The organism is Paraburkholderia jirisanensis, from assembly GCF_054782355.1.
Genome location: NZ_BAAGSQ010000027.1, coordinates 226,656 through 454,936, shown reverse-complemented (window position 1 = coordinate 454,936; position 228,281 = coordinate 226,656). Strand labels below are relative to the sequence as shown.

Below are 228,281 nucleotides of genomic sequence, written 5' to 3'. Positions count from 1 at the left end.
ACCGACATGCGCGCCGTCGAGCAATGGCTGAAGCTGAATCTGAACATGCTGCAGTCGGCGATCCAGGCGCTTGAAGTGCAGCGCGCGACGCTTGCGACGCTGCGCGCATTCGGCGCGTTTGCGCAGTCGTCGATGGCGCAGCCGGCCGCCGGCACGGCGTCGTCCGACTCCGCCGCGGCCGCGCCGGGCTTCGCAGCCGGCCCGGACACGCGCGCCACGCCGAACGCCGGCGCGGCGCCGGAAGCCGGCGACACGGCCGCGCCACCGGCGTTCGATGCGTCAGGCTGGTGGAATCTGCTGCAGTCCCAATTCAATCAGATTGCCCAGTTCGCGATGACGCAGCCTGGCGCCGCGGGCGGCGCAACGGGCGACCAGGCGGCCGCGGCAGGCGCGCCGGCTGCTGACGACGAGCACTCCGCGCACGGCAAAGGCGCTGCAGAAGAAACCAGCGCCAGCGGCGACACGCGGCATGCAGCAGCAGCAAAGCCGGCGACGGCAAAGCGGCCGGTTGGCGCGAAGCGCGCCACTGCGCCGGCGTCGAAGAAGGGCTCGGAGCGGCCGGAATGATGCATTCCGGCTCGCGCAGCGGCGCAGCCAAAGCTGACGGTTGACGATGCGCGGCTGGCGGCCGCGCCGCTTGACGCGGCGCGGCATCCGGGTGGTCCGTCGCGCGCGACGAGCCGGCCGGCCGCGCGCAGTTTTCTTGCTCTGCATCAACGGCACCGTTAATCGGTTTATCATGCCGGCGCCGTTGCGAATTTGCGTCAAATACGCGTGCTATCATGGGTGTAAGGTTTTTCTAACCCGCGAGCCCGCACGAACAGAACAATTCAGCGGCCGCAGCGCGCAGGCAAGATCTGCGCAGGGTTCGATACTGCGGCGTTGCGCCGCAGACCAGCTTGACCTCAGGCATAGGGTCTCCCTCACCCACGGTTGGGCGCGTATTGCGATACGAAGCAGCGAGGTGTGCGCAGTATCAGGCGCAAGATCCTGCTTTTCGCAAGCGCTTAAAACGCCGCTGGTATTTCTTTGCCACAGTTTTTCCAGGCACCGATTACCGCGTAAAATTGCGTGCTGCGCTGACGAAGGCGCGGTTTTCGTTCGTCAGCAGCAACAGTAGTCAATGTAGCAACAACCGCGGCAGCCGCAGCAATCGCAGTACCAGACAGACAACAGACGTCGCCTTGCGCAGAACAGGGGTGGGATGATGAACACCATGCTTTATCCGGAACTATATAAATCGCTTGAATCTGTCCGATGGGACATGGAAAAAGACATCCCGTGGGACAAGTTCGATGCGGCGCTGCTCACCGACGAACAGGCCGCGACGATCAAGATGAACGCGATCACCGAATGGTCCGCGTTACCCGCCACGGAAATGTTCCTGCGCGACAATCACCACGACAGCGATTTCTCCGCGTTCATGAGCGTGTGGTTTTTCGAAGAGCAAAAGCATTCGCTGGTGTTGATGGAGTATCTGCGTCGCTTCAAGCCGGACCTCGTCCCGACTGAAGACGAACTGCATGCGGTGCGCTTCGAGTTCGATCCGGCGCCGCCGCTCGAAACCCTGATGCTGCATTTCTGCGGCGAAATCCGTCTGAATCACTGGTACCGCCGGGCTGCCGAATGGCATACCGAACCGGTCATCAAGCATATTTACGAAACCATCTCGCGCGACGAAGCGCGTCACGGTGGCGCATATCTTCGTTACATGAAGAAGGCACTCGTCAATTTCGGCGACGTCGCGCGTGCTTCGTTTGCGAAGATCGGTGTGCTGATGGCGTCGGCGCGCCGTACCGAAAAACCGCTGCATCCGACCAACCTGCACGTGAACCAGGCGCTGTTCCCGCGCGATACCGTGCAATCGCGTCTGCCCGATCCGGAATGGCTCGAGCGCTGGCTCGACGAGCAGATCCTGTTCGACGACGGCTGGGAGAAGAAGGTGGTCGAGCGGATCCTGCACAATCTGTCGGTGCTGTTCGAGCGCACCTTCAACACCGCGCAGGAATTGAACCGCTATCGCAAGGAAGTGGTGACGCGGCTGCAGGCCGCGGCCGACCAGCAAGGTACGGCGCAGCAACCTGCGTAAAACGGATGCGCGCAAAGCGCAGCGACGGCCCGGCGGGCGTGAGTCCAGCCGGGCCGTTTTGTCTTCAAGGCCATGCGCCACGCAAACAGCCGAAGCGCTTTGCTGCCATTCCCGGCCTTGCCGCAATCTTTGCCGAGGTCGACTCGCACCGTGTATCGTGTGCGGCACCCTGACCGCTTTCCGCTGAATTCATCGCCGAATCCACCATGACCGCTTTCTTCGAACGCAAGCTCACGACGCGCGACGCACTTGCCCAACTCCGCCCGACGCTGTCCGCACCCGTGGTGTTCACCAACGGCGTCTTCGACATCCTGCATCGCGGCCACGTCACGTATCTGGCGGATGCCAAAGCGCTAGGCGCATGCCTGATCGTCGGCGTGAACAGCGATGCGTCGGTGCGGATGCTCGGCAAGGGCGACGATCGCCCGATCAATCGCGAAGACGACCGGATGGCGCTGCTCGCCGCGCTGGAAAGCGTCGACTGGGTGGTGCGTTTTGACGAGCGCACGCCATTGGCGCTGATCGAAGCGCTGCACCCGGACGTGCTGGTGAAGGGCGGCGACTACGACATGGACGTGCTGCCGGAATCGGCGTTGGTGCGCGGCTGGGGTGGCCAGGCGCTGGCAATTCCGTTCGAGCATGACCGCTCGACGACTGCGCTGCTGAAGAAGGTCCGTGCGCAGCAGCCGGGCCAAGGCTGAAGGCTGACATTGACGCACACGCGCGGCATACCACCGCCGCGCTTACTTATGGCGCCAGCGCCGACGCCGCAATCGGCGCGACCGGCGCCGGGCCGCCGACCACCGCCTGATCCTGCGCATCGGCAGCCGACATCGGTTGCTCGCGCAGCCATTCCGGGCGAATTTGCCGGTTCAGGTGATACGACTCGCGCGGGCCTGCGGCCGGCGTCGCTCCGAACATGCCTTGAGCAGCGGCGAACGCCACTGCATTGGCGATGACGAGCAAGGTGATCAGCCAGCGCAGCATCGGTGAAATCTCCGTCGTGAGGGGTGAGGTGCCGCTGGCAGATTCTAACTACCTGCGCTGACCGGCGACACTATCCGCTGCGATCAGTGCGAGCCCCGACAGTACGAGCGCATCGTGTTGCGTGAACGGCACCTGCAAGCTTCCGGTCACCTCGCCGGCCGCGCCGCCGCCCACTACCAGCCGCACCGGCGTGCGCCACTGCTCCTGCAGGCTGCGCCAGACCCGCTCGACGAACGCCGCTTGCGCGGTCGCGCAGCCCGCCGCGATGGCGTCGCGCGTGTTATCCGCGACGAGCGAAACATGCGGCGTGGGTGTGGCTGCCATCGTAGCCGCAGGTGTGGACGGCTCGGTGTCTGCGAGCGGATCGCGCGGATCGAACTGATCCTGCGCCAAAAGCGTCGGCAACTGCGCGGTATGTTCGCCCAGCGAGCGCATCATCAGCGACCAGCCCGGCGTGATCAATCCGCCGGTAAACGTGCCGTCCGCGCGCAGCGCTTCCAGCGTCGTCGCGGTGCCGAACGTCGCCACCAGCAGATCTTCGCCGGGAAACGCCGTGTGCGCGCCAATCATGCCGGCCCAGCGGTCGCTGCCGAGCGACGCCGGCGCTGCGTAGCCGTTGCGCACGCCGCACTGCTGCGCGGCGGCGCGCACCGTCGTGCGCGGCAGATCGGGCCAGTAGGCATCCAGCAGGGTGTCGATGCGCCGGGCGACTGCCTCGCCCGCCACATTCGAAATCCATGCGCTGCCGGGCGTGGCGGGCAGTTCGCTCCACGCGGGCTCGTGCTCGGCTTCGAGCGGATCGCCGACGCCTTTCACCAGCAAGCCGCTATGCGTGAACGCGCCGCTGCGCAGCGGCGCCCCATCGGCCTGAACCAATGCCCATTTGACGCGGCTATTGCCGGCATCGATCAGTAGAAAGAAGGGGCCGCTCATGACGCCTGCCGTTGTGCAAGCCGCAGCGACACGTCGCCGGTGGCGATGGTTTCGCGGCCGGTTGACGTGTCGAGCAGCAACTGGCCGCGTTCGTCGACACCGGCCGCAACACCGTGGCCGATCTCGACGCCTTGTTCATACAGCACCACTTCGCGCCCTGCATACGCATGGCACGCGTTCCAGCGCGGCTGGAATGGCGCGAAGCCTTCCGTCGCGAAGCGCTGCAGCGCCGGTTCGAGCGCGTTCAACTCGGCGGCGAGCGTATCGGTGAGATTCGCGTTGGGCAGCGCGCGCGACAGCGCCGTCGGTATTGCTCCGCGCGCCTGTTCGGGCACACCCGCATTCAGCGCGCCGACTTTCGCGGCCAGTTCGTCGGCGCCATTCACATTGGTACCAATGCCGATCACGACCGCGCTTGCATCCGCGGTGCTCCACGCGGTTTCGATCAGGATGCCGGCCAGCTTGTCGCCTTCGAGCAGCACGTCGTTCGGCCACTTCAACGCGATCTGGCCGGGGCCGGCCACCGGCAGCGAGCGCAGCCCTTCGACCAGCGCAACGCCGACCGCGAGACTCAAGCCCGCCAGCCCCTCGAGCGGACACGGCAGCACGCAGGCCACCGAGAACAGCAGCGCATTGCCGGGTTCCGCATACCACGGCCGACCGCGCCGGCCGCGGCCGGCCGTCTGCAGGTAGGCGACCCGCACGATCGGCCGCTCGAGCGCGCCGGCTTGGCGCGGCAGCGCTTTGACCCGGGCCATCAGGTCGGCGTTGGTGGAGCCGGTCTCTTCGACGATTTCGATCGGCCAGTCGTGGGCGGCGGCGCCAAACAGCGCAACGGCGCGCGCACGATCGATGCGCCAGTCGTTCGCGGGGGCGGCCTCAGGTGTGCGAGAGGATGTCATGCCGCGTATTGTAGCCACAGCCACCGGCCTGAGGCGGCGGACCACCAGGGCCGATGCGCAGTGTGTTCGATACAATGCGCGTAATCCGACCACGACCCTCCAGCGCCTTGAACTACGACACTCCGCCCGGCCTTGAAGTCGCGGCAGGCAGACAGGGCAAGATCGTCCGGCTATCCGGCCAGTGGACCGCGCTCGCGCTCGCGCGCGACCGCGAGCAGGGCCGTGCGCTGCCGCGTTTGCGCGAACTGCTCGGCACCGACAAGATCGCGCAGTGGGATCTGTCGCGCATCGACCGCATGGATCACGTTGGCGGCCAGGCGCTGTGGCGGATCTGGGGCTACCGGCTACCCGCCAATCTGGTTGCGCTGAACGACACGCAGCGCGATATCTTCGACCGTATCGCGCTGCTCGACTCCGCGCGCGAAAACCCGGAGAAGGTCGAACACTTCGGCCCGATCACGCGGCTCGGTCTGCGCATGTTCGAGTTCTTCGAGCATCTGTACGGCGGGATCGCGATGTTCGGGCGCGTCGTGCTCGATCTGCTGGCGATCGTGCGCAACCCGAAGATCACGCCGTGGAAGGAAATTTCGGCGAACGTCTACTACGCGGGCGCGCAGGCGCTGCCGATCATCGCGCTGGTGGCGTTCCTGATCGGTATCGTGCTGAGTTATCTGTCTGCGCAGCAATTGCGGCTGTTCGGCGCGAACCAGTTCATCGTCAACATTCTCGGGCTGTCCGTGATCCGCGAGCTGGGGCCGGTGCTGGCGGCAATTCTGGTGGCCGGGCGCTCCGGTTCGTCGATCACCGCGCAGATCGGCGTGATGCGTGTTACAGAAGAACTCGACGCGATGCGCGTAATGGGCATCCCGCACGGTCTGCGGCTGATCCTGCCGCGCGTGATCGCGCTCGCGATCGCGATGCCGCTGCTGGTGATGTGGACCAACATCGTCGCGCTGGTCGGCGGCGCGCTCGCGGCGAAACTGGTGCTGCAGATCGACGTCGCCTATTTCGCGCGCTCGCTGCCGACCGTCGTGCCGGTCGCGAACCTGTGGATCGGGCTCGGCAAGGGCGCCACTTTCGGCATGCTGATCGCGCTGGTCGGCTGCCATTTCGGCTTTCGCATCAAGGCGAATTCGCAGAGCCTCGGCGAAGGCACGACCACTTCGGTGGTCACCTCGATCACCATCGTGATTCTCGCGGACGCCGTGTTCGCGATCATCTTCCAGAACGTGGGGCTGTCATGATTGCGCCGCTCACTCATGCCGTACGGGACCAGCCGCTGCCGGAGATCGCCGAAACGGTGATCGAGGTGCGCGATCTGACGAAACGCTACGGCCGCAACATCGTGCATCAGCATCTGAATTTCGACGTGCGACGCGGCGAGATCGTCGCGATCGTCGGCGGTTCGGGCTCGGGCAAGACCACGCTGATGCGGCAGATTCTCGGCCTCGAGCGGCCGACGTCGGGCACCATCAAGGTGTTCGACCGCGATACGTCGACCGTCGACCCCGAAGAGGCGAATCTCACACGCAGCCGGATGGGCATGCTGTTCCAGCACGGCGCGCTGTTTTCGTCGCTGTCGGTGTTCGACAATATCGCGCAGCCGCTGCGCGAACTCGGCAAGGTGCCGGAAGACCTGCTGCGCGACATCGTGATGCTGAAGCTCGAGATGGTCGGGCTGCCGTGCAAGAACGCGTCGAAGATGCCGGCCGCGCTGTCGGGCGGCATGGTCAAGCGGGTCGGCATCGCGCGCGCGATCGCGCTCGAACCGGAGCTGCTGTTTCTCGACGAGCCGACCGCCGGCCTCGACCCGCAGGCGTCCGACGAATTCGTCGAGCTGATCAGCGCGCTGCATCGCGCGCTCGGCTTGACGGTGGTCATGGTGACGCACGATCTCGATACGATGGTCGCGCTGTCGACACGCGTCGCGGTGCTGGCGGAGCGCCGCGTGCTGGTGGCAGCGCCGGTCGAGGAGGTGGCGGGTGTCGATCATCCGTTTATCCGCGAATACTTTCTCGGCCTGCGCGGGCGTCTCGCACTGCAAGGGCTGTCGGCGGAACGTCGCGCGAAGTTGCCGGCCGAGGCGATGGAACCGGCCTGCGACGCGATCCCGCTGAAGACCGCGATGTAAGCGGGGAACCTGGGGAACCTGACGATGGAAAACAAATCCCACGCCTTCTGGGCCGGGCTCTTCACGGTGGCACTGGCGCTGGCGATCGCCGCGGCGGCCGTGCTGTTCAATGTCGACCGCTCGGTACGTGTGCCGTACGACCTGATCGCGCGCACCAACGTGACCGGGCTGTATGCGGACGCGGCGGTGCGCTATCGCGGGCTCGACGTCGGCAAGGTGCAATCGCTGAAGTTCGACCGCGACCATCCCGGGCAGATCGTGATCCGCATCCTGGTGGACAAGCGCGCGCCGATCACCCATTCGACGTTCGGCAGTCTCGCATTGCAGGGCGTGACCGGCATCGCGTTCGTGCAGCTGGACGACACCGGCAAGGATGTCGCGCCGCTTGCGTCGTCCGACAAGAACGTCGCGCAGCTGCCGTTGCATCCAGGGCTGCTCGACCAGCTGCAAAAGCGCGGCGACATCCTGTTGCGCAAGCTCGAGAAGGTCGCGACCGACGTCGACGACATCCTGTCCGGCGATATGCGCAACCAGCTGCTGGCGACTGCCGCAAGCCTGCAGCACGCGGCCGACGGCGTGACGTCGCTGACCCAGCAGATCGCGCCGGCCGCCGGCAAGCTGCCGCCGACGATGGATCAGCTGAACCGCACGCTGGCGTCGACCAACGAGCTGATCACCAGCCTGAACCGCTCGAACGGGCCGCTCGAGTCGAACCTGAACAAGGTCGGCACGGCGGCGCAGCAGGCGGGCGACGCGCTGACGTCGATGAACGAGTCGCTGCAGGAGATCTCGTCGCGGGTCGGCTACGACACGCTGCCGCGCGTCAACTCGCTCGCCGACGACGTGCGCACCGCGGCGCGCTCGATCGACCGCGCCGCCGACACGTTCAGCGATAACCCGCGCAGCGTCCTGTTCGGTCCGCCGAAGCCGACGCCGGGGCCGGGCGAGCCGGGCTTCACGTGGCCGCAAGGCGGCGCGCAAAAATGATCTGAAGAGGAAACGCATATGTCACGCTCGATCAATCGCTTCGTTCCGCTTTACACGGCGCTTGCCGCGTTGCTCGCGCTTGGCGTGCTGGCGGGATGCGCAGGCAATCCGGCGGCACTCGCCGATATCCGTTACGACCTCGGGCCGCCGCCGCAGGCGGGCGGCACCAGCCCGATGCCGATGGTGAAGGTGCTCGAGGTCAGCGCGCCCGAGACGCTCGGCACCGACAAACTGATCTACCGGCTGAGCTATGCGGATGCGCAGCGCACAGCCGTCTACGCGACCAGCCACTGGACCATGCCGCCCGCGCAGTTGCTGACGCAACGGCTGCGCGCGGCGCTGTCGACGCGCGGTACGGTGCTGACCGGCGCCGACGCGGTGCATGCGCCGGTACTGAAAGTCGATCTCGAGCAGTTCGAGCAGGACTTCGACGGGCAGTCGCAAAGCCACGCGACGGTGATTGCGCGCACCACGCTGACGGCTAACGGCAAGGTGGTCGGCCAGCATACGTTCGTGGCTCGTGCGCCGGCCGATACGCCGGACGCGGCCGGCGGCGCGCGCGCACTCGCTACCGCGAGCGACGATCTCGTTGCGCAGATTGGTTCGTGGCTCGGCATGCAGGCGCTGGTCGCGACTCAATGAGCGGCGCAACGGGCGACGCAATGAGCCGTGAAATGAGCCGTGAAATGAGCGGCGCAGCGTGCGCAATGAGCGACGCTACAAACCGCACAACGCGCGAAGCAACGAGCAACGCGATGGGCGCCGCAACGGGCGACTCAATGAGCCGCGCAACGGGCGACGCATTCAGCGACCCAGCAGGCGCCGCAGCGACCCACGCGCCGCACGCCGCGCGGAGCGCCGCATGACCGACAAGCCGTGGCAGCGCCGGCCATCGGCGTTCGCACGGCAGGCGCTCGCGCTCTACACGGCGCTGATCGTGTACGGCTCGTGGTACCCGTTTTACGGCTGGCGCTCGCTCGGCCTCGGCCCATTCGACTTTCTCACCGATCCGCTGCCGCAATACCTGACGCTGTTCGACGTCGTCACGAACGTGCTCGGTTACATGCCGTTCGGCGCACTGGTGGTGCTGGCGCTGTATCCACGCATGCGCGGCGCGCTGGCGGTCGGGCTCGCGTTTGCGGCCGGCGCACTGCTGTCGGGCGTGATGGAGTCGGTGCAGACCTACTTGCCGACGCGCATCGCCTCCAATCTCGATCTCGCGTCCAACGGCCTTGGCGCGCTGGTCGGTGCGACGCTGATGTCGCCGGCCACCGGCGCGCTGCTCGATCGCGGCATGCTGCGCCGCATGCGCTTCCTGTGGTTCGAGCGCGATAGCGCGGCGGCGCTATGCCTCGCCGCGTTGTGGCCGTTTGCGACGATGTTTCCCACACCGCGCCTGTTCGGCGTCGGCGACTGGCCGCGCACGCTGTGGCTGCGCTTCGATGCGAGCATGCAGGATGCGCTGCTCGCATGGACGCCCGCGGCGTGGCACCTCGCTTCGTGGCCCGCGCGACTTGGCAGCTGGTTGCCTGACGACGGCTGGGAAGCCTTGATCACCGCGCTCAGCCTGTTCGCGGCCGGCGCGTTCGCGTCGCTGCCGATGCGCGCCCGCGCACCGCGCAGGCTGTTGTTTTGCGGCTTTGTGCTGTTCACGCTGGCGGTCAAAACGGGCGCGACCTTTCTGCAATCGCAGACCGGCCTGGTGTTCGACTGGGCCACGCCCGGCGCGTTGCTCGGCCTGCTGTGCGGCAGCGCGGCCGCATTGGGCGTGCTCAGGCTGCCGCTCGCGTGGCGCGCCGCGCTGGCCGCAGTGGCGCTCGCCGTCGCGCTCGCGCTGGTCAACCTGCTGCCGGTGAACCCCTATTTCGACGTGGTGCTCGCCGACTGGCGGCAAGGCCGCTATCTGCACTTCAACGGCCTCGCGCGCTGGCTCGCGTGGACCTGGCCGTATGCGGTGCTCGTGTGGCTCGCGTTTTCCGCCGAGCGCGCGTGGCTCACGCGCCGGCGTGCACGCGTCGCGAAGTAGCGCTCGCTATAATCGGCCGGGTCACCTCGGGTTCGCGCGCGCAGGTTTGGCGTTTGCTGCGCACTTCAGGTCTGTGCTTTCAAATCTATTGCGGCCATTCCCTACATCATGGAATCGTTCTTCAAATACCACGTCTTCTTCTGCCTGAACCAGCGCGAGCCCGGCGCAGACCGGCCGAGCTGCGCGAACTGCGGGTCCCAGGAGATGCAGGAATACGCGAAAAAACGCGTGAAGCAGCTCGGCATCTCCGGGCCCGGCCAGGTGCGCATCAATAAATCCGGGTGTCTCGACCGCTGCGAGGAAGGGCCGACCATCGTCGTCTATCCGGAAGGCACGTGGTACACGTACGTCGACAAGAGCGATATCGACGAAATCGTCGAATCGCATTTGGTGCACGGCAAGGTGGTCGAGCGCCTCAAGATCGACCGCTAGGCTTTAGCAAAACAACACAATGAACGCTCAAACGCAGAAATATCTGATCGACGGGCCGGTCGGCAAGATCGAGGTCGCGCTCGATCTGCCCGACGGCGACGCGCGCGGTATCGTGCTGATCGCGCATCCGCATCCGCTGTTCGGCGGCTCGATGGACAACAAGGTCGCGCAGACGCTGGCGCGCACCTTCGTGCAGCTGAAGTACATCACGTATCGTGCGAATTTCCGCGGCGTCGGTGCGACGCAAGGCGAGCATGACAACGGCATCGGCGAACGCGACGACCTGCACGCCGTGCTCGACCATATGCGCGCGCAGCCGGGGCAGGGCGAGCTGCCGCTGGTGCTCGCGGGCTTTTCGTTCGGCACGTTCGTGCTGTCGCACGTGGCCGCGAAGCTGCGCGACGAGGGCCGGGCGATCGAACGGATGGTGTTCGTCGGTACCGCGGCGAGCCGCTGGGAAGTCGCGCCGGTGCCGGACACGACGCTTGTTATCCACGGCGAAATCGACGACACCGTGCCGATCAAATCGGTGTTCGACTGGGCTACGCCGCAGGAACTGCCGGTGGTGGTTATTCCGGGTGCCGAACATTTCCTGCACCGCAAACTGCATGTGCTGAAGCGGGTTATCGTCGACGCGTGGCGTTAGGCGCGGGCCGCGCATCGCGTATCGAGGTGCCCCCGCCGGCTCGCGCGCCGCGTATTCGTCGGGCGACGCTTGGCGACGCGCGCCGGGCGTCGCATCGATGCGCCCGCGGGCTTGCGCACGCCGTAATCGCTGCGCGTCGCACGCCGGGCGTCACATCGGTGCCGCATAGGCCGTAAAAAACGGCCCAGGCAGGGAAAATCCGCGCGCGCGCCGCGTATAATGAGCGCTCTTTTTTGGGCGCAGCGCCGCCCGTCCGTCTGTCGCGGCCACGCGCCGCACGGCACGCGAGGCGCTTCGCGAACCGATCGTGTAGCCGCCAGTCCAAAAAGCGCCGTGCTGTTGCCACTCTGGTCGCGTTGTCGCCACCATGTTCCGGCGCCTGCGCGGCGCGCACCCGCTGGCCGGCTTCTCCGAACCGCGCGCCGCTCACGCGCGATTGCCCCTATCTGCATCTGCCCGAACCGATCCTATGCGTTTTTCCACTTCAGGCCTTTCGTCAATCGCGTCTTTCGTTCCCCCATCCATCGGCCGCGCGGTGACGCTCGGTGTCGTGTTGCCCGCTTCGCTGATTGCCAGCACGGCGTTCGCGCAGGTGCCGCCGCCGGCGGTCAATGCGCGCTCGTGGGTGATCGTCGACGCGACCAGCAATCAGGTGCTCGCGTCCGGCAATCCGGATGAGCGCGTCGAGCCGGCCTCGCTGACCAAGCTGATGACCGCCTATCTGGTCTTCGAGGCGCTGCACACGAAGAAGATCACGATGGAGCAGACGGTCACGCCGAGCGAAGCGGTGCGCCGCGTGCGCAACGACGAATCGCGCATGTTCATCGAGGCGAACAAGCCGGTCACCGTGCACGACCTCGTGTACGGCATGATCGTGCAGTCGGGCAACGATGCGGCAATCGCGCTGGCCGAACTGGTCGGCGGCACCGAATCGCAGTTCGTCGGCATGATGAACGCCGAAGCGCAAAAGCTCGGCATGAAGAACACGCACTTTGCCGACGTCAACGGCATGCCCGACGCGCAGCACTACACGACGGCCGGCGATCTGGCGATTCTGTCGGCACGGCTGATCCGCGATTACCCGGATTACTACAACATCTTCTCGGTGAAGGAATTCACCTACAACAAGATCAAGCAGCCGAACCGCAACCGTCTGCTGTGGCTCGATCCGACCGTCGACGGCCTGAAGACCGGCCATACGCAGGCGGCCGGCTACTGCCTGATCGCATCGGCCAAGCGCCCGCTGCCGGGTGTGCCGGACGCGTCGCGCCGTCTCGTGACGGTGGTGATGGGCGAGACGAAAGAGCATGACCGCGTGCAGGACAGCCTGAAGATGCTGAACTACGGCTACAGCGCGTACGACACGGCGCGCCTGTACAAGGCGAACCAGGTGATCGAGACGCCGCGCGTGTACAAGGGCTCGCAGGATACGGTCAAGCTCGGCGTGGCCACCGATCAATACATCACGCTGCCGAAGGGCCTCGGCGACAAGGCCAAGCCGCAGGTCGAGCATGCCGATCCGCTGATCGCACCGATCGCCGCGGGCCAGCAGGTCGGCACGGTGAAACTGGTCTCGGACGGCAAGACGCTGGCGCAGTTCCCGCTGGTCGCGCTGCAGGCGGTGCCGCAGGCGGGCGTAGTCGGCCGTGTGTGGGATTCGCTGATGCTGATGTTCAACAAGAAGAAGTAAGCCGGGTCGCTTTCCCGGTACCCGGCAGGAATACCGCGTGCGGGCGGGCTGGTGGCGTTGTCTGGTGCAGCGCCGCCTGCTTTCGATGCGCATGCGGTGCAGTCATGGAGGGCGGCATGAGCCCCGAAAACGAATCGTTGATTGAGTACCCGTGCGATTTCCCGATCAAGGTGATGGGTAAATCGCATCCCGAGTTTGCCGCGACGATCGTTGCGGTGATCCAGCAGTTCGATGGTGAATTCGATCCGGCACGGCTCGAAACGCGGCCATCGAGCGGCGGCAATTACACCGGTCTTACGTTGACGGTGCGGGCGCTGAACCGCGAGCAGCTCGATAACATCTATCGCGCGCTCACCGGTCATCCGATGGTGAAGGTGGTGCTTTAAGCGGTTTGCTGCGGAGTGTTCGACGAGTGTGTGTGGTTCAAGGCGCGCTGGGCGACGCATCCTTTGTGTTACCCGTCGGCTTCGAGCAGACCTGCTCGAACAATTGCCTGAAGCGCGCGGCCTCTTTAAAAATCCAGCAGTGAAACGCCTCCACACGCGGCGTGTGGCGTAGATGCGGCGAGCACACGAAAAAATACTGCCACGGGCTCGGTCCGTCGATGTCGAACAGCCGCACGAGGCGGCCGGCGGCAATTTCCTGGGTAGCCAGCGTGCGCCGTGTCAGCGCGATGCCCTGGCCGTCTAGCGCACCTTGCAGCAGATTCGACGAATCCTGGTACAGCACGCCGCGGGTCGGCTCCGGCCAGTCCGTCAGGCCGGCTGCGTCGAACCACTGCCGCCACAGCTGGTCGTCTGAGCGCATCAGCGGGAAATTCGCCAGTTCGGCGGGTGTCTTCGGCAGATTGCCGCCGTTGAAGTGCGGCGCACACGCCGGAAAGAAAATTTCCTCCAGCAGCAACTCCACATGCAAGCCCGGGTATTTGCCGAATCCGAAGCGGATCGCGGCATCGACGTCGTCGCGGCTGAAATCGATCAGCGCATTGGTGGATTGCAGTTCGAGGTCCCATTGCGGGTGCGACTCGATAAAGCTGCCGACACGCGGCGTCACCCAGCGCGCGGCGAACGACGCGAGCACCGAAACGACGAGGCGCCGTTCGCGGTCGCCGGCGCGGATTTCGCGGGTCGCTTCGGCGAGCGTGCTCAGTGCGGCACGTACTTGCGCGGCGTAGCGGCGGCCCACATCAGTGAGCCGTACGCGCTTGCCTTCGCGCGTAAAGAGCGTCACGCCGAGGTCCGCCTCCAGCGCGCGAATCTGATGGCTGACGGCGCCGTGCGTGACGAATAATTCATCCGCGGCACGCGAGAAACTTTCGTGGCGTGCAGCCGCCTCGAATGCCTTGATCGCGTTGAGTGCCGGTAGCTGGCGCCAGTCCATGGTTAGTTTTTCTCACATAGCCGTGAAAATTGCTCGTTTTGCGTAAGCCCTTGTTGCGCCTACGATTGTAGCTATCAAATGTTCTTTGGCGAGGGTGTCATGCGAGAAATTTCCTCTAGCATCCAGTTTGAACTGCATGCAGGTGAAACGGTGCCGATGCGCGTCAACCGCAGCACGCGGATGACGGTGCAAGGCGGCGCAGTGTGGGTGACGCGCAGCGACGATGTCGACGATTACTGGCTCGAGCCGGGCAAGACGCTGGGCTTGCGTCGCGGCGAGCGGCTGTGGCTGAGCGCCGAAGACGGGACCTACGCGAACGTCGCTTTTCACGTGCTGACGCGCGCCGACGAGCGCGCCGCCAACTGGTTTGGGCGACTTGCCGATCGTCTTGCCAGCCGGCTGCGCGGTGGCTGGCGTACGGTTTGACGGCGGGGTCGCAGGGGCGACGAACGCGTTTGACGGCGTTTGAACACCTTTGACCGCGGCTTGCCCGAAGTGCGGGCCGAAGCATGATCCGCAGCCGTCCCCGGCGGGGTGCGCAAGATTTCGGTAAACTTGCGCAATCATGTGTGCCACGCCGGTTTCCCTTCCTGTTGCGCCGTCCAGTCCAAACCCGTCTGGAGCGGCGCTGTCCGAAGTTCCCCTGCCCGAGCCGGTTGCGACAGTGCCCGTCGCGCTGCGCTGGCGCGGCGTCGAGGACTATCAAAGCAGCTTTGACGCAATGCGCGCGTTCACCGAAGCGCGCACCGCGCAAACCACGGACGAAATCTGGCTGGTCGAACATCCGCCTGTATTTACATTAGGCCAGGCCGGCAACCCGTCGCATCTGCTGGTTGCGGATAGCGGCATCCCGCTGGTCAAGGTCGACCGTGGCGGACAGATTACCTACCACGGGCCCGGACAGATCGTCGCCTATCTGCTGCTCGATTTGCGGCGCCGCAAACTGATGGTGCGCGAGACGGTCACGCGCATCGAGCAGGCCGTGATCGAAACGCTCGCGGCGTATAATCTCGCCGGTGAACGGAAGCCCGGAGCGCCGGGCATCTATGTGGCGCCCGGTCCTGACGGGCCCGATGGAGCTGACGCTGGGCTGCACGCCGGCGCAAAAATCGCGGCCCTCGGGCTCAAGATCCGCAACGGCTGCAGTTACCACGGTGTCAGCCTGAACGTGAAGATGGATCTGCGCCCGTTTCTCGCGATCAATCCGTGTGGCTACGCGGGGCTCGAAACGGTGGACATGGCCACGCTTGGCATCGGCGCCGGGTGGGCGGATGTCGCCGGAACCCTCGCCGCACGCCTGATCGCAAACATCGACGGCACTAGCGCCGCCGTCCCCAATCGCAGGCCGGTGCCGCCACCGCTGCCTGACACTGGAACGAACGAATGACTGACGTTACCGCGAATCTCGCAGGCTCTACGGCACCGGAGGCTGCTCCGGCATCCGCCGCATACGACGCCACCGTAAAGCAGAAAGCGCAAGCCAAGACTGCACGTATTCCAATCAAGATTGTTCCGATCGAAAAGCTGAAGAAGCCGGACTGGATCCGCGTGAAGGCGGCGACCGGCAATTCGCGCTTCTCCGAGATCAAGCAGATTCTGCGCGAGCACAACCTGCATACGGTGTGCGAGGAAGCGAGCTGTCCGAATATCGGCGAGTGCTTCGGCAAGGGCACGGCGACCTTTATGGTGATGGGCGACAAGTGCACGCGGCGCTGCCCGTTTTGCGACGTCGGCCACGGCCGGCCGGATCCGCTCGATACGGACGAGCCGCTGAACCTGGCGCGCACGATTGCGGCGTTGCGCCTGAAGTATGTGGTGATCACCAGCGTCGACCGCGACGATCTGCGCGATGGCGGTGCGGCGCACTTCGTCGAATGCATTCAAAAGACGCGTGAGCTGTCGCCGGAAACGCGCATCGAGATTCTGACGCCGGATTTCCGCGGCCGTCTGGATCGCGCGCTGGGCATTCTGAATGCTGCGCCGCCTGACGTGATGAACCACAACCTCGAAACCGTACCGCGCCTGTACAAGGAAGCGCGCCCGGGTTCGGATTACGCGCATTCGCTGAAGCTGCTGAAGGATTTCAAGGCACTGCATCCGCACGTGGCGACGAAGTCCGGGCTGATGGTCGGGCTCGGCGAAACCGAAGAAGAGATTCTGCAGGTGATGCGCGATCTGCGCGAACACAACGTCGACATGCTGACGATCGGCCAATACCTGCAGCCTTCCGAGCACCATCTGCCGGTGCGGGCGTATGTGCACCCGGATACCTTCAAGATGTACGAGGAAGAAGCGTACAAGATGGGCTTCACGCACGCGGCGGTCGGCGCGATGGTGCGCTCGAGCTACCACGCCGATGTGCAGGCGCATGGTGCCGGAGTGGTTTGAGTATCGACGCTTTACACTTCTGAATTGCTATAAGGCCCGCCGTCAGGTGGGCTTTTTTTTGCGCGCGAGCAGGCGAGTATGCGTGCTTGACGTTTTGGACTACGTCGTTTGGCGGAATTGATGGGGCGTGTGTTGCCCGGCACGATGTGTACGGTTTTCGAACACATCAGGAGGGCCTCACATGCACACCGCTCACTGCGCTTTCACGCCGCACGCATCTCATATCCGTTGTGCGAAATGCCTCATCTTAAAAAAGTTGTCAATTGACAACTTTGCGCGTTGTCTTTAGGATTGAGGTTAAGCATGAAGCGTCCAACTCACCCTAAAAAAGAAGTCGAAGCTGCAATCAAGTATGCGGAAGCAAACGGATGGCGTGTCGTTCCAGGCGGTGCCCACGCGTGGGGAAAGATGTACTGCCCGTACAACGACGAGGAGTGTCGCTGCGGAGAGTATTGCATCGCCGGTATATGGAGTACGCCGCGCAATGCCCACAATCACGCAAACGCGTTGATGCGAGTGGTCGATCACTGCTCGTCGCACGCAAGCATCAAGCACAGCATTCAACAAGTGCCGAACAAGGAGTAGCAATGGAGTACGTTTTCACGTTGAAGTATCAGCTGGCGGCGCAAGACGCCGATTTCGACGAGATCGTCGAACGCCTTGGCGAAGCAGGATGCGACGATGCGCTGGTGGGCATCGGTCAGCCTGGCCGTATCGCGCTCGAGTTCACGCGGGAAGCGGAGTCGGCCGAAGCCGCACTCGTCAGTGCGCTGGCAAACGTCAAGCAAGCCATCCCGAGTGCGAAGCTGATCGAAGCCGCGCCCGATTTCGTCGGGCTCACCGATGCGGCGCTCGCTGTTGGCGTCACGCGGCAAAACATGCGCAAGCTGATGATCACGCATGCAACGAGTTTTCCTACGCCGGTGCATGAAGGAACCACCACGGTTTGGCATCTGGCAGACATTCTCGCGTGGCTGCAGGCGAAGGGCAGCTACAGTCTCGAGAAGACACTGATGGAGGTCGCGTCCACCGCTATGCAGATCAACCTGGTCAAAGAGGTTCGGCAAATCACGCCGCGTATGCAGCGCGAACTCGATGCGCTGGTTGCGTAGTACGCACGTGTCGGTATGCCGGAGCAACGGTGGTTGCGGCATGCTTTTCATGTCGTGCGGATGACAGGTGCTGAAGTCCGTGCAGTGAGAGCACAGCTTCAGCGAACCGTCTTTTTGGAAACTTGCAAGTTTGCGTATTTGACCTTAGCCTTCGCAAGTTGAGCGAGCGGCGTCTCAGCATTGCGGACGCAGGTGCGTTCGCAATGTGCCACGGCGCTTCGCGATCCTCAGAATGAATTGGCATCGATCGCCGGCAAGGCACCATGCCGCTGAGCGCTGCCAGGCGAAGGGGCAGGCGAGAAACCGGGCGAAAAGCCGGGTAAAAAATTGTCGGTTGCGTCATTGCAGGGGCATGGCGCGCTCCAGTCAGCGTGCCGCCCTGAGAGCGCCGCAGCCGACCATAATGCAGCGTGCACGAAGCAACTGTCCGAGCGAATCATTCATCGAGCAGCCACATGATGGGTACCGGGAACGACGAAGCACCATCCGCCGCCTGGCATTATCCGCGGCGGGTTGCGCATCGCTGCGGCGGCAAGCTTGCGCCGGAGAACACGTTGGCGGGCTTCGACGCTTGCCTGCAGCACGGCTATCGAATGGTTGAGTTCGATGCAAAGCTGTCGGCTGACAACGAAGTATTCCTGCTGCACGACGACACGCTCGACCGTACCACCAACGGGCATGGCGCGCCCGCTGTCCACACGTGGCAACAGCTTCGCGCGCTGGACGCAGGCGCCTGGTTCGACCACGAATTCGCCGGTGTGCGACTTCCGACGCTTGCCGAAGTGGCCGAACGCTGCGAGCGCGATAGCATTGCCGCGAACATCGAAATCAAACCGTGTCCCGGCCGCGAAGTGCTCACCGGGCAGCTCGTTGCGACCGCCGCGCTCGCGCTGTGGCACCTGCAAACCCCGCTTCTATCGTCGTTCTCGTACGACGCGCTCGTCGCCGCGCGCGACGCAGCGCCAGCGCTGCCGCGCGGCATGCTGTTCGAAGCATTGCCGGATGACTGGCTGCGCATCGTCCGCGAGCTCGAATGCGTGTCGTTGCACGCGGACCACCAGCATCTGAGCGCACCGCTCGTCGCCGCGATCCATGGGGCTGGGCTGCGCGTGCTTGCCTACACGGTCAACCGGCCGGCGCGCGCGCGCGAACTTGCGCAGTGGGGTGTCGACATGATCTGTACCGATCGGCTCGATCTGATCGGCAGCGATATTGGCCCTTGAACCTCGCCGCAACCTGGCAGGGCCGATCAAATAAGAATGCAGCATCCAACACGTTTGAATTTTCGGCAAAGTATGGAGAGACTATGAATTCGACCCGGTTGCGCGACTTGTTTTCATTTTCGGCCATGACCACCGCAGCCGCGGCGGCACTGACGGCAGCTGCCAGCGCCGCGGCGGCACCGCCCGATGCGCTGATTGCGGCGGCGAAGCAGGAGGGACAACTCACGGTGATCGCGCTGCCTCACGACTGGTGCGGCTACGGCCAGGTGATCGGCGCGTTCCAGAAGAAGTACGGCATCAAGATCAACGAACTGAATCCCGATGCTGGCTCGGGCGACGAAATCGAAGCGATCAAGGCCAACAAGGGAAACAAGGGGCCGCAGGCGCCGGACGTGATCGACGTGGGGCTGTCGTTTGGTCCGTCGGCGAAAGCAGCGGGCCTGCTGCAGCCGTACAAGGTGTCGACGTGGAAATCGATTCCCGATGAATCGAAGGATGCCGAGGGCTACTGGTACGGCGACTACTACGGCGTGCTCGCGTTCGAAGTGAACGCGGACATGATCGACAAGGCGCCGACCGACTGGGCCGACCTGCAAAAGGCGGACTACAAGAACGCGGTATCGCTGGCCGGCGATCCGCGCTCGGCCAACCAGGCCATTCAGGCGGTCTACGCGGCGGGACTTTCGCAGACCAGGGGCGATGCCAGCAAGGCCGATCAGGCGGGCCTGAAGTTTTTCGCCGATCTGAACAAGAGCGGCAACTTCGTACCGGTAATCGGCAAGGCGGCTTCGCTTGCGCAGGGCACGACGCCGATCATCGTGCGTTGGGACTACAACGCGCTCGCCGACCGCGACACGCTGAAGGGCAACCCGAAGGTGCAGGTCATCGTGCCGAAGACGGGCGTGGTCGCAGGCGTCTACGTGCAGGCGATCAGCGCTTATGCGCCGCATCCGAACGCGGCGAAGCTGTGGATGGAGTATCTGTACTCCGACGAAGGCCAGATCGGCTGGCTGGCCGGCTACTGTCACCCGATGCGCTACAACGAACTGGTCGCCGCGAAAAAAGTGCCGCAGGCGTTGCTCGACAAGCTGCCGCCTGCGCAAGCCTACAAGAACGCGGTGTTCCCGACGCTGAAGCAGCAGGATGCCACCAAAGAGTCGGTGACGAAGCAGTGGGACCAGGTAGTCGGCGCGAACGTCAAGTAAGCCGACTGGCGTAGCGTATGGGCGGCCCGCGCTCGGTGGTGGCCGCGACAAGCCAGCCACGGCACGCAGCCGCGGCATGCGGCGCACCCATACGCGTGCGGACAAGCCGCGCCGCATGGTATCCCAACGCCGCGCCCGAAAAAGAGAGCGAGCGGCCGATCGGCACCGGCACCCACATACGTGCCGCAACTTGCGGGGTGATTGACGGATGACTGCATCATCGGAAACTGCGCCGCAGGACCGCGGTCCCGGCTGGCGGGCGCCGCCCGGTCCTGCCGCGCCGCGGGCCAGCCGGCGCGCGACATCGTCCGCATTGACATGGCTCGGCGTGCTGCCGTTTTTCGCGTTTGCGCTGCTGTTCCTGATCTTGCCGACCGCCTTCCTGATGATCGGCGCCTTCGAGGATGCGCAAGGCCACTTCACGCTCGCCAATTTTCGCGACCTGCTCCAGCCCGGCGTGCTCGACGCCTACTGGATCAGCTTCAAGGTCAGCGCCGCGTCCGCGTTCGGCGGCGCGCTGTTCGGTTCGTTGCTCGCGTGGGCTGCGGTGCAGGGCCGTTTGCCGGGCTGGATTCGCCCGACCTTGCTGACCTTCTCCGGCGTCGCGTCGAATTTCGCCGGCGTGCCGCTGGCGTTCGCGTTCATCTGCACGCTGGGGCGCGTCGGGCTCGTCACCGTGCTGCTGAAAAAGTATGCCGACGTGAATCTGTACGCGACCGGCTTCAGCGTGCTGAGTTTCTGGGGGCTGACGATCACCTACCTGTACTTCCAGATTCCGTTGATGATCCTGATCGTCGCGCCGGCGCTCGACGGCCTGAAACGCGAATGGCGCGAAGCGTGCGATTGCCTCGGCGGCACCGCGTTTCACTACTGGCGTCATATCGCGCTGCCGGTGCTGTGGCCGAGCATCATCGGCGCAACGCTGCTGCTGTTCGCCAACGCGTTCGGCGCGGTCGCCACGGCCTACGCATTGACTGGCAGTTCGCTGAACATCGTGACGATCCTGCTGTACGCGCAGATTCGCGGCGACGTGATGCACAACCAGAATCTCGGCTATGCGCTCGCGCTCGGCATGATCGTCGTGACGGGGCTTGCGAACGGCGGCTACATCTGGCTGCGTTCGCGCGCCGAAAGGGGGCGTCGATGAACCGCCAGTCGCGGGTTGGCGCATGGACGGCGTTAGTCGTCGGCACGCTGTATTTTCTGATTCCGCTTGCCGCGACATTCGAATTCAGCCTGAGGATGCGACGCGGCACGTACAGCTTCGATGCGTATCGCGTGGTGCTGTCCGATCCGAACTTCCAGGCGTCGTTCGGTTATTCGCTGCTGATGGCGCTGTTGACCATCGTGGTCGGTGTGCTGCTCGTCGTGCCCACGGCCTGGTGGGTGCAGCTGCGCATGCCGAGGCTGCGCGGTATCGTCGAATTCATCACGCTGTTGCCGCTCGTGATTCCGGCGATCGTCATCGTGTTCGGCTATCTGCGCATCTACAACAGTAGCTCGCTGCTGCCGCTTACCGGCAACGAGCGCGCGACCGATCTGCTGCTCGTATTCAGCTACGTAACGCTATCGCTGCCGTATATGTATCGCGCGGTCGATGCGAGCCTGCGCGCCGTCGACATCCGCTCGCTGACCGAAGCAGCCGAATGCCTCGGCGCGAACTGGCCGACGATTCTCTACAAGGTGATCTTGCCGAACATCCGCTCGGGCATCCTGTCCGGCGCGTTTCTGACTTTCGCGGTCGTGATCGGCGAGTTCACGATCGCGAGCCTGCTCGATCGACCTGCGTTCGGCCCGTATCTACAACTGGTCGGCGCGAATCGCGCCTATGAACCGTCAGCGCTGGCGATCATCGCGTTCGCGGTGACGTGGGCATCGATGGGGCTGATACAACTGTTCGGCTCGGCGCGCGCACTGACGCCGCAAAGACCCTGACTGAGGCATCCAAGAATGGCTTTCCTCGAAATCGACGACCTGCACAAGACCTTCGGCTCGAACACCGCGCTGCACCGCTTCGATATGCAGATCGAGCGCGGCGAGTTCATCACCTTCCTCGGTCCGTCGGGATGCGGCAAGACGACCGTACTGCGGATGATCGCCGGCTTCGAAACGCCCACACGCGGCACCATCCGCATCGACGGACGCGACGTCACGCACCTGCGCACGCGCCAGCGCAACGTCGGCATGGTGTTCCAGTCGTACGCGCTGTTTCCGAACATGACGGTGGCCGACAACATTGGTTTCGGGCTGCGCGTCGCGCGGCGGCCGCAGCAGGAAATCCGCAAGCGCGTGGCCGAGATGCTCGAGCTGATCAAGCTGTCGGCGCTCGGCGAGCGCTACCCGTGGCAACTATCCGGCGGCCAGCAGCAGCGCGTCGCGCTGGCCCGTGCGCTGGCAAGCAAGCCGCAGGTGCTGCTGCTCGACGAGCCGCTTTCTGCGCTCGATGCGAAAATCCGCATCTCGCTGCGCCAAGACATTCGCGCGCTGCAGCGCGAACTGGGCATCACGTCGATCTTCGTCACGCATGACCAGGAAGAGGCGTTGTCTATCTCCGACCGCATCGCGGTGATGAACGAAGGACGCATCGAGCAGATCGGCACGCCACTCGACATCTACAACTATCCGCGCACACGCTTTGTTGCATCGTTCGTCGGGACGCTGAACATTCTGTCCGGCAAGGTCATCGATCCGGCCAGCGGCAAGCTGGTGGTCGATGGGCAACCGCTCACCACCACCCAGACGCTGGCCCCCGGCGATGCAGGCAAGAAGCGCCTGCTTGCGCTGCGTCCCGAGGCAATCGTGCTCGAAGCGCCGGCTGCCGGCCGCAATAGCCTGCAGGCGACAGTCGAAGAGGTGAGCTTTCTCGGCGCGGTGGTGCGCATCCGTGCGCGCGCACAGGAAGCCGTGATCTCGCTCGACGTATTCAACGATCCAAACCGCATCCTTCCGCAGCGTGGCCAGCCGGTGGCGCTCGGCTTTTCGCATGAAAATCTGCTGGTGCTCGAAGAGGGCGTCTGACAGATCAGCGCTGCGCCTGGGGTTAGCCCCTACACATGAATTCCGGATTCTCCGACAGCCGCTTTCCGGATTTCCGGAAACTCGGAACACCCCACTTGCGCTCCTGAAAAATCGCGTTATAAATCAACAAGCCGTGACGAAGCGCACGCTGGCATCGACCTTGCAAAGTGGGTGCCCAGCACGCTACGGCCGTGCGCACAACTAAAGCAAAGGAGACTACGATGCCTGAATTCCTGTACCGGTACTTCTGAAATCGTCGTCTAGTGGCGGCCCGCCGGCCGCGCCAGGCGCCGATCGATTGGTGCACTGGCCGCATGGCGAGCCGATGGCTTACTCCATCACAGGAAACATCGTGAAGAAACCCTTCTACAAAATTCTCTACGTCCAGGTGATCTTCGCGATCATCGTCGGCATTCTGCTCGGACACTTTTCGCCGCTCACCGCGGTCGACATGAAGCCTCTCGGCGACGGCTTCATCAAGCTGATCAAGATGGTGATCGGGCCGATCATCTTCTGTACCGTGGTGACCGGCATCGCCGGCATGCAGGACATGAAGAAGGTCGGCCGCGTCGGCGGCAAGGCGCTGCTGTACTTCGAAGTCGTGTCCACTTTTGCGCTGGTGCTTGGCCTGATCGCCACGCACGTGCTGAAGCCGGGTGTCGGCTTCAACATCGATCCGTCCACGCTCGATGCCAAGGCGGTTGCATCGTACGCCGCCAAGGCGCATGGCCAAACGACCGTCGACTTCGTGATGCACATCATCCCGGACACGATCTCGTCGGCATTCGCGCAAGGCGAAATCCTGCAGATCCTGCTCGTCGCGCTGCTGTTCGGCAGCGTGCTCGCGACCATCGGCGAACGCGGCAAGGTCGTCACCGACTTTATCGAAGGCATCTCGGGCGTGCTGTTCGGCGTCGTGCGCATCATCACGAAGCTCGCGCCGATCGGCGCGTTCGGCGCGATGGCCTTCACCATCGGCAAGTACGGCATCGGCTCGCTGCTGCCGCTGCTCAAGCTGATCGGCACGTTCTATCTGACCTCGATCGTGTTCGTGGTCGTGGTGCTCGGTACGATCGCGCGCATGGTGGGCTTCAACATCCTGCGCTTCGTTGCGTACATCAAGGAAGAGATGCTGATCGTGCTCGGCACGAGCTCGTCGGAAGCGGCGCTGCCGCAGCTGATGCTGAAGCTTGAGAAGCTCGGCTGCTCGCGCTCGGTGGTGGGCCTCGTGGTGCCGACCGGTTACTCGTTCAACCTCGACGGCACCAACATCTACATGACGATGGCGGTGCTGTTCATCGCTCAGGCCACCAACACCGACCTGACGCTCACGCAACAGCTGACGCTGCTCGCGGTGACGATGCTGACGTCGAAGGGCGCGAGCGGCGTGACCGGCGCCGGCTTCATCACGCTTGCGGCGACGCTGGCGGTGGTGCCGACCATTCCGCTGTCGGGCATGGTGCTGATTCTGGGGATCGACCGCTTCATGAGCGAGTGCCGCGCGCTGACCAACATCGTCGGCAACGGTGTCGCGACGGTGGTCGTGTCGGCGTGGGAACACGAGCTCGACCGCTCGAAGCTGCGTAGCGAGATGCGCCGCGACGTGTCGGTCAGCGAAACGGCGGATGTCTGAACCATGAAGACGACGGCGCCGGATGCTGCGGCGCCGTTGCCGCCCACGCGAGAGCCGCAGCAAGCGACGCAATCGCAGCAAGCGGCGCAATCACAAGCGCAATCACAACCGCAGCACGCGTCGCGCACGCACAGTAATAACGATGGGGACAGCGCGGACCATGCAGCGCGATATGCCACAATAGGCGATCCCCATCGACCTGATTTCGCCATCGTGACGCGCCGCCTGCTCGTTCTATTCGCGCTCGTCGCCGGGCTCGCGGCGGCGTGCGGGTTGACCTGGTCGATCGCCTGGCAGCGCGGCATCGAAGCGCTGCGGCTCAACGCGGCCGCGCGCGCGGACCGCACCACCAGCGCGCTGAAAAGCACGCTCGAGCGTTACGAATCGCTGCCTTATCTGCTTGCCGAGCATCCGGTCGTGCAGGACGTGGTCGTGAAGCCCGACGCAACGAATGTCGCGCGCGCGAATCACTACCTCGAAGACCTGAACCGCCAGGCTCGCGCGAACGTCACCTACATCATCAAAGCCGACGGCATCTGCGTCGCAGCCAGCAACTGGCGCGATCCGGACAGCTTCGTCGGCGTCGAATATCTGTTTCGCCCGTACTTCAATGACGGCGTGCAAGGTCATGTCGGGCGCTTCTTCGGCATCGGCACGACGTCGCATGATCCGGGTTATTTCATCTCGCAACCAGTATTGCGCGATGGGAAGATCGTCGGCGTGGCGGTCGTCAAGCTCAATCTCGAATGGTTCCAGGGCGCGGACGCATCGGAGCCGTTGCTGGTCACTGACGATCACGGCGTGATCTTTCTGTCGTCAGTACAGGCGTGGAAATATCACACGGTGCAGCCGCTGTCGCCCGCGGTGATGGAGTCGATCCGGCAGACGCGCCAGTACGCGCAGCAGCAGATCACGCCACTGCCGATGACGATCGAACGCACGCTGCAAGGCGACGCGCAGATCGTGCGGATCGGCGGCACGCGCCCCGCGTCGCGCTATCTCGCGTCGACCCGCGTGCTTGGCGAACCGGATTGGCATCTGATCACGATGTCGCCGATCGATCCGGTCGATTCGAATGCGCGTTACGCGACTATCGTCACGGGCTTCGGCTACGTGTCGCTATGCCTGCTGGCGTTCTACTGGCGCATGCGCCGCGCGCGGGTGCGCGAGGTAATGCGCAGCCGCACGCTACTGCAAAAGGCGTATGCGGAACTGAACCAGCGCGTCGCCGAGCGCACCGCCGATCTGTCGCAGGCCAACGAGCAACTGAAAAACGAAGTGCGCGAACGCGCGCGCGCCGAGCAGGAGCTGCGCGCCGCGCACGACGAACTGATCCAGGCGAGCAAGCTTGCCGCGCTCGGCCAGATGGCGGCCGGCATCACGCACGAGCTGAATCAGCCGCTGGCCGCGCTGCGCAGTTTCTCGGACAACACCCGCGTGCTGCTCGAACGCGGCGACCAGGCGGCGGCCCACGAAAATCTCGAAGCGATTGCGTCGCTGACCGAGCGGATGGGCAAGATCACCAATCAGCTGAAGCTGTTTGTCGGCCGCGCGCGGCCGCGCAGTGCGCGGGCGCCGGTCGCGCGGGCGCTGCGCAACGTGCTGGCGCTGCTGCAAAAGCGCCTGCAGGGCGTGACAGTGGACGTGACGATACTCGATGCGACGCGCGCCACGCACACATCGCGCGAGCCGTTCGACGTCAACGCGGAGCATCCGGAGGTGGTGGCAAATTGCGACGATCTGCGCCTCGAACAGGTGCTGATCAATCTGCTCGGCAATGCGCTCGACGCAGTGGCGGCCACGCCCGCGCCGCGCATTGCCATCGATATGGACGCGAGCGAAACCACGCTCGCGATCACGGTGCGCGACAACGGCCCCGGCATTGCGCCGGACGTGCTGCCGCGCCTGTTCGAACCGTTCTTTACGACGAAAGAGATGGGGCAAGGGCTCGGCCTTGGGCTCGCGATTTCGTCGTCGATCGCGCGCGATTGCGGTGGCTCGCTGGTTGCGCGCAACGAGGCCGACGGCGGCGCGGCTTTCGTGTTGACGCTGCACCGCGCGCGCACGCCGGTCAGCGATCCGCTCGCGGCCAGTACCTGAATTTATGTGGCAACCATCATGGTGAACCAAGGCTTGGTGCTGTACATCGAAGACGACGAACTGGTGCGGCGCGCCAGTGTGCAGAGCTTGCAGCTCGCGGGCTTCGAGGTGATCGGGCATGCGTCGGTCGAAGCGGCCGCGAAACTGATCAGCGCTGATTTTTCCGGCGTGATCGTCAGCGATATCCGGCTGCCGGGTGCGAGCGGCCTGGATCTGCTCGCACAGTGTCACGAACGCGCGCCCGACCTGCCGGTGATTCTCGTCACCGGGCACGGCGATATCTCGATGGCCGTGCAGGCGATGCGCGACGGCGCCTACGACTTCATCGAAAAACCGTTTCCGTCGGAGCGGCTCGTCGAGACCGTGCGGCGCGCGCTGGAGCGCCGTACGCTGCTGCTGGAAAACCTCGCGTTGCGCCGCGAGCTGGCCGGGCAAAGCTCGGTTGCGCCGCGCATCATCGGTCGCAGCCCGGCGATCGAGCAGGTGCGGCGCCTGATCGCGAACGTCGCGCCGACCGACGCGGCCGTGCTGATCAACGGCGATACCGGCGCCGGCAAGGAGCTGATCGCGCGCAGTCTGCATGAACTGTCGGCGCGCCGCGACAAACCGTTCATTGCGGTGAATTGCGGCGCGCTGCCCGAGCAGATGTTCGAATCCGAGATGTTCGGCTACGAGCCGGGGGCGTTCACCGGCGCGGCCAAACGGCGCGTCGGCAGGCTCGAGCATGCGACCGGCGGCACGCTGTTTCTCGACGAGATCGAAAGCATGCCGCTCGCGCTGCAGGTCAAGCTGCTGCGTGTGCTGCAGGATGGCGTGCTCGAGCGGCTCGGTTCGAATCAGCCGATCCAGGTGGATTGCCGCATCGTTGCGGCGGCCAAAGGCGATATGTCCGAGCACGTCGCGGCGGGCACCTTCCGGCGCGATCTGCTGTACCGGCTCAATGTCGTGACCATCGCGCTGCCGCCGCTCGCCGAGCGCCGCGAAGACATCGTGCCGCTGTTCGAGCACTTTCTGCTGGACGCGGCGGTGCGCTATCAGCGGCCCGCGCCGATGCTCACCGACCGCCAGCGTACTGGCCTGATGCAGCGGGAGTGGCCCGGTAACGTGCGCGAATTGCGCAATGCCGCCGACCGCTTCGTGCTCGGCATCGTCGACGATACGGTGGCGACCTCGGCCGAAGCCGCTTCGACGCAATCGCTGAAGGAACGCGTCGAGCAGTTCGAGCGCGCGGTGATCGCCGAAGCGCTGGAGCAGACCGGCGGCGCGGTGGCGGTGGCAGCCGATACGCTGCAGGTGGGCAAGGCCACGCTGTACGAGAAGATCAAGCGTTATGGGCTTGCCGCGCGCGGGGATGGGGAGCGCTAGCGGCTGCTTCGGCCGTCGGTTGCGGTGCTGCGCGCGATCTGGGCGTTGCGTCCTGGCGCATCGCGGGGGCTCAGGTCACGGTCTGCGCGCGGATGAACATCCCGTAGTTCTCGGCGTTGTGAGATGCGGCCCAGCCGTTTAGCTGGGCGAGCTCATGTACCTTGTCCGGGCCGTACATCAGATCCCGTGTGCCGCCAATATTGTTGAAATGGCTGAGTTCGTGGGCAATCGTCGTCTCGAGCGTTTTCGGGCCGAACGGGTACTCGAACAGATGCGGCCGGATATAGACGCGGTGTCCGGCCGCCGCCGGAAACACGTGTGCCATTTCCCAGTTGTCGCGCGTTCGGGGCAACGCAGCGAAGGTCACGTCGCCTTGCGCCAGCGTGCGCTGCATGTTCGTCAATACGCGCTCGACCTCGTGAAGGTTTGCCTTGTTCGGCAAACCGAACCACTTTTCGAAGTTGCGATCGAGGCCGCCGGTTTTGAGGAGCTGCGAGAGCGCTGCGTCGACCATGCGCTTTGTGTGTTGAAAAGCGTCGCGCAACAGGCGCCTTTGGTCATTTGTGAAGCCCATGAAACCCGGTTGGCCCGCGATCTTGCCGAATGAGGCGTCGTCGTCGGCGAGATTGGCGAACTCGTCGTCGGGGGATGTCGCGGGACCCGTGTCGGTCGCGTTGCCCGGCTGACTGAGCGGGGTTGCGTTGCGGTCACCGCCGGTCGGTGGCATGTCGCCCACGGGCCGCTGCGCGGCACCGCCACCGCTTGTGCCACCGCTTGTGCCGCCACCTGTGCCGCCGCCTGTGCCGCCGCCTGTGCCGCCGCCTGTGCCGCCACCGCCTGTGCGACGGCCGGCCATGCGACCAGCCCCGGTGTGGCCACCGCCGGGGCCTGCGGGATAAGCGCCGCCGTCATCGTTGATCCATTGGCGGGGCCGGCCGTTCATGGCTCTGGGGGCTCGGTTGCCCGGCAAGGTGGGCGGCGGTGCCTCCGGAGAGGACGGTGCGTCGTACGGTGCAGCGCCGATCGGCGGCCGTTGCGGCATCTGCCGGTGAACGTCGCGCAGGCGCCTTTCGAATTCGTTCCACGCATCGCGCCGGTAATCGCCGTCTGGAGTCCAGACCTCGCGAACATGATTGCCGCCTTCATCCCAACTGTCGCGCGCGTGCGCGCCGTCCGCGGTCCACTTGTCGTGCGTGTGCACGCCGGTGGTTTCGTCCAGTGTGTCGCGCACGTGTTCGCCATTCGAGTCCCACGTGTCGTGTGTATGTTTGCCGGACTGTTCATCCCACGCATCGCGTGTATGCGTGCCGCTGTCCGGATCCCACGAGTCGCGGACATGCTGCGCCTGAGGGCTGCTTGTTGAAGGCGGCGCGGCGCCGGTGTCGTCGCGGTTGGGCGCTTGCGCGATAGGGGCGATGCCGGGGCCATCGTCTGCTTGCCCTGGCGTGCGCGCATCGCCGAAACCCTGGCCGTGCTCGACGCGTCGCGCGGGCGAGTCGAGCACGGCATCGTGGTCGTTGGCTTGCGACATGTCATTCCCGCAGTAGACCGGCACCCATCCCTGCTGGGCGCCAAAGCCGCGAGCCGCATTGGCGTCGGTGCCGGCCGTGAACGACATGTCTGGTTGTGCATCAGCGCTGCGATATCCACTGATTCTCATCGGAATTCCCGTCTTTTTTCGGTTGGCAGATGCGCGCTGCCCGACCTGCGAGTTGCGTCGCGTCGCGTCGTCTGTGGTTGCGACTCGACGCGTCGAGGGGCTGTGTGTGCACGCGCCAACCGATTTAAGCATCGCCGCGCCGGGCGCTGGCGATGTGGGAATGGCACATCGAAATCACGGGGCGAGGCGCCGATGCGCGGCAGTCGCGCATGGAGCGTGCGTCGTTGAGTCGCAGATACGCTGGGGCATGATGCCCGTCAGTGCAATAAAAAAGCCCGCGTGTAATTCACGCGGGCTTCATTGGAAAGCGGACTCGCAGGTCGATCAGGCTGAACCGAGCGCCTTGCTGAGCAGCGCGTCGAGCTCCTGGAAGCTCGGCTCGCCGACATAGCGCTTCAGGATCTTGCCCTCGCGATCGACCACAAAGGTAGTGGGCGTGAGCTGCACGTTGCCGAACTGCTTGGCGGCCGAGCCGTCGTCCATCGCGACCTTGAACGGCAAGCCGCGCGTTTGCGCATAGTTGGTCACGTACATCGGCGCGTCGTAGCTCATCGCCACCGCGACGAACTCGAGGCCTTTGCCCTTGTAGCGGTTATACGTGTCGACCATTGCCGGCATTTCGTGCATGCAGGTATCGCAGTTGGTCGCCCAGAAGTTGATCAGATAGACCTTGCCTTTCAGGTCGGCGGTCGACACTTTCTGGCCGGACAGCAGCGTGAACGTGGCGTCGGGCACGCGTTGCGTACCGTTGAATGCGAAATACCCGGCCACGGCAATCGCGACGGCTACCACCGCCATCGCGATGTAACGGACCGGGCTCGCGCGCCGGGAAACGGTGTCTTGGCTCATGAATCGGGACCTCGGGAAGCGCGGTAGATGCGCAAGGGAGCGGTGCAGGGCCGCGTGCGACATTGTAGCGTCAATCGGCTACACACCGGGCTACACGGCGCCGCAGCCCGCGAGGACGGATAATAGTGCACTTACCTTCGAAATACCTGACGCCGCTTCATGTCCCGTCCCATGCCTCGCCTCATGCCTCGCTTCGTTTCCCTGCCTGGTTCATCGCGCCGTTCTGCCCGGCGATTTTTCGGCCGCACAGCTGGCATCCAGACGCGCCGGCAGCATATCGGCGAGCCGCGCCTGTCGACGCTGCAGCGGATGCTGCGCCGAACCTTGTGCGCGCTATGTTGCGCAGCGTTGTGCGCTGCCTGCTCGCCGACTTACGACTGGCGCACGATCATGAACAACGACAGCGGCTACACCGTCGATCTGCCGGCCAAGCCGAGCGTCGACGAACGGCAGATCGACATCGACGGCAAGCCGATGAAAATGGCGATGCAGATTGCCGAGGCGGGCGATTCAGTGTTCGCGGTCGGCACGATCACGCTGCCCGACGACAATCCGCAAATCCAGCAGGCCACGCTCGATTTCCTGCGCGCGGGGCTGGCGCGCAATCTCGGCGTGGCACCGACCGCCCAGGCGGCGCCGGTGCCGCTCGCCGTCGGCGGCCAGGTGCCCGGGCTGGTCGTGACGTTTAGCGGCAAGGCCGGCCCGCAGCACGAATTTCGTGTGATGCATGCGCGGCTGGTGGCGAAGGGTCGCCACGTGTACCAGGCCGCGGTGATTGGTCCAAAAGAGCCGCCGCCGGAACAGCTCGACCAGTTTTTTGGTTCGTTCAAGCTATATTAAGGGTACGAACGAGAGTTCCGGTCGACACGCAGCAGATAGTGAATGTGGGTTCGCAGATTAGAGCGCTAGTGGCCGGATTTCAAAACGATTTTCCGGTTACCCACAGCTCCTGTGGATAACTATGTTGAAAACCTCCTGTGGCCGCCCGCACAAGCTTGTGCGGCGGGCCTGCGGTTACTTTGCCCCGATTGTTGGCAAACGATAAACCTGAATAAAATCAAAGGCCTTTGAGGCCGCCCTCACAACAACCTTTCACATGTATCAAAATCTATCAGAGGGCCAGTTGTGTGTATAAGTCAAGTCTTGACAGACGTTTTCGCGCGTGTCAGGTGAGCGCGAAGCCGCGCCGGTACTGCACCGCTTCCGCAATCTGGGACGCGCTTGGAAGGTCTGATCCGGCCAGATCGGCGATCGTGCGGGCCACTTTCAGCACCCGGTAGTACGCGCGCGCGGACCAGTTGAAGCGCTCGCCAGCTTCGCGCAGCAGGTGCTCGCCGGCGCTGTCTGGCCGGCTGACCTGATCGACCTCCCGGCCGCTCAGTTCGCGGTTCGTCTTGCCCTGACGCGCGTACTGGCGCTCGCGCGCCTGCTGCACGCGCGCCGCGACGGTCTCGCTCGCTTCGCCTGTCTCGCTGGCGCGGCCCGACAACTCGGCGGGCGACAACGCTGGAATCTCGATCTGGATGTCGATCCGGTCGAGTAGCGGCCCCGACAGCTTGCGCAGATAGCGCGCCGCGATTTCCGGCGTGCAGCGGCAACGGCCGTTCGGGTCGCCGCGCCAGCCGCACGGGCAGGGATTCATGGCCGCGATCAGCTGGCAGGCCGCCGGAAAATCCGCCTGCCAGGCCGCGCGCGAGATCGTGATGCGGCCAGCCTCGAGCGGTTCGCGCAGGGTTTCGAGCACGTGCCGATCGAATTCCGGCAATTCGTCGAGAAACAGTACGCCAAGGTGCGCCAGTGTGATTTCGCCTGGCCGCGGCGGGTTGCGCCCGCCGACCAGCGCCGCCGCACTCGATGAATGATGGGGTGCGCGAAACGGCCGCTGCCGCCATTGCGCGGGAGAAAACCCCGTCATGCTCGCGGACAGCAGCGCGGCGGAAGTCAGTGCTTCGTCGTCGGTCATCGGCGGCAGCAGGCCGGGCAGGCGTGCCGCGAGCATCGATTTGCCGGCGCCGGGCGGCCCCACCATCAAAACGTGATGGCCGCCGGCCGCCGCGACTTCGAGTGCGCGGCGCGCGGCACGCTGGCCGATGACGTCGGCCATGTCGGGCGCAGGGGTACCGGCGGCCGCGTCCAGCCGCGGGGCCGCGACCGGCGCCAGCCGTGCATCGGCGTCGCCGCATAGATGCGCGCACAAGGTCGGCAGATCGGGCGCGCCGTAGACGTCGACACCCGGTACGAGTGCGGCTTCGCAAGCGCTCGCGGCCGGCAGATAGAGTTCTGGGTTGCGGTGCGGCGGCAGCCTGGCCGCCGCCGGCTCGTCGGCGCCTTGCCGCTCAGCCTCAGCGATCGCGACGCTGCGCGCCGTGCCGCAGGCCATCGCGAACGCGCCGCGCATCGGGCGCAGCGCACCGGTCAGCGACAGTTCGCCGGCGAATTCGCGATGGGCGAGCGATTCGGCTGGAATCTGGCCGCTCGCCGCGAGAATGCCGAGCGCGATCGGCAGATCGAAGCGTCCGGATTCTTTCGGCAGGTCGGCGGGAGCGAGATTGACGGTGATACGGCGGACCGGGAAGTCCAGCCCGCAGTTCTGCAGGGCCGCCCGCACGCGCTCGCGGCTTTCGCGGACTTCGAGATCGGGCAGGCCGACAATCGAGAAAGATGGAAGACCGTTGGCGAGGTGAACCTCGACGGTTACTTCCGGCGCACGGCCAGCGGCCGGCGCGCGACTGCGCACCACGGCAAGCGACATGTTTTCCCCCGTCGGAACGCGTTGCGTTCCCCTTGAAGCGCTGATGACGTACGGCTCGCTTGCCGTCGATGTACAGCTATAAGTAGTGGCTCAAGCCTTGGTCAGGAGGTTTGCGTGACCGGCAGCTTCTGTTCGAGTTCGGCTACGCGACGTTCCAGTTCCTCGAGGCGGGCGCGGGTGCGCACCAGAACCTGCGTCTGCGTATCGAATTCTTCGCGGGTGACCAGATCCAGCCTGGAGAAGCCCTGCGACAGCATTGCTCTGACATTGCGTTCGACATCCTTGGCCGGCGAGTTCTTGAGCAGGTCGCTCATGCGCGCCTGTATATCGTTGAAGATGTCGTTTGGTTGTTTCATTACGTTCCCCTTGGTGCACAAAAAATGTGCAGTCGTCGTTACCACTGTGCTTCGCGGCCGCCGATGTTCGTTGATGGTGCAAGCCGGACCGGTGGCGGTCGCCGCATGAGCGCCTTTGGTGCACGTTGGAGGCGTGCATCCGTACTGCATGCGTTCGAACACTCTAACAACGATCCCCGCAGCGCGCCACCGTGCGCCGCCAACGCTGGCCATTCGGACTAGCAAACCGCTGAGATCCCGATCGGGAGCGGCCGCAGCCGAACCGGCACACATCGCGTCGAAAAATTGGCATGAGAGTTGCTGTTATTGCCCCGCGCACCTGGCGGGACGCCGTCTCGGATGCGTCGGGCCGCGGCTTCCTCGAAGTGGCGCGGGCAGGCGCAATGGCAATCGCAAGGCAATCATAAGCAGCAGCACGCAACGGGTTGAGTCACTACAGCGAGGATTTCATGAAACTCATTACCGCAATCATCAAGCCGTTCAAGCTCGATGAGGCGCGCGAAGCCCTGTCGGCGATCGGCGTCTCCGGGATCACGGTGACCGAAGTCAAGGGGTTCGGACGGCAGAAGGGACATACGGAGCTCTATCGGGGGGCGGAATACGTGGTCGACTTTCTGCCGAAGGTGAAGATCGAGGCAGCGGTATCTGACGACATCGTCGATCAGGCGATCGAAGCGCTCGAACGCGCGGCGCGCACCGGCAAGATCGGCGACGGCAAGATTTTCGTGACGCCGATCGAACAGGTTATTCGGATCCGCACCGGGGAGACCGGCGCGGACGCTCTGTAAAAGAACAGTGACAAGAGGAAATTAGAAATGCGCAAATTGTTGATGTCCCTGCTGATGGCCGGCTCGCTGCTTGCAGCCGGTGTCGGCGTCGCCGTCGCGGATGACGCGTCGGCCCCTGCTGCTGCATCGGCGCCTGCTGATACGACGGCAAGCGCGCCGGCTCCGGACGCATCCGCTGCGCCGGCCGCCGCTGCACCGGCCGCTTCGGCGCCCGCCGCGGACGCCTCCGCCGCAACCGCTGCCAGCGCACCGGCCGACGCTTCCGCTGCCGCCGCAGCGGCACCGGCCGCTCCGACCGCACCGTTCTCGGTCGATTCGTCGAAGATCAACTCGGGCGACACCGCCTGGATGCTGACTTCCACCGCGCTCGTGCTGTTCATGACGATCCCGGGTCTCGCGCTGTTCTACGGCGGCATGGTCCGCAAGAAGAACGTGCTGGCGATCCTGATGCAGAGCTTCGCGATCACCTGTGTAGTAACGGTGATCTGGACCGTGATCGGCTACAGCCTCGCGTTCACGCCGGGTAACTCGTTCATCGGCGGCTTCTCGCGGGTGTTCATGTCGGGCATGAACTACATCAAGGGCGACAAGGCCACGACGCTGACCGTCAGCCACCTTGCGACCACGATTCCGGAATCGGTCTACTTCGTGTACCAGATGACCTTCGCGATCATCACGCCGGCGCTGATCACCGGTGCGTTTGCTGACCGCATGAAGTTCTCGTCGATGCTGGTGTTCATGTCGCTGTGGTCGATCATCGTCTACTCGCCGATCGCGCACATGGTGTGGGAACCGACCGGCTGGCTGGCTGCAGCGGGCATCCTCGACTTCGCGGGCGGCACGGTGGTGCACATCAACGCCGGTATCGCCGCGCTGGTTTGCGCGCTGGTGCTGGGCAAGCGCGTCGGCTACGGCAAGGACGTGATGGCGCCGCACAACCTCGTGCTGACGCTGATCGGTGGCGCGATGCTGTGGGTGGGCTGGTTCGGCTTCAACGCAGGTTCGGCAGTGGCGGCTGACGGCCGTGCCGGTTTTGCGATGATGACCACGCAGATCGCTACGGCAATGGCAGCGCTTGGCTGGATGTTCGCCGAGTGGATCGCCAAGGGTAAGCCTTCGGTGCTGGGTATCGTGTCGGGCGCGGTTGCGGGTCTGGTGGCGATTACGCCGGCTTCGGGCTTCGTCGGCGTGGCAGGTGCGTTGGTGATCGGTCTGGTGGCGGGCGTGGTCTGCTTCTGGTCGGCTACGTGGCTCAAGCACAAGCTCGGTTACGACGATTCGCTCGACGCGTTCGGCGTGCACTGCGTGGGCGGTATCGTCGGCGCAATCCTGACGGGCGTGTTCGCGGTCAAGGACATCAGCGGCCTCGACGCAAGCGTGATGCTGCAGGTCAAGGGCGTGTTGACGACGGTTATCTACAGCGGCGTGGTCAGCTTCATCCTGCTGAAGATCATCGACATGGTGATGGGCCTGCGCGTCACGGAAGAAGAAGAGCGCGAAGGTCTGGACGTGATCCTGCACGGCGAGCACGTCGAGTAAGCGAAAACGAAAGGTTTTTGAAAGTACCAGTTGGTTAAGTGCAGCGATTTGGCCCGCCTTATGGTGGGCCTTTTTCTTTGTTGGTCTATCCTGAAAACAGTAGATTCCACCGGCTAAACAAACATCCGAAGAATGGCCGTACGCGTCGCTTGGGATTGGAGAAAGCGTCCCCAAATGAGCGAAGCATTTGCTCTACAATCTTTCTTCTCCAGTCTGCGAGTGATCAATGGTTCCGCATCTTGTTACGGCGTTAAACGGTCCGCTACTCGACCTTGAGCGGAAGATCCTCGACGCGACGCCCGCCATCGAGCGCTGGTTCCGGCTGGAATGGCAGGAGCACACGCCGCCTTTCTATTGTTCGGTCGATCTGCGTAACGCGGGCTTCAAGCTCGCGCCGGTCGACACGAACCTGTTTCCGGGCGCATTCAACGCGCTGCCGGTCGAAGTGCTGCCGCTGGCCGTGCAGGCCGCGATGGCATCGATCGAGAAGATCTGCCCGGACGCAAAGAACCTGCTGGTGATTCCCGAGCGCCATACGCGCAACGCGTTTTACCTCGAGAACGTCGCGCGGCTCGCGATGATCATGCGTCAGGCGGGGCTGAACGTGCGTTTCGGCACGCTCGACGAATCGATCAACGGGCCGGTCACGATCGCGCTGTCGGACGGCCAGAAAATCGTGCTCGAGCCGCTCGAGCGTTCGCAGCGCCGCCTCGGGTTGAAGAATTTCGATCCGTGCTCGATCCTGCTGAACAACGATCTGTCGGGCGGGATTCCGCCGGTGCTGGAAAATCTGCACGAGCAATATCTGCTGCCGCCGCTGCACGCTGGTTGGGCGGTACGCCGCAAGTCCACGCATTTCTCGAGCTACGACGACGTCGCGAAGAAATTCTCGAAGATGGTCGAGATCGATCCGTGGATGATCAATCCGTACTTCGCGCGTGTCGAAGGCGTCGATTTCGAGGCGCGCACCGGTGAGGAGGCGCTGGCTGAATCGATCGACAGCGTGCTGAAGAAAATCGCGAAGAAATATCGCGAGTACGGCATCTCCGAAAAACCGTATGTGGTGATCAAATCGGATGCCGGCACCTACGGCATGGGCGTGATGACGGTGCACGACGCATCCGAAGTTGCGGCGCTGACCAAGCGCGAACGCACCAAGATGGCGACCACCAAGGAAGGCCTCGACGTGCACGACATGATCGTGCAGGAAGGCGTGTATACGTTCGAACGGGTCGGCGACGAAGTGGCCGAACCGGTGGTGTACATGATCGACCGCTACGTGGTGGGCGGCTTCTATCGCGCGCACGGCAGCCGCGAGCGCAACCAGAACCTGAACGCGCCCGGCATGCACTTCGTGCCGCTCGGCTTCGAGCACACCGCGCTGCCCGATGCGCACGCGAAGCCGGGTGCGGCGCCGCCGAACCGCTTTTACATGTATGGTGTCGTGGCGCGGCTGGGCCTGCTCGCCGCGTCGCTGGAACTCGAACGTACCGATCCGGAAGCGATTCAGGTGTGAGCTTCCGGTGGCCGGCACGCCGGCGGCCGGCGATCCGGCGGCCGGCACGCCGGTGGCCAACGGTCCGCCAGTCCAGCGTCTGGGCGTTGCGGTGTTTCGACGCCCGCGCCACGCCGTGTAACGTAACAATGCGAGCCCGTTTCTGCGCACCAGGTAATCCATGGACATTCTTTTTATCGCCGACCCGCTTTCCCGCTTCAAGATCTACAAGGACACGACCTACGCGATGATGGCCGAGGCCGCGCGCCGCGGTCACACGTTGTACACCTGCGAACCGCAGCACCTTGCATGGACTGGCGGCGCGGTCGAGGCAAATGCGCAGCGCTTCACGATCGTCGGCGACGAGGCCGACAGCCATCGCGAACCGTGGTTCGCCGCCGATGCCGCCGCGCCGCGCGATCTGACCAGTTTCGGCGCGGTGCTGATGCGCAAAGACCCGCCGTTCGACATGGAGTACGTGACGTCGACATGGCTGCTGGAAATCGCCGAGCGGGCCGGCGCGCGCATCTTCAACAAGCCGCAGGCGATCCGCGATCATTCGGAGAAGCTCGCGATCGGCGAATTCGGCCAGTTCGTCGCACCGACGCTGGTCACTCGCGATGCAGCGCGCCTGCGCGCCTTCCACGCCGAACATGGCGACGTGATCCTGAAGCCGCTCGACGGCATGGGCGGCATGGGCGTATTCCGCGTGAAGGCGGACGGCATGAACCTCGGCTCGATCGTCGAGATGCTGAGCCACGATGGCGCGCGTACGGTGATGGCGCAAAAGTTCATCCCCGAGATCAAGGAAGGCGACAAGCGCATCCTGCTGATCGGCGGCGCAGCGGTGCCGTACTCGCTCGCGCGCATTCCGCAGGGCAACGAAGTGCGCGGCAACCTCGCGGCGGGCGGCCTCGGCGTCGCACAGCCGCTGACGGCGCGCGACCGCGAGATCGCCGACACGCTGGCGCCGGTGCTGGCCGCGCGCGGGCTGTTGCTGGTCGGTCTCGATGCGATCGGAGCCTGGCTCACCGAAGTGAATGTGACGAGCCCGACGTGCTTCCGCGAGATCATGGATCAGACCGGTTTCGATGTGGCGGCGATGTTCGTCGACGCGCTGGAGCAGGCAGTCGGCAAGGCTTGATGCAACGGGCTTTCGGCGCGCTTGCGGCGTGTGACGCGAGCCGCCGCTGACGGACTGTGCGCCGCGTGCCAGCGCGAATCGCGGGAAAGGGCGAAAATGACGCTGTTACAATGCGCGCTCGCGCTTCGCCCGGCGCTTTCCGGCGACCGTTCCGGCCCTTTTGCAGAGACTCCGGCATGCGGCCATCCGGGCCGGGCCGCACTCACGGGCCGTTTTCTGCAGCAACACTGACATGGCAGGCATTCTGATCATTGCGCATGCTCCGTTCGCCACCGCGCTACGCGAGTGTGTCGCCCACATTTATGGCGGCCTACCGGCTCGCATCGGCGTGATCGACGTGACGCCGGACTGCGATCCGACCGAGATCGTCGCGCTCGCGCATAGCGAAATCGAACGTCTGAAAGAAGAGAACGGCGCGCTCGTGCTGACCGACATGTTCGGCGCGACGCCGTCGAATATCGCGTGCCGCCTCGCCAGCTTGCCGGATGTGCGCGTGCTGACCGGCGTCAATCTGCCGATGCTGGTGCGCGCCGTATGCTACCGTGCGACGCCGCTCGATACGCTGGTCGACAAGGCGCTGGCCGGCGCCACCAAAGGCATTCACCCGGTCGGCCCGGGCTGTCCGCCACCGGCCGTACCGCTCGCGAGCGACGCGGACTGCATCCCCGCGATACTGCCCGAGAGCCTGTGCGACCTACCCAGCAAGGTGAGCGGCAACTGAGCGGCGACTGAGCGGCAACTGAGCGAACGGCGCATCGATGCGATACCGTTCCGACCAACTTCAATAACAGCTCTTCGGACCATTCCATGCTGCAACAGGAAACGACAATCGTGAACAAGCTCGGTCTGCACGCGCGCGCGTCGGCCAAGCTGACGCAACTGGCCGCCAACTTCCAGGCGGAGATCTGGATGAGCCGCAATGGCCGCCGCATCAACGCGAAGAGCATCATGGGCGTGATGATGCTGGCCGCGGGCATCGGCAGCACGGTGCTGATCGAAACCGAAGGCACCGACGAAAAAGAAGCGATGGACGCACTGCTGAAACTGATTGCGGATAAATTCGGCGAGGGACAATAAGCGTAGCGCGACGGTCTCTTTCGTGCGATAAAACGCCGCGCTGACCACGCGGCGTTTTTTATTTGGCATGTGCTGTCGCGTCTTTTCAATGGTGCGCAGCAAAGGCACTATCAAAGGCAAGTTCGGCGCGCGAAGTCAATCGTTTGCCATTGCGTGCACGGCCGTTATGCTGCACCGCACAGCACGTAGGGCGCGCGCGGAATTTATAATCGGTTGCGGGGTCTGAGAGCATTGCAGCGGTTTGCCGCGGCATCACACAACTAGAGGAGGTGCGCGTGTCGTTCACGCTGCATGGAATTCCCGTGTCACGCGGTATCGCCATCGGGCGGGCTTATCTGATCGCCCCGGCCGCACTCGACGTCGACCACTATCTGATCGAACCCGCCGAAATCGAAGGCGAGATCGAGCGTTTCCGTACTGCCCAACTGTCCGTGAGCCGGGAGCTCGACGAACTGCGCGCCGATCTGTCGGCTGATGCACCGAGCGAGATGGGCGCCTTCATCGACGTTCACTCGATGATTCTCAACGACGCGATGCTTGCGCAGGAAACCATCGATCTGGTGCGCGCGCGCCGCTACAACATCGAATGGGCGCTGACCGAGCAGCTCGAGCGTCTGTCGCGCCACTTCGACGAAGTCGAAGACGAGTACCTGCGCGAACGCAAGGCCGATATCGAACAGGTGGTCGAACGCGTGCTGAAGGCACTCGCGGGTGCTTCGGTGAATCTCGCGCACGGTGTGCATGGCGCCTGCGACGAGATGATCGTCGTTGCGCACGATATCGCGCCGGCCGACATGATGCAGTTCAAGACGCAAACGTTCCAGGGCTTCGTCACCGATCTGGGCGGGCGCACTTCGCATACCGCGATCGTCGCGCGCAGTCTGGGCATTCCGGCGGCAGTCGGTGTGCAGCAGGCGAGCGCGTTGATTCGGCAGGACGACCTGATCATCGTCGACGGCGACCACGGCGTGGTGATCGTCGATCCTGCGCCGATCGTGCTCGAGGAGTACACGTACCGGCAAAGCGAGAAGGCGCTCGAGCAGCGCAAGCTGCAACGCCTGAAGTTTTCGCCGAGCAAGACGCTGTGCGGCACGCGCATCGAATTGTGCGCGAACATCGAATTGCCCGACGACGCGCGCGCGGCCGTCGATGCCGGCGCGATGGGCATTGGTCTCTTTCGTACCGAATTCCTGTTCATGAATCAGAAGGGCGAGCATTTGCCCGAAGAGGAAGAGCAGTTCGACGCGTATCGCCGCGCGGTCGAGCTGATGAACGGCATGCCGGTGACGATCCGCACGATCGACGTCGGCGCGGACAAGCCGCTCGATTCGAAAGGCAGCACCGGCGACGGCTACGAGACCGCGCCGAACCCCGCGCTCGGGCTGCGGGCGATTCGCTGGAGCCTGTCCGAGCCGCAGATGTTCCTCACGCAGCTGCGTGCGATCCTGCGCGCGTCGGCGTTCGGCTCGGTGAAGATCCTGATCCCGATGCTCGCGCATGCGCAGGAGATCGACCAGACGCTCGATCTGATCCGCGAAGCGAAGCGGCAGCTCGACGACGCAGGGCTCGCGTACGATCCGAACGTACCGGTCGGGGCGATGATCGAGATTCCGGCGGCGGCGATTGCGTTGCCGCTGTTTCTGAAACGGCTCGATTTTCTGTCGATCGGCACCAACGATCTGATCCAGTACACGCTCGCGATCGACCGGGCGGATAACGCGGTCGCGCATCTGTACGACCCGCTGCATCCGGCGGTGCTGCATCTGATCGCGTTTACGCTGCGCGAGGCGAAGCGGGCTGGCGTGCCGGTTTCGGTGTGCGGGGAAATGGCGGGCGATCCGACCTTGACTCGGCTGTTCCTCGGCATGGGGCTCACCGAGTTTTCGATGCACCCGAGCCAGGTGCTGCTGGTGAAGCAGGAGATTCTGCGCTCCAACGTGAAGGCGCTGGAGAAGCCGGTGGCCGATGTGCTGGCGGCCTACGAGCCGGGCGAGCTGGATGCGGCGTTGAGGCGTCTTACGCAGGTTTGAGCGGGTTTGAGCGACCGGTGGCGTGCGGTGTGGCAGGACGCCACTGCGCGCGCCACGCCTGGGCGGCGCAATCGATCGACGCGTTCCGCGCGTCTACTCGTGCTCGCCGCCGCTGCCGCACACCGCGCAATCCGACTGCCGCGCGATACGCATCGTGGTCCATTCCATCCGCATCGAATCGAGCATCATCAGGCGGCCGACCAGCGGCGTGCCGATCCCCGCAATCACGCGTAGTGCCTCGGCGGCCTGCATCGTCCCGATGATGCCCACGGTCGGCGCGAACACGCCCATCGTCGAGCACGCGACTTCTTCGAACGGCTGATCTTCGGGAAACACACACGCGTAGCACGGCGACGCTTCGTCGCGGCGATCGAACGTACTGATCTGGCCATCGAAACGTAGCGCGGCGCCGGAAACCAGCGGTACGTGGTGCTTCACACAGGCACGGTTGATCGCATGGCGGGTGGCGAAGTTGTCGGTGCAGTCGAGCACGACCGTGGCGCCCGGCACGTGGCTGTCGAGCCACGCATCGTCGACCCGCTCGGCAACCGCGTGCACCTGCACCTCGGGGTTCAACTGGGCGATTGCCGCGCGCCCCGACTCCACTTTCGAGTGCCCAACCGACGCGGTGTTGTGCAGGATTTGCCGCTGCAGATTCGTCAGATCGACCGTATCCGCATCGACCAGCGTGAGCCGTCCGACACCGGCAGCGGCCAGATACATCGCCGCGGGAGAGCCCAACCCGCCCGCTCCGACGATCAGCGCATGCGCATCCAGAAAGCGCTGCTGCGCCTCGATGCCGAGTTCGTCGACGAGGATATGGCGGGAATAGCGGAGCAGTTGATCGTCGTTCATGGCGGGGCGCGAAGCGTGGTGATGTCGCCGCGCGGCGGGCCTGCAACGGGAGCGGCGGGCGGTGGCGGTGGTTTTATTCTAGCCGCGCTTGACGAAGAGGATTCGGGGTAAGCACATCGACGCACACGCATCGAAACCAAGGCTTCGCAGCGGCATGCGCCACTGCGAAGCCTCGTTGCGTGACAGCCTTACTTGCTGCTGGACGTGGACGACGCCGAAGCCGGCGCCGGCGCAGCCGCGCCCGGCGTGCCGGAAGCGCCCGGCGTCACCGGCAGCGCCGGCTTCACCGCAACCGGCGCCGAAGCCGACTGGGCCGGCTTGTTCTGCGCAAGGCGACGCTCCATCAGCGACTTCGATTCGGCGACCGGCTTGCCTTCCAGCTTGTTCAAGCCCTGCTGGAGCATGAAGTCGTCGTTCGAGCCGAACTCGACCGGCTTGCGATCGCGATCTTTCTGGCGCTGTTCCGGCGTCTTCTTGTCGTTCTGCTCTTCAAGCAGACGCAGCTGGTCCATGCGCTCCTGTTCGCGATCTTCCTGTTCCTTCTTCTCGTTCGGATCCTGGGTGTTCGCCAGGTGATTCGAGTAGTCGACTTCACGCGTGACGAGTGCGTCGTCCGGATCGCCATCTGCGTACTGATCGACCGCGATGTCCGGGCGGATGCCCTTGTTCTGGATCGAACGGCCGCTCGGCGTGTAGTAGTACGCGGTGGTCAGGCGCAGCGCGGTATCGGCGGTCATCGGCCGCACCGTCTGCACCGAACCCTTGCCGAACGTGGTCTTGCCGACGATCAGCGCACGATGCTGATCCTGCAGCGCACCCGCGACGATTTCCGACGCCGACGCCGAGTAGGCGTTGGTCAGCACGATCATTGGCACCGTCTTGAAGATCGGCGGCAGACCCTTCAGCGGGTCGCTGTCGAACGACGACAGGCGGTAGTTATCGTAGGTGTCGCGGTACACCTGCTTCGAATCCGGGATCTGGCCGTTGGTCGACACCACCACCGAATCCGGCGGCAGGAACGCGCCCGCGACGCCGACCGCGCTTTGCAGCAGACCGCCGCCGTTGTTGCGCAGGTCGAGAACCAGGCCCTTCAGGTTCGGTTGCTGGCGCGCGATATCTTGCAGTTTCGCGGCGAGGTCCGGCACCGTGCGTTCCTGGAAGCTGGTGATGCGGATGTATGCATAGCCCGGCGCGAGGATCTTCATCTTCACGCTCTGCACGCGGATCAGCGCGCGCGTGACGGTGAGCGGGAAGGTGCGGTCGTCGGTCTTGCGGAAGATGGTCAGCGTGACCTTGGTGCCCGGGTCGCCGCGCATCTGCTTGACGGCCTTGTCGAGCGTCATGCCGCGCACCGGCTTGTCGTTGATGCGGGTAATCAGGTCGCCCGGACGAATCCCGGCGCGGAACGCCGGGGTATCTTCGATCGGCGAGATCACCTTGATCAGGCCGTCTTCCTGCGAAATTTCGATGCCGAGGCCGGCGAAGCGGCCTTTGGTTTGTTCCTGCAGCTCTTCGTAGTCGGTCTTGTCGAGATACGACGAGTGCGGATCGAGGCTGGACACCATGCCTTTGATCGCAGCCGTGAGCAGCTTTTTGTCGTCGACCGGTTCGACGTACTCATGCTTGATCTGCCCGAAAACTTCGGCAAACAGCCGCAGCTGGTCGAGCGGCAGTGGAGTGGACGCAGCGGTTTGCTGGGCGGACGCGGAAAGTTGCAGTGTTGCAAATACGCCGGTGGCAAGGCCCGCGGCGATCAGGCCGATTGATTTCAGGTTCTTTCGCATAGAGTCTGTTGCGGTCGGAAGCGCGTGGCAGCGTCAAGGGATAAGGACGGACAAGTATAACTTCTAGACGCCGGTACGGCCCGGAAGGACGGATGACCGGGTTTCGACAAGCTCAGGAGGCCGAGGTTCTTAGGATCGTCGGCGCGCCCACAAACAAATGTACGGTAACCGACGCCGCGCAGTCGGAGCGTCTGCGGAAAACCCGTAGACGCTCGCCTGGCTACGCCGCCGGGTGGCCCGACTCAGGCCCGGGTGCGAGCTCGGTCTCAAGCTCAAACCCAGTCCCAATAAGGCCGCGAGGCCTGAACGCGACCGCGCGGCGCACCACGATCAGCCGGCCTTGCCCTGCTTCGCAACGGCTGCCTGCGCCGCCGCGATCGCATCCGGGTCGCCCAGATAGTAGTGTTTGATCGGCTTGAGCGCTTCGTCGAGTTCGTAGACGAGCGGCACGCCGTTCGGAATATTCAGACCGACGATGTCGCTGTCCGACACGCCGTCCAGATATTTGACCAGCGCGCGAATCGAATTGCCGTGCGCGGCGATCAGCACCTTGCGGCCGGATTTGATGGCCGGCGCGATCGACTCGTTCCAGATCGGCATCACGCGGGCCACGGTGTCCTTCAGGCATTCGGTGAGCGGCACCTGTTCGCGCGGCACCTTCGCGTAGCGCGGGTCGTCGAACGATGCGCGCGCGTCGGTCGGCTCGAGCGCGGGCGGCGGCGTGTCGTAGCTGCGGCGCCAGACCAGCACCTGCTCGTCGCCGAACTTCGCGGCGGTCTCCGCCTTGTTCAGGCCCGACAGCGCGCCGTAATGACGCTCGTTGAGCCGCCACGAATGGACCACCGGTAAATACATCGCGTCCATCTGGTCCTGCACGTGCCACAGCGTGCGGATCGCGCGCTTTAACACCGACGTGTAGGCGATATCGAACGTGTAGCCGGACTGCTTCAGCAGGTCTCCCGCTTGCTTCGCTTCGCGTACGCCTTGTTCAGTCAGGTCCACGTCGACCCAGCCGGTGAAGCGGTTTTCCTTGTTCCACGTCGATTCGCCGTGGCGGATGAGAACGAGTTTGTGCATGGTCTTGCCGGTCGGTAGTAAGGAAGCGGTAAAGAGGGCGAAGCCGGCCGGTAGTGCGGCGGTCGCCATCGTGACAGACGGTTATTTTATAATGGCCGGATTGCCCTTTTTATTTCTTCTGATTCTTACCCCGTTTCCTACACGATTTCCTACCCTTTCCGGCGAACCCTCCGTGACGTTTTTCACCGATTACTCGAACCTTGTCCTGATTGCGATCGCCCTCATCTCCGGAGCGTTGCTCCTGTGGCCGACGATCATGCGCCGCGGCCGCGGCGGTCTTTCCTCTGCCGCAGCCACGCAGCTGATCAACCGGCGCAATGCGGTGGTGGTCGACCTGCGGTCCGCGGCGGAGTTTGCCGGCGGGCATCTGCCGTCGGCGCGGCACGTCGAGTTTGCGGAACTGCAAGCCAAGGTCGGCCAGCTCGTCAAAAACAAGAGCAACCCGGTGCTGCTCGTGTGCCAGAACGGTCAGCAATCGAACAAGGCCGCACGTATCGTACGGGACGCCGGTTACGCCGAAGTCCATGTGCTGGAAGGCGGAGTCAACGCCTGGCAGCAGGCCGGCATGCCGGTCGTGAAACAAGGAGCAGCAAAGTGAACAAAGTAGTGATGTACAGCACGCAGGTGTGCCCCTATTGCGTGATGGCCGAGCGCCTGCTGAAGCAGCGCGGCGTCGATCACGTCGAAAAAGTGCTGATCGACAAAGACCCGACGCGCCGTCAGGAAATGATGTCGCGCACCGGGCGCCGTACTGTTCCGCAGGTTTTCATCGGCGAGACGCATGTCGGCGGCTATGATGACCTGTCGGCGCTGGATCGCGCAGGTGGCCTGACGCCGCTGCTCGCAGCGGCTTAAGCGCGAGGGGTTCGCCCACTGTGTCTGTAGCGGCTTGCCGCGCCTCGTCCGGCGTGCCGGACGTGCGAGTGGCGGCGGCCGCCGTGCAGGCAATGTCGACCTGAGCGAAGAAGCGCGGTCGCAGCTCGCCAGGGCTGCGAGATGCCGTGACATCGCTCGTTGCGTCGCTTGCTGCCTGGTTCGCTGCCTGGTTCGCTGCCTGATTCGCTGCGTTCATCATTACGTCTTGCGTCATCTGCTGCGCGTTGAGCCCGGCGCATACCAGCATCCTTATTCATACATCCGGCGGGCTTGAGCCCGCTGCAACGTCACACGAGGGAGTCATCAAACATGTCCGACGAGAATAACCAGCCGTTCTTCAACATCCAGCGCATCTACCTGAAGGACATGTCGCTCGAGCAGCCGAATTCGCCGTCCATCTTCCTCGAGCAGGAAATGCCGTCGGTCGAAGTGGAAGTCGACGTGAAGGCCGAGCGCCTCGCCGACACCGTGTTCGAGATTCTCGTCACCGGTACGGTCACGGCGAAGGTGTCGGAGAAGGTCGCGTTCCTGATCGAAGCCAAGCAAGCCGGCATTTTCGACATCCGCAACATCCCGGCCGACCAGGTCGATCCGCTGGTCGGCATCGCCTGCCCGACGATCCTGTTCCCGTACCTGCGCTCGAACATCGCCGACGCGATCACGCGTGCCGGCTTCCCGCCGATCCACCTCGCCGAGATCAACTTCCAGGCGCTGTACGAGCAGCGTCTTGCGCAGCTCGCGTCGCAAAACGGTGGCGCGCAGAACGGCGCGACCCACTGACGCCGCCGCACGGGTGCCCGCGATGAAAGTGGCGGTTCTCGGCGCCGGCGCATGGGGTACCGCGCTCGCCGGCCATCTGGCGACGCGGCACGACACCGTGCTATGGGCGCGCGACAGCGCGCTCGTTGCCGCACTCGCCAGCACGCACGAAAACGCCCGCTATCTGGCGGGCGTTGCTTTGCCGGCCGCGCTGCGCTATGAGCCGGAACTCGGCGCGGCGCTCGATCACGCGCTCGCCGACGACGCGCTATGCGTCGTCGCGGCGCCGGTGGCGGGCTTGCGCGGTGTATTTCGCGCGATGCACGACGCGGGCCGCGTGCCCGCGCACGTGATCTGGCTGTGCAAGGGCTTCGAAGCGGATACGCAGATGCTGCCGCATCAGGTGGTGGCGCAGGAACTGGCCGGCCATCCGAGCAACGGCGTGCTGTCGGGGCCGAGTTTTGCGCGCGAAGTCGGACAGAAGCTGCCGGTCGCGTTGACGGTGGCGAGCGCTTCGGCGGCGTGCCGCGAGCGCACGGTTGCCGCGTTCCATCACGACGCGATGCGCATCTATACCGGCGACGACGTGGTCGGTGTAGAAGTGGCCGGCGCGGTGAAGAACGTGCTGGCGATTGCCACCGGTATCGGCGATGGGCTGGGTCTCGGGCTCAACGCGCGCGCTGCGCTGATCACGCGCGGGCTCGCTGAAATGACGCGGCTTGGCGTGATGCTTGGCGGTCGCGCGGAGACGTTCACCGGGCTGACTGGCCTCGGCGATCTGATTCTGACGGCGACCGGCGATCTGTCGCGCAACCGTACCGTCGGCATGCAACTGGCCGGCGGCCGCACGCTCGACGATATTCTCGGTGCGCTGGGGCATGTCGCCGAAGGCGTGCGTTGCGCGCAAGCGGTGCTTGCCATCGCGCGTGCGCGTGCGATCGAGATGCCGATTACCGAGGCCGTGTGTGCTGTGTTGTTCGACGGCGTTGCGCCGCGCGACGCGGTTAGCGTGCTGTTGCGCCGCGACGCGAAGGCGGAATAGCCGTCGTCCTGAAATGCCCGGGCGCGCGCGGCTTGCGCGCCTGTTGCAGAACGGTCGCCCTGGCCGTTTGTCCACCTCCTTAACGTTGCTGTCGTTCTTATTGTCTTGATCGGCGCGTCGAACCGGAGGTTTCTTATGCTCACCGTAGGTCATTGCACGCTCGAGGCGCAGCGCGTCGACATCACGACGCTGGCGATCGACGCGATCGTCAATGCGGCGAATGCATCGCTATCAGGCGGAGGCGGAGTGGACGGCGCGATCCATCGCGCGGCCGGTCGCGATCTGCTGCGCGAATGCGAAAAACTCGGTGGCTGCGCAACCGGCGACGCGAAAATCACGCGCGGCTACCAGTTGCCTGCGAAGCACGTGATTCACGCGGTCGGGCCGGTTTGGCACGGTGGCGCGCGCGGCGAGGCGGACTTGCTTGCGTCGTGCTACCGGCGCTCGCTAGAGCTCGCACAGCAGGCGCACGCGAACAGCATCGCGTTTCCCGCGATCAGTTGCGGCGTGTATCGCTATCCGCCGCAGCAAGCTGTGGAAATCGCGGTGGGCACCGTCATCGACACGCTATCTCATGCGCGCGGCATCGAGCGTGTGATATTTGCGTGCTTCGACGATGCGATGTTGATGCGATATGAAGCCGAACTGCAGCGGCGCGGCGGCGCACTGTCTACGAAGCCGGTCTGATACAAGCGACGCTTGCGCCCCGAGCCGCCGCTCGACGATGGCCGCGGCCGGCGGCATGAACACGTCGCCGGATCAACGCGAACCGTGCCGTTACACACCACCTTCGAAGCCCGCCTGACGCCACGCTTCGAACACCACCACCGCCACCGTATTCGACAGATTCAGACTGCGGTTGCCCGGCCGCATCGGCAGACGGACGCGCTGTTCGTCCGGAAAGCGGTTCAGCACCGCATCCGGCAGGCCGCGCGTTTCGGCGCCGAACACGAACCAGTCGCCCGGCGTGAACGCGCGCGAATGAAACGGGCTCGAACCACGGGTCGTGAACGCGAACATGCGCGCTAGCGGCGGCGCTTCCGCCGCGATGAACGCATCCCAACTGGCATGCACGTGCATCTGCGCATACTCGTGATAGTCGAGCCCGGCACGGCGCATTTTGGCGTCGTCGAGCGGAAAGCCAAGCGGCTCGATCAGGTGCAGCCGCGCGCCGGTATTGGCGCACAGGCGGATCACGTTGCCGGTGTTCGGCGGAATTTCAGGCTCGACGAGTACGACGTTGAACATGGTTTGAAGAGAGTCGTGTAGCTAGTTTTTCGGCGTACGCAGGGCGACGAAGTTGGTCACGCGCCGCGCGCCCGCCGCCTTCAGCGTGTGCGCCAGCGCTTCGAGCGTCGCGCCGGTGGTCATTACATCGTCGACCACCGCGACATGCAGCCCGCGCACCGGCCGTTCGATCGCAAACGCGCCGCCGACGTTGTGCCGGCGCGCCGCGAGATCGAGCCGCGACTGCGGCGCCGTTTCGACCACGCGACGGATCAGCGTCGCATCGGCCGGTACTTGCAGCGCAGCGGCGAACGGGCGCGCGATTTCCCACGCCTGGTTGTAGCCGCGTTCGACCAGCCGCTTGCGCGCGAGCGGCACCGGCGCGACGACGTCCGGCGGATCCACGCCGCCCAATGCATCCTGGGCAAGCGCCGCGAGCCGCCTGCCGAATTCACGGCCCAATGCGAGGCGCACGCGAAACTTTAGGCCGAGCGCGAGCGAATCGAGCGGCGCGCGGTAGTCGGCCAACGCGAAAGTCGCATCGAACGGCGGCGGTTCGGCGCGGCACGCGTCGCAGCGGTAGTGCGCACGACGGGCGCGCCGCGTCGTGCTTAGCGGCACCGCACAAACCGGGCAGCGCAGGCGTGTTTCATTCCAGTAGGCGCTGTCGCATCCGTCGCAGAGCACCTTGTGCGACATATTGCCGCACAACGCGCACAGGTTGGGCATCGCGAACTGCACGAGCCGCGGCCAGAGCCGCTGCAGGCCGTGCGACAGTCGCACAAACCGCTTTGCATGCGCAATCGGTCGCTTACCTCGCTGCAGCGACGAACAACACCACGAATAAAACGATGAAACAGGCTCGATCGACATGACTGGCTGCCCGCGAAGGCCGCCGGCGCTGAACGGATGGAAGCGAGCGAGTATACTTCGCACTCTTCGTCAGCACGACTCCCATGTCCCCGTCTGCAAGCCAAACTAGCCGTCCGGCCTATGATTCGCGGCGTTTGCGGCGGATGTTCGATCGCCGCGCCGTCACTTTCGGCGAGGTCGCATTCCTGCCGCGCGAAATCGCGCAGCGTATGCGTGAGCGGCTCGACTACATCAAGGTCACGCCGACCCACGTGCTCGACGCCGGCTGCGGCGCCGGCGACGACCTGCCGGTGCTGCGCCAGCGCTTTCCGGAAGCCCCGGTGTTCGGCACCGACCTGTCCTGGCAGATGCTCACCCGCGCAGTGCAGCACGACGTCGGCGACACGAGTTGGCGGCGCTTTCTGCCGGCCGCGCTGGGCAAGGCGCTCGGCGCACGCGGCCCGCGCTTTGCCCAAGCCGATTTCTCTGCACTACCGTTTGCCGCGGGCGCGTTCGATCTGATCTGGTCGAATCTCGCGATGCACTGGCATTCGCGTCCCGATCTGGTGTTCCCCGAATGGCAGCGCGTACTGAAGGTAAACGGCCTGCTGATGTTCAGCACGCTCGGCCCCGACACGCTGAAGGAATTGCGCGGCGCCTATGCGCAAGTCGAGGCGGCGCACGGTGAGCCGTCGCGTGCGCACGTGATCGACTTCGTCGACATGCACGATCTCGGCGACATGCTGGTGGAAAGCGGCTTCGAGATTCCGGTGATGGACCAGGAAACGCTGACGATCACTTATAAGTCACCGCAGTCGCTGCTTGCGGACGTGCGTCGCTGGGGCGCTTACCCGTTCGAGCGCACACCGTCCGAATTGCCGGCGCGGCGACTGCACAAGGCGCTGCTGGCTGCGCTCGAAGCACGCCGCAGCGCGGACGGCACGATCCCGCTGACTTTCGAGGTGATTTACGGCCACGCGTGGAAAGCCGTGCCGCGTACCGACGCGCAAGGCCATAGCATCGTGCGCATCGAGGACATCGGGCGCGGCCCGCCGAAGAATCGTTGAGGGCTATGCGGTAAAGCAGTAAAGGCAGTAAAGAGGCCGTCCGTTATGTCTGAAATCAGCTGCGAAAAACCCCGCTGCAAGGTGCGGCAAAACGGCGCAGAGGCTTGTCGCACATGGCTTACGGGCCGATAGACACTTGCTTGTGGATGCCATAGAACGCGCCTATAATGCGTCAGTTTGTCGCCCGGGGGTTCCCACAATCAGGGCGGCGGGCGCGATGCGCGATGGTGCACGAAAGGCGCAACGTGGCAGCGGCAACGTGTCGGGCAATTCGCGGCAAGTCGTTGGCAGCAGGGCATTCGCGGGAGGCAGCGATGGCATCAACCGATCTGCTGGCGGATTCGGAACCGGTCATGAAAGACTGGTTGATGAAGCGCAACTGCTCGGTGTCGCCGCGGCAGTTCGTGTTGTTTTATCTGTCGCTCGCGCTGTTCTCGCTGTTTATTGCATTCTTGCTGGTGTTGAGCGGCGCATGGCTGGTGCTGCCGTTCACCGGCATCGAGCTGTTGGCGGTCGGCGTTGCGTTTGCGATTTACGCGCGGCATGCGGTCGATTACGAACGGGTGCGGCTCTATCCGAACCGGCTGGTGATCGAACAGGTCAGCGCGGAACAGGTCACGCAGTTCGAATTCAATCCGCGCTGGGTGCGGGTCGAACCGGCAGTCACACCGCGCGACCGGATCAAGCTGGTGTCGCGTGGCGAGACGATCGTGATCGGGCAACATCTCGCGCAGTATCGGCGCGCGGAGTTCGCGAACGAGCTGCGCCGGTGGCTCAGGCAGTGTTAGCGGGTATCGGGCGAGGCATCACAGGCGGGTGTCAGGCAGGGTGTCGCGCGTTGCGCAAGCAGGTATCGGACGAACAGTGAACCGCGCCATCCATGGGGACGCGGTGCAGCCTTCCAGCGGGGTCGAGGGTTTGAATGGAAATTTTGGGTAAGGAAGCTATGAAAACAATCAAGCGAGCCCTCATGGGGGTGCTGGCGTGTAGCGGGCTGCTGTTCGCCGGCGCTGCCCTTGCAGTGGGCGACAGTCCGGGCGGCCCCCGCGTCAACGAGATCAATCTCCAGCCGCCAGTGACGAAGATCGCTGAGGAGCTCTACCACCTCCACACGTTCATGCTGATCCTCTGTACGGTGATCTTCGTGGCCGTGTTCGGTGTGATGTTCTATTCGATGTTTGCGCACCGCAAGTCGAAGGGACACAAGGCCGCTCACTTCCACGAAAGCACCACCGTCGAAATCATCTGGACGATCGTCCCGTTCATCATCGTCGTGCTGATGGCGCTGCCCGCCACCAAGACGGTGGTCGCGATGAAAGACACGTCCAACGCCGACCTGACCGTGAAGGTCACCGGTTATCAGTGGAAGTGGGGCTACGACTACGTGAAGGGCCCGGGTGAGGGCATCAGCTTCCTGTCCACGCTGACCACGCCGCGCGCCGAAACCGATGGTCGCCAGCCGATCACCGATACCTACCTGCAGGAAGTCGACAATCCGCTGGTCGTTCCGGTCAACAAGAAAGTCCGCATCATCACCACCGCCAACGACGTCGTGCACTCATGGTACGTGCCCGCGTTCGGCGTGAAGCAGGATGCGATTCCGGGCTTCGTGCGCGATACATGGTTCAAGGCCGAGAAGACCGGTACGTACCGCGGCTTCTGTACCGAGTTGTGCGGCAAGGAACACGCGTTCATGCCGGTGGTCGTGCAGGTGCTGTCCGACGACGACTACGCAAAGTGGGTCGACGACCAGAAGAAGAAAATGGCCGCCGGCGCCGACGATCCGAACAAAACCTACACGCTGGCGGAGTTGACCGAGCGCGGCGGGAAGGTCTACGCAGCGAACTGCGCGGTGTGCCACCAGCCGAACGGCAAGGGCGCAGGCCAGTTCCCGGCGCTCGACGGCAGCAAGATCGCGAACGGCCCGATCGCGCAGCACGTCAGCATCGTGCTGAAAGGCAAGAACGCGATGCCTTCGTGGGCACCGACGTTGAACGACGTCGAAATCGCTTCGGTGATCACGTTCGAACGCAATTCGTGGGGCAACCATACTGGCGACGTGCTGCAACCGAAGCAGATCGCAGATGCGCGCAATGGCAAGCTGCCGGAAGGCGGCGACCATCTGGCGGGCGCGGCGGCAGCAGGCGGCGCGAGCGATGCAGCGGCCGCAGGCGGCGCAGCAGCGGGTGCGAGCGATGCAGCAGCTTCAGGTGGCGCGGCAGCTGGTGCGTCGGACGCAGCGGCAGCCTCGGCGGCACCTGCGGCTTCCGGTGCGCAATGAGCACGCGGCCAATCAACAAGCGGATCACGGGCGGCGCGCTTATGCAGCGAGCCCGTGCTGGAATTCAGCCCTGCGGTCGGCCGTGCGACGGTCAGTCCGAGCAGTATTTGTTTTAGGAGATTGTCATGTCTAGCATCGGACACGATGTAGCCGGAGGGCACGATGACGTGCACGGCGATCACGAGCACGGGGTGCCGCACGGCTGGCGCCGCTGGCTCTTCGCCACCAACCACAAGGACATCGGCACGCTGTATCTGCTGTTCTCGTTCATCATGTTCCTGTCCGGGGGCGTGATGGCGCTGGGCATCCGCGCCGAGCTGTTCGAGCCGGGCCTGCAGATCATGCGTCCCGAGTTCTTCAACCAGTTGACCACCATGCACGGCCTGATCATGGTGTTCGGCGCGATCATGCCGGCCTTCGTCGGCTTCGCGAACTGGATGATCCCGCTGCAGATCGGCGCGTCGGACATGGCCTTCGCGCGGATGAACAACTTCAGCTTCTGGCTGCTGCCGGCCGCCGCGGTGCTGCTGGTCGGTTCGTTCTTCGCGCCGGGTGGCGCGACGGCCGCCGGCTGGACGCTGTATGCGCCGCTGTCCACGCAGATGGGTCCGGGCATGGACTTCGCGATTTTCGCGGTGCACATCATGGGCGCGTCGTCGATCATGGGCGGCATCAACATCGTCGTGACGATCCTGAACCTGCGCGCACCCGGCATGACGCTGATGAAGATGCCGATGTTCGTGTGGACGTGGCTGATCACCGCTTACCTGCTGATCGCCGTGATGCCGGTGCTGGCAGGCGCGATCACGATGATCCTGTTCGATCGCCACTTCGGCACGTCGTTCTTCAACGCGGCAGGCGGCGGCGACCCGGTGATGTACCAGCATATCTTCTGGTTCTTCGGCCACCCCGAGGTGTACATCATGATCTTGCCGGCGTTCGGCATCGTGTCGCAGGTGATTCCGGCCTTCGCACGCAAGCCGCTGTTCGGCTATAGCTCGATGGTGTACGCGACGGCGTCGATCGCGATCCTGTCGTTCATGGTCTGGGCGCACCACATGTTCGCCACCGGCATGCCGGTCACGGGCCAGCTGTTCTTCATGTACGCGACGATGCTGATCGCGGTGCCGACCGGCGTGAAGGTGTTCAACTGGGTCGCGACGATGTGGCGCGGTTCGCTGACCTTCGAAACGCCGATGCTGTTCGCGGTGGGCTTCCTGTTCGTGTTCACGTTCGGCGGTCTGACGGGCCTGATGCTCGCGATGGCGCCGCTCGACATCCAGTATCACGGCACTTACTTTGTGGTCGCGCACTTCCACTACGTGCTGGTGGCGGGTTCGCTATTCGGGCTGTTCTCGGGGTGGTACTACTGGGCGCCGAAGTGGACCGGCTGGATGTACAACGAGACGCGCGGCAAGATTCACTTCTGGGCGTCGCTGATTTTCTTCAACCTCGCGTTCCTGCCGATGCACTTTGTCGGTCTGGCCGGTATGCCGCGTCGTTATGCGGACTACCCGGCGCAGTTCACCGACTGGAACCAGGTCATCACGATCGGCGCATTCGGCTTCGGTCTGGCGCAGGTGTACTTCCTGTTCGCGGTTGCACTGCCGGCCTACCGTGGCGGCGGCGACCTCGAAAAGGCGGCCGACAAGCCGTGGGATGGCGCAACGGGCCTCGAGTGGACTGTGCCGAGCCCGGCACCTTTCCACACCTTCGAGCACCCGCCGACCGTCGAGTAATAGTCGAACAAGCGAATAGAAGGGCGATCCGCAGGCATCGCATCACGCCGGTGGATCGCACACTCGAGCAGGCAGCAATGGAAGCACCCAGAAATATCAGCATGACCCGGAATCCACCCAAAAGGCGCACGCCCGAAGAAATCCGTGCGGGTAGCAAGCGGCTCGGTTTGATCCTGTTTGGCATCGCCGCCGCCTTTTTTGTGGCTGCCGTCATCAAGCAGGTCTGGTTCGCGTCGTAGCGGGCCGATGGTTCGTCAAGGAAGTTCGATGCCGCCGCATTCGCCCGACGAGGGCAACCGCGCTTTTAACCGCTCGATGCTGTTCAAGCTCGTCGTGGTGGCGTTTTTGATGTTCGGTTTCGGTTTTGCGCTGGTGCCGATGTACCGTGCGATTTGCGCGATCACCGGCATCAACAACCTCGTGCAGCGTGATGCGACCGCGCGCGAGGCGAAGAACACGCAGGTCGACACGACGCGCACGATTTCGATCGAACTCGACGCGAACGCGCGCGGCCCGCTCAGTTTCAAGCCGGAGCGCAACAGCATCGATGTGCATCCGGGCGAAGTGATGACGGTGATGTACCAGGTGAGCAATGGGCAGCCGCGCGCAATACAGGCGCAGGCAATTCCAAGCTACGCGCCGAAGCAGGCCACCGAGTACTTCAAGAAGATCGAATGTTTTTGCTTTACGCAGCAGACGCTCGCTGCGAACGAAACGAAGTTGCTGCCGGTCGTGTTTGTCGTCGACCCGAAGCTGCCGAAGGACGTGAAGACGATCACGCTGTCGTATACGTTTTTTGAGTTGAACACGCCCGCTGCGCCGGCGAAGAACAACACGGCGGGGCAAGGCGCGAAGCCCGCCTGAGCATTGAGCAGATAGACAGGCAGGCGGGCAAAGGCGGGCGCGACGGAGGCGGCGGAATATGAACGATAACGGCCAGGGCGGCCACGGCGGCCAAAGCAGCAGCAAAGGCAGTTTCGGCCAGTCGATGAGGGCCGTGATGTGGTCGTTTTTCGGGGTGCGCAAGCGGCGCGACCTCGAAGCGGACGCAACACAGCTCAATCCGCTGCACGTGATCGCCGCGGCGCTGATCTGCGCGGCGGTGTTCATCGGCTTGCTGATCCTTGTCGTGCATGCGGTGGTGGGTTGAAAAGCAAGGCGATCAGGTGCATTGAAGCGTGAATGAAGCGTGAAGCGGTGCAGTGTCGCGCGCCGTCGAAGATACAGCCGGGGCAGCCCGGAACAACAGGACTGAAGTGGAGAATCAAGAATGAGCGGTCAAACCGAGAGCCCGTACTATTTCGTACCGCATCCATCGCGCCACCCGATCGCTGCGGCCACCGCGCTGCTGGTCATGCTGGCCTCGCTGGCGTCATGGATCAACGGTGAGCCGTGGGCGCCGTACACCGTGCTAGCCGGCCTTCTGTTCCTGCTGTTCACGCTGTGGCACTGGTTCGGCGACGCGATCTCCGAATCGGAAGGCGGCATGTACGGCAAGCGGGTCGACGTGTCGTACCGCTGGAGCATGAGCTGGTTCATCTTCTCCGAAGTGATGTTCTTCGGCGCGTTCTTCGGTGCGCTGTTCTACGCACGCGAAATCGCGATGCATCAGCTGGGCAGCCTCGATTACAAGCTGATCTGGCCGGACTTCTCCGCCGTGTGGCCGAACAACGGTCCGGCTGCGCTCGTGTCGCATTTCCGTTCGATGACGCCGTGGCCGGTGCCGACCATCAATACCGCGCTGCTGCTGTCGTCGGGCGCGACGTTGACGGTGTCGCACCACGCACTGCGCGAAAATCATCGCAAAAAGGCGATCGGCTGGCTGGCCGCGACGCTGGTGCTGGGTATGACGTTCCTGTTCTTCCAGGCCTTCGAGTACTACCACGCGTACAACGAACTGAACCTGACGCTCGCATCGGGCGTGTATGGCTCGACGTTCTTCCTGCTGACCGGCTTCCACGGCTTCCACGTGTTCCTCGGCGGCACGATGCTGGCGGTCGTGCTGGTGCGGATGATCCGCGGTCACTTCACGGCGGAGCATCACTTCGCGTTCGAAGGCGCTGCATGGTATTGGCACTTTGTCGACGTCGTGTGGCTCGGGCTGTACGTCGTCGTGTACTGGCTGTAATGCAGGTGAAGCTGCGCGAACCGGCGCTTGAAATTGAGTGCCGGTGTCACGCGCAGCGCGTGCAGTGTGCGCCGCAGTCGCAGCCGCAGTAGTCGATGCGGCCACCTGTCGCAAGCGGAGTGCAACGCAAGTGCCGTATCCTGAAGCTCTACCACGCGCCGCCCTCGACTGTTTCAGGGCGGCGTTTTGTTTAGAGCGTGGGGAAAGGTAAGAAAGAAGCTCGAGAGCCTGCTTACCGGCCGTACGGAATGCCGGTCGACTGAATCCAGCCCATCCAGTGTGCGAACAGGATGAACAGGAACAGCGAGATCGACAGTCCGACCCGCATGGCTAGCGACCACACCATCCGCTTCGTGCGGCCGCGGTCGTGCATCATGAAGTACAGGGCCGAGATCATGCTGGCGATGATCAAGGCGAAAGCGATGGGAACGAGTATGTGCATGAAACCGGCTGAAGCTCAGGAAAGCGAAAGTAAGGGGCTTATTATCGCACCGCACGCAGTGACCCATTCGGTAGGGACGCAAGCGGAGCGGGCGCGATGAAAATCCGTTTGCTGCCCGCGTTGCTGATCCTGATCGTCATTGCAGTGACGGTGCGGCTCGGGTTCTGGCAACGCGATCGCGCGCATCAGAAGGAAGCGCTGCAGGCCCACATCACGCAGTTCGAAAACGCGCCGGCGCAGCAGGTTGGCAACACACCGATCGCGCTGCGGGACATCGAGTTTCACCGTGTGCGCGCGGTCGGACGCTTCATTCCCGAGCAAGTGGTGTACCTCGATAATCGGCCGTATAACGATCAGGCGGGGTTTTACGTCGTCATGCCTTTTAAACTGCGCGACGGCGGCTATGTGCTGGTGAACCGCGGCTGGTTGCCGCGCAACGCCAGCGACCGTACCGCGATCGAACCGTACGACACGCCTAAAGGCGACGTGGAAATCGAGGGCATTGCGCGCGCCGATGCGAGCAAGGCCTACGAGCTAGGCGAAGGCGGTTCCGCGGCGCATCAGAAGATTCGGCAGAATCTCGACGTCGAGGCCTATGCGGCCGAAACCGGTCTCGCGCTGCAACCGTTCGTGATCCAGCAGATCAGCGACGACGGCGATAAGCTGGTGCGCGACTGGCCCGCGCCGACCACCGGCGTCGAGCGCAATTACGGCTATATGTTCCAGTGGTGGGCGATGGCGGCGGCTGCGTTGGCGTTCGGTTTGTATGCGGCGCGCCGCGGCGCGAAAAAGCCGCACAAAGCCAGCGCGTGAAGCCGCAGCCGACTGGTTTGAAAGCCCCTTGTTGCGACGACGTGTCGCAGCGGCATCGCAGCCGAACGCTCGCGGCGCCGTGCAATCATTGAGAGAGGTTACGTAGTGCCGATGCAAAAGTCTCAAGGTCGACCGTCCGCGGATCAGACAGCGGCGCAGAAAACAGCCGGCCAGCCGCCGGGCAATGGCTCGTGGCAGCGCGGCCGCTGGATCTTGCTGCTGGTCGCGCTGGTGTGCGCAGCGCCGGTGATCGGATCGTATTTCACGTATTACGTGATCAAGCCGACCGGCGGCACGACGAGCTACGGCAAGCTGATCGAGCCGCAGCGGCCGATCCCCGCATCGCTGGTCGTGACGGGCGAAGACGGCAAGCCGCTCAAGCTGGATTCGCTGCGCGGCCGCTGGCTGATGATCACGGTGGATGGCAGTGCGTGCGACAAGGCCTGTGTGACCAAGCTGTACTTCATGCGGCAGATCCGCGTGACGCAGGCGGGCGAGCGCGAGCGGATCGTCAACGTGTGGCTGCGCACCGATGCAGGCAAGGTGCCGGACGCGGTCGAGACCGCCTATCCGGACACCGAGAAATTTATCGCCACGCCGGCCGAACTGGCGGCATGGCTGCCGACGGACACCGGCACGCAGATCAGCGACCACATCTACATGGTCGACCCGAACGGCAACCTGATGATGCGCTTCCCGAAGGACGCGAACCCAAGCAAGATCAAAGGCGACGTGTCGAAGCTGCTGCGCAATTCAGGTATCGGCTGACGGCTGTCGCGCTGGCAAAAAGGTAGAGAAAGATGTTCGTATTGCAACTCGGCCTGATCGGACTGTGCATTGCGCTGTTGCCGCTGTCGTACGTGTGGGTCAAGGCCGACGACAACAAATTCCGCAAGCTGGTCTGGCTCACGACCTTCCTGACGCTCGATCTCGTGATGTTCGGCGGCTTCACGCGGCTGACCGATTCGGGTCTCGGTTGTCCCGATTGGCCGGGCTGCTACGGCACGTCGTCGCCGTTCATCGCACATGCGGCGATCAATGCCGCGTATCAGGCGATGCCGACCGGCCCGGTCAGCATGAGCAAGGCGTGGATCGAGATGATCCACCGCTACTTCGCGATGGCGATCGGCGTGCTGATCATCGCGCAGGTGCTGATTGCGTGGACCGCGCGGATTCGCCGCCGGCCGCTGCACGTGTCGCCATGGTGGCCGACCTCGCTGCTGCTGCTGATCGTCGTGCAGGGCATTTTCGGCGCGTGGACGGTGACGATGAAGCTACAGCCGGTGATCGTCACGACGCATCTGCTGCTCGGCCTTGCGTTGCTCGGCACGCTCGGCTGGCTGGCGGCGCGGCAGACGCCGCTGCCCGTTTATGAGCCGCAGGCAGCGCGCTGGCGTACCGCGGCGCTCGCCGGGCTCGCGCTGCTGGTCGTGCAGATCGCGCTCGGCGGCTGGGTCAGCACCAACTACGCGGTGCTCGCCTGCACCGATTTTCCGACCTGCAACGGCCAGTGGCTGCCGCCGATGGATTTCGAACACGGCTTTCATCTGTGGCGCGCGCTCGGTATGACCGGCGACGGCGCGATGATCACGCAGGACGCGCTGGTCGCGATCCACTGGACACACCGTACTTTTGCGATCGTGGTGGTCGCCTATCTGGCGTGGCTCGCGTTGAAGCTGCGCCGCTTCGAGTCGCTGCGGCGGCCCGCGAACGGCGTGCTGCTGGTGATCGTGATCCAGTTCATCACCGGGCTTTCGAACATCGTGCTGCAGTGGCCGCTGCCGATTGCCGTCGCGCATAACGGTGGTGCAGCGGTCCTGTTGCTGCTACTCGTTATGCTAAACTTTCGCGTCACTTCGAGCCGTCCCGGCCGCGCAATGTTGCCCGCGCGCGATGCCGCACCAGCGTGACCCACATGGACAGCACAACACTTCCCCATTCGTCCGGTAGCCGGATCTCCCAATACATCGCGCTCACCAAGCCGCGCGTGACGCAGCTCGCCGTATTCTGCGCGGTGATCGGCATGTTCCTCGCCACGCCCGGCATGGTGCCGTGGACGGTGCTGATCGGCGGCACCGTCGGCATCTGGCTGCTGGCCGGCGCGGCGTTCGCGATCAACTGTCTGGTTGAACAGAAGGTCGATGCGCTGATGCGTCGCACCGCATGGCGGCCTTCGGCGCGCGGCGAGATCACCACCGCGCAGATCCTGCTGTTCTCGGCGGTGCTGGGCGGTCTCGGCATGTGGACCCTCTACACGTTCACCAACGCGCTGACGATGTGGCTTACGCTTGCCACCTTCGTCGGTTACGCGGTGGTCTACACGCTGCTGCTGAAGCCTTATACGCCGCAGAACATCGTGATCGGCGGCGCGTCCGGCGCGATGCCGCCGGCGCTCGGCTGGGCCGCCGTCACCGGTCACGTGCCGGGCGACGCGTGGATTCTCGTGCTGATCATCTTCGTGTGGACGCCGCCGCATTTCTGGTCGCTCGCGCTGTATCGCCGCAAGGATTACGAAGCCGCCGGCCTGCCGATGCTGCCCAACACGCATGGCGAGAAGTACACGCGGCTGCATATCTTCCTGTACACGGTGATCCTGTTCGCCGTCACGCTGATGCCCTTCATCTCCGGCATGAGCGGTGCGGTGTATCTGGGCTCCGCGGTGCTGCTCGGCGCGGTGTTCCTCGGCTACGCGTGGCACATCTACCGGGAATATTCCGACGCGCTGGCGCGTAAGACCTTCAGGTACTCGATCGTGTATCTGTCGCTGCTGTTCGCGGCGCTGCTGATCGATCACTACGCACGCGCGCTGATCGGCGCCTGAGGCTGTCAAGCCGGCGCCGCTCCGCTTTCCCTTTGCCGTGGGTTCATCTTTGACGTTCCAGGCCATGTTCATCAAGCAGATTGCCCATCATGCGGGGCGCACGGCCCGTGTTGCGCTGATCGCATGCGCGCTCGGCGGTGCGGCGCTCGTGGCCGGTTGCGGCCAGGATGCCCCGGCGTTCCAGAACGTCGATATCACCGGCAACAAGCAGTTCGGCGCCGATTTCTCGCTGCCGGATACCAGCGGCAAGGTCCGCACGCTGGCGGACTACAAAGGCAAGGTGGTGGTGCTGTTCTTCGGCTACACGCATTGCCCCGACGTCTGCCCGACGACGATGGCCGAGCTGTCGCAAGCGATGCAGCAACTCGGCCCTGCCGATGCCAAACGCGTGCAGGTGCTGTTCGTCACGCTCGATCCGTCGCGCGATACCGCTTCGCTGCTCGGCGAGTATGTGCCGGCGTTCAATCCCGGCTTCGTCGGCTTGCGGCCCGCGGATCAGGCGCAGCTGGACAAGATCACCAAAGACTTCCGCGTGTACTACGCGAAGGTGCCGGGCAAGGCCAACGGCGACTACACGATGGATCACACCGCTGCCAGCTACGTGTTCGATCCGGACGGCCATCTGAGGCTGTTCGCGCGTGACGGCCAGGGCGCCGCCCCGTGGGTCCACGACATCAAGCTACTGCTCGGCTAACGCCCGCCCGGGCGCTAGCCGCCACTGTTTTCTCCCCGTTCAAGTCAACTTCCTTTCGTGCCGTTATCCAGTGGCAATCGTTTGCGTTCAGTCGGGCGCAAACGCGATTGCGCAAGAAACCACACGAAAGAGACCAAAACAATGAGCGGGATGAGTCTGAATCGCAAGCTGTGGCTGTCGCTCGCGCTTGTCTGGCTGGGGTTGCTGGGCATCGCGCTGCTGAGCGCGGTCGAAACACGCTCGACCATGCTGGCCGAGCGCAAGGCCGGTCTGGCGAACCTCGTCGACTCGGCGCAGAACGTCGTCGACGGTTATTACAAGCAGGTGCAAGCCGGCAAGCTCAGCGAAGCCGATGCGCAGCGCGACGCGCTCGCGCGGCTCGCGACGATGCGCTACGGCGACGCCGGTTATCTGTTCATCATCGATTCGAAGCCGGTGGTGCTGATGCATCCGACCTTGCCGCAAATGGTTGGCAAGCCGGTCGGCGACTTCAAGGATCCGGACGGCAAGCTGCTGTATATCTCGGTGCTCGATAGCGCCAAGGCGACCGGCCGCGGTTTCACCGAGTATCGCGGACGGCTGCCGGGCACCGAAACCGCGCTGCCGAAGGTGAGCTATGTGGCGCGCTTTGCGCCATGGGACTGGTACATCACGAGCGGCGTGTTCGTGCGCGATATCGACACCGCGTACTACCAGACTATCGTCGAACATCTGGTCGCGGTGCTGGTGATCGGTGCGGTCATCACGTTCGCGATGATGTTTTTGATGCGCAGCATCCGCAACAGCCTCGGCGGCGAACCGCAGGATGCGGCGCAGCTCGCCGCGCGCATCGCGTCCGGCGACCTGACGCAGGCAGTCAGCCTGCGCGACAACGATTCGCACAGCATGATGGCCGCGATGCAGGCAATGCAGAGCCGCTTGCAGCGCGCGATCGGCGAGATTCGCCACTCGGCCGAAGCGATTGCGTCGGCGACGCAGCAGATCGCCGCGGGCAACGACGATCTGTCGCAGCGTACCGAGCAGCAGGCCGCGTCGCTGCAGGAAACCGCGGCGAGCATGGAGCAGCTGACCGCGACGGTGAAGCAGAACGCCGATAACGCGCGGCAGGCGAGCGGCCTTGCGAACAACGCATCCGATATCGCGACCAAGGGCAACGAAGTGGTGAGCCGCGTGATCGGTACGATGGGCGAGATCAACGACAGCTCGCGGCAGATTGCCGACATCATCGGGGTGATCGAAGGGATCGCGTTCCAGACCAATATCCTCGCGCTGAATGCGGCTGTCGAGGCGGCGCGCGCCGGCGAGCAGGGCCGCGGCTTCGCGGTGGTGGCCGGCGAGGTGCGCAGCCTCGCGCAGCGCAGTGCGACGGCGGCCAAGGAGATCAAGCAGCTGATCGGCGCGTCGGTCGAACGGGTCAACAATGGCTCGACGCTGGTCGAGCAGGCCGGTGCGACGATGGGCGAAATCCTGCAGGCGGTGCGGCGCGTAACCGACATCATGGGCGAGATCGCGGCGGCTTCGGAAGAGCAGAGCAGCGGCATCTCGCAGGTCGGACACGCGGTGACGCAGATGGACGAGGTGACGCAGCAAAACGCCGCGCTGGTCGAAGAGGCGACGGCGGCTGCGGCGTCGCTGCAGAATCAGGCTGCACTGCTGCGCGAGTCCGTCAACGCGTTTCGCGTGAGCGAAGGGCATACGCCGGCGCGTGCAGTGGCGCCTGCGCTCGCGGCGCCACGTGCAGCGTCGCCGCGAGCGCAGGCGGCGCAGCGCAAGCCGGCGGTTGTGACGCAGCCGGTCGCGCAGCGGGCGATTGCGCAGCAAGTAACGGCGAAGAGCGCGGCCGGCGGCGCTGCGACGCAGGCGCAAGCGGGTGCGCGCGCCGCGCAAAAGCAGGCCGCCGCAGGCGCTGTCGATGCGAGCGCGAGCAAGTCCTCTGCACCGCTGCCGGTAGCAGCAGCCAAGCCTGCCGACGACGGCGACTGGACGACCTTCTGAGCAAGCCGCCACGCCGCTTTCGAGCGGCGTTCGCGAGCGGTAACTTGTGACGGCGCGCCTTAGAGCGCGCCGTTTTTTCTGGTGGCGTCTCCGCGCGTGCCAAGCCGGTTGGCGGCGGTGCGATCGCCGTGGCTGTCGTTATCGTTGTAGTTGTCGCCATCGACGGCACCGTACCGCCCGCACCCCAAACGGTCGAACTACAGCCGTCGTTCCCAGTGCTCCATTTCCAGCGCATGGCCGAAGCGTTGCGCGTTCTCCGTGCTGGTGCGCGCAAAGCCGGCCTGATCGAGCATGCGCCGCGCGCCTAGCTGCGCGCTGGCCGTATTGATCGCCAGCGCCGCGTAGCCCGCGCGGGTGGCAAAGCGCACGCACTCGTTGAGCAATTGCGTGCCGATGCCAAGGCGCTGCACATCCGGCTCGACATACAGCATCTTCATCATCGCGATATTGGCCGGCAGCGCAGTCAGCAGCGTGCACCCGACCACCGTGCCGCGCTGCTCGGCGATCCAGCAGGCCTCGCGCTGCGGGTCGTGGTCTTGCACGAAATCGGCGACCATCTTCGCCAGCAAGCCTTCGAAGGTGTGATCCCAGCCGTGCCGCAGCGAGAACAGCTGCGCCTGCCGCTGCACCAGCCAACCGTAGTCGCCTGCGCGCGGCGCGCGCAGCGTGACCGGATACGGATGGGCGGCGCGTTCCAGCAAGCGTTCGATCAGCCGCATCGCGCCTACCAGCTGCTCCTGCGAGCCGCTTTCGAGCTGCTCCAGCACGGCCGACACTTCCTGTAGCGCGGCCGCGTCAAGCGGGTCGTAGAGCGCGTGCCCCGCTGCGGTAAGCGTCAATAGCGACTGCCGCGCGTCGGCTTCGGACGGGCGCCGGATCAGCAGGTCGCGCCGCTCGAACTTGGTCAGCAGCCGGCTCAGGTAGCCGCTGTCGAGGCCGAGATTGCGCGACAGTTCGGCGGCCGTCTGCAAGCGGCCACGCGCCAGCTCGCGCAGCACCCGCGCCTCGGTCAGTGACAGCCTGTGCCTGTGCAGATGCTCGTGCAGCGCGCCGATGTGTTTCGTGTAAAAGCGGTTGAACTGACGCACAGTTTCCGCGCGTTGCAGGACTGCTGGATCGGTCACGTGGAGACTCAAGTAGTTTTTGCCATGCGGCACTATATTCCATCGCCACTCGTAAAAGACCCTGTGCACGTTGGCAGTATCCGAGCGCCGAGATTAAACCTCCACTGCACGGTGGTCTGACGAAATATTTTTCTTCTGAGGAATGGAGCGCTGGTATCGGAACTGGTCTCTAGTACGGGAATATCCTGGTCTCTTCGCAGAGTGCATTGAGAGCCGTCTTATTCGCTGCGATCCTTTATCAGAAAGGCTTTGCGGCATATCAACCAGATCGATACCAGTTCGTTGACTGGTATTATTGTGGTTATATAATGGGCTCCAGTTTTAACGCCCACTCTCCACCGTCCATTCCGTTCATCCATGGAAACTCGCTGGTCCGCCCTGATGCCCGATGCGCGGAATCTGACGCCGCTCTATCTGCAGCTCGCGCGCAATCTGGCCACCGCGATTCATTGTGGCGTGTGGTCGGCCGGCGAAGCGCTGCCGTCCGAGCGCACGCTGTCGGATGCGATCGGCGTATCGCGCGTCACCGCGCGCAAGGCGATCACGCTGCTGGTCGAGCAAGGTCTGATTCGCCGCGCGCCGGGTGCGCGCAGCTTCATCACGCCGCGCGTCGAAGACCCGTTGTCGCGGCTCACCGGCTTCACGAAAAAGATGGAGCAGCGCGGTTTTCGTCCGGATTCGGTGTGGCTCGAGCGCGAGGTGCGCCTCGCGAATCGCGACGAGGTGGTGCATCTGGGTTTGTCGCCAGGCGCGCCGGTTGCGAGTCTGCGACGGCTGCGTCGCGCGGACGGCATCGTGATGGCGGTCGAGCATTCGTCGCTGCCCACTTCGATCGTGCCCGACCCGCAAGCGATCGACGCGTCGCTGTACAGCTATCTCGACCGGCGTGGCGTGGCCGTGGTGCGCGCGCTGCAGCATTTTCGCGCGGTCAACGCATCGAGTGAGATCGCCGAACTGATGGACCTCGAACCGCGCTCCGCCTTGCTGCTGATCACCCGCGTCGGCTACAGCGCGGACCAGCGGGCGATCGAATTGACCGATACCTACTGTCGCGACGACTACTACGACTTCGTCGCCGAGTTGCGCCTGTAAGCCCTTAAATCTGCCGCCGCGGCGGAACAACCCGCGGCGAGCTCAGTCACGCATTGCATCAAAGCTTCCAGAGAGACTCATGCTGACCGGAAACATACTCACCACCGATGGGTGGATCTACGGCACGCTCGAATTCGAGAATGGCCGCATCACGGAACTGAAGGGGCATGTGGCCGATCCGTCGTCGAACGACGCGCCGTACATCCTGCCTGGCTTCATCGATCTGCACGTGCATGGCGGCGGCGGCGCCGACGTGATGGAAGCAGGCAATGCGATCGAGGCAATCACGCGCACGCACGCACGGCACGGCACCACCAGCCTGCTCGCGACCACCATGACCGCACCGCGCGACCAGCTGATGAGCGTGGTCGCCGGGCTTGGCGACGCGGCGCGCAACCGTACGCCGGGCGGCTCGCGCGTGCTCGGCGTGCATCTCGAAGGACCGTACATCAATCCGGGCAAGCTCGGCGCGCAGCCGGACGCCGCCGTCTCCGCGGTGCTCGACGAGGTGCTGCGCTACCTCGAGCTCGGGCCGATCCGGGTGGTGACGATCGCACCGGAAATTTCGGGCCACATGGACATCATCTCCGAGATCGCGGCGCGCGGCGTGCGCGTGCAGCTCGGCCACTCGCTCGGCACTTACGACGACGCGGTGGCCGCGATGAAACACGGCGCGCGCAGTTTCACGCATCTGTTCAACGCGATGTCGCCGCTGCATCACCGCAATCCCGGCATGGTCGGCGCGGCGCTTGCGCACGCTGAGTACGCGGAGATCATTCCCGACCTGCTGCACGTCCATCCGGGCGCGATCCGCGCCGCGATGCGCGCGATTCCGCGTCTGTACGTGGTGACCGACAGCACCTCGGCCACCGGCATGCCGGACGGCGAGTATCGCCTCGGCAGCCAGCACGTCACCAAATGTCTGGGCGGCGTGCGTCTGGCCGACGGCACGCTCGCCGGCAGCACGCTGACGATGGATCAGGCGCTGCGCAACCTGTGTTCGCTCGGCCTGCCGATGGCCGATGTTTCAAACCGTCTGTCGCGTCACGCCGCCGATTATCTCGGCATCGAAGACCGCGGCCGCATTGCACGTGGCGCGTGGGCCGACCTGGTGGTGTTCGAGCGGGACCTGGTGCTGAGCGCGACTTACGTCGAAGGAGAATCGATTGTCGAATATGCTTGATGAGGCGCTAGCGTCCGCGGAAGCGGTCGCAGCGCAACTGGCCGATCCATCGCGCGTTGCCGCGCTGGCGGCACGACTCGCGGCGCGACCGCGCGATGTCGCGCTGACCGTCGCACGCGGCAGCTCGGATCACGCAGCGAGCTATTTCGCGAGCCTGACGATGAGCCGTCTCGGCCTGCCGGTCGCGTCGCTGCCGATGTCGGTCGCGACGCTGCAGCAGGCGCCGCTGCGGGTGCGCGACCAGCTCGCGCTGGCGTTCTCGCAATCGGGCAAGAGCCCGGATCTGGTCGGCACGATGGCCGCGTTGCGCGACGCGGGCGCGTTGACCGTGGCGGCGGTGAATGCGCCACAGTCGCCGCTCGCCGACGTGTGCGAATGGCATCTGCCGCTCGCGGCCGGCCCGGAACTGAGCGTAGCCGCTACCAAAAGCTATATCGCGATGCTGTCGGTTTCCGCGCAGCTGGTCGCGCGCTGGCAGCGCGACGACATGCTGCTCGACGCGCTGCAGGCGCTGCCCGACGCGCTCGAGCGCGCGGGGCAGCTCGACTGGTCGCCGGCGATCGAAGAGCTGCGCAACGTCGACCGGATGATCGTGATCGGCCGCGGGCTCGGCCTTGCGATCGCCCAGGAAGCTGCGCTGAAGCTGAAGGAAACCTCGGGCATTCAGGCCGAAGCGTTTTCGAGCGCCGAAGTGCGGCACGGCCCGATGGAGCTGATCGACCGCGATTACCCGCTGCTGGTGTTTGCGATGCCCGGACCCGAACAAGCCGGTTTGCTGCAGCTCGCGCGCGACATGCGCGCGCGCGGCGCGCGGGTGTTGCTGGCGGCGCCGGACGGTGTCGAACACGCGTCGCTGCCGCTCGTGTCGACCGCTAACGCGGCGCTCGATCCGATCGCTGCAATCCTTTCGTTCTACGTGATGGCTGCCGGCCTCGCCGCCGCTCGCGGACGCAATCCCGATGCGCCGCGCCATCTGCATAAAGTCACCGAAACGCACTGATCCGAGTGCCTGGAGGAGACATGTCGAGGAGTCCATTTAAATGAACCGTGCGGCGAATCAAGCTGTAACGCACGCTGTAAAGCGTCCTGAAGATCACATCCTGTTGTTCTCGCCGTTGACCGGTCCGGCGGTGATGCTCGCCGACGTGCCCGACCCGGTTTTTTCCGGTGGCATGTTCGGCGACGGCATCGGCGTCGATCCGCTCGAAGGCCGGCTGGTCGCGCCGTGCGACGGCGTGGTCGCGCATCTGGCGCGCACCGGTCACGCGCTGACGCTGGTGACTGCCGAAGGTGCGCAAGTGCTGCTGCATATCGGTATCGATACCGTCGAGCTCGATGGCAAAGGCTTTGCGCCGATGGTCGAGCAGGGCGCGCAGGTGCGCGCTGGCGACGTGCTGATCGAGTTCGATCAGGATATCGTCGCGCGCACGGCGCCGAGCCTCGTGTCGGTGGTCGCAATCGCCAATTCGGATGCGTTCGAGATTGTCGAGCGCAGCGGTGCCGGCGGCCTCACGGCTGGCGAAACACCGCTGCTGGTGCTGCGGGCGCGCAACGGCGAGCTGGTCGCAGCCGCGCGCCAGACCAGCGTCGTGCTTGAAGAGGTGCGCAGGCAGGTGACGCTGGCGCACGCCGGGGGCCTGCATGCGCGGCCCGCGGCGCGCGTGCGTGAAGCCGTGCGCGGGCTCGATGCACGCGTCGAAGTGCGCTTCAACGGGCGTAAGGCCGCGGTGGAAAGCGTGGTCGGCATGCTGGGGCTTGGCGCAGCGCAGGGGGCGACGGTCGAGATTCTCGGCATGGGTTCGCAAGCCGCCGAGGCGGTGGAATCGGTTGCACGTGAATTGCTGCGCGATGTGCATGGCGAGAGCGAAGACAAACCGGCACGCCCGCTCGCGTCGGCGCCGCAGGCTGTAGCCGCGGCTGCGGGAGCGGCCACAAGCGTGGCTACGAGCGTGGCTACAAGCGCGGCCGCAGGCGTGCCTGCAAGCGCGTCCGGCGCTAGCGCTGGCGCAGCGAGCACGGCCACCGCCGCCGCTACACCCGCGCCGAACACGCTCACCGGCGTGTGCGCGGCGCCCGGCATCGCGGTCGGCAAGCTGGTGCATTGGGACGACGCAGAGATCGTGCCGCCCGAGCTCGCGCAAGGCACGCTTGCGCAGGAAAGCCGCCGTCTCGATCAGGCGATCGCGGCTGTCGACGCAGAACTCAACACTACCGTGCGCGATGCGTCGCAACGCGGCGCGGTAGGCGCGGCCGGTATCTTCGCCGTGCATCGCGTGCTGCTCGAAGACCCGACGCTGCTCGACAACGCGCGCGACCTGATCAGCCTTGGCAAGAGCGCCGGCTTCGCGTGGCGCGAAGCGATCCGCGCGCAGATCGTCGTGCTCAGCCAGCTCGACGATGCGTTGCTCGCCGAGCGTGCCGCCGATCTGCGCGATATCGGCAAGCGCGTGCTGCGCGCGCTCGGCTATGCGAACACGGCGGCGCGCGAGCTGCCCGCCGAGGCAGTGCTGGCCGCTGAAGAATTCACGCCGTCCGACCTGTCGTCGCTCGACCGCACACGCGTCACCGCGCTGGTGATGGCACGCGGCGGCGCGACCTCGCATGCGGCGATCATCGCGCGGCAACTGGGCATTCCGGCGCTGGTCGCGGTCGGCGACGCGCTGCGGCGGATCGCCGAACACACCGAAGTCGTGGTCGATGCGAGCAACGGCCGGTTCGAATACGCACCGGGCGCGCACGACGTCGAACGCGCGCGCAACGAATGCCGGCGCCTCGCGGGTGTGCGCGAAACGAATCGCCGCACGTCACACGCCGCGGCGGCGACCGTCGATGGCCGCGCGATCGAAGTGGCGGCCAACATCGCGACACTCGATGACGCCCGCACCGCCGTCGACAACGGCGCCGACGCGGTCGGCCTGCTGCGTACCGAACTGCTGTTCATCCACCGCGCGGCGGCGCCGAGCGTCGACGAACATCGGCGCAGTTATCAGGCGATCGTCGAAGCGTTGGGCGGTCGCAGCGCGATCATCCGCACGCTCGACGTCGGCGCCGACAAGGAAGTCGACTATCTGACGCTGCCGCCCGAACCCAATCCGGCGCTCGGCCTGCGCGGCATCCGCTTAGCCCAGGTGCGCCCGGATCTGCTCGAGGACCAGCTGCGCGGCCTGCTCGCCGTGCAGCCGGCGGGTGCCGTGCGCATCCTGTTGCCGATGGTGACGGACGCCGGCGAGCTGGTGCGTCTGCGCGCGCAGATCGACGCACTCGCGCGCGAAATGGGCCGCACCGCGCCGATCGAAGTGGGCGTGATGATCGAAGTGCCGTCGGCGGCGCTGCTTGCCGACCAACTGGCGAAGCACGCGGACTTCCTGTCGATCGGCACCAACGATCTGACCCAGTACACGCTCGCGATGGACCGCTGCCAGCCCGACCTCGCCGCGCAGGCGGACGGCCTGCATCCGGCCGTGCTGCGTCTGATCGACGTGGCAGTGCAGGGCGCGCAGCGGCACGGCAAGTGGATCGGCGTGTGTGGCGCGCTCGCGGGTGACCCGCTTGCCGTGCCGCTGCTGGTCGGGCTCGGCGTGACGGAGCTGTCGGTCGATCCGGGTTCGGTGCCGGCCATCAAGGCGCGCGTGCGCAAGCTCGACTACCGGCTGTGCCGTCAGCGGGCGCAGGACGCGCTGGCGCTCGATTCGGCGCAAGCGGTGCGCGCCGCAAGCCGGGACCTGTGGCCGCTGGACTAAGTGCAAGTGAATCAGCCGCGTGCTGCAAGGTTTGGGGCGCCGCCGCGGCATAACAACAACATCGATCAGCGTGGACGTCTTGCTGACGTCGCAATGAAAAAAGAAACCGGAGTGGAGTGAGCAATGGATGGAAACCCCTTTCTGAAAATACAGCGCCTCGGCCGCGCACTTATGCTGCCGATCGCGGTGCTGCCGGTGGCCGGACTGCTGCTGCGTCTGGGTCAGCCGGATGTGTTCAACATCAAGCTGATCGCCGATGCGGGCGGCGCGATCTTCGAGAACCTGCCGCTGCTGTTCGCAATCGGCGTCGCGGTCGGCTTCGCGAAAGACAACAACGGTGTGGCTGCGCTGGCCGGTGCGATCGGCTATCTGGTCGAAATCGCGGTGATGAAGGACATCGACGACAAGCTGAACATGGGCGTGCTGTCGGGGATCGTCGCGGGGATCGTGGCCGGGATGCTGTACAACCGGTACAAGGACATCAAGCTGCCCGATTACCTCGCGTTTTTCGGCGGCAAGCGCTTCGTGCCGATTGTCACCGGGGTGACGTGCCTGGTGCTGGGCGTGGTGTTCGGTTACGCGTGGGCGCCGATCCAGCATGTGATCGATCTGGCCGGGCACTGGCTGACCACCGCGGGCGCGTTCGGCGCATTCGTGTTCGGCTTGCTGAACCGGTTGCTGCTCGTCACCGGCCTGCATCACGTGCTGAACTCGCTCGCGTGGTTCGTGTTCGGCACGTTCACGCCGGCCAACGGCGCGGCGGTGACCGGCGACCTGCATCGCTTCTTCGCGGGCGATCCGACGGCGGGCACCTTCATGACCGGCTTCTTCCCGGTGATGATGTTCGGGCTGCCGGCAGCTTGCCTCGCGATGTTTCATGAGGCACCGAAAGAACGGCGCGCGATGGTCGGCGGCCTGCTGTTCTCGATGGCGCTGACGTCGTTCCTGACCGGCGTCACCGAGCCGATCGAGTTCACCTTCATGTTCCTCGCGCCGGTGCTGTATGCGATTCACGCGGTGTTGACGGGGCTTGCGCTGGCGATCTGCTCGGCGCTCGGGATCCATCTCGGGTTTTCGTTTTCGGCCGGCGCGATCGACTATGCGCTGAATTACGGTCTGTCGACCAAGGGCTGGGAAGCGATTCCGATCGGTTTGATCTACGCGGTCGTCTACTACGGCCTGTTCCGCTTCTTTATTCGCAAGTTCAACATGGCGACGCCGGGCCGCGAGGCCGATAGCGGCGAAGCCCCGCAAGCTGTGGCCGGGCCGGTTGCGGCTGATGGGTTGACCGCGCCGGTGGCGGTGGCTGCTGCTGCGCCTCGCGCACTGCGCTATATCGCGGCGCTCGGCGGCGCGGACAACCTGACGCTGGTCGACGCATGCACGACGCGTCTGCGTCTGTCGGTGCGCGACGCCGGCAAGGTGTCGGAGCCCGCGCTGAAAGCGATTGGCGTGCGCGGCGTGTTGAAGCGCGGCGCGACTAACGTGCAGGTCATCATCGGGCCGGAAGCCGACCTCATCGCCGATGAAATCCGCTCGGCAATCGATCAGGGCGATCACGGTCAAGGCAGCGCGCAAGCCGGTGCGGCAGCGGCGGTGGCTGCGGCGGCTTCGTCTTCGGCGGCGGAATCGTTTGCTGTGGCATCGGCCACGACGGCGGCGGTCGCGTCCGCTGCTGCGGGTGCGGTGGCTGGGCCGCTCGATCCGGATCCGCTGCGCTGGCTCGCAGTGTTCGGCGGTGCCACTAACATCGTGTCGCTCGAAGCGGTTGCCGCAACACGGCTGCGCATCGCCGTGCGCGATCCGTCGGCAATCGATCGCGCGCGCCTGGGCACGCTGAACGTCGCGTGGGTGGCGATCGATACGTTCCATGTGGTGGTCGGTCAGGCGGCGCCGCGCTACGCGCAGCAACTGGCGACCCGTTTGCCGGCCATCGGCGGGGCGGCGGCGCAGCCGGCTTGAGTGGCTGGATAGCGGTGGCGTAAGCGGCTCGCGTTAGCGGCCGGTTCACGCCCGGTTAAGAGACGGCGGAAGAAGATTTCCGCCGTTTCGTTATAGATGCTGGCGATCCGCTCGCCTGTCCCTTCACGCCGGTCGCCGTTTTTTCCGGTTGCCCTGTCGGCTTGCACTTATATGAACCTGCAGGGCCTCTCACCGCTTTCGCTTTCGCCCTCGGGCAAATCCATCGTCAACATCGAAGCGCCGCTGCGATCAGCCGCAGGCGCATCCGGCACAGCTTTTCACTAACATTTCGACAATCGTTGAAATGTTGAAATGATTGATGTATCGTGCCGACCATGGACTCAAACCTCGTCGTACGCGCACTCGGTGCGCTCGCTCATGAATCGCGCCTCGCGATCTTTCGTGCACTGGTCGTTGCCGGTCCAGAGGGCATGGCCGCGGGCGACATCGCCCAGCAACTCGGCCTCGCGCCGTCGAGCCTGTCGTTTCACCTGAAGGATCTGTCCCACGCCGAGCTCGTCAAGCCGCGCCAGGAAGGACGCTTCGTCATCTACACCGCCAATTTCGACGCGATGAATGGCCTCATCGCTTTTCTGACAGAAAACTGCTGCGCAGGTGCGCCGTGCGCAACAGACAACCCGCCGTCTTGTTGTGGAGAAAAAGCATGAAGCGCATGCACATCCATGTGTCGGTCGACAATCTGAGCGACAGCATCCGGTTCTACAGCGCAATGTTTGCGGACGCGAAACCGACAGTTGTGAAGGACGACTACTGCAAGTGGGAATTGACCGATCCGCCCGTCAATTTTGCGATTTCGCAGCGCGGCGGCTCCATACGGGGAATCGACCACGTGGGCATACAGGTCGAGACGGAGGCGGAGTTGGCCGAAATGAATGCGCGCTTCACCGCGGCGCGGCAACCGGTGCAAATACAGACCGGCACCACGTGCTGTTACGCGAAGTCGGACAAGGCATGGACTGTCGATCCGCAAGGCGTTGCGTGGGAGACGTTTCGCACGCTGGAATCGGCGCCTGTCTACGGCGAGTCGCGTGAGCCGATGCAGACAAGCGCCGCATGTTGCGCACCCGTTGAATCCGTTGTCGCATTCGGGAGCCGCGCGTGAGCGAGAAAACGTGGTCGGTCCTGATCCTGTGTACGGGCAATAGCGCGCGCAGCGTCATGGCCGAGGCACTGTTCAATGTGCTTGGCAAAGGCAGATTCCACGCATACAGCGCCGGCAGCCATCCGTCGGGCGCGGTCAATCCGTTCGCGCTCGAGCGATGCGACGCGCTTGGTTATGACACGTCGCGGCTGCGCAGTAAGAGCTGGGACGAATTTGCGGCGCCAGGTGCGCCGCAGATGGATTTCGTCATCACGGTGTGCGATCAGGCCGCGGGTGAAGTTTGTCCGATCTGGCCGGGCAAGCCGATGACGGCTCACTGGGGTTTTGAAGACCCGGCCGCTTTCGAGGGCAGCGACGAGGACAAGCGGAAGGTCTTTAGCAAGGTCTATCGCCAGATATTGAATCGGGTCAGCCAGTTTGTGGCTCTGCCTCTGCATGGTCTGGACAGCAACGCGATCCAGCGCGAGATGCGTGCGATCGGTGAGCGGCCGACAGAGGAATCACATGAGCAGCGGTAACGTAGCGAGCGCCGGCGCAGCGCCGGCGATAGGCTTTTTCGAGCGGTATCTGACGGTCTGGGTCGGGCTTTGCATCGTAGGCGGCATCCTCTGTGGTGAGGCTTTGCCGCAGCTGTTTCAGATGATCGGGCGGATGGAGGTCGCGCACGTCAACCTGCCCGTCGGCGTGCTGATCTGGGTGATGATCATCCCGATGCTGGTCAAGATCGATTTCGCGGCCATGAGCCAGGTCAGGAGCCAGTGGCGTGGAATCGGTGTGACGCTATTTGTCAACTGGCTGGTCAAACCGTTCTCGATGGCGCTGCTTGGGTGGATCTTTATCCGGCACGTGTTTGCCAGCTGGCTGCCGGCTGAACAGCTCGACAGCTACATCGCCGGCCTCATTCTGCTGGCCGCGGCGCCTTGCACGGCGATGGTCTTCGTCTGGTCGCAGCTCTGCAAGGGGGACCCCTACTTCACTCTGTCGCAGGTTGCGCTCAACGACTCGATCATGATCGTGGCTTTTGCGCCGCTCGTCGCGCTTCTGCTCGGCCTCTCGGCGATTACGGTGCCATGGGATACGCTGATCATCTCGGTGGGACTGTATATCGTGGTCCCGGTGATCATCGCGCAGCTGTTGAGGCGACGCCTACTGGGCGCGGGAGAAGCGAACTTCAGGAAAGCCGTGGCTCGCCTAGGTCCGTATTCGATCAGCGCGCTTCTCGCCACGCTCGTACTGCTGTTCGCTTTTCAGGGGCAGGCCATCGTCAAGGAACCACTGGTTATCGCGATGCTCGCGGTGCCGATCCTGATCCAGGTGTTCGTCAATTCCGGTCTTGCCTATGTGCTGAATCGCCGTCTCGGCGTCGCCCATTGCGTTGCGGGGCCATCGAGTCTGATCGGCGCCAGCAACTTCTTCGAACTGGCCGTGGCCACTGCGATCAGCCTGTTCGGTTTTCATTCCGGCGCGGCGCTGGCAACGGTGGTCGGGGTACTGATCGAAGTGCCGGTCATGTTGTTGGTGGTTGGCGTGGTAAACCGCTCGCAGCCATGGTACGAAGCGGCCACAGGCCGCAGGAGCAAATAGGATGAGCGTCACGATTTATCACAACCCTGCATGTGGAACCTCGCGCAACACACTCGCGATGATCCGGAATGCAGGCTTGGAACCCAAGGTAGTCGAGTATCTGGGCCACCCGCCGGACAAGGCGACTCTCAGGCAGCTGATTGCCAGTGCCGGGCTGACCGTGCGTGCGGCGCTACGTGAGAAAGGGACGCCTTACGCCGAACTGGGTTTGCAGGATGAAGCCCTGACTGACGAGCAGTTGCTTGATGCGATGCTCTCGCATCCGATCCTGATCAATCGTCCTTTCGTCGTGACGCCTCTCGGCGTTCGACTATGTCGGCCATCTGAGATGGTGCTGGACATTCTGCCGGAGAGGCAGCAACGCGCATTTACGAAAGAGGATGGCGAGCGGGTCGTCGATGCCGATGGACGCAGGATCAGCCAATGACAACGCCGGAATTGCCGAACATCAGCTTTGCGCACCTCGATCCGCCCGATCTTCGCAAGCTCGAACCTTCGACGGTTTCACATCACGCTCCGCGCATTCTGCTGCTCTATGGTTCGCTGCGGCCGACGTCGTATAGCCGGTTGCTCACGCTGGAAGCGGAAAGAATCCTGAAGCATCTCGGTGCGCAGACGCGCGTATTCGATCCTCACGGGCTGCCGCTTGCTGATAGTGAAGCAGCTGATCATGCAAAGGTCGTTGAGCTGCGCAAGCTGTCGGAGTGGTCGGAAGGGCAGGTGTGGTGCAGTCCCGAACGCCATGGCAACCTGACGGCGGTTTTCAAGAACCAGATCGACTGGCTGCCACTCGAGAGCAAAGGGGTGCGCCCCACCCAGGGTCGTACGCTCGCGGTGATGCAGGTGTGCGGCGGATCGCAATCGTTCAATGCGGTCAACTCGCTGCGCATTCTGGGGCGCTGGATGAGGATGGTGACGATTCCCAACCAGTCGTCGGTTGCGAAGGCCTATCAGGAATTCGATGCACATGGACGCATGAAGCCATCGGCATACTACGATCGGGTAGTGGATGTGATGGAGGAACTGTTCAAGTTCACGCTGCTCATACGGGACCGGTCAGACTATCTGACCGACCGGTATAGCGAGCGGAAAGAAGCGAATCCGGTTGTGGCAACGGCACTCGCTGCGGCTGCGATGAACACCGGGATGACCGCCAGTGTCGATGCAGACGAAGATGAAACAGAATGATGGCATCTTCCACGGTCAGCTTCAGACGTGGACACTAGCAGCGGCGCAGCTGGTTTCGTGGGGCGCGGTCTACTACGCGTTTTCGCTCTTTGTCGTGCCGATGGAAAGTACGATGGGATGGAGCCGCACGGCCACCGACGCGGCGCTGTCGGTCGGGTTGCTGGTGTCGGGCGTTGCCGCATGGCCGATCGGCATCTGGATCGATCACGGCCACGGGCGCAAGGTGATGTGCGCCGGCGCTGTGCTCGCCTCGGCCATGCTCGTCCTGTGGTCGCAGGCACATAGCCTCGTCACGCTGTTCGTCGCCTGGACCGGCCTCGGCGTGGCGATGGCCGCGACGCTCTACGATCCCGTATTCGCTATCGTCACGCGCAATTTTCCAGACAGCTTTCGCAAGCGGATCACGCTGATCACCTTGGTTGGCGGGTTTGCCAGCACCGTCTTCATTCCGCTTACGCATAGCCTTGTCGACATGCTTGGCTGGCGCGAAGCGTTATTGGCGCTTGCTTCGATCAATCTGGCGATTTGCCTGCCGTTCAATGCGCTGGCGATCGGTCGCGACCGGCGCCATGCTGGACATCAGGAGGAACGCAGCGCGACCAAGGCGGTGAACGCCGCGGCCACCCAGCGCGCACTCCGGACGCCGACCTTCTGGGCGCTCGCCGCCTGCTTCACCGCCTACTATGCAACCTTCGCCGCATTGACCTTCCATCTGGTGCCGCTGATGGCTGCGCGCCACGTCGCGCCTTCGCTGATCGTTGCGACGATGGCGGTCATCGGGCCCGCGCAGGTGCTTGCGCGGATCCTCTGGTTCACGATCGGCCGCACGGTTCGGCCATCGACGATGGGCATCGTGATTACGACAGCGTTTCCTGCATCGGTCGTGGTGCTGATGTTTGCCGGCACATCGGGCGCCTTGCTGATTCTGTTTGCGATCGTCTATGGCGGTGCAAACGGAATGATGACCATCTTGCGCGGCACCATCGTGCAAGACGTGATGTGGACCGAAGGCTATGGCGCGGTGAGCGGTCTGCTTTCGATGCCGTCGAACATCGCCAAGGGCATCGCACCGATCTCCGCTGCGGCGATCTGGGCAACGGGACACAACTATGTGCCGGTCGAGTGGACCGTTCTGGTTGTGTCCGTTGTGTCTGCCGCTGCGTTTGTGGTGGCGATGCGCTTGTCGCGCGATGCAGGTGATCAGCGTTGCGTGTCGATGAGCCGCGGCTGATTCAGTTTTGCGTCAGCCGTTATTGCTTCGCTTTTGACGCATCGGACACCTCAGACGCGCCGCCCGCTTCGAGCCACAACGCATTGACGATGCCGAAAGCAAGCGCGACACCGATGCCAAGAATCCAGCTGAAATACCACATCATGTGCTCCCGGTAGTGCGGTTTGAAATAGACTGCGACGCGCTGCTGCACGCGTCAGTACATCGAATGGCTGTTCTTTTCGAGCGCTTCCGCCGTGACCTTGCCGCGCATCACGCGATACACCCAGCTCGTATAGATGAGCACGATCGGCAGGAAAATGAGCACGGCGATCAGCATGATTTGCAGCGTCATGCGGCTCGAGGTCGAATCCCATAGCGTCAGGCTGCTGCGACCATCCAGCGACGACGGCATGAGGAACGGGAACATCGAGAAACCCGCCGTCAGAATCACGCCGATCACCATCAGCGAGGTCGCGAGAAACGCGCAGATTTCGAAGCGCGAGGTCGCAAGCAGTGCCGCGAGCAACGCACCGGCGAGGCCAGCGACGGGCGCTGCGATCATCCATGGATACGTGTCGTAGTTCGTCAGCCACAAGCCCGGTGCGCCGGTCACGCTTTTGAGAAGCGGATTCGATACGGCGTCGAGCGGCGCGGCATCGACGATCTGATATCCGCCGATTACCGTCGCGATCAGCACACCGGCGATCAGAAACAGCACGAACGCGACCAGCGCCGTGACGCGCAGCGCCCGCGCCGCGCGGCCGGCGACCACGCCATCGGTTTTCATCCGCACGAACGCGGCGCCGTGCGCAGCCAGCATCGACACGCTGACAAGCCCACACAGCAGCGCGAACGGATTGAGCAACGCAAAGAAACTGCCGTGATACGTGACGCGTAAATCCTGATCGAATGCGAACGGCACGCCCTGCAGCAGATTGCCGAACGCGATGCCGAACACCAGCGCCGGCACGAAGCCGCCGGCGAACAGTGCCCAGTCCCACGCGCTGCGCCAGCCGGGGTGTTCGCGCTTGCCGCGGTAGTCGAAGCCGACCGGCCGGAAGAACAACGCGAACAGCACCAGCAGCATCGCGAAGTAGAACCCCGAGAACGATGCGGCATAGACCAGCGGCCATGCGGCGAACATCGCGCCGCCGGCCGTGACCAGCCAGACCTGGTTGCCTTCCCACGTCGCGCCGACCGTATTGACGACAATGCGCCGTTCGCTGTCCGTCTTGCCGATGAACGGCAGCAGGATCGCGGCGCCCATGTCGAAGCCGTCGGTCAGCGCGAAGCCGAGCAGCAGCGCGCCGATCAGCACCCACCAGATCAGTTTGAGAGTTGCGTAGTCCATGATGGTTTTTTCCGTAAGCGGTGGGGCGTCGCGTATCAGGCGGTAGTCGGCGCGCTCGCTTGCTGTTGCGGCGGCAGTTCGTGGTGATATCGCCCGGTGTGCAGCGACGACGGCCCGAGCCGCGCGTACTTGAACATCAGCATGATCTCGATGATGAAAAGCACGGTGTAGAACACGACGAAGCCCGCGAGGCTCAGATACAGATCGCCGGCAGTGAGGCTCGATGCGGACAGCGAGGTCGGCAGAATGCCGGCGATGGTCCACGGCTGGCGGCCCACTTCGGCGACGATCCAGCCGAACTCGGCGGCCAGCCACGGCAGCGGGATCGCCCATACGGCCCAGCGCAGGAACCAGCGGCGGCTTTGCAGCAGCAGCGAGCGTTGCGCGCAGAACCAGAACGCCAGCACGAAGGTCGCGAGGAACAGGATGCCGAGGCCCACCATCAGCCGGAACGAGAAGAACACCGGCGCGACCGGTGGGATCGTCTTCTTCGCGGCCTGTTTGATCTGCTCGGGGGATGCGTCGGTCACGTTCGGCGTGAACTGCTTGAGCAGCAGGCCGTAGCCGAGGTCCTGCCTATGGGCGTCGAAGGTGGCGCGCACGGCATCGCTGGTGTCGCCCTGTTTCAGTTTTTGCAGCGCGCCGTACGCGGTCATGCCGTTTTTGATGCGGCCCTCGTAGCGTGCCATCAACTCTTTCAGACCGACTACCGGCTCGTCTAGCGTGCGTGTCGCGATGATGCCAAGCAGGTATGGAATGCGGATCGCGTAGTCGGTGCGCTCTTCCTGCTGGTTCGGAATACCGATGATCGTGAACGGCGCGGGCGCCGGCGCGGTTTCCCATTCGGATTCGATGGCGGCGAGCTTGACCTGCTGGACTTCGCCGGTGCGATAGCCGGATTCATCGCCGAGTACGATCACACAGAGCGTCGAGGCAAGACCGAAGCCCGCCGCAATCGCAAACGATCGCAGCGCAAACTCGATGTCGCGGCGCTTGAGCAGATACCACGACGACACGCCGAGCACGAACATCGATGCCGTGACATAACCCGCGGACACCGTATGTACGAACTTCACCTGCGCGACAGGGTTGAACAGCACGTCGGACAGGTTCGCGAGCTCCATGCGCATCGTCTCGTAGTTGAATTCCGCGCCGACCGGATTGTTCATCCAGCCATTGGCGACCAGAATCCACAACGCCGAAAGGTTCGAACCAAGCGCGACGAGAAACGTGACGACGAGATGCTGCACACGCGAGAGCCGGCTCCAGCCGAAGAAGAACAGCCCGACGAAGGTCGATTCGAGGAAAAACGCCATCAGCCCTTCGACGGCAAGCGGCACGCCAAAGATATCGCCGACGTAATGCGAGTAATACGACCAGTTGGTCCCGAACTGAAATTCGAGCGTGAGGCCGGTGGTCACGCCCATTGCGAAGTTGATGCCGAACAGCTTGCCCCAGAACTGGGTCATGTCCTTGTAGATCTGCTTGCCGGTCATCACGTAGACCGACTCCATGATGACGAGCAGCCATGACAGCCCAAGCGTGAGCGGCACGAACAGGAAGTGGTAGAGCGCCGTGATGGCGAACTGCAGACGCGAGAGGTCGACGACGTCGCTAGTGGGCATGGTGATCACCTTCTGACTTCTGATGGATTCGATGCCGGCACCGACAGCAGTGCCTGAGCGACCTGGGCGGGTGGCAGCGACATATGCTGCGCCTGCGGATGATTGAAGAAGGCGAGCTTGAGCGCGATCAGCAGCACGAATTTGATCGCGAGGACGAGCGCGATGTCGCGCCCGAAGGTCGGGCCGCGGGCCCATCTGACGATGCGTGCGACGCACTTGATGCACGCGGCACGAAAAGGATTCCTATGATTCAGCGTTATGGTCATGTTCGGTTGTTGGCAACGTGAGATCGCCAGGCTTCCGGCCAGTTGCCGGCCCTGTGAAAGGGCGTCGGCGAATGCATAACGATTCTAGGAGCGGGCTTGCCGCAATGCGCGTGCCGCGCTGCGGCAATGGGTCGCGAAGAGGGACAGGTGACTCAAGTATTGTGACGCGGCTTGCGATACGTCAAGGAAACGCAACGTCGCAGAACGCAGCCGAATGCCGCCGTCGAGCTCGCAGGCGATAAAAAAGCCCTGCCGTCTTGCGACGGCAGGGCTTCATTCGATGCTCACTGCACACTTCGGTCAATGTGCCGGAAGGTGTCCGGCGCTGATGCGTTACGCGTATTCAGCCAGCGCGCCGCGCATTTTCTTCATCGCACTTGCTTCGATCTGGCGGATGCGTTCGGCCGACACGCCGAATTCGTCGGCCAGTTCATGCAGCGTCGAACCACCCGAGCCGTCATCCGCGACTTGCAGCCAGCGTGCCTCGATGATGCGGCGGCTGCGCGCGTCCAGCGATTCGAGCGCACTGGCAATCCCGTCACTATGCAACTTGTCGCGCTGACGTGCGGCCAGCACGGCAGTCGGCTCGCTGTGCGAATCGGCCAGATAGGCGATCGGCGCGTACGACTCTTCGCCGTCCTCCACCTGGCCTTCCAGCGCGATATCGCCGCCGGACAGACGCGTTTCCATTTCGGCCACTTCTTCGCGCTTCACGTTCAGCTCTTTCGCGAGGCCTTCGATTTCGTCCGGTGTGAACGCCGCGAGCGTCTGCTTGTGGCTACGCAGATTGAAGAACAGCTTGCGCTGCGCCTTCGTGGTCGCGACCTTCACCATGCGCCAGTTGCGCAGGATGTATTCGTGAATTTCCGCCTTGATCCAGTGCATCGCATACGACACGAGGCGGACGTTCTGCTCCGGGTCGAAGCGTTTCACTGCCTTCATCAGGCCGATGTTGCCTTCCTGAATCAGGTCGGCGTGCGGCAAACCATAGCCGAGATAGTTGCGCGCGATCGACACCACCAGCCGTAAGTGCGACAGCACCAGACGACGCGCCGATTCGAGATTGTTCTGCTCGCGAAACTCCGTGGCGAACTGCCGCTCTTCTGCCGGCGTCAGCATCGGAATCCGATTGACGGCCTGGATGTAGGCGTCGATGTTGCCCAGCTGTCCGGGCAGAAGCGAAGCGTGCGAGAGCGCCAGTGCACCTGCCGAAGCGGCCTTAGCCGACGACGGGCTGAGAATATTCGGGAGGGTCATTGTGTTGCTCACGTAGCGTACTCCTTTGGGTCAGACAAAACGCCGTTCGGAACGGCGTCTGTGGATGTTAGCACTCTCAAATACCGAGTGCTAATTCTTAGAACCTGTAGGGTCTTCCAAGTTCCCGAGTTGCTATCAAAATTCATGTTTCGATAGCATTGTACCGTTTCTGCGTAATGTTCCCCAGCAGAGTACGATTTAGCCCCAATGCGCGTCAGGTATTTCCGCGCACATGATTTTTTCACTATTAGAGGGAAGTAATTGCGACGGCTGACATGTTTTTAGAGGGTCTGATGGCTTCTCTTATCTCTAAAATCGTCATTCTTCCCCCGGCTCAACGTTCAACCTGCCAATCCAGGGCATCCGATGAACAAAAAGAAAGCGTTTTTGCGTGACCTGACACTAAAAAGCATCTGTGCTGCAAGTTTCCTCGGCATTTCCGGCATGGCAAGCGCCGACCAGTTCGGCGTTCAGTTAGCAGGCGGTCTCGCAGACCACCACGTTCGCAAAGGCGATCTTGGGTTCGTCTGGGACCCCAACCTCACCTGGTGGTATATCGGAGACTGGCACTTCTCGCTGGTCGGCGAAGCGCACGCTGCGTGGTGGCATACCGATGAGGGCAACCGCCACGACAACATCGGCGAGTTCGGCGTGACGCCGGTGTTCCGCTTCATCAAGGGCAGCGGTTTGATCCGGCCGTATATCGAAGCGGGCGTCGGCGTGCGGCTGATTACGCACCCGCGCATCTCGGACGGCTATACGCTGAGCTCGGCGTTCCAGTTCGCGGACATGGTCGGCGTGGGCGCGGCGTTCGGCAACCGGCAGCAGTATCAGGTCGGCTATCGTTTTCAGCACGAATCGAACGCTAGTATCAAAGAGCCGAATCCTGGTATAAATTTCCAGCAAATCTACGTGCAGTACAACTTCTGACGACCGCGGCCGCTTTCGGCTCTGGTAGAGAAGGGGGCGAATGCGATGGCCGCAAAAGTGATCGATGCGATTCGCGGGCTGGAACGCGAGCGCTTTCGTGCAATGGTCGATGGCAACGGGCCGCAGCTCGACGCGCTGCTGTCGGATAACGTGATCTACGTCCATACGAACGGCAAGCGCGAGACCAAGCAGCAATTCATCGACGCGATCACCGCCGGGCGCCGCCGCTATCGCCAGATCGAGATCCAGTCGCAGGATGTGCTGCCGGTCGGGCGCGAGACCTGTGTGGTGACAGGCCGCGCGCTGATCGAGATGGAAGCGAACAACGGCGCGTTGCTGTTTCCGATTGCGTACACGGCGATTCAGGCGCAGGAAGAAGGGCAGTGGCGGCTGATCGCATGGCAGGCAACCCGTTGCGCGCTGGAATGATGGCGATGGCTTTCATTCCTGTCGGATTCGCCTCGTAGGCGTTGGTTCCCGCGGGCCGTCCGATCGGGACTGCCCGCGTGCAACGTGCATTGCCTGCCGCGTCTTCTGCTTTTTCCTTACGTTTTCATTCCTGCGGTTGTGCCCAGTTGGCACTCACGCTGCGACCTTGCGCTCGAGTGTCGGCCAGACGGACCGGTTCAATCCGCTGACGACCGCCTCGACCACTGCCGTCGCCGCGTCGGCTGCGACACCGGCGCCGTAGCGCAGCGCCTCGTCGCCGACACGACAGCCGACGAACACCGCAATACGTCCATCGCCGGCGCGCACGGTCTCGCACGACGTGATCTCGATACGCTGCGACGACACGCGCGCGATTTCATCGGCAAATGCCTGAGCGTAGGTTTCGTGGCCGTTCGCGCCGTCCGGCCGGGCAGCGGCGACGCGCACTTCGCGGCCTTCCCAGCGCGCCGTGTTCGCATCGACGCGCCGTGCCGGCCCCTCAACTTCGAAGTACTCGCGCGCGAACAGCGCACAGATCGCATCCGCGCTCACCTCGGCGCCAGATTGATCGGCGAGCGCCTGGACCGCGTGGCTGAACTCGATCTGCACGCGGCGCGGCGGCGCAAAGCCAAGACCGCGTTCGAGCAGATAGGTCGCGCCGCCCTTGCCCGACTGGCTGTTCACGCGGATCACGGCGTCGTAGCTGCGGCCGATGTCGGCTGGGTCGATCGGCAAGTAGGGGACTTCCCAGAGCGCGTCCGGCGCCTGCTGCGCGAGGCCCTTGCGGATCGCATCCTGATGCGAGCCGGAGAACGCCGTGTGGACGAGGTCGCCCGCATACGGATGGCGCGGATGCACCGGAATCTGGTTGCAGCGCTCGACTACGCGGCGGACCGCATCGACGTCGGAGAAATCGAGGCCCGGGTCGATGCCTTGCGTATAAAGGTTCAACGCGAGCGTGACGAGATCGACGTTGCCGGTGCGCTCGCCGTTACCAAACAGACAGCCTTCGATGCGGTCGGCGCCGGCCATCAGCGCGAGTTCGGCGGCCGCCACCGCGGTGCCGCGATCGTTATGCGGGTGCACTGACAACACGATGCAATCGCGATAGCCGAGGTTGCGGTCCATCCATTCGATCTGGTCTGCATAGACGTTGGGCGTGGCCGCTTCGACGGTGGCCGGCAGGTTGACGATCATCTTGTGATCGCGCGTTGGACGCCACGTTTGCGCGACCGCGTCGCAGACTTCGCGCGCGAACGGCAACTCGGTCATGCTGAACGTCTCGGGCGAGTACTGATACGTCCAGCGCGTCTGCGGCCGCGCATCGGCATAGGCGCGGATCATCCGCGTGCCTTCGACTGCGAGCGCCTTCACCTGCTCTTGCGTCTGGTTGAACACGATCTTGCGGAACGACGGCGCAATCGCGTTGTACAGATGCACGATCGCGCGCGGCACGCCTTCGAGCGCATCGAAAGTGCGCGCGATCAGATCTTCACGCGACTGCACGAGCACTTCGATGGTGACGTCGTCGGGGATGCGCTGTTCGTCGATCAGCTTGCGAACGAAATCGAAGTCGGTCTGCGAGGCGGACGGAAATCCGACTTCGATTTCCTTGAAGCCGATCGCGACGAGCATCTCGAAGAATTCGAGCTTCTGCGCGATGTTCATCGGCTCGATCAGCGACTGGTTGCCGTCGCGCAAGTCGGTGTTCATCCAGATCGGCGCGTGCTCGATCGTGCGGCTGGGCCATCGGCGGCCGGTCAGGCGGACGGCGGGAAACGGTCGGTATTTCTCAGCAGGGGTGCGCAACATGATGTAAGCCTCGTTCGTTTAGTCGTATGCAAAGGGGTGTGGCGTCGAGCGGCTGGCGTGATGCCACGCATGCACGTGCCGCGTACCGGTGATGCGCACCGGCGCTAGCGGCAACAACGAACGGGCGCGAAAGAAGAACGTCATGGCGATGATGACGCCGGTAACGATCAGGTTTGCTGCCCAAGCAACGTGCATGTGACCCTCGCAGACTCATCCGAGCGGTAAACGGACGAGCACAGACGACTACAGGTGGTGAAGGAACTACGGTTTGGGGTGAAACGGAGCTGCGGGAACTGCTGGGAGGACCGCACGTTTGCCAGGCTGGGACCCGACGCGAGCGGCGCTACGCCTTGCTTACGCTAGACGTAGCGATAGAGGCCGCGCTAGGCGACCGAGGGTAATTCGGAGGGTGTTCGGAAAGGAACGCATCTGCGCAATGTATGCCAGCCTGTGCGAGTCTGTCAACCGTCGGGCAGCCGGCGGAGTGCGTCAGAGGCGCGCTGCCGGCCGCCCGGGCCGCGTCAGGCGGTCTTCTTCGCGATATCGACGATCAATTCGACCTGGCGGGCGATTGCCGCGGGCACCGGCGCCGCGCCGCGCAGAACCTGCGCAATCCACGCGGCGGTGGTGGCGGCTTCGCGGCCTTCGGGCAATTCGACCGGCGGCGCATCCGCCGATGAGTGCTCGGGCGCGACCAGCGTGTCGCACACGCCGTCATGCAGCCAGTCGACCTGCACCTGGCGGCGCGTATCGGCCACTGCTTCGCCTTCGGTGCCGCGCGCGAGCAGCGCGCCACCTGCCGCGGCCTCGGGATGCGCGACGAACAACTGCGTCAGGCTGTCGCGATACGGCGGATGCGTGTAGTTGACGAGCCGCAGCGCCGGCGGCGCGAACGGCTGCAGAATCTTGACCAGTGTGTGTGTGGAGTTGCGCACGCCCATCCGGCGGCGCAGCGCGAGCAAGCGCGCGAGCTTTGGCGCGAGCGTCGCGAGCGGCGCGAAAGCGACCCGTTGCGTGGCGAGCGATGCTTCGATGTCGCCATGCGTTTGCGCAGCGGCGACCTGCAGATGCGCGAAGATTTCGGCGCTCGTCACGCGGCCCGGATCTTCGGTGACGCCGTGGACCAGCACCGGTACGCCTTCGCGGGCGAGCAGCAGGGCGAGCAACGGCACGAGGTTCGGTTGCTTGCGTGAGCCGTTGTAGCTCGGAATCGACACTGCGCCCGGCGCGCCGTTGCCGGTTGCAACGGTGAGCGGCTTGAACGAAGCGTGCGCGGCACTGAGCATCGCGGCGAGCTCGTCGGCCGACTCGCCTTTCAAACGATAGGCAAGTAGCACCGCGCCGAGTTCGAGGTCCGAGACGCGGCCGTCGAGCATCGCGGTGTAGAGCTCACGCGTGTCCTCCGGGGGCAGCGCGCGGGCACCGTGCGGGCCACGGCCGATTTCCTTGATGAAGCGGGCGCACGGGAAAGGGGTAACGGAGGTGTCGGCGGAATCGTTCATTTCGCGCAATCGATTGAGGTACTGCGGGTAGTGTCGGCCGAAATGGTGGTGTGTGCTGCGCGTGTTCTGCACGAACAGCCGCACCGCGTTCGGCGCATCGGAATAGGCCGAGTATCGCACGACGCGCCGCCCCGGCTTGCCCGCTCGCGCTACAACGCGCCGCTTGCCGCTTGCCGCTTGCCGCTTGCCGCTTGCCACAGGACCGCAGGCCGTAACGCGTAGGCCGCGTGCCGCGCACGCCGCACGCCGCGCACGCCGCACGCCGCACGCCGCACGCCGCACGCCACACGCCGCACGCCGCACGCCACACGCCACACGCCACACGCCACACGCCACACGCCACACCCCGCCAGCACAATCCGCGGTAACGCGTTCCGCACCCAACAAGCCGCAAAGCCCGCGCATGCGTCAATTCAGCGCGTTACACTCGCACTTTTGCATGGTTCAGCCGCCGCACTCGCGGCTTTCAAATTGAATACGGAGAGAACGGAATGGGTTACGTCTTTACGCCGCCGGCAGTCGTCGGTGTGCCGGTGGTCGGCACGAGCGATCAATTCGCGGTGCGCCGCATCTACTGTGTCGGCCGCAACTACGAAGCGCACGCGCGCGAGATGGGCCACGATCCGAACCGTGAACCGCCGTTCTTCTTCTGCAAGCCTGCCGACGCGGTGCTGTACGTAGCGCCCGGCGCAACCGGCGAACTGCCGTACCCGTCGCAGACCAGCAACATGCATTTCGAAATGGAAATGGTCGCGGCGATCGGCAAGCCCGGTAAGGATATCTCCGTCGAAAGCGCGCTCGATCACGTGTATGGCTACGCGCTCGGTCTCGACATGACGCGCCGCGACCTGCAGGCCGAAGCGAAGAAGCTCGGCCGTCCGTGGGATACCGCCAAAGGCTTCGATTATTCGGCACCGCTCGGGCCGATCCATCCGGTGTCGAAGGTCGGTCATGTCGGCAAGGGCGCGATCTGGTTGTCGGTGAACGGCGCAGAGAAGCAGCGCTCCGACGTGTCGCAACTGATCTGGTCGGTGGCCGAGACGATCGCGTATCTGTCGACGCTGTTCGAACTGCAGCCGGGCGACCTGATTTTCACCGGTACGCCGGAAGGTGTCGGCGCGGTGGCAAAGGGCGATCTGATGAAGGGCGGTGTCGACGGACTCGACGAGTTCAACGTGCGCGTCGTCTGATGTTGCTGGCGGGGGAGGAGACACAACAATGAAGCTTTACAGCTACTTTCGCAGTTCGGCTTCGTATCGCGTGCGCATTGCGCTGAACCTGAAGGGCTTGCCGTACGACTACGTGCCGGTGCATCTGTTGCGCAGCGGCGGCGAGCAGTTCAAGCCGGAGTATCGGCAGCTCAATCACGACGCGGTGGTGCCGACACTGATCGACGACGGCGACACGCTGCAACAGTCGCTGGCGATGCTCGAGTATCTGGAGGAAACGTATCCGCAACCGCCGCTGTTGCCGGCCGCGCCGGGCGATCGCGCATATGTGCGTGGTATCGCGCTGCAGCTGGCTTGCGACATTCACCCGCTGAACAATCTGCGCGTGCTGAAGTATCTGAAGCACACGATCGGCGTCAGTGAGGAGGCGAAGAACGAGTGGTACCAGCACTGGATCCGCTCGGGCTTTGCGGCGCTCGAAGAGCATCTGAATGCCGAGGGCCGCGCCGGTACGTTTTGCTTTGCCGATATGCCGACCTTCGCGGATGTGTGTCTTGCGCCGCAGGTGTTCAATGCGCTGCGCTTCGAGGTGGATATGAGCGCGTATCCGACGCTCCAGCGCATTTACCAACATGCGATGCAACTGCCGGCGTTTGCGAACGCGGCGCCGGGCGCGCAGCCCGATGCCGAGTGATAGCGCGAAGCATGCGGCGGAGCGCTGCCGTGCCGTGATGCGGTGATGCGGCGTTGACTCGCCGCGGCCAGACGAAAAAAACGGCGGGTTTCCGCCGTTTTTTCGCTCTTGCAAGCCTCAGTTCCCAGTTCAACTGCTGAGTAACGCGTCGCAGAATTCTTCTGCGCTGAACGGCTGCAGATCTTCGACCTTCTCGCCGACGCCGATGAAATACACCGGCACCGGCCGTTGCCGCGCGATCGCCGCGAGGATGCCGCCTTTCGCGGTGCCGTCGAGCTTGGTGACGATCAGGCCGGTGAGGCCTAGCGCGTCGTCGAATGCCTTGACCTGTGCAAGCGCGTTCTGGCCGGTGTTTGCGTCGATCACGAGCAGCACTTCGTGCGGCGCGCCTTCGAGCGCCTTGCCGACTACGCGCTTTACCTTGCGCAACTCTTCCATCAAATGCAGCTGCGTCGGCAGACGGCCTGCGGTGTCGGCCATCAGCACGTCGATCTTGCGTGCGCGCGCGGCGCCGACCGCATCGAAAATCACCGCGGCCGGGTCGCCGCTTTCCTGCGATACGACCGTCACGTTGTTGCGCTCGCCCCAGATCGCGAGCTGCTCGCGCGCGGCGGCGCGGAACGTATCGCCGGCCGCGAGCAGCACCGATTGATCGAAGCGCTGCAGATGCTTTGCGAGCTTGCCGATGCTGGTCGTTTTGCCGGCACCGTTGACCCCCGCGATCATCATCACGAGCGGCTGATTGCGGCCCAGCACCAGCGATTTTTCCAGCGGTTTCAACAGGCCGACCAGCAGGTCGCGCAATGCGGTTTTCACTTGCTGCGGATCGGTGAGGCGCTCTACGCGGACTTTCTCGCGCAGCGCTTCGAGCAGGAATTCGGTGGCGTCCACGCCGGCGTCGGACATCAGCAGCGCGGTTTCGAGCTCTTCGTACAGGTCTTCGTCGATTTTCGTGTTGACGAAAATACCTGTGATGCTCGAGCCGGTCTTCGACAGGCCCGTCTTCAGGCGTGACAGCCACGAGCGTCTGGCGGCAGGCTCCGGCTCGGGCGGCGCGATGATTTCGACGGATTCGGGCTCGGCTGCCGTAAAAGCAGCGGGGCTGGGCTGCGCTTGCGGGGCGGCGGGCCGCGCCGATGGCGCGGGCGGTTGCGGTGTTGCTGCGGACGGGGGCGACGGCGTGGTCGCGGCTAGCGGCTGCGGCGCGTCTTGCGCGGCCGTCGGTGAACCAGGCACGGGTGCTGGAGACTGCGTCGGCGCCGCGGCGGCTGTGGCAGGCGCAGCCGGGGCGGCGGGTGCCATGGCCTGCGTGACCTCAGCCGTCCGTTGCTGCGCCGCCGGGGCCGCCGTACCGGGAACCTCGGCTGTCGGCGCTTCCGGCGCCGCAACGTCAGCCTGCGCCGGCGCGTCGTCGGACGCCTTGGTACCCCTGAATCGTTTGAGAAAGCTAAACATGTGCGGGTGTGGTGAAGGTGCGCGCCGAACTTCGCCGGCAAGGTCACAAATACCGGATGTGACCCGAACGGCGGCCGGCGCGTCGTCAAGCGGGATTGAATGCGGGCACGGCGCCATGGCGAGGCGCTCGCGAGCCGCACATTTTATCAGGCGCGTGGGGTCGCGTCGCCGCGTGCCGTCCGGGGCCATGCATACCCGTGTGGTAACGTGGGCGCTTTAGCCTGTGTGCATAGCGCAGGGCGTTCGTTTTGCCTCGCGTTTCATCTCGCGTTTTGCTTATTAAATTCGCATGTCCCGTATCTCTTCATCCAGCGCACGCAGTACCTCATCCGGCCGCGGCGGCCCGGCTCACACGATCCGTATCATCGGCGGCGACTGGAAGCGCACGCCGCTGCCGGTGCTCGATCTCGATGGCCTGCGGCCGACGCCGGACCGTGTGCGCGAAACCTTGTTCAACTGGCTCGGCCAGCGCCTCGACGGCCAGCGCTGTCTGGACCTGTTCGCCGGCAGCGGCGCGCTGGGCTTCGAAGCGGCCTCGCGCGGCGCGGCGCGCGTGCTGATGGTCGAGCGCAATGCGCGTGCGGCCGAGCAGTTGCGCGCCAATCAGGCGAAGCTCGCGGCGCGCACGATCGAGATCGCCGAAGCCGACGCGCTGCGCCTCGCCGCCAGCCTCGCACCCGGCTCCTTCGATGTGGTATTCCTCGATCCGCCATTCGGCGCGGACCTGCTCGATCGCGCGCTCGAACTGGCGGTGCCGCTGATCGCCGCGGACGGGTCGCTGTACGTCGAGGCCGGCACTGCGCTCGACATCGCACAGACGCCCGCGCTCGCGGGCTGGAGCATCGTCCGGGAAGGGAAGGCGGGTGCCGTCCACTATCATTTGCTGCAACGCGAAAATGAGGAATAATGCGCGTTCGATTACAAGCGCCGGACGGCAGTGCGTCGTCACGCGCGCGGCAGGCGATGAGCGCGTCGGACAGACGCGGCCTCACGCACCTTTAGTCTGAAGAGAGGAGAAGTTCATGGTAGTCGCCGTGTACCCGGGTACGTTCGATCCGCTGACGCGCGGTCACGAGGATCTCGTGCGGCGCGCGTCGAGCATCTTCGACACGCTGGTGGTGGGCGTCGCCGACAGCCGCAACAAGCGGCCGTTCTTCACGCTAGACGAACGCCTCGACATCGCGCGGGAGGTGCTGGGCCATTATCCGAACGTGCAGGTGGCGAGCTTCCACGGGCTTCTGAAAGACTTCGTGCGCAGCAATAACGCGCGCGTGATCGTGCGCGGCCTGCGCGCGGTCTCCGACTTCGAGTACGAGTTCCAGATGGCGGGCATGAACCGCTACCTGCTGCCGGACGTCGAGACGATGTTTATGACGCCGTCCGACCAGTACCAGTTCATCTCGGGCACGATCGTCCGCGAAATTGCGCAACTGGGCGGGGACGTCAGCAAGTTCGTGTTTCCTTCGGTGGAAAAGCGGCTGCAGGACAAGGTTGCCGCGCTCGGCCAGGAGCCGTCGGCGAGCCAACCTTAACGCGCGTAAACTAGCGTTTTGACGCGAAGCAGGCAGGCGGCGCGCCCACGGCGGAAGTCATCCGCCGCACGCCGCCGCCAGGAAGTGAGAAAAGCATGGCCCTGATCATTACCGACGAGTGCATCAACTGCGACGTGTGCGAGCCCGAGTGCCCGAACGACGCCATCTCGATGGGCCCGGACATCTATGTGATCGATCCGAACAAGTGCACCGAGTGCGTTGGTCATTTCGATGAGCCGCAATGCCAGCAGGTGTGCCCGGTCGAATGCATTCCGCGCGATCCGCAGCATGCGGAGACACCGGAGCAATTGCTGGTGAAGTATCGTGCGCTGCAGGCGGCGAAGAGCGTTTGACGCGTGCTTGAGCTTGAGCGCGCTGGTGTAGCTGGCGCAGATTGCCCCATTGGAGCGAATCTGCGCTTCGATTGGCGACAGGCGATTGGTTTTGGCTCTTTAGCTCTTCCGCTCTTCAGCCAGCCGAACCGTCGAGCAACCCCCGCAACGCTTCAAGCAACACGTCGCATTCCGCATCGGTGCCCACCGAAATCCGCAGGTGCTGGTCCACACGCGGCAGACTGAAGTGCCGCACAAAAATCTCCCGCTCCTTCAGTCGTGCCGCAAGCGTTGCCGCATCGTGGCCGCTGTGGCGCGCAAACACGAAGTTCGCCGACGACGGCACCACGTCGAAACCTAGCGCCGTCAAACCAGCCGTCAAACGCTCGCGGCTCGCGATCACTTTCGCGCAGGTATCGCGGAACCAGGCATCGTCTTCATAGGCCGCAGTGGCCGCGGCCTGCGCGAGGCGATCGAGCGGATACGAGTTGAAGCTGTCCTTCACCCGCACCAGCGCGTCGATCAAGGCCGGATGGCCGAACGCAAAGCCCACCCGCATGCCCGCCAGCGAACGCGACTTCGACACCGTGTGCACCACCAGCAGGTTCGGATACCGGTCGACCAGCGTGATGGCCGACTGCGCGCCGAAGTCGACATATGCCTCGTCGACGATCACCACCGATTCGCTATTGGCCGTCAGCAGCCGCTCGATATCCGCGAGCGGCAGCGCCAGCCCGGTCGGCGCGTTCGGATTCGGAAACACGATGCCGCCGTTCGGCACCGCGTAGTCGCTCATGCGGATCGCGAACGAAGCGTCGAGCGGCACCGTGCGGTACTCGATGTCGTAGAGCCGCGCGTAGGTCGGATAGAAGCTGTAAGTGATGTCCGGGAACAGGATCGGCAGTTCGTGCTTGAGCAACGCGAGGAATACCATCGCGAGCACTTCGTCGGAGCCGTTGCCGGCGAATACCTGCTCCGTTTTCAAGCCGTGGTGCGCAGCAACCGTCTCGCGCAGTTTGCGTGCAACCGGATCGGGATATCGGCGCAGCGCTTCGGCTGCGTCGCCCAGTTCGGCGCGAATCGCCGCCAGCACAGCCGGCGACGGCGGATACGGATTCTCGTTGGTGTTCAGCTTCACCGGATGCGCAAGCGCCGGCTGCTCGCCCGGCACATACGGCTTCAGACGGTGAACGATGTCGCTCCAATAACGGCTCAAGAGACCTCCCAATCGATTGCTTGTACAGAGAACGTCGACGACCGCGCGTTACGGATTGCGGTGCAGTTGCATCATCGCGCGCTCGAGCTCGCCTTTGACGACCTGCGGCATCACCGCCAGCGCGCGCTCGATCGACGCGTCGATCACATCCTGTTCTTCCCGGCGCGGCGGCTTCAGCACGAAGTTCGCGACATCCGGTTTCGCACCGGCGCGCGCGCTTTCCGGAATCAGATCGCGCGGATGGCCAATGCCGATCCGCAGACGCCAGTACTGCGGCGTGGTCAGATGCGCGGAAATATCCTTGAGCCCATTGTGGCCGCCGCTGCCGCCGCCGAGCTTCAGCTTGACGGTACCGGGCGGCAGATCGAGCTCGTCGTGCGCGACCAGGATCTGGTCCGGCAGGATCTTGAAGAAATGCGCGAGCGCGACGACCGACTGGCCGGAGCGGTTCATATAGGTCTGCGGTTCGAGCAGATGCACTTCTTCGCCGTGCAGGCGCGCTTTCGCGTAGAAGCCATGAAAGCGCCGCTCGTCGCGCAGCGTTGTACCGGCTTCACGCGCGAGTAGATCGACCAGCCAGAAGCCGGCGTTATGGCGAGTCGCGGAATATTCGGCGCCCGGGTTACCGAGTCCAACGATCAGCTTGATCATGTTTGTCGAAAAGCGGCGGCAGGGCAGGCTGCTCGCAGCGCAGTTGAACATGGAAGGTCGCGCACAGGTTCGCACAAAGCCGCGAACTGTGCCGCGAATCTCGCGCGAAGCGTGCGTGTTTGCAGCGCCAGCGCGGGTCTCACATGCAAAAGAGGCGAAAAAAAACCCGCCAAGGCGAACCTCGGCGGGTTACGTCGTCCGTTCCATTGGAACGGATCGAGAGGATCGTTCGCTAAATGCGACTTAAGCGGCCGGGGTGGCTGCTTCGCCTGCGCCCGTCGCTGCATCTTCCGCCACAGCGCCAGCCGGGATGGTTGCCGATGCGATCACCGGGTTTTCCGCTTCGATGTGCGCGGTCAGCGCGACGCCTGCCGGCAGTGCGATGTCCTTCGCGTGCATCGTGTGACCGGCTTCGATCGTTGCCAGATCGACTTCGAGGAATTCCGGCAGCGAGCCCGGCAGACATTCGATTTCGATTTCGTTCACGACGTGCGAAATCACGGCACCCGACAGCTTCACGGCCGGATTCGATTCCTGGTTCATGAAGTGCAGCGGCACCTTGGTGTGCAGCTTCTTGTTCGGGTCGACACGCTGGAAGTCCACGTGCAGCACGAGCTGACGGAACGGGTGGTATTGCACGTCGCGCAACAGCACTTGCTGCGACTTGCCGGCCACTTCCAGTTCGAGAATCGACGAGTGGAACACTTCTTTCTTCAGTGCGTGCCACAGCGCGTTGTGATCGAGTTCGATCAGTTGCGGTTCATTGCTTGCGCCATACACGATACCCGGGGTCTTGCCCGAGTTACGCAGGCGGCGGCTCGCACCCGTACCTTGCAGGTTACGCTCGAAAGCGACGACTTTCATTTGTTTCTCCAATGCTACTGCCCGCGACCAGACAGTAAAAAAAGGACCGTGTTGCCGTTCATAGCAGCTTGGCTGCTTGCCGGCTTCAGGTCCCGGACTCGACGGCATGAACCTTCGTCCGTTCATGCCGATTGTGCAAAAACGCCGCGCATTCAAAGATGCGCGGCGCCCCTGCAAATTCTGCCTAGCTCTCCGCGAACAGCGACATCACCGAGTCGCCGCGACGGATACGCGAGAAGGTTTCGGCCAGCAGACCCGCGCTTGTCAGCGAGCGGATCTTCGCGCACGAACGGGCTTCTTCGCCGAGCGGGATGGTATCGGTAACGACCAGTTCGTCGAGCGCCGATGCGGCGATACGCTCGCCTGCGCCACCCGACAGCACCGGGTGCGTCGCATAGGCGAACACCTGAAGCGCGCCGCGTTCTTTCAGCACCTGCGCGGCCTTGCACAGCGTGCCGGCGGTGTCGACCATGTCGTCCATGATCACGCAGATGCGGCCTTCGACTTCACCGATGATGTTCATCACTTCCGCGACATTCGCTTTCGGACGACGCTTGTCGATGATCGCGAGATCGCAGTTCAACTGCTTGGCCAAGGCCCGCGCACGTACCACACCGCCGACGTCCGGCGACACCACCAGCAGGTTTTCGTGGTTCTGTTTGCGCAGGTCGCCGAGCAATACCGGCGTGGCGTAAATATTATCGACAGGGATGTCGAAGAAGCCTTGAATCTGGTCCGCGTGCAGATCCATCGTGATGATCCGCTCGACGCCGGCGATTTCCAGCATGTTCGCGACGACCTTGGCCGAAATCGCGACACGTGCCGAACGCGGGCGCCGATCCTGGCGCGCATAACCGAAGTACGGGATGGCTGCGGTGATCCGGCCGGCGGATGCGCGCTTGAGCGCATCGACCATGATCATCAGTTCCATCAGGTTATCGTTAGCCGGCGCACAGGTAGACTGCAGGACGAACACGTCCTTGCCCCGCACGTTTTCCTGAATTTCGACCTGGATCTCACCATCGGAGAACCGGCTGACCATTGCTTTGCCGAGGGGAATACCCAAGATCTTGACGACTTCCTGTGCAAGCGCAGGATTTGCGTTGCCAGTAAAAACCATCAGGCCGTCATGGCTGCTCATCATGCACCTGCTTCAGGCTGTGGGAGGCGAGGAACTGCGAGAATTTTTGGCAGGGGAGGAAGGACTCGAACCCTCGAATGCCGGAATCAAAATCCGGTGCCTTAACCAACTTGGCGACTCCCCTACACTAACTTTGAGCCCCGACGGATGTGTAGGAACACCCGGCGATGCAAAACCTTATGACGCGAAGCCGAAGAGTGGATGCGTATCCAGGCTTGCCGTTACTGCGCTGTTCCATTCGGTTGGCAGTTTGGATTTCACTGCCTCTGCTTCACCGATACTGCGGAACGCTGCAAACACGCTTGCGCCCGATCCCGTCATCCGCGCGGGTGCGATGCTGTTCGTGACACTATCGAACCACCGCAACACCTGCGCGACTTCCGCGTATTTTCCCACGACAACTTGCTGCATGTCATTCCGGCCGTATCCGTCTGGCCATCCTGCGCTGAAGTTTTGCTGTGCAAGAAAGTCCGTAATTGTGATGTGTTCCGAATCTCTTGTCAACGATTTTTCAGAGAAGATCGCTGCGGTCGGGACATGCACTTTCGGCGTCACAACAAGGAAATAACGCGGCGGCAATTGTACCGTCTGAAGCGCTTCGCCGACACCCTCTGCGAACGCATTTTTTCCGAAAACAAAAAAAGGCACGTCGGCACCGAGACGTAGTGCGAGCGCTTGCAGTTCGATGCGCGGCACATCGAGATGCCAAAGACGGTTTAGCGCGAGCAGCGTGGTGGCCGCATCGGAGCTGCCGCCGCCTAAGCCCGCGCCCATCGGCAGGCGCTTGTCGATCTCGATGTCGACGCCTGCGCCGGTGCCCGTGTGGTCCTTCAGGAGCCGCGCCGCGCGCACCGTCAGGTCCTGTTCGGCCGGCACGTCTTGCACGTCGGTGATGCGGTTGATCTGCCCGTCGGTGCGCAGCGTGAAATGCAGCCGGTCACCCCAGTCGAGCAGTTGGAACACCGTCTGCAGTGAGTGATAGCCATCCGGCCGGCGGCCGGTGATGTGCAGGAAAAGATTGAGCTTCGCCGGGGCGAGGCAATCGCGCAGCGAATCGTTTGTTTCGGTCATGAGTGCGCAGTGTCAGGCGTGCTGTGAAGCTGTGTTGTTGCTGTTCGTGCCGTTGGTACTGTCGATGCTATTGATCGAGCACGAGCTTGATGCCGAGCGGCGGCTCTTCGCGCGCCAGATTGACGCGCTTCACGCCGGTCGCCGGTGCTTGCGCGTACGCGACGTAGTCGATGGTCCAGCCGTCCTGCTGGATCTCTTTCAGGCGCGCCGGATCTTCAGGATCGGGCGTGGTGGTGGCCTTCGAGGTCGGCGCCACCGACGGCTGCAGCCAGTAGCGCAAGCCTTCCAGCGGCAGCGCAAAGCCGAGCGCATTTTGCATCAAGGTTGATACGTTGTCTGCAACGAGCGGCTGGCGGTTCGGCAATTCGAGCGTAGCCGATGCCGGCGACGACGTGATGATCGCGAGCGTCGAGCCGAGCGGATTGCGCAATTGCAGCGTGACGGTGTCGCCGGTTTCGCGCCAGTCGAAGTTGCCGTACGCGTCGCGCTGCGTGCCGTTCTGATCGTTGTACTGCACTGCGAAGCGGCCGTGATACGCACGCGTGGTCTGCGCGGTCACGGCGGTCGCCGCATTCGACAGCGACGGACCTTGCGGCTTCACGCTCGCGCAGCCCGCCAGTGCAAGCAGCGCGGCGGCGCTGAGGGTGGGAAGCACGAGCGCCGCGCGGCGCGGCGCCCGGATGGTGCGGAACAGGCTGAAAAAAGGCGCGAAAAAATGCATCAGAGATCGTTCACCTGGAGACGTTTGAGCGTCTTGACGAGCGTGTCGTTATCGGGTTCGAGCTTGCGTGCGTCACGCCATGCGGCGCGGGCCTGGTCCTGATCGCCGCTCTTCCACAGCACTTCGCCGAGATGCGCGCCGATCTCCGCGTTCGGCTGCAGGTCGTAGGCTCGACGCAGGATCTTGATCGCATCCGACGTGTCGCCGAGCCGGTACTTCACCCAGCCCACGCTATCCATGATGAACGCATCGTTGGGCGCCAGCGACGACGCCTTTTCGACCAGCTTGTCCGCTTCCTGCAGACGCTGGTTGCGATCCGCCAGCGAATAGCCGAGCGCGTTGTACGCCTGCGCGTTGTCCGGCTGCGCGCGCATCAGCTTGCGCAATTGCGTTTCCATCACGTCGTAGTTGCCGGTCTTCTCGGCCGCCATTGCGTAGTCGTACGTGAGATCGGTGTCGTCCGGGAAGTCGGCGGCGGCCTGTTGCAGCCGCGCTTCCGCTTCCGGATAACGCTTCGCATCGAACAGGATGGCCGCGTCGGTGCGGTCGATCAGCGCCTGGTCGCGCGGGTCCGTCACGCGGATGCTGGCCAGCAGCTTGCGCGCTTCGTCCGGCTTGCCCTGCTTTTGCAGCAGCTGCGCGCGCGTGATCTGCGCCGGCAGGTATTGCTGGCTGGTCGGCGGGATCTTGTCCAGATATCCGTTCGCCGCCGCTTCATCCTTCTGCTCGAGCGACAGCTGTGCAAGGTAAATGTAGGCCTGGCCGGGGTCCGCACCCTGCGTTTTCTCCGCCTGCTGCGTGTATTGCGTCAGGTAGGTTTTCGCTTCCGGGTAGCTCTTCTGCTGGATCTTGATCAACGCGAGCGCCATCAGCGGCGTGAGGTCGTTCGCGTTGTCCTTGTGCATGATCTCGAACTGCTTCTGCGCATCGTCGAGACGGTCGCTTGCCAGATACATCTGCGCCAGCGCAAGCCGCGCATCGTGCGACTTGGGGTTCTGCTGCACGTATTGTTCGATCGATGCGATGCCTTCCTTGCGCTCTTCCGGGCCCATCTGCGCCAGCGTCAATGCCGCCGGTAGATAATCGGCTTTCAGCGCGAGCGCCTGTTCGAGCGACTTGCGCGCGCCGGGCAGGTCGTCGGCGAGAATCTGCTGGCGCGCGATCGCGAGCTGCGCTTCCGGCCGGTTCATGTCGTTCTTCAGCAGATCTTGCAGCACGTGCAGGCCGCCGACGCGGTTCGGTCCGCGCGACAGCAGCAGTTGCAGCGCGAGCATGCCGCTGCCGCGATTCTCGGGCTTGATCTTCGCGAGTTCGGCGGCGAGCAGCGGCGCGGCGTCGTCCGGCTTGCCGGACAACACCAGCAGCGACGCATCGAGTTGCGCGGCGCGCTCGGAACCCGGCGCATACTGCTGCCACAACTGGGCGGCGGCGAGCGCGTCGGTCGGGCTCTGCGCGGCGAGCGCGATTTCGGTGGCCCGTTGCGCCATCCGCGGGTCGTGCGTGTCGCGTGCGAGCGCGAGGTAGGTCTGGTACGCCGGCGCCGGCTGGTTCCGTTGCAGCGCGACTTCGGCGGCTAGCACCTGGAACACGATCTGGCTGGACAACTGGATATCCGGCAGGTTTTTTTGCTCGTCGGCGTCCTGGCCGAAAGCATCCTGTACGGTGACCGAGTTGTCGTCGTCGGGCGACGGGTCCTGCGCATGGGCGGGCAGTGCGGCGAACGACCAGACGGCCAGCACCGCCGCACCTAGCACCCGGCGCGCGAACACTTCGCGCGGCGCGCCGCGAGCCGCGCCGGATGGCGCGCTGGCGGCGCCGGCCGGGCGCTTCAGAAACAGCTTTACGAAGGACAGGTTCATGGAAATCCGTTCAAGTTTCAGTCGATTGTAACGCGCTCGCTACAATACGCGCACAACCAACAACGCAAGTTGCAGACCCGTTAGTCATGCCAGAGTTGCCAGAAGTTGAAGTCACCCGCCGCGGTATCGAGCCTTACGTGGCCGGCCGCCGCGTCGAGCGCGTCGAGGTCCGCACGCCGATGCTGCGCTGGCCGGTTCCGGCCGATTTGCCGCGCATGCTGCGAGGCCGTCTCGTGAACAAGGTCGAGCGGCGCGGCAAATACTTACTGTTCGAAACCGCCGATGGCTGGTTCATCGTGCATCTAGGCATGACCGGGACGCTGCGCGTGTTGCGTAACGTGCCGCATCCGCCTGCCGCCGCGAAGCACGACCACATCGACTGGATCTTCGACGAATTCATTTTGCGCTTTCGCGATCCGCGGCGCTTCGGCGCGGTGTTGTGGCACGCCCGTGCGGATGGCGACGTGCTCGAGCACCCGCTGCTCGCGGGCCTCGGCGTCGAGCCGTTCGCGCCGTCGTTTTCCGGCGCGCTGCTGCATCGCAAGACGCGCGGGCGCAAGGTTTCGGTGAAGCAGGCCTTGCTGGCCGGCGAGATGGTGGTTGGGGTGGGCAATATTTACGCCTCCGAGAGCCTGTTTCGCGCCGGCATCCGCCCGACTACAGCGGCCGGCCGGGTATCGCTGGTGCGCTACGACCTGCTCGCCGATGCGATACGCGTGACGCTCGCCGCCGCGATCGAAAAAGGCGGCAGCACCTTGCGCGACTTCGTCGGCAGCAACGGCGAGAGCGGCTATTTCCAGCTCGATTATTTCGTCTATGATCGCGCGGGGCTGCCGTGCCGCGTATGCGCGACGCCGATCAAACAGATCGTGCAGGGGCAGCGTTCCACTTACTATTGCCCGACTTGCCAGCGCTGATTACTCAATGACCGTTGCGTCCACGATACCCGCTTTGACCGATTTCTCTGTGCGCTTGATCGCATGGCAGCGCGAGCATGGCCGCCACGACCTGCCATGGCAGAAGACCCGCGACGCATATCGCATCTGGCTGTCCGAGATCATGCTGCAGCAGACCCAGGTGTCGACGGTGATTCCGTATTACGCGCGTTTTCTCGAGCGTTTTCCGGACGTCGCGTCGCTCGCGGCCGCGCCGGCCGACGACGTGATGGCGTTGTGGGCGGGCCTCGGCTACTACTCGCGCGCGCGCAATCTGCATCGTTGCGCGCAGGTCGTGGTCGAGCAGCATGGCGGCGCGTTTCCCGCTTCGGTCGATGCGCTTGCCGAGTTGCCCGGTATCGGTCGCTCGACGGCAGCGGCGATCGCGTCGTTCGCATTCGGCGCGCGCGCGACGATTCTCGACGGCAATGTCAAGCGCGTGCTGGCGCGCGTATTCGGCGTCGAAGGTTTTCCGGGCGAAAAGCGCGTCGAAAACGGCATGTGGGTGCTGGCCGAATCGCTATTGCCGTCGAATGCGAGCGACGACGAGGTCAGTGCGTACACGCAAGGGCTGATGGACCTCGGCGCGACGCTGTGCGTGCGCGGCAAGCCGGATTGCGCGCGCTGCCCGTTTGCTGCGGACTGCGTGGCGAAGCTGACCGGCCGGCAACGCGAACTGCCGGCTGCGCGCCCGAAGAAAACGGTGCCGACCCGTCGCACGTGGATGCTGGTACTGCGCGACGGCGACGCGGTGATGCTGGAAAAGCGCCCACCGTCGGGCATCTGGGGCGGCTTGTGGAGCCTGCCGGAAGCCGCCGACGAAGCCGCGCTAGCCGCCCGTGCGCAAGCATTCGGCGCGCGCGACAAAGTGTCGCCCCTCGCATCGCTCACGCATACGTTCACGCATTTCCGGCTGGATATCGAACCGCGCATGGTCGAGGTGAACAAGCTCGCCGGTGCGCCTCAAGAGCTTGCCGACGCCGACACGGCGTGGGTTCCGCTCGATCAGCTCGACGCGTACGGCGTACCCGCGCCGGTGCGCAAGCTGCTGGTCGGGCTGCAGGGCTCGCTGCTATAACGAGTTGCGTTATAGCAGCTGGTGTTGCTGCATGTAGTGATGCACCACGTCGATCCGCTCACCGGCGTCGCGCAGTTCCATCAGCTTTTGCCGCGCGCGCAGCGCAATCGGCAGCACTTCGGACAAGCGGTTCGACACCCACGAAGGGTCGTCGAAGCGAAACGGCTCGGCAAACGGCAGACTATCCGGATCGCGCTCGCGGATCGACGCGATGATCCGTTCCAGCACCTCGGCGCATGCGCCGAACTTCTCGACATGCTTCGAGCCTTCAAGCGGAATGTCCTCGCCGAACGGCTCGGCCATCGCTACCAGCAAGCCGCCCGATTCGACCCGATGCGACAGCAGCCTGAAACGCTGCGTGCCGCGTGCGCGAATCAGCAGCATGCCGAACTCGTCGACGTCGCATTGATCGATTTTGGCGAGACATCCGATCGCCTCGGGCACCGACGGTTCGCCGGCCTTCGCGACTTCGCCGCCGCTCTTCAGCAGGCACACGCCGAACTGCGTATCGTCGCGCAGGCAGCCGCGCGCCATGTCGAGATAGCGCGCTTCGAAGATCTTCAGCGGCAGGATGCCATCCGGGAACAACACGGTGTGCAGCGGAAACAGCGGCACATCGGCAAGCACAGGCATAGTGGACATAGCGCAACGCTTCGGTTGAGGCCGCGCTTCGCGGCTGGTTATGCCACCAGTCTCGCCGACTCGTCGACGTCGATCGGGGCATCGCGGTGCCGCACGATGACATTGGCCTGGCCTTTGAGACGCGCGGCAAGCGTCTCGGCAATGAACACCGAACGGTGTTGCCCGCCGGTGCAGCCGATCGCGACGGTCAGATAACTGCGGTTGTCGTCGCGAAAGTGCGGCAGCCACTTGACCAGAAACTTCTCGATATCGTCGATCATTTCGTGCACGACGGGAAGGGCGTCGAGAAAATCGATGACGGGTTGATCGAGACCGGTGAGCGGCCGCAAAAGATGATCGTAATACGGGTTCGGCAGCGTGCGCACGTCGAATACGAAATCGGCGTCGAGCGGCACGCCGCGCTTGAAGCCGAACGATTCGAACATCAGCGCGAGACCCGTATGTTCCTGTTCGATAAAGCGTTTGACCCACGCCCGCAGTGTGTTCGCGCGCAGGTTGCTGGTGTCGATCTGATGGCCGAATTCGGCCAGGCCTGCTACCAGTTCGCGTTCGCGTTCGATCGCTTCGGCAAGCGAGCTCAGCAGGCCGACGTCGGCGTCGTGCGCGGTCGAGCCGGACAGCGGATGGCGGCGGCGGGTTTCGGAAAAGCGCTGGATTAGCGATTGGGTGCTGGCGTTCAGGAACAGCACGCGCACGTCGTGTTCGCTCGACAGGTCGCGGATCATCGCGGGGATTGCGTCGAGCGATGCGCTCGAGCGTGCGTCGATCGCGACGGCAAGACGTTCCTGGCCTTCGCTGGTGAGGTAAGCGGTGAGTTCGGGCAGCAGGCGCGGCGGCAGATTGTCGACGCAGTAGTAGCCTGCGTCTTCCATCGCGTTGAGGGCCACAGACTTGCCGGAGCCGGATATACCGGTGATCAGGATAATGCGCATGGGGTCGGGAGGTCGGTTGTTTTCATCATAGCATCTGGGCTTTTCTGACGCTCCCGCCGCGGCATGGCTACGACGTCAGATCAGCTTGCCTGGAAACTGGCTGTCCGGGTCTTGCATTGCGAGGCGCTGGCGGTCCATGAAGTCGCGCAAGGTATCGATGCCGCGCAGTTGCAGGATCGTGTTGCGCACCGCAGCTTCGACCAGCACCGCAAGGTTGCGGCCGGCCGCCACCTGAATCGTCACCTTGCTGATCGGCAGGCCGAGCACGTCGACGGTCTGGCTTTCGAGCGGCAGGCGCTGGAACTCGCCGTCCGGGCGGCGCACCAGTTGCACGATCAGCTTCAGCTTCATTTTGCGGCGCACCGCGGTTTCACCGAAGATCGTCTTGATGTCGAGCAGGCCGAGGCCGCGCACTTCGAGCAGGTTCTGCAGCAGCGGCGGGCAGCGGCCTTCGACGAAGTCCGGCCCGAGCCGCACGAAGTCGACTGCATCGTCGGCGACGAGGCCGTGGCCGCGGCTGATCAGCTCGAGGCCGAGCTCGCTCTTGCCGAGGCCCGAGTCGCCGGTGAGCAGCACACCCATGCCGAGAATATCGAGGAACACGCCATGCAGCGTCGCGCGCGGCGCCAGAATGCGCGACATGTAGAGGCGCAGGCTGTCGATCACCGAAGCGGGCGACATCGGCGTGGTGAACAGCGGCGTGGATGAGCGCGTGCAGCGCAGCACCAGTTCAGGCGGCGCCGCAACGCCGCCGGCTACCACCAGGAACGGCGGTTCGAGCGCGATCAGTTCGGCCATATGGCGCGAGCGGTCTTCGTCCGATTGACGCTGGTAGTAGTTGGTCTCGGCCTCGCCGAGCACCTGGATCCGGTTCGGGTGGATCAGGTTCAAGTGGCCGACCAGGTCGGCACTCGAAGTGGCGGTGGCAACCGTTTCCGCCGAGAAGCCGCGCTCCCAGCCCTCATGCCCGGTCAGCCAGCTCAGCTTCAGCGTGGCGGCGTTGTCGTCGAAAATGCTCTGGGCGTTGATGCTGGACGTATCCATGTGTCCATGACTCCGGTGTGCGCCGCGGCTTTCGCTGCGGCGCTGGCGCCTCGGGTTCGGCCGGCGCGGGCCGCGGGGTTGCTCCCAGGTCGCCCCGGGTTGCGCCCGAAGTGACCCGCGAGATTATCCGTTGAGTGACATGAGTACCGCGCGTGTCTGCAAAACAAAGGCTGCATTGTGGCGACCGTCGGCGCGTACGGCAAGCTGCCGCGCGCAAGCCGGCCGAGCCCGCCGAGCCCACATTTCGCGCGGCGCTACCTTTCGATACCTTTCAAGGTTGCCACTGAGTGAGCAGGCTATGCAATGTCTCGCGGTTCTCTTCCGTGTGCAGGCGCTCGCGGGTTTCGCGATCGGACAGCAACTGGGCGATTTCCGACAGGATTTCGAGGTGCTGCTGGGTGGCCTGCTCGGGGACCAGCAGGAAGATCAGCAGCGAGACCGGCTGGCCGTCGGGCGACTCGAACGGGATCGGGTCGGCCAGACGCACGAAGGCCGCAAGCGGCTGCTTCAAGCCCTTGATCCGGCCATGCGGAATGGCGACGCCCTCGCCGAGCCCTGTCGAACCGAGGCGCTCGCGCGCAAACAGATTGTCGGTGACGGTGCTGCGGCCGATGCCGTTCTGGTTTTCGAAGATCAGGCCCGCTTGCTCGAACACGCGCTTCTTGCTGGTAACGGCTAGGCCGACGACGACGTTGTCGAGCGGAAGATATTTGGCTAAACGATTCATGTTGACAGGCGCTTTAGTCGCCTGGGTTCTCCTCGCTGTGGCGTTTTGAATAGCGTTCCATGCTCGGCAGATGCCTACGGCGATGCGCAGCTAAGCCCCGCAGTTAAGCACAAAAAAGGCGAGACTCGGGCTGGTTGACCCCAAAAGTAACCGAAATATTATAGAACAGCGTTGCGTTGGATGGTGCGCCGCGCCATGCGGATCAAATTTCGTATCCTGAGGACGCCGGGCCGATGATGGGTACAAAACGGCACACTGTTTTCGCGAAATGAAAAAACCGCCCGTTGCAGGGCGGTTTGGCGGGGGGCAAAGCAGCTTGCCGGATTCGTTACCTGAGTTTGCTACCTGTCGCCTATTGCGGCGGCACTTCAGCCGGGTGCTCCAGCGGCTGGTACTTGATCGCTTCGTGCTGATGCCCTTGCAGGCGATCCTTGTGACGAATCACTTGTCGATCGAGCTTGTCGATCATCAGGTCGATCGCCGCGTATAGATCGCTGTCGCAGCTCTCGACAAAAATGTCCTTGCCTTTCAGATGCAGGTTGATTTCAACCTTCTGCCTCTTTTCCTTTTCCTTGTGATTGTCGACCGAGAGGACCACACTGCCGTCGATCACCTGATCGAAATGTCTTAGCACTCTATCGAGTTTGGTGATCACGTATTCTCGCAACGCAGCTGTAACTTCGAGATGGTGTCCACTGATCTGCAGATTCATAGTGCTTCTCCAAGCAAATGGCCGCCTGGGTCCACATGAATGCAGCGATGCCGGTCGATCTACCGGCCTGCTTGCGCCGTCCCCCGTTGACTGGCTGCCGCAGGTCGCATCGGCCGGCCTCATCCGCAAGCGTGCGGTGCGGCCGGAAAATGCCCGCCACCGAGTGCAGCGGGCTACAGAGACTTGCGCAGATTGACTGCTGGGATCCTCAACGCTTCGCGGTACTTCGCTACGGTGCGCCGTGCGACGACGAAGCCCTGTTCTGCCAGCAGTTCGGCTATGCGGCTGTCTGAAAGAGGAGATTTGGTGTCTTCTGCTCCTATCAGTTGCTTGATGAGGGCGCGAATGGCCGTGGAAGAGGCCGCGCCCCCCGTGTCGGTAGATACGTGCGATCCGAAGAAGTACTTAAATTCAAGCGTCCCGAACGGGGTGAGCATGTACTTTCCGGTTGTCACACGCGAGACCGTCGACTCGTGTAAACCCAGCGTATCAGCAATTTCCCGCAAAACCAAGGGCCGCATTGCGATTTCGCCATGTGCGAAAAAGTTCTTCTGACGCTCCACAATTGCTTGCGCGACACGCAGGATCGTTTCGAAGCGTTGCTGGATGTTCTTGATCAGCCAGCGGGCTTCCTGCAGTTGCTGACGCAGCGAACCGCTGCCCGGATCGCCGCGATTGTTGCGCAGGATGTTTGCGTACAGGTGGTTGATACGCAGCTTCGGCACCACTTCCGGATTCAGTTCGGCGAGCCAGCCTTGCGCGGTCCGACGCACCATGATGTCCGGCACCACGTAGTCTGCTTCGGCCTTGCCGTAGGCCGCGCCTGGGAACGGCTCGAGCGAGCGGATCAACATATGCGCGTCGCGTAGGTCGTCGTCGTTGGCTTTCAGATGCTTGCGCAGACGCGTGAAATCGCGTGCGGCGAGCAGCTCGAGATGGTGTGCGACGATCTCGAGTGCAAGCGTGCGGGTAGGCGATGGTTCGAGCCGCGCCAACTGCAGCCTCAGGCATTCGGAGGCGGAACGTGCGCCGACACCGGCCGGATCGAAGCTATGCAACAGCGCGAGTGCGGCGTTCACTTCGTCGAGATCGACTTCGAGTTCTTCGGGCAGATCGGCTATCACTTCATCGAGCGTAGCCGTCAGATAGCCGTCTTCATCGAGCGACTCGATCAGGAACGTGATCAGCGCGCGGTCACGCTGGCTTGCCTGCGTGACGCGCAATTGCGCGCTCAGATGATCGCGCAGCGTAGTGGTTGATTCGTGGATTTGCAGCGGCGGCAGATCGTCGTCGTCGGATGCGTTGCCGGAGCGGCCGTAGTCGTCGATATTCCACTGGTTCGCATCGGAGTTGATGTCGGAGCCAAGGCCGTTGTATTCGTCGACGCCTTGCGGTTCGCTGTTCTCGTTGCTATCGCTCGATGACGAGCTGGACGACGATGGCGTATTCGACATCTGCTCGGGCGCGGCCGCACTGGGCGCCTGCGCGATCACCGAGCCATCGCCCGCGACGCGCAGCGGGCTGGCGATCCAGTCGTCCTCGGTTTCGAGCAGCGGGTTCTGCGCGATCGCCATCGACACTTCTTGCTGAAGCTCGAGCGTAGACAGCTGCAGCAGCCTGATGGACTGCTGCAGTTGGGGTGTCAGCGCTAGATGCTGAGACAGGCGAAGTTGGAGGCTGGCTTTCATGGCAATGTCGAATCATTGTAGAGAGTTTGCCACGACCGCGATACCCAGCGACACCGCATAAATGCGGGGGTACGAGATTTTTCGACGGGAATAGGCGCGCGAACCTGCCAGCGTATCCCGTCAAAATTACTGGACCTACGGGATCGACGCACGCATTGGGCGCAAGCAGGGAACAACCACGATGGTTGCACAGCGGGGCTGCACCCGCGCTGTGCGGCAAGCGTTACATGCGGAAGTGCTCGCCGAGGTAGACGCGACGCACGCTCTCGTTCTCGATGATGTCGCCGGGCGCACCGGCAGCGAGCACGCTGCCGTCGCTGATGATGTATGCGTGATCGCAGATGCCGAGCGTCTCGCGCACGTTGTGGTCCGTGATCAGCACGCCGATATTGCGCTGTTTCAGGAACTTGACGATCTTCTGGATTTCCAGCACTGCGATCGGGTCGACACCGGCAAACGGTTCGTCGAGCAGAATGAAGCTCGGATTGGTGGCCAGCGCCCGCGCGATTTCAACGCGTCGCCGTTCGCCGCCCGACAGCGACAGCGCCGGGTTCTCGCGCAAGTGAGCAATCTGCAACTCGTCGAGCAACGCTTCAGTGCGCGTGGCGATTGCATCTTTCGACAGGCGCTTGCCGTCTTCGCCGTGTTGCAACTCGAGCACCGCACGAATGTTCTGCTCGACCGTCAGCTTGCGAAACACCGAAGCTTCCTGCGGCAGATACGAAAGCCCAAGCGACGCGCGCTTGTGAATCGGCAGCAGGCTGATCGAATTGCCGTCGAGGTCGATCTCGCCGGCATCGAGCGGCACGAGGCCGACGATCATGTAGAACGAGGTAGTCTTGCCGGCGCCATTTGGGCCGAGCAGACCGACCACTTCACCGCTCTTCACGTCGAGCGACACGTCCTTCACTACCGTGCGCGAACCATAGCGTTTCTTCAGGTTGCGCACGACGAGCGAACTGCTGGTGCCTGCCGGCTTGCGATGAGGGAGAGCCGGGGCGTTCACGGTTTGCTGTTTCCTTGACTTTGACTTGAGCCTTGGCCTTGGCCTTGACCTTGCGCAGCGCCAGGCGTGGGGTTCGCGTTCTGCCCTTGGAACTGCGTCGACGGTTGCAGCGTCGTGGCCGGACCGGTGAGCGGCTGCGCACCGCCGTTGCGCGGCGCGAGCATCGCGCGCACGCGGCCGCTCGGGTTGCCTGGGCCGGCCACATCGGGCCCCGCCTTCGCGGTATAGAAATCGTTCTGGCCGTCGTACGTAATGACGCTGCCGTGCACTTCGTCCATCAACGTCGACAGGCCTTGCAGGCGCCGCACCGTGGCTCGGGTGGTCAGCGTGGTGAGGTCTTTCTTGCCGTCGTAGTCGATGCGCTCGGCATCGCCATCGATGTATTCGTCGAGCCCGTCGCGCTTCTGGCGGAAGTACGACAGGTTCTTGCCGGTCGAGGTGCCGGTCGCGTACTGATAGCCCTGCGGATCCTGCGTCACCTCGACGCGATCGGCCTTGATGACGATCGTGCCTTTGGTCGCGACCACATGGCCGGTGAAGATGTTGACCTGTTTCAGGTCGTCGTACGTCATATTGTCCGCTTCGATATTGAGCGGCTTGTCCTTGTCGGCGCGCTCTGCGTGCGCGAGCGGCGCGAAGCCGGCGAGCGGCAGCACGGCCGCAAGCGCAACAAGCCAGCCGCGCACTACGGACGGCACACGTGCGCGCGCCAGCGTACGCAGACAGCCGGTATCAAAACGGGGGAACGATTCGCTCATGCAGTCACGCCTGGAATGAAACACCCGGGTTATGGATTGGAGCCGCCGGACAGCTGTTTGGCGGCAATCGAGCCGCGCACCGTGCCGAACAGTTGCATGACCCGGGTCACATTGTTGTAATTCATGCCGTCAGCCGTCATCACTGAAAGGCCGCGCTGAAGTTTAACCGGCTTTTCCGTCTCGATCACATCGTCGTTGACCAGCACCCTAAAATGCTGCGAATCCGCCTGCATCTGCGGATCGCCGAAGCCGGCCGCGCGGATGATGCGGGCATGGTCGTACAGGTCGACGATCGAGCCGTCGCCGTTCACGGTGCCGCGCTCGCCGGTGGCGGTGACGATCGGCTTGCCCGGCTGGAACGCGCGGATCGCCGGCATGGTCAGATCGCTGCTCTCGGTGTCTTCGTAGTGGATCAGCTTTTCGGCGGTCAGCCGGTATTGCGTCGAACCCGACTGGTCGAGTTCGGATACTGAGAAGTTGTCCGCGAAGTAGTCGGGCGTGTGCGCTTTCGGGCGGATCACGTCTTCGTTTTCGTGCGGCTTGGTCGCCTGCAGCAGCCAGTACGTGACGCCCGCGAGAATGGCCATCGCGACGAGCGGCAGCAGTGAGGTCCAGCGAAACCGGTTCATCCGCTTACATCCCGCACGCGGCGCGCAGCAGATCGTCGTAACGGTTCTGCGCGCGCAGCAGCGTATCGCACACTTCGCGCACCGCGCCGTGGCCGCCGCGTGCTTCGCTGACCCAATGCGCGCGCGCAATCACGTCCGGATGCGAATTGGCCGGCGCCGCGGCAAAGCCGACCTGCAGCATCACCGCGAGGTCGGGCCAGTCGTCGCCCATGTAGCCGCATTCTTCGGGCGTGCGGCCAGTCGCCTTCAGCAGTTCGGCGAACGCGATGCGCTTGTCGCTGACGCCTTGATAGATGTGCGTGATGTGCAGGTCTTTCGCGCGCGCCGCGACGATGCCCGACTGGCGGCCGGTGATGATCGCTGTATCCATGCCGGCTTCGCGCAGCAGCTTCGCGCCGTGACCGTCCATCGAGTTGAACGACTTCATCGTGTCGCCGTCGGCGGTGAACATCAGGCCGCCGTCGGTCAGCACGCCGTCGACGTCGAAAATCATCAGCTTCACGCGGCTTGCGCGTTCGGTAGCGGTAAGGGTGGCAGCCATCAGATCACCTTCTTCGAGAACAGGTCGTGCATGTTGAGTGCGCCGATCAGCTTGCCAGCTTCATCGACGACGAGCATCTGATTGATGCGATAACGCTCCATCAGTTCCACCGCTTCGACAGCCAGCCGGTCCGGTCCGATCGCGCGCGGGTTCGGCGTCATCACCTCGCCGATCGACAACTCGCGAAAATCGCCGCTGCGTTCGAGCACGCGACGCAGGTCGCCATCGGTGAAAATGCCTTTCACGCGCTCGTCTGCGTCAACGATCGCCGTCATGCCCATGCGCTTGGCGGTGAGCTGGAACAGCGCGTCGCGCACGGTCGCGTCAGGCGTGACTTTCGGCAGTTGGTCGCCGGTGCGCATCACGTCATGCACATAAGTGAGCAGGCGCCGGCCGAGCGTGCCGCCCGGGTGCGAGCGGGCAAAGTCGTCGGGGCCGAAGCCGCGCTCTTCGAGCACCGCCACCGCCAGCGCATCGCCGAGTGCCAGCGCCGCGGTCGTGCTGGCGGTAGGCGCAAGATTCATCGGGCAGGCTTCTTTCGATACGCCCGAATTCAAATGCACGTCGGCGATCTTCGCGAGGCTCGAGCCCGGCTTGCCGGTCATCGCGATCAGTTTGGCGCCCAGCCGCTTGATCAGCGGCAGGATCGCGATCAGCTCTTCGGATTCGCCGGAGTTGGACATCGCGATAAAGACATCATCGGCGGTGATCATACCGAGATCGCCGTGGCTGGCTTCCGCCGGATGCACGAAGAAGGCCGGCGTGCCGGTGCTGGCGAAGGTCGCCGCCAGCTTGCGCGCAATATGGCCGGACTTGCCGATGCCGGACACCACCACGCGGCCGCGGCAGCCAAGAATAAAACCGATCGCTTCGACGAAACCGTCGTCGAGCTGATCGCGAAGCGCGCGCACGGCGTCCGCTTCGATGTCGAGGACGTTGCGAGCCAAGGCTAGTGCCCGGTCGCCATTGATTTTCGCTATCATGCGCGGAGTATAACAAAGGCGTATGTTCGCCGCGCCGGACCGCAGGCGTCCGGCACGCGCCGTCGGCCTGTATTTATGGGCCTTCGGCCCGGGCCTCTGGGCCCGCCTCCGGCTGTGCTCGCGCGGTGTTTGCGCGCCGCGGCCCCCGACGAACCAGGACCCTTTCCGATGCGCGTTTGCCGATGATCTCCCCGCTCGAAATGACGCTGTTTCTGCTGCTGGCTTCAGTGGCGGGCGTCGTTGTGTTCCGCTATCTGAACCTGCCGCCGATGCTCGGCTATCTGACCGTCGGCATCGTGGTCGGTCCGCACGCGTTCGGTATCGTGCCGGATTCGCAGGGCGCGCAGCACCTCGCGGAATTCGGCGTGGTGTTCCTGATGTTTTCGATCGGCCTCGAGTTCTCGCTGGCGCAACTGCGCGCGATGCGCCGGCTGGTGTTTGGGCTCGGGCTGCTGCAGGTGCTCGGCACGATCGCGGTCGCGCTGATCCTCGGCTTCTCGCTGCAGCACTGGGTGCATATGTCGTGGCAGGGCTGTATCGCGCTGGGCGGCGCGCTGGCGATGTCGTCTACCGCGATCGTCAGCAAGATGCTCGCGGAGCGGCTCGAGATCGAGACCGAGCACGGCCGCAATATCTTCGGCGTGCTGCTGTTTCAGGATCTGGCGGTAGTGCCGCTGCTGATCATCATCGCCGCGCTCGGCGGCCAGACCGAAGACCTGATGGCGGCGCTCGGCCTGGCGTTCGTCAAGATCGTGGTTGCGCTCGCGCTGCTGCTGGTGATTGGCCAGCGCTTCATGACGCGCTGGTTCAACGTGGTCGCGCGGCGCCGCTCGCAGGAGCTGTTCGTACTGAACCTGTTGCTGGTGACGCTCGGCTCGGCGTTCATCACCGACAAGTTCGGGCTGTCGCTTGCGCTGGGCGCGTTTATCGCAGGGATGCTGATCGCCGAGACGCCGTACCGGCATCAGGTGGAAGAAGACATCAAGCCGTTCCGCGACGTGCTGCTCGGCCTGTTCTTCGTGACCACCGGCATGCTGCTCGATCCGCTGGTGATCTGGCATCACCCGTTCATCGTGCTCGGCTTCCTGATCGGGCCGATCCTGCTGAAGGCGTTGATGGTGACGGCACTCGCGCGTCTGTTCGGTGCGACGCCGGGTGTCGCGATGCGCACCGGCATCGGCCTCGCGCAGGCAGGTGAATTCGGCTTCGTGCTGCTGAACCTGATTCTCGACAAGCATCTGGTCGACGCAACGCTGCTGCAGGCGATCCTTGCCGGCATGCTGCTGTCGATGCTGGCTGCGCCGTTCCTGATCCAGAATGCCGACCGGATCGTGCTGCGGTTGTCGTCGACGGAATGGATGCAGCAGTCGTTGCAGATGACGCGCATCGCCACGCAAAGCCTGAAGCAAAGCGGCCACGTGATTATCTGCGGTTACGGCCGGGCGGGGCAGAATCTGGCGCGCATGCTCGAGCACGAAGGCCTGTCCTACGTCGCGCTCGACCTCGACCCGGACCGCGTCGCCGCGGCTGCGGCAGCCGGCGAACAGGTGGTGTTCGGCGATGCCGGGCGGCGCGAAGCGCTGCTTGCCGCGGGTCTGCACCGCGCCCGCACGGTGGCGATCACCTATGCGAACACGCCGTCGGCACTGCGCGTGCTGCACAACATCCACGAGCTCGAGCCGACGCTGCCGGTGATCGTGCGCACCGTCGACGACAGCGACCTCGACAAGCTGCTGGCGGCCGGCGCGACCGAGGTGATTCCGGAGATCGTCGAGGGCAGCCTGATGCTGGCGTCGCATACGCTGGTGGTGATGGGTGTGCCGATGCGGCGCGTGGTGCGACGTGTCGAGGAAATGCGCGACGAGCGCTATGCGCTGCTGCGCGGCTACTTCCACGGCGCCGACGACGTCGATGATGACGACGGTCACGAACAGGTGCGGCTACAATCGGTGCCGGTCGACGAAAAGGCCGATGCGGTCGGCCGCACGCTGGCCGAACTGGGTTTGTACGAACTGGGCGTGGAAGTGACGGCGATTCGCCGGCACGGCATTCGCGGCGTCGAACCGGACCCCAGCACCAAGCTGCGCGCGAGCGACATCGTCGTGCTGCGCGGGTTGCCGGAAGCACTTGCCGAAGCGGAAGAACTGCTGTCGAAGCATCGGCGGGCGGGCGCTGCGGCGAGTTGAGTGGCGGCGCAGGTGGCGACTCAAGTGGCGGATCGCGTAACGCATTTGATGGTTTAATTGCGCCGCGCGCTTGTGCTTATGCTTGCCGCGCCTCGTGTGCCGGTTTGTCGAACCGCACCCAGCGGCGGCTGGCTTCCGCTTGCAGCCCTGGCGCCGCGAGAAACGCCAACGCCGCCTTGAAACACCCTCGAGTTTGATCCGGATCGAACGCGATCCCTGTTGTGGAGACATCATGTCCAACGCCCCCGCGAACGCGCCGCTCGATGCGGCTGAGTTCGTCCGAAGCCAGGTCCGCACGGTGCCCGATTGGCCGCAGCCCGGCGTGCAGTTTCGCGATATCACGCCGCTGTTGCAGCACCCGAAAACGCTGCGTGTGATGGTCGACCTGTTCGTGCAGCGTTATATCGATGCGAAACTCGATTACGTCGCCGGTCTCGAGGCGCGCGGTTTCATCATCGGGCCGATTCTCGCTTATGAGCTGAACCTCGGCTTCATTCCGATCCGCAAGAGCGGCAAGCTGCCGTACAAGCGCGTGTCGGAGTCGTATGAGCTCGAGTACGGCACCGCGACCGTCGAGATTCATGAAGACGCGTGCAAGCCGGGTGATCGCGTCGTGATCGTCGACGATCTGATTGCCACCGGCGGCACCATGATGGCGGGCAAGAAGCTGATCGAGCGGCTCGGCGCGGTGGTGGTGGAAGGCGCGGCGATCATCGATCTGACGGATCTCGGCGGCTCGGCGCTGCTGCGTTCGGCAGGGCTGCCGCTCTATACGGTTACCTCGTTCGGCGGCCATTGAGGTTCATCATCGAGTCTTGCCGGCTGCCGGCTGCCGGCTGTCGCTTTGTCTTTTGCCGCTTTGTCTTTCGCCGATTTGCCGGCGGCCTACCAGAGAGGTTCGCGCGATGCCCAATTTCCTGCTGTTTCTCGCTACGTCGATTGCGATCACCTGCGCGCCCGGCCCGGATAACCTTCAGGTGCTTGCACGCGGCATCTCGCAGGGTCGCGCCGCCGGTCTCGTCGCGGCACTCGGCTTTGCCGCGGGCATCACGTTCCACACCACGCTGGCCGCCATCGGTGTGGCCGCGGTGCTGCGTTCGTCGCCGGTTGCGTTCGAGGCGATCAAGCTGGCGGGCGCCGCGTACCTGATCTGGATCGGCATCAAGGCGCTGCGCACCAAGGGCCTCGCCACCGCACACGAACGCCCGCCGCAGCCGCTCACCGCGATCTTCCGGCAAAGCGTGATCGGCAACCTGCTGAATCCGAAAGTCACGTTGTTCTTTATCGTGTTCCTGCCGCAGTTCATCGTGCCGAATGGCGTGCAGAGCGTCACCGTGCAGATGCTCGAACTGGGCGCGCTGTTCATGCTGCAGACGGTGGTCGTGTTTTCGCTGTTCGGCGTGTGCGCGGGGATGATCGGCGGCTGGTTGCGGCGTCGTCCGAGTGTCGGCGTGTGGCTCGATCGCGTCGCTGGCGCGACCTTTATCGCGATCGGCATCCGTATCGCGTTGCGCGATTGAATCCGCTTGAATCCGATTCAGTTCGCTTGAACCAATTGCATCCCTTTGATCTCGCCCGATTCCGCCTTGATGCCGTTTGATCCGCAGCGAGCAACGCTTGCCCCGTCGCTGGAGCTTTCATGACTTTGCCTTCTATTCGCGACGCGCGCCGCTTCGATGCGCGCGCGCACCATTCGTTCTGGATCGACGCGCAACAGGTCGGCTGGATCCGTTCGACCGATGTGCCGCTGCTCGCGCTCTGGCCCGACGTATTTGAAATCGACGAGCCGCGCGTCATGCTGTCGTCGCGCTTCTCAACAGTCGACGAGCGCAGTGCCGCGCTTGGCAGTGTGATCGGCGCGCTTGCCGCGGATGGTCGCATTCCCGGCTGGCGCAACGAAACCTACGCGATCCGCAATGCGTTCGACGCGCCGCCGCTCGCGTATATCGAACGCGCAGCGTCGCGCTTCTTCGGCACGATGACCTACGCGGTGCACCTGAACGGCATCGTAGAATACGAGGCTGGCGCGCCGCAGTTGTGGATCGCGCGCCGCAGCGAGACCAAGGCGACCGATCCGGGCATGTTGGATAACGTCGTGGCCGGCGGGATCGGCTGGGGCTTCAGCATCGAGACGACGATCGTCAAGGAATGCTGGGAGGAGGCCGGCATTCCGGAGCAGATTGCAGCGCTTGCGGTGCCTGGGCGCGCGGTACATGTGCTGCGGTCGCTGCCCGAAGGCACGCAGGCCGAACAGATCTTCATCTACGATCTGCTGCTGCCCGAAGATTTCGTGCCGCATAATCAGGACGGCGAAGTCGGCGAGCACCGGCTCGCGCGCATCGACGAAGTCGCACGCTGGATCGAAGATGCTGCGATGACGGTCGATGCGAGTCTCGCCACGCTCGATTGTTTGCTGCGTCACCGCTGGATCGACGAGGACGTGTGCGCTGGCATCGACGAGCTGTTCCGGCCGCCGGAAATGTCCGACGTGCGCTAACTGCGCTGAGCACCCGAAGCACCCGCGTCATCCTGAACGAATACCGATTTGCAGAAGGGAGTCACCCAGGTCATGTCGACCGATCACAGCTTTATCCTCAAACTGTCGTGCGCCGATCGGCCCGGCATTGTCCACGCGGTCTCGGGCTTTCTGTTCGAGCGCGGCAGCAATATTCTCGACTCCGCGCAATTCGGCGACAGCCATACCGGCGAGTTCTTCATGCGCGTGCATTTCCAGCAGGTCGGCGGCGATCCGGGGCTCGACGCGCTACGCAGCGAGTTCGGCACGCTTGCCGCACAGTTCGGTATGCAATGGGAACTGCATGATGCATCGGTGAAGCCGCGCATCGTGATCATGGTGTCGAAGATCGGGCATTGCCTGAACGACCTGTTGTTCCGCTATCGCACCGGCCAGTTGAACATCGAGATTCCGGCGATCATCTCGAATCACAAGGATTTTTATCAGCTCGCCGCGAGCTACGACATTCCGTTTCATCACTTTCCGCTCGGTTCGTCGAAGGCCGATGCGAAGGCTGCGCAGGAAGCACGCGTGCTCGAGGTGATCGACGAGCATCAGGCGGATCTGGTGGTGCTTGCGCGGTATATGCAGATTCTTTCGCCGCAGTTGTGCGATCGGCTCACGGGGCGGGCGATCAATATTCACCACTCGTTCCTGCCGAGCTTCAAGGGTGCGAAGCCGTACTACCAGGCGTTCGATCGCGGCGTGAAGCTGATCGGCGCGACCGCGCACTATGTGACCACCGATCTCGACGAAGGCCCGATCATCGAACAGGAAGTGGAGCGTGTCGATCACAGCATGACGCCGGATCAACTTACGGCGATTGGGCGCGATGTCGAATGCGTGACGCTTGCGCGCGCGGTGAAGTGGCACGTCGAGCACCGGATCGTGTTGAACGGTAGCAAGACGGTGGTGTTTCGCTAGAGCGGGTGGGCGTGGGCGTGGGCGGCTGCGGCGGCGCTTGGGTTGCGCCACCTACGCCACCTCGCACTCGCACTTTTACGCCGCGCGGTCGCCCGGAGTGCCTCGACGGGCGACGGCGAGACTCGCCAGGCCCTCGCGTTCCACGGCGGCGGTCGCAGCAGTTGTTGTGGCCACCGCGGTGGCCACTCCGGTGGCAACGGCAGTTGCCGGTTCACCCGACGGCCGTCCCGCATCTGCGTCAAGCCCGCGCCGCGCTTTCTGCGCATTGCTAACCTGACGGCTTCGCGCATTCATCTTCTTTAGCCAGATCAGCAGCCCGGTCACGCTCAGCACGGCAACGGCAACGCCGAGCGCACTGATCAGAATCCTTCCGCCTAAACCGACGATGCGCCCCGAGTGCAACGGAAACTGCGCCTGCATGAAGATATCGCCGGCCGTGCCTTTACCGGGAATGCTTTCGCTAGTCGTCTTGCCCGTTTGCCCATTCAGATAGATCCACGGGTTGCCGAGCCCGGTGCCGCCATGATCGTTGCCGGGCTCGAAAAATCCGACGCCATACGTATGCAATGTCGACGCGTAAAACAGCGCACCCGGCGGCTGCGCAATATGCCGCTCGGCGGCCACCTTGCGTGCGAGTTCGACGGCGCGCTCGCGGCTCAACGTCGGTTGGCCCGGCAACAGCGGGCCGGCTACTTCAGGATTGGTGAACGGCGACGGCGTCAGCCGCGAAAACAGCGACACGATCGGCCGCGCCACCTCGTTGCCGAGGTTCATCGACACAGAGGTGACAGCCATCATCAGCAGCAGGCCCCAGATCCATACGCCGCCCGAGCGATGCAGATCGAACGTCAGCGGATAGCCGCCGCGCTTCACGCGAAACACAAACGACTTGCGCCACGCCTTGAGACTCGGGAACGCCAACACCAGCGCAATCAGGCTGTCGAAAATCCACACGATGCCGACGCTGCCCATCAGCCACGTGCCGATATCGAAGCCACCCGCGAACGGCAAATGCAGCGTGTAGTGCAGCTTGTACAGGAACGGAATCAGGTTGAGCCGCGCGAGCGACACCGCACCCCATTGGCGGCGGCTCTGGATTTCACCGGTGGCGGGGTCGACGGCGATCTGATTGAAGTCGAGCTTGTACGGCTGCTGCGTGCGCGGGTCGTTGCGCGGCCACACCGTCATCTGCAGTGTGTGCCCCGGTTCGACGACCAGCGGCAGGTAGGTGACGTGCAGCCGCGGGTCTGCCGCCTCGACATGCTGCGCGAGTTCGAGCGGAGCGAGCGCCGGGCCGCCGTGGCTGCGCGCCTGATAGAACGACGGGTTCAGTGCCGCATCGAGTTCGTGATCCCATGCGATCACGGCGCCGGTCGAGCCGGCGACGAACAGGAACAGCGCGGTGGCGACGCCGAGCCAGCGGTGCAGGCGCACGAAGAGTAGCCTCATGCGCAATCCGCTCCGGCGGCGACGGTGAGCAAAACACACTTCATACGGCAGTTGATCCAGCTAAATGCGAATTGTTCGCATCTTAAGCGCCGGCTGCGGATGCCGCAAGACGTTTGTAAATTGAGATGGGAGAGCGTTGAGGGTATGCGTTCTGCTTAAGCCGCGCCGTGGAAAGCCGCGCGGATGCTGGCTCTGGTGGGTGGTGCGGCAAAATGTCGCATGCTTGCTGCATAAGCCGAAGCGGCCCGCGGCGCTTCGTTTCGCTAACACGCGCGCCGCGCCGCAGGTCGACTCAAGCCAACTCAAACCAGCCGCAAATAAATCAGCTCGCGCTTGATATACGCGTAAAACACCGGCGCCGCGATCACACCCGGAATACCGAACGCCGCTTCCATGATGAGCATCGCGATCAGCAGCTCCCACGCGCGCGCCTCGATCTGTCCACCGACGATGCGTGCGTTCAGGAAGTATTCGAGCTTGTGGATCAGGATCAGGAACACCAGCGCTGTTACCGCCGCCGGAAAGCTGACCGACAGCGCCACCGCGACGATCAGCGTATTCGAGATCAGATTGCCGATCACCGGCAGCAAGCCGACGATAAACGTGACGATCACCAGCGTCTTCGCGAGCGGCAGCGGCGCATGCAGCAGCGGCAGGAACAGCAGCAGGAAGATGCCGGTGAACACGGTATTGATCGACGAGATCTTCACCTGTGCGAACACGATGCGGCGGAACGCGTCGGCGAAACGCGCCACGCGCGTGCAGAACGCGGTGGACAGCGGCAGCCGTGTGACCTGCTTTTGCGCGCCGACCGCGACGATCGCGCCGATGATCATGCCGATCAGCACATGCGTGAAGCCGCGCGCCGCCATCTTGCCGCTCTGCTGCAGCATGCCGGCGTGGGTTTGCATCATCACCGCGGCTTTTTCCTTCATCTGCTCGGTATCGACCGGCAAGTACGTGGCAATGAACTGAGGGACCCGGCCGCGCGCCTGGTCGATCAGCTGCATCGCCTGATCGAGCAGCTTCTGCACGCTCGGCACATCGTGCTCGAAGTGCTCGGTGATGCCGATCGTCACGCCGGTCAGTACACCGACGATCACCGCCGACAGCCACACCACCGAAAGCCAGCGCGCCCACTGGCTCGACATGTGCCGCTCGATGCGCGGCGAGATCGTATGCACCAGCTGGAACACCAGCATGCCGGCGAGCAGCGCGCCGAGCAGTTGCAATTCGAGCACGGCCCACATCGCGAGCAAGGCCACCAGATAGCTGCCGATCTCGACAGCCGACAGCTTTGGCAGGCTCATGTCGCTGGTCAGCCTGACCGGGCGGGGGCGCAGATTTTGTACCGGCTTTTCGTCGGTCGCCTCGTTACGCTTGGTCATGGCTCAGTCTTGTCTCCAACCTCGGGGTTATGCGCTTTGCTTTGCAGCTCTCGATCGGCTTGCTGCCTTTGGCTTGTCGCTACCGGCCGCCGCTGCCTGCTGCGGCGCTGCCCGTTCGAGCAACGGCGCCAGATAACGGCCGGTAAAACTTGCCTTGGACTGCGCAACCTGCTCCGGTGTGCCTTGAGCGATGATCTGCCCGCCGCCGGCCCCGCCTTCCGGACCGAGATCGATGACCCAGTCGGCGGTTTTGATCACGTCGAGATTATGCTCGATGATCACCACCGTATTGCCTTGATCGCGTAGCCGATGGATCACTTCGAGCAGCAGCGCGATGTCGTGAAAGTGTAGCCCGGTAGTGGGCTCGTCCAGGATATAAAGTGTGCGGCCGGTATCACGTTTGCTCAGTTCGAGCGACAGCTTCACGCGCTGCGCCTCGCCGCCGGACAGCGTGGTGGCCGACTGGCCGAGCCGGATATAGCCGAGACCGACGTCGAGCAGCGTCTTCAGCTTGCGTGAAATTACCGGCACGGCCTTGAAGAACTCGTGCGCATGCTCGACAGTCATGTCGAGCACTTCGCTGATGTTCTTGCCTTTGTACTGCACCTCGAGCGTTTCGCGGTTGTAGCGCTTGCCGTGACACACGTCGCACGGCACGTAGACGTCCGGCAGGAAGTGCATCTCGACCTTCAGCACGCCGTCGCCCTGACAGGCCTCGCAGCGGCCGCCCTTCACGTTGAACGAGAAGCGGCCCGGGTCGTAGCCGCGTTCTTTCGCCGATGGCACGCCGGCAAACAGTTCGCGGATCGGCGTGAACAGGCCGGTGTAGGTAGCCGGATTCGAGCGCGGCGTGCGGCCGATCGGCGACTGATCGACGTTGATCACCTTGTCGAAGTGCTCGAGGCCTTCGATCGCTTCGTACGGCGCCGGTTCCGTGGATGAACCGTACAGGTGATGCGCGACCGCCTGATACAGCGTGTCGTTGATCAGCGTCGACTTGCCGGAGCCGGAGACGCCGGTCACGCAAGTCAACAAGCCCACTGGCAGATCGAGCGTGACGTGCCGCAGGTTGTTGCCGTAAGCCTCGACGATGCGCAAATGCCGTTCGTCCGGCTGCTTGCGATCTTGCGGATATTCGATACGGCGCGTGCCCGCCAGATACTGGCCGGTCATCGAAGCCGGGTCTGCCTGCACTTCGAGCGGCGTGCCCTCGGAGATGATCATGCCGCCGTGCTCGCCGGCGCCCGGCCCCATATCGACCACATAGTCGGCCATGCGGATCATGTCTTCGTCGTGCTCGACGACGATCACCGAATTGCCGAGATCGCGCAGGTGCTTGAGCGTGGAGATCAGCCGGTCGTTGTCGCGCTGGTGCAGGCCGATCGACGGCTCGTCGAGCACGTACATTACGCCGGTCAGGCCCGAGCCGATCTGCGACGCGAGCCGGATGCGCTGCGCCTCGCCGCCCGACAGCGTCTCGGCGCTGCGATCGAGCGACAGATAATCGAGCCCGACGTTGTTCAGGAACATCAGCCGCGCGACGATTTCCTTGATCACCTTGTCGGCGATATCGCGCTTTGCACCTTCGAGGCGCAGCGTCTGGAAATAGCCGAGCGTATCGCGCAGCGGCAAGCCGCTGATCTCATAGATGCCGCGCGCGTCTTCGTTGCTGCCGATGCGCACGAAGCGCGCCTCGCGACGCAGCCGCGTGCCTTCGCAAGCCGGGCAGGCCTGGTTGTTCTGGTATTTCGCGAGCTCTTCGCGCACCGCGACCGAATCGGTCTCGCGGTAACGCCGCTCCAGATTCGGGATGATCCCTTCGAACACATGCTCGCGCACCGACGTGCGGCCGCGCTCGTTGATGTACGAAAACGGAATGGTCTGCTTGCCCGAGCCGTACAGCAGCACCTTGCGGGTTTTTTCCGGCAGGTCTTCGAACGCGACGTCGATATCGAACTCGTAGAACGCCGCGAGGCTCTGCAGCATCTGGAAATAGAACTGGTTGCGTCGATCCCAACCCTTTACCGCACCGGCCGCGAGCGACAGCGACGGATGCGCGACCACGCGTTTCGGGTCGAAGAACGTGATCTGCCCAAGGCCGTCGCATTCCGGGCAAGCGCCCATCGGATTATTGAACGAGAACAGCCGCGGCTCGAGCTCCTGCAGCGAATAGGAGCAGATCGGACAGGCGAACTTCGAGCTGAAAAGATGCTCGTGGTTGGTATCCATTTCGAGCGCGATCGCGCGGCCGTCGGCCAGACGCAGCGCGGTTTCGAACGACTCGGCGAGGCGCTGCTTGACGTCCGCGCGCACTTTCAGCCGGTCGACCACGACGTCGATCGAATGCTTGTCGTTCTTCTTCAGCGCCGGCAATGAGTCCACTTCGTAGATCTTCGCGACGCCTTCGTTCGCGGTGCCGCCGCCCGAGCGCACCCGGAAACGGATGAAGCCTTGCGCCTGCATCGCCTCGAACAGATCGGCGTGCTCGCCCTTGCGGTTCGACACGACGGGCGCGAGGATCATCAGCTTGGTGTCTTCGGGCAGCGCGAGCGCCGCGTCGACCATCTGCGACACGCTTTGCGATTCGAGCGGAATGCCGTGATCCGGACAGTAAGGCGTACCGACGCGCGCATACAGCAAACGCAGATAGTCGTGAATCTCGGTGACGGTGCCGACTGTCGAGCGCGGATTGTGCGAGGTCGCCTTCTGCTCGATCGAGATCGCGGGCGACAGCCCTTCGATCAGATCGACGTCCGGTTTTTCCATCAATTGCAAAAATTGCCGGGCGTACGCCGACAGGCTTTCGACGTAACGCCGTTGCCCTTCCGCGTAGAGCGTGTCGAACGCGAGCGACGACTTGCCCGACCCCGACAGGCCGGTGATCACAATCAGCTTGTGACGCGGCAGGTCGAGATTGACGTTTTTCAGGTTGTGGGTGCGTGCCCCACGGATACGGATTTGTTCCATGAACCTGCGGGAAGAAGGGAAACTAAACCTGCTACTATAACGACTTTTCCAGACAGCCGTTATGGCTACTGGATCATGCCGAAAAGTGCGCCGAATCAAGCGTCTGCGGCATCGGTGCGGGCCTTGGCGGCAGGATCGGCGGCAAGGTCCCCGGCAAGATGGCTACGCAGTCCACAAGCTTGCGTTCCGTTAGCCGTCGAACCGTAAAGCGCGCGTTATAAACTGCGCTCGCGTCGTATATGGTGGCATCTGCGTTGTAAAAAAGCGCGGCATGGTGTGGCGGTGGCGCGCCGGCCCAACCAGCACGCCGCGCGTCCCACGTTCACCCGAAAAATTCCGTCGATGTCCAATCCGTCTGCCACTTCCACACGCATGAGCGCGTCCGAGTTGCGCGCGACCGTGTCGCTCGCGGCGATCTTCGCGTTGCGCATGCTGGGCCTGTTCATGATCATGCCGGTGTTCTCGGTATACGCGAAAACGGTGCCCGGCGGTGACAACCTGTTGCTCGTCGGTATCGCGCTCGGTGCTTACGGCGTCACGCAATCGCTGCTTTACATCTTCTACGGCTGGGTTTCCGACCGGGTCGGCCGCAAGCCGGTGATCGTCACGGGCCTGTTGATCTTCGCGCTCGGCAGCTTCGTTGCCGCATTCGCGCACGACATGACGTGGATCATCGTCGGGCGGGTGATTCAAGGGATGGGCGCGGTGTCGTCGGCAGTGATCGCGTTTATCGCCGACCTGACCGCCGAGGAGCATCGTACCAAGGCGATGGCGATGGTCGGCGGCTCGATTGGCCTGTCGTTCGCGGTGGCGATCGTCGGCGCACCGATCGTGTTCCATTGGGTCGGCATGAACGGGCTGTTCGCACTGGTCGGCGCGTTCTCGATTCTCGCGGTCGGCGTGGTGCTGTGGATCGTCCCCGATGCGCCCAAACCGGTGCATGTGCGCGCGCCGTTCGCCGAGGTTCTTCATAACGTCGAATTGCTGCGCCTGAATTTCGGTGTGCTGGTGTTGCACGCCACGCAGACCGCGCTGTTTCTCGTCGTGCCGCGCATTCTCGAAGACGGCGGCTTGCCGGTCCGCTCGCACTGGATGATCTATCTGCCGGTGATGGGCCTGTCGTTCGTGCTGATGGTGCCGGCCATCATCGCCGCCGAGAAGCGCGGCAAGATGAAAGTGGTGCTGGTCAGTGCAATCGGTCTTATCCTGATTGGCCAATTACTGTTGGGCGCTGCACCGCATACCATTCTGTCTGTGGCGGCTATCCTGTTCGTGTACTTCGTCGGCTTCAACATTCTCGAGGCTTCGCAGCCTTCGCTGGTGTCGAAGCTGGCGCCGGGCAATCGCAAGGGCGCGGCGGTCGGCGTCTATAACACCACGCAATCTATCGGCCTCGCGCTTGGCGGCGTACTCGGCGGCTGGCTGCTGAAAACGGATGGATCGAGCACGGTGTTCTACGCTTGTTCGGGGCTCGTTTTCTGCTGGCTTATAATCGCCGCAAACATGAAACAACCGCCGCGCAAGGCCTAGCCGCCGCCCGTAACGGCAATCGCAACAGAATCGAACCATCGCATAGGGGCGGGGTGGGCGTTGACGCTCATTCTGCTCGACATAGGAGAAACTCATGGCATCCGTAAACAAGGTCATTCTCGTCGGCAATCTCGGCGCCGATCCGGAAGTCCGTTACCTTCCGAGCGGCGACGCAGTGGCGAACATTCGGCTTGCCACGACTGACCGCTATAAAGACAAGACTTCGGGCGAAAACAAGGAAGTCACCGAGTGGCATCGCGTGTCGTTCTTCGGGCGCCTCGCGGAGATTGTGTCGGAATATCTGAAGAAAGGCTCGTCGGTCTATATCGAAGGGCGTATTCGCACCCGCAAGTGGCAGGCGCAGGACGGCACCGACCGTTACTCGACCGAAATCGTCGCCGACCAGATGCAGATGCTGGGTGGCCGAGGCGGCGCGGGCGGTGGTGGCGACGACGGTGGTTATCGCGAACCGGCTGAACGTAGCAGCGGTGGTGGTGGCGGTGGCGGCCGTGCGTCAGGTGGCGGCGGCGGCGCACGTAGCGGCGGCGGTGGCGGTGCGAGCCGTCCGAGCGCGCCGGCTGGTGGCGGCTTCGACGAAATGGACGACGATATTCCGTTCTAACAGCACTTCGTCTGCCGATGCAAGGAAGGCCCCGGGTTTCCCGGGGCTTTTTACTTTATGCCATCGATCCGACAGCCGCGCGGAGCCTCAGCGCTTGATCAGCGTAGCAACCGACACATGCGGCCACACCACGCCATCGAACACCAGCAGCACCGTCTGTGTGTACTGCAACTGCAGGAACCGACTGCCGTCCGGCCGCTGCAAGGTCTCGATCCAGAAGATCGAGTCCAGCTCGGTGGCATTGGCGTTCTTCACGATGAACGGGATGTTGACGAGCCCGCCGGAGTCCTTGGTGCTGACCGGCAGGTTGACGGTCTCGACCACCTTCAGCCCTTCCTCGGCCTGCCGGGCCAGCACATCGACGAGCGCCCGGTTGGGATTGTTCATGTCGAAGCCGGGCGGGAAATTGCCACCGTGCAGGTAAGGGTCGGTATAGCCGAGCGGCAGCGGCGCCCTTCCGGGTAACGGCGTCGGCAGCGTGCGCACGGGCGCGATGATCGGCGCGCGCGCCTCTCTGGAGGCGCGGCCCTGCGCCATCAGCGTATCGCCGTGCGGGACGGTGGACTGGCGCACGATGGTGCTCGGCGCATCCGGGTCGCTGGTGGCCGGCACGTTCAGCCAGAGGCCCGGCTCGATGTGAATGCCTTCGTCGGTGGCGGCGTCGCTGACCTGCTGCAGATAAGTCAGGCCGTAGATATCGATGTCGCCTTGCTCCGAGCCGCGGTTGGGCACCGGGCCGCCGATCGGCGTGAAGGTCAGCGTCTCGCGCGTGGCGTTGACGATCAGCCGAAAGATCCGGTCGTGCTGACGGTCCGGCACTGCGATCATGTTGAAGCCTCGGCCGGCCCATGTGCCGGCGAGATCGGCGAGCGGGCCGAGGGTTTCCACAGACTTCTCGATCGGCGCGGACGCGCGTTTATATAACAGGTCGCTCATTGATTTCCTCGGGGAATGTATTGGTATTGCTTGCCTGTGTGTGTCGACTACTCGTTGAAGCGTGAATGCGGTTTGACCCCGGCCCGCGGAGGTGTCCAGCAAGCCGGGTGATGCCGTGAAGTGCGGTTAGTGCAGTGAAGTGCCCGCGCCGCCTAGAGCGGGTCGATGCCGAACTTGTGCAGCACGAAATTGGCTGTCTGCAAGGCCCCTTCGACCCAGCCTTGCGCATCCGAATACGCCTCGCCGCAAATAAAGAGCGGCTTGTCGCCCATCGGCTGGGTGATCTGGTGCTTCACTTCCCAGCTTTTCACGCCGATGTTCCAGCTGTTCCAGCCGCCGCCGTACGGGTCGTCGCCCCAATCGCGGAACGCGGCGTTCTTGACCTCGGGCGTGTACGACAAGCCGTGCATCGTCGCGAGCTGACGCGCTATCTCCGCGACCATCCGCCTCGGCGCCTTGTAGCCGAACCACGGCAGCTCCTGCTCGTTGCCCGTGCCGCTGTCGTCGCCGATGAATGGATCGTCCACCTTCGCCACTTCAAGGTGGTTGCCCTTGTCGTCCTGGGTATGCTTGTGCCGCCGGCGCTGCGGGCGCAGGCCGTCCCAGAAGCCGATGTTGCTGCCGTCGTCGTAGCTCGCGAGCAGCATCGACGGACCGCTGGTCGACGGCAATCCGTCCGACTTCGGCCAGTAGTAGACCTGCCGCACCGGCAAGTCCGTCACCGACCGGCCCGACTCCAGCGGGTGGTAGGCGGTTTGCCCTTTGTCATCGGTGAGGTTGCCGCCCGCCGCGCGCCACCACGGAGTGGCATAGGTCGTGAACAGCTTGAACAACGGCCGCGGCGTCACGCTCGATGTCAGCTTCTGGATCTGCTCGAGCACCGGGCTGCTTTCTGCCAGCAGGTCGAGCGAGCGGCGCGGCATCGCGAGGATCACGTGTTTCGCGCGCACCCGCTTGCCCTGCGCCTTGAATTCGAACGCGCCATCCTGCCACTCGAGCTCCGACACCGATGCGCCGAGCCGTATCTCGCCGCCGGCCTTCTCGAAGAACGCGGCAACGGTCTTCGGCACCTGTTCGAAGCCCTTCTTGAAGCCCTTGTATTGCGGGTCGACGCCGAAGTCGGACAGGAACCACGGAATCGCATCGGCCGCGTTCCAGTTGGTCAGCGTCGTGTTGTAGCCGCCGGCATCGACACCGAGCTGATACGCCTCGCCGTCGATCACGCGCAGCAGCACGTTCCAGAAGCCCTGCTTGTGCAGCGGCACGTCGCCGAAGCTGGCGTTCTGCGCCATCTCCCGGCGCTCGTCCTCGCTTAAGCCCGCGGCGGTGATGCCCGGCACGATCTGCTCGATCGCATTGATGATGATCGCGCCCGCAGTCTCGCCGCGATCGAGGAACGACAGCTGATAAGGGACCTTGGCGGGCTCCTTCGTGAAGTCGGCCAGCCGCAGATGGACGCCGCGCAGATACGCGAGGTTCACCGGCTCGTCGACCGGGAACTTGTAGGTCTCGATATGCTGATTCGGCGGCAACTCGTGGTTGAGCGTCTTGATCAGCTTCGTGACGAGCGGCTGCACCGCCTCCAGGATGCGCATGCCGCCGAGTTCCGCGACCATGTCCGGGTTGTCCGGTGGCGCGACCGACAGCAGCCGTCCGCCGATGCGGTCGCTGCCTTCGAACACGACGATCTTGCGCTTCGAATCGGCCTGCTTCAGACGCCACGCGCTATAGACGCCGGAAACACCCGCGCCCACGATGGCGATGTCGATATGTTCGTCAGCCATGATCTGCTACCTCCTGATTGTCCGATGCTGATTAGGGGTGCTGCGATGCTGGGTGATGAACCGCGCGGCCCGCGCGCCGACGCGCCCGCTGCGGCGGACTGCGCCGCGTGCGGGAGCGGGGCGGTGCGGTGCTCAGAAAATCAGGCGCAGGTTCGGCAGAGTGGGCGGCCCGTCGCTATGCGCGGCCGATGCAGCCGACGCCGCCAGCGCGGCGGGCGCTTCCTGATGGAACACATCGAGCGGCGGCTGGGCGGCATAGCGCTGCAGCGCCTTGGCGGAGTCCGGCGGCTGCTTCGGCGTGGGCGGCAGATCCGGGTTGCCTGCGGTGCGCACGTCTAGCACGTAGGGCCGGCGCGACTGCAGCACATGGTCGATGCCGCGCTTCACGGCGGCATGGACACCCTCCGGATGCGTGACGATCTCGCCGGCCACGCCGCCCATCGCCTGCGCGATCGATACGAAGTCGAGTTCGGGCCGCTGGAGGCGCAGATAGTCGGGATCGGTCGTCTTCGGCTTCCAGCCGTAGTCGGGAGATTCGCCGTACGCCGCGATGACCTGCTGCAATCCGAGTTGCAGCGTGTGGTACTCGTGGTTATTGGTGACGATGTAGAGCACACCAAGCTCGCGATGGCCGGCGGTCCACCACGTCTGCGGATAGAACATCGACGAGCCGTCGCCGACTGCATTGACCACGAGGCTAGTCTCGATGTTCTGCCAGCCGTCCTGCTCGAGCTTGATGCCGAGCGAGGCCGGCATCGACCAGCCGAGCGAGCCGCCGCCGACGCAGTAATAGCTGATCGGCTCGGCCCCTTCGGTGCCGAGCGGCAGCAGGTACTGGAACGGCGCCGGATCGGAGACGGCTTCGTGCACGTAGACGAACTTCTTGCCAAGGCCACGTGCCTGGATCTCGCGACGCAGCGCGTCGGCGACCACGACGGCCCAGATCTCGTCCTGCTGCATCGCGGTCGACAGGTATTTGTCCCACGCGGCGCGCCGCGCGACATTCAGCTCGCGCAGCCGGCCGTTGCGCGCGCCGGCGCCGGCCGGCGGATTGCTGCGCACGAGGTCGTTGATCAGCGGCAGCGTGCTCTTGATGTCGCCGAACAGCGCAGCTTCACCGTAATAGTTCTTGCCGATGTCCCACGTGTTGTTGGTCAGGTAGACCAGCTTGACGTGCGGCGGGATCAGCGGGCCGTTGGAGTATTTGAAGATCGTCACCTGCGCCTGATTGCTGAATCCGACCAGGAAGGCGACGTCGTGCGCGGCGAAAGTCTGCTGAACGGCCTGCTGGGTACCGGGCAGTTCGCCTTGCCAGTGGTAATCGTCGTTCGGAAAGTTGGCGAGGCTGCTGAAGCTTTGCAGCAGCACCGGCGCGCCGGTCAGTTCGGCAAGCTGCTGAAGCTCCTGCCACGCGCCCGCATAACCAACCGCATCGCCGCCGACGATCAGCGGATTCTTCGCCTGCGCAAGCAGTGTGGCCGCCGCGCAAATCGACTCGGAATCCGCGGTGAAGCGCGGCGAGATCTGCGTGATGCCGGGCAAGCGGTCCGCGTCGCCGATGCGGCGCATCGTGAACTCCCACGGAATCGACACGAACACCGGCCCGGCGGGCGGCGCCATCGCCTCCTTGAACGCACGTTGCAACACCAGCGGCAACTCTTCGGCGGCGCGCACTTCATGCGCCCACTTCGTGTACTGCCGCGCGATGTCGACGAGATTGGAGGCGAGCAGCGGCTCCTGGGTCACCAGCTCGTTCTGCTGCTGGCAGCAGAGGATCACGAGCGGCGCCTGCGAGCGCGCCGCATTGAACAGATTGCCGACCGCATGCGCGATGCCGGGCGTGACATGGACCACCACCACGCCGGGCTTGTTCGTCATCCGCGCCGAGCCCATCGCCGCACCGATGGCGATATTCTCGTGCAGGCACTCGATGTACTGGACTTGATTCTCGGGATACGACGTGCCGTCGATAATCGGAATCTCGTTGGTTCCCGGCACGCCGAAAATATAGTGGATGCCTAGCTCGCGCAATGCATCGAATACGTAGTCGCGTGCCCAGCGCGGTTGCTGCCCGTCAGACTCGCTTGCCATGAAGCCCCCGAATGAGTTTTATTTCCGGCGATTGGCGCGGCGGGCGTCGATTGGCCATGCCGCGATCAAGCTTGATTACGGATGCGGATATGTCTTATGGGTTTTTTGTTTCTGCTTTTATTTCTGATTTTTTGGCTTGCCGCTGAATTGCGCCATTACAGCATCGCGAGTCCAGACACGTAACTACAAGCTCTGCTAGTGAGTCTCATCGAAAATCGCCGCTGGTATTCCCAGCGGATATTCGTACTGTTTGAGTGCGTGATTTGCCGTCAGTCTTCTTGCTGGCGACACAGCAGGCTCTGCCGGGCATTGGCATTGCCTTGCTGATGTCGAAAGAAAAGGTGTGGCTTTTCTGTTTGCGTTCGGCCCGATTATATTCAGAGGAATCGGGTCTTCTCTGTAGCGCAAATGGGCTACTTGACAGACGGTTCCGCACGCATGAGGTCCGGGCCGTTTGTGATTGGCGTCATCGTCGTAGACGACGCACTTGATGCCGGTTCTTTTATCTGGCCGCGCCCGTTGCTTTGCGTGCACCCTTGCGCATCTGCTTGTGTCGATACATCGCGGCGTCCGCCAGCTCCAGTGCCTGATCTACCGAAACGAAGCGCACCGCGACCACGCCCGCACTGACGCCCGCATACGCGATCTCTTTCTGCCGCAGCATATAGCGGCCGCTGGTGGCGCTCACCGCGCGCTCGCTCAGCGCCGTCGCTGTCCGGTTCGCATCATTCAGATCGACAGGCCCGGGCCCGATCAGCGCGAACTCGTCGCCCCCCACGCGCGCCAGCATGTCGGTATCGCGCGCGACCCCTACCAGGCGCTGCGTGCAGGCCTTCAGAAATGCGTCGCCGGCCACGTGGCCATGCGTATCGTTGATCTGCTTGAAGTCGTCGAGATCGATCATGCCGACCATCACATACGAGCCATCGCGCGCGGCCCTTGCCAGCAGCCGGCCCAATTCGTCGCGCAGCGCGCGGCGGTTCGGCAAGCCGGTCAGCGAATCGGTCAGTGCGAATTTCGCCAGATATTCGTTCGACTGGCGTAGCTCGCCGAGCAGCCGCTCGCGTTCGACATGCTGGGCGATCAGCTTCGAGAACAGATTGAGTGCGCTGCGCGCCCGCGGGCCCAATTCCTCGCTGCGCTTGCTGGCCGCGCACAGCGTGCCGATCACCGCGCCATTGCTGTCGAGCACCGGCGCGCTCGCATAGGTCGTGATGCCGAGTGCGCGCGCCGCGTCCGAATCAGGCCATAGCTGGTTGACATCGGACGTGAAGCGCCGGCCTTCTTCGAGGCAGCGCTTGCACAGCGTATCGGACCAGGGCACCGCGAGCCCTTCGGGGATCTGCAACGCGCCGACATTGCGTGCGAAGTCGACGTTCTGCACGCCGGCTTCTTCATCGATCGACGTCAGGTAGGTGGATTCGAGACCGGTGACCACCTCGAGCATTTCGAGTAGCGGTCTCGCGAGTTGTTCAAGATTTTGCGCCGCGGCGACCGATTCGGACAATCGCTCGAGGATCTTTTCCATGGGCCTTTTAACGTAGTGTCTGCCAATACGACCATTCTAACTGCGCCTTTTACCAGGACAAATTTCAGGCTGTTTGCGCCCGTTTAGTATCGCGCAGGACTTGCGTCGGATTGCTGAATGCGGAATTTCAAAATTCATTAAGAGTCGCGCTAGTCCCTCAGGTGCGCGACATGTGTCGGTAACGAAATTGTCACTCCGACTTCATAGACTCTCGGCCAATTTAAATGACACTCGTGTCAAGCAACGGAGTCACCCCCCAATGTCGGTAAAGTCTGCACCAATCGCAAAAATTTCCGTCGGTACTGCAGCGGTTTCTACCGCTGTGTTGCTGTCGGCCTTGCTGTCCGCATGCGGCGGCGATAACAACAACGGTAATGCCAGCAGCACCGCAAGCGTCGCTGCTCCCGCGCCGCCGCCCGATCGCGGTTTTGTGGAGACCGCGCCGATTCCGGCGGTACCGGCCTTCGTCGACAATATCGCCACCAACCAGCGCGGCGACGCGCGCTTCGCCACGCTCGACACCAATGCCGGCGTACGCATTGCGTCGCGTTTTCTCGACCTGTGGCAACCGCTGACGCTGCTGGTCGACGCCGGCGTGACCGCGCCTGCGAACGGCACCTTCCCGGCGATCGTGCCTTCGACGTGGACCGGCCTGCCGAACGACGGCACGCCCGGCGGCACGATTCTGAATGCGCCGGTGCTGACGCAGAACATCCAGTTTGCGGTCACCGAAACGACCAATCGCACCCAGGCGCAAGCCGACGCAGCTTACTTCGACGACCGCCGCGGCAAAGGCTTCAGCGTGACGGACGGCATGGGCCCGCTGACCGATGCATGGCGCGCCGCCGCGCAGCAAACCACCACCATCACATCGATCCCGGCGAACGCGACCACCACGCTGTTCAACGACACCGGCAACAACATCGGCGTCGGCAGCACCGGCAACGCGACGTTCGGCCAGGTGGTCGATCTGCTGTCGGCGATGGGCAATAACGCATCGACGGAACCGCCGAAGCGCTTCTACAAGTACGCGCGCCCGTACCGCTGGAGCACCAGCGTGATCGTCGATCCGACCTTGGTGCCGGCGGAAAGCGCCGACCCGACCACCGACGGCGGCTTCCTCAGCGGACACGAAGCCGAGGCGATGCGCGATTCGCTGACGATGGCCTATGTGCTGCCGGAGCGCGCTGGCGAAATGGTGTCGCGCGGCCTGGAACTCGGCGAGAACCGCATCCTTGCCGGTATGCACTCGCCGCTCGACGTGATGGCGGGCCGCATGTTCGCGATCGCCTGCGCGGCGGCGAACCTGAACGATCCGGCCAATGCGACGCTGAAGTCGGGAGCGCTGACGCAGGCGCATACCGCGCTCGAGCAAGCCACTGGCACGACGCCGGCCAACTTCCTCGCGTTTGCCCATTCGGCTACGACGGAAACCGACCGCTTCGCCAACTACGCGACGAACAAGGCCGAAAACATCCGCCGCCTGACCTTCGGCTTCGCGCAGATCGAATCGACGGATGCGCCGCCGCTGGTGCCGAAGGGCGCCGAAGTGCTGCTCGAGACACGCTATCCGTACCTGAGCGCGGACCAGCGCCGCGTGGTGCTGAAGACGACCGAACTCGCGTCGGGCTACCCGGTGCTGGACGATTCGGAAGGCTGGGGCCGGCTCGATATGTTCGCGGCGATGTATGGCTACGGGCAGTTCAACGGCGACGTGGTGGTGGCGATGGACGCGACGCAGGGCGGCTTCAGCGCCAGCGATACATGGCTCAACGACATCTCGGGGAGCGGCAAGCTGACGCTGCAGGGCACCGGCACGTTGGAACTGGCGGGCAACAACACGTATTCGGGCGGCTCGCAGGTGACCGGCGGCACGCTGGAAGCCGGTTCGGCAGGCGCGTTCGGCACGGGTGACGTGTTTGTCGGCGCGGGTTCGGCGGTGATCGCGGCGGCGGCGGCTCCCGTGACGGTCGCAGGCAAGCTGACGATGCTGCCGAACACCACGCTGCAGCTCGACGTGGACGGAACCGGCGGCGGCCAATTGCGCGTCGGCGGACAGTTGACGATCGCCGGCAGCACGCTGCACGTGAGCTTTGCCAACGGCTTCACGCCGAAGGTGGGCGACACGATCCAGCTGATCCAGGGTTCGGCCGGCACGCAGCAGTTTGGCGCGGTGACGGTGGATGGTTTCAAGGCAACCGCGAACTACCAGAACGGCATGGTTACGATCCATCTGGATTCGTAATTCGGAGCGGCGACAGCGCGTGCGCGGGCAGTCAGCGCAGTCGCTGCAGCGGCGGCTACCGTAGCCTGCGCACGCGGCTTCAACGCCATTTCAACCCAGCCTTTGCCGCATCCACTGCGCGGTATCACACACCGTGATACCGCGCGGCGCATTGAAGCTTTTCCGCTTGTCCCACGCGATGCCCTTTCCTGCGGCGAACACCACGCGCTACTTCTTCAACGAATCGCTGGGATCGGCGACCAGTTCGCGCTGCAGTTCAGCTACGGTCCATGCCATGGAAAGTAGCGCTTGATCCGCGCAGCCCATGCGTTGCGCGATCACCGATGTAAGATGGCCGCGATCGACGCAGGCCCTATCCGCAAAAAACACCCCCTCCATGGACAAACTACAGGCGATGACGCTGTTCATTCGCGTCGTCGAAGCGCAAAGCTTCAGCAAGGCGGCTGGGACGCTGTCGATGCCGCGCTCGTCGGTGACGACCGCGATCAAGAATCTCGAGCAACAGCTCGGCGCCGTGCTGCTTCGCCGCAGTACGCGCACGCTGAGCCTGACCGACGCGGGCGAGCGCTATTACGCGTCGTGTCGCGCGATCCTCGCGGACATCGCGCAAGCGGAGCAAGACCTCGCGGGAAACGCCAGCGTGCCGCGCGGCCGCGTTCGTGCTGACATGCCGGGCGCGCTCGGCCGCGCCGTGGTGCTGCCGCGGCTGCAGGAATTCGACGAGCGCTATCCGGACATCGAACTGATCCTCGGCATGAACGACCGCCCGCTCGACCTGACTTACGACGGCGTCGACTGCGCGATCCGCACGGGCGAGCTGGCCGATTCGACACTGGTCGCGCGTCCGCTTGGACGATTGAACTGGGTGACGTGTGCGTCGCCGCTGTATCTGAAGCAGCGTGGCGAGCCGGTGGCGCTGAATGAGCTCGGCGCTCATCGCGTGATCAATTACGTGTCGAATGCGTCGGGCCGGCCGTTGGAATGGCGCTTCACCGAGAACGGCAAGCCCGTGTCATTGGCATTGCCTGGCCGCCTCGCGATCAACGAGACCGACGCGTATCTGCAATGCGGGCTCGAAGGGCTGGGGATGATCCAGCTATCGGAGTTTGTCGCGTGGCCGTATCTGAAGACCGGCAGGTTGCGCGAAGTGCTGGGCGAGCAGCGCGCGGCGCCGGTGCAGGTGTCGATCGTCTACGCGGACGGCAAGCACGCGAGCACCGCGGTGCGGGCTTTCATCGACTGGATCGTCGAGATCTTTTCCGAGGACGAGCGGATGCGTCTGTGAGGGGCAGCCGGGGCGGGCGGCGGCCGTAGCCGCAAGCCGTCGTCGCCGCGGTCCAGGACGCGACCAACGCGGAGCTCACCCTATGCGCGAGCCCAAAAGCCAAAGCGCCGGCGCATTGAACCAATGCGCCGGCGCTGTCGGGACAAGCAATACAACAACAGCCGCAGCGATAACCACTCAGGTCGCCATCGCGCCGCCGCAACTACGACGCGTTCTGCGGTGCGAACGCCCCGGTCGGCGCTGCGTCGCTTTCGGTATCGCCGGGCGGTTCGCCCAGATACGGCCGGTCCGGCCGGATCCAGTGCGCGGCGATCGGGCCAAGCACCAGGAAGCAGATCGACAGCGCGAACACCGGCTGCCACGTATGCAACGCATCGACCAGCCAGCCGACCAGCGGCGGCGACACCGAAGCCGCAATCCCGAGCCCGGTATTCATGATGCTGCTCGAGGTCGCCGCATGATTCGGCGCGAGATCCATTGCGACTGCCCACAGCGGCGCCGTCACGAGTTCCGACAGGAACAACGCCGCAGCCAGCGACAGTGCCGCCATCGTCGGCGACGGATTCAGGAACATCGGGATGAAGAACACGATCGGTGCGAGAAAGCCGATCGTGATCATCGTCTGGCGCGCGCGACGGATGTTGCCGGTGCGTTTGAGCATCAGGTCGCTCAACGTGCCGCCGAGCGTGGTGCCCACCACGCCGCTCAGGAAGATGCCCGAGCTGAACACCGCCGAGTGCTTGATGTTCAGGTGATACGCCTGCGAGAAGAACGACGGCATCCAGTTCAGGAAGAACCACAGGATCCAGCCGTGACAGAAGCTCACCACGGTTGCCGGCCACAGCGCGCGCAGCAGCGGGCCCCAGCGCATCGGTACGCGCTGCTTGCTGACTTTCTCCGGCAAACGCGCGAGATCTTCAGCCGTGATGCCCGGATGGTCGGCGGGATTGTCGCGGTAGTACCAGACCCACAGTGCGACCCACGCCAGGCTCACGAAGCCCAGAATCACGAACGCCATGTGCCATGACGACGCGCTGATCAGCGCTGCCAGCACGATCGGCGTCGACGCATTGCCGAGGCGCGCGCATGCGTGCGTGATGCCTTGCGCGAAGCCGCGCTGATCCGGCTTCATCCACGAATTCAGCGCGCGAGCCGCGGCGGGCACGATCGGGCTTTCGCCGAGACCCACCACGAAGCGCGCCAGCATCAGCGTGACGAAACCGCCGGCGAGGCCGGTCAGCAACGTACCGACGCCCCACAGCACGCCGCAGATCGCCAGCATCTTGCGGGCGCCGAGCTTGTCGCCGATAAAGCCGCCCGGGATCATCGCGAGCGCGTACGTGATCGCGAACGCGGAGAACACCATGCCGAGCTGCGAGTTGCTCAGCTGCAGATCGTGCCGGATCGCCAGCGCGGCGGTGGAAATATTGGTACGGTCGATGTACATCACGAACGACATGACGCACAGCACTAGCAGAACGCCAGTCGTAGCGGAAAACCGTCTTCGCGGGCGAGTTGATACCACCATTGTCTCTCTCCATGCGCGCATCGATGGGGATGAACGCGCCGTTGCGACTGCCTGCGCCGTCGTCCGCGCGGCGCTTTCCGTCGAAACGGGCAGCGCGGCGCGGCACGGCATGGGTTGCTGCAACTCTGCTTGCCCGTGCTTGCGGCACGGGCGACGCGGCCGGCTGCGTCGTGTGAATCAGATCTTATCGGGTTGCCGGCGCGCGTGTTCCTGCTGCGCTGCTTACTCCAGCACGGCGCCGTGGACGCCTGCTGCGAGCGTTTCCTTTTCCCAGCGCTTCATCGGCACGACTTCAGCGACCGGGCCGTTCGGCGAACGGAACTTCACCGGCAGGTGACCCGGAGCCGTCAGGATCTCGCCGCCGTTTGCCTTGATCTCCGCGATGAATGCATCGAGGTCTTCCACTTCCATGCCGATGTGGTGAATGCACGGTGCGCCGGCTGCGAAATTCGCTTCGTCCGAGTTGTCCGATTCGTACTTGATCAGCGTCAGGTCCATGTAGCCGTCGGTCAGGTGATGCGAGATGTGATCGCCGTTCTTGCCCTTACGCAGCACCGTGTTGACGTGCTTGTAGCCGAACACGTTCTCATAGAACGCGCGCTCTTTCTCGACGTCTTCAACCTTGAAAGCAATGTGTTTGATGAAATTCGGCATGGGGGATCTCCTTATGATGGGCGCGCAGAACAGGTAGCGCGATGTGAAGAAGTCTACGGCGAGCGTTTGCGTGCGTCAACCGAATCATTCGAATGATTCGGTTGAATTAAGGGAAAGTCCCAGGATGAAGGGGCGTGTTGCAGGTCACCGGTCGCGGGCCTGCGGTGCGATCCTGTATCCTTGCGCAGAATTCGCGTAAGCGAGCAGGGGAGCGGGCGCGCTGCAGGGACGGATGCGGCGCTGCGCCCATCGTCGGCATCACCGATACCAACGCCGTCAGATTGCTTTCACTTTCAAGCGATGCCAGCAATTCGCAACTCGGGCGAACAGCCCCTTTACGAAATCGTTCGCGCCGGGATACTCGAGCGGCTGCGTACCGGACAATGGGCAGCGGGCGACAAGATTCCGACTGAGCCGCAACTGGCCGAAGCCTTTGGCGTAGGCATCGGCACGATCCGGCGCGCGGTCGAGGAACTCGTCGCGGAACGGTTGTTGATCCGCCGCGCCGGCCGCGGCACGATCGTCGCGCGCTACGGCGACGAACATAAGTTCGATCAGTATTTCAATTTCGTCGACGAGGGCGGCACCGAGGTCCGGGTAACGGCGCGGTTGTTACGGTTCGGCAAGGAACGCGCGAGCGCCGAACTGGCCGCGCTGCTGAAAGTCGAGCGCGGCACGCGGCTCGCGAGCGTCGAGAATCTGCGGCTGCGCGACGACGCGCCGGTGATGTTCGATCATCTGTGGTTTCCGCTCGACGTGTTTCCGAATCTGGACGCGCAGACCTTTTCCGCGCGGCGCGGTTCGATCTATGGCTTTTATCAGGACCATTTCGGCATTTCCGTAGTGCGTGTGGTCGAGGATTTGCGCGGTGCGATCGCGGACGAACAGGTTGCGGATGCATTGAATCTCGAAGTCGGCGCGCCGGTGCTGCGCATCGAACGGACCGCTTACACGTTCCAGGACAAGCCGGTCGAGTATCGCGTGCGGATCGTGTCGAGCCATGTCGCGTATCGCAACGTGCGTGGGCTGCAGGACTAGGCACGCAAAAAACCCCGCGCGGGCGCGGGGTTCGGAAGTTGCTGTTGCAGGTCGAGGCGCCGCGCCAGCTAGTTGCCGCCGCCTTGCACACCCAGCGAGACTCGATTCGTCACCGATTTGACGCCCGCCACACCTTTGGCGACATCGGCTGCCTGCTGGATCTGACCGCCGTCCGGCACCGAACCCGTCAGCGTGATCGCACCGCTGCGGGCCCGCACAAAAACGTTCGATACATCGAAGCCTTGCGCTTTCGCGAGTGCCCGGCGCACGTCGCGGGCGAGCTTGCGGTCGGCCGCGCGCACCTGCTTGGCTGACGGCGCTGCTGCCGCCGTATCGCCGGAAGTCGCCGCTGCGTCGCTCGATTGCGCATAGACGCATGATGCGCCCGCCACACATCCTGATACCACCAGCACCTTCAACAGATCGACCGCGTTCATGAAAGCTCCTTTTTGTTTCGCATATTGGGACCGCGTGACGAATCAAAACATTGGAAAGCAAAGGTAAAAATAGCTAATCGCCGCACTATTGCAAGCTGATTTTGGCGCACGCAGCGAACGGGCATAGCGGCGAGAGACGGGTTGAAAGCGGTGTTTGCAGCAAATGCCCGACGCGATGCCTGAGCCGATAAAACGAAGCGGAAACGCGCGCCTGACTGCGGATGGATCGAAGCTTGTCCACATCGCTTAAGCGTACGGAATAAAGCGGGCCTGAGGATGTTGTGCGAGGGGGGCGGCGATGTGCTGCCCGCCCGCGCGCGAAGCCACTTCGCGGCGGCTCACGCATTCTCACCGGAGATCAACCATGACGGAACGCAACGCAATGCGTGCGCCGGCCGCTTTCGCGGGCCGTGCGCTCAATGGCTTGTGCGCGCTGACGATGCTGGCGCCCATGCTCACCTATGCGGCGTCCGCTGCCGACCAGCAAAGCATGCTGATTGCGCATGGCAACTACATCGTTCACAAGGTCGGCATGTGCATCGATTGCCATACGCCGAAAGACGCGCACGGTCAGCCGCTCGCGAGCCAGGACCTGCGCGGCGCGGACGTGCCGATGGAGCCGAAAATGCCGGTTCCGGGGTGGGCACCGCGTTCGGTAAACCTTGTCGGTTTGCCTGCGGGTTATACCGAGGCGCAACTCGTGACGTTCCTGGAAACCGGCATCACGCCGCGCGGTACGCCGGCCAACCCGCCGATGCCGTCGTACCGGTTGAACGAACGCGATGCGCGCTCGGTGGCCGCGTATCTGCATTCGATCAACTGAAGCTGAATGGCGCGCGACGGCGACCTGTCAGGCGGGTCGCCGGCCGGTTACGCGAGAACGTTTCGCGTACAAGCTTTCTCGCGGCATCGGCATCGGCATCGGCCGCGCGCCGCGGCGAGATGGTTGCGCGCGCACCGATTACGCGACATGCGCGGCGGTTGCCGCATTCACCCCGTCAAGCCGCACCACCATTCGCCCGCAGCACCTGTCCGTTCACCCACGCGCCATCCGGCCCGGCGAGGAACGACACCACCGCCGCAATTTCATCGGGCCGGCCAAGACGCTGCAGCGGCGGGATATTGGCGAACGCCTGGATCTGCTCATCGGTCTTGCCCTTGAGGAACAGCTCAGTGCCGATCGGGCCGGGCGCAACCGCATTCACCGTGATGTTGCGGCCGCGCAGTTCCTGCGAGAACACACGCGTGAGCGCTTCGACCGCCGACTTCGTCGCGTTGTACACCGAATAACCCGGCCGGTTCAAGCCGATCGATGTGCTCGAAAAATTGATGATGCGGCCGCCCTCGCCAAGCCGCGACGATGCTTCGCGCATCGTGTTGAAGGTGCCGCGCACGTTGGTGGTCATCATCTGCTCGAAGGCGTCGTCGCTGGTCTGGTCGAGCGGCGTGACCTTCATCACGCCGGCATTGTTGACAAGCACGTCGACCTTGCCCAGTTCCCGTTCGATCGTGTCGAACATCTGGCTGACCTCGGCCGGCTTCGACACGTCAGCCTTGATGGCGATCGCGTGTGCGCCTTCCTTGCGCAGTTCGGCCACCACCTGTTCCGCTTCGCTCGAACTCGACGCGTAGTTGATGGCGACCGCAAAGCCGTCGCTGGCAAGCCGTGCCGCTACTGCTGCGCCGATACCGCGTGCTGCGCCGGTGACAAGCGCTACTTTTTCGTTTTTGATCGCGTTCATGGTTCTTATCCTCGAAAGTGGGTGGGTTCAGCAAGCAACCGGTGAGTCGGTGAGAGGAATCATCGGTGAAATCGACGAGGAGATAATTGGGCGGCATTTGGTATCATCATTCCATCCTCTTTAACAAACCGGATTGGACGGAGCGCCCATGGATCGCTTTCAGGAAATGCAGGTATTCGTGCGGATCGCCGAGCGGCAAAGCTTCACACGCGCGTCGGACGACCTGCAGATTCCCCGCGCCACCGTCACCAACCTGATGAAGCGGATGGAACAGCGACTCGGCGCGCGGTTGCTCGAGCGCACCACCCGCACGGTGCGCCTGACGCACGATGGCGAGGCCTATTACGCGCGCTGCCTGCGGCTGCTGGCGGATCTCGACGAAGCCGAGGGCTCGTTTCGCAACGTCGCGCCAAAGGGCTTGCTGCGCGTCAACCTGCAAGGCACGCTGGCGCGCCATTTCGTGGTGCCGGCGCTGCCGCAGTTTCTGGCGCGCTATCCGCACATCGAGCTGCATCTGGGCGAAGACGACCGCTTTATCGATCTGGTGCGCGAAGGGATCGACTGCGTGCTGCGCGCGGGTACGCTGCAGGATTCGTCGATGATCGGGCGGCGCCTCGCGCGGCTCGAACAGGTGACGGTGGCAAGCCCTGCGTATCTGGCCGAGTACGGCGAACCGCAGGATCTCGACGCGCTGCGCGAGCACCGCGCGGTCAATTTCGTGTCGAGCGCGACCGGCAATCCGATGCCGATGGAATTCACCGTGGAAGGCGAACTGCGCGAACTGCAGATGGCGGGCATCGTCGCGGTGACGGCGGCGGATCTGTACACCGGCGCGGCGCTCGCGGGCCTCGGCTTCGTGCAGGTGCCGCGCTACCGGATCGAAGCCGAACTGGCGGCCGGCCAGTTGCAGATCGTGTTGCCGCAGTTCGCGCCGCCGCCGATGCCGGTCACGGTGCTGTATCCGCAGAACCGTCAGCTATCGGCACGGGTGCGTGCGTTCGCGGACTGGCTGCGCGAAGTGTTTGAAGCGGCAGCGCCGGCGCCGGGCACCAGCGGAACGGCGGGCAAACCGCGCGGCAGCGCGTGAGGCGCTGACATCAACCACACGGTCCACACCCTTAACGCCGGCTCAAATGCTCCAGCGCATCGCGCATCGGCTGGCTCGACGCGGTCAGCGGCCCGGTGAGCGGCGTATCGAGATCGACGATCACATACATTGCCGACGCGATCGACACCGCGCCGAGCGTAATCATCAGCAGCGCCAGCGCGTTGCGCGGCGCAATCAGCCCGAAGCTCAGAAAGATCACGAATAGCCAGAATGCGAGCGTCATCAGGAACGGTCGCGAGATCGAGCTATGCGCTTCTTCGATCAGCTTCCAGCGCGCCGCGATCAGCACGTCGAACTGTTGGAGAATCTGCGTGAGGGCCTTTTGTTGCGCACCATTTTGCGCGACGAGATTGCGCGCCTCCATGTTCGCGGCGCCGAGCATATCGCCGAGTTCGACGCTTTCGAGCGGGTTGTAGTCGGTGCCGGAGAACGGCCGCCGCGGATAGTAATCGCCCGCGGGCGCCGGCTCGCCGGGCCACGTAGATGCGATCGCCGCAGCCGTGTAGCTGCGCAGTTTGCCGCGTACCGGATCGGTCGCCTTGCCGTACTCGCGCAAGGTCTGATTGAGCTGGATCAGCTCCGACGCATACGCGCGAAAGTCGTTGTTGACCGTGTCGAAGCTGTTTTTTGCCGAAGCGGTCAACAGGCCGAGCACCAGCGCGGCGAACGTGACGAGCATGCCGATCACGAGCTGGATCAGCTGCACCGTTTCGTGCGCGCGATGTTCTTCGGGCAGCAGCGGTTTGACGAACCAGCCGATCGCCGTGCCGACCAGCAGCACGACGAACACGCCAAACGCGGACGTGATTTCCTGCATCGGGAAGCTCCGTGAAGGGAGGCGGCACGCGGCCCGCCTGCAACACACGAGCCTGCGGCAGGCGTACGCGATTCATCCGGCAATGTGCCCGCATCGCGCGCGAAGCGCAATGCGTGTGTTCCTCACGGTTGCGCTGCGTAGTATTTCGCGGCGCCGTCGATCTCGTCCGGCGTCATGTTGCGCGCCACGTTGCGCATCTGTTCGTTGATGTCGTTGTGCCGCTGTCCGCTCGCAAAGAGCCGCAGCTGCGCCGCCAGATACACCGACGATTGCCCGCCGAGCCATGGCGCCGCGCCCTTACGGTCGCGCTCGCCGTGGCAGGCGGCGCACGGCGCGATGTTGCGCATCGGGTCGCCTTCGCGCACCAGTTTGCGGATCGCGCGGTCCTCGGTGTAGCCGGTTTCGGCCGGCCCCGGGCGCGGCAGCGATGCGTAATAGTTGGCCAGATCGTGTAGATCGCGGTCGTTCAGATTGCGGATGATCGGCGGCATGATCGAATTCTGCCGCTGGCCGCCCTGGTAGTCGCGCAGTTCCTTGTAGACCGCATCCGCATACTGGCCGGCCAGCACCGGCGACGTGACCTGCAGCACGCCCTGCACGCCGTGACACATCGAACAGTTCTGCGCGAGCGTCGCGCCGCGCCCGATCGAGACCTCATCGGCGCGTGTGCGAAAGAGCGGCGGCAGCACGATCACGTCGCTGGGCGGCGCGCTGGCGGGTTGATTCGATGGTTGGCGATACCACGCTTCGGGTGCGCCGGCCGCCCGGCAGATCGTCGACCATAAGCCGTCGCGCGTGAAATCGGGGTGCTGCGACGGCAGCCACACGAAGCCGATCAACCCACCGACGATCGCGATCGCGACCGTCCAGCCGACGCTGGCTGTCAGCCAGCGGTTGCGCAGACTGAACACGCGCTCGTCGTTCATCGCGATGCTCCTACGACGACCGCGGGCACCGAGGTCTGCGGCAACACCAGCAGCTGCATGATCGGCACGCTGTAGTTGACCACCGTCAAACCGATCATCAGCGAGACCCACAGGCCGAAGCCGTTCAAGGCCGCCGGCACGCGTTCGACAGGCTGCGCCGGCACACTGAAGCGGAACGGCTGCGGCACGGCGGGTGCGTTCGCCGGCACCGCACCGAACTGCGACTTCGCGAGGATATAGATGAACAGCACGCCGGAGATCACCAGCACCAACCCGCCGATAGCCGACATCACCACCCACGGCGCTTGCGGCGCGATGCCGGGCGCCGAGTAATCGTAATACGCCATGCGCCGCGGCGCGCCGAGCAGGCCGACGTAGTGCCACGGAATCGTCACGACCATCATGCCGATGAACCACAGCCACAGTTGCGTGCGCACCAGCCCGAGGTTGACGATCGCGCGCCCGGTCAGCTGCGGCCACAGCTCGTACGCGATCGCGAAGTACATGATCACGATGGCGCCGCCGAAAATCAGGTGGAAGTGGCCGGTGACCCACTGCGTGTTGTGCACCGATTCGTTGAGCTGATAGCTCATGTTGATCAGCCCGCCGGCGCCGCCGAAGCCGAGCATGATGAACGAGAAGGCCACTACCAGCATCATCGGGTTGCGCCACGGCAGCGCGGTGAGCCAGCCGAATGCGCCTTTGCCGCCGCGCAGCCGTCCGGCGATCTCGACCGATGCGCAGATCGTGAACACGGTGAGCAGCGTCGGCACCGACACCATGCCGGTGAACACCGCATGCACGAACTTGAAGCCCGAGCCGACCTGCGGATCGGCGAACAGATGGTGAATGCCGATCGGCATCGCGAACACGAGGAACAGGATGAACGACACGCGCGCCATCGAATCGCTGTACAGGCGTCCGCCGATCGCACGCGGCACCAGCGTGTAGTACGCGATATACGCGGGAACCAGCCAGAAGTAGACGATTGCGTGCAGCGTCCACGAGAACAGCACGCGCGCGAGGCCTGCATCGATGGTCGCTTTCAGGCCGAGTGCGACGGGCAGGATCTGGAACAGGATCTCGACTGCCGCGCCGACTGCCGTCCATGCCCACAGGTATGCCCCGGCCACGTTGGCGAACATCGCGAGCGGTACCGGCTGGCCTGGATTGGCGCGTTTCCATACGCGCAGGTTCACGCCCATCAGCGCGACCCAGATCCACGAGCCGACCACCACCAGCACCACGCCGATGTAGTAGAAAGCGTTGCCGACCATCGGCGGATAGAACGTGTACAGCACCGACGCGCGTCCCATCGCGACCGTCACCGACGCGATCACCGCGCCGACTGCGAGCAGGATAAAACCGGCCCACGCCCATTTGATGCCGACGAGTGCCTGCTTCAACGCCAGTTCGACGATCGCATAGCCGAAGCCCATCGCGACCAGCGTCGGCATCACATAGGCCATCACGGTGCCGTGCGCGGTGACCGAGCGGTAGTACAGCTCCGGATCGCCGAGCCATGGATGCAACGGGCTTCTGACCAGCATCTGCCACGCGCCGAGCAACAGCGCGATCAGAAACGAGATGAACGCGAGCCAGAAGTGCGCGAGAACGAGTCGCTTAGCGTGCAACACAGCTGAGCCTCCGGGTTTGGCGAGCCTGCTCGAAGAAGGCGGCCTTGTCGATTACCTTCACGTGCGCCCACATCGTCTGATGGCCGAAGCCGCAGAATTCGTGGCACGGCATCAGATGCTCGCCGGGCTGCGCGAAGCGCGTGGTCAGCGTCGCGATGTAGCCGGGCACCACCATCGTGTTGACGTTGGTGTCGGCGATCAGCAGGCCGTGCACCACGTCCGCGCTGGTGGTGCGCAGGGTGACCGGCGTATCGGCGGGCACCAGCAGACACTGCGGCGTGAACGAGAACTGCTGCGCGATAAAGCGCACCACCACCGTGCCGTCAGGTTCGACTGCGCTGCCCAGGTTGCTCTCGACGAATTCGCCGGATAGCTGCAGCCGCGACGGATCGACCGTCTCGACGCGCGACGGCGGCATCATCGCCCAGTGCAGGCCCGAGTACACCACCACCGCCAGCATCAGCACGATGATCGCGCCGGCAAACCACGCCCAGCGCCGCTCGGCGCGCGCGGCGACGGCGTGGCCGGAGGACGGTTGTCCGGAAGGTTGGCTGGCCATGATTACTGGATCACGCCGCGCGGCAGGAACACGAGCACGTAGAAGCCGATCCAGATGGCCGTGACGACCAGCGTCGCGGCGCCCGCCAGCGCAATCGCGCCGCGCGGGCCGGCTGCGACGACGCGCTCGACTTCTTCATCCGAGGCTTCGGTGCCGGAAGCTTGGTTCACATCCATCTGCGGCTTCTCCCGATACAAAGGTTGTGGCATTGAGCGGCATTGAGCAGCACCGCGCGGTATCAAGCGCATTCAGCATTGCGCGCATCGAGACGCGCGCGGTTTTTAGCGCAGCGGCGCGTTGCGCAGTTCGTTGACCTGTTTCGCCGTTACCGGCTTTCCGTGATTGCCCCACGCGGTGCGGATATACGTGACGACCGCCGCCGCGTCGGCGTCGTTGAGTTCCTGCGCGAACGGCGGCATGCCGTACGGTTCCGGATTGCGCCGCGTGCCTGGCGGGAAACCGCCGTTCAGCACGATGCGAATCGGGTTCACCGCCGAATCCATTTCGATCGACTGGTTGTGCGCGAGCGGCGGGTAGTGCTGCAGCTGGCCTTCGCCGTTTGCGCCGTGACAGGTCGCGCATTTGTTCGCGTAGATGCGCGCGCCGGTCGCAAACGCCTGCGTATCGGTGCGCGCGCTCGGGCCGCTCTTGCGGCCCGGGTCGTTGTCGGGCAGCGTCTTCAGATAGACGGCCATTGCCTTGACGTCTGCGTCGGTCATGTACTGCAGGCTGTGATACGTCACTTCCGCCATCGGCCCGTACACCGCGCCGCGATCGGAGATGCCCGCCTGCAGCAGGTCGACGATGTCCTTGATGCTCCAGTCGCCGAGGCCGCCGTCCTTGTCCGAGGTCAGCGACGGCGCGTACCAGTTCTGCACCGGGATCAGGCCGCCGGCGAACTGCTTGTCGCGCGACGAGCCGCCGAGCAGGTTGATCTTCGTGTGGCACATCGAGCAGTGGCCGAGCCCTTCGACCAGATACGCGCCGCGGTTCCATTCGACCGAGCGGGTCGGGTCGGGCTTGAACTCGCCCTCGCGGAAGTACAGCGAGCGCCAGCCGAGCAGCAGGTCGCGATGATTGAACGGAAAGCGCAGATCTTGCGGGTGGTTCGGCTGACGCACCGGCGGCACCGACTTCAGGTACGCGAAGATCGCATCGGAATCTTCGCGTGTGACTTTGGTGTACGCCGCGATCGGCATCGCCGGATAGATCAGCTTGCCGTCGGGCGACTTGCCGGTGCGCAACATCTTGAAGAACGCGTCGGCACTCCACGAGCCGATGCCGTACTGCACGTCGGGCGTTATGTTTGGCGAGTACAGCGTGCCGAACGGCGTTTCCATCGGCAGGCCGCCGCCGAACAACTTGCCGCGCGGCGCGGTGTGGCACGCGACGCAGTCGCCGGCGCGCGCCAGGTACTCGCCGCGGATCACGATCTCGGGGCGCGTGTCGGGCGTGCCCGGCGCGTTTTCTTCGGCGGCATGCGCGTGGCTTACCAACGGCGCGTGAGTCAGCATCGATGCTGCGCACAGCAAGGCGGCGAGCGCTGCGCAGCGTATCGCCATCGATCGGATCGTGCGGGAGAGCGGCTTCATTCCGGTTGACTCCCACATGCCAGCGGCAGCCGCGCGGCGTTGCGCGGCGCCGGCGTCGGATCGTCGGGCCGCGGCTGGCGTGCCAGCCAGCTCGACACGGCGGTGATGTCGCGGTCGGAGAGCCTGACGGCGATCGTGTGCATGCAGTCCGGCGCGATCGCGTGACGCGTGCCTGAGCGCCACGTGCCCATTTGTCCGGCGATGTAGCTCGCGTGCAGGCCGAGCAACCCCGGGATGCCCGGTTGCACGCCGGTCAGCCGCGCGCCGTGGCAACTCGCGCAGGCAGGCAGCTTGCGCGACGGATCGCCCTGGGTGACGAGCTGTTTGCCGTAGTCGAGTACCCCTGCTGGCAGCGGCTGCGAGTCAGGGTTCGGGTAGGGCGGCTGCAGTGCGGCAAAGTATTCGCTGATCTTGCGCAAATACGCATCAGGTAGATACGCGAGCAGATACCCCATCGGCGGATAGGTGCGGCCGCCGTCGCGAAAGGCGATCAGTTGGTTGAACAGATAGTCGGCGGGTTTGCCGGCGATACGAGGAAAGTAGTCGTTGTTGCGCCCCTGGCCTTCGACGCCGTGACACGTGGTGCATGCGTGCATGCGCTCGGTCATCGCCGATGGCATCGAGGCCGGCGCGTTGGCTGCGATGGCTGCGGTGGTATTGGCGTTGGTAGTGGCATGGGCAGCAGGCGGTTGCGCGAGCGGCTCGGCAGCGGCGGCAAGCACCGCATCGGCCAGCGCGAGGCACACGAAAAGCACGACCGATAAGCCGAGGGTTCCTCGCTGCAAGACGTGCCTCGTCGAAAGTTGGGGTTGGCTTTTACATCGATTTGTTATGCACACCCATGCAGGCGCCTCGCGGGACGCCCGCAGACCTGCTATCTCGAATTCCCATCCATCATAGGAGCCATTGGATACGCTTTCAACGCCGCGATACTGATCTATATCAAGCAATGCTGTGCGATTTATGCGTTGCTGTCATTTGCATGACATCGTCAGGCAAGCAGCCTCGCGAATGCGGCGCGTGCGTTCGTGACGAGTTCGCTTTCGCCGAGCCGCGCCGGCAGCAGATGGAATTCCACCGGCGGCAAGCCCGGCAGGCCGATGTTCGCCGCGCACGGCACGAGGCCCATGCCGAGCGACGATTCGTTCACACAAGAGATGCCGAGCCCCGCCTGCAGTGCAAGCTGCAAACCGGCGACCCCCGATGCGGAATGCGACAGCACGTAGGGCACCTCGCTTTCGTCGAGCAGCCTGACGATATAGCGCTGCAGCTGACAGGTGGAAGGCAGCAGCACGAGGCGATAGGGCGTCGCGGCCGGCGTGCTGGCATCCGCGCCGGTGGCCCACACGAGCTTCTCGCGGCGGAGCACGGTGCCCTTACGTGCGGTGTTGCCGCCTGCGCTGCGCCGGGGGCCTGGCATCACGATGCGCAGTGACAGGCCGATGTCGAAGGCGGCGTCGTCTTCGATGCTGCTGTCGATGGTTGCGCTCGGCATCACGGTGACGTGCAGCCGCAAGCGCGGATGCTGTTCGGAGAACGCTTTCAGCACGCGGGCGACGTCGTGCGGCCGGTAGTAATCGGTAATCGCGATACGCAGCTCGCCATCGAGCGTGCGGCCTTGCAGGTCTTCGAACGCGGCTTCGCTCATCGCGAGGATGCGACGCGCGTGCTCGAGCAGGCGCGCGCCCGCCGGCGTGGCGTTGACGCCCAGTTTGCCGCGCAGAAACAGCGGCTGGCCGGCGCGCTCTTCGAGCTTGCGCAACTGCTCGCTGACGGTTGATTGCGACAGGAACACGCGCTGCGCGCCCGCCGACATGCTGCCGGCCTCCGCGACCGCGACGAAGGTGCGCAACTGGACCAGATCAAACCCGCGCTGACTCATGACAGTAGCTTCGACGATAGTTTCAGGACGAGGGTTTTCGTGGCGATAGCTTCATGGCCATGGTTTCCCGACGAGTTGCCTGTGCTGCGGGACAATTCTCTCAGATTTCGGATTTTCCGATACATCAAATCATGTTTTCCCGCTTTTCCGATAGATGGTCGATCCGTACGATGGCCGCTGTCAATTCTTTTGCGGGGGCGGGTATGGAGCAGGAACCACGATCACCGGCACACGCGCGGGGCAGCAGCCATCGGTGGAAGGTGCTGGGCGTGGGCTTCGCCGCGAATGCGAGCTTTGCCGCTGCGTTCTCCGGCATCCCGACCACGGCCGTATTGCTGCGCAGCGGCTATCACCTCGGCAACGACGGGCTGGGGCTCGTGCTCGGCATGCTGGGGCTCGGTATTGCGCTAAGCGAACTGCCGTGGGGTTTGCTGACCGATCGCTGGGGCGACCGTCGCGTGCTGCTGCTCGGGCTGTACGCGACCGCCGGCGCGCTGGTGGCGATGGCCGGCTTCGTGGTGCCGCACGGCGCGTCCGTGCCGGGTATCGGTGCGCTCGCTGCGGGATTGCTTGCGGTGGGGCTGCTCGGCGGCAGCGTCAACGGTTCGAGCGGCCGCGCGGTGATGGCATGGTTCGCCGAAGGTGAGCGTGGCTTCGCGATGAGCATCCGGCAAACCGCTGTGCCGGTCGGTGGCGGTTTTGGCGCGTTGCTGCTGCCTGTGCTGGCGACGCATTCTGGTTTTGCGAGCGTGTATGCCGTGCTTGCGCTGCTGTGTGCGGTTACGGCGGTTTTTGCGTGGCGCTGGCTGCATGAGGCGCCTAGGTGGGAGCCGGCTGGAGAGGAGGTGAAGGTGAGCTCCTCAAAGGTCGCGCTTCGCGGTGCTTTGCCAGGTGTGCGTGCGGCTTCCGCTGCCGCTTGCGCTGCGCGCAGCGCGGCTACCGCAGCTACCGCAGCTACCGCAGCTACCGCAGCTACCGCAGCTACCGCAGCCACCGCAGCCACCGTGTCCGGAGTCTCCATCGCTTCCGCCGCGCCGCACAGGGTGTCGCCGCTGCGCGACCCGCTGATATGGCGCGTCGCACTCGGCGCGGGCGCGCTGTGCGTGCCTCAAGCGGTGGTGCTGACGTTCGCCGCGGTGTTCCTGCACGACTTCAGCCACGCCGGGCTCGCAACGATCAGCGCTACGCTGGCAGCGGTGCAGGGCGGCGCCGCGGTAGTGCGCGTATGGAGCGGTCGCTGGACCGACCGGCGCAACAACCGGCGCGCTTACATGCGTGGCTGCAGCGTGCTCAGCGCACTGCTGTTCGCGTTGCTGGCGCTCGCCGCGCTCGCGGTCAGCGAGGCGGGCGCGCACGGCGCGCTACCGACCGCCTTGCTGGCCTGCATGATCGCAGTGGGCGGGATGTGCGCGTCGGCGTGGCATGGCGTCGCCTTCACCGAACTCGCGACGCTCGCCGGTACGCGCCGCGCCGGAACCGCGCTCGCGATCGGCAACACCTGTGTGTTCATGATGCTGTTCCTGACGCCGCTGGCGATCCCGTTGCTGCTGTCGGCGGCTGCGTGGCCGGCTGTCTGGGCTGCGGCGAGCCTGTGTGCGCTGATCGCGCTGCCGGTGTTCCCGCGCTCGCCGTTGCAGGCCCGTCGCGCCGCATTGCGTGCGTAAGCAACGCAGATCGCCGGACGTCGCCCGCGAAAGCCGCCTAGAAGCGGAAACCGAGGCCAGCCTGGATCAGATCTGCGTCGAGGCTCGAGCGGGTGACGACGCGGTTCCACGTGACCCGCGTATCCCAATGCTTGCTGAAGCGATAACTGGCGGACAGCGACACGATCCCCGACAGCGTGCCCTTGATGCCGTCGGAGCCCGGCTCGTTGAACACGTCGATCGAGTAGTACGCGCCGGCGCCGGCCGCGAGCGTCAGGCGCTCGTCGAAGAACGCGCGCGTGATCCATAGCTGCGAGGCAATGCCGTTGCGCCGCACGGCCGCCGGGTTGTTCTCGTGGAAATACGTCGCGCTCCAGTCGACGTACTTGAACAGGCCACGCCGATACTCAAGGCCACTCGAGAAGCCTGTTTCGGAGTTAAGACTGTTCTTGATCGTCTCGCCGGCCAGCACTGTCACCTCGTTGTTCGTCACGCGGTCGTTGCGCGGCAGCGGCCGCTCGCGCGGGCCCGGCTCGCTGGGCGCGTCGAGCTGATAGCCGATGCCGAACAGCAGACCCGTGGTGTTCGGGCCACCGCGCACCTGCGCGCGGTTCAGCTGCATCTGCAGGATCCAGCGGTGCGACGTGTAATACGCCGCGCGCACGCTCATCAGCGCGCCCCAGCCGTGATCGTTCTGAAAGCCAGTCGGGCCGTCCTGGGTGGTGTCCGAGTAGCGATAGGGGCCGACGCCCGCGGACAGCACGAAGCGCCGGTCGTCGAGCGGCAGCCGGCCCCACAGCTGAACGCTTTGGCCGTCGCGATGATGATCGGGAAGATGGCCTTCATTGAGCCACGTAATGCCGAGCGCGGTGTACTTGCCGAGTCCTTCCTGATAGTCGAAAGCCCACGAATATGAATGAGAACCTGCACCGGTTAGTGCGCCACCGAACAGTGCGAATTCCTGGGCACTGGCAGATCGGGCGCAGCACGCACCCGCCGCCGCGAGCAGCATGCAGACGATGCAACGCCCACAATGTGAGGTTCGGCCCGCCGTGTGACAGGTGGATGTGCTGGGATCGGTTGGCAGCGCACGAGACACCTGCTCCTCCTCCTGAAGAAGAATGAGTGGGAATTGGGAATTCGGATTGCTTTGTCTGACGTGACAATTGTTAACCTAGGATATTGCTGAGATAAAGCGAGCAATAACCGTCACTCTGCCACAGTCCACTGAGTGCATGCAGATTACGATGCCATCGAACGTCGTCCAGATCGCGGCCTGGATAAGAATCAACAAGAGTGCAGATTGTTCCTGACAAATGTTCCCGTGGTTTGACGGGGCACGTTACGGATTATTTCAGAACCAGCCACCAGAATTTTCAGACTTTCCTTCAGATAAAAATAAAAATTGAGAGTCAAAATTTAAATTGGTTAACTTGGTAATCCTTATCGGTTATTTTAATGGCAATCTTTCGAATCTATGACGATTCGGAACTCTCTGATTCAATTTTTTAACAAAAAATGTTTTGATTTCGAATTCCGTACGCCAATTGCGGCCGAATTGGTCGCAATGCCGAACTGCCCTTTGCGATGCATAGGCAAACGGGCGCGTGAGGAGCACAAACAACAAACAAATTCCGAGGGAGCCTCCGTGAATCTTCGAGTCATTCTGGCGGACGATCATCCGTTCGTCCTGCTCGGCATCCAGGCCACGCTTGCGGCACAGTGCGGTTTCACCGTGGTCGGCGAAGCGGGCAGTCCTTCGTCGCTGCTCGACGTGCTGGCCTCTACCGCATGCGACGTGCTGGTCACCGACCTCGCAATGCCCGAACAGTCCGGCGACGCCGAAGACGGCCTGCGGCTGATCCGCCGCGTGCGCAGCGAGTGGCCGCAAGTACGCATCGTCGTGCTGACCAGCCTCACGAATGCGGCCATCCTGCGCTCGATCATCGCGGACGGCGTGCTTGGCGTGCTGAACAAGATCGAGTCGATGGACGAGCTGGCCGCGGCGATTCGCGCGGCCGGCGCGGGCCGGCCCTACGTCAGCCGCTCGGTGCTCGACGCGCTGGCCGCAGCCAACGGCGAATCAGCCGCCGTTTCGGTGACGCGCCAACTGTCGCCGCGCCAGGCGGAGGTGATCAGGATGTTCGTGCGCGGCCATTCGATCTCCGAAATCGCGCAGCACCTCGGGCGCGACATACGCACCGTCAGCCGGCAAAAACGCGACGCGATGGCCAAGCTCGGTGTCAGCAACGACCCGGGGCTGTTCGCGTTCGTGCGCGCCCATGGACTGACGTGAATTCTTAGTGCGCCCGAATGCATTGTTGAATATTTCTATGCTATTTCGGAGCAATCTTATGTCTGTCGGGGGATAAATGCTTAATTCTCGCCGGGTACAGCCATCGCTCCGTAAATTGGCCTCAGGAAACGGATCCAAAGGAGCTAATTTGATGAATACCAGGACAGATACCCTATCGCCGGTCCGGACGATCATCGCCGACGATCATCCGCTCGTGCTGTTGGCGATCGAAAATCTGATGTCAACCTATCCGAACATGGAAATCGTGGGGCGAGCGACAGATTCCTCGCAATTGTTCGAAGAGGTTAGACGGGTGTCCTGCGACCTGGTCGTGCTCGATCTGTATATGCCAGGCGGCGCATACGGCGACGGCCTCGAGATGGTGCGGCAATTCCGCGCATGTTTCCCCGAAGTGGTACTGGTCGTCCTGACCATGGAAACCGAAGCCGAAGCGTTACAGAAGGTTATTGCGCTCGGCGTCGGTGCGGTGGTCAGCAAACGCGACCGCATCGATCTGATCCACGTCGCGGTGATCACGGCGCTCGCTCAGGAGTGTTATCTCGGCCCGGCCATTCGTGCGCTGCTTGCCGATGCGACGCTCGCGCGCCGGCTCGATTACGTGCGGCAGATGCTGTCGCGGCGCGAACTCGACGTGCTGACGCAATACGCGTCGGGTCTCGGTGTGACTGAAATCGCGCTGAAGCTTGGGCGCAGCGTCAAGACGATCAGCGCGCAAAAGTGCACGGCGATGCGCAAGCTGTCGCTGCATAGCGATGCCGATCTGTTCCGTTTCGCAGTTGAGCACGGCGTGGTACCGGGCGAGCGCGTCTGAAGTGCGTGGCGCGCCGCTCGCTCGCGCGCCACCGGGGCATCGGCCCGAGGCATACACCAATAACAGGCGGTACCGGTCCCGGGGCAGCACGGCATGCGGGGCGGGCGCCGTCACAACAAGACACAAGAAAAACAATATGGATCACACCCTCCGGATCATCGTCGCCGATGATCACAGCAGTGTGCGCGCCGGTGTGAGCCGGCTGCTCGAAAGTGTTCCGCACTGGTCGGTGGTCGGCGAAGCGTCCGATACGCGGGCGCTCGCCGAACTGCTCGACACGCGTCCTTGCGACCTGATCGTGTCGGACCTCGGCATGCCGGGCATCGACGGCGAGAGCAATGCCATCGTTTTCCTGCGACGCATCTTGCGGCATGCGCCGCACGCGCCGGTCGTCGTGCTGACGATGGTGCATCAACCGCGCACGCTCGCCGGGCTGTTGCGCATGGGTGTCGCGGCGATCGTCGACAAGCGCGACGTGGCCGCTTCGCTGATCGACGCGGTCGAAGCGGCGCATGCGGGGCATCGCTTTTTGTCTGCACACGCGCAAGCGGCTGTCGACGCCTGCGAGGACACGCAGCCGAGCGCCGGCGCGCTGAGTGCGCGCGAGTGGGAGGTGTTCAAGCTGTACGCGCAAGGCATGACGATCCAGCAGATCGCCGCACGGCTCGCGCGCAGCAACAAGACGATCAGCACGCAAAAGCGCAACGCGATGCGCAAGCTCGGGCTCGAGACGGAAGCGGATCTGATCGAGTACGCACGGCAGCTTGGGTTGACTTGAGGTGCGCGGCGTTACGTGAGTTGACGACGCGCGTCGATGGATGGCTGCAGACGCCGAAGTTCATCTCAAATTCGCATTTAGGAATAGTCCGATTACCCCGAAGCCCCGTCGACTCGACAATCTCCGGTCGCGCTCAGCCTGACGCCGGGCGCACCCGCGCCCGATATCCGGTTCGCCATGCACGCGTGGTGCGAGCGGCGCGACACCGAAGGTGTGCCGCTGCCGCCGGCCGCGCCTTCGTCAGCACGACACGCATTGACGGGAGTCGCAATGGCAAGCTTGGGGAGACGGTTGTTGGTCGAGAGCGCGGGTACGGCGTGGGTCGTGTTCGTCGGCTGCGGCAGCGCCGTGCTGAACGCAGGCGCGGTGCAGCAGGGTTGGGGCGTGCTCGAAGTGCCGTTCGCATTCGGCTTGTCGCTGGCCACCGCGATAGCCGTGTTCGGCCGCATCTCGGGCGCGCATTTCAACCCGGCTGTGAGCATCGGGTTCGCCACCGCGCAGCGTTTTACCGTGCGCGATCTGCTGCCGTACATCGGCGCGCAATTGCTGGGCGCAGTGGCCGGTGCTGCGTTGCTCGTGTATGTCGCGAGCGGCCGGCCGGGTTTCGAACTTGCCGCCAGCGCATTCGGCGCGAACGGCTACGACGACCATTCCCCGGCCGACTACCGGCTGCATGCGGCATTTGCGGTCGAGTTCGCGATGTCGTTTGTGTTCGTGTTCGTGAGCCTTGCAGTGTCTGCTCACAAGTCGTCGGCATCGTTTGCGCCGTTCGTGACGGGCGCCTGTTTCATGCTGGCCTATCTGATCGCGACGCCCGTTACCAATGCGTCGATCAACCCGGCCCGTTCGACCGGTGTCGCGTTGTTCGTCGGCGACTGGGCGCTCGATCAGCTTTGGCTGTTCTGGGCCGCGCCGATGGCGGGCGGCGTGCTTGCGGGCCTCGCATGGCCGGCGCTGTGCCGCGAGCGGCCGGATGCGCGCGAGCCGCACGAAGCGGCGCATCAACTGGAAGAATCGCGTTGATGCGGCGGCTGCACAAGCTTCGTAGCGCTGCGCGTCGCGGCGAGTTGGGCCATGGCGGCCCGGCTTGCGGGCGGCTTATCGGACCCGGCAGCCTCAGCCGGCTTAGTGGGCTCGGCAGACACGGCAGACTCAGCGAAGTGAGCGAATTCAGCGAGGTCAGCAAACCCGGCCGCCCGGTACACGGCGCGTCACGTCATCTACTGAACGGCTGGCTATTGCGCACCTTGTGCGCGCTGCTGGTATTCAGCATGTTCCGCATGGCATCTGCGGCATCTGCGGAGCTGCCCGCATCGCAAGACCCCGCGCCACGCGGCACCTTCGCGTTTCCGCAAACGCTCACCATCGGCGTGCTGGCAGGCGGCTGGCCGCCGTTCGAAGAGTTCGACCAGGGGCGTCTCTCCGGTTTGAGCGTCGACTATCTGCGTGAGCTAGCCGGCCCCGACGTCGCATTCGACATCAAGACGTTCCCCGACATGCCGCACCTGCTGGCAGCCGCGTGCGCGAACCAGGTCGACCTGCTGATGAGCATCGCGCGCACGCCCGAGCGCGAACATTGCCTCGCTTTCTCCGATCCGTATTTCGAAGCATCGACCTCGGTCGTCGCACGCGCGGACAACGCGGATGTCACCGACGAACTGGCGCGCAGCGCCGACGTACGCGTCGCAGTCGAGCGCGGTTTTCTGCTCGACGGCCTGTTGCGCGAGCGCTTCCCGCGCGCGCAGATCGACGCATTCGCCAATACCGAAGCGGCGTTGAGCGCAGTCGCGCGCGGCACCAGCGACGTCTACTTCGGCTACACGCCCGCGGTGCAGCACTATCTCGCCGCACACGAATTCGCCGGTCTCAAGGCGGTGGCCGAAGACCGTCGCCGCAACAGCGAACTGCGCTTCGCCGTGCCCCGCGGCCACGCGGCGTTACGCATTGCGCTGAACCGCAGCCTTGCGGCGCTGCCGCCCGCGCAAATCGCGTCGCTGCGTGCACGTTGGGTCGGCGCAGCCGCAGGCCAGCGTGCGGCATCCGCGCCCGCAGCGGCACCCGCCGGTGCGCGCAACAACGGCGATGCGACCGTCACCGCGTTGCGGCTGTTGCCGCTGCTGATCGGCATCGGCGTCACGCTGATTGTGACGCTGCGTGCCTATTCGCTGCTGCAACGTGAAGTGCGCCGCCGCGAACAGACCGAATTGCAACTGGCCTCGCAACTGAACTTCCAGCAGACGATGATGGAGATGGTGCCGTACCCGCTGGTCGCGAAAGATCTGCGCGGCCGGTACGTGGCGGTGAACCGCGCATACGAACGGCTCACCGGCTTGAGCCGCGACACGGTGCTTGGCCGCACCAGCATCGATGTGCTGGCCTGGGGCAAAGAGAACAGCGCGGATCTCGAACGCCTGACGCATCACGCGATCACCACCGGCGAGCGGACCGAAACCGAACTGCAATTCACCGATTGCATGGGCGCGGCGCGGCATGGCGTGTTTTCGGTGTGCCTGTGCCACGGCGCCGACGGGCAGCCTTCGTGTGTGCTCGGTACGGTGGTCGACATCACCGATATTCGCCGCGCCGAGTTGCTCGCGCGCGAAACCGAGCGGCGCCTGTTCGACGTCACGCGTTCGCTGCCGGCCGTGGTATTCCAGTTGCGGCGCGCGGCGGACGGCAGCTACTCGTTCCCGTATATCGGTGGCGACACCAAGTACTGGCTGGGCCGCGACAGCAATACGCTCACGCGCGGCGGCGCGGTGAATTTCAACCGTGTCTGCGCGGAAGACCGGCCGCACGTGCTGGCTGCGCTCGAACGTTCGGCGGCGAGCGCCGAGCCGATTCACATCGAGTTCCGCATGAACAGCGTGGCCGAACTACGCTGGGTGCGCGCAGAGCTGGTTGGCCGCCGCGAAGCAGATGGCGGCACCGTGTGGAGCGGCTACTGGGTCGACGCGAGCGCCGAGCGGCAACGCTCCGACGAACTGGCGCGGGCGCGCGATCTGGCCGAAGCGGCGTCGCGCGCGAAAGACGATTTCCTCGCGATGATGAGCCACGAAATCCGCACGCCGATGAACGGTGTGCTCGGCCTTGTCGAAGTGCTCGAGCGCACCCGCCTCGATGCCGATCAGGGCGAGATGCTGCGCATGATCCACGAATCGGCCGGTGCTTTATTGCAGATTCTCGATGACCTGCTCGACTATTCGAAGATCGAAGCCGGCCGTCTGACCATCGAGACCGAACCGTTCGACCTGCGCGACCTGGTCGACACCGCGGTCGGTCTGCTGGCGGCGCGCGCGCACGAGAAAGGGCTCAAGGTGCGCGTCGATATCGAGCCGCACGTGGCAGCCGTGGTGCGCGGCGACAGCGTGCGGCTGCGGCAGATTCTGTTCAACCTGCTGGGCAACGCGATCAAATTCACGCCGGCCGGAGAAGTAGATGTGCATGTCGCGGTGGCTCAACACACCGAGGCAGGCCAGACGCTCGAAATCACCGTCGAAGATACCGGCATCGGCATCGCGCCCGACGTGCAGGCGCGCCTGTTCGAGCCGTTCGTGCAGGCCGAATCGTCGACTACGCGGCGCTTCGGCGGCACGGGTCTCGGGCTCACGATCTGCCGCAAGCTGGTCGATCTGATGGGCGGTTCGCTCGAACTGCACAGCACGCCGGAAGTCGGCACACGCATGACGCTGCGCCTGCTGATGCCGGTCGATCTGTCGAGTTATACGGCGGGCGGCCTGCGCGGCAAGCGCGGCCTGGTGGCGGTGGCCGACGCGCGTGTGCAGCAGGCCTTGCTGCATTTCGGCGCGGCGCTCGGTATCGAACTGCGCGGCGTATCGCCCGGCGCGCCGGAACTGCGCGACGCAGAGGCGCTCGTCGGCGCCGATCTGATCTTTATCGGCGATGGCTTCGACCTATCTGCTGCATTGCGCCGGCAGGCGCGCGTGATCCGCCTCACCGAAAAGCCGAAGCCGACCGGCTACCGGATCGTCGACGACACGGTGCGCGTCAGCATCAATCCGATTTCGTGGCGTGGTCTCGGCGCGGCATGCGCGGCAGCGCTGACGGGCCTCGCGCCGAAGCCGCCGCGCTCGCGTCGCGAGGTGGCTGAGCCGGTCGTGCCACCCGACCGCGAGCGCGCCATCGCGAACGGCCGTCTCGTGCTGGTGGCCGAAGACCATCCGGTGAATCAGGAACTGATCCGTCATCAGCTGGCGTTGCTCGGCTTTGCGTGCGACGTCGTCAACGATGGCGCCGAAGCGCTCGACGCGTTGGCACGCGCAAGCTACGCGTTTCTGATCACCGATTGCCATATGCCGCATCTGTCCGGCTACGAGCTCGCGCGCCGGGTGCGGCAGAACGAGGCCGAGGCCGGCGGCGCGCTGCGTCTGCCGATCATCGGCATCACCGCGAACACCGCGCCCGAAGATCTGGACGCGTGTCGCGAAGCCGGCATGGACGACTGCCTGATCAAGCCGACTCGCCTTGCGACCTTGCGCGATCATCTGAGCCGCTGGTTCATGGCGGACGGCCTGCGTCAGTCGCTGCACGATGCTGCCTCCGCGCACACGCCGCATGATCCGACCACCGCGACGCCGGCGCCACGCGACGCGACCGAACCGTTCGTGCCGGTCGATCTCGCGCGCCTGACGCAGGTATGGGGCAGCGAATCGACGGTGAAGGTCTTGCTCGATTCGTTCGTGTCCGCGGTGCGCGACGACGTCCGCGCGTTGCCGCCGTTGCTCGACGAGCCCGACCTCGACGTGCTGCGTGCGTGGCACCATCGCGTGGCGGGCGCAGTCGGCGTGCTGCAATATCCGCCGCTCTACGCCGCACTCGAAGACTACCGCGCCCGCTTCGCCGAAGCATCGCCGGAGCATCTGCGTGCCGATGGCCTCGCGCTCGTGCGCAAATGCAATGCGATGCTCGACGGCATCGAAGCGCAGGCTGCGCTGCTGCCGTAGCTCAGCGCAATCCGGCACGCGTCTACGGGTTGCTGCCATGTGTGTGTCGCCGAATTCAACTAGTATGTGCTGGCACCACATACAAGACTTCGGAGATAAGAATGATCGCAATTCGTAAGCTTAAGCTGGGTGTGATGCTGTTTGCGTTGCTGGCGAGCGCCGCTGCATTCGCCGACAACGTGGCGCTGAAAGCCGATCTCGAACCGTCGAGCGAAGTGCCGCCGCGTGTGAGCCAGGGTCACGGCATGCTGCAGGCCACCTTCGACACGGCGACCAAGACGCTGCAATGGACGGTGACTTATGACGGCCTGTCCGGGCCGGCAACCGCCGCACACTTCCATGGTCCGGCTCCTGTCGGCCAGAACGCGGGCGTGGTGGTGCCGATCGACAAGAAGTCGCTGCCGAGCCCGATCCGCGGTTCGCAGACGCTGACCGAACAGCAGGTGACCGATCTGATGGCCGGCCAGTGGTACTTCAACGTCCACACCGCGCAGAATCCGACCGGCGAGATTCGCGGTCAGGTGTTGCCGGCGAACTAAGCCGCAGAGTCGACGCTATGGCGCGCGGCCGATGCTGGGTCGCCGCGCGTCGCGCTTCGTGCGGTCGGCTTCAAAAGACGCGCCTGCGTTGCACTTCTAGAACTCATTCTCAACGGCGTTGGCCGTGAACCCACGTACCATGCGGCAATGACCGTTGATGGAGCGTGTGTCGATGAGCTGGCAGAGTGCGGTGGCTTGCTGGATCCTGCGTCGGCGATTCTTGCCACAGACCCAACACACGCAGGTGAGCGTCGAACGGGCGCGGGCGATGACCGCAAAGCGCGGCTGGTCGCCGAAGGTCCCGTCGGGCTGGCAACTGCGTGAGCAGTACGACGACAGTGCACTGCCGTTGCGCGGCGAGTGGCTCGAGCGCAAGGGCGGTGGGGCGTCCGGTTCTGCAGTAACGATTCTCTACTTCCATGGCGGCGGCTATTACTTCTGCTCGCCGCAAACCCACCGGTCATTGACGTTCGGCCTCGCCACCCGCGCCGGTGCGCGTGTCTTCTCGCTTGATTACCGCCTCGCGCCCGAGCATCGTTTTCCTGCGGCGCTCGACGATGCGCTTGCTGCCTATCGCCAGTTGATCGCAGACGGCGTATCGCCCGAATCGATCGTATTGGCAGGCGACTCGGCCGGCGGCGGCCTCGCGCTGGCGACGCTGGTCGCGTTGCGCGACGCGGGCACCGCGCTGCCCGCCGGCGCACTGCTGTTCTCACCATGGACGGATCTTGCCGCGACCGGCGCGTCGATCAAGATCAACGATGGCGTGGACCCGATGTTTAGCGGCGCATCGATAGGCCGCGCCGCGCGTCTTTATCTCGGCGATACGCCCGCTACGCATCCATATGCATCGCCTTGCTACGCCGATCTGCACGGTCTGCCGCCGCTGTTCATCCAGGCGGGCAGCACCGAAGTGCTACTCGACGATGCGCGCCGCGTCGCCGAGCGTGCGCATAAGACCGGCGTCCAGGTCGAGTTTGAAATCTGGCCGAAGATGCCTCACGTGTGGCCGCTATGGGTGCCGTTCCTGCCCGAAGCGCGTCGCGCGCTCGACGACGCGGCACGCTTCACGCAGCGCATCACCGCGACGAGCACGGCGGCTCAGCGTTCAAGCCCGATATCGATCGCCTGATACGCGATTCGCACGGCATCGGTGCCGTAGCGGCGCTCGAGCCGGCGCACGGTGAAGTGGCCATGCGCGACCTGCTGGAAGTGATCGATAAAGACGGTGTTGACCATCGCGCCGAGCACCGCGCCAAGCGCGGGAATCGATTTGGCCGCCACCTGCTCGCTGACCTGCACCGAAAAGCGCGACGCGATCGTGTTCAACAGACGCAGCAGCGCCGCCGAGCCGTGCGATGTGAAGCCCTTCGCGGCAATCTCCGATGAAGCCTTCGAAACGGCCTGCGCCAGCGCGCCGCGCATGATGAAGTAGCCGTAGTCGGCGTCGTCGTCGGATTTCGACGCGCTGCCCATGCCGAGCACCGTCAGACATTGCAACTGCGTATCGATCGACGTCAGATCCTCGCCTTCGCTGCGCGCGATGTCGCAGATCGAGCGGAACATCAGCGTGGTGGTGACCGGCAGTTCGACCGGTAATGCGAACAGGCCGAACGCACCGCCGGCGGCGCCGGTCGTCGCTACCGCGAACTTGTGCAGCAGGTTACTCGGCCGGTTTTCGTTGGCCGCGAGCGGCACCGCGCGGCCGAGCGTGCGAAGTGCAATCGACAGGCATTTGCGCAACGCTGCCTGGGTCGCGTCGTTCACCTTGTCGTTGGCCACCGTCGGCATCCGCGCCAGCAGCTTTTCGAGCGGCGCACCGACGATGCTCGCCAGCTTCATCGCGAACGCCGGGCTCTCCAGTTCGTGTTTCGCACGCTGCAGCACGATCAGATCGTCGGCCGACAGTGCTTGTCCTTCTTCAGAAAGGGTGTCCATGAAGCTCCTCGAAGCAGACCGGTGACGCTGCGGGCCGCAGCGGATTCACGTGATTCAGGTGCAAGTTTAGAGCCCGGCCGCATGCTATGATTCCGTACCGTTGACTCGTCAACTGTTGTATCAACAAACATGGCCTCTCACACCGCCGCCCATCATTCAAGCGGGCAAGTTTTACCGTTTCGCGAGTCCCTGCTCGCGATGCTGGGGATCTCGTTCGTGTCCATGCTGGTCGCGCTCGATCAGACCGTCGTCGGCACGGCGCTGCCCACCATCGTCGCCGATCTGAAAGGCTTCGAGTTGTATGCGTGGGTCGCCACGTCGTATCTGCTGACCTCGGTGATCATGGTGCCGGTGTTCGGCCGGCTCGGCGACTACTACGGGCGCAAGCCGTTCGTGATCGCGTCGATCGTTCTGTTTACCGGCGCCTCGGTGTTATGCGGTGCGGCGCACAGCATGCTGTTCCTCGTGATCGCGCGCGGCTTGCAGGGTATCGGCGGCGGCATGCTGGTCGGCACCGCGTTCGCGTGCATTCCCGATCTGTTCCCAGACCCTGTCGTACGCCTGCGCTGGCAGGTGCTGATGAGCACGCTGTTCGGCATCGCGAATGCGGTCGGGCCGTCGCTTGGCGGGTTTCTGACGCAGTACGCCGGCTGGCGCTCGGTGTTCTATGTGAATCTGCCGGTCGGGCTGTTGTCGCTGTTTTTCGTGTGGCGCTATCTGCCGCATCTGCGCCAGGTGGTGCACGAGGGCAAGATGCGTCTCGACTGGCCCGGCGCGGTGCTGATCGCGGTTGCGCTGGGTTCGATGCAACTGTTCGTCGAAATGTTGCCGAAGCAAGGCTTGTCGTTGTCGGTCGTCGCGCTGGTGGTGGTTTGCGTCGCGTCCGCGTATGCGCTGTGGCAATGGGAAAAGCGTTTCCCGCAGGCGATCCTGCCGGTCGATATGTTCCGCAACCGCAGCCTGTCAGGTCTGTTCGCGCTGGCGGTGCTGGCCGGCTTCTCGATGTTCTCGATTATTTTCTATGCGCCGCTGCTGTATCAGGGCGGCTTTGGCATGTCGCCGAATGAAGCCGGCATCGTGATTACGCCGCTTGTCGTGTTCATTACGGTCGGCAGTATCGCCAACGGGCGCGTCGTGTCGCGCATCCGCAATCCGAACCTGATGCTGTATATCGGCTTCGCGATGCTCGCGGTTGCATGCATCGGTTCGGCAGTGTCCACACGTTCGATGCCGCATGGGCTGATGATGTTGTTGATGGCGCTCGCCGGTCTCGGGCTCGGCTTCGTGCTGCCGAACCTGACCGTGTTCGCGCAGCAGACCGCCGGCCGTGAGCATCTGGGCATTGCGACTGCGCTGTTGCAATCGCTGCGCATGATCGGCGGCATGATCGGCACCGCGATTACCGGCACGCTGGTCACGCAGATGTACACGGGCGGCGTGCGCGGCGCGCTGGACCACGAGCATGCAAGCCACTGGTTCGCGCAGCTTGGCGATCCGCAGATTCTGATCGATCATGGCGCGCAGGCAGCCTTGCTCGATCAGCTTGCGCGCGCAGGCCACAATGGCGCGGCGCTGCTCGAAGCCGCACGCGAATCGCTGGTCGGCGCGATCCATCTGGGCCTGGCGATTGCGACGGTGGTTGCACTCATATCGATCTGGCATTGCCGGCGCGTGCCGCCGGTGAAGCTGACGCGCAAGATCGAGCCGGCTGTTGCCGCAGACTGATTTTCGACTTTGGCTTGACCCGAGATTATGGAAGAACAGGACCGCATTGCCATCCTTCACCAGTTCGGCCGCACCTACCGGGCATTCATGTCCGCGTTCGAGGCGCAGGTCGGGCATCCGATGCCGCGCTGGCGCATCATGCTGGCGCTGTACGAGCAGGACGGCGAGTCGTCGCAGAAGCGTCTGGTCGAGCGTCTGCGCGTCGATCCGGGCGCGCTGACGCGGCAGTTGAAGTCGCTCGAAGCGCTGGGCTGGATCGAGCGCAGTATGGACACGCGCGACAACCGTGTGACCAACGTGCGTTTGACGGCGGCAGGGCGAGCGGCGATCGAAGCGAGCTTGCCGAGCCGCAACGCGTTTCTGCATGAGTCGATGGAAGGTCTGCCGGATGAGGCGCTGGCGGCGTTGTCGAGCGCGCTCGGTATGCTTGAGACGCGTATTGGCGAAGTGGCCACGGCGGGTGTGACGTTGCGCAGCGCGCCGGTAGTCGATGCGGATAACACCGACCGTTGAGCTGAGTCGAACCGAGCTGGGTTGAACTGGGTTGCGTCGAACCGACGTGAGTCGAGCTGAAGTGCGTTGAGCCGAGTCAGGCCGAGCCGAGCGGCGTGTCATACAGGCCGCGGCTATGGCGCCGCGGTCATCGAACGAAGCGGATCGCTGAGCGGCCGCTTCCTCCCATCTCAGAAATAAGTTTCGATCACTTCCGTCACGCGATACGACGGATCGACAACCAGCAGCTGACGCCATTTGTCGAAGGTCAGGCACGGATGCGAGATGTCGAACGCGATCATGTCGCCGACTTGCAGATCCGCGCCCGCCGGAATCCGCATATACGCGTGCTGATCCATCAGCCCGAATATTTCCCACTGGTCGGCCGGCGAGAGCTCGCGCGGCGCCGTGCTGCCCGGACGATAGTGACGCGCCGGTTCGGGCAAGCCCGCATCGAAGGCCGCATCGCGTTTGCCGAAGCCGATGATCGCGCGGTCCGGTTCCGGAATCGACTGCACGTACGCCCATAGCTGCAGCGCAGGCAACAGGCCTTCGCCCATTTTCTTCGCCACCGGATTGCGCGCGAGGATGTCGTTCTGCGCCTTGCGATAGACGCCGACGTCATGCGTCAGATAGCAGCCGGGGCGCAGCACCAGCTCGATCTGGCTGGCGTCGCCGGCCTGCGCGAATTCTTCGGCGACCACGTCGTACCACGCGGAGCCGGCGCCCGACAGAATCGCCGGCGTGCGTGCAAAGCGCTTCGCTTCGAGCAGAGCGCGCGTGGTCGCGACCGCGCCGCGCAGAAACGCGCGCACTTCGTGTTCTTCCTTCAACACGCCTTCATATAGTTCGATGCCGGCCAGCTGCAGCGAATCGGGAAAGCGCGCGATCGCCTCGAGCACGGCGCCCAGTTGCGCGCCGTCGCGCACGCCGGTGCGTCCACCCGGTACACCGAGCTCGATCAGCACATTCAGTTGCTTGCGTAGCGAGCCGAAAAACGTGCCCAACTGTTCCACGCCCGCGACCGAATCGACGAGGCAATAGAACTCGAAATCCGGATCGCTCAGCAGTTCCGCGACCATCAGCATGTTGCGTTTGCCGACCAGCTGATTGGCCATCAGCACGCGCGATACGCCGCCGTGATACGCGGCGCGCACCTGATGCGCGGTGGCGAGCGTGATACCCCACGCGCCGGTTTCGAGCTGGCGACGAAACAGCTGCGGCGCCATCGTGGTCTTGCCGTGCGGCGCGAGCTTCAGCTGGTATTCGTTGACGAAGGCCTGCATCCATTTCAGGTTGTGCTGGATGCGCTCTTCATACAGCACGGCGGCGGGCAGGCTGACGTCTTCATCGAGCAGATTCCATTCGAGACGTCCCGCGTCCGTCAGCTGGATGCTGGTGCCCGGCACGTTGCCGAGGCCCTTGCTGGACGGGTCGATTGTCGGGCCCTGATAGTTTGTAACTTTCATCGCATGCGGCTCCATCGTCCGGTTATATCGAAGCGATTTGACTTGCGTATGTTACCGAAAGTAGGATGTTCGGCGAAATGTTATTTAGTACCAGCGCTGTGACTGATCCTTGCCAATTGTGATGAATTTGAGCGCCGAACCGCTTAGCTTCGATATCGTCGCGCGCATCGCCGAATGCGCGCCCGAGTTGCGTTCGGCCGAGCGCAAGGTGGCCGCGCTGATTCTCGACGATCTAACCGGCGCCTCGCATGCGAGCATCGGCGAGATTGCGCAGCGTGCAGAGGTGAGTGTCGCGACGGTCACGCGATTTGCGAAGACAGTTGGCTGCCGCGATGTGCGTGAGCTGAAGCTGCGGCTTGCGCAAGCCGCAGCGGTCGGGCAGCGGTTTTTGCAAGGCGGTGTGCCGAGTACAGAGCCGGGTCCGATCGCGACACGGGTGTTCGATGAACTGCGCACCGCGCTCACGCATAACCATCAGTTGTTGCTGCAGGCACCGCTGGTCGAAGCGGCCGCGGCGTTGCGCGAAGCGCGCATGATTTACGTGTACGGTATGGGCGGCGGCTCGAGCGCGCTGGCCGACGAGATGCGCTTTCGGCTCGTGCGGCTTGGGCGGCCGGTCGCAACGTATCAGGATGGCCTGCTGCAGCGGATGGTGGCGAGCACCGTGTCGCGCGATTGCGTGATGATCGCGTTATCGGTGACGGGCCGCGTGCCGGAACTGGTCGAAAGCTGTCGCCTTGCGCGCAGTTATGGCGCGACGCTGATCGCGCTGACCGCGCCCGCTTCGCCGCTCGCGAAGCTTGCCGACTGGCTGATTCCGATCGTCGCATTCGAAACCGATTTCATCTACAAGCCGTCGTCGTCGCGTTACGCGATGCTGATGGCGCTCGACGTGCTCGTTACCGAGCTTGCGGTCAGCCAGGGCGACGAAAGCCGCGAACTGCTGCGCCGCATGAAGCATGCGCTCGACGCGCATCGCGGCGGCGGCGACCGTCAACCGATAGGAGACTGATCCATGCATTCGCATCCCGAGGCTGCCGATACGCTGATCGTCGGCGTGCAACTGTACGACGGCACCGGTGCACCGCCCGTCGAGCGCGACATCGCATTGCGCCAGGGGCGCATCGCGGCAATCGGCAATCTGTCGAACTGGCTGGCTGAAGAAGTGATCGAGGCGAACGGGCGCGCGCTCGCGCCGGGCTTCATCGACGTGCACACGCATGACGACACGCATGTGATCCGCGCACCGCAGATGCTGCCGAAGATCTCGCAGGGCGTGACGACGGTGATCGTCGGCAACTGTGGGATCAGCGCTTCGCCGGTCACGCTGAAGGGCGATCCGCCCGATCCGATGAATCTGCTCGGTGCGCGCGATGCGTTCAGCTATCCGACGTTCGCTGCGTATGTGGATGCGGTGAATGCCGCACAGCCTGCGGTGAATGTGGCTGCGTTGATCGGGCACACGGCGCTGCGCAACAACCAGATGGACCGGCTCGATCGCGCGGCGACCCAAGGCGAAGTCGCGCAGATGCGTGTGCAACTGGAAGAAGCGCTTGCGCATGGCGCGCTTGGTTTGAGCACGGGCCTCGCGTACGGCTCGGCGATCGCATCGTCGACTGAAGAAGTGATGGCGCTGGCCGAACCGCTTGCCGCTGCAGGCGCGCTTTACACGACGCATATGCGCACCGAGTTCGACGCGATTCTCGACGCAATGGACGAAGCGTACCGGATCGGCCGTCATGCGCATGTACCGGTGGTGATCTCGCATCTGAAATGCGCGGGGCCGTCGAACTGGGGGCGCAGCGCGCAAGTGCTCGAATCGCTGGAAGGCGCGCGGCGTTTGCAGCCGATCGGCTGCGATTGCTATCCATACGACCGCAGCTCGTCGACGCTTGCGGTGAAGCAGGTGACGGGCGACATCGATATCACGATCACATGGTCGACGCCGCATCCGGAAGTGGCCGGCAAGCTGATTCGCGATATCGCGAGCGAATGGGGCGTCACGCAGCAGGAAGCCGCGCAGCGTCTGCAGCCGGCGGGCGCGGTATATCACAACATGTCCGAAGACGACGTGCGGCGCATCCTGTCGCATCCGGCGACGATGATCGGCTCCGATGGCTTGCCGAACGATCCGCTGCCGCATCCGCGGTTGTGGGGAGCATTTCCGCGCGTGCTGGGGCATTACGCGCGCGATCAGCAGCTGATTTCGCTGCAAGAGGCAGTGCGCAAGATGACGGGTTTGTCCGCGCGCCGTTTCGGCTTGACGCAGCGTGGCGAGATCCACGTGGGCTATCACGCGGATCTCGTGCTGTTCGATCCGGCGAAGGTGCGCGATGCGGCCACCTTCGATCAGCCGCAGCAGGCGGCCGATGGCATCGACGCAGTATGGGTGAATGGGGTGCTGTCGTATCGCGACGGCGCGCCGACCGGCCAGCGCGCCGGGCAATTCGTGGCGCGCGGCGCGCGGCCCGCAACGGGCGACGACGCGCCGCGCGATTTTTGAAACTCGATCTGACTACGTGACAGGGAGCAAACGATGAAGCGATATGGAGTGGAAGGCGGTAAAGGGACCGGCGGTCAGCATATGCCGTTTGCGCGCGCTGTCGAGGCGGATGGCTGGCTTTATGTTTCCGGCCAGACGCCGATGGAAAACGGTGAGGTGGTCAACGGCGGGATTGTCGATCAGTCGCATAAGGCGCTGCAGAACGTGTTCGCGATTCTGAAGGAAGCGGGGTACGGCGCGGAGCATGTGGTGCGCTGTGGGGTGTGGCTCGACGATCCGCGCGATTTTGCTTCGTTCAACAAGGTGTTTCGCGAGTACTTTGGCGAGCATCCGCCGGCGCGCGCTTGTGTGGTGTCGAGTATGGTGATCGACTGCAAGGTGGAAGTGGATTGTGTGGCGTATAAGGCGCCGCAGAAGTGATCTGATAAAGCGACGGCGCAAAGCCGTCGCTTTATCGGGCGGATCCACAGCTACGCCCCCCTCCGGTTCACCTCGAGCCACCGCTTCGGCGTCAGACCATCCAGTTCACGAAACACGGTCGTGAAATGCGCCTGCCCCTGAAATCCCACCGCAAGCGCGACATCGACGATCGCCATGTCGTTCATCAGCAACGTCTTGGCGCGTTCAATCCGGCGGTTCCGCAAGAAAGCGTGCGGCGTGCACCCGGTTGCAAGCCTGAACTGCGCGGCAAAATGCATCCGGCTCAAACCGACATGCCGCGCCACATCGTGTAGCGTGATCGGCTCGCCGAGATTCGCTTCGATATAGTCGATCGCGCGCCGCACGCGTTGCGGCGCAAGTCCTTGCGTCGATGCTGCAGGCGCGCACTCGTGTGCGTAACGCGACAGCACGTGCCCGAGAATTTCATGAAACAGCCCGCGCGCCGCCCATACATCGGCCTGATCCCGCTTGCCGCGCGTAGCCGCAAGCAACTTGGCGGTGGAAACCAGCACAGGGTCGACGCGAAACGCGGGATCTTCGAGCTGTAACGCCGAGCTTTCCCCGCGCAGCCCGACAAACTCCGATTCGACGACATCGCGCGGCACAAAAATATGCACCGCTTCATTCGCGCCGCGAAAGCTGCACATCACCCGTTCACCGGGCGCCGTGAGTTGCACACCGCCCGGCCCACCCGTGCCCCGATCGAGCAGACGCCCATTTTTGTAGCAATCCACCGACGCCTTGCCGAGCAGAATACTGATCGTGTAATGCTCCGCCGACATCGGCGCGATCATTTCCCGGCGTGCCTCGCGATCATCGGCCCAATAGCCGATCACCACATCCTCTTCCGGGCTGCGGTTTGTGCGATGCGGAATCTCGCGCCACGCGTGCTCGTCGGCAAGTACGCTTTGCAGCGAAACGGGGGCGCGCCGCGCATTGACGCGGCAAACGTCGGTCTGCATGAACAGTCTCCTGCACTGCGATCGTCACACGCTCGCGATGGGTTGCGCATTCGCGCTGCATAGAGCGCTGCGCCGCATCATATCGATGCAACGCGTGTGATGCCTCCACTACCAAAGGGTCGCGATCTCGCGCCTGAATCCGCGAGCGGCGTCTTCGAACCGAAATATACGGCAGAATATAACGGTACGCATGAAAATGCGCAAAGAAGTGAGCATGCTGCCAGTTCGTAAGTCTCGCGTGCCTATTCGGTGCACGCATGAACCGATCAGTTTTCCGAATCGAAAGGTGCGCCGGGTACCGCCACGCGCACCGTGCGATTCCGAAATCTCTGGGCGCGGTCTGGCGGTCAGACTGGCCACATAGTTCATCGCATCGACGAGCTATCTGACCTCAGGAGACGATCATGGCAAAAATTCTCTGCGTGCTGTATCCGGACCCCGTTACTGGCTATCCGCCGAAATATGCACGCGACAGCATTCCCGAAATCAAGGGCTACCCGAACGGGCAAACCGTGCCGTCGCCGGAAGGCCCGCTTGGTTTCAAACCGGGCGAACTGCTCGGCTGCGTGTCGGGTGAACTCGGCCTGCGCAAGTATCTGGAAAGCAACGGCCACGAACTGATCGTGACGAGCGACAAGGACGGCGTCGATTCCACATTCGATCGTCATCTGCCTGACGCGGACATCGTGATTTCGCAGCCGTTCTGGCCGGCTTATCTGAGCGCCGAGCGTATCGCGAAGGCGAAGAAGCTCAAGCTTGCCGTGACCGCCGGCATCGGCTCGGACCACGTCGATCTGAAGGCCGCTGCTGCGCATGGCGTGACCGTCGCGGAAGTGACGTTCTCGAACAGTATCAGCGTGTCCGAACACGTCGTGATGATGACGCTGGCACTGGTGCGCAACTACCTGCCGTCGCACCAGTTCGCGCAGAACGGCGGCTGGAACATCGCCGATTGCGTGAGCCACAGCTACGACGTCGAAGGCATGCACTTCGGCACGCTCGCGGCAGGCCGTATCGGTCTCGCCGTGCTGCGCCGGATGAAGCCGTTCGACGTGCATCTGCATTACTACGATCCGCACCGTCTGTCGCCGGAGATCGAGAAAGAGCTGAACGTCACGTATCACGAAACGCCGCAATCGCTGGTCAAGGTGTGCGACATCATCAACCTGCAGATGCCGCTGTACCCGTCGACCGAACACCTGTTCGACGACAAGATGTTCGACCTCGTCAAACGCGGCAGCTACCTGATCAACACTGCGCGCGGCAAGCTGTGCGATCGCGATGCGGTAGTGCGTGCGCTGGAATCGGGCAAGCTCGCCGGTTATGCCGGCGACGTGTGGTATCCGCAACCGGCACCGGTCGATCACCCGTGGCGCCGCATGCCGTATGAAGGGATGACGCCGCATACGTCCGGTACGTCGTTGTCGGCGCAACATCGCTACGCGGCCGGCACGCACGAAATCCTGCAATGCTTCTTCGGCAAGAAGCCGATCCGTCCGGAATATCTGATTGTCGATGGCGGCAATCTGGCAGGTACGGGTGCAGGTTCGTACAAGCTCGATTGATTCGGCTGAACCGGGTCGCGGCGGAGGCCGCGCCTGGCGTTTTATCCGGCGTCGATTCGGAAATCGCCTGCGGGCATTTCGGACGGCGCCGCTTTCGTTTGCCTGTGCGCCATGCGACTCTATGTCGGCCGGTTCGGGCTTATGGGGAACGGCTGGCGCAGGGGAGAGCGGCACGCGGGGTGTCCCTGCGCCGGTATCGATGGAGTCCGAACCGGCGCCTTTGCGCCGCGGCGAAGTTGCGTGCCGAAGTTACTGCCGCGCGGTGCGCAGATTGTCCGGCATCGGCGAGTTGTAGTTGGTGCGGAACGGATTGATATCGAGCCCGCCGCGCCGCGTGTAGCGCGCGTAGATCGCGAGCTTCACCGGCTGGCAAGCCTTCAGGATATCGATAAACATCTTCTCGACGCACTGCTCGTGAAAGCCCGTATGCGTGCGGTACGAGATGATGTAGCGCAGCAGCGCGGCCTGATCGATCTGCGGGCCGACGTAATGAATCTGCACGCTGCCCCAATCCGGTTGCCCGGTCACCGGGCAGTTCGATTTCAGCAGATTCGAGTACAAGGTTTCTTCGACCGGCGCTTCATTGGTTGCTGCTTTCAGCAGTGATGCATCGGGCGCATAGACGTCGGTGTCCAGATCGAGCCGGTCGAGCGACAAACCTTCGAATTCCTCGAGCCCGAGCTTGCCGAAATCCATCGGCGCGGTGAGGTGCACCGACACGGTCGCGCCGCAACACGCCGACACGTCGCGCTTGATCGTATCGCGCACGGCATCGATGGAATCGAAGCGCGTCTGCGCGAACGAGCCGAGATAAAGCTTGAACGATTTCGACTCGACGATATTCGGCGAATCGGCCGGCACGTAGAACGTCGCGATCGCGATCTGCGGTTTGCCCCGCGGCGTGAGCCACGACAACTCATACGCGTTCCAGATGTCGGTGCCGAAGAACGGCAACTGCGCGACGATGCCGATCTGCTCGCGCGCATTGCGCCGCGCGATCGGAAACAGCAGCGTTGCGTCGTATTGCTCGGTATAAGCGGTGGCTTTGCCAAGCGGTGATTGGTCGGGTGTCATGTTGCGTTCACGATGCCACTGTCCACATGCCCGATCGCGGTAACGAAGCGGGCCGATTCGCAGTAGCGAAGCTGGTCGTCGAAGAAAAAGTCGGGCTCGAACTCGCGCAGAAACGCGCCTTTGTCGAGGCCGCCGAGGAACATCGCTTCGTCGATCTCGATGTTCCATGCCATCAGCGTGCGGATCGCGCGCTCGTGTGCCGGCGCCGAGCGCGCGGTGACGAGCGCGGTGCGAATGTGCATCGGTGCGGCGCCGTCCGCGAGTTTCTGCAGACGGTGCAGCGCTTCGAGCAGCGGTTTCAATGGGCCGTCGGCGAGCGGCAGGTTGCGGTTGTCGGTTTCGTGGCCGACGAAGGCCTGCAGGCCGTCTTTCTGGAACACGCGCTCGGCTTCGTCGGAAAACAGCACCGCGTCGCCGTCGAACGCGATGCGGATTTCGTTCGGATACGTGCTCGCCATGCGCGGCGATTCGGGTAGCACGCGTGCGGCGGGAAAGCCGGCGGCGAGCGCGTCGCGCACATCGTCGCGATTCGCCGATAAAAACAGCGACGCGTTCAGCGGATGCAGATAGCCGAACGGCGCGCGCCCACGCGTGAACACGCCGCGTTCGATCGCCAGACCATGCTCACGCGCCGAACTGAACGCGCGCAATCCGCTGATCGGATCGCTGCGCGACAGAATCACCACTTCGACGCGCCGCTCGCCAGCATTGAGCGCCAGCAGCTTGCGGATCAGCGGAAACGCGACGCCGGGTTTGGCCGGCACGTCGAGCCGCGAGCGCTGCAGCGCTTCATACGCTTGCAGGTCGCCTTGCTCGTACACGCGGTTCTCGTCCTCGAAGTCGAACAGCGCGCGCGATGAAATCGCTACTACCAGCTTGTCTTCGAGTGTGAAGGCCATGGTGCCGTGGTTTCCGCTTAGGTCTTTTAGCCGAGGAACAGCTTGTAGACCGGATTGGTGCTTTCTTCCCAGTACGGGTAGCCGAGCGTGTTGAGGAAGCGCGCGAATTCGCTGTCGTCGGAACGCGGCACCTGGACGCCGACCAGAATCGAGCTGTAGTCCGCGCCCTGATTCCGGTAGTGGAACAGGCTGATATTCCAGTCCGGCGCCATCGACGACAGGAATTTCATCAGCGCGCCCGGGCGCTCCGGAAACTCGAAGCGGAACAGCCGCTCATCGTGCGCGAGCGGCGAGCGGCCGCCGACCATATAGCGGATGTGCTGCTTCGACAGTTCGTCGCCGGTTAAATCGACCGTCGCGAAACCGTGCGCTTCCAGCGAGCCGGCGATTTTCGCGGATTCGTCGCGGCTCTTGATCTGCACGCCGACGAAGATATGCGCCGAGTTCGCGTCGGCGATCCGGTAATTGAACTCGGTGACGCTGCGCGTGCCGATCAGTTCGCAGAAGCGCTTGAAGCTGCCGCGCTCTTCCGGAATCGTGACCGCGAACACCGCTTCGCGCGCTTCGCCCACTTCGGCGCGCTCGGCGACGAAACGCATGCGGTCGAAGTTCATGTTCGCGCCGGAGGTGACCGCGACCAGCGTCTGGTTCTCGATGCCTTCGCGTTGCGCATATTGCTTTGCGCCCGCCACCGCCAGCGAGCCGGCCGGTTCGAGCACGCTGCGCGTATCCTGGAACACGTCCTTGATCGCGGCGCACAGCGCATCGGTATCGACGGTCAGCACTTCGTCCAGATATTCCTGGCACAGCCGGAAGGTCTCTTCGCCCACCAGTTTGACCGCGGTGCCGTCCGAAAACAGCCCGACTTCGTTCAACGTGACGCGCTTGCCGGCTTTCAGCGATTGCGCCATCGCGCAGGAATCGTCGGTTTGCACGCCGATCACCTTGATCTCCGGCCGCACCGCTTTCACATACGCGGCGATGCCGGCCGCGAGCCCGCCGCCGCCGATCGGCACGAAGATCGCGTGAATCGGGCCTTGATGCTGGCGCAGCAGTTCCATTGCGATCGTGCCCTGGCCGGCGATCACGTAAGGATCGTCGAACGGGTGCACGAAGGTCATATCGTGTTCTTCCTGCAGCTTCATCGCATGCGCGTACGCGTCGCTATACGATTCGCCGGACTGCACCACCTCGACCGTCGGCCCGCCGTGCGCGCGCACCGCGTCCACTTTCACTTGCGGCGTGGTGACCGGCACCACGATGATCGCCTTCACGCCGAGCTTGGCCGCCGACAGCGCGACGCCTTGCGCATGGTTGCCCGCCGACGCGGTGATCACGCCGCGCGACAGCGCGTCCGCTGGAATGTGCGCCATCTTGTTGTACGCGCCGCGCACCTTGAACGAGAACACCGGCTGGTTGTCTTCGCGCTTCAGGTAAATCGCATTGCGCAGCCGTGCGGACAGATTCCGCGCAGGTTCGAGTTCGGTCTCCCGGGCGACGTCGTAGACGCGCGCGGTGAGGATTTTCTTCAGGTAGTCGTGGGAAGCCATGCGATGGACACTCGATGCGCGATGCGGGACGGGAAAAGAGCGATTTTAGCGCCAACCGTCCGCGCGCTGGCCACTGGGCTTCGCCGGACGCGCAGAATCGGCCATGCAGCGGATGCGCGTCAAGCCGACCGTCCGGTTAGACAATTTGCGTCAGTTTGCTTCCTTTTGCTTCAATTTCGAAGTTTGCGGCGCTCGAACGATTCACCTCTAATAGGCAAAAATGCCCATTGCACCGTCACGGTAGCGTCAACGCGCACAAGGATGATGCGGTAGAATCGCGTTTTGGAGTAAGGATCGGCAGATGCACTGGCAGCCTCGGATCGCCCATTTGATGCCCGCCCCGCGTGAGTCCCGTCCCGCGGCGCAGCGGCACGTGCGGCACGCACGATCGTGTAGCGACATCTGAGCGCTGCGAAGCGGCCGGCGTGCATGCGTCCGCCGGTCAAGGCTTCGCCAAGAGAAGAATTCCCAGCATTGCGCCCCACGCGCATCGTCAGCCGGCGTCGCCTCATCTATCGATAGCAGCGCGGCCGGGCTGTCCCACCGAGTCGTCCATTATGAACGCACCTCAAGTTTTCGATCCGCACGGCGCCGCTCACGCGGTGGCTACCGATCCCGCTCCGCGCTTGCGCGAAATCCCTTACAACTACACGTCGTTTTCCGATCGCGAGATCGTGATCCGGCTGCTGGGCGCCGATGCCTGGGCCGCTCTCGACGAACTGCGCAACGAGCGCCGCACCGGCCGCTCGGCGCGCATGCTGTACGAAGTGCTCGGCGATATCTGGGTGGTGCGCCGCAACCCGTATCTGCAGGATGACCTGCTGGACAATCCGAAGCGCCGCGCGCTGCTGATCGAAGCGCTGAACCACCGTCTTGCCGAGATCGAAAAGCGCCGCCGCGCCGATTTGACCGCGCATCGCGATGACGCTGGCGTGGATCGCGCCGCACGGGTCGAAACGCTGGTTGCTGCGGCGCGCCGCGCGGTCGATGCGTTCGCGCAGGAGTTCGAGCAGGCCGCCGAGTTGCGCCGCCGTGCGATGCGCGAACTGGGCCGGCGTACGCAGAAGGACAACATCCGTTTCGATGGTCTGTCGCGCGTGTCGCACGTGACCGATGCGACCGACTGGCGTGTCGAGTATCCGTTTGTGGTGTTGACGCCGGATAGCGAGGCCGAGATCGCCGGCCTGATAAAGGCGTGCTTCGAACTCGGGCTGACCGTGATTCCGCGTGGCGGCGGCACGGGCTATACCGGCGGCGCAGTGCCGCTCACGCCGTTCTCCGCGGTGATCAATACCGAGAAGCTGGAGCAGCTTGGCGCGGTCGAACTGACCGATCTGCCCGGTCTCGAACGCAAAGTGCCGACGATTTTCTCCGGCGCCGGTGTGGTCACGCGGCGCGTGACCGAAGCCGCGGAGCAGGCGGGTTATGTGTTCGCGGTCGATCCGACCTCGCTCGACGCATCGTGCATCGGCGGCAACGTCGCGATGAACGCGGGCGGCAAGAAGGCGGTGCTGTGGGGCACCGCGCTGGATAACCTCGCCTGGTGGCGGATGGTCGATCCGGAAGGCAACTGGCTCGAAGTCACGCGGCTCGAGCACAACCTCGGCAAGATTCACGATATCCCGGTCGCGCGTTTCGAACTGAAGTGGTTCGACGGCGAATACGCGCCGGGCGAGAAGCTGCTGCGCACCGAAGCGCTCGACATCGAAGGGCGGCGCTTCCGCAAGGAAGGTCTCGGCAAGGACGTTACCGATAAATTCCTCGCGGGCCTGCCGGGCGTGCAGAAAGAAGGCTGCGATGGGCTGATCACGTCCGCGCGATGGGTGCTGCACAAGATGCCGGCGCATACGCGTACCGTCTGCCTCGAGTTCTTCGGCCAGGCGCGCGAGGCGATTCCGAGCATCGTCGAGATCAAGGACTATCTGTTCGAGACGTCGCGGCAGGGCGGTGCGATTCTCGCCGGCCTCGAGCATCTGGACGAGCGCTATCTGCGCGCGGTCGGTTACGCGACCAAGTCCAAGCGCAATGCTTTCCCGAAGATGGTGTTGATCGGCGATATCGTCGGCGACGATGCCGATGCGGTTGCCGCAGCAACGTCGGAAGTCGTGCGCATGGCCAACGGCAAGAGCGGCGAAGGCTTTGTTGCCGTTAGCGCGGAGGCGCGCAAGCGCTTCTGGCTCGACCGTAGCCGCACCGCGGCGATCGCCAAGCACACGAACGCGTTCAAGATCAACGAAGACGTCGTGATTCCGCTCAACCGGATGGGTGAATACACCGACGGTATCGAGCGCATCAACATCGAGTTGTCGATCAAGAACAAGCTGCAACTGGTCGATGCGCTCGAGGCGTTCTTCCGCGCCGGCAAGCTGCCGCTCGGCAAGAGCGACGACGCCAACGAGATTCCGAGCGCCGAGCTGCTCGAAGACCGCGTGCAGCACGCGCTCGATCTGCTCAAGCAGGTGCGCGCACGCTGGGAGTTCCTGCGCGACCGGCTCGACCTGTCGCTGCGCGAGGCGCAGCACTATCTGGTCGGGCTTGGCTACGCGGGGCTCGCGGAGAAATTCGCGGATCGCGTCGACGAGCAGCCGGGCGTGACCGTATTCCACGTCGCGCAAGACCGCACGGTGCGCGTGTCGTGGAAGCAGGAGATTCGCGCCGAATTGCGGCAGATCTTCAACGGCGGCGAGTTCAAGCCGATCCTCGAAGAAGCGCAGGCAATTCACAAACGGGTCTTGCGCGGCCGCGTGTTTGTCGCGTTGCATATGCACGCGGGCGATGGCAACGTGCACACCAACATCCCCGTCAACTCCGATAACTACGAGATGCTGCAGGACGCGCACACCGCGGTGGCGCGCATCATGCGCCTCGCGCGTTCGCTCGATGGCGTGATTTCCGGCGAGCACGGTATCGGCATCACGAAGCTCGAGTTTCTTACCGAAGACGAGCTCGCCGAGTTCCGCGCCTACAAGCAGCGCGTCGATCCGCATGGCCGCTTCAATGCCGGCAAGCTGCTCGAAGGCGCCGATCTGCGCAACGCGTACACGCCGAGCTTCGGCTTGATGGGCTACGAATCGCTGATCATGCAGCAGTCCGATATCGGCGCGATTGCCGATTCGGTGAAGGACTGTCTGCGCTGCGGCAAGTGCAAGCCGGTGTGCGCGACCCACGTGCCGCGCGCGAACCTGCTGTACAGCCCGCGCAACAAGATTCTGGCTACTTCGCTGCTGGTCGAAGCGTTCCTGTACGAAGAGCAGACGCGCCGCGGCGTGTCGATCAAGCATTGGGACGAATTCAACGACGTCGCCGATCACTGCACGGTGTGCCACAAGTGCGCAACGCCGTGCCCGGTGAACATCGACTTCGGCGACGTCACGATGAACATGCGCAACCTGCTGCGCAAGATGGGCAAGAAGAAGTTCAACGCGGGCAACGCGGCCGGCATGTTCTTCCTGAACGCGACCAATCCGCAGACCATCAACCTCGCGCGCACCGCGATGATGGGCGTCGGCTACAAGGCGCAGCGCTTCGGCAACGACGTGCTGAAGAAGTTTGCGAGGAAGCAGACCGCGCATCCGCCTGCGACCACCGGCAAGCCGCCGGTCGTCGAGCAGGTGATCCACTTCATGAACAAGAAGATGCCGGGCAACCTGCCGAAGAAGACGGCGCGCGCACTGCTCGACATCGAAGACAACAAGATCGTGCCGATCATCCGCAATCCGAAGACGACCAGCGTCGATTCGGAAGCGGTGTTCTACTTCCCGGGCTGCGGCTCCGAGCGGTTGTTCTCGCAGGTCGGTCTCGCGACCCAGGCGATGTTGTGGGAAGCGGGCGTGCAGACCGTGCTGCCGCCGGGCTACCTGTGCTGCGGATATCCGCAGCGCGGCTCCGGCCAGTACGACAAGGCCGAAAAGATCGTCACCGATAACCGCGTGCTGTTCCACCGCATGGCCAATACGCTGAACTATCTGGACATCAAGACGGTGGTCGTGTCGTGCGGCACCTGTTACGACCAGCTGGCCGGTTATGAATTCGACAAGATCTTTCCGGGCTGCCGGATCATCGATATCCACGAGTTTCTGCTGGAGAAGGACATCAAGCTCGACGGCGTGACGGGTACGCGCTACATGTACCACGACCCGTGCCATACGCCGATCAAGACGATGGATCCGGTCAAGCTGGTCAATCAGCTGATGGGTTCCGAAAAAGACGGCTACAAGATCGAGAAGAACGACCGGTGCTGCGGCGAGTCGGGCACGCTGGCGGTGACGCGGCCGGACGTGTCGACCCAGGTGCGCTTTCGCAAGGAAGAGGAAATCCGCAAGGGCGCGGCGAAGCTGCGCGGCATTCCGCTGGTTGGCGAGGCCGGTTCCAACGCGATCAACATGGCCAATGCAGCGGCTGGTGCAGCGGGCGCTGCGCCCGGTTCGGTGCTGAAGGCAGGCGACGGTCCGCAGCCTGGCGGCAGCGCAAACGGTGCAGCAAACGGTGCTGCAAGCGGCGGCAACCCGGACGTGAAAATCCTGACCAGCTGCCCGTCCTGCCTGCAAGGCCTGTCCCGTTACAACGAAGACGCGAACATCGAAGCGGACTATATCGTCGTCGAAATCGCTCGCTATCTGCTCGGCGAGAACTGGATGGCCGATTACGTCCAGCGCGCGAACAATGGCGGAATCGAGCGCGTGCTGGTCTAATGGCACGATAAACGGTTTCGCTCGAGGGCGACGATGGAATGCATCTTCTGCCGCGAGGCTGGCGGCGATCTACTGTGGCAAGACGACACGCTGCGTGTCGTTCTTGCCGATGAACACGACTATCCCGGTTTTTGCCGGGTTATCTGGAACGGACACGTCGCGGAGTTTTCGGATCTTTCCGACACCGACCGCGATCGTGTGATGCACGCCGTCAACGCGGTGGAGCGCGCCATCCGGCGTGTGCTGAAACCGGTCAAGGTGAATCTGGCCAGTCTGGGCAACCAGGTGCCGCACGTGCACTGGCATGTGATCCCCCGCTTCTCCAACGACGCGCATTTCCCGTTGCCGGTCTGGGCGCCGCGCCAACGCACGGTGTCCGAGGCGATGCTGTCGCAGCGCCGTGCGCAGGCCACGCTGCTGCGCGACGCAGTGCGCGGCGAAATCGAACAAGCTCTGTCCTGAGGTCATCATGAGTGGACTCACTCCCGACACGCCGGTCCCGACCGGCGTCGTCGTGCACGCGGTATCGCGTGTGCTGGAACTGCAGTATGCGAACGGCCAGTCGTACCGGGTGCCGTTCGAATTGATGCGGGTGTACTCGCCGTCCGCCGAGGTGCGCGGCCACGGTCCCGGCCAGGAGACGCTGCAAACCGGCAAGCGCGAGGTGACGATCACGGCGCTCGAAGGCGTCGGCAATTACGCGCTGCAGCCCACTTTCTCCGATGGCCATGCAACCGGCATCTATTCGTGGGACCTGCTGTACGACCTGGCCACGCGCCAGGACACGCTGTGGCGCGAGTATCTCGACCAGCTGGCGGCGGCGGGCGTCGACCGCGATGCGCCAATGGTCGCTGCGAGTCCGGCGCACGGTGGCCACTGTCACTGATACGATGCGCCCTGACCACGCCGCGCCGCGGCGCAACAAACTTCAGAACAACGCGAAAGGACTAGCGCGATGAGCAAAACCCACTTCGGCTATCAGACAGTCGACGAACAGGACAAAGCGAAGAAGGTGGCCGGCGTATTCCACTCGGTCGCCTCCAACTACGACCTGATGAACGATCTGATGTCGGGCGGGCTGCACCGCGCATGGAAGGCCTTCACGATCGCGCAGGCGGCGGTGCGGCCGGGCTTCAAGGTGCTGGATCTGGCGGGCGGCACCGGCGATCTGTCGAAGGCATTCGCGAAGCAGGCGGGCCCGAGCGGCGAGGTGTGGCACACCGACATCAACGAATCGATGCTGCGCGTGGGCCGCGACCGCCTGATCGACAAAGGCGTGATCACGCCTGCGTTATTGTGCGACGCAGAAAAAATCCCGTTTCCGGACAACTACTTCGACGTGGTGACGGTGGCCTTCGGCCTGCGCAACATGACGCACAAGGATGCGGCGCTGGCCGACATGCGCCGCGTGCTGAAGCCGGGCGGGCGCCTGCTGGTGCTGGAATTCTCGAAGGTGTGGGACCCGCTGAAGAAAGCGTATGACGTTTACTCGTTCAAGGTGCTGCCGTGGCTCGGCGAGCGCTTTGCGAAGGATGCGGAGAGCTACCGCTACCTGGCTGAATCGATCCGCATGCATCCGGACCAGGAAACTTTAAAAACGATGATGGAACAAGCTGGCCTCGACGGCGTCAAATATTACAATCTGTCAGCTGGCGTGGTAGCCTTGCATACCGGGACGAAGTATTAGCGTCCCTAACCTCTCGGTTTTAAAGGAAGTGTCGAAAATGTCCGATTCCAGACTGTTAGCGCATCGTAATAATTCGAGGCCTTGGGCGAGGAAAATCGGACTGATCGCAATGGTCGGTTTGATCGCCGCAAGCACGCTTGCTTCGTTCGATGCCGATGCAAGACGAATGGGCGGCGGCCGCAGCTTTGGCCGGCAAGCCGATCAATCGTCAATGATGCAGCGGAGCACGCCGCCCGCACAACCGTCACCGGGCCAGCAGCCCGGACAAGCCGCTCAGGCGCAACGCGCGCAGCCGCAACCCGCACCTGGCGCTGCAGCCGCAGCACAACCCAACCGCTCGCGCTGGCTCGGGCCGATCGCCGGCCTCGCGGCCGGTCTTGGCATCGCAGCGCTGCTGTCGCACTTCGGTCTCGGCGAGGCCTTCGCCGGCATGATGTCCAATCTGATCATCATCGCGCTGATCGCGTTCGTGGCGATCTGGCTGATCCGCAAGTTCATGGGCCGCAAGCGCGAGACGGGTGCACCGGCCTACGCCGGCCGCGCGCCGACGCTCAATGCCGGTGGCAGCGGCTATACACAGGAGCCGAGCTACACGCCGCCGCCGGCCGGTTCTTATCTCGACTCGCAGGGCAACGCGCTCGCCATGCCGCAGCTCGACAGCGGCGCGCCGCCCGCGGTGCCGGCCGGCTTCGATACCGAAGCGTTCCTGCGTAACGCGAAGGTCTATTTCGTGCGCCTGCAGGCCGCGTGGGATGCCGGCAACATGCCCGACATCCGCGAGTTCACCACGCCCGAGATGTTTGCCGAAGTGAAGATCGACCTCGACGCGCGTGGCGGCCAGCAGAATCAGACCGACGTCGTGCAGTTGAATGCCGAACTGCTGGCGGTCGAAGATCGTGTCGACGAGTACCTGGCCAGCGTGCGCTTCTCGGGCTTGATCCGCGAGAGCGTCGGCGGCACGGCCGAGCCGTTCGTCGAAATCTGGAACCTGACGAAACGCGTCAAGGCGGGCGAAGGCTGGCTGCTGGCGGGCATCCAGCAGGTCACGCACCACTGAGCTCACATTGAGAATTGGCCGTTCGGCATAGCAGGCCAGAAAGAGATCGGACGTTACAATAGGAACCCGCGCAGGCACCTCGCCGGCGCGGGTTTTTCTTTCCAACTCCCGATGACCCTTGCCGCCAAGCCCTTTGCTGCTGCCGTCAACCATCTGCTTGCCCGTGAATCGTGGGCTCGCGAGCGCCTCGCACCGTATGCCGGCAAGATCGCCCGGCTATCGTGTTCTCCCGTCGAGATGATGCTGCTGGTCCAGCCGGACGGCTATCTGGCCGCTGTCGACGAAAGTGCGGCGCAGCAGGTGGACGTCACCGTATCGGTACCGGCCGACGCGTTGCCCGCATTCGTGCAGGGCGGCCAGGCCGCGGTGATGAAGCACGTGAAGATCGAAGGCGACGCGGAGTTCGCCACGCTGATCGCGAAGCTCGCCGGACACCTGCGCTGGGAGCCGGAGGAAGACCTCGCGAAGTTGATCGGCGATGGTCCCGCGTGGCGTATCGCGTCGTTTGCGCGTACCACCAGCGAACATGCGCGTCGTACCGGGCGCAATCTGCTGGAGTCGGTTGCCGAGTATCTGCTGGATGAAAACCCGCAACTCGTGCGGCGTGCAGCGCTCGACGGCTTCAACGCCGAGCTGGCGCGCGCCCGCGATACGCTCGCGCGCGTCGAAAAGCGCGTCGAGCGCCTTGAACAGAAGGTCGAAGCCCGCGGCAATGCCGCTCCGGGCGCCGCCGCCACATCGCGCGGCACGCGCTAGTCAACGGGCTCAACCATGCGTTTTCTGCGTTTCCTCAAGATTGCTTTTACCGTCATTCGTTTCGGCCTTGACGAGATGATGCTCAGCCGCATCAACGATCGTCGCGTGCGGTTCCTGCTGCGTATCACCACGATCGGCCGCAAGTACGACCAGCCGCCCGGCGTGCGGTTGCGGCTCGCGCTCGAAAGTCTCGGGCCGATCTTCGTCAAGTTCGGTCAGGTGCTGTCGACGCGTCGCGACCTGCTGCGCCCCGACATCGCAAGCGAGCTCGCCAAGCTGCAGGACCAGGTGCCGCCGTTCGACTCGGACGTCGCGATCTCGATTATCGAAAAATCGCTCGGCGCGCCGGTCGATGCGCTGTTCGACGACTTCGAACGTGTGCCGGTGGCGAGTGCTTCGATTGCGCAGGTGCACTTTGCGACCGTGAAGGCCGGGCAGCATGTGGGCAAGTCGGTGGCGATCAAGGTGCTGCGGCCGAACATGCTGCCGGTGATCGACTCTGACCTCGCACTGCTGCGCGATATCGCCGTGTGGGCCGAACGGCTGTGGGCCGACGGCAAACGGCTGAAGCCGCGCGAAGTGGTCGGTGAATTCGACAAATACCTGCATGACGAACTCGACCTGATGCGCGAGGCGGCCAACGGCAGCCAGCTGCGGCGCAACTTCGCCGGGCTCGATCTGTTGCTGGTGCCCGAGATGTATTGGGAGTTCTGCACGCCGAGCGTGCTGGTGATGCAGCGGATGGTCGGTGTGCCGATCAGCCAGGTCGAGACGCTGCGTGCGGCGGGTGTCGACATTCCGAAGCTGGCGCGCGAAGGCGTCGAGATTTTCTTTACGCAGGTGTTCCGCGACGGCTTCTTTCACGCGGACATGCACCCTGGCAATATCCAGGTGAGCCTCGATCCGAAGCACTTCGGCCGCTATATCGCGCTCGACTTTGGCATCGTCGGCGCGCTGTCCGACTTCGACAAGAACTACCTCGCGCAGAACTTCCTCGCGTTCTTCAAGCGCGACTATCACCGCGTCGCGACGCTGCACCTCGAGTCGGGCTGGGTGCCGCCGAATACGCGCGTCGAGGAACTGGAAAGCGCGATTCGCGCGGTCTGCGAGCCGTATTTCGACCGCGCGCTGAAAGACATCTCGCTCGGCCAGGTGCTGATGCGGCTGTTCTCTACATCACGCCGCTTCAACGTCGAGATCCAGCCGCAGCTCGTGCTGCTGCAAAAAACCATGCTCAATGTCGAAGGCCTCGGCCGCTCGCTCGATCCGGAGCTGGACCTGTGGAAGACCGCCAAGCCGTATCTCGAACGCTGGATGAACGAGCAGATCGGTCTGCGCGGCTGGTACGAGCGCTTCAAGATCGAAGCGCCGCAGTGGAGCAAGACGCTGCCGCAGCTGCCGCGCCTCGTGCACCACGTGCTGGCGCAGCGACACGATACGCAGCGCAATATCAACGACGAAACGGTTCGTCAGATCTTGATCGAGCAGAAGCGCACCAACCGGTTGTTGCAGGGGTTGTTGATGTTCGGCGTGGCGGTTGGTGTCGGCGCGGTGCTGGCGCGTGCGTGGCTTGCTTTGGCGTACGGCGGCTGACGGGGTGGAACGGCTGGCGGCCGATTGATGTGCCGCACACAGCGTCGCCCGCACCACCGCAACGCCCACCCCGTCTTGATTCCCGCCGCGCCCGCCCATACCTGCCGGGCCGCGGCGGTTGCACCGCGCATCACCCCGAAATCGGGGAGTCGACATTGTTTGCGGCTATAATTCAAGGCTTTGCAAGCGTTTCCAGGTTTTTCTGTAGGGATTAAGGCCATGCCGATTTACGCTTATCGTTGCGAGTCGTGCGGCTTCGGGAAAGACGTGCTCCAGAAAATGAGCGACGCCCCGTTGACGCAATGTCCGAAGTGCGGTGCCGATAGCTTCCGCAAGCAGGTCACCGCCGCGGGCTTCCAGCTGAAAGGTTCGGGCTGGTATGTCACGGATTTCCGTGGCGGCAATTCGTCGAAGGCGCCGACCTCGTCGGATGCCGACGGCAAGAGCGGCGCGTCCGCCGAAGCCGGCAAGACAGACGGCGCGACATCCGACAGCGCGAAGCCGGATAGCAGCAAGTCCGACAGCAGCAAGTCCGACGCAGGCGCGCCGGCCAGCGGCTCGGCTTCTTCCAGCGCGGCGGCCGCCCCTTCCGCATCCGCAGCAGCGCCGGCCTCGTCCGGCGGCGCAAGCGGCACTTAAAGTCCCGCCGCCACAAGGCGGCAGACACCCCGCGCGAGGCGACGTCCGCGCGGACCTCTGGCGGTGCAAATGACGACGAAAAAGACGACGCTCAAATCGGTGTTTCTGACCGGCCTGCTGGTGCTGGTGCCGCTTGCCATCACACTGTGGGTGCTCGGCCTGATCATCGGCACGATGGACCAGACCTTGCTGTTGCTGCCGTCCGCGTGGCAGCCGGAGCGTCTGTTCGGCTTCCGTCTGCCGGGCCTCGGCGCGGTGCTGACGCTAGCTTTCATTTTCATCGTCGGTTTATTGACGCAGAATTTCATCGGGCAGAAGCTCGTCAGCTGGTGGGAACTGATCGTCGCGCGCATCCCGGTGGTCGGGCCGCTGTACACCAGCGTGAAGCAGGTGTCCGACACGCTGCTGTCGTCGAGCGGCAATGCGTTCCGCAAGGCGCTGCTGGTCGAATACCCGCGCCGCGGCTCGTACACGATCGGTTTTCTGACCGGCATTCCGGGCGGCGACGTAGTGAATCACCTGAAGGAAGAGTTTGTGAGCGTGTATGTGCCGACCACGCCGAACCCGACCTCCGGCTTCTTCCTGATGGTGCCGAGAAGCGAAGTAATCGAGCTCGACATGTCGGTCGACGCTGCGCTCAAGTACATCGTCTCGATGGGCGTGGTGGCGCCGTCCGCGCCGCCGCCGGCGGCTACGGTGCGCCGCACGACCGTCGAGCCTCCGCTGTAATGCCGGTGCGCGCCGCCCATGCGGCGCGCACCGTTCAACCATGCAAAACGAAAGACAAACATCATGTCGATGAGATCTGAATACTGCGGTCTGGTGACCGAACAACTGCTCGGGCAGAGCGTGTCGCTATGCGGCTGGGTGCAGCGGCGCCGCGACCACGGCGGCGTCATCTTCATCGACCTGCGCGACCGCGAAGGCCTCGTTCAGGTCGTTTGCGATCCGGATCGCGCGGAAATGTTCAAGACCGCCGAAGACGTGCGCAACGAGTTCTGCGTGCAGATCAAGGGCGTGGTGCGCAACCGTCCGGAAGGCACCACCAATGCCGGCCTGAAGAGCGGCAAGATCGAAGTGCTGTGCCACGAGCTGAACGTGCTGAACGCGTCGGTCACGCCGCCGTTCCAGCTCGACGACGACAACCTGTCGGAAACCACGCGCCTCACGCACCGTGTGCTCGACCTGCGCCGTCCGCAGATGCAGCACAACCTGCGTCTGCGCTACCGCGTCGCGATGGAAGTGCGCAAGTATCTCGATGCGCAAGGCTTCATCGACATCGAAACGCCGATGCTGACCAAGAGCACGCCGGAAGGCGCGCGCGATTACCTGGTGCCGTCGCGCACCAACGCGGGCCAGTTCTTCGCGCTGCCGCAGTCGCCGCAGCTGTTCAAGCAGCTGCTGATGGTGGCGAACTTCGACCGCTATTACCAGATCGTCAAATGCTTCCGCGACGAAGACCTGCGCGCAGACCGTCAGCCGGAATTCACGCAGATCGACTGCGAGACGTCGTTCCTGACCGAGCAGGAAATTCGCGACCTGTTCGAAGCGATGATCCGCCACGTGTTCCAGGAAACCATCGGCGTCGCGCTCGACGAGCAGTTCCCGGTCATGCAGTACTCGGAAGCGATGCGTCGTTTCGGTTCGGACAAGCCCGACCTGCGCGTCAAGCTCGAGTTCACCGATCTCACCGATGCAGTGAAGGACGTCGACTTCAAGGTGTTCAGCACGCCGGCCAACACGAAGGACGGCCGGGTTGCAGCGTTGCGCGTGCCGAAGGGTGGCGAGCTGACGCGCGGCGATATCGACAGCTACACCGAGTTCGTGCGTATCTACGGCGCGAAGGGTCTGGCGTGGATCAAGGTCAACGAAGTGGCGAAGGGCCGTGACGGCCTGCAAAGCCCGATCGTCAAGAACCTGCACGACGCGGCGGTGGCGGCGATCATCGAGCGCACTGGCGCGCAAGACGGCGACATCATTTTCTTCGCGGCGGATCGTGCGAAGGTGGTCAACGACAGCCTGGGCGCGCTGCGCCTGAAGATCGGCCACTCGGAATTCGGCAAGGCCAACGGTCTGGTCGAATCGGGCTGGAAGCCGCTGTGGGTGATCGACTTCCCGATGTTCGAATACGACGAAGAGGAAAACCGCTACGTCGCCGCGCACCATCCGTTCACCAGCCCGAAGAACGAGCACCTCGAGTATCTGGAAACGGATCCGGGCCGTTGCCTCGCGAAGGCTTACGACATGGTGCTGAACGGCTGGGAAATCGGTGGCGGTTCGGTGCGTATCTATCAGGAAGACGTGCAGAGCAAGGTGTTCCGCGCGCTGAAGATCAACGCGGAAGAAGCGCGTGCCAAGTTCGGCTTCCTGCTCGACGCGCTGCAGTACGGCGCGCCGCCGCACGGTGGTATTGCGTTCGGTCTCGACCGCATCGTCACGATGATGGCGCGTGCCGATTCGATCCGCGACGTGATCGCGTTCCCGAAGACGCAGCGTGCGCAGGATCTGCTGACGCAAGCGCCGAGCGAAGTCGACGAGCGTCAACTGCGCGAACTGCATATCCGTCTGCGCCAGGCTGAACCGAAGGCGTAAGCAGCGGGATACGACGCAGAGTCAGGTTTCGAGAGGCCGCCGCGCAACGGCGGCCCTTGAAACCACGCAACAAAAAAGGCGCTGATGCGCCTTTTTTGCTTTTTGCGTTACTCTCGGTCATACCGCACACCAACCTTACGTCTTGTCGACGACTTCGACTGCTCACCATGCCGAAACCGCCGAAGATCCCTGAATCCGTACTGGTCGTGATCCACACGCCCGAACTCGACGTACTGCTGATCGAGCGAGCCGACCGGCCGGGGCTATGGCAATCGGTCACCGGCGCGCGCGATTACGTCGACGAGCCGTTCCCGCAAACCGCAGCACGCGAAGTCGGCGAGGAAACCGGCATCGTGGTCGGCTCGGCGGAAGCGCCGCGCGACGGGCTGATTGACTGGCAGCATCAGATCCAGTTCGAGATTTTTCCGGAATGGCGTCATCGTTACGCTGAAGGCGTGACCACCAACACCGAGCACTGGTTCAGCCTGCAGGTCGCGCGCCGTCTCGAAGTGACGCTGGCGCCGCGCGAGCACACTGCGCACCTATGGCTGCCGTACGAAGAGGCGGCCGCGCGCTGCTTCTCATGGTCGAACCGCGACGCGATCCTGCAACTCCCTGAGCGGCTGAATGAGCGGCTGAATGAGCGAACGAAGAGGCCTCTGCGATGAGCGGCGGCCAGCGCCGTTTTTCGCAACTCGGGCCAGGACTGCTGCTCGGCCGACGCTACTGGTCGCGCTATCGCTTCACGACCGGCAACGACGTGCGGCTGTTCGCTTCCGGCGCCGAATACTTTGGTGCGCTAGTCGAACGCATCGACGCCGCGGTGCATGTGGTCACGCTGGAAACCTACATCTTCGCCGACGATGAAGCTGGCCACGCAGTGTCCGCTGCACTGATGCGCGCGGTAGCGCGCGGCGTGCGCGTGCGCGTGATCACCGACGGCATCGGCACCGAGCGCTTGCCGATGTTTCAGGAGTGGCTTGCGGCCGGCATCGAGCATCGCGTCTATAACCCGCATCTGTTCGGCCGCTTCGGTTTCTCGCGCACGCATCGCAAGCTCGCCGTGGTCGACGACGAGTACGCGTACTGCGGCGGCATCAACATCGTCGACGACTACGCTCAGAACGGCACACGGCTGACGTATCCGCGCTGGGATTTCGCGGTCGAGCTGAACGGGCCAGTGGTCGCGGACGTACGCGTCGCGTTCGATCTGCAGTGGCGGCGCATCCGCATCGGACATCGGCCGAAATCCGCACCCGACGCGACCGGCGCGACCGCCCAGGGCACCACCGACCAGTTCGTGCGCGCGCGGCGCCGCACCCGTACCGGCGACATGCGCGCGGTCGGCGAGCCGAGCGTGGCGTTCGTCGCGCGCGACAACATCGTCAATCGCCGCGCGATCGAGAAGTCGTATCTGACCGCGATCGGCCAGGCGCGCTCCGAAGTGCTGCTGGCCAACCCGTATTTCATGCCCGGCCGCAAGCTGCGTCGCGCGCTGATTTACGCGGCGCGGCGCGGCGTCGACGTGCGCCTGTTGATCGGCAGGAAAGAATTCCCACTGCTCGACTACGCGGTGCCGTTCCTGTACCGCTCGCTGTTGCGGGCCGGCGTGAAGATCTCCGAATACGAAAAGACGATGCTGCACGGCAAGGTCGCGGTGGTCGATTCGAACTGGGGCACCGTCGGTTCGTCGAATCTCGACGCATTGAGCCTCGTGCTGAACAACGAGGCGAACGTGCTGCTGGTGCTCGACCCGGAACTGGACCGCCTGCGCGACGGCATTCTGGCCGCCTTTGCCGAGTCCCGCGCGATCGATCTCGCGCGCTACGAAGCGCGGCCGCGCGGCGAGCAACTGCTCAACTGGTTCGCCTATCAGGGCTACCGGGCGCTGATGAAGCTGCTGACCGTCGGCGGCTACGACTGATGCACCATGCACGGCGCGGGCTAGCCGGCACGCGACAGCCGCAAGAAACGCAAGCGGTTGCCGAACCAGCTTAGGCGCACAAACTACCCATCCTGAATATCATAAGAAAGCCACGTCGAAAACACCGACAAATAGCGACAAATGATTCTAAAAATTCCGCATCGCATGCGGGTCGGATGACGCAAAATTGAAACCTGGTTAGAAACCCGTTTCTAATAAAGTCCTTGTCTCGCGGACGGCTGCCTCCAATAATCGTACGGCCGTTCGATTTTCGTTAAATCAAATCAGACGGTAAAAGCTATGCGAAAAGGCGAACAAACGCGAGCCGCGATTCTCGATGCCGCACTCGACCTGGCAAGCCGTGACGGACTGGAAGGTCTGACGATCGGCCTGCTGGCCGAACGCATGCAGATGAGCAAGAGTGGCGTGTTCGCGCATTTCGGGTCGCGCGAGGATTTGCAGGTCGAAGTCGTGCGCGAGTATCACCGTCGTTTCGAAGACGAGGTGTTCTTCCCGAGCTTGCGCGAGCCGCGCGGCTTGCCGCGTCTGCGCTCGATGATTTCGCGCTGGATTGAGAAGCGCATCCAGGAAGTGACCACGGGGTGCATCTACATCAGCGGAGCGGTGGAGTACGACGACCGCGCCGACAATCCGGTCCGCGAACAGCTGGTATCGAGCGTCACGATGTGGCGCGCGGCGTTGACGCGGGCCATCTCGCAGGCGATCGCAGAAGGGCATTTGCGCACGGATACGGATCCGCAGCTGATGCTGTTCGAACTGTATAGCTTCACATTGGGTCTGCATCATGACGCACGGTTTCTGCATTTGCCGGATGCTGTGCGTCTGACGTGGGCCGCGTTGGAAAAGCTGATCGTTTCGTATCAAAGCGAGGGCGCAAGCCGCTAGCAGTGCGGGTCGAACGAAGGCAGCGCGACGTGCGCGTGGCCGGTGCGGCCCGCACGCGACGCCGGCGGCTGGGCTCGCGCCAAACACCACTGGATTGGAGAGACTCATGGGACAGTACGCCGCGCCGTTGCGCGACATGCAATTCGTGTTGCACGAGCTGCTTAACGTCGAAGCCGAACTCAAGCAGATGCCGAAGCACGCCGAGCTCGACGCCGACACGATCAACCAGGTGCTCGAAGAGGCCGGCAAGTTCTGTTCCGAAGTGCTGTTTCCGCTGAACCAGCCCGGCGACCAGCAAGGCTGCAAGTACGAAGGCGACGGCGTGGTCACCACGCCGCAGGGGTTCAAGGAGGCGTACCGGCAGTACGTCGAGGCGGGCTGGCCCGCGCTTGGCTGCGATCCGGACTTTGGCGGCCAGGGGCTGCCGGCGTTCGTCAACAACGCGCTCTATGAAATGCTGAACTCGGCGAGCCAGGCGTGGACCATGTATCCGGGGCTGTCGCACGGCGCGTATGAATGCCTGCACGCGCACGGCACGCCGGAGCTGCAGCAAACCTATCTGCCGAAGCTCGTATCGGGCGTGTGGACCGGCACGATGTGTCTGACCGAAGCGCATTGCGGCACCGACCTCGGCATCTTGCGCACGAAGGCCGAGCCGAACGGCGACGGCTCGTACGCGATCAGCGGCACCAAGATCTTCATTTCAAGCGGCGAGCATGACCTTGCCGAAAACATCGTGCACCTCGTGCTCGCGCGTCTGCCGGGTGCGCCGCAAGGCACCAAGGGCATTTCGCTGTTCGTCGTGCCGAAGTTGCTGCCCAACGAGGCCGGCGAGCCGGGCAAGCGCAACACGGTGAAATGCGGCTCGATCGAGCACAAGATGGGCATTCACGCGAACGCAACCTGCGTGATCAACTTCGACAACGCGAAGGGCTGGCTGGTCGGCGACGAGAACAAAGGCCTCAACGCGATGTTCGTGATGATGAACGCGGCGCGCCTGGGTGTCGGCATGCAGAGCCTCGGCTTGACCGAAGTTGCGTATCAGAACTCGCTCGCGTATGCGAAAGACCGTCTGCAGATGCGCTCGTTGAGCGGCCCGAAGGCGCCTGAAAAGGCCGCCGATCCGATCATCGTGCATCCGGACGTGCGCCGCATGCTGCTGACGCAGAAGGCCTACGCCGAAGGCGCGCGCGCATTCTCGTACTGGTCGGCGCTGCAGATCGACCGCGAGCTTTCGCATGCGGATGAGTCCGCCCGCAAGGAAGCCGCCGACCTCGTCGCGCTGCTCACGCCGATCCTGAAAGCGTTCCTGTCCGACAACGCGTTCGAAGGCACCAACCTTGCGATGCAGGTGTACGGCGGTCACGGCTTCATTGCCGAATGGGGCATGGAGCAATACGTGCGCGATGCGCGTATCAACATGATCTACGAAGGCACCAACTCGATCCAGTCGCTCGATCTGCTCGGCCGCAAGGTGCTCGGCGACATGGGCGCGAAGCTGAAGAAGTTCGGCAAGCTGGTGCAGGACTTCGTCGAAGCAGAGGGCGTGAAGCCCGAGATGCAGGAGTTCGTGAACCCGCTCGCGGATATCGGCGACAAGGTCCAGAAGCTGACGATGGAAATCGGCATGAAGGCGATGCAGAACCCCGACGAAGTCGGCGCCGCTGCGGTGCCGTATCTGCGCACGGTCGGGCATCTGGTGTTCTCGTACTTTTGGGCCCGCATGGCGCGCATCGCGCTCGACCACGAAGCGTCCGGCGATCCGTTCTACAAGTCGAAGCTCGCTACTGCACGCTTTTATTTCGCGAAGCTGCTGCCCGAAACTGCAGCAACGATCCGCGCCGCGCGCGCCGGTTCGAAGACGCTGATGGAAATCGACGAAGCGCTGTTCTGATCTGACGACGCGGCTGCTGCATGGCCGCGCAGCCGCACTGCCGCGCGATGCACAATCAATGCGCGACGTGCAACGCGCAACGCAGCGGCCCGCGGCCCGCAGCAGCCCGCAACGCAACGCAACGACACAACGACGCATCGCGCAACGGCGGCCACGATCCGCACACAGGATCACCGGATCCGAATCCGCCCGCGCAACATTGCACAACTCTCCGGAGAAACGACGTGAGCAATCTGATCATTCGCAAGGTAGCCGTGCTCGGCGCCGGCGTGATGGGCGCGCAGATCGCCGCGCACCTGGTGAACGCCAAGGTGCCGGTGCTGCTATTCGACTTGCCGGCGCGGGAAGGCCCGAAGAACGGCATCGCGCTGAAGGCGATCGAGAATCTGAAGAAGCTGTCGCCGGCGCCGTTCGGCGTGAAGGACGACGCGCAGTACATCCAGCCCGCGAATTACGACGACGACATCGCGAAGCTCGCCGAATGCGACGTGGTGATCGAAGCGATCGCCGAGCGGATGGACTGGAAGCACGACCTGTACAAGAAGGTGTCGCCGCATCTTGCGCCGCATGCGATTTTCGCGTCGAACACGTCGGGGCTGTCGATCACCGAGTTGTCGCAAGGCTTCGCCGACGAGCTGAAGGCGCGCTTTTGCGGCGTGCACTTCTTCAACCCGCCGCGCTACATGCATCTGGTCGAGCTGATCCCGACCGCCCATACGCGGCCCGAAATCCTCGACCAGCTCGAAACCTTCCTGACGAGCGCCGTCGGCAAGGGCGCGGTGCGCGCGAAGGACACACCGAACTTCATCGCGAACCGCGTCGGCATTTTCTCGATCCTCGCGGTAATCGCGGAGGCTGCAAAGTTCGGCCTGCGCTTCGATGAAGTCGACGACCTGACCGGCAGCCGCCTCGGCCGCGCGAAGTCGGCGACGTTCCGCACCGCGGACGTGGTCGGTCTCGACACGATGGCGCACGTGATCAAGACGATGCAGGACAACCTCGCCGACGATCCGTTTTTCCCGGTCTACGAGACGCCCGCGGTGCTTGCCGCACTGGTGCAGAAGGGCGCGCTCGGCCAGAAGAGCGGCGCGGGTTTCTACCGCAAGGACGGCAAGACCATCAAGGTGCTCGACCCGCAGGCGGGCGATTACGTCGAAAGCGGCGCGAAGGCCGACGAGCTGATCGGCCGCATCCTGAAGCGTCCGGCCGCCGAGCGCCTGAAGCTGTTGCGCGAATCGGACCATAAACAGGCGCAGTTCCTGTGGTCGATCTTCCGCGACGTGTTCCACTACATCGCGGTGCACCTCGAATCGATCGCGGACAACGCGCGCGATCTCGATCTGGCCGTGCGCTGGGGTTTCGGCTGGAACGAAGGCCCGTTCGAAGGCTGGCAAGCCGCGGGCTGGAAGCAGGTCGCGCAATGGGTGCAGGAAGATATCGAAGCCGGCAAGGCGTTGTCGAAGGCGCCGCTGCCTGCGTGGGTGTTTGACGGCGCGGTCGCCGAGAAGGGCGGCGTGCACACCGCCGAAGGCTCGTGGTCGCCGGCGGCAAAACGCTTCGTGCCGCGCTCGTCGCTGCCGGTGTACGACAAGCAGGTGTTCCGTGCGCCGCTGGTCGGCGAAACGGGCCGCGATCCGAAGACGTATGGCAAGACGCTGTTCGAAACCGATGCAGTGCGCGCATGGGTCGACGACCGTGCCGGTGAAAGCGACGTGCTGATCGTATCGTTCAAGACCAAGCTGAACACGATCGGACCGTCGGTGATCGAAGGCCTCGAGCAGGCCATCGAGCTCGCCGAAAAAGAATACAAGGGTGTCGTCGTGTGGCAGCCGACTTCGCTGACGCTCGGCACGCCGGGCGGCCCGTTCTCGGCGGGCGCGAACCTCGAAGAAGCGATGCCGGCCTTCATGATGGGCGGCGCGAAAGGCATCGAGCCGTTCGTGAAGAAATTCCAGCAGGGCATGCTGCGCGTCAAGTACGCGAACGTGCCGGTGGTCGCAGCGGTGTCGGGCATTGCGCTCGGCGGCGGCTGCGAGCTGGTGCTGCAGAGCGCGAAACGGGTGGCGCACGTCGAGAGCTACTTGGGTCTGGTCGAAGTCGGCGTCGGCCTGGTGCCGGCCGGCGGCGGCCTGAAAGAAGCCGCGTTGCGCGCCGCCGAGGCCGCCAGCGCGGTGGGCGCCACCAGCGATCTGCTGAAGTTCGTGCAGAAGTCGTTCGAGAACGCGGCGATGGCGAAAGTTTCCGGCTCCGCGCTCGAAGCCCGTGCGATGGGTTACCTGAAGCCGTCCGACACGATCGTGTTCAACGTGTTCGAGTTGCTCGATACCGCGAAGAAGGAAGTGCGCGCGCTGGCAGCCGCGGGCTACCGCCCGCCGCTGCGCGTCACGCAGGTGCCGGTCGCGGGCCGCTCGGCGATCTCGACGATCAAGTCGTCGCTCGTCAACATGCGCGACGGCCGCTTCATCAGCGAACACGACTATCTGATCGCGAGCCGCATCGCCGAAGCCGTGTGCGGCGGCGACGTCGAAGCGGGCAGTCTCGTCGATGAAGAATGGCTGCTCACGCTCGAGCGCCGCGCGTTCGTCGAACTGCTCGGCACGGCAAAGACGCAGGAACGGATCATGGGCATGCTGCAAACCGGCAAGCCGGTGCGCAACTAAAGCGGCGCGACCACAGGAGCATATGACATGAGCAACAAGCAATTGCAGGACGCGTATATCGTCGCCGCTGCCCGTACCCCGATCGGCAAGGCGCCGCGCGGCATGTTCAGGAACACGCGGCCGGACGAACTGCTGGTGCATGCGATCCGCTCTGCGGTCGCGCAGGTGCCGGGGCTCGATACCAGCGTGATCGAAGATGCGATCATCGGTTGCGCGATTCCGGAGGCCGAGCAGGGCCTGAATGTCGCGCGCATGGGCGCATTGTTGTCGGGCTTGCCGAACACGGTGGGCGGCGTGACGGTGAACCGCTTCTGCGCGTCGGGCCTGACCGCGCTGGCGATGGCGGCCGACCGGATCCGCGTCGGCGAAGCGGACGCGATGATCGCGGGTGGCTGCGAATCGATGTCGATGGTGCCGATGATGGGCAACAAGCCGTCGCTTTCGCCGCATATCTTCGATCGCGGTGAGGACGTCGGCATCGCGTACGGCATGGGCCTGACCGCCGAACGCGTGGCCGAACGCTGGAAGATCAGCCGCGAAGCGCAGGACCAGTTCTCGGTCGAATCGCACCGCAAGGCGCTGGCTGGCCAGCAGTCCGGCGAGTTCAGGGATGAGATCGCGCCGTACACGATCGTCGAGCGTTATCCGGATCTCGCCAGCGGCGAGGTGCAGGTAAAGACGCGCGAAGTCGCACTCGACGAAGGCCCGCGCGGCGATACGTCGCTGGAAGGCCTCGCGAAGCTGCGCACGGTGTTCGCGAACAAGGGCTCGGTGACGGCCGGCAACAGCTCGCAGACATCGGACGGCGCGGGCGCGCTGATCGTCGTGTCCGAGAAGATCCTGAAGCAGTTCAACCTGACGCCGCTCGCGCGCTTCGTCAGCTTCGCGGTGCGCGGCGTGCCGCCGGAGATCATGGGGATCGGCCCGAAGGAGGCGATTCCGGCCGCGTTGAAGGCCGCCGGCCTGAAGCAGGACGACCTCGACTGGATCGAGCTGAACGAGGCATTCGCTGCGCAGTCGCTGGCGGTGATCCAGGATCTCGGGCTCGATATGGCGAAGCTGAATCCGCTCGGTGGTGCGATTGCGCTTGGGCATCCGCTCGGCGCGACCGGCGCGATCCGTGCGGCGACGGTGGTGCACGGGCTGCGCCGCCGCAACCTGAAATACGGCATGGTGACGATGTGCGTCGGCACCGGGATGGGCGCCGCGGGCATCATCGAACGGCTGTGACGGTGCGCGCGCACGATAGCGTGTGAACACGACGGCGGCTCGCAGGCGATCAGGCTTGCGAGCCGTTTTTTCATCGAAACGCGATGCAGGAGAGGACGATGGATATTCTGGTCGAGCGCGCCGGCGATGTGCTGACGCTCACGTTCAACCGGCCCGACAGGAAGAACGCAATCACGTCGGCGATGTATCAGACGCTGGCCGACGCGCTGGTGAACGCGCAGAGCGATGCATCCGTGCGCGCGATCCTGCTGCGCGGCAGCCCGGGCATTTTTAGCGCGGGCAACGATCTCGAAGATTTTCTGAAGGCGCCGCCGGTCGGCGATGAGGCGCCGGTGTTCCAGTTCCTGCGCGCACTCAGCACGGCGGAAAAGCCGCTGGTGGCCGCGGTGGCGGGCGCGGCGGTCGGCATCGGCACGACCATGCTGCTGCATTGCGACCTGGTCTATGCGGCCGACACCGCGAAATTTTCACTGCCGTTCGCGCAGCTTGGCTTGTGCCCGGAGGCGGCGTCGTCGCTGCTGCTGCCGCGGGTAGCCGGCTATCAGGCGGCCGCGGAGAAGCTGCTGCTCGGCGAGTCATTCGACGCGCCGGAGGCGCTGCGGATGGGCTTCGTCAATCGCCTGTTGCCGGCCGCCGAAGTCGACGCGTTTGCGCTGCAACAGGCGCACAAGCTGGCGGGGCTGCCGGCTTCGTCGCTGCGCGTGACCAAGGCACTGATGAAGCGCGCCAGCCAGCACGAGATCCACACGCAGATCAGCGAAGAAGGCGTGCACTTCGCGAAGATGCTGCTCGCGCCGGAGGCACAAGAGGCGTTCAAGGCGTTCTTCGAGAAACGCAAGCCGGATTTCCGTTCGTTCTCGTAGCGGTGAGTTGAGAGAGAGGCAGGGAGGCGGGCGCGCCGGCAACGTCGCGGCGAAGCTCTTCGAAGAACCGCCCCCGTTGCGCCGGGAAGCAGCTGGCCCGCGCGGGCGATTCGTATGAGCAGACGCTAAAGGCTCGACGAGCGCGGCGGCTGCCCGGCGCAGCCACCGATCTCAATCCGTGTTCGCCGTGTCGTAATCCACGTAGCTGTTCTCGCGGCAAAAGCTCACGAGCCGCACCCCCGCTTCACGCGCAATCGTAATCGCCAGCGACGACGGCGCCGAAATGGTCGCCAGCATCGGCACGTCGACGCGCGCCGCCTTGCGCACCAGCTCGTAGCTCGCGCGGCTCGACATAAACACGAAGCCATCCTTCGTATCGGCGCGGTCGAGCACCAGCTGGCCGATCAGCTTGTCGAGCGCATTGTGCCGGCCGACATCTTCGAACGCATAGCGGATCGCGCCTTGCGCGTCGCACCACGCGGCCGCGTGCAGGCCGCCGGTCAGCTTGGTCAGCGTTTGATGCGCGGGCAATTCGCGGGCCGCGCGCGCGATCGCGTCCGGCGCAAGCCGCTGCAAAAAACCGGTATCGGGCACGCGTTCCGGCTGCAGATCGAGCAGATCGATGCTCTCGATGCCGCACACGCCGCAGCCGGTGCGCCCCGCGAGCGCGCGGCGCTTGTCCTTCAACGCGACGAAGGCCTGCTGCACGACGGTCAGCATCACGTTCGCATAAGGCAGCTTGCCTTCCCCGCGCAGTTCCACCTCGATGTCCTGAATGTCGGCGTTGCGTCCGACGATGCCTTCCGAAATCGCGAAGCCGACTGCAAACGCCTCCAGGTCGCGCGGCGTGCACATCATCACTGCATGCGAAATGCCGTTGAAAACCAGCGCGACCGGCCACTCCTGGCCGACGTGATCGGTCACGGCCTGCGTCGTTGCGCCGCGGTGCCTCCGTACCGTTTGTTCGACCGTGCCGGGTTGTCCGGTGCTGTCCAATGGGTTCAACGCTACCTCCTCGTCACTGGCGTGATGCAAATAAGGTTCTAAAATACCTCAAGCCGCCGCGCCGCGTTGTCCGCCGCTTATCAGCCATGTTGTCTGCCATGTTATCCACCGCCTCACCCCGTACCGGCCACTTGCGAGAAATCTGCCATGGGACTGAACGAAGCGCCTCTGCTGTTCACCTTCGAAGTTGCCTCTTCGGAGAACCTGACCTTTATCCCGATGTCGGTGCGCTTCAATCTGGACCGTTTCGGGTTGCGCATCTCGCTCGCGCAATGGCAGATGCTGCCGAACGAGGATCGCGCGCTGCTGGCGCGCTTTCCGGTCGAAGACGACACCGCGATCGAGCCGAACTTCGATCATGCGCTGTTCGAAATGATGCGCACGCACGCAAACGTGGAGCCCGACTGGTTCACCCCTGACGAATCGCCCGCATGGCGCAATACCGCTGCGGTGCCGGACGACGTGGTGCACCAGGCAAACGTTGCACAGCTTGCTGCGCCAAGCGCCGAGCAATGGGCGCAACTGCATCCGTTCAAGCGCTATGTGCTCGCCAAGCTGTCGCGCAAGCCCGAAGCCAACCACGATTTCATCCCGGCAATGAAGGAATTCGGACTCGCGCACTAAGCTAATCCCGCTTCCGCCGCTGCCATTCACGCGATTTTTTGCTGTTTCACCCTCAACCCAATCCGAATACTGCCGTTATCCATGGGTTGGCGCGTAAAAGTGCCGCATTGCCGCGGCTTCGCATGCCGGTATGAGGACAACCGGTTGGCCGACGCGCCCCGCCCTGCAGGACGAACGACGTTCGGAATCCATGACTTCTTCTTTCTCGAAGCGCCTGCTGATCAATCTGGCGATCGTTGCCGCGGCTGTCGGCACGAATGCATTTATCGCGTACACGCAGATCCGCGCGCAGCGCGAGGTCGACGCACGCGCGATCGGGTCGACCGCGATCCGCCGCAATCTCGATGCTTACCGCGCGCAACTCGACGACCGTCTGACGCTGCTCGGCCGCTTCGAAGTAGCGGGGCAAGCGGCGCCGGCGGGCGCGGCGGCCTCGCTGGACGCCGCGCTGACCGAGCTTGAGCGCACGCTGCGCGGCCAGCTGGCGAGCGATCCGCAGATGCTGCAGATGTTCGACAGGTTCAGCGCCGATGGCAGAAATCTGCAGCGTGAAATTGCCGCCGCGCTCGCGCGTACCGTCGACGCTTCGACGCCCGAAGGCGCGCGCACCTGGGCGGCCGAGGCCTACACGCGCCTCGGCATGGAATCCGACCGGATCGACTCCGAACTCGCGGCGCTGCGCCAGCATGAAGACCACTCACTGGAGGCCTCGCTCGCCGACGCCACCCGCAATGCGCAACACGCGACGCTGCTGTTGATCGTCACGATGCTGGCGGGCGGCGCGCTGCTGATCTACACGTTCGGCGCCCGCGAGAACAGTGCACGCGAACGGATTCGTCTGGCCGGCGCGCTGCGTCGCAACGACGAGCGCTTTCGCGGCCTGTTCGACGATCACCCGGTGCCGATGTACATCTTCGACCGCGAAACGCTGCGCTTCCTCGCGGTGAACTCGGCAGCGGTGCAGCAATATGGTTTTTCCGAAACCGAGTTCCTCGGCATGACGGTGCGTGCGATTCGCCCGGCCGCCGAAGTGCCGCGGCTCGAGTCGCATCTGCAGCGCAGCGAGGCGGCGCCGAACACCGGCCGCACGATGGCGGGCATCTGGCATCACAAGCGGCGCGACGGCTCGTTGATCAGCGCGAACATCTCGTACCACGCGCTCAGCTTCATGGGCCGCTCGTCGTTGTTCGTGCTGGCCGACGACGTCACCGATCAGATCAACGCCGAAGCGGAAGCGCAGCGCTCGAACCAGATGCTCGAGACGGTGATGGACAACATCCCGCAGCGCATTTTCTGGAAAGACCGCGAGTCGCGCTATCTCGGCTGCAACATGGCGTTCGCGCGCGACGCCGGCCTCGCATACCCGGAGCAGGTGGTCGGCAAGACCGACGACGATTTGCCATGGCGCCAGATCGCCGACGAAGTGCGCCGCCACGACGCCGAGGTAATCGAATCCGGCGTGCCGAAGATGAACTACGAGTTCGACATGATCGTCGACGGCGAGCATCGCACGACCATCACCAGCAAGCTGCCGTTTACCGATAGCGACGGCCGCGTGCTCGGCGTGCTGGGTTCGTACACCGACATCACGCAGCGCAAGCGCGCCGACCTCGCGCTGCGGCTGCAAAGCCGCGCGCTCGATGCGAGCGTCAACGCGATTCTGATCACCGGCCCCAGCGAAACCGGCAATCTGATCGAATACGTGAATCCGGCGTTCAAGCGCATCACCGGCTACGACCCATCCGAAGTGATGGGCCAGGACTGCCGTCTGCTACAGCGCGACGACCGCGATCAGGAAGGCATTGCGGCGATTCGCCAGGCGCTGGCCGCGAACCGCGAGGTCACCGCGGTGCTGCGCAACTATCGCAAGGATGGCGCGCTGTTCTGGAATCAGCTGTATGTCGCGCCGGTGCCGAATCCGCACGGCGAGACCACGCACCATATCGGCGTGATCAACGATGTGACCGCGCTGATCCGGTATCAGGAGCAGCTCGAGTATCAGGCGAACTACGACAGCCTGACGCGGCTGCCGAACCGCAACCTGCTGCGCGACCGGCTGCAGCATGCGCTGGTGGTGGCGCAGCGTCATCACAACGGCGTGGCGGTGGTGTTCATCGACCTCGACGGCTTCAAGAACGTCAACGACAGCCTTGGGCACAGCGTCGGCGACCGCCTGCTCGCGGTGGTGGGCGACCGGCTCGCGCGCTGCGCACGCGCGACCGATACGGTCGCGCGGCATGGCGGCGACGAGTTCGTCGTGGTGCTCACCGATACGTCGGACGAACAGTCGCTGATCGTGTGGATGGAACGCGTGCGCGCGACCATCTCGGAGCCGGTATGGCTCGACGGCACCGAGTTGTATGTCGGCTGCAGCATGGGCGCGAGCCTGTTCCCGCAGGACGGCGACGACGCGGAAACGCTGATGAAAAAAGCCGACCTCGCGATGTATCGCGCGAAAGACATGGGTCGCAATACATTCCAGTTCTACCAGCCGGAGATGAACGCGAGCGCCGGCGCGCGGATGAATCTCGAGCGCCGGCTGCGCCGCGCGTTGCGCGACAACGAGTTCCTGCTGCATTACCAGCCGCAGGTGGATATCGGCACTGGGCAGATCGTCGGCGTCGAGGCGCTGGTGCGCTGGCGCGATCCGGAGGTGGGCCTCGTGCCGCCTTCGTCGTTTATTCCGGTGGCCGAAGAGAGCGGCCTGATCGGACCGCTTTCGGAATGGGTGCTGCGCGAGGCGTGCCGGCAGAACAAGCAATGGCAAGACGAAGGCCTGCCGCCCGCGCGCGTGTCGGTGAACCTGTCGGCACGACAGTTCCAGCAGCGCAATATCGCGAATCTGGTCACGCAGGTGCTGGCGGAAACCGGGCTCGAGCCGCGCTACCTGGAGCTCGAACTGACCGAGAGCACCATCATGCGCAACGCCGAAGAGGCGGTGACGATGCTCAACGAACTGCATGCGCTCGGTATCGGCCTTGCGATCGACGACTTCGGCACCGGTTATTCGAGCCTGAGCTATCTGAAGCGCTTCCCGGTGGACCGGCTGAAGATCGACCGTTCCTTCGTGTCGGACATCGGCGTTTCGAACGACGACGAAACCATCACGTCGGCGATCATCGCGCTCGCGCACTCGCTGAAGATGCAGGTGATCGCGGAGGGCGTGGAGACGTCCGCGCAGCTCGACTTCCTGAAAGAGCGCGCGTGCGACGAGATGCAGGGTTATTTCTTCGCGAAGCCGCTGCCGCGCGATGCGATTCCGGGCATGTTGCAGCGGGGCGCGGCGCGTGCGGCCTTGAACGCGTAGCAGTCGCGCGCGTTCAGGCAGACCGGCACGCTATACGCTACGCGCGCCGCGTGTTTTTCGGTTTTCAGTCGAGCGCAGGCAGCGCGCGCGGCCGGCGGTCGCTGTCGGTGGCGACGTAGGTGAGGGTGGCTTCGGTGACCTTCACCAGTTCCTGCGCGAGGCTCATACGCTGCGCGTAGACCTCGACCGACACGGTCACCGACGTATTGCCGGTCTTCACGATGTCCGCATAAAAGCTCAGCAGATCGCCGACGAACACCGGCTGCTTGAACACGAACGAATTGACCGCGATGGTCGCGACGCGGCCGTTCGCGCGCCGGCTGGCTGGAATCGAGCCGGCGATATCGACTTGCGCCATGATCCAGCCGCCGAACACGTCGCCATGGACGTTGGCATCGGAAGGCTGCGGCACGACACGCAAGGCACAGTGTTTCTGCGGAAGCTGGCTGATCTCGCTCATCGGGAATCCGTTGGAATCGTGGAAGCAGGCAAAGCGAGGCCGTCCCGCTTCTGCGACAATAGGTAGATCACGAATTGTACGGGAAAGCGCATGCCCCGGTCAGGCGTGCGGCAGCGAGCGGCGCTGACGCTTAAGGCGTTTGCGCGATGGCGAGCGGATGTGCGCGCCGGTTCGCAACTTTCCACGAAAAACCCCCAATGCGCCGCTCCGCCCCACCCTCCGAGCCCGCGCCGATCTCGAACCAGCCGCGTAACGACTGGCAGACGATCGTGTCGCTGCTGCCCTATCTCGCTACCTACAAATGGCGCGTCGGGTTTGCGCTCGCGTGCCTGATCGGCGCGAAAGTCGCGAATCTCGGCGTGCCGGTCGTGATGAAACGCATTGTCGACGGTCTCGCGCCGGTGCAGCATCTGACCGCGCTCGGGCGCGCCGAGCATGCGCCGGGTGTGGTGCTGCTGAGCGGTATTGGCTTGCTGGTGGTCGCGTACGCGGTAGTGCGGCTGTCCACGTCGCTATTTACCGAACTGCGCGAGATCCTGTTTTCCAAAGTGACCGAAAGCGCGGTGCGGCAACTCGCGCTGAAGGTGTTCCGTCATCTGCATTCGCTGTCGCTGCGGTTTCATCTCGAACGGCAGACCGGCGGCATGTCGCGCGATATCGAACGCGGCACGCGCGGCATCACGCAGCTGATCTCCTATTCGCTATACAGCATCCTGCCGACGCTGGTCGAAGTCGGCCTCGTGCTGGGCTTTTTCGTGGTCCGCTACGAGGCGTATTACGCGATCGTCACGCTGATTGCGCTGACTGCGTACATCACCTTCACGATCAAGGTCACCGAGTGGCGTACGCACTTTCGCCGCACGATGAACGAGCTCGATTCGCGGGCGAACTCGCGCGCGATCGATTCGCTGCTGAACTACGAGACCGTCAAGTATTTCGGCAACGAAGACTGGGAAGCGCAGCGCTACGACGAGAACCTGCGGCGCTTTCGCGCGGCAGCGATCAAGTCGCAGAAATCGCTGTCCGCGCTGAACTTCGGGCAGCAGGCGATCATCGGTACGGGGCTCGTGTTTATCCTGTGGCGCGCCACGCAAGGCGTGATGGCGGGCAAGCTGACGCTTGGCGATCTGGTGCTGATCAACACGTTCATGCTGCAGCTCTACATTCCGCTGAATTTTCTCGGTGTCGTGTATCGCGAACTGAAGCAGAGTCTCACCGATATGGATCGCATGTTCACGCTGCTCGCCGCACCGCGCGAAGTGGCCGATGCGGCCGATGCGCCGGCGCTGGTGGTGAGCGGCGCGGAGGTGCGCTTTGCCAACGTGAACTTCTCGTACGAACCGGCGCGGCCGATCCTGCATGACGTGAGCTTCACGATTCCCGCCGGTACGACTACCGCGGTGGTCGGTCACAGCGGCTCGGGCAAGTCGACGCTCGCGCGGCTGATGTTCCGTTTTTACGACCTCGAGCGCGCCGGCGGCGGTGCGATCACGATCGATGGCCAGGATATTCGCGACGTGAAGCAGGAGTCGTTGCGCGCGTCGATCGGTATCGTGCCGCAGGATACCGTGCTGTTCAACGACACGATCTATTACAACATCGCGTATGGCCGGCCGTCGGCTGCGCGCGACGAGGTGATTGCGGCGGCGCGTGCGGCGCATATCCACGATTTCATCGAAAGCCTGCCGCGCGGGTATGACACGCCGGTCGGCGAGCGTGGGCTGAAACTGTCGGGCGGCGAGAAGCAGCGCGTCGCGATCGCGCGCACGCTGCTGAAAGACCCGCCGGTGCTGCTGTTCGACGAAGCGACCTCGGCGCTCGATTCGCGCTCGGAACGCGCGATCCAGCACGAGCTCGATCTGATCGCGCGTGAGCGCACCACGCTGATCATCGCGCATCGGTTGTCGACGGTGGTCCACGCGCAGCAGATCATCGTGATGGACCGCGGCCGGATCGTCGAACGCGGCACGTATCGGGAATTGATCCGTATGGGCGGGCTGTTCGCGCAGATGTGGGCGCTGCAGCAGCAGCGCGCGGAGCAGGCGCAGCAGGACGAAGCGGACGAGCGGGTTGGCGCGGGCGGTGCGGTGAGCTAGCAGCGGTGGCGGAGCGCGCCGCGCGCCGCCGGTGGCAGGCCGAGCGCCTGCAGCGCGACTCGAGAGCGCCAGGCAGCATGTTGGAGCGTGCCCCGGGCAGGGTGGCTAGAGCGCCGGCAGGGTACGTACAGAGCACTGGGCAACGGCCGCGACAGGCGCGTCGGCAGCGCAGGTACAGAGCGCCGTGCAAGGGCGGTTAGCGCCGGCAAGGGCGGTGGTTAGACCGCCGCCCGCTCAACTAGACGTTACGCGCACCCAGTTCACGATCCAACGCCTGCAATTGCGCGGGCGTCCCGACATTTTCCCAGCGCCCGTCATATAACTCGCCGCTTGCGAGACCGCGCGCAATTGCATCGCGATAGTACGGCGTCAGCGCGCGCCGGGTGCCGCGCGGCAGTGCGCGGAACATCCGCGTGTCGTACAGGCCGATATTGCCGAACGTAAGGCGCGGCGCCGCGTCGAGCGACAGCAGGCCATTCGTCAGCGCGAAATCGCCAGCCGGATGAAACGGCGGATTGGGCACCATCACCAGATGCATACCGGCTTCCGCTTGCGCCGCGAGGCGCGCCGCATGCGCATCGAGGCGCGTGTAATCGAACTCCGCATAGACGTCGCCGCTAACCGCGACGAACACCTCGGGCTCGGGAGAAGCCTCAATCAGCGGCAAGGCCTGCGCGATACCGCCTGCCGTTTCGAGCGCTTCGCCTTCCGGCGAGTACCGCAATTGCACGCCCCAGCGCGAGCCGTCGCCGAGCGTTTGCTCGATCTGCTCGCCAAGCCACGCGTGGTTGATCACGATCGTCTCGAAGCCCGCCGCGGCGAGCCGTTCGATCTGCCAGACGATCAGCGGCTTGCCGCCTGCTTCGAGCAGCGGCTTCGGGCAGACATCCGTCAACGGACGCATCCGTTCGCCGCGGCCGGCGGCGAAGATCATCGCGGTGCGCAGTGCGTGCATCGATCAGAACGTGTAACCGACTTCGATGGCGCGGCCTTCGAGGTCGTCGAGCAGTTTCGCGAACGGCGCGAGCGGCTGGTAGCGCGCGGCCACCTTGCGTGCATAGCCGATGAAGCGCGGCAGGTCTTGCAGATAATGCGGCTTGCCGTCGCGGTAGTAGATGCGGCAGAACAGCCCCAGCACCTTGATATGCCGCTGCAGCCCCATCCATTCGAGCTGGCGATAAAACGCGCCGAAATCCGCATCGACCGGCAGCCCGGCCTTCTTCGCGCGCTCCCAGTAGTACACGAAGCAGTCGAGCTCGAACTCCTCGTCCCAACTGATGAACGCGTCGCGCAACAGTGAGGCGACGTCGTAGGTGATCGGCCCGTACACCGCGTCCTGAAAGTCGAGCACACCCGGGTTCGGGCTCGCCACCATCAGGTTGCGCGGCATGAAGTCGCGCAGCATGAACACTTGCGGCTGCGCGCGTGCACTGGCGACCAGCAGCGCAAAGGTGCGATCAAGCAAGCCGCGCGTCGCGGTATCGACTTCACGCCCGAGATGGCGCGTGATGAACCACTCGGGCATCAGCTCCATTTCACGGCGCAGGAACGCTTCGTCGAACGGCGGCAGCACGTCTTCACGCGAACTGAGCTGCCAGCGAATCAGCGCATCGAGCGCGTCGCGCATCAGCGGACGCGCGTTGTCCTGGTTCAGCGCGTGAATGTACGGCTGGCTACCGAGATCGGTGACCAGCATGAAGCCGGCCTCGAAATCCACCTCCAGCACGCGCGGCACATGCACGCCGGCGGCTTGCAGCAGCTCGGCCACCTGCACGAATTCGCGGCATTTTTCCGGCGGCGGCGCATCGACGGCGATCAGCGTCGCGGCCGCGGCGCTGCTGGCGGCACTCGCATCCGCGGCAATGGCCGAATCATTCAAGCCGTCCGCACGCCGGCCAAGCCGGAAATAACGACGAAAACTCGCATCCGCGGAAGCGGGCGCCAGCGTGGCGAGGTCGAGGCCATGGCGCTCGGCGTGGCTAAGCAGCCAGGCGGTAAGCAGCTCGAGGCGGGAGTCGGAGGGAGCGATAGCGTGGGCCTGCGTCATGAAAACGGGAGTTCGAATCGGGAGGAGCAACGTCTTGCCATATAATACCCCACGACTTTTTTGACGCGGCTCGCACCAGCCTTCGCATATCTCGTTTGACCGCCCGCCTCACCGCTGGATTAGATCGAACAATTTGCGCAATCGCTGCTCTCCAGAGCCGGTTGCGCAGGCGGTAACTGTGACTGCTTGAGCTGGTGGACGGGCCGATTCGCCAAACGAATACATGCCGCCTAGACAGCATTTCCCAACCACGCCCTATAGCGACGGCTCGCCGCGCTTAAGGCGGCTGGTCACGGCATTGATCGCCGTACCGGGCTTGCTTCCCGCGCTTTCCTACGCCCAGCTGGCGGGAGAGGCGGCGCAGGCGCAGCCGCTCGATGCGCCGTGGGGCCTGCGGCTTGCCCCTCAGCTCGAAGACCAGACGGTGCCGACAGGCGACCGTCCGGCTACGTTCGTGCTCGGCGATTCGACCACCGGCACGGTCGATCGTGACATGGCCGCGAAAGGTTCGGCCGAAGTGCGCCGCATTACGTCGATCATCAAGGCGGACGCGCTGCACTACGATGAGGATACCGACATGGCCGATGCTTACGGCCATGTTCATCTGAGCGGCAGCGGCAGCGAGTTCACCGGCACCGAGGCGCACATCAAGGTCGACTCGAGTGAAGGTTTCATGACCGCGCCGAAGTACCACTTCACGGCGACCGGCGGTGCGGGCAGCGCGGAGCGTGCCGATCTGCTCGACAACGAGCGCTCGGTCTTCGCGAACGCCACCTATACGGCCTGTCAGTGCGCCGACGATCCGGCGTGGTACATCAAGGGCTCGGAGTTTGATTTCGACACCGGTGCCGACGAAGGCGTCGCGCACAACGGCGTGCTGTTCTTCCAGGGCGTGCCGATTTTCGCCAGCCCGTGGCTGTCGTTTCCGCTGTCGGGCGAGCGGCGCAGCGGTTTGCTGCCGCCTACGTTTTCGGTCAGTTCGAGCAACGGCTTCGAGCTGTCGCTGCCGTACTACTTCAACATCGCGCCTAACCGCGATCTGACCATCACGCCGCGCATCATCTCGCGGCGCGGCGTGCAGACCCAGGCGAACTTCCGCTATCTGTCGCCCACGTACGCGGGCTCGATCACGGGCGAGTTCCTGCCGGACGACGCGATCACGAAGACCAACCGCTACGCGATCTACATCACGCACAACCAGAACTTTGGTGGCGGGTTCGGCGGTTACATCTACTACAACAAGGTCTCGGACAACACCTATCCGGAAGACCTTGCATCGACCACCAGCCAGTTCCTGAACGGCACGCAGCTGCTGTATCAGCAGGAAGCCGGCTTGACGTACAACAACGGCCCGTGGTCGGTGCTGGCGCGCGAACAGCACTGGCAGACGTTGACGCCGTCGACGCCGCCGTATGGCCGCGAGCCGCAGTTGAACGTGAAGTACACGAAGTACAACGTCGGCGGCTTCGATTACGGCGCGGAAGCGGATTACACGCGCTTCCGGGTCACCGCCGACAACATGACCGAAGGCGAACGGGTGATGTTCAACCCGTACCTGTCGTATTCGGTGGTGGGGCCGGGCTATTTCGTCACGCCGAAGGTGCAATGGCACTTTGCGTCGTACAACCTGAGCAATCTCGGCACGAACTCGGTGCCGGGCCAGGCGAAGAACTTCACCGAGTCGATCCCGACCTTCTCGTTCGATACGGGCCTCGTGTTCGACCGCTCGATCCGGCTGTTCGGCGAAGACTATATCCAGACGCTGGAACCGCGCCTGTACTACGTGTACACGCCGTTTCGCAACCAGGATCAGGCGCCGCTGTTCGATACCGCCGATTCCGACTTCGGCCTCGCCGAAATCTTCACGCCGAACACCTTCGTCGGTAACGACCGGATCGCCGATGCGAACCGCCTGACCGCCGCGCTGACCACGCGCTTCATCAACGCGGCCACCGGCGACGAGCGCGCGCGTTTCGTGATCGCCCAGCAGTACTACTTTACGGACCAGCGCGTCACGCTGTTCCCGGGCCAGTCGTCGACTACCGCGCGCCACTCGGACCTGATCGCGGGGGCGTCGCTGAAGCTCGGCGCCGGTTTCGCGTCGGAAACCGCGTTCCAATATAATGCCGACAACAACCAGCTGGTGAAATCCAGTATTGGTTTCGGGTTCAGTCCCGAATCGGGAAAGGTCATCAACCTCGGCTATCGTTACACGCGCGCCAACACGACGCTCGAAAACCAGCCGATCAACCAGTTGCTGGTCTCGGGGCAGTGGCCGTTTTCACACCGGGTGTCGGTGGTGGGCCGGATCAATTACGACTTGCAAGGGCACCGCATCGTCGATGGCCTGCTCGGCATGCAGTACGACGCCGATTGCTGGACGCTGGGCCTCGGCGTGCAGCGCTACGCGAACGGCGTCAACACATCGGGGTTAGAAACCTCGGCGACGCGTGTGCTTGCGCAGCTCACGCTAAAGGGGCTGTCGAGCATCGATAACGGGCTCGTCAGGGCGTTCCGCGACAGCGTGGCCGGCTATTCGCCGGCGCCGCCACCGCCGCCGCCCGAATCGCGGTTCAACAATTATGAGTGACGGTTTCGCCGGCTCATAAAATACGAAGAGACGGGCGTCGAACGTCCCGACATCCATTGGAGTATCTGTGGCAATCATGAAAAAGCTTCGTTTGGCAACGCTCGCGGCCGGGTTCGCGGCGGCCGCCCTGTTCATGCCGGCTGCGCACGCGCAGGCGCTCAATGCCGGTAGCGGCCAGACCGTCGATACGATTGCAGCCGTGGTCAACAATGGCGTGATCACGCAGCGCGAGCTCGACGAGCGCGCCGGCCTGATCACGCGCCGTCTGAACCAGCAGCATGCGCCGATTCCGCCGGCCGACCAGTTGCGTCAGCAGGTGCTCAACCAGATGGTGCTTGAACGCATCCAACTGCAAAAGGCGCGCGAGGACAACATCACCGTCGACGATGCCGCCGTGCAGAAGACGCTCGAGCGTCTCGCGCAGGCGAACAACATGACGCTGCAGATCTACCGCGCGCGCATCGAGGCGGAAGGGGTGCCCTGGAGCACCTTCACTAACGATGCGAAGACCGAGCTGATCCTGTCGCGTCTGCGCGAAAAGGAAGTGGACAGCAAGATCACCGTGTCCGACGCCGAAGTGGCGAACTACATCGCCAGCCAGCGCGGCCCGAGCGCCGGCATGACGAGCGACCTGCGCATCGAACACATCTTTCTGAAGGCGCCGCTCAACGCGCCGCAAGCCGATATCGAAGCCGCGCAAAAGAAAGCCGACGATCTGCTGAAGCAGGCCAACGCCGGCGACAATTTCGAAAAGCTTGCGAAGTCGAATTCGCAGGCACCGGATGCATCGAAGGGCGGCGACATGGGCTTTTTGGCGCCGTCGAAGCTGCCGCCGGCGTTTGTCAGCGCGGCCGCCAAGCTGCGTCCGGGCGAGGTGAATCCAACCGTGATCCGCACCGACGACGGTTTCGAGATCGTGCGTCTGGTCGAGCGCCGCACCGGTCAGGGTACCGGCGGCGATTCGGCGAAGCTCGTGCAGACCCACGTGCGCCACATCCTGATCCGCGTCGGCGACGGGATGTCGGAGCCGCAGGCGCGCCAGAAGCTGCTCGAGATCAAGCAGGAAATCGCCCAGGGCGGCGACTTCGACAAGTTTGCCCGCACCTATTCGCAGGACGGTTCGGCTTCGCAAGGCGGCGACCTCGGCTGGATCAGCCCGGGCGAGACCGTGCCTGAATTCGAGCGTGCGATGAACAACCTGCAGGATGGCCAGATCAGCGAGCCGGTGCGCAGCGAGTACGGCTATCACCTGATCCAGGTGCTGGGCCGCCGCGAGGCCGAAGGCTCGGTTGCGCAGCAGATGGATCTGGCGCGCCAGGCGATCGGCCAGCGTAAGGCAGAGCAGGCGTATGCCGACTGGCTGCGTGAATTGCGCGATACCGCGTATGTCGATTACAAGGGCGTGCCGAGCGCCGTACAGTAAGCTTTCACAATGACCCCTGCCGCTACACCTGATGCGCCGTTGCAGATCGCCGTCACCACCGGCGAGCCGGCTGGCGTCGGCCCCGAGCTGACGGCGCAGGCGCTGGCGGCCGCAGCTGCGCGCTGGCCCGACGCGCAGTTCATCGTGCTTGGCGATGCAAGTCTGCTCGAGGCACGCGCGCAGGCGGTCGGTATCGATTGGCAGGCGTTGCTGCGCGCCCAGCACGTGAGCGCGCAACATCATCCGCTCGGCGTGCCGGTGCGAGCCGGCAAGCTCGATGCGGCGAACGGCCGCTACGTGCTGAGCCTGCTCGATACGGCAATCGACGGCACGCTCGCCGGCCAGTACGACGCGATCGTCACCGCGCCGCTGCAAAAGAGCACGATCAACGACGCGGGTGTGCCGTTCACCGGCCACACCGAATACCTGGCCGAGCGCACCCATACGCCGCGCGTCGTGATGATGCTGGCGGGTACCGGCCAGCGGCCGTTGCGCGTGGCGCTTGCGACCACGCATTTGCCGTTGAAAGACGTGCCGGCTGCGCTGACCGTAGAAAGCCTCGTCGACACGCTGCGCATCATCAACCACGACCTGCAACGACACTTCGGCGTGCCGGCGCCGCGCATTCTCGTGACCGGTCTCAATCCGCATGCCGGGGAAAACGGCTATCTCGGCCGCGAGGAAATCGATGTGATCTCGCCCGCGTTGCAGCTTGTGAATGCTCAAGGCATCGACGCGCGCGGACCTTATCCGGCCGATACGCTGTTCCAGCCGCGCTATCTGAACGAAGCCGATTGCGTGCTGGCGATGTTCCACGACCAGGGCTTGCCGGTACTCAAGTACGCGACCTTCGGCGAGGGCATCAATGTCACCCTTGGGCTGCCGATCGTGCGCACGTCGGTCGATCATGGCACCGCGCTCGATCTCGCCGGCACCGGCCGCGCCGACGCCGGCAGCATGATCGCCGCGCTCGATGCAGCCGTCTCGATGGCGCGCCAGCGGCGCCGTCACTCCTGATTTTTCCGCACCGTTTCAGCCACCGCACTTTCGATGTCCTCCAGCAAACAGCATCAAGGCCATTTCGCCCGCAAACGCTTCGGCCAGAATTTTCTGGTCGACATGGGCGTGATCGATTCGATCGTCGAGCTGATCCAACCGCAGCGCGGCGAGCGGATGGTCGAGATCGGGCCGGGGCTCGGCGCGCTGACCGGACCGCTGATCGAGCGGCTCGCGACACCCGAGGCGCCGCTGCACGCGGTCGAACTGGACCGCGATCTGATCGGGCGTCTAAAGAACAAATTCGGCGAACGGCTCGAACTGCATGAAGGCGATGCGCTCGATTTCGACTTCGGTGCGCTGGTTGCGTCTGGCGCGCCGGATGCGAAGCCGTCGCTGCGCATCGTCGGCAATCTGCCGTACAACATCTCGAGCCCGCTGCTGTTTCATCTGGTGAGCTTCGCGCCGTGCGTGATCGACCAGCATTTCATGCTGCAAAACGAAGTGGTCGACCGGATGGTCGCGGAGCCGGGCAGCAAGGCGTTCAGCCGACTGTCGGTGATGCTGCAGTATCGCTACGTGATCGACAAGCTGCTGGACGTGCCGCCGGAGTCGTTCCAGCCGCCGCCGAAAGTCGACTCGGCCATCGTGCGGATGATTCCGTACGCAGCGCATGAACTGCCCAGCGTCAACCCGGCCACGCTCGGCGAACTCGTTACCGCGGCGTTTTCGCAACGTCGCAAGATGCTGCGCAATACGCTCGCGGCTTATCGCGATCAGGTGGATTTCGAAGCGCTCGGCTTCGATCTGGCGCGCCGCGCCGAAGATGTCCCTGTCGACGAGTACGTGCGCGTAGCGCAAACGATTGAAAGAAAATAATAGGTAAAGCGAAATATCTTTCGGTTGTCTGGTGCTTTGCACCGCTCGATTCGAATATTTGATCACATCCAACGTTGTTTTCGGACTAGTCCTATAAGCCTGCTTGTAGTTGGGTTTCTATACTTCAGCGCATTCGATCCCGGGTTCCGGGGCGTTGCGTCGAACGTCTTACCCGGACGTTTTGGTCGCGACGATTAACGCACCGGTTGCAGGCCCCCCAGCCTCGTAAACAAAACGGCGCACGCGCAAGTTTCCCTTCTCTCAACGCAGTGCGATTGGAGTGGCCTCCAGGCGCCGCTTCGATCAATTTATTTAGGATACAAGAATGTATAAAAACCCTCGGTCCGCACCCAACGCGGCGACCCGTCGACGGGTCGACAATCTGGAACGCGCGGAAAACGCTTTTCAACCATCCCCGCAACCTGGCTCCGCGCGCATGCGCGCCGTCCTTCGCGCGACGTCGATTGCGCTCGGTATTGCGGCGTTGAGCGCCGCGGCACCATCGCTTGCAAGTGTCGTTCCGAACGCCGACTGCACGCCGGCCAACTCCGGCAGCGGCAAGTGGTCAAACGTTTCGGGTTGCGATGCGGACGCAGGCGTGCCTAACGCCACGCATAATCTCGCGGAAACCGTGTACGGCTCCAACGGCTATGTGCCACAGAACGTCAGCTTCGCCAGCATCTTCGGTTTCGCCGGTCAGGTGCGCGCGTACTACGGCACCGCGCTCGGTGCAGCCGCATATGTGGCTGGCACGGCGCAGAACAGCGTCGCGATCGGCACGGGCTCGGTCGCGTCGGAAGCGAACACGGTGTCGCTCGGCCGGGTCGGCGACAACCCGTTAAAGGGCATTTACACAGATAACGGCGATGGCACGTCGGCCGACGCAACCGCTTTCAATCAGAGCCTCGGGGGCACGTTGACGCGGCGTCTGACTAACATGTCGGCAGGTATCAACAATACCGATGCAGTCAACGTCGGTCAGCTGAAGGCGGCCGGTGTGAACGTGGACACGTCGGGCAATGTGACGAATGCTTTCGTCGCTTACGACGACACGACGAAGAACAAGGTCACGCTGCGCGGTACGGCCGGCACGACAATCACGGGCCTGCAGGCGGGGGCGATCAACCCGGCCAGCAAGGACGCGATCAACGGCGCGCAGCTGTACGGCACGGCGAACAGCGTGGCGGCTGCGCTCGGCGGCGGCGCAGCGGTGAACGCGGACGGCACGCTGAAAGCACCGGCTTACACGGTTCAAGGCCAGACGAAGACGGACGTCGGCTCGGCGTTGGCCGCTATCGATACGGCTGCGACCGCCAACACCACGTCGATCACGAATCTGACGAACAACATCAACAACGGCAAGATCGGTCTGGTGCAGCAGGACACGACGAGCCGGGCGATCACGGTCGCCAGGACCAGCGACGGCACGACGCTGGACTTCACCGGTACGGCGGGCACGCGCCAGCTCAAAGGCGTGTCGGAGGGCACGGCCGATACGGACGCCGTCAACCTCGCGCAGCTGAAGGCGGCTGGCATAAACATCGACACGTCAGGCAACGTGACCAATGCTTTCGTCGCATACGACGACGCGACCCAACGCAAAGTCACGCTTGGCGGCGGCCTGGCCGGAACGGTCATCGCCAATCTGAGAGACGGTGCGGTCAACCCGCTAAGCCGCGAAGCGATCAACGGTTCGCAGTTGTACGGCACAGCAAACAGTGTCGCCAACGCACTCGGCGGCGGCGCGGCTGTCAATGCCGATGGCAGTGTCAGCATGCCGAAATACACAGTTGGCGGCGACACGGTGACAGGCGTCGAAGGCGCGGTGAACGCGCTCGATACGCGCATCACGGATGCAACGGGCGACATTGCGACGAAGACCAAATACATCAAATTCGGCGATACCGTAGCGCTGGATGCTAGCGCGTCCGGAATCAACTCGGTCGCGATCGGTGGGTTTGCTCAGGCGCTTGGCGACAACGCGCTGGCGATCGGCGCAAATTCGCGTGCGATGGCGTTGAATTCGGTGGCGATCGGTGCCGGGTCGTCGGCCACACAGGCCAACACCTTTGCAGTCGGTTCGAATACGTCGAAGCGCCGCATCGTGAACGTCGCTGACGCGGTCAATGCCAGCGACGCCGTGACCCTCGGCCAGATGAACACAGCGATTGCCGCAGCACTGCCGGGCAGCAATGCATCAGGTGGTTTGCAAAGTGGCGGCTTGCTGCGCTCGGCACCGACACCGGCACCGGCACCGCTCGCCGCCGCCGCCGTTGGCATGCTGCAAGCGGAACCCGGCGCAGGCAGCCTCGCGTACGACAGCACCACGCACGACCGCGTGACGCTCGGCGGCACCGACAACACGGCCCGCGTCGCATTGACGAACCTGCAGGACGCCGCACTGTCCGAAATCAGCACGGACGCTGTCACCGGCGCGCAGCTTTACGCAACCAACCAGCAACTCGCCACCCTCGGTAACGCGGTACAGAACTATTCGGCAAACGGCTCGACCAGCATCGCGGCCAACTCGACCAGCGGCCCGGCACTTGCGGCCGGCTCCGGCACTTTCGCCGCGGGCGGTGGCGCAAACGCCAGCGGCAATGACGCGACCGCACTCGGCGACCGCGCGCAAGCGACGGGTACCGCTTCGGTTGCGCTTGGTTCGCAAGCGAAGGCGTCCGGTAACAATGCGGTCGCCGTCGGTGCCAATGCGGTGGCCGATCGCGACAACACGGTGTCGGTCGGGGCTGCGGGCAACGAACGGCAGATCGTCAACGTCGCGGCCGGCGTCGAAGGCAACGACGCAGTGAACGTGAACCAGCTGAACAACGCAGTCGCCAACACCGGCCAGCAGATCGCCGGCTTGCAGAGCCAGGTCAACAGCGTCGCCAAAAGCGCGAACGCGGGCACCGCGGCCGCGATGGCAGTGGCCGGCTTGCCGCAGGCGACCCAGGCCGGCAAGACCATGGTCGCGGTGGCCGGCTCGCGTTACGGCGGCCAGTCGGGCGCGGCGTTCGGCGCATCGTATGTGACGCAAAGCAATCGCTTCGTCGTCAAGCTGTCGGGCAACACCAGCAGCAACGGCAATGTCGGCGTCGTTGCGGGCGCGGGGTTCCAATGGTGAACTGACTATCGCGCGGCATCGGCGTTGCATGACTGCATGCAAGGCCGATGTCAATGCCAGCCTGCGCAGCGCACACGCACACGCACAGGCTTCGGCTGAACGCTCTCGACCGGATGCACAGCCACTCAGGCCGCATCCGTTTTTTTTATTATGCGTTGCTACTTTTTCTTTTTCGCACACACGGCGTCTTCCGTAGGGCATCATTCTGCCGACCGGCCTTTTCGAGATATGGACCAATCTCGCCCCGGTTCAGGCCGCGATAGCACGTCCCACATGACAAGGAGACGGCGTGATAAAGCTCAGCAGGTGGACCTATCCAATTTTGCCGGCCGCACTGGCCTGCTCGGTGGCGCACGCACAATCGAGCGTGACGCTATACGGAGTCGTCGACGAAAGCGTGCGCTACATGACGCACACCAACGCAGCCGGCGCTTCGAAGGTCGGCCTCGGCAACGCCGGGTTGAGCGAAAGCCGCTGGGGCTTGCGCGGCGTCGAAGACCTGGGCGCCGGCTGGTCTACCTTCTTCCGGCTCGAGAACCGCTTCTACATCAACTCCGGCCAGAGCGATCCGACGCTGCCGTTCTTCAACGAAGCGCAAGTCGGCGTGCAGTCGACCACCTACGGTCGGCTCATCTTCGGCCGGCAGCCGAACGTGTTGATCGAAGGCATCACGATCGGCGGCTACGGCAGCAATCCATGGATCCCGTACAACTTCAGCTTCCAGCCGGAAGTGACGATGTCCGGCGGCATCTGGACCAGCAATCAGGTGCAGTATCAGGCGCGCTATGACGGGCTGACCGTCGCGGCGGCGTATGCATTCGGCGGCGTGGCCGGACACACGGCGAACGGTTCGCAAATCGGCGTGGCGGCCGCGTACTCGCCGAAAGAGGGGCCGCTGAACATCGGCGGCGCCTATGAAGAGTCGCGCGATTCGGTCAACGGCAGTACGGCCAAGGCGTGGACTTTTGGCGGCGCGTATATCTGGGATGGCACGCGCTTCGCAGTCGGTTATATCGTGAACCGTAACGATCCGGGCTTTTCGAACTTCGCCAACGGACCGTTCACTGCACCGTTGCTCAATGCATTGAAGTACACCGATTTCTCGGCGCGCCGGATGATAATGGGCGGCATTACGCAAACCTTCGGCAATGCGTGGCATCTCGCGCTCAACGTGTGGCGCACGCTGCAGGACGGCAAGACCGCGGCGCAAGACGGCAGTGCCTGGCAATTCGAGTTCGTCGCCGACTACAACCTGTCCAGGCGTACCGATGTCTATGTGGAAGCCGATTATTCGCTATATCGCGGCGATCTGATCGGCGCGCAGCTGCAGGGTGTGAACGGCCTGGGCCTCGCGCAGAAGAGCACGCAGGTTGGCCTGATGGCAGGGTTGCGTCACTTGTTCTAGTGCGCGCGGCAGCGGGCACGGCGCTTTTTCGGTACATTTATGTGCTTGTCCCCAGGCAATAAAAGGAACCCACCATGCGCCTTCTCCACACGATGCTCCGCGTCGGCAATCTGGACCGCTCGATCGCGTTCTACACCGAACTGCTCGGCATGAAAGTGCTGCGCCGCCAGGATTATCCGGACGGCAAGTTTACGCTGGCTTTCGTCGGTTACACCGACGAGCGCGAAGGCACCGTCATCGAACTGACGCACAACTGGGACACCGAATCGTACGAGCTCGGCACCGCGTTCGGCCATCTCGCGGTTGAAGTCGACGATGCGTACGCCGCGTGCGAAAAGATCAAGGCGCAAGGCGGCACCGTGGTGCGCGAGGCGGGCCCGATGAAGCACGGCACGACGGTGATCGCGTTCGTCACCGATCCGGACGGCTACAAGATCGAATTCATCCAGAAGAAGTCGTAACGCACGCGTGTGCATGCGCGTGCACTGCTCACGCGCACGACTCGCAACGACTTTATAGCGACCTTACAGCGCCGGCAGCAACTCGGGCGGATGATGCTTGAGGGTCTGCCGCGCTTCGCGAAACTCCGGGAAGATCGATTCGACGGTTTCCCAGAAGCGCGGGCTGTGATTCATCTCGCGCAGGTGTGCGAGTTCATGCGCAACGACGTAATCGATGATCGACAGCGGGAAGTGAATCAGCCGCCAGTTCAGGCGAATCTTGCCGTCGCTCGAACAGCTGCCCCAGCGCGTGGCGGCTGAAGTCAGCGCATACGCGCGATAGCTCGCGCCGAGCTTTTCCGCATACACCGCGAGGCGCTCGCCGAACACGCGCTTCGCTTCGCTTTGCAGCCAGCCTTGCACGCGGTCTCTGATCTGCTGCGGGTCGGCCTGCGGCGGCAGCGGCACCGCGAGCGACGCGTGCTGCGCATCGAACGCCAGCAAACCATGCGGCGCACCGAGCGTCACGCTGATCGTCTGCCCCAGATAAGGGAGCTGCGCGCCGTCTTTCCAGTCGACGCGCGGCAGCGCGCGCTGCTCGGTGCGGGTCTGCCATTCGATCAGCTTGGCAAAGATCCAGCGCTGCTTTTCGGTGATGGCGGTTTCGATATCGGCGAGCGTGACCCAGCGCGGCGCAGTAATCGCGAGGCCATTGCTGTCGATCGCAAAACCGATCGAGCGGCGTGACGAGCGTTTTAGCTGGTAGTAAAGCGAACGCGCACCAAGCGTGATGTGCCGCAGCTTCGAGCCGTCGGGCGCAACTTGGGGCGCCGGCTTTTGCGGCGTTGCCGGCGGCGATATGCCGGGCTCTTCGAAGAGCGGCAGATCGAGTTGCCGGCTATCGAGCGCCGCAGCGGGCTGCGGCGTAGAAGACTTCTGCATCGGACTCACTTCGCGTCTTTGAACGCCATCCTCGACCGTGTGGCTGATGAAGAGGCAGCGTACACGCGTCAGATTTGCGCGGCGGTGGCCGAATTCTGTCCGGCGCCATAGGCAGCAGGATCGATGCGGCGCATCTCGGCTTCGATCCACGTTTCGACGCGCGTGTTCACTTCGTCGGGCGAGAGCCCGCTAGTATCGATCGGCGTGCCGATCGACACCGTGACTATACCCGGATATTTGATAAACGAGTTGCGCGGCCACACTCGGCCTGCGTTATGCGCGATCGGCACCACGGGTGCACCGGTAGCGACCGCAAAGCGCGCGCCGCCGGTCTTGTACTTGCCTTGCTTGCCGGTGGGCGTGCGCGTGCCTTCCGGAAACATGATCACCCACGCGCCTTCGGCCATGCGCAACTTGCCTTGCCGCGTGACCGAAACGAACGCGTTCTTGCCTTCCTTGCGATCGATGTGGACCATCTTCAGCATGCCGAGCGCCCAGCCGAAAAACGGCACGTACAGCAGTTCGCGCTTGAACACATAGCACAGCGGACGCGGCATCAACGCGGGCAACGCCACGGTTTCCCACGCCGACTGATGCTTCGACAGCAACACAGCGGGGCCGTCCGGCAGATTCTCGCGGCCGATCACCTGATAGCGGATGCCGGTGAGAAAGCGCGCCACGATGATCACCGTGCGGCACCAGCCGGCTGCCATCCAGTAGCGCCGGTCGGCGTGCATGAACGGAAACGCGATAAAGCAGGCGGTCGCGTACGGCACCGTCCAGACGATGAAGAAGAGCAACAGCAGCAGGGAGCGAAGAAAGCGCATCGGTGAGATCGGCAGAGGTGAGCGTGGTGCGCGGCGCGCGTCAATCCTGTTCTTCGGCGAGGAAGTCGAGGGCGAACGCGCGCAGGTCGTCATGCACGCGGGTGCCTTGCGGCAGGCCACCGGCGGCGAGCGTCTTGCGCCCCTTGCCGGTCAGGACCAGATGCGGCACGAAGCCGAGTGCATCGCCAGCTTGCAGGTCGCGCAACGAATCGCCGACCACGGGCGTGCTCTTCGGATCGATGTCGAAGCGTTCCCTGATCTGCTTGAGCATGCCGGGTCGCGGCTTGCGGCATTCGCACTGGTCTTCGGCGGTATGCGGGCAGAAGAAAATCGCATCGACGCGCGCGCCGGCAGTGGCCGCCATCCGGTGCATCTTCTCGTGCATCGCGTTGAGCGCGGCCATGTCGAACAGGCCGCGGCCGATACCCGACTGGTTGGTCGCGATCGCGATCCGGTAGCCCGCCTGATTCAGCCGCGCAATCGCCTCGAGGCTGCCCGGCAACGCGACCCACTCGTCGGGAGACTTGGTGAACGCGTCGGAATCGACGTTGATCACGCCGTCGCGATCGAGGATGACCAGTTTCTTATGTGTCGCCATGGTGGGTCGTCGCTCAGGCGGCTAGCCGCGAAATGTCGGCCACGCAGTTCATCTGTTGATGCAACGCACGCAGCAGGGCGAGGCGGTTCGCACGCAAGGCCGGGTCTTCTGCGTTGACCATCACGTCGTTGAAGAATGTGTCGACCGGTTCGCGCAGCGCGGCCAGCGCCGACAGCGCGCCGGTGTAGTCGCGTTGCGCAAGCTGCGACTGCACGCGCGGCGCGACCTGTTCGAGTTGCGCATGCAGTGCCTGTTCCGCGGGCTCGACCAGCAGTGCGGCTTGCACGCCGTCCGACGAGGTGGCGTCGGACTTCTTCAGGATGTTCGAGATCCGCTTGTTCGCCGCGGCGAGCGACGCGGCTTCGGCGAGCAGCGCGAATTCGCGCACCGCATCGAGACGCGCGATGACGTCGTCGAGGCGGGTCGGGTTCAGTGCGAGCACCGCATCGATTTCGCCGGCCGCGTAACCGCGTTCGCGCAACAGACCGCGCAGGCGATCCATAAAGAATTCGATCAGCGCGGGTGTGGCATCGGCGACGTTCGGCAGTGCGGCGAATTGCCGATGCGCGGCGCGCAGCAGTTCGAGCAGATCGAGCGGCAACTGCTTCTCGACCAGGATGCGCAGCACGCCGAGCGCATGACGGCGCAACGCAAACGGATCTTTCTCGCCGGTCGGCTGCAGGCCGATGCCCCAGATGCCGACCAGCGTCTCGAGCTTGTCGGCCAGCGCGACTGCGGTGCCGGTTGCGGTGGTGGGCAGCGTATCGCCGGAGAAGCGCGGCTGGTAGTGTTCGGTGCACGCGAGCGCGACTTCTTCGGGCTCGCCGTCGTGGCGCGCGTAGTACGTGCCCATCGTGCCCTGCAGTTCGGGGAACTCGCCGACCATGTCGGTCAGCAGGTCGGCCTTCGCCAGACGCGCGGCACGTTTGGCCAGCGCCACGTCGGTGCCGCTTAGCGCGGCGATCTCGCCGGCCAGCGCTTCGACGCGCTCGACGCGCTGCAGCGTCGAGCCGAGCTTGTTGTGATACACGACATTCGCGAGCAGCGGCACACGGTCGGCGAGCGGCTTCTTCTTGTCCTGCTCGAAAAAGAATTTCGCATCGGCCAGACGCGGGCGCACCACGCGCTCGTTGCCTTCGATGATGTCGCCGGGCGTTTCGGTCGCGATGTTCGACACGATCAGAAAGCGCGAGCGCAGCTTGCCGTGCGCATCGGTGAGTGCGAAATACTTCTGGTTGGTCTGCATCGTCAGGATCAGGCATTCCTGCGGCACCTGCAGGAACTCGTCCTCGAAGCGGCACGAATAGACCACCGGCCATTCGACCAGCGAAGTCACTTCGTCGAGCAGCGCTTCGGGCATCACGACCTTGTCGCCGTTCGCCTGCGCTTCAAGCTGCGTGCGGATCATCGCCTTGCGATCGGCGAGATTCGCGACCACGTGGCCCTTGTGACGTAGCGTCTCGGCATACGCGCCGGCATGCTGGATCTGCACGAAGCCTTCGGACAGAAAACGGTGGCCGCGCGTGGTGTCGTCCGCGTCGATACCGAATGCGCTGACCGGCACGATCTGGTGGTCGTGCAACACCGTCAGCCGATGCACGGGGCGCACGAATTGCACGTTGGTGCCGTCCGGACGCTGGTAAGTCATGGTCTTCGGAATCGGCAGCTTCGCGAGCGTTTCATCGATTGCGGTCTGCAGTCCTTCGGCGAGTGTTACGCCCGGCGCCGCATAGCGCAGGAAGAACGCTTCGGCTTTACCGTCCGACGCGCGCTCGAGGTCGTTCACCGAAAAATCGGGGAAGCCGAGCGCGGCCAGTTTTTTCGCGAGCGGCGCGGTGGGCTGGCCGTTCGCATCGAGCGCGACCGACACCGGCAGCACTTTTTCGCGCACCTGCTTTTCCGGCGCGACGGTGCGCACGTGGTTGATGGTCACGGCAAGGCGCCGCGGCGTTGCATAGCGTTCGAACGACAACTGGCCTTCGATCAGATCGCGCGCCGCGAGGCGCTGCGCGATGCCTTCAGCGAACGCATCGCCGAGGCGCGCGAGGGCTTTGGGCGGCAATTCCTCGGTCAGCAGTTCGACGAGCAGGGTGGCGTGATGGGGGTGCGTCATGTGTGCTTGATCTCGTCAGTCGTTGTCGATTTTCCGTTCGACCTTGAGCGGCGGCGCCCAGGCGGGCATGGCTGCGTCCTGTTCGTCGGTGGTGAGGCCGGGCACCGCGTGCACCGGGTTGCCGAGCATCGGGAAACCGAGCTTCTCGCGCGACTCGTAATAAGCCTGCGCGACGAGGCGCGACAGATTGCGGATGCGGCCGATATACGCCGCGCGCTCGGTGACCGAGATCGCGCCGCGCGCATCGAGCAGGTTGAAGGTGTGCGCGGCCTTCAGCACGAGTTCGTACGCGGGCAGCGCCAGCTGCGCTTCCATCATCCGCTTCGCTTCGCCTTCGTAACTGTTGAAGAACGTGAACAGCAGATCGACGTTTGCGTGTTCGAAGTTGTAGGTGGACTGCTCGACTTCGTTCTGGTGATACACGTCGCCATACGTGAGGCGACGCGTTTCGGGGCCGTTCGGACCTTGTTCTTCCCACTCGGTCCAGATCAGGTCGTAGACGTTCTCGACCTTCTGCAGATACATCGCCAGACGTTCGAGCCCGTAGGTGATCTCGCCGAGCACCGGCTTGCAGTCGAGGCCGCCGACCTGCTGGAAGTACGTGAACTGCGTGACTTCCATGCCGTTCAGCCAGACTTCCCAGCCGAGGCCCCACGCGCCGAGCGTTGGGTTTTCCCAGTCGTCCTCGACGAAGCGCACGTCGTTTTGCTGCAGGTCGAAGCCGAGCGCTGCGAGCGAGCCGAGGTACAGGTCGAGGATGTTTTCGGGCGCCGGCTTCAGCACCACCTGGTACTGGTAGTAATGCTGCAGGCGGTTCGGGTTGTTGCCATAGCGGCCGTCTTTCGGGCGGCGCGACGGCTGTACATAGGCGGCGCGCCATGGCTCGGGGCCGATCGCGCGCAGGAACGTATGGACGTGCGACGTACCGGCGCCGACTTCCATGTCGATCGGCTGGAGCAACGCGCAACCCTGCTTGTCCCAGTAGGACTGCAGCGTCAGGATGATTTGCTGAAACGTGAGCATGAAGTGCCTTTCCGGCGGGAAGTGCGGCGCACGAGTGAACCGCTGACCGAACCCGACGTGCGACTGGGCGACTGCGCCCGCGGTGTTCGACAGCGGGCCATTGCGCGGCCCAGTGCTAAAACCTGCAATTTTACCGGATTGCTGTTGCGATGCGGCTTTCGTTGAGCAGGGCAGCCGGCGCGCCCGAAGGCCGCCGCGGTTTATTGGACTTCTGTCCGATTTCTACGATCGGCGCGCGACGGCCCAAACGCAAAGCCAAGCGCGAGCAGGACCAGCGAAACCGCCAGCACCGTATTGTTGCCGCTCGTCACATAAGGCGTATTGCCGGCCATGCCTTGCACCGTCGTATCGAGCGTGCCGACCGTGAAGGTCGGCAACTGGCCGAGCACCTTGCCATGCGCATCGATCGCAGCGGTCGCGCCGGTATTGGTGGCGCGCAGCATCGGCCGGCCGGTTTCGAGCGCACGCATGCGCGCGATCTGCAGATGCTGGTCGAGCGCGATCGTATTGCCGAACCACGCGAGATTGGTCGAGTTGATCAGCACACTCGGCGACGGCGAATTCTCGCGCACGGTGCTCGCAATCTCTTCGCCGAAGATGTCCTCATAGCAGATGTCGACCGACACCGCCTGGTTATGGACCATAAACGGCTTCTGCACCGGTGCGCCGCGCGCGAAATCGCCGAGCGGGATGCGCATCAGATTGACGAACCAGTGGAAGCCCCACGGCACGAACTCGCCGAACGGCACCAGGTGATGCTTGTCGTAGCGGTAGATGATCTGCGAGTTCGGTGTGATACCGAACAGGCTGTTCGTATAGTCGACGATGTCGCCGTCCGGCGTGATCCTGCCGCCGAGCGCGCCGAAAATGATCGACGTGCCGGTCGAATCGGCGAAATGCCGCACCGCGACTGCGAACGCGTTCGGCATCTGCTGCACCAGCACCGGCACCGCGGTTTCGGGGGTGACGACCAGATCGGCGGGTTTCGCGACGATCATCTGCTGGAACTCATCGATCGCGTCTACGATGCCTTGCGGATCGAACTTCATTTCCTGCTTCACGTTGCCCTGCAGCAGGCGCACGGTGAGTGGGGCGCCGGCGGGCTGGGTCCATGACACCAGCGGCAGCAGCAGGCCGGCGGCGGCTAGCGCAAGTGCCATCAGAGCCGGCACGGCGATGCGCGTCGCGCGGCCATGGGTAGATGCGCTGCTGCCATTGCTTTCAGCGCTGGCGGCGCTATCCTGGCTGTCCGCACGACGATCCTTGCGACCCGCGCCGAGCGCGCGCAACAGCGCCTGCGCCAGCAACGCCGCGGCGAGCGCCAGCACCCAGCCGACGCCATACACGCCGGCAATCGGCGCGAAGCCCGCGAATGGCCCGTCCACCTGCGGATAGCCGCTGGCCAGCCACGGGAAGCCGGTGAATATCGTGCCGCGCAGCCATTCGCAGATCGCCCACGCGCTGGCAAACGCAAACGCGCCATGCCACGTCGGCGAGAACGGCGTGTCGTCGAGTTTGCCGTTGCGCGCGTGTCCGGCGCAGAACGACCAGACGCCGGCGGCAAGTGCCGGATACACGGCCAGATACATCGAGAACAGCACCAGCGCGGCGCCGGCAAGCGGCGCGGGCATGCCGCCGTAGTCGTGCATGCTGACGTACAGCCACCAGACACCGGTCACGTAATTGCCGAAGCCGAACGCGAAGCCGGTCAGCGCCGCGCTCTTCCAGCTGGTCGCGCGCGTGAGCCATGCGTAGAAGAACACGAACAGCGCCAGTTCGAGCCAGCCGCCATGCGGCGTCGGCGCGAACGAAAGCGTATTGGCGGCGCCGGTGACGAGCGCCGCGAGGTAGTGCCAGCGCGGCAGCGTGCGGCCGCCCGTGGCGGCGGCAGAGGACGTCACGCCGCGGCGCAGACGGGTTGGGATCGGGTCGGCCATCGTCGGCGTTAGAAGCTAAAAGCGCGCAAACGCGCGCAGAACTTGGGGGTGAAGAAGTCAGAAAATCAGGTTTGCACGTGCTGCGCGTCGCGCTCGCGCTGGCCGGCAAGCGGATCCTTGCGCACCAGCAGCATGTGAATCTGCCGCGCATCGGCGCGCAGCACTTCGAAAATCAGGTCGTCCAGACGCACTTTCTCGCCGCGATGCGGCACGCGTCCGAAATCATGCGTGACGAGCCCGCCGATCGTATCGACTTCGTCGTCCGGGAAGTGCGTGCCGAACTCTTCGTTGAACTGGCCGATCTCGGTCAGCGCGCGCACCCGGTAACGGCCGTCCGGCGACGCGATGATATTGCCGCTTTCCTCGTCGAAGTCGTATTCGTCCTCGATATCGCCGACGATCTGCTCGAGCACGTCTTCGATCGTGATCAGCCCGGCCACGCCGCCGTATTCGTCGACGACGATCGCGATGTGATTGCGGTTCACGCGGAAGTCATGCAGCAGCACATTCAGGCGCTTCGACTCGGGGATGAACACCGCGGGGCGCAGCATGCCGCGCACGTCGAATTCTTCTTCCGCGTAGTAGCGCAGCAGGTCTTTGGCGAGCAGCACGCCGATCACGTTGTCGCGATTGCCTTCGTAGACCGGGTAGCGCGAGTGCGCCTTGTCGAGCATGAACGGGATGAAATCGGCCGGCGTATCCGCTATGTTGATCGCGTCCATCTGGGCACGGGGCACCATGATGTCGCGCGCGGAGAGTTCGGAAACCTGGAACACCCCTTCGATCATCGACAACGAATCGGCGTCGATCAGGTTGCGTTCGTGCGCGTCCTGCAGGATTTCGAGGAGTTCGCCACGCGAGTCGGGCTCGGGCGAGATGAAGTCGGTCAGACGCTCGAGCAGCGAGCGTTTTTCGGCGGGTTTGTCGCTGGTAGATCGTCGACTGGGATACGTGTCGTTCATGGTGGTGCGCCTGGCGTTGCCCGGCGCGCTGTTACAGAGTGATTAGGATACACCACGCGCATGGCAGGCCCGTGTCCCGGCGCGCAAGCTGCGTGCGCACGGCGGTTTTCCCGCTTTTGCACGTGCGTTCGGGCCGGTTTGCACGCGGATGCTGCGGATTTTCCGGGAGCGCCGTGGCTTTCATCCTAACGGAATACGCGCGGTGTGATGGGTTAACAAAAAAGCACGCGGAAAAAAGTACGGGACGTTGGCGGTCATCGGCGGCGCTATGGGTGGCATCGGCGGCCATCAGCGGCGCTGCGGGCCGGTGTTGCGGCGGGCGGCGCCGGAACCTGCAGTGAACGGCGCCGCGTCGGGTTGCGCGGCGGCTTGCTGCGCGTCGCGCTGACCTTCGCAGCGCCTGAGCAGCGACTCGAGCGCACGGTCCGGCATGCCGCTCGCGCGCAGCGCTTCGACGGTGCGGTTCACGTAGTCGAGCGTCGTGCCGTAGCGGCCGGTCGCGCAGCCGAGCACGGCGCTGACCGTCTGATCGGACAGCTTGCCCGTGTACGACGGCACATCGCGGCGCATCACAAAGCTCAGTGCCGCGATGCGCCGGCCGTCGGCCAGCGTGCACGGCAGCCACGCGGGCCGGTACGAGCCCATCGGCATTTCGCGGCGCCACAGCGCTTCCAGGTGCGGCATCGCGCCTGCGGCGGCCAGCCGGTACGCGATGCCGCTGCACGAGCCGCCGCGATCGAGCGCGAGCACGAGGCCCGGCTGCTCCGGCGTGCCGCGATTGACGCGCGACCACAGGTAGAGCCCACGGTGATAGCCATGCACCCGCGAGCGCATCGCTTCGACGGTGGGCAGCCCGGGATTCCAGATCAGCGAGCCATAGCCGAATAGCCACAGGTCGGACGCGCCGTCCCAGTTCGCGAGCGTGGCGGCGAGCGACGCGCGCAGTTCGTCCTCGGTCAGCAGCCGCGACGCGCCGAGCGTCGGCGGGTAGCCGGGGCCTGGCGGCAGGTCGGGCGGTGCGGAGTCGGGGTCGCGGGCGGTCACGGTGAGTGGGTGAGTTCGGACGGACAGTGCGGACGGTACGGACAGTGGCTCTTAACGGTACGGATCCGGGAACCCCAGGCCGGCCAGCACATCGCGTTCGATGCCTTCCATTTCCTGCGCTTCCTCTTCGTCTTCGTGATCGTAGCCCTGAGCGTGCAGCGTACCGTGAACCAGCAGATGCGCATAGTGCGCAAGCAGCGGTTTATGCTGATCGGCCGCTTCCTTTTCGACTACCGGGCAGCACAGGATCAGGTCGCCGCTGACCGGGTCGTCGGCCGATTCGGCGTACGCAAAAGTCAGCACGTTGGTCGCGTAGTCCTTGCCGCGATACGTGCGATTCAGCGTGCGGCCTTCTTCCGCGTCGACGAAGCGCACCGTCAGTTCCGCATCGGCGAACAGCGCCGCCTTGATCCACTGCGCGACCGACGCGCGCGGCAACAACGCCTTGTGTTCCGGCCACGCTTTCGACGCGGGAAACTGCAGGCTCAATGAAAGTTTCGGCGGACGGCTGCTCATGCTTCGCGGTGTGGTGGTCCGCGCCGCCCATTGCTAAAGAGGCCTGCAAGGGCGGCGCCTGGTTGAACTATCTCGATGGCGCGGCGTGCTCGTTTAGCTTCGAATGCGCGTCGTACGCCTCGACGATGCGCGCCACCAGCGGATGCCGCACCACGTCCGCGCTGGTAAAGCGCGTGAGCGCGATGCCGCGTACGTCCGTCAGCACCTGTTGCGCTTCGATCAGCCCGCTCTTCTGGCCGCG

General features: G+C 64.0%; 207 protein-coding genes, 1 tRNA gene and 3 pseudogenes (2 of these 211 cut by a window edge). 127 read left to right on the top strand and 84 right to left on the bottom strand.

Translation table 11 applies throughout. The features are described 5' to 3' along the window. From ACYVNQ_RS24820 to rfaE2, 3 genes are all read left to right on the top strand, one after another. Positions 1-567 carry the 3' portion of a PhaM family polyhydroxyalkanoate granule multifunctional regulatory protein gene (locus ACYVNQ_RS24820; RefSeq protein ID WP_460905627.1) on the top strand. 222 nt of this gene lie to the left of the window's left edge, so 567 of the gene's 789 nt are visible here — the last part of the coding sequence; the start codon falls outside the window, past its left edge; its stop codon occupies positions 565-567. A gap of 640 nt (positions 568-1,207) precedes the next feature. Then, positions 1,208-2,089: a ferritin family protein gene (locus ACYVNQ_RS24815; protein ID WP_460905624.1), complete on the top strand. Its 882-nt coding sequence runs from the start codon at positions 1,208-1,210 to the stop codon at positions 2,087-2,089. Positions 2,090-2,295: 206 nt separating this feature from the next. Next, positions 2,296-2,790: a D-glycero-beta-D-manno-heptose 1-phosphate adenylyltransferase gene (gene rfaE2, locus ACYVNQ_RS24810; RefSeq protein WP_460905621.1), complete on the top strand. Its 495-nt coding sequence runs from the start codon at positions 2,296-2,298 to the stop codon at positions 2,788-2,790. 46 nt (positions 2,791-2,836) lie between these two features. Here the strand turns inward: rfaE2 and ACYVNQ_RS24805 are convergent, their stop codons facing one another. From ACYVNQ_RS24805 to ACYVNQ_RS24795, 3 genes are read right to left on the bottom strand one after another with little or no spacing between them, the layout of a single operon-like run. Next, positions 2,837-3,076, bottom strand: a complete 240-nt coding sequence (locus ACYVNQ_RS24805) for a hypothetical protein (RefSeq protein ID WP_460905618.1) — start codon at positions 3,074-3,076, stop codon at positions 2,837-2,839. Between the two features lie 48 nt (positions 3,077-3,124). After that, positions 3,125-4,009 carry a type III pantothenate kinase gene (locus ACYVNQ_RS24800; RefSeq protein WP_460905614.1) on the bottom strand — a complete coding sequence of 295 codons (885 nt, stop codon included), beginning with the start codon at positions 4,007-4,009 and terminating at the stop codon, positions 3,125-3,127. Then, positions 4,006-4,911, bottom strand: a complete 906-nt coding sequence (locus tag ACYVNQ_RS24795) for a biotin--[acetyl-CoA-carboxylase] ligase (protein ID WP_460905611.1) — start codon at positions 4,909-4,911, stop codon at positions 4,006-4,008. Before ACYVNQ_RS24795 ends, ACYVNQ_RS24800 begins: the two co-directional genes overlap by 4 nt. 107 nt (positions 4,912-5,018) lie before the next feature. Between ACYVNQ_RS24795 and ACYVNQ_RS24790 the strand changes: the two genes are divergently transcribed. The 9 genes from ACYVNQ_RS24790 to ACYVNQ_RS24750 all read left to right on the top strand — a co-directional run bounded on the left by ACYVNQ_RS24790 (position 5,019) and on the right by ACYVNQ_RS24750 (position 13,209). Further along, positions 5,019-6,155: an MlaE family ABC transporter permease gene (locus ACYVNQ_RS24790; protein WP_460905608.1), complete on the top strand. Its 1,137-nt coding sequence runs from the start codon at positions 5,019-5,021 to the stop codon at positions 6,153-6,155. After that, positions 6,152-7,042, top strand: a complete 891-nt coding sequence (locus tag ACYVNQ_RS24785; RefSeq protein ID WP_460905605.1) for an ABC transporter ATP-binding protein — start codon at positions 6,152-6,154, stop codon at positions 7,040-7,042. The genes ACYVNQ_RS24790 and ACYVNQ_RS24785 overlap by 4 nt, the downstream gene beginning before the upstream one ends. Before the next feature lie 24 nt (positions 7,043-7,066). Further along, positions 7,067-8,029, top strand: a complete 963-nt coding sequence (locus ACYVNQ_RS24780; protein WP_460905602.1) for an MlaD family protein — start codon at positions 7,067-7,069, stop codon at positions 8,027-8,029. 18 nt (positions 8,030-8,047) lie between these two features. Further along, complete coding sequence (locus ACYVNQ_RS24775; protein ID WP_460905599.1) at positions 8,048-8,671, top strand: ABC-type transport auxiliary lipoprotein family protein; 624 nt, start codon at positions 8,048-8,050, stop codon at positions 8,669-8,671. Positions 8,672-8,891: 220 nt separating this feature from the next. Continuing rightward, positions 8,892-10,055 carry a VanZ family protein gene (locus ACYVNQ_RS24770; protein ID WP_460905596.1) on the top strand — a complete coding sequence of 388 codons (1,164 nt, stop codon included), beginning with the start codon at positions 8,892-8,894 and terminating at the stop codon, positions 10,053-10,055. A 108-nt stretch (positions 10,056-10,163) separates the two neighbouring features. Next, positions 10,164-10,487, top strand: coding sequence for a (2Fe-2S) ferredoxin domain-containing protein (locus ACYVNQ_RS24765; protein WP_460905593.1), 324 nt, complete (start codon positions 10,164-10,166; stop codon positions 10,485-10,487). 19 nt (positions 10,488-10,506) lie between these two features. Further along, positions 10,507-11,133: an alpha/beta hydrolase gene (locus tag ACYVNQ_RS24760; RefSeq protein ID WP_460905591.1), complete on the top strand. Its 627-nt coding sequence runs from the start codon at positions 10,507-10,509 to the stop codon at positions 11,131-11,133. A 469-nt stretch (positions 11,134-11,602) separates the two neighbouring features. Then, complete coding sequence (locus ACYVNQ_RS24755) at positions 11,603-12,823, top strand: D-alanyl-D-alanine carboxypeptidase family protein (RefSeq protein WP_460905587.1); 1,221 nt, start codon at positions 11,603-11,605, stop codon at positions 12,821-12,823. Positions 12,824-12,939: 116 nt separating this feature from the next. Next, entirely contained in the window at positions 12,940-13,209 is a 270-nt protein-coding gene (locus ACYVNQ_RS24750; RefSeq protein ID WP_460905584.1) for a DUF493 family protein, read from the top strand. Between the two features lie 37 nt (positions 13,210-13,246). Here the strand turns inward: ACYVNQ_RS24750 and ACYVNQ_RS24745 are convergent, their stop codons facing one another. Next, the gene (locus ACYVNQ_RS24745; RefSeq protein ID WP_460905581.1) at positions 13,247-14,203 is read right to left on the bottom strand and encodes a transcriptional regulator GcvA; all 957 of its coding nucleotides are present in this window, start codon (positions 14,201-14,203) and stop codon (positions 13,247-13,249) included. A gap of 99 nt (positions 14,204-14,302) precedes the next feature. Between ACYVNQ_RS24745 and ACYVNQ_RS24740 the strand changes: the two genes are divergently transcribed. The 13 genes and pseudogenes from ACYVNQ_RS24740 (at position 14,303) to ACYVNQ_RS24680 (ending at position 28,247) form a co-directional block, all read left to right on the top strand. Next, positions 14,303-14,629 (top strand): DUF2917 domain-containing protein, encoded by a 327-nt coding sequence (locus ACYVNQ_RS24740; protein ID WP_460905578.1) that lies wholly within the window; start codon positions 14,303-14,305, stop codon positions 14,627-14,629. Positions 14,630-14,768: 139 nt separating this feature from the next. Next, positions 14,769-15,571: pseudogene (gene lipB, locus ACYVNQ_RS24735) on the top strand (lipoyl(octanoyl) transferase LipB). A gap of 15 nt (positions 15,572-15,586) precedes the next feature. Beyond that, positions 15,587-16,591 (top strand): lipoyl synthase, encoded by a 1,005-nt coding sequence (gene lipA / locus ACYVNQ_RS24730; protein ID WP_460905574.1) that lies wholly within the window; start codon positions 15,587-15,589, stop codon positions 16,589-16,591. A 303-nt stretch (positions 16,592-16,894) separates the two neighbouring features. Then, on the top strand, positions 16,895-17,176 hold the full coding sequence (locus ACYVNQ_RS24725; RefSeq protein ID WP_460905571.1) for a hypothetical protein: 282 nt from the start codon (positions 16,895-16,897) through the stop codon (positions 17,174-17,176). 2 nt (positions 17,177-17,178) lie between these two features. Beyond that, positions 17,179-17,703, top strand: coding sequence for a helix-turn-helix transcriptional regulator (locus ACYVNQ_RS24720; protein ID WP_460905568.1), 525 nt, complete (start codon positions 17,179-17,181; stop codon positions 17,701-17,703). A 458-nt stretch (positions 17,704-18,161) separates the two neighbouring features. Then, complete coding sequence (ugpQ, locus tag ACYVNQ_RS24715) at positions 18,162-18,926, top strand: glycerophosphodiester phosphodiesterase (RefSeq protein ID WP_460906089.1); 765 nt, start codon at positions 18,162-18,164, stop codon at positions 18,924-18,926. Positions 18,927-19,009: 83 nt separating this feature from the next. Beyond that, complete coding sequence (locus ACYVNQ_RS24710) at positions 19,010-20,131, top strand: ABC transporter substrate-binding protein (protein ID WP_460905565.1); 1,122 nt, start codon at positions 19,010-19,012, stop codon at positions 20,129-20,131. A 208-nt stretch (positions 20,132-20,339) separates the two neighbouring features. After that, on the top strand, positions 20,340-21,278 hold the full coding sequence (locus ACYVNQ_RS24705) for an ABC transporter permease (protein ID WP_460905562.1): 939 nt from the start codon (positions 20,340-20,342) through the stop codon (positions 21,276-21,278). Then, a complete protein-coding gene (locus ACYVNQ_RS24700) occupies positions 21,275-22,066 on the top strand; it encodes an ABC transporter permease (RefSeq protein WP_460905559.1) in 792 nt (263 codons plus the stop codon). Before ACYVNQ_RS24705 ends, ACYVNQ_RS24700 begins: the two co-directional genes overlap by 4 nt. A 15-nt stretch (positions 22,067-22,081) precedes the next feature. Continuing rightward, entirely contained in the window at positions 22,082-23,149 is a 1,068-nt protein-coding gene (locus ACYVNQ_RS24695; RefSeq protein ID WP_460905556.1) for an ABC transporter ATP-binding protein, read from the top strand. 352 nt (positions 23,150-23,501) lie between these two features. Then, complete coding sequence (locus ACYVNQ_RS24690) at positions 23,502-24,782, top strand: dicarboxylate/amino acid:cation symporter (protein ID WP_460905553.1); 1,281 nt, start codon at positions 23,502-23,504, stop codon at positions 24,780-24,782. Positions 24,783-24,818: 36 nt separating this feature from the next. Beyond that, positions 24,819-26,882 carry a sensor histidine kinase gene (locus ACYVNQ_RS24685; protein ID WP_460906087.1) on the top strand — a complete coding sequence of 688 codons (2,064 nt, stop codon included), beginning with the start codon at positions 24,819-24,821 and terminating at the stop codon, positions 26,880-26,882. An 18-nt stretch (positions 26,883-26,900) separates the two neighbouring features. Further along, a complete protein-coding gene (locus ACYVNQ_RS24680; RefSeq protein ID WP_460905550.1) occupies positions 26,901-28,247 on the top strand; it encodes a sigma-54-dependent transcriptional regulator in 1,347 nt (448 codons plus the stop codon). A 70-nt stretch (positions 28,248-28,317) separates the two neighbouring features. Here ACYVNQ_RS24680 and ACYVNQ_RS24675 read toward each other — a convergent pair whose 3' ends face one another. Together ACYVNQ_RS24675 and ACYVNQ_RS24670 are read right to left on the bottom strand one after the other, a co-directional pair. After that, entirely contained in the window at positions 28,318-29,907 is a 1,590-nt protein-coding gene (locus ACYVNQ_RS24675) for a M35 family metallo-endopeptidase (RefSeq protein WP_460905547.1), read from the bottom strand. Positions 29,908-30,231: 324 nt separating this feature from the next. Beyond that, on the bottom strand, positions 30,232-30,756 hold the full coding sequence (locus ACYVNQ_RS24670) for a TlpA disulfide reductase family protein (RefSeq protein ID WP_460905544.1): 525 nt from the start codon (positions 30,754-30,756) through the stop codon (positions 30,232-30,234). A 390-nt stretch (positions 30,757-31,146) separates the two neighbouring features. On the opposite strand from ACYVNQ_RS24670, the gene ACYVNQ_RS24665 reads away from it, so the two are divergent. Continuing rightward, positions 31,147-31,596 (top strand): hypothetical protein, encoded by a 450-nt coding sequence (locus ACYVNQ_RS24665; protein ID WP_460905540.1) that lies wholly within the window; start codon positions 31,147-31,149, stop codon positions 31,594-31,596. A 325-nt stretch (positions 31,597-31,921) separates the two neighbouring features. Here ACYVNQ_RS24665 and ACYVNQ_RS24660 read toward each other — a convergent pair whose 3' ends face one another. Both ACYVNQ_RS24660 and ACYVNQ_RS24655 read right to left on the bottom strand, forming a co-directional pair. Continuing rightward, a complete protein-coding gene (locus ACYVNQ_RS24660; RefSeq protein WP_460905537.1) occupies positions 31,922-33,508 on the bottom strand; it encodes a YifB family Mg chelatase-like AAA ATPase in 1,587 nt (528 codons plus the stop codon). Positions 33,509-33,609: 101 nt separating this feature from the next. Further along, positions 33,610-33,864, bottom strand: a complete 255-nt coding sequence (locus ACYVNQ_RS24655; protein ID WP_460905533.1) for an accessory factor UbiK family protein — start codon at positions 33,862-33,864, stop codon at positions 33,610-33,612. Between the two features lie 449 nt (positions 33,865-34,313). On the opposite strand from ACYVNQ_RS24655, the gene ACYVNQ_RS24650 reads away from it, so the two are divergent. From ACYVNQ_RS24650 to ptsP (ACYVNQ_RS24620), 7 genes are all read left to right on the top strand, one after another. Further along, the gene (locus tag ACYVNQ_RS24650) at positions 34,314-34,652 is read left to right on the top strand and encodes a P-II family nitrogen regulator (RefSeq protein WP_006048089.1); all 339 of its coding nucleotides are present in this window, start codon (positions 34,314-34,316) and stop codon (positions 34,650-34,652) included. 27 nt (positions 34,653-34,679) lie between these two features. Continuing rightward, positions 34,680-36,191 (top strand): ammonium transporter, encoded by a 1,512-nt coding sequence (locus tag ACYVNQ_RS24645; RefSeq protein WP_460905529.1) that lies wholly within the window; start codon positions 34,680-34,682, stop codon positions 36,189-36,191. Between the two features lie 226 nt (positions 36,192-36,417). Next, complete coding sequence (gshA, locus tag ACYVNQ_RS24640) at positions 36,418-37,707, top strand: glutamate--cysteine ligase (protein ID WP_460905526.1); 1,290 nt, start codon at positions 36,418-36,420, stop codon at positions 37,705-37,707. A 160-nt stretch (positions 37,708-37,867) separates the two neighbouring features. Further along, positions 37,868-38,830 carry a glutathione synthase gene (gshB, locus tag ACYVNQ_RS24635; protein ID WP_460905524.1) on the top strand — a complete coding sequence of 321 codons (963 nt, stop codon included), beginning with the start codon at positions 37,868-37,870 and terminating at the stop codon, positions 38,828-38,830. A gap of 232 nt (positions 38,831-39,062) precedes the next feature. Beyond that, a complete protein-coding gene (locus ACYVNQ_RS24630; protein ID WP_460905521.1) occupies positions 39,063-39,551 on the top strand; it encodes a PTS sugar transporter subunit IIA in 489 nt (162 codons plus the stop codon). Positions 39,552-39,637: 86 nt separating this feature from the next. After that, on the top strand, positions 39,638-39,907 hold the full coding sequence (locus ACYVNQ_RS24625; RefSeq protein ID WP_460905518.1) for an HPr family phosphocarrier protein: 270 nt from the start codon (positions 39,638-39,640) through the stop codon (positions 39,905-39,907). Between the two features lie 275 nt (positions 39,908-40,182). After that, positions 40,183-41,937, top strand: a complete 1,755-nt coding sequence (gene ptsP, locus ACYVNQ_RS24620; RefSeq protein ID WP_460905515.1) for a phosphoenolpyruvate--protein phosphotransferase — start codon at positions 40,183-40,185, stop codon at positions 41,935-41,937. 93 nt (positions 41,938-42,030) lie between these two features. Here the strand turns inward: ptsP (ACYVNQ_RS24620) and ACYVNQ_RS24615 are convergent, their stop codons facing one another. The 3 genes from ACYVNQ_RS24615 to gpmA form a co-directional block, all read right to left on the bottom strand. Further along, entirely contained in the window at positions 42,031-42,792 is a 762-nt protein-coding gene (locus ACYVNQ_RS24615) for a HesA/MoeB/ThiF family protein (protein WP_460905512.1), read from the bottom strand. 188 nt (positions 42,793-42,980) lie between these two features. Then, positions 42,981-44,576, bottom strand: coding sequence for a S41 family peptidase (locus ACYVNQ_RS24610; RefSeq protein WP_460905509.1), 1,596 nt, complete (start codon positions 44,574-44,576; stop codon positions 42,981-42,983). Between the two features lie 330 nt (positions 44,577-44,906). Beyond that, positions 44,907-45,653, bottom strand: a complete 747-nt coding sequence (gpmA, locus tag ACYVNQ_RS24605; protein WP_460905506.1) for a 2,3-diphosphoglycerate-dependent phosphoglycerate mutase — start codon at positions 45,651-45,653, stop codon at positions 44,907-44,909. Positions 45,654-45,825: 172 nt separating this feature from the next. Between gpmA and ACYVNQ_RS24600 the strand changes: the two genes are divergently transcribed. The 5 genes from ACYVNQ_RS24600 to ACYVNQ_RS24580 all read left to right on the top strand — a co-directional run bounded on the left by ACYVNQ_RS24600 (position 45,826) and on the right by ACYVNQ_RS24580 (position 49,017). Further along, positions 45,826-46,251 (top strand): rhodanese-like domain-containing protein, encoded by a 426-nt coding sequence (locus ACYVNQ_RS24600; protein ID WP_460906085.1) that lies wholly within the window; start codon positions 45,826-45,828, stop codon positions 46,249-46,251. Beyond that, on the top strand, positions 46,248-46,508 hold the full coding sequence (gene grxC / locus ACYVNQ_RS24595; RefSeq protein ID WP_460905504.1) for a glutaredoxin 3: 261 nt from the start codon (positions 46,248-46,250) through the stop codon (positions 46,506-46,508). The genes ACYVNQ_RS24600 and grxC overlap by 4 nt, the downstream gene beginning before the upstream one ends. A gap of 330 nt (positions 46,509-46,838) precedes the next feature. Then, positions 46,839-47,309: a protein-export chaperone SecB gene (gene secB, locus ACYVNQ_RS24590; RefSeq protein ID WP_460905501.1), complete on the top strand. Its 471-nt coding sequence runs from the start codon at positions 46,839-46,841 to the stop codon at positions 47,307-47,309. A 22-nt stretch (positions 47,310-47,331) separates the two neighbouring features. Next, complete coding sequence (locus tag ACYVNQ_RS24585) at positions 47,332-48,330, top strand: NAD(P)H-dependent glycerol-3-phosphate dehydrogenase (protein ID WP_460905498.1); 999 nt, start codon at positions 47,332-47,334, stop codon at positions 48,328-48,330. Positions 48,331-48,465: 135 nt separating this feature from the next. Beyond that, positions 48,466-49,017: an O-acetyl-ADP-ribose deacetylase gene (locus tag ACYVNQ_RS24580; RefSeq protein ID WP_460905495.1), complete on the top strand. Its 552-nt coding sequence runs from the start codon at positions 48,466-48,468 to the stop codon at positions 49,015-49,017. Positions 49,018-49,107: 90 nt separating this feature from the next. On the opposite strand, the gene trmL is transcribed toward ACYVNQ_RS24580, so the two are convergent. Beyond that, on the bottom strand, positions 49,108-49,578 hold the full coding sequence (gene trmL / locus ACYVNQ_RS24575; RefSeq protein WP_460905492.1) for a tRNA (uridine(34)/cytosine(34)/5-carboxymethylaminomethyluridine(34)-2'-O)-methyltransferase TrmL: 471 nt from the start codon (positions 49,576-49,578) through the stop codon (positions 49,108-49,110). Between the two features lie 21 nt (positions 49,579-49,599). Then, on the bottom strand, positions 49,600-50,286 hold the full coding sequence (locus ACYVNQ_RS24570; protein ID WP_460906083.1) for a phosphoribosyltransferase family protein: 687 nt from the start codon (positions 50,284-50,286) through the stop codon (positions 49,600-49,602). 227 nt (positions 50,287-50,513) lie between these two features. Between ACYVNQ_RS24570 and ACYVNQ_RS24565 the strand changes: the two genes are divergently transcribed. The 8 genes and pseudogenes from ACYVNQ_RS24565 to ACYVNQ_RS24530 all read left to right on the top strand — a co-directional run bounded on the left by ACYVNQ_RS24565 (position 50,514) and on the right by ACYVNQ_RS24530 (position 57,624). After that, complete coding sequence (locus tag ACYVNQ_RS24565) at positions 50,514-51,476, top strand: methyltransferase domain-containing protein (RefSeq protein WP_460905490.1); 963 nt, start codon at positions 50,514-50,516, stop codon at positions 51,474-51,476. A gap of 314 nt (positions 51,477-51,790) precedes the next feature. Continuing rightward, positions 51,791-52,264 carry a DUF2244 domain-containing protein gene (locus tag ACYVNQ_RS24560; RefSeq protein WP_460905487.1) on the top strand — a complete coding sequence of 158 codons (474 nt, stop codon included), beginning with the start codon at positions 51,791-51,793 and terminating at the stop codon, positions 52,262-52,264. A gap of 134 nt (positions 52,265-52,398) precedes the next feature. Next, a pseudogene (gene coxB, locus ACYVNQ_RS24555) lies at positions 52,399-53,733 on the top strand (cytochrome c oxidase subunit II); the annotation flags it as partial. A 149-nt stretch (positions 53,734-53,882) separates the two neighbouring features. Continuing rightward, positions 53,883-55,496, top strand: a complete 1,614-nt coding sequence (gene ctaD, locus ACYVNQ_RS24550) for a cytochrome c oxidase subunit I (protein WP_460905484.1) — start codon at positions 53,883-53,885, stop codon at positions 55,494-55,496. Positions 55,497-55,597: 101 nt separating this feature from the next. Next, positions 55,598-55,735: a cytochrome oxidase small assembly protein gene (locus ACYVNQ_RS24545; protein ID WP_460906081.1), complete on the top strand. Its 138-nt coding sequence runs from the start codon at positions 55,598-55,600 to the stop codon at positions 55,733-55,735. Positions 55,736-55,763: 28 nt separating this feature from the next. Continuing rightward, positions 55,764-56,360 carry a cytochrome c oxidase assembly protein gene (locus ACYVNQ_RS24540; RefSeq protein WP_460905481.1) on the top strand — a complete coding sequence of 199 codons (597 nt, stop codon included), beginning with the start codon at positions 55,764-55,766 and terminating at the stop codon, positions 56,358-56,360. Between the two features lie 124 nt (positions 56,361-56,484). Further along, positions 56,485-56,646, top strand: a complete 162-nt coding sequence (locus tag ACYVNQ_RS24535; protein WP_460906079.1) for a DUF2970 domain-containing protein — start codon at positions 56,485-56,487, stop codon at positions 56,644-56,646. Between the two features lie 120 nt (positions 56,647-56,766). After that, positions 56,767-57,624, top strand: a complete 858-nt coding sequence (locus ACYVNQ_RS24530) for a cytochrome c oxidase subunit 3 (RefSeq protein WP_460905478.1) — start codon at positions 56,767-56,769, stop codon at positions 57,622-57,624. A 232-nt stretch (positions 57,625-57,856) separates the two neighbouring features. Here the strand turns inward: ACYVNQ_RS24530 and ACYVNQ_RS24525 are convergent, their stop codons facing one another. Then, positions 57,857-58,066, bottom strand: a complete 210-nt coding sequence (locus ACYVNQ_RS24525) for a twin transmembrane helix small protein (protein WP_460905476.1) — start codon at positions 58,064-58,066, stop codon at positions 57,857-57,859. 96 nt (positions 58,067-58,162) lie between these two features. Between ACYVNQ_RS24525 and ACYVNQ_RS24520 the strand changes: the two genes are divergently transcribed. From ACYVNQ_RS24520 to ACYVNQ_RS24495, 6 genes are all read left to right on the top strand, one after another. Then, entirely contained in the window at positions 58,163-58,879 is a 717-nt protein-coding gene (locus ACYVNQ_RS24520) for an SURF1 family protein (RefSeq protein ID WP_460905473.1), read from the top strand. A 111-nt stretch (positions 58,880-58,990) separates the two neighbouring features. After that, a complete protein-coding gene (locus ACYVNQ_RS24515; RefSeq protein ID WP_460905470.1) occupies positions 58,991-59,647 on the top strand; it encodes an SCO family protein in 657 nt (218 codons plus the stop codon). 32 nt (positions 59,648-59,679) lie between these two features. Continuing rightward, complete coding sequence (locus tag ACYVNQ_RS24510) at positions 59,680-60,789, top strand: COX15/CtaA family protein (RefSeq protein WP_460905467.1); 1,110 nt, start codon at positions 59,680-59,682, stop codon at positions 60,787-60,789. 5 nt (positions 60,790-60,794) lie between these two features. Then, positions 60,795-61,700 carry a heme o synthase gene (cyoE, locus tag ACYVNQ_RS24505; protein ID WP_460905464.1) on the top strand — a complete coding sequence of 302 codons (906 nt, stop codon included), beginning with the start codon at positions 60,795-60,797 and terminating at the stop codon, positions 61,698-61,700. Positions 61,701-61,764: 64 nt separating this feature from the next. Continuing rightward, positions 61,765-62,394, top strand: coding sequence for an SCO family protein (locus ACYVNQ_RS24500; protein ID WP_460905461.1), 630 nt, complete (start codon positions 61,765-61,767; stop codon positions 62,392-62,394). A 141-nt stretch (positions 62,395-62,535) separates the two neighbouring features. Continuing rightward, on the top strand, positions 62,536-64,389 hold the full coding sequence (locus ACYVNQ_RS24495; RefSeq protein ID WP_460905459.1) for a methyl-accepting chemotaxis protein: 1,854 nt from the start codon (positions 62,536-62,538) through the stop codon (positions 64,387-64,389). A 197-nt stretch (positions 64,390-64,586) separates the two neighbouring features. Here ACYVNQ_RS24495 and ACYVNQ_RS24490 read toward each other — a convergent pair whose 3' ends face one another. Next, positions 64,587-65,513, bottom strand: a complete 927-nt coding sequence (locus tag ACYVNQ_RS24490; protein ID WP_460905456.1) for a bifunctional helix-turn-helix transcriptional regulator/GNAT family N-acetyltransferase — start codon at positions 65,511-65,513, stop codon at positions 64,587-64,589. A gap of 357 nt (positions 65,514-65,870) precedes the next feature. Here ACYVNQ_RS24490 and ACYVNQ_RS24485 point away from each other — a divergent pair, with 357 nt between their 5' ends. The 12 genes from ACYVNQ_RS24485 to ACYVNQ_RS24430 all read left to right on the top strand — a co-directional run bounded on the left by ACYVNQ_RS24485 (position 65,871) and on the right by ACYVNQ_RS24430 (position 78,616). After that, the gene (locus ACYVNQ_RS24485) at positions 65,871-66,605 is read left to right on the top strand and encodes a GntR family transcriptional regulator (protein ID WP_460905453.1); all 735 of its coding nucleotides are present in this window, start codon (positions 65,871-65,873) and stop codon (positions 66,603-66,605) included. Positions 66,606-66,684: 79 nt separating this feature from the next. After that, positions 66,685-67,788 (top strand): N-acetylglucosamine-6-phosphate deacetylase, encoded by a 1,104-nt coding sequence (gene nagA, locus ACYVNQ_RS24480; protein ID WP_460905450.1) that lies wholly within the window; start codon positions 66,685-66,687, stop codon positions 67,786-67,788. Beyond that, the gene (locus ACYVNQ_RS24475) at positions 67,781-68,788 is read left to right on the top strand and encodes an SIS domain-containing protein (RefSeq protein ID WP_460906077.1); all 1,008 of its coding nucleotides are present in this window, start codon (positions 67,781-67,783) and stop codon (positions 68,786-68,788) included. Before nagA ends, ACYVNQ_RS24475 begins: the two co-directional genes overlap by 8 nt. A 40-nt stretch (positions 68,789-68,828) precedes the next feature. After that, positions 68,829-71,528 (top strand): phosphoenolpyruvate--protein phosphotransferase, encoded by a 2,700-nt coding sequence (gene ptsP, locus ACYVNQ_RS24470; protein ID WP_460905447.1) that lies wholly within the window; start codon positions 68,829-68,831, stop codon positions 71,526-71,528. Positions 71,529-71,651: 123 nt separating this feature from the next. After that, complete coding sequence (gene nagE / locus ACYVNQ_RS24465; protein ID WP_460905444.1) at positions 71,652-73,490, top strand: N-acetylglucosamine-specific PTS transporter subunit IIBC; 1,839 nt, start codon at positions 71,652-71,654, stop codon at positions 73,488-73,490. Positions 73,491-73,825: 335 nt separating this feature from the next. Continuing rightward, a complete protein-coding gene (locus ACYVNQ_RS24460) occupies positions 73,826-74,158 on the top strand; it encodes an ArsR/SmtB family transcription factor (RefSeq protein WP_460905441.1) in 333 nt (110 codons plus the stop codon). After that, on the top strand, positions 74,155-74,613 hold the full coding sequence (locus ACYVNQ_RS24455) for an ArsI/CadI family heavy metal resistance metalloenzyme (RefSeq protein WP_460905438.1): 459 nt from the start codon (positions 74,155-74,157) through the stop codon (positions 74,611-74,613). Before ACYVNQ_RS24460 ends, ACYVNQ_RS24455 begins: the two co-directional genes overlap by 4 nt. After that, positions 74,610-75,131, top strand: a complete 522-nt coding sequence (locus ACYVNQ_RS24450) for an arsenate reductase ArsC (RefSeq protein ID WP_460905436.1) — start codon at positions 74,610-74,612, stop codon at positions 75,129-75,131. Before ACYVNQ_RS24455 ends, ACYVNQ_RS24450 begins: the two co-directional genes overlap by 4 nt. Then, positions 75,118-76,197, top strand: coding sequence for an ACR3 family arsenite efflux transporter (gene arsB, locus ACYVNQ_RS24445; protein WP_460906075.1), 1,080 nt, complete (start codon positions 75,118-75,120; stop codon positions 76,195-76,197). The genes ACYVNQ_RS24450 and arsB overlap by 14 nt, the downstream gene beginning before the upstream one ends. 1 nt (position 76,198) lies before the next feature. After that, a complete protein-coding gene (arsC, locus tag ACYVNQ_RS24440) occupies positions 76,199-76,624 on the top strand; it encodes an arsenate reductase (glutaredoxin) (RefSeq protein WP_460905434.1) in 426 nt (141 codons plus the stop codon). After that, complete coding sequence (gene arsH, locus ACYVNQ_RS24435; RefSeq protein ID WP_460905431.1) at positions 76,621-77,385, top strand: arsenical resistance protein ArsH; 765 nt, start codon at positions 76,621-76,623, stop codon at positions 77,383-77,385. The genes arsC and arsH overlap by 4 nt, the downstream gene beginning before the upstream one ends. Further along, positions 77,372-78,616, top strand: a complete 1,245-nt coding sequence (locus ACYVNQ_RS24430) for an MFS transporter (protein ID WP_460905429.1) — start codon at positions 77,372-77,374, stop codon at positions 78,614-78,616. Before arsH ends, ACYVNQ_RS24430 begins: the two co-directional genes overlap by 14 nt. Before the next feature lie 19 nt (positions 78,617-78,635). Here the strand turns inward: ACYVNQ_RS24430 and cydX are convergent, their stop codons facing one another. The 5 genes from cydX to rpoH all read right to left on the bottom strand — a co-directional run bounded on the left by cydX (position 78,636) and on the right by rpoH (position 83,109). Continuing rightward, positions 78,636-78,758 carry a cytochrome bd-I oxidase subunit CydX gene (gene cydX, locus ACYVNQ_RS24425; RefSeq protein ID WP_460905427.1) on the bottom strand — a complete coding sequence of 41 codons (123 nt, stop codon included), beginning with the start codon at positions 78,756-78,758 and terminating at the stop codon, positions 78,636-78,638. A 54-nt stretch (positions 78,759-78,812) separates the two neighbouring features. Beyond that, a complete protein-coding gene (gene cydB / locus ACYVNQ_RS24420; protein ID WP_460905425.1) occupies positions 78,813-79,949 on the bottom strand; it encodes a cytochrome d ubiquinol oxidase subunit II in 1,137 nt (378 codons plus the stop codon). A gap of 35 nt (positions 79,950-79,984) precedes the next feature. Continuing rightward, a complete protein-coding gene (locus ACYVNQ_RS24415) occupies positions 79,985-81,574 on the bottom strand; it encodes a cytochrome ubiquinol oxidase subunit I (protein ID WP_460905423.1) in 1,590 nt (529 codons plus the stop codon). Positions 81,575-81,579: 5 nt separating this feature from the next. Continuing rightward, complete coding sequence (gene cydP, locus ACYVNQ_RS24410) at positions 81,580-81,840, bottom strand: cytochrome oxidase putative small subunit CydP (protein ID WP_460905421.1); 261 nt, start codon at positions 81,838-81,840, stop codon at positions 81,580-81,582. Between the two features lie 333 nt (positions 81,841-82,173). Beyond that, positions 82,174-83,109, bottom strand: coding sequence for an RNA polymerase sigma factor RpoH (rpoH, locus tag ACYVNQ_RS24405; RefSeq protein ID WP_460905419.1), 936 nt, complete (start codon positions 83,107-83,109; stop codon positions 82,174-82,176). Between the two features lie 354 nt (positions 83,110-83,463). On the opposite strand from rpoH, the gene ACYVNQ_RS24400 reads away from it, so the two are divergent. Together ACYVNQ_RS24400 and ACYVNQ_RS24395 are read left to right on the top strand one after the other, a co-directional pair. Further along, entirely contained in the window at positions 83,464-84,027 is a 564-nt protein-coding gene (locus tag ACYVNQ_RS24400; protein WP_460905417.1) for an acyloxyacyl hydrolase, read from the top strand. Between the two features lie 45 nt (positions 84,028-84,072). Then, positions 84,073-84,456 (top strand): nuclear transport factor 2 family protein, encoded by a 384-nt coding sequence (locus tag ACYVNQ_RS24395; RefSeq protein ID WP_460905414.1) that lies wholly within the window; start codon positions 84,073-84,075, stop codon positions 84,454-84,456. A gap of 153 nt (positions 84,457-84,609) precedes the next feature. Here ACYVNQ_RS24395 and leuA read toward each other — a convergent pair whose 3' ends face one another. The 3 genes from leuA to ybiB all read right to left on the bottom strand — a co-directional run bounded on the left by leuA (position 84,610) and on the right by ybiB (position 87,770). Beyond that, on the bottom strand, positions 84,610-86,268 hold the full coding sequence (leuA, locus tag ACYVNQ_RS24390; protein ID WP_460905411.1) for a 2-isopropylmalate synthase: 1,659 nt from the start codon (positions 86,266-86,268) through the stop codon (positions 84,610-84,612). 18 nt (positions 86,269-86,286) lie between these two features. Next, positions 86,287-86,463 carry a hypothetical protein gene (locus ACYVNQ_RS24385; protein WP_460905409.1) on the bottom strand — a complete coding sequence of 59 codons (177 nt, stop codon included), beginning with the start codon at positions 86,461-86,463 and terminating at the stop codon, positions 86,287-86,289. Positions 86,464-86,789: 326 nt separating this feature from the next. Continuing rightward, positions 86,790-87,770 carry a DNA-binding protein YbiB gene (gene ybiB / locus ACYVNQ_RS24380; RefSeq protein WP_460905407.1) on the bottom strand — a complete coding sequence of 327 codons (981 nt, stop codon included), beginning with the start codon at positions 87,768-87,770 and terminating at the stop codon, positions 86,790-86,792. Between the two features lie 491 nt (positions 87,771-88,261). Between ybiB and ACYVNQ_RS24375 the strand changes: the two genes are divergently transcribed. Further along, positions 88,262-88,960, top strand: a complete 699-nt coding sequence (locus tag ACYVNQ_RS24375) for a fumarylacetoacetate hydrolase family protein (protein WP_460905405.1) — start codon at positions 88,262-88,264, stop codon at positions 88,958-88,960. A gap of 28 nt (positions 88,961-88,988) precedes the next feature. Next, positions 88,989-89,633: a maleylacetoacetate isomerase gene (maiA, locus tag ACYVNQ_RS24370; protein ID WP_460905403.1), complete on the top strand. Its 645-nt coding sequence runs from the start codon at positions 88,989-88,991 to the stop codon at positions 89,631-89,633. A gap of 129 nt (positions 89,634-89,762) precedes the next feature. Here maiA and ftsY read toward each other — a convergent pair whose 3' ends face one another. Next, complete coding sequence (ftsY, locus tag ACYVNQ_RS24365) at positions 89,763-91,088, bottom strand: signal recognition particle-docking protein FtsY (RefSeq protein WP_460905401.1); 1,326 nt, start codon at positions 91,086-91,088, stop codon at positions 89,763-89,765. 289 nt (positions 91,089-91,377) lie between these two features. On the opposite strand from ftsY, the gene rsmD reads away from it, so the two are divergent. The 3 genes from rsmD to ACYVNQ_RS24350 all read left to right on the top strand — a co-directional run bounded on the left by rsmD (position 91,378) and on the right by ACYVNQ_RS24350 (position 92,973). Then, positions 91,378-91,995: a 16S rRNA (guanine(966)-N(2))-methyltransferase RsmD gene (gene rsmD / locus ACYVNQ_RS24360; protein ID WP_460905398.1), complete on the top strand. Its 618-nt coding sequence runs from the start codon at positions 91,378-91,380 to the stop codon at positions 91,993-91,995. Positions 91,996-92,110: 115 nt separating this feature from the next. Next, positions 92,111-92,620 (top strand): pantetheine-phosphate adenylyltransferase, encoded by a 510-nt coding sequence (gene coaD / locus ACYVNQ_RS24355; protein ID WP_460905395.1) that lies wholly within the window; start codon positions 92,111-92,113, stop codon positions 92,618-92,620. Between the two features lie 95 nt (positions 92,621-92,715). After that, positions 92,716-92,973, top strand: coding sequence for a YfhL family 4Fe-4S dicluster ferredoxin (locus ACYVNQ_RS24350; RefSeq protein ID WP_460905392.1), 258 nt, complete (start codon positions 92,716-92,718; stop codon positions 92,971-92,973). A gap of 115 nt (positions 92,974-93,088) precedes the next feature. On the opposite strand, the gene hisC is transcribed toward ACYVNQ_RS24350, so the two are convergent. From hisC to ACYVNQ_RS24310, 8 genes are all read right to left on the bottom strand, one after another. After that, positions 93,089-94,168, bottom strand: a complete 1,080-nt coding sequence (hisC, locus tag ACYVNQ_RS24345) for a histidinol-phosphate transaminase (protein WP_460905390.1) — start codon at positions 94,166-94,168, stop codon at positions 93,089-93,091. Positions 94,169-94,216: 48 nt separating this feature from the next. Continuing rightward, positions 94,217-94,819: an aminoacyl-tRNA hydrolase gene (gene pth / locus ACYVNQ_RS24340; RefSeq protein ID WP_460905387.1), complete on the bottom strand. Its 603-nt coding sequence runs from the start codon at positions 94,817-94,819 to the stop codon at positions 94,217-94,219. A 243-nt stretch (positions 94,820-95,062) separates the two neighbouring features. Next, positions 95,063-95,683: a 50S ribosomal protein L25/general stress protein Ctc gene (locus ACYVNQ_RS24335; protein WP_460905385.1), complete on the bottom strand. Its 621-nt coding sequence runs from the start codon at positions 95,681-95,683 to the stop codon at positions 95,063-95,065. 184 nt (positions 95,684-95,867) lie between these two features. Then, positions 95,868-96,824 (bottom strand): ribose-phosphate pyrophosphokinase, encoded by a 957-nt coding sequence (locus ACYVNQ_RS24330; RefSeq protein ID WP_460906073.1) that lies wholly within the window; start codon positions 96,822-96,824, stop codon positions 95,868-95,870. Positions 96,825-96,871: 47 nt separating this feature from the next. Then, a tRNA-Gln gene (locus tag ACYVNQ_RS24325) sits at positions 96,872-96,948 on the bottom strand. Positions 96,949-97,001: 53 nt separating this feature from the next. Further along, entirely contained in the window at positions 97,002-97,895 is an 894-nt protein-coding gene (ispE, locus tag ACYVNQ_RS24320) for a 4-(cytidine 5'-diphospho)-2-C-methyl-D-erythritol kinase (RefSeq protein WP_460905382.1), read from the bottom strand. A 67-nt stretch (positions 97,896-97,962) separates the two neighbouring features. Beyond that, positions 97,963-98,616: a lipoprotein insertase outer membrane protein LolB gene (lolB, locus tag ACYVNQ_RS24315; RefSeq protein ID WP_460905379.1), complete on the bottom strand. Its 654-nt coding sequence runs from the start codon at positions 98,614-98,616 to the stop codon at positions 97,963-97,965. After that, entirely contained in the window at positions 98,616-100,475 is a 1,860-nt protein-coding gene (locus ACYVNQ_RS24310) for a tetratricopeptide repeat protein (protein WP_460905376.1), read from the bottom strand. The genes lolB and ACYVNQ_RS24310 overlap by 1 nt, the downstream gene beginning before the upstream one ends. An 86-nt stretch (positions 100,476-100,561) precedes the next feature. Here ACYVNQ_RS24310 and mutM point away from each other — a divergent pair, with 86 nt between their 5' ends. Both mutM and mutY read left to right on the top strand, forming a co-directional pair. Continuing rightward, complete coding sequence (gene mutM, locus ACYVNQ_RS24305) at positions 100,562-101,392, top strand: bifunctional DNA-formamidopyrimidine glycosylase/DNA-(apurinic or apyrimidinic site) lyase (protein ID WP_460905373.1); 831 nt, start codon at positions 100,562-100,564, stop codon at positions 101,390-101,392. A gap of 7 nt (positions 101,393-101,399) precedes the next feature. After that, complete coding sequence (mutY, locus tag ACYVNQ_RS24300; protein ID WP_460905370.1) at positions 101,400-102,488, top strand: A/G-specific adenine glycosylase; 1,089 nt, start codon at positions 101,400-101,402, stop codon at positions 102,486-102,488. 9 nt (positions 102,489-102,497) lie between these two features. On the opposite strand, the gene ACYVNQ_RS24295 is transcribed toward mutY, so the two are convergent. The 11 genes and pseudogenes from ACYVNQ_RS24295 to kdsD form a co-directional block, all read right to left on the bottom strand. After that, positions 102,498-103,130, bottom strand: coding sequence for an LON peptidase substrate-binding domain-containing protein (locus ACYVNQ_RS24295; protein ID WP_460905368.1), 633 nt, complete (start codon positions 103,128-103,130; stop codon positions 102,498-102,500). A gap of 38 nt (positions 103,131-103,168) precedes the next feature. Continuing rightward, positions 103,169-104,062 (bottom strand): RNase adapter RapZ, encoded by an 894-nt coding sequence (gene rapZ, locus ACYVNQ_RS24290; RefSeq protein ID WP_460905366.1) that lies wholly within the window; start codon positions 104,060-104,062, stop codon positions 103,169-103,171. A gap of 75 nt (positions 104,063-104,137) precedes the next feature. Next, entirely contained in the window at positions 104,138-105,106 is a 969-nt protein-coding gene (gene hprK, locus ACYVNQ_RS24285; RefSeq protein WP_460905363.1) for an HPr(Ser) kinase/phosphatase, read from the bottom strand. Between the two features lie 271 nt (positions 105,107-105,377). Next, a complete protein-coding gene (locus tag ACYVNQ_RS24280) occupies positions 105,378-105,833 on the bottom strand; it encodes a PTS sugar transporter subunit IIA (protein ID WP_460905361.1) in 456 nt (151 codons plus the stop codon). Positions 105,834-106,185: 352 nt separating this feature from the next. After that, entirely contained in the window at positions 106,186-106,545 is a 360-nt protein-coding gene (gene hpf / locus ACYVNQ_RS24275; protein WP_460905358.1) for a ribosome hibernation-promoting factor, HPF/YfiA family, read from the bottom strand. Between the two features lie 173 nt (positions 106,546-106,718). Beyond that, positions 106,719-108,233, bottom strand: coding sequence for an RNA polymerase factor sigma-54 (locus ACYVNQ_RS24270; RefSeq protein WP_460905356.1), 1,515 nt, complete (start codon positions 108,231-108,233; stop codon positions 106,719-106,721). Positions 108,234-108,456: 223 nt separating this feature from the next. Further along, positions 108,457-109,239 carry an LPS export ABC transporter ATP-binding protein gene (lptB, locus tag ACYVNQ_RS24265; RefSeq protein WP_460905354.1) on the bottom strand — a complete coding sequence of 261 codons (783 nt, stop codon included), beginning with the start codon at positions 109,237-109,239 and terminating at the stop codon, positions 108,457-108,459. Positions 109,240-109,322: 83 nt separating this feature from the next. Beyond that, a pseudogene (lptA, locus tag ACYVNQ_RS24260) lies at positions 109,323-109,997 on the bottom strand (lipopolysaccharide transport periplasmic protein LptA); the annotation flags it as partial. Between the two features lie 29 nt (positions 109,998-110,026). Beyond that, the gene (gene lptC, locus ACYVNQ_RS24255; protein WP_460905351.1) at positions 110,027-110,626 is read right to left on the bottom strand and encodes an LPS export ABC transporter periplasmic protein LptC; all 600 of its coding nucleotides are present in this window, start codon (positions 110,624-110,626) and stop codon (positions 110,027-110,029) included. A 4-nt stretch (positions 110,627-110,630) separates the two neighbouring features. Beyond that, positions 110,631-111,167: a KdsC family phosphatase gene (locus tag ACYVNQ_RS24250; RefSeq protein ID WP_460905349.1), complete on the bottom strand. Its 537-nt coding sequence runs from the start codon at positions 111,165-111,167 to the stop codon at positions 110,631-110,633. Beyond that, entirely contained in the window at positions 111,167-112,150 is a 984-nt protein-coding gene (gene kdsD / locus ACYVNQ_RS24245) for an arabinose 5-phosphate isomerase KdsD (RefSeq protein WP_460905347.1), read from the bottom strand. The genes ACYVNQ_RS24250 and kdsD overlap by 1 nt, the downstream gene beginning before the upstream one ends. Before the next feature lie 182 nt (positions 112,151-112,332). Here kdsD and ACYVNQ_RS24240 point away from each other — a divergent pair, with 182 nt between their 5' ends. From ACYVNQ_RS24240 to purU, 5 genes are all read left to right on the top strand, one after another. Then, positions 112,333-114,336, top strand: a complete 2,004-nt coding sequence (locus ACYVNQ_RS24240; protein ID WP_460905344.1) for a monovalent cation:proton antiporter-2 (CPA2) family protein — start codon at positions 112,333-112,335, stop codon at positions 114,334-114,336. A 232-nt stretch (positions 114,337-114,568) separates the two neighbouring features. Continuing rightward, positions 114,569-115,135, top strand: coding sequence for an adenine phosphoribosyltransferase (locus ACYVNQ_RS24235; RefSeq protein WP_460905342.1), 567 nt, complete (start codon positions 114,569-114,571; stop codon positions 115,133-115,135). 106 nt (positions 115,136-115,241) lie between these two features. After that, on the top strand, positions 115,242-115,856 hold the full coding sequence (locus ACYVNQ_RS24230) for a LysE family translocator (RefSeq protein WP_460905340.1): 615 nt from the start codon (positions 115,242-115,244) through the stop codon (positions 115,854-115,856). A gap of 119 nt (positions 115,857-115,975) precedes the next feature. Further along, on the top strand, positions 115,976-116,833 hold the full coding sequence (locus ACYVNQ_RS24225; protein ID WP_460905337.1) for an NUDIX hydrolase: 858 nt from the start codon (positions 115,976-115,978) through the stop codon (positions 116,831-116,833). A 72-nt stretch (positions 116,834-116,905) separates the two neighbouring features. After that, positions 116,906-117,775 (top strand): formyltetrahydrofolate deformylase, encoded by an 870-nt coding sequence (purU, locus tag ACYVNQ_RS24220; protein WP_460905334.1) that lies wholly within the window; start codon positions 116,906-116,908, stop codon positions 117,773-117,775. 75 nt (positions 117,776-117,850) lie between these two features. Here the strand turns inward: purU and ACYVNQ_RS24215 are convergent, their stop codons facing one another. The 3 genes from ACYVNQ_RS24215 to uvrA all read right to left on the bottom strand — a co-directional run bounded on the left by ACYVNQ_RS24215 (position 117,851) and on the right by uvrA (position 123,579). Continuing rightward, a complete protein-coding gene (locus ACYVNQ_RS24215) occupies positions 117,851-119,224 on the bottom strand; it encodes a PepSY-associated TM helix domain-containing protein (RefSeq protein WP_460905331.1) in 1,374 nt (457 codons plus the stop codon). Positions 119,225-119,526: 302 nt separating this feature from the next. Next, a complete protein-coding gene (locus tag ACYVNQ_RS24210; RefSeq protein ID WP_460905329.1) occupies positions 119,527-120,612 on the bottom strand; it encodes an AI-2E family transporter in 1,086 nt (361 codons plus the stop codon). 27 nt (positions 120,613-120,639) lie between these two features. After that, a complete protein-coding gene (uvrA, locus tag ACYVNQ_RS24205; protein WP_460905326.1) occupies positions 120,640-123,579 on the bottom strand; it encodes an excinuclease ABC subunit UvrA in 2,940 nt (979 codons plus the stop codon). Between the two features lie 342 nt (positions 123,580-123,921). Here uvrA and ACYVNQ_RS24200 point away from each other — a divergent pair, with 342 nt between their 5' ends. Together ACYVNQ_RS24200 and ACYVNQ_RS24195 are read left to right on the top strand one after the other, a co-directional pair. Further along, the gene (locus tag ACYVNQ_RS24200) at positions 123,922-125,109 is read left to right on the top strand and encodes an MFS transporter (RefSeq protein WP_460905324.1); all 1,188 of its coding nucleotides are present in this window, start codon (positions 123,922-123,924) and stop codon (positions 125,107-125,109) included. Between the two features lie 94 nt (positions 125,110-125,203). Continuing rightward, positions 125,204-125,731, top strand: coding sequence for a single-stranded DNA-binding protein (locus ACYVNQ_RS24195; protein ID WP_460905321.1), 528 nt, complete (start codon positions 125,204-125,206; stop codon positions 125,729-125,731). 87 nt (positions 125,732-125,818) lie between these two features. Here ACYVNQ_RS24195 and ACYVNQ_RS24190 read toward each other — a convergent pair whose 3' ends face one another. From ACYVNQ_RS24190 to ACYVNQ_RS24180, 3 genes are all read right to left on the bottom strand, one after another. Then, positions 125,819-126,667, bottom strand: coding sequence for a heme-binding protein (locus ACYVNQ_RS24190; protein WP_460905319.1), 849 nt, complete (start codon positions 126,665-126,667; stop codon positions 125,819-125,821). A gap of 152 nt (positions 126,668-126,819) precedes the next feature. Continuing rightward, positions 126,820-128,451, bottom strand: coding sequence for a flavin monoamine oxidase family protein (locus ACYVNQ_RS24185; protein WP_460905316.1), 1,632 nt, complete (start codon positions 128,449-128,451; stop codon positions 126,820-126,822). A gap of 132 nt (positions 128,452-128,583) precedes the next feature. Continuing rightward, positions 128,584-130,542, bottom strand: a complete 1,959-nt coding sequence (locus tag ACYVNQ_RS24180) for a thiamine pyrophosphate-binding protein (RefSeq protein WP_460905314.1) — start codon at positions 130,540-130,542, stop codon at positions 128,584-128,586. An 11-nt stretch (positions 130,543-130,553) separates the two neighbouring features. Here ACYVNQ_RS24180 and ACYVNQ_RS24175 point away from each other — a divergent pair, with 11 nt between their 5' ends. Beyond that, entirely contained in the window at positions 130,554-130,688 is a 135-nt protein-coding gene (locus ACYVNQ_RS24175) for a hypothetical protein (protein WP_460905311.1), read from the top strand. 356 nt (positions 130,689-131,044) lie between these two features. On the opposite strand, the gene ACYVNQ_RS24170 is transcribed toward ACYVNQ_RS24175, so the two are convergent. Then, entirely contained in the window at positions 131,045-132,070 is a 1,026-nt protein-coding gene (locus ACYVNQ_RS24170; protein ID WP_460905309.1) for a sensor domain-containing diguanylate cyclase, read from the bottom strand. A gap of 259 nt (positions 132,071-132,329) precedes the next feature. Here ACYVNQ_RS24170 and ACYVNQ_RS24165 point away from each other — a divergent pair, with 259 nt between their 5' ends. Next, positions 132,330-134,315, top strand: a complete 1,986-nt coding sequence (locus ACYVNQ_RS24165) for an acid phosphatase (RefSeq protein ID WP_460905306.1) — start codon at positions 132,330-132,332, stop codon at positions 134,313-134,315. A gap of 207 nt (positions 134,316-134,522) precedes the next feature. Here the strand turns inward: ACYVNQ_RS24165 and ACYVNQ_RS24160 are convergent, their stop codons facing one another. After that, positions 134,523-134,723: a hypothetical protein gene (locus ACYVNQ_RS24160; protein WP_460906112.1), complete on the bottom strand. Its 201-nt coding sequence runs from the start codon at positions 134,721-134,723 to the stop codon at positions 134,523-134,525. Here ACYVNQ_RS24160 and ACYVNQ_RS24155 point away from each other — a divergent pair. After that, positions 134,692-135,600 carry a LysR family transcriptional regulator gene (locus tag ACYVNQ_RS24155; protein WP_460905304.1) on the top strand — a complete coding sequence of 303 codons (909 nt, stop codon included), beginning with the start codon at positions 134,692-134,694 and terminating at the stop codon, positions 135,598-135,600. The genes ACYVNQ_RS24160 and ACYVNQ_RS24155 overlap by 32 nt on opposite strands. 202 nt (positions 135,601-135,802) lie before the next feature. Here ACYVNQ_RS24155 and ACYVNQ_RS24150 read toward each other — a convergent pair whose 3' ends face one another. Together ACYVNQ_RS24150 and ACYVNQ_RS24145 are read right to left on the bottom strand one after the other, a co-directional pair. Beyond that, positions 135,803-137,059 (bottom strand): MFS transporter, encoded by a 1,257-nt coding sequence (locus ACYVNQ_RS24150; protein ID WP_460905301.1) that lies wholly within the window; start codon positions 137,057-137,059, stop codon positions 135,803-135,805. 291 nt (positions 137,060-137,350) lie between these two features. Beyond that, complete coding sequence (locus ACYVNQ_RS24145) at positions 137,351-137,782, bottom strand: VOC family protein (protein ID WP_460905299.1); 432 nt, start codon at positions 137,780-137,782, stop codon at positions 137,351-137,353. A gap of 300 nt (positions 137,783-138,082) precedes the next feature. Here ACYVNQ_RS24145 and ACYVNQ_RS24140 point away from each other — a divergent pair, with 300 nt between their 5' ends. Continuing rightward, positions 138,083-138,820 carry a GntR family transcriptional regulator gene (locus ACYVNQ_RS24140; RefSeq protein WP_460905297.1) on the top strand — a complete coding sequence of 246 codons (738 nt, stop codon included), beginning with the start codon at positions 138,083-138,085 and terminating at the stop codon, positions 138,818-138,820. Positions 138,821-138,888: 68 nt separating this feature from the next. Here ACYVNQ_RS24140 and ACYVNQ_RS24135 read toward each other — a convergent pair whose 3' ends face one another. Next, the gene (locus ACYVNQ_RS24135; RefSeq protein ID WP_460905295.1) at positions 138,889-139,257 is read right to left on the bottom strand and encodes a BON domain-containing protein; all 369 of its coding nucleotides are present in this window, start codon (positions 139,255-139,257) and stop codon (positions 138,889-138,891) included. 364 nt (positions 139,258-139,621) lie between these two features. On the opposite strand from ACYVNQ_RS24135, the gene ACYVNQ_RS24130 reads away from it, so the two are divergent. After that, positions 139,622-140,080 carry a c-type cytochrome gene (locus tag ACYVNQ_RS24130; RefSeq protein ID WP_460905293.1) on the top strand — a complete coding sequence of 153 codons (459 nt, stop codon included), beginning with the start codon at positions 139,622-139,624 and terminating at the stop codon, positions 140,078-140,080. A 175-nt stretch (positions 140,081-140,255) separates the two neighbouring features. Here ACYVNQ_RS24130 and ACYVNQ_RS24125 read toward each other — a convergent pair whose 3' ends face one another. Continuing rightward, complete coding sequence (locus tag ACYVNQ_RS24125; RefSeq protein ID WP_460905290.1) at positions 140,256-140,999, bottom strand: SDR family oxidoreductase; 744 nt, start codon at positions 140,997-140,999, stop codon at positions 140,256-140,258. Positions 141,000-141,147: 148 nt separating this feature from the next. On the opposite strand from ACYVNQ_RS24125, the gene ACYVNQ_RS24120 reads away from it, so the two are divergent. Then, positions 141,148-142,086, top strand: coding sequence for a LysR family transcriptional regulator (locus ACYVNQ_RS24120; RefSeq protein ID WP_460905287.1), 939 nt, complete (start codon positions 141,148-141,150; stop codon positions 142,084-142,086). Positions 142,087-142,117: 31 nt separating this feature from the next. On the opposite strand, the gene ACYVNQ_RS24115 is transcribed toward ACYVNQ_RS24120, so the two are convergent. The 8 genes from ACYVNQ_RS24115 to ACYVNQ_RS24080 all read right to left on the bottom strand — a co-directional run bounded on the left by ACYVNQ_RS24115 (position 142,118) and on the right by ACYVNQ_RS24080 (position 149,520). Continuing rightward, positions 142,118-142,924 (bottom strand): bestrophin-like domain, encoded by an 807-nt coding sequence (locus ACYVNQ_RS24115; protein WP_460905284.1) that lies wholly within the window; start codon positions 142,922-142,924, stop codon positions 142,118-142,120. A gap of 122 nt (positions 142,925-143,046) precedes the next feature. Beyond that, a complete protein-coding gene (locus ACYVNQ_RS24110) occupies positions 143,047-143,850 on the bottom strand; it encodes a c-type cytochrome (protein WP_460905282.1) in 804 nt (267 codons plus the stop codon). Continuing rightward, positions 143,847-145,487: a b(o/a)3-type cytochrome-c oxidase subunit 1 gene (locus ACYVNQ_RS24105; protein ID WP_460905280.1), complete on the bottom strand. Its 1,641-nt coding sequence runs from the start codon at positions 145,485-145,487 to the stop codon at positions 143,847-143,849. Before ACYVNQ_RS24105 ends, ACYVNQ_RS24110 begins: the two co-directional genes overlap by 4 nt. Further along, a complete protein-coding gene (locus ACYVNQ_RS24100; protein ID WP_460905277.1) occupies positions 145,474-146,046 on the bottom strand; it encodes a cupredoxin domain-containing protein in 573 nt (190 codons plus the stop codon). The genes ACYVNQ_RS24105 and ACYVNQ_RS24100 overlap by 14 nt, the downstream gene beginning before the upstream one ends. A 2-nt stretch (positions 146,047-146,048) precedes the next feature. Then, positions 146,049-146,222 (bottom strand): hypothetical protein, encoded by a 174-nt coding sequence (locus ACYVNQ_RS24095; RefSeq protein WP_460905274.1) that lies wholly within the window; start codon positions 146,220-146,222, stop codon positions 146,049-146,051. 105 nt (positions 146,223-146,327) lie between these two features. After that, the gene (locus ACYVNQ_RS24090) at positions 146,328-147,638 is read right to left on the bottom strand and encodes a c-type cytochrome (protein ID WP_460905272.1); all 1,311 of its coding nucleotides are present in this window, start codon (positions 147,636-147,638) and stop codon (positions 146,328-146,330) included. Beyond that, complete coding sequence (locus tag ACYVNQ_RS24085; RefSeq protein ID WP_460905268.1) at positions 147,635-148,423, bottom strand: c-type cytochrome; 789 nt, start codon at positions 148,421-148,423, stop codon at positions 147,635-147,637. Before ACYVNQ_RS24085 ends, ACYVNQ_RS24090 begins: the two co-directional genes overlap by 4 nt. Before the next feature lie 206 nt (positions 148,424-148,629). Then, positions 148,630-149,520, bottom strand: coding sequence for a LysR family transcriptional regulator (locus ACYVNQ_RS24080; protein WP_460905266.1), 891 nt, complete (start codon positions 149,518-149,520; stop codon positions 148,630-148,632). A 203-nt stretch (positions 149,521-149,723) separates the two neighbouring features. Here ACYVNQ_RS24080 and ACYVNQ_RS24075 point away from each other — a divergent pair, with 203 nt between their 5' ends. Beyond that, positions 149,724-151,184, top strand: coding sequence for an MFS transporter (locus ACYVNQ_RS24075; RefSeq protein ID WP_460905263.1), 1,461 nt, complete (start codon positions 149,724-149,726; stop codon positions 151,182-151,184). A gap of 37 nt (positions 151,185-151,221) precedes the next feature. On the opposite strand, the gene ACYVNQ_RS24070 is transcribed toward ACYVNQ_RS24075, so the two are convergent. Further along, positions 151,222-152,175 (bottom strand): hypothetical protein, encoded by a 954-nt coding sequence (locus tag ACYVNQ_RS24070; RefSeq protein WP_460905258.1) that lies wholly within the window; start codon positions 152,173-152,175, stop codon positions 151,222-151,224. 651 nt (positions 152,176-152,826) lie between these two features. Here ACYVNQ_RS24070 and ACYVNQ_RS24065 point away from each other — a divergent pair. The 7 genes from ACYVNQ_RS24065 to ACYVNQ_RS24035 all read left to right on the top strand — a co-directional run bounded on the left by ACYVNQ_RS24065 (position 152,827) and on the right by ACYVNQ_RS24035 (position 161,704). Continuing rightward, a complete protein-coding gene (locus tag ACYVNQ_RS24065) occupies positions 152,827-153,459 on the top strand; it encodes a response regulator (RefSeq protein ID WP_460906071.1) in 633 nt (210 codons plus the stop codon). A 151-nt stretch (positions 153,460-153,610) separates the two neighbouring features. Continuing rightward, positions 153,611-154,291, top strand: a complete 681-nt coding sequence (locus tag ACYVNQ_RS24060) for a response regulator (protein WP_460905256.1) — start codon at positions 153,611-153,613, stop codon at positions 154,289-154,291. A gap of 136 nt (positions 154,292-154,427) precedes the next feature. Further along, the gene (locus tag ACYVNQ_RS24055) at positions 154,428-155,069 is read left to right on the top strand and encodes a response regulator (RefSeq protein WP_460905254.1); all 642 of its coding nucleotides are present in this window, start codon (positions 154,428-154,430) and stop codon (positions 155,067-155,069) included. Between the two features lie 270 nt (positions 155,070-155,339). Continuing rightward, entirely contained in the window at positions 155,340-156,092 is a 753-nt protein-coding gene (gene aqpZ / locus ACYVNQ_RS24050) for an aquaporin Z (RefSeq protein ID WP_460905252.1), read from the top strand. Positions 156,093-156,229: 137 nt separating this feature from the next. Continuing rightward, positions 156,230-160,033, top strand: a complete 3,804-nt coding sequence (locus ACYVNQ_RS24045) for an ATP-binding protein (protein WP_460905250.1) — start codon at positions 156,230-156,232, stop codon at positions 160,031-160,033. A gap of 101 nt (positions 160,034-160,134) precedes the next feature. Then, positions 160,135-160,572 (top strand): CHRD domain-containing protein, encoded by a 438-nt coding sequence (locus tag ACYVNQ_RS24040; RefSeq protein WP_460905247.1) that lies wholly within the window; start codon positions 160,135-160,137, stop codon positions 160,570-160,572. A 172-nt stretch (positions 160,573-160,744) separates the two neighbouring features. Then, complete coding sequence (locus tag ACYVNQ_RS24035; protein WP_460905245.1) at positions 160,745-161,704, top strand: alpha/beta hydrolase; 960 nt, start codon at positions 160,745-160,747, stop codon at positions 161,702-161,704. Here ACYVNQ_RS24035 and ACYVNQ_RS24030 read toward each other — a convergent pair. Continuing rightward, positions 161,674-162,510, bottom strand: a complete 837-nt coding sequence (locus ACYVNQ_RS24030; RefSeq protein WP_460905243.1) for an EcsC family protein — start codon at positions 162,508-162,510, stop codon at positions 161,674-161,676. The genes ACYVNQ_RS24035 and ACYVNQ_RS24030 overlap by 31 nt on opposite strands. Positions 162,511-162,639: 129 nt before the next feature. Between ACYVNQ_RS24030 and ACYVNQ_RS24025 the strand changes: the two genes are divergently transcribed. Both ACYVNQ_RS24025 and ACYVNQ_RS24020 read left to right on the top strand, forming a co-directional pair. Next, the gene (locus ACYVNQ_RS24025; RefSeq protein ID WP_460905241.1) at positions 162,640-164,235 is read left to right on the top strand and encodes an MFS transporter; all 1,596 of its coding nucleotides are present in this window, start codon (positions 162,640-162,642) and stop codon (positions 164,233-164,235) included. A gap of 27 nt (positions 164,236-164,262) precedes the next feature. Next, positions 164,263-164,748 carry a MarR family winged helix-turn-helix transcriptional regulator gene (locus ACYVNQ_RS24020; protein WP_460905239.1) on the top strand — a complete coding sequence of 162 codons (486 nt, stop codon included), beginning with the start codon at positions 164,263-164,265 and terminating at the stop codon, positions 164,746-164,748. 170 nt (positions 164,749-164,918) lie between these two features. Here ACYVNQ_RS24020 and ACYVNQ_RS24015 read toward each other — a convergent pair whose 3' ends face one another. Continuing rightward, positions 164,919-166,196: an amino acid deaminase gene (locus ACYVNQ_RS24015; RefSeq protein WP_460905237.1), complete on the bottom strand. Its 1,278-nt coding sequence runs from the start codon at positions 166,194-166,196 to the stop codon at positions 164,919-164,921. Between the two features lie 121 nt (positions 166,197-166,317). Here ACYVNQ_RS24015 and ACYVNQ_RS24010 point away from each other — a divergent pair, with 121 nt between their 5' ends. Genes ACYVNQ_RS24010 through ACYVNQ_RS24000 form a run of 3 tightly spaced genes read left to right on the top strand, consistent with a single transcriptional unit; the run spans position 166,318 to position 169,119 of the window. Then, positions 166,318-167,208 carry a MurR/RpiR family transcriptional regulator gene (locus tag ACYVNQ_RS24010; protein WP_460905235.1) on the top strand — a complete coding sequence of 297 codons (891 nt, stop codon included), beginning with the start codon at positions 166,318-166,320 and terminating at the stop codon, positions 167,206-167,208. 3 nt (positions 167,209-167,211) lie between these two features. Beyond that, entirely contained in the window at positions 167,212-168,699 is a 1,488-nt protein-coding gene (locus tag ACYVNQ_RS24005) for an N-acyl-D-amino-acid deacylase family protein (RefSeq protein ID WP_460905233.1), read from the top strand. Positions 168,700-168,732: 33 nt separating this feature from the next. Beyond that, positions 168,733-169,119: a RidA family protein gene (locus ACYVNQ_RS24000; RefSeq protein ID WP_460905231.1), complete on the top strand. Its 387-nt coding sequence runs from the start codon at positions 168,733-168,735 to the stop codon at positions 169,117-169,119. Positions 169,120-169,169: 50 nt separating this feature from the next. Here the strand turns inward: ACYVNQ_RS24000 and ACYVNQ_RS23995 are convergent, their stop codons facing one another. Continuing rightward, positions 169,170-170,102 carry a helix-turn-helix domain-containing protein gene (locus tag ACYVNQ_RS23995; protein ID WP_460905229.1) on the bottom strand — a complete coding sequence of 311 codons (933 nt, stop codon included), beginning with the start codon at positions 170,100-170,102 and terminating at the stop codon, positions 169,170-169,172. Positions 170,103-170,506: 404 nt separating this feature from the next. On the opposite strand from ACYVNQ_RS23995, the gene ACYVNQ_RS23990 reads away from it, so the two are divergent. Next, positions 170,507-171,667 carry an NAD-dependent formate dehydrogenase gene (locus ACYVNQ_RS23990; RefSeq protein WP_460905227.1) on the top strand — a complete coding sequence of 387 codons (1,161 nt, stop codon included), beginning with the start codon at positions 170,507-170,509 and terminating at the stop codon, positions 171,665-171,667. A 249-nt stretch (positions 171,668-171,916) separates the two neighbouring features. On the opposite strand, the gene queF is transcribed toward ACYVNQ_RS23990, so the two are convergent. The 3 genes from queF to ilvA are packed head-to-tail and all read right to left on the bottom strand — an operon-like array spanning position 171,917 to position 175,190. Further along, the gene (gene queF, locus ACYVNQ_RS23985; RefSeq protein WP_460905225.1) at positions 171,917-172,741 is read right to left on the bottom strand and encodes an NADPH-dependent 7-cyano-7-deazaguanine reductase QueF; all 825 of its coding nucleotides are present in this window, start codon (positions 172,739-172,741) and stop codon (positions 171,917-171,919) included. Then, the gene (locus ACYVNQ_RS23980) at positions 172,738-173,640 is read right to left on the bottom strand and encodes a 5'-nucleotidase (RefSeq protein WP_460905223.1); all 903 of its coding nucleotides are present in this window, start codon (positions 173,638-173,640) and stop codon (positions 172,738-172,740) included. The genes queF and ACYVNQ_RS23980 overlap by 4 nt, the downstream gene beginning before the upstream one ends. Before the next feature lie 26 nt (positions 173,641-173,666). Beyond that, a complete protein-coding gene (gene ilvA / locus ACYVNQ_RS23975) occupies positions 173,667-175,190 on the bottom strand; it encodes a threonine ammonia-lyase, biosynthetic (RefSeq protein ID WP_460905221.1) in 1,524 nt (507 codons plus the stop codon). Positions 175,191-175,747: 557 nt separating this feature from the next. Here ilvA and ACYVNQ_RS23970 point away from each other — a divergent pair. The 17 genes from ACYVNQ_RS23970 (at position 175,748) to ACYVNQ_RS23890 (ending at position 197,682) form a co-directional block, all read left to right on the top strand. Then, a complete protein-coding gene (locus ACYVNQ_RS23970; RefSeq protein ID WP_460905219.1) occupies positions 175,748-179,881 on the top strand; it encodes a DUF3683 domain-containing protein in 4,134 nt (1,377 codons plus the stop codon). A 33-nt stretch (positions 179,882-179,914) separates the two neighbouring features. Continuing rightward, positions 179,915-180,343 (top strand): HIT family protein, encoded by a 429-nt coding sequence (locus ACYVNQ_RS23965; protein ID WP_460905217.1) that lies wholly within the window; start codon positions 179,915-179,917, stop codon positions 180,341-180,343. 7 nt (positions 180,344-180,350) lie between these two features. Then, entirely contained in the window at positions 180,351-180,767 is a 417-nt protein-coding gene (locus ACYVNQ_RS23960) for a gamma-butyrobetaine hydroxylase family protein (protein WP_460905215.1), read from the top strand. A gap of 69 nt (positions 180,768-180,836) precedes the next feature. Further along, positions 180,837-181,568 carry a bifunctional demethylmenaquinone methyltransferase/2-methoxy-6-polyprenyl-1,4-benzoquinol methylase UbiE gene (gene ubiE / locus ACYVNQ_RS23955; protein ID WP_460905213.1) on the top strand — a complete coding sequence of 244 codons (732 nt, stop codon included), beginning with the start codon at positions 180,837-180,839 and terminating at the stop codon, positions 181,566-181,568. Between the two features lie 37 nt (positions 181,569-181,605). Next, the gene (locus tag ACYVNQ_RS23950; RefSeq protein WP_460905211.1) at positions 181,606-182,625 is read left to right on the top strand and encodes a Tim44 domain-containing protein; all 1,020 of its coding nucleotides are present in this window, start codon (positions 181,606-181,608) and stop codon (positions 182,623-182,625) included. A 111-nt stretch (positions 182,626-182,736) separates the two neighbouring features. Beyond that, complete coding sequence (locus ACYVNQ_RS23945) at positions 182,737-183,381, top strand: ubiquinone biosynthesis accessory factor UbiJ (RefSeq protein WP_460905209.1); 645 nt, start codon at positions 182,737-182,739, stop codon at positions 183,379-183,381. A 15-nt stretch (positions 183,382-183,396) separates the two neighbouring features. Further along, positions 183,397-184,974 carry a ubiquinone biosynthesis regulatory protein kinase UbiB gene (gene ubiB / locus ACYVNQ_RS23940; protein WP_460905208.1) on the top strand — a complete coding sequence of 526 codons (1,578 nt, stop codon included), beginning with the start codon at positions 183,397-183,399 and terminating at the stop codon, positions 184,972-184,974. 219 nt (positions 184,975-185,193) lie between these two features. Further along, a complete protein-coding gene (locus tag ACYVNQ_RS23935; protein ID WP_460905207.1) occupies positions 185,194-185,613 on the top strand; it encodes an FmdB family zinc ribbon protein in 420 nt (139 codons plus the stop codon). A gap of 69 nt (positions 185,614-185,682) precedes the next feature. Continuing rightward, entirely contained in the window at positions 185,683-186,342 is a 660-nt protein-coding gene (locus tag ACYVNQ_RS23930) for a DUF502 domain-containing protein (protein ID WP_460905206.1), read from the top strand. 63 nt (positions 186,343-186,405) lie between these two features. Further along, positions 186,406-188,205: an aspartate--tRNA ligase gene (aspS, locus tag ACYVNQ_RS23925; protein ID WP_460905205.1), complete on the top strand. Its 1,800-nt coding sequence runs from the start codon at positions 186,406-186,408 to the stop codon at positions 188,203-188,205. A 167-nt stretch (positions 188,206-188,372) separates the two neighbouring features. Then, positions 188,373-188,873, top strand: coding sequence for a dihydroneopterin triphosphate diphosphatase (gene nudB / locus ACYVNQ_RS23920; protein WP_460905204.1), 501 nt, complete (start codon positions 188,373-188,375; stop codon positions 188,871-188,873). After that, positions 188,870-190,129, top strand: coding sequence for a cardiolipin synthase ClsB (gene clsB / locus ACYVNQ_RS23915; RefSeq protein WP_460905203.1), 1,260 nt, complete (start codon positions 188,870-188,872; stop codon positions 190,127-190,129). The genes nudB and clsB overlap by 4 nt, the downstream gene beginning before the upstream one ends. A gap of 300 nt (positions 190,130-190,429) precedes the next feature. Continuing rightward, positions 190,430-191,035 carry a TetR/AcrR family transcriptional regulator gene (locus tag ACYVNQ_RS23910; protein WP_460905202.1) on the top strand — a complete coding sequence of 202 codons (606 nt, stop codon included), beginning with the start codon at positions 190,430-190,432 and terminating at the stop codon, positions 191,033-191,035. A gap of 106 nt (positions 191,036-191,141) precedes the next feature. Next, entirely contained in the window at positions 191,142-192,929 is a 1,788-nt protein-coding gene (locus tag ACYVNQ_RS23905) for an acyl-CoA dehydrogenase C-terminal domain-containing protein (RefSeq protein WP_460905201.1), read from the top strand. Between the two features lie 224 nt (positions 192,930-193,153). Next, the gene (locus ACYVNQ_RS23900) at positions 193,154-195,589 is read left to right on the top strand and encodes a 3-hydroxyacyl-CoA dehydrogenase/enoyl-CoA hydratase family protein (RefSeq protein ID WP_460905200.1); all 2,436 of its coding nucleotides are present in this window, start codon (positions 193,154-193,156) and stop codon (positions 195,587-195,589) included. A gap of 27 nt (positions 195,590-195,616) precedes the next feature. Then, positions 195,617-196,819: an acetyl-CoA C-acyltransferase gene (locus ACYVNQ_RS23895; RefSeq protein ID WP_460905199.1), complete on the top strand. Its 1,203-nt coding sequence runs from the start codon at positions 195,617-195,619 to the stop codon at positions 196,817-196,819. 98 nt (positions 196,820-196,917) lie between these two features. After that, positions 196,918-197,682: an enoyl-CoA hydratase gene (locus tag ACYVNQ_RS23890; protein WP_460905198.1), complete on the top strand. Its 765-nt coding sequence runs from the start codon at positions 196,918-196,920 to the stop codon at positions 197,680-197,682. A 171-nt stretch (positions 197,683-197,853) separates the two neighbouring features. Here ACYVNQ_RS23890 and fdhD read toward each other — a convergent pair whose 3' ends face one another. After that, entirely contained in the window at positions 197,854-198,687 is an 834-nt protein-coding gene (gene fdhD, locus ACYVNQ_RS23885; protein ID WP_460905197.1) for a formate dehydrogenase accessory sulfurtransferase FdhD, read from the bottom strand. Between the two features lie 147 nt (positions 198,688-198,834). Here fdhD and ACYVNQ_RS23880 point away from each other — a divergent pair, with 147 nt between their 5' ends. Further along, positions 198,835-199,311 (top strand): nitrate reductase associated protein, encoded by a 477-nt coding sequence (locus tag ACYVNQ_RS23880; protein ID WP_460905196.1) that lies wholly within the window; start codon positions 198,835-198,837, stop codon positions 199,309-199,311. A 190-nt stretch (positions 199,312-199,501) separates the two neighbouring features. Beyond that, positions 199,502-202,618, top strand: a complete 3,117-nt coding sequence (locus ACYVNQ_RS23875; protein WP_460905195.1) for a sensor domain-containing protein — start codon at positions 199,502-199,504, stop codon at positions 202,616-202,618. 64 nt (positions 202,619-202,682) lie between these two features. Here the strand turns inward: ACYVNQ_RS23875 and ACYVNQ_RS23870 are convergent, their stop codons facing one another. Continuing rightward, positions 202,683-203,078 carry an acyl-CoA thioesterase gene (locus ACYVNQ_RS23870; protein WP_460905194.1) on the bottom strand — a complete coding sequence of 132 codons (396 nt, stop codon included), beginning with the start codon at positions 203,076-203,078 and terminating at the stop codon, positions 202,683-202,685. A gap of 197 nt (positions 203,079-203,275) precedes the next feature. Between ACYVNQ_RS23870 and ACYVNQ_RS23865 the strand changes: the two genes are divergently transcribed. Next, positions 203,276-205,174: an ABCB family ABC transporter ATP-binding protein/permease gene (locus ACYVNQ_RS23865; RefSeq protein ID WP_460905193.1), complete on the top strand. Its 1,899-nt coding sequence runs from the start codon at positions 203,276-203,278 to the stop codon at positions 205,172-205,174. A 238-nt stretch (positions 205,175-205,412) separates the two neighbouring features. Here ACYVNQ_RS23865 and murU read toward each other — a convergent pair whose 3' ends face one another. Continuing rightward, on the bottom strand, positions 205,413-206,129 hold the full coding sequence (murU, locus tag ACYVNQ_RS23860) for an N-acetylmuramate alpha-1-phosphate uridylyltransferase MurU (RefSeq protein ID WP_460905192.1): 717 nt from the start codon (positions 206,127-206,129) through the stop codon (positions 205,413-205,415). 3 nt (positions 206,130-206,132) lie between these two features. Then, a complete protein-coding gene (locus tag ACYVNQ_RS23855; RefSeq protein WP_460905191.1) occupies positions 206,133-207,221 on the bottom strand; it encodes an aminoglycoside phosphotransferase family protein in 1,089 nt (362 codons plus the stop codon). Positions 207,222-207,444: 223 nt separating this feature from the next. Between ACYVNQ_RS23855 and ACYVNQ_RS23850 the strand changes: the two genes are divergently transcribed. The 7 genes from ACYVNQ_RS23850 to gloA all read left to right on the top strand — a co-directional run bounded on the left by ACYVNQ_RS23850 (position 207,445) and on the right by gloA (position 218,099). Beyond that, complete coding sequence (locus tag ACYVNQ_RS23850) at positions 207,445-209,811, top strand: LPS-assembly protein LptD (protein WP_460905190.1); 2,367 nt, start codon at positions 207,445-207,447, stop codon at positions 209,809-209,811. Between the two features lie 67 nt (positions 209,812-209,878). Further along, entirely contained in the window at positions 209,879-211,234 is a 1,356-nt protein-coding gene (locus ACYVNQ_RS23845) for a peptidylprolyl isomerase (protein WP_460905189.1), read from the top strand. Between the two features lie 9 nt (positions 211,235-211,243). Then, positions 211,244-212,251 (top strand): 4-hydroxythreonine-4-phosphate dehydrogenase PdxA, encoded by a 1,008-nt coding sequence (gene pdxA, locus ACYVNQ_RS23840; protein WP_460905188.1) that lies wholly within the window; start codon positions 211,244-211,246, stop codon positions 212,249-212,251. A 33-nt stretch (positions 212,252-212,284) separates the two neighbouring features. Next, positions 212,285-213,109 carry a 16S rRNA (adenine(1518)-N(6)/adenine(1519)-N(6))-dimethyltransferase RsmA gene (rsmA, locus tag ACYVNQ_RS23835; RefSeq protein WP_460905187.1) on the top strand — a complete coding sequence of 275 codons (825 nt, stop codon included), beginning with the start codon at positions 212,285-212,287 and terminating at the stop codon, positions 213,107-213,109. A 436-nt stretch (positions 213,110-213,545) separates the two neighbouring features. Further along, positions 213,546-216,233: a YadA family autotransporter adhesin gene (locus tag ACYVNQ_RS23830; protein ID WP_460905186.1), complete on the top strand. Its 2,688-nt coding sequence runs from the start codon at positions 213,546-213,548 to the stop codon at positions 216,231-216,233. 292 nt (positions 216,234-216,525) lie between these two features. After that, entirely contained in the window at positions 216,526-217,638 is a 1,113-nt protein-coding gene (locus tag ACYVNQ_RS23825; RefSeq protein WP_460906069.1) for a porin, read from the top strand. A gap of 74 nt (positions 217,639-217,712) precedes the next feature. Next, positions 217,713-218,099 (top strand): lactoylglutathione lyase, encoded by a 387-nt coding sequence (gene gloA, locus ACYVNQ_RS23820; RefSeq protein WP_460905185.1) that lies wholly within the window; start codon positions 217,713-217,715, stop codon positions 218,097-218,099. A gap of 63 nt (positions 218,100-218,162) precedes the next feature. Here the strand turns inward: gloA and ACYVNQ_RS23815 are convergent, their stop codons facing one another. The 10 genes from ACYVNQ_RS23815 to ACYVNQ_RS23770 all read right to left on the bottom strand — a co-directional run. Then, positions 218,163-219,020 (bottom strand): M48 family metallopeptidase, encoded by an 858-nt coding sequence (locus ACYVNQ_RS23815; protein WP_460905184.1) that lies wholly within the window; start codon positions 219,018-219,020, stop codon positions 218,163-218,165. A 68-nt stretch (positions 219,021-219,088) separates the two neighbouring features. Continuing rightward, positions 219,089-219,847, bottom strand: coding sequence for a lysophospholipid acyltransferase family protein (locus ACYVNQ_RS23810; RefSeq protein WP_460905183.1), 759 nt, complete (start codon positions 219,845-219,847; stop codon positions 219,089-219,091). A gap of 40 nt (positions 219,848-219,887) precedes the next feature. Then, positions 219,888-220,445 carry a D-glycero-beta-D-manno-heptose 1,7-bisphosphate 7-phosphatase gene (gmhB, locus tag ACYVNQ_RS23805; protein WP_460905182.1) on the bottom strand — a complete coding sequence of 186 codons (558 nt, stop codon included), beginning with the start codon at positions 220,443-220,445 and terminating at the stop codon, positions 219,888-219,890. 13 nt (positions 220,446-220,458) lie between these two features. Further along, the gene (gene glyS / locus ACYVNQ_RS23800) at positions 220,459-222,558 is read right to left on the bottom strand and encodes a glycine--tRNA ligase subunit beta (protein ID WP_460905181.1); all 2,100 of its coding nucleotides are present in this window, start codon (positions 222,556-222,558) and stop codon (positions 220,459-220,461) included. A 15-nt stretch (positions 222,559-222,573) separates the two neighbouring features. After that, positions 222,574-223,581 carry a glycine--tRNA ligase subunit alpha gene (glyQ, locus tag ACYVNQ_RS23795; protein WP_460905180.1) on the bottom strand — a complete coding sequence of 336 codons (1,008 nt, stop codon included), beginning with the start codon at positions 223,579-223,581 and terminating at the stop codon, positions 222,574-222,576. Positions 223,582-223,781: 200 nt separating this feature from the next. Continuing rightward, a complete protein-coding gene (gene lnt / locus ACYVNQ_RS23790) occupies positions 223,782-225,518 on the bottom strand; it encodes an apolipoprotein N-acyltransferase (RefSeq protein ID WP_460905179.1) in 1,737 nt (578 codons plus the stop codon). Between the two features lie 65 nt (positions 225,519-225,583). Continuing rightward, positions 225,584-226,480, bottom strand: coding sequence for an HlyC/CorC family transporter (locus ACYVNQ_RS23785; protein ID WP_460905178.1), 897 nt, complete (start codon positions 226,478-226,480; stop codon positions 225,584-225,586). Between the two features lie 288 nt (positions 226,481-226,768). Then, complete coding sequence (locus ACYVNQ_RS23780; protein ID WP_460905177.1) at positions 226,769-227,524, bottom strand: gamma-glutamylcyclotransferase; 756 nt, start codon at positions 227,522-227,524, stop codon at positions 226,769-226,771. Between the two features lie 51 nt (positions 227,525-227,575). After that, positions 227,576-228,040 carry an rRNA maturation RNase YbeY gene (ybeY, locus tag ACYVNQ_RS23775; protein ID WP_460905176.1) on the bottom strand — a complete coding sequence of 155 codons (465 nt, stop codon included), beginning with the start codon at positions 228,038-228,040 and terminating at the stop codon, positions 227,576-227,578. A gap of 67 nt (positions 228,041-228,107) precedes the next feature. Then, positions 228,108-228,281, bottom strand: the 3' portion of a protein-coding gene (locus ACYVNQ_RS23770; protein WP_460905175.1) for a PhoH family protein. 888 nt of this gene lie beyond the right edge of the window; the window shows 174 of its 1,062 coding nt (coding positions 889-1,062); its start codon lies beyond the right edge, outside the window; it ends in the stop codon at positions 228,108-228,110.

Coding starts and splice junctions, on each gene's coding strand:
- ACYVNQ_RS24815 (WP_460905624.1), top strand. CDS start 1,208: ATGAACACCATGCTTTATCCGGAACTATATAAATCGCTTGAATCTGTC.
- rfaE2 (WP_460905621.1), top strand. CDS start 2,296: ATGACCGCTTTCTTCGAACGCAAGCTCACGACGCGCGACGCACTTGCC.
- ACYVNQ_RS24805 (WP_460905618.1), bottom strand. CDS start 3,076: ATGCTGCGCTGGCTGATCACCTTGCTCGTCATCGCCAATGCAGTGGCG.
- ACYVNQ_RS24800 (WP_460905614.1), bottom strand. CDS start 4,009: ATGAGCGGCCCCTTCTTTCTACTGATCGATGCCGGCAATAGCCGCGTC.
- ACYVNQ_RS24795 (WP_460905611.1), bottom strand. CDS start 4,911: ATGACATCCTCTCGCACACCTGAGGCCGCCCCCGCGAACGACTGGCGC.
- ACYVNQ_RS24785 (WP_460905605.1), top strand. CDS start 6,152: ATGATTGCGCCGCTCACTCATGCCGTACGGGACCAGCCGCTGCCGGAG.
- ACYVNQ_RS24780 (WP_460905602.1), top strand. CDS start 7,067: ATGGAAAACAAATCCCACGCCTTCTGGGCCGGGCTCTTCACGGTGGCA.
- ACYVNQ_RS24775 (WP_460905599.1), top strand. CDS start 8,048: ATGTCACGCTCGATCAATCGCTTCGTTCCGCTTTACACGGCGCTTGCC.
- ACYVNQ_RS24770 (WP_460905596.1), top strand. CDS start 8,892: ATGACCGACAAGCCGTGGCAGCGCCGGCCATCGGCGTTCGCACGGCAG.
- ACYVNQ_RS24765 (WP_460905593.1), top strand. CDS start 10,164: ATGGAATCGTTCTTCAAATACCACGTCTTCTTCTGCCTGAACCAGCGC.
- ACYVNQ_RS24760 (WP_460905591.1), top strand. CDS start 10,507: ATGAACGCTCAAACGCAGAAATATCTGATCGACGGGCCGGTCGGCAAG.
- ACYVNQ_RS24755 (WP_460905587.1), top strand. CDS start 11,603: ATGCGTTTTTCCACTTCAGGCCTTTCGTCAATCGCGTCTTTCGTTCCC.
- ACYVNQ_RS24750 (WP_460905584.1), top strand. CDS start 12,940: ATGAGCCCCGAAAACGAATCGTTGATTGAGTACCCGTGCGATTTCCCG.
- ACYVNQ_RS24745 (WP_460905581.1), bottom strand. CDS start 14,203: ATGGACTGGCGCCAGCTACCGGCACTCAACGCGATCAAGGCATTCGAG.
- ACYVNQ_RS24740 (WP_460905578.1), top strand. CDS start 14,303: ATGCGAGAAATTTCCTCTAGCATCCAGTTTGAACTGCATGCAGGTGAA.
- lipA (WP_460905574.1), top strand. CDS start 15,587: ATGACTGACGTTACCGCGAATCTCGCAGGCTCTACGGCACCGGAGGCT.
- ACYVNQ_RS24725 (WP_460905571.1), top strand. CDS start 16,895: ATGAAGCGTCCAACTCACCCTAAAAAAGAAGTCGAAGCTGCAATCAAG.
- ACYVNQ_RS24720 (WP_460905568.1), top strand. CDS start 17,179: ATGGAGTACGTTTTCACGTTGAAGTATCAGCTGGCGGCGCAAGACGCC.
- ugpQ (WP_460906089.1), top strand. CDS start 18,162: ATGGGTACCGGGAACGACGAAGCACCATCCGCCGCCTGGCATTATCCG.
- ACYVNQ_RS24710 (WP_460905565.1), top strand. CDS start 19,010: ATGAATTCGACCCGGTTGCGCGACTTGTTTTCATTTTCGGCCATGACC.
- ACYVNQ_RS24705 (WP_460905562.1), top strand. CDS start 20,340: ATGACTGCATCATCGGAAACTGCGCCGCAGGACCGCGGTCCCGGCTGG.
- ACYVNQ_RS24700 (WP_460905559.1), top strand. CDS start 21,275: ATGAACCGCCAGTCGCGGGTTGGCGCATGGACGGCGTTAGTCGTCGGC.
- ACYVNQ_RS24695 (WP_460905556.1), top strand. CDS start 22,082: ATGGCTTTCCTCGAAATCGACGACCTGCACAAGACCTTCGGCTCGAAC.
- ACYVNQ_RS24680 (WP_460905550.1), top strand. CDS start 26,901: ATGGTGAACCAAGGCTTGGTGCTGTACATCGAAGACGACGAACTGGTG.
- ACYVNQ_RS24675 (WP_460905547.1), bottom strand. CDS start 29,907: ATGAGAATCAGTGGATATCGCAGCGCTGATGCACAACCAGACATGTCG.
- ACYVNQ_RS24670 (WP_460905544.1), bottom strand. CDS start 30,756: ATGAGCCAAGACACCGTTTCCCGGCGCGCGAGCCCGGTCCGTTACATC.
- ACYVNQ_RS24665 (WP_460905540.1), top strand. CDS start 31,147: ATGAACAACGACAGCGGCTACACCGTCGATCTGCCGGCCAAGCCGAGC.
- ACYVNQ_RS24660 (WP_460905537.1), bottom strand. CDS start 33,508: ATGTCGCTTGCCGTGGTGCGCAGTCGCGCGCCGGCCGCTGGCCGTGCG.
- ACYVNQ_RS24655 (WP_460905533.1), bottom strand. CDS start 33,864: ATGAAACAACCAAACGACATCTTCAACGATATACAGGCGCGCATGAGC.
- ACYVNQ_RS24650 (WP_006048089.1), top strand. CDS start 34,314: ATGAAACTCATTACCGCAATCATCAAGCCGTTCAAGCTCGATGAGGCG.
- ACYVNQ_RS24645 (WP_460905529.1), top strand. CDS start 34,680: ATGCGCAAATTGTTGATGTCCCTGCTGATGGCCGGCTCGCTGCTTGCA.
- gshA (WP_460905526.1), top strand. CDS start 36,418: ATGGTTCCGCATCTTGTTACGGCGTTAAACGGTCCGCTACTCGACCTT.
- gshB (WP_460905524.1), top strand. CDS start 37,868: ATGGACATTCTTTTTATCGCCGACCCGCTTTCCCGCTTCAAGATCTAC.
- ACYVNQ_RS24630 (WP_460905521.1), top strand. CDS start 39,063: ATGGCAGGCATTCTGATCATTGCGCATGCTCCGTTCGCCACCGCGCTA.
- ACYVNQ_RS24625 (WP_460905518.1), top strand. CDS start 39,638: ATGCTGCAACAGGAAACGACAATCGTGAACAAGCTCGGTCTGCACGCG.
- ACYVNQ_RS24615 (WP_460905512.1), bottom strand. CDS start 42,792: ATGAACGACGATCAACTGCTCCGCTATTCCCGCCATATCCTCGTCGAC.
- ACYVNQ_RS24610 (WP_460905509.1), bottom strand. CDS start 44,576: ATGCGAAAGAACCTGAAATCAATCGGCCTGATCGCCGCGGGCCTTGCC.
- gpmA (WP_460905506.1), bottom strand. CDS start 45,653: ATGCACAAACTCGTTCTCATCCGCCACGGCGAATCGACGTGGAACAAG.
- secB (WP_460905501.1), top strand. CDS start 46,839: ATGTCCGACGAGAATAACCAGCCGTTCTTCAACATCCAGCGCATCTAC.
- ACYVNQ_RS24585 (WP_460905498.1), top strand. CDS start 47,332: ATGAAAGTGGCGGTTCTCGGCGCCGGCGCATGGGGTACCGCGCTCGCC.
- ACYVNQ_RS24580 (WP_460905495.1), top strand. CDS start 48,466: ATGCTCACCGTAGGTCATTGCACGCTCGAGGCGCAGCGCGTCGACATC.
- trmL (WP_460905492.1), bottom strand. CDS start 49,578: ATGTTCAACGTCGTACTCGTCGAGCCTGAAATTCCGCCGAACACCGGC.
- ACYVNQ_RS24570 (WP_460906083.1), bottom strand. CDS start 50,286: ATGCCCAACCTGTGCGCGTTGTGCGGCAATATGTCGCACAAGGTGCTC.
- ACYVNQ_RS24565 (WP_460905490.1), top strand. CDS start 50,514: ATGTCCCCGTCTGCAAGCCAAACTAGCCGTCCGGCCTATGATTCGCGG.
- ACYVNQ_RS24560 (WP_460905487.1), top strand. CDS start 51,791: ATGGCATCAACCGATCTGCTGGCGGATTCGGAACCGGTCATGAAAGAC.
- ctaD (WP_460905484.1), top strand. CDS start 53,883: ATGTCTAGCATCGGACACGATGTAGCCGGAGGGCACGATGACGTGCAC.
- ACYVNQ_RS24545 (WP_460906081.1), top strand. CDS start 55,598: ATGACCCGGAATCCACCCAAAAGGCGCACGCCCGAAGAAATCCGTGCG.
- ACYVNQ_RS24540 (WP_460905481.1), top strand. CDS start 55,764: ATGCCGCCGCATTCGCCCGACGAGGGCAACCGCGCTTTTAACCGCTCG.
- ACYVNQ_RS24535 (WP_460906079.1), top strand. CDS start 56,485: ATGAGGGCCGTGATGTGGTCGTTTTTCGGGGTGCGCAAGCGGCGCGAC.
- ACYVNQ_RS24530 (WP_460905478.1), top strand. CDS start 56,767: ATGAGCGGTCAAACCGAGAGCCCGTACTATTTCGTACCGCATCCATCG.
- ACYVNQ_RS24525 (WP_460905476.1), bottom strand. CDS start 58,066: ATGCACATACTCGTTCCCATCGCTTTCGCCTTGATCATCGCCAGCATG.
- ACYVNQ_RS24520 (WP_460905473.1), top strand. CDS start 58,163: ATGAAAATCCGTTTGCTGCCCGCGTTGCTGATCCTGATCGTCATTGCA.
- ACYVNQ_RS24515 (WP_460905470.1), top strand. CDS start 58,991: ATGCAAAAGTCTCAAGGTCGACCGTCCGCGGATCAGACAGCGGCGCAG.
- ACYVNQ_RS24510 (WP_460905467.1), top strand. CDS start 59,680: ATGTTCGTATTGCAACTCGGCCTGATCGGACTGTGCATTGCGCTGTTG.
- cyoE (WP_460905464.1), top strand. CDS start 60,795: ATGGACAGCACAACACTTCCCCATTCGTCCGGTAGCCGGATCTCCCAA.
- ACYVNQ_RS24500 (WP_460905461.1), top strand. CDS start 61,765: ATGTTCATCAAGCAGATTGCCCATCATGCGGGGCGCACGGCCCGTGTT.
- ACYVNQ_RS24495 (WP_460905459.1), top strand. CDS start 62,536: ATGAGCGGGATGAGTCTGAATCGCAAGCTGTGGCTGTCGCTCGCGCTT.
- ACYVNQ_RS24485 (WP_460905453.1), top strand. CDS start 65,871: ATGGAAACTCGCTGGTCCGCCCTGATGCCCGATGCGCGGAATCTGACG.
- nagA (WP_460905450.1), top strand. CDS start 66,685: ATGCTGACCGGAAACATACTCACCACCGATGGGTGGATCTACGGCACG.
- ACYVNQ_RS24475 (WP_460906077.1), top strand. CDS start 67,781: ATGCTTGATGAGGCGCTAGCGTCCGCGGAAGCGGTCGCAGCGCAACTG.
- ptsP (WP_460905447.1), top strand. CDS start 68,829: ATGAACCGTGCGGCGAATCAAGCTGTAACGCACGCTGTAAAGCGTCCT.
- nagE (WP_460905444.1), top strand. CDS start 71,652: ATGGATGGAAACCCCTTTCTGAAAATACAGCGCCTCGGCCGCGCACTT.
- ACYVNQ_RS24460 (WP_460905441.1), top strand. CDS start 73,826: ATGGACTCAAACCTCGTCGTACGCGCACTCGGTGCGCTCGCTCATGAA.
- ACYVNQ_RS24455 (WP_460905438.1), top strand. CDS start 74,155: ATGAAGCGCATGCACATCCATGTGTCGGTCGACAATCTGAGCGACAGC.
- arsB (WP_460906075.1), top strand. CDS start 75,118: ATGAGCAGCGGTAACGTAGCGAGCGCCGGCGCAGCGCCGGCGATAGGC.
- arsC (WP_460905434.1), top strand. CDS start 76,199: ATGAGCGTCACGATTTATCACAACCCTGCATGTGGAACCTCGCGCAAC.
- arsH (WP_460905431.1), top strand. CDS start 76,621: ATGACAACGCCGGAATTGCCGAACATCAGCTTTGCGCACCTCGATCCG.
- ACYVNQ_RS24430 (WP_460905429.1), top strand. CDS start 77,372: ATGAAACAGAATGATGGCATCTTCCACGGTCAGCTTCAGACGTGGACA.
- cydX (WP_460905427.1), bottom strand. CDS start 78,758: ATGTGGTATTTCAGCTGGATTCTTGGCATCGGTGTCGCGCTTGCTTTC.
- cydB (WP_460905425.1), bottom strand. CDS start 79,949: ATGGACTACGCAACTCTCAAACTGATCTGGTGGGTGCTGATCGGCGCG.
- ACYVNQ_RS24415 (WP_460905423.1), bottom strand. CDS start 81,574: ATGCCCACTAGCGACGTCGTCGACCTCTCGCGTCTGCAGTTCGCCATC.
- cydP (WP_460905421.1), bottom strand. CDS start 81,840: ATGACCATAACGCTGAATCATAGGAATCCTTTTCGTGCCGCGTGCATC.
- ACYVNQ_RS24400 (WP_460905417.1), top strand. CDS start 83,464: ATGAACAAAAAGAAAGCGTTTTTGCGTGACCTGACACTAAAAAGCATC.
- ACYVNQ_RS24395 (WP_460905414.1), top strand. CDS start 84,073: ATGGCCGCAAAAGTGATCGATGCGATTCGCGGGCTGGAACGCGAGCGC.
- leuA (WP_460905411.1), bottom strand. CDS start 86,268: ATGTTGCGCACCCCTGCTGAGAAATACCGACCGTTTCCCGCCGTCCGC.
- ACYVNQ_RS24385 (WP_460905409.1), bottom strand. CDS start 86,463: ATGCACGTTGCTTGGGCAGCAAACCTGATCGTTACCGGCGTCATCATC.
- ybiB (WP_460905407.1), bottom strand. CDS start 87,770: ATGAACGATTCCGCCGACACCTCCGTTACCCCTTTCCCGTGCGCCCGC.
- ACYVNQ_RS24375 (WP_460905405.1), top strand. CDS start 88,262: ATGGGTTACGTCTTTACGCCGCCGGCAGTCGTCGGTGTGCCGGTGGTC.
- maiA (WP_460905403.1), top strand. CDS start 88,989: ATGAAGCTTTACAGCTACTTTCGCAGTTCGGCTTCGTATCGCGTGCGC.
- ftsY (WP_460905401.1), bottom strand. CDS start 91,088: ATGTTTAGCTTTCTCAAACGATTCAGGGGTACCAAGGCGTCCGACGAC.
- rsmD (WP_460905398.1), top strand. CDS start 91,378: ATGTCCCGTATCTCTTCATCCAGCGCACGCAGTACCTCATCCGGCCGC.
- coaD (WP_460905395.1), top strand. CDS start 92,111: ATGGTAGTCGCCGTGTACCCGGGTACGTTCGATCCGCTGACGCGCGGT.
- ACYVNQ_RS24350 (WP_460905392.1), top strand. CDS start 92,716: ATGGCCCTGATCATTACCGACGAGTGCATCAACTGCGACGTGTGCGAG.
- pth (WP_460905387.1), bottom strand. CDS start 94,819: ATGATCAAGCTGATCGTTGGACTCGGTAACCCGGGCGCCGAATATTCC.
- ACYVNQ_RS24335 (WP_460905385.1), bottom strand. CDS start 95,683: ATGAAAGTCGTCGCTTTCGAGCGTAACCTGCAAGGTACGGGTGCGAGC.
- ACYVNQ_RS24330 (WP_460906073.1), bottom strand. CDS start 96,824: ATGAGCAGCCATGACGGCCTGATGGTTTTTACTGGCAACGCAAATCCT.
- ispE (WP_460905382.1), bottom strand. CDS start 97,895: ATGACCGAAACAAACGATTCGCTGCGCGATTGCCTCGCCCCGGCGAAG.
- lolB (WP_460905379.1), bottom strand. CDS start 98,616: ATGCATTTTTTCGCGCCTTTTTTCAGCCTGTTCCGCACCATCCGGGCG.
- ACYVNQ_RS24310 (WP_460905376.1), bottom strand. CDS start 100,475: ATGAACCTGTCCTTCGTAAAGCTGTTTCTGAAGCGCCCGGCCGGCGCC.
- mutM (WP_460905373.1), top strand. CDS start 100,562: ATGCCAGAGTTGCCAGAAGTTGAAGTCACCCGCCGCGGTATCGAGCCT.
- mutY (WP_460905370.1), top strand. CDS start 101,400: ATGACCGTTGCGTCCACGATACCCGCTTTGACCGATTTCTCTGTGCGC.
- ACYVNQ_RS24295 (WP_460905368.1), bottom strand. CDS start 103,130: ATGTCCACTATGCCTGTGCTTGCCGATGTGCCGCTGTTTCCGCTGCAC.
- rapZ (WP_460905366.1), bottom strand. CDS start 104,062: ATGCGCATTATCCTGATCACCGGTATATCCGGCTCCGGCAAGTCTGTG.
- hprK (WP_460905363.1), bottom strand. CDS start 105,106: ATGGATACGTCCAGCATCAACGCCCAGAGCATTTTCGACGACAACGCC.
- ACYVNQ_RS24280 (WP_460905361.1), bottom strand. CDS start 105,833: ATGAATCGTTTAGCCAAATATCTTCCGCTCGACAACGTCGTCGTCGGC.
- hpf (WP_460905358.1), bottom strand. CDS start 106,545: ATGAATCTGCAGATCAGTGGACACCATCTCGAAGTTACAGCTGCGTTG.
- ACYVNQ_RS24270 (WP_460905356.1), bottom strand. CDS start 108,233: ATGAAAGCCAGCCTCCAACTTCGCCTGTCTCAGCATCTAGCGCTGACA.
- lptC (WP_460905351.1), bottom strand. CDS start 110,626: ATGAACCGGTTTCGCTGGACCTCACTGCTGCCGCTCGTCGCGATGGCC.
- ACYVNQ_RS24250 (WP_460905349.1), bottom strand. CDS start 111,167: ATGGCTGCCACCCTTACCGCTACCGAACGCGCAAGCCGCGTGAAGCTG.
- kdsD (WP_460905347.1), bottom strand. CDS start 112,150: ATGATAGCGAAAATCAATGGCGACCGGGCACTAGCCTTGGCTCGCAAC.
- ACYVNQ_RS24240 (WP_460905344.1), top strand. CDS start 112,333: ATGATCTCCCCGCTCGAAATGACGCTGTTTCTGCTGCTGGCTTCAGTG.
- ACYVNQ_RS24235 (WP_460905342.1), top strand. CDS start 114,569: ATGTCCAACGCCCCCGCGAACGCGCCGCTCGATGCGGCTGAGTTCGTC.
- ACYVNQ_RS24230 (WP_460905340.1), top strand. CDS start 115,242: ATGCCCAATTTCCTGCTGTTTCTCGCTACGTCGATTGCGATCACCTGC.
- ACYVNQ_RS24225 (WP_460905337.1), top strand. CDS start 115,976: ATGACTTTGCCTTCTATTCGCGACGCGCGCCGCTTCGATGCGCGCGCG.
- purU (WP_460905334.1), top strand. CDS start 116,906: ATGTCGACCGATCACAGCTTTATCCTCAAACTGTCGTGCGCCGATCGG.
- ACYVNQ_RS24215 (WP_460905331.1), bottom strand. CDS start 119,224: ATGAGGCTACTCTTCGTGCGCCTGCACCGCTGGCTCGGCGTCGCCACC.
- ACYVNQ_RS24210 (WP_460905329.1), bottom strand. CDS start 120,612: ATGACCAAGCGTAACGAGGCGACCGACGAAAAGCCGGTACAAAATCTG.
- uvrA (WP_460905326.1), bottom strand. CDS start 123,579: ATGGAACAAATCCGTATCCGTGGGGCACGCACCCACAACCTGAAAAAC.
- ACYVNQ_RS24200 (WP_460905324.1), top strand. CDS start 123,922: ATGTCCAATCCGTCTGCCACTTCCACACGCATGAGCGCGTCCGAGTTG.
- ACYVNQ_RS24195 (WP_460905321.1), top strand. CDS start 125,204: ATGGCATCCGTAAACAAGGTCATTCTCGTCGGCAATCTCGGCGCCGAT.
- ACYVNQ_RS24190 (WP_460905319.1), bottom strand. CDS start 126,667: ATGAGCGACCTGTTATATAAACGCGCGTCCGCGCCGATCGAGAAGTCT.
- ACYVNQ_RS24185 (WP_460905316.1), bottom strand. CDS start 128,451: ATGGCTGACGAACATATCGACATCGCCATCGTGGGCGCGGGTGTTTCC.
- ACYVNQ_RS24180 (WP_460905314.1), bottom strand. CDS start 130,542: ATGGCAAGCGAGTCTGACGGGCAGCAACCGCGCTGGGCACGCGACTAC.
- ACYVNQ_RS24175 (WP_460905311.1), top strand. CDS start 130,554: ATGAGTTTTATTTCCGGCGATTGGCGCGGCGGGCGTCGATTGGCCATG.
- ACYVNQ_RS24170 (WP_460905309.1), bottom strand. CDS start 132,070: ATGGAAAAGATCCTCGAGCGATTGTCCGAATCGGTCGCCGCGGCGCAA.
- ACYVNQ_RS24165 (WP_460905306.1), top strand. CDS start 132,330: ATGTCGGTAAAGTCTGCACCAATCGCAAAAATTTCCGTCGGTACTGCA.
- ACYVNQ_RS24155 (WP_460905304.1), top strand. CDS start 134,692: ATGGACAAACTACAGGCGATGACGCTGTTCATTCGCGTCGTCGAAGCG.
- ACYVNQ_RS24160 (WP_460906112.1), bottom strand. CDS start 134,723: ATGAACAGCGTCATCGCCTGTAGTTTGTCCATGGAGGGGGTGTTTTTT.
- ACYVNQ_RS24150 (WP_460905301.1), bottom strand. CDS start 137,059: ATGTCGTTCGTGATGTACATCGACCGTACCAATATTTCCACCGCCGCG.
- ACYVNQ_RS24145 (WP_460905299.1), bottom strand. CDS start 137,782: ATGCCGAATTTCATCAAACACATTGCTTTCAAGGTTGAAGACGTCGAG.
- ACYVNQ_RS24140 (WP_460905297.1), top strand. CDS start 138,083: ATGCCAGCAATTCGCAACTCGGGCGAACAGCCCCTTTACGAAATCGTT.
- ACYVNQ_RS24135 (WP_460905295.1), bottom strand. CDS start 139,257: ATGAACGCGGTCGATCTGTTGAAGGTGCTGGTGGTATCAGGATGTGTG.
- ACYVNQ_RS24130 (WP_460905293.1), top strand. CDS start 139,622: ATGACGGAACGCAACGCAATGCGTGCGCCGGCCGCTTTCGCGGGCCGT.
- ACYVNQ_RS24125 (WP_460905290.1), bottom strand. CDS start 140,999: ATGAACGCGATCAAAAACGAAAAAGTAGCGCTTGTCACCGGCGCAGCA.
- ACYVNQ_RS24120 (WP_460905287.1), top strand. CDS start 141,148: ATGGATCGCTTTCAGGAAATGCAGGTATTCGTGCGGATCGCCGAGCGG.
- ACYVNQ_RS24115 (WP_460905284.1), bottom strand. CDS start 142,924: ATGCAGGAAATCACGTCCGCGTTTGGCGTGTTCGTCGTGCTGCTGGTC.
- ACYVNQ_RS24110 (WP_460905282.1), bottom strand. CDS start 143,850: ATGAACGACGAGCGCGTGTTCAGTCTGCGCAACCGCTGGCTGACAGCC.
- ACYVNQ_RS24100 (WP_460905277.1), bottom strand. CDS start 146,046: ATGGCCAGCCAACCTTCCGGACAACCGTCCTCCGGCCACGCCGTCGCC.
- ACYVNQ_RS24095 (WP_460905274.1), bottom strand. CDS start 146,222: ATGGATGTGAACCAAGCTTCCGGCACCGAAGCCTCGGATGAAGAAGTC.
- ACYVNQ_RS24090 (WP_460905272.1), bottom strand. CDS start 147,638: ATGAAGCCGCTCTCCCGCACGATCCGATCGATGGCGATACGCTGCGCA.
- ACYVNQ_RS24080 (WP_460905266.1), bottom strand. CDS start 149,520: ATGAGTCAGCGCGGGTTTGATCTGGTCCAGTTGCGCACCTTCGTCGCG.
- ACYVNQ_RS24075 (WP_460905263.1), top strand. CDS start 149,724: ATGGAGCAGGAACCACGATCACCGGCACACGCGCGGGGCAGCAGCCAT.
- ACYVNQ_RS24070 (WP_460905258.1), bottom strand. CDS start 152,175: ATGCTGCTCGCGGCGGCGGGTGCGTGCTGCGCCCGATCTGCCAGTGCC.
- ACYVNQ_RS24060 (WP_460905256.1), top strand. CDS start 153,611: ATGAATACCAGGACAGATACCCTATCGCCGGTCCGGACGATCATCGCC.
- ACYVNQ_RS24055 (WP_460905254.1), top strand. CDS start 154,428: ATGGATCACACCCTCCGGATCATCGTCGCCGATGATCACAGCAGTGTG.
- aqpZ (WP_460905252.1), top strand. CDS start 155,340: ATGGCAAGCTTGGGGAGACGGTTGTTGGTCGAGAGCGCGGGTACGGCG.
- ACYVNQ_RS24040 (WP_460905247.1), top strand. CDS start 160,135: ATGATCGCAATTCGTAAGCTTAAGCTGGGTGTGATGCTGTTTGCGTTG.
- ACYVNQ_RS24035 (WP_460905245.1), top strand. CDS start 160,745: ATGAGCTGGCAGAGTGCGGTGGCTTGCTGGATCCTGCGTCGGCGATTC.
- ACYVNQ_RS24030 (WP_460905243.1), bottom strand. CDS start 162,510: ATGGACACCCTTTCTGAAGAAGGACAAGCACTGTCGGCCGACGATCTG.
- ACYVNQ_RS24025 (WP_460905241.1), top strand. CDS start 162,640: ATGGCCTCTCACACCGCCGCCCATCATTCAAGCGGGCAAGTTTTACCG.
- ACYVNQ_RS24020 (WP_460905239.1), top strand. CDS start 164,263: ATGGAAGAACAGGACCGCATTGCCATCCTTCACCAGTTCGGCCGCACC.
- ACYVNQ_RS24015 (WP_460905237.1), bottom strand. CDS start 166,196: ATGAAAGTTACAAACTATCAGGGCCCGACAATCGACCCGTCCAGCAAG.
- ACYVNQ_RS24010 (WP_460905235.1), top strand. CDS start 166,318: ATGAATTTGAGCGCCGAACCGCTTAGCTTCGATATCGTCGCGCGCATC.
- ACYVNQ_RS24005 (WP_460905233.1), top strand. CDS start 167,212: ATGCATTCGCATCCCGAGGCTGCCGATACGCTGATCGTCGGCGTGCAA.
- ACYVNQ_RS24000 (WP_460905231.1), top strand. CDS start 168,733: ATGAAGCGATATGGAGTGGAAGGCGGTAAAGGGACCGGCGGTCAGCAT.
- ACYVNQ_RS23995 (WP_460905229.1), bottom strand. CDS start 170,102: ATGCAGACCGACGTTTGCCGCGTCAATGCGCGGCGCGCCCCCGTTTCG.
- ACYVNQ_RS23990 (WP_460905227.1), top strand. CDS start 170,507: ATGGCAAAAATTCTCTGCGTGCTGTATCCGGACCCCGTTACTGGCTAT.
- queF (WP_460905225.1), bottom strand. CDS start 172,741: ATGACACCCGACCAATCACCGCTTGGCAAAGCCACCGCTTATACCGAG.
- ACYVNQ_RS23980 (WP_460905223.1), bottom strand. CDS start 173,640: ATGGCCTTCACACTCGAAGACAAGCTGGTAGTAGCGATTTCATCGCGC.
- ilvA (WP_460905221.1), bottom strand. CDS start 175,190: ATGGCTTCCCACGACTACCTGAAGAAAATCCTCACCGCGCGCGTCTAC.
- ACYVNQ_RS23970 (WP_460905219.1), top strand. CDS start 175,748: ATGAACGCACCTCAAGTTTTCGATCCGCACGGCGCCGCTCACGCGGTG.
- ACYVNQ_RS23965 (WP_460905217.1), top strand. CDS start 179,915: ATGGAATGCATCTTCTGCCGCGAGGCTGGCGGCGATCTACTGTGGCAA.
- ACYVNQ_RS23960 (WP_460905215.1), top strand. CDS start 180,351: ATGAGTGGACTCACTCCCGACACGCCGGTCCCGACCGGCGTCGTCGTG.
- ubiE (WP_460905213.1), top strand. CDS start 180,837: ATGAGCAAAACCCACTTCGGCTATCAGACAGTCGACGAACAGGACAAA.
- ACYVNQ_RS23950 (WP_460905211.1), top strand. CDS start 181,606: ATGTCCGATTCCAGACTGTTAGCGCATCGTAATAATTCGAGGCCTTGG.
- ACYVNQ_RS23945 (WP_460905209.1), top strand. CDS start 182,737: ATGACCCTTGCCGCCAAGCCCTTTGCTGCTGCCGTCAACCATCTGCTT.
- ubiB (WP_460905208.1), top strand. CDS start 183,397: ATGCGTTTTCTGCGTTTCCTCAAGATTGCTTTTACCGTCATTCGTTTC.
- ACYVNQ_RS23935 (WP_460905207.1), top strand. CDS start 185,194: ATGCCGATTTACGCTTATCGTTGCGAGTCGTGCGGCTTCGGGAAAGAC.
- ACYVNQ_RS23930 (WP_460905206.1), top strand. CDS start 185,683: ATGACGACGAAAAAGACGACGCTCAAATCGGTGTTTCTGACCGGCCTG.
- aspS (WP_460905205.1), top strand. CDS start 186,406: ATGTCGATGAGATCTGAATACTGCGGTCTGGTGACCGAACAACTGCTC.
- nudB (WP_460905204.1), top strand. CDS start 188,373: ATGCCGAAACCGCCGAAGATCCCTGAATCCGTACTGGTCGTGATCCAC.
- clsB (WP_460905203.1), top strand. CDS start 188,870: ATGAGCGGCGGCCAGCGCCGTTTTTCGCAACTCGGGCCAGGACTGCTG.
- ACYVNQ_RS23910 (WP_460905202.1), top strand. CDS start 190,430: ATGCGAAAAGGCGAACAAACGCGAGCCGCGATTCTCGATGCCGCACTC.
- ACYVNQ_RS23905 (WP_460905201.1), top strand. CDS start 191,142: ATGGGACAGTACGCCGCGCCGTTGCGCGACATGCAATTCGTGTTGCAC.
- ACYVNQ_RS23895 (WP_460905199.1), top strand. CDS start 195,617: ATGAGCAACAAGCAATTGCAGGACGCGTATATCGTCGCCGCTGCCCGT.
- ACYVNQ_RS23890 (WP_460905198.1), top strand. CDS start 196,918: ATGGATATTCTGGTCGAGCGCGCCGGCGATGTGCTGACGCTCACGTTC.
- ACYVNQ_RS23880 (WP_460905196.1), top strand. CDS start 198,835: ATGGGACTGAACGAAGCGCCTCTGCTGTTCACCTTCGAAGTTGCCTCT.
- ACYVNQ_RS23875 (WP_460905195.1), top strand. CDS start 199,502: ATGACTTCTTCTTTCTCGAAGCGCCTGCTGATCAATCTGGCGATCGTT.
- ACYVNQ_RS23870 (WP_460905194.1), bottom strand. CDS start 203,078: ATGAGCGAGATCAGCCAGCTTCCGCAGAAACACTGTGCCTTGCGTGTC.
- ACYVNQ_RS23865 (WP_460905193.1), top strand. CDS start 203,276: ATGCGCCGCTCCGCCCCACCCTCCGAGCCCGCGCCGATCTCGAACCAG.
- murU (WP_460905192.1), bottom strand. CDS start 206,129: ATGCACGCACTGCGCACCGCGATGATCTTCGCCGCCGGCCGCGGCGAA.
- ACYVNQ_RS23855 (WP_460905191.1), bottom strand. CDS start 207,221: ATGACGCAGGCCCACGCTATCGCTCCCTCCGACTCCCGCCTCGAGCTG.
- ACYVNQ_RS23850 (WP_460905190.1), top strand. CDS start 207,445: ATGCCGCCTAGACAGCATTTCCCAACCACGCCCTATAGCGACGGCTCG.
- pdxA (WP_460905188.1), top strand. CDS start 211,244: ATGACCCCTGCCGCTACACCTGATGCGCCGTTGCAGATCGCCGTCACC.
- rsmA (WP_460905187.1), top strand. CDS start 212,285: ATGTCCTCCAGCAAACAGCATCAAGGCCATTTCGCCCGCAAACGCTTC.
- ACYVNQ_RS23830 (WP_460905186.1), top strand. CDS start 213,546: ATGCGCGCCGTCCTTCGCGCGACGTCGATTGCGCTCGGTATTGCGGCG.
- gloA (WP_460905185.1), top strand. CDS start 217,713: ATGCGCCTTCTCCACACGATGCTCCGCGTCGGCAATCTGGACCGCTCG.
- ACYVNQ_RS23815 (WP_460905184.1), bottom strand. CDS start 219,020: ATGCAGAAGTCTTCTACGCCGCAGCCCGCTGCGGCGCTCGATAGCCGG.
- ACYVNQ_RS23810 (WP_460905183.1), bottom strand. CDS start 219,847: ATGCGCTTTCTTCGCTCCCTGCTGCTGTTGCTCTTCTTCATCGTCTGG.
- gmhB (WP_460905182.1), bottom strand. CDS start 220,445: ATGGCGACACATAAGAAACTGGTCATCCTCGATCGCGACGGCGTGATC.
- glyS (WP_460905181.1), bottom strand. CDS start 222,558: ATGACGCACCCCCATCACGCCACCCTGCTCGTCGAACTGCTGACCGAG.
- glyQ (WP_460905180.1), bottom strand. CDS start 223,581: ATGCTCACGTTTCAGCAAATCATCCTGACGCTGCAGTCCTACTGGGAC.
- lnt (WP_460905179.1), bottom strand. CDS start 225,518: ATGGCCGACCCGATCCCAACCCGTCTGCGCCGCGGCGTGACGTCCTCT.
- ACYVNQ_RS23785 (WP_460905178.1), bottom strand. CDS start 226,480: ATGAACGACACGTATCCCAGTCGACGATCTACCAGCGACAAACCCGCC.
- ybeY (WP_460905176.1), bottom strand. CDS start 228,040: ATGAGCAGCCGTCCGCCGAAACTTTCATTGAGCCTGCAGTTTCCCGCG.